Source organism: Maritalea myrionectae DSM 19524 (assembly GCF_000423365.1).
In the GTDB taxonomy this organism is placed as follows: Bacteria; Pseudomonadota; Alphaproteobacteria; order Rhizobiales; family Devosiaceae; genus Maritalea; species Maritalea myrionectae.
In genome coordinates, this window is the sequence record NZ_AUHV01000002.1 from 288358 (window position 1) to 516715 (window position 228358).

A 228358-nucleotide genomic window follows, 5' to 3' on the forward strand; every position below is an offset into this window, starting at 1 on the left:
GAAAGATAGGTTAGCTCACCTTCGCTTGTGTATTTGGCGACGGCGTCCTGCACGCTTTCCACCAAATGCTTGAAGGCCCGCACTTGGGATTTCGAATGCGTGTAATAAGCTTCCCGCAGCAGTGCCAAGGACACACCGACAAAGCCCAAAGGGATCATGACATAGAGAACTGAAAGGTCGAGGTGGCTCGCGACAATTTTGGGCTCACCGCTGAAGGCTTGGATCAGCAGGCCGCCCTGCAGGGCAAAACCAACAATCGCAATGCCCGCCACCGCTTTGGTGGTTTTGGAGTCACCCAACAAATAGGCATAGAGCGCGGCGATCGCCGCAACCGCCATGCCAATTGTGCCATCCTGCACATCCAATAGCGTCACGCAAACGCCCATACCGGTCAAGGCCAAGAGTTGAACAAGCATTGCCCAGCGCACATTGCCGCTGTGCGCCAATTGCCATGAGACCAGGGAGCCAATCGCCAATGGAACAGCGTGGAACACCAATTGCATATCTTGGTGCAAGGCGAGCATCGCCGCGAACGGCACAGCAAACGCAACAAGAGCCAATCCCAAAATCGCATTGGATTGGATTACCCGTTGTCGCAACTGGTCGACACTGTCATGAACGGCCCCATTTCGGGGTGACCGATACGCCTCTTGTATCTTGGTCAAGGGATTACGCATTACTTTTCCGCTTGATGCCTTTTTTTGGTTGGCTCCACCATGACAATAAGAATCTAAAGGGGTATTAAACGGCGACCGCCCAGCCAGCGAAAAGGGCTGATTTAGCGACACTTTTATCTAGTGTGGTAAACAAAGTGTTTTATTACTACCGAACGGCACAGTCCGCAGGACCAAAGCTAAGTAAATCTCGCGGTTAGGCATCTGTTCTGACATCACGGCCCTTTAATTCAGGACCGTATCTCTTCCAACAATGTGCCCAACCGTTTGCGTTCACCCCGCGCACGAATCTGTCGCGCCACTGCTGCATCCGGGCGAAGAACCCACCCTTGGTGATCTGATTTCACGTCAAATCTTCGCTTTGCACCGACGGGCAAATTTTCTGACCCATAGCTGGCGATGACCTTGATTTCGAGGCTCTCGATTGCGGGCCAATCCGCCTCATCAGGCATGTCAGTGTCTTTGGTGTAGCGCAAGGCATGTGCAATCATCTCTTTAAATGACCCCATGTCGCGAACCTTGCCAGGGTCAAGCGGGCCTTGTCGGCTCCAAAGGTCGACATCTGATGGGTTGTCCCATTTCTCAAAGCCTTCAATTTCAGTGATGGGGTAGCTGTTCAAGTCGTCAGGAGTTTTCAGCTCAATCATTAAGCTCAAGAGATAAATCGGCTCTGAACTCATGTTGCAAACCAGGCAACGCGACTGCAAATTATCGACACCGCTGCGGGTGATCATAATTTTTGACCGCGTCTGTCGGTGATAGCTTGAAACCAAAACCTGCAAATAACCAATCCAGATCAAAAGCATGGCGATATTCGTGGCCGAATTGATAATTCGACTATGCGCAAATAACCATTCGATCATCTTCGCCTCTTTTCTTTGCGTTGGTCAAAGTTCTGCGTTTCAAATGCCTGCAACACTTATGACCAACGATCTTTTCGAAAAGTCGTTCCACTACTTCGATCTGATAAATCTCATAGTCACCGGGGCATGCAGCCCCTCCCAAACCGGCCACCAGACGTGCTTTTGCGCAAAAAAATGTATTTGTATAAAATTTTATCAAAATTCTGAATTTCGGTTTTACAGCTGTTGGTTATGTTGGCTCCAATGATTTTTTAAGTTGAGAAAAAACGGGGGAGCCAAAGTGTTTATATTACGCTGTTCATTCTGGCTGCTGATCGGATTTCTAGTGATCAAACCCTTCGCGTTTGAGCCTGAACAAGCCTCAAAAGCTCTAGCAAATGCGGCGGTCAATGGGGCCACCGACTTTGTTGTTCAAAACGCAGGTCATCTCAACTGTACCGATATTGGTTGCAGCAGCATGAAGAACATTGTTGTCGCCAGTGCTTTGGCCTCCAAGCCGTTGAATAACCCTACTCTATCAGACGGGATGGCATCGTTCCCCGTACCGCCACCACGTCCCGATTGGGCAGGTTAAACTGAAAACGAGACCGCATCACTTCCCCGATGCTACTCCAAATGCGGTCTTATTCTGAGCCGTGCACCTTCCCCAGGTGCCACGGCTCTTTTTTTATGGTGCCGGGTGGTCAAATCAGTCCGATTTGGTTATCAAATCTGGGCAAAAGGAGCGCGCCATGACATTTGACGACATCAAAGAAAATCTCGAATTTCTGGATGATTGGGAAGACCGCTACAAATATGTCATCGAATTGGGACAATCCCTCCCCCCTTTGCCCGAAGAGGCCTATAGCCCGGCAAATAAAGTCGAGGGATGTGTTTCTCAGGTTTGGTTGACCTCTGATTTCGAAGAGGTCGATGGAAAGCGCGTATTGATCCTAAAAGGCGATAGCGATGCCATGATCGTAAAGGGTTTGGTTGCGATCGTCATTGCCTATTTTTCCGGCCATAGCAAAGATCAGATCGCAGAGCTTGATGCAGAACGCGACTTTGCGGCCATCGGATTGCAGGAGCATTTGACCACACAACGCGCCAATGGCCTGCGCGCAATGATCCAGCGGGTCGAAGCTGTGGCAGCGGCGGGATAACGCCTCCAGCCGCACCACCGCGTCATTCATCCTTTACGCCGCCAATGATTGGGGACCGCAAGTTCACCAATGCCCCAGATCGCACCAAGTTGATCCAATCCAATTTTGGCCACAAGCTTGGCGCTGCGCCTCGGCCAATTGCGGTTGGCTTCAACTTCCTGAAGACCTTTTGAAAACCCGCACACATCGACCAACAAATTGATACAGTCAGCAGGCAATTGAGCGTAAAGACGGGCCAATTCTTTTCTGGCGTCTGCCGCCATGTCGCTAATATCGTTTTGGCCATGAGATTTGGACTGTCCCAACGTGGAATTGAGCTGGCTGTAATCGCGCGTGATTTGCGGGGTGAGCATGGCCCGTTCCACTAGGCGTTCCAAGCGGTTTGCGGCCAAGATATGGTCCGGGGACAACAGGCCACCGCGCTTGTTCGTGCTCCGGCACAGGCGGTTTAGCTGACCATTGCCAACAATTGGCAATGCCGTCCCGATTGGCTCACATTGATCTGGCGATTGCTGCTGTGGATTTGGGTTGGCCAACCACAGCTTTTGCCGCCGCATCCAGTGCGCGGCTTCTTTTGTCGTGCTGAGATCGGTGCCGGTTCCTTGCAATACGCCTTGACTGATTAAGGCACGCAGGCACTGGGGCTCAAGTGACGCCTTTCGGGCGCCATCGGATACGCGCACCAGTTGGCCACATTGAAGAACTTGGCCACCCTTATGCAGCAAACGTACAAACTTGAGCTGTCGTTTGATCAAGCGCATGAGCAGCACTCCTGCGCCAGCTTTAGATCTTGAATGGCGAGAACCACAGTCCGCTCGAAACAGCTCAAGACACGTTCAAACTGGGGTTGTTCTCTCAAATCTTCTATACGGCCACAGGCATGTGAAACCGTCCGGCGATCCCGATTGAACAATGCGCCGGTGTATGTGAGGGAGCGGCGCAGTACAACATTGGTCAAATACATGGCCATTTGCCGCGACAAACACACATTGCCATCGCCGCGCGGTTTACCCAACAGCTCAAAGGGGTGGACTTGTCGGGCGCATGCGACGAGGTTAAGGATGAATTGTGCTTCTAGATCCTGATCCAGAAGCCGCATTGTGGTGGCGCTAAGGTTAGTTTCAACCTGATTATTATGGGTGCAAATTCTATAAATAAACATGATCATTCCCTAGTTTTAGGTATATATTCCTATAACCTACGTGGGAAGGACCGGGGATAAGTTTCTTAAGTTAAAATTAACAATAAGACGGTGATTTGCTTTTAAATCAAGGTGTTAAACCTATTAACCCAAGCGTCAAATGCAACCTGAAATAGTACAAAAAAAGGCCGGCACATGGCCGACCTTGTCGCAATTGATGGCAAAAAAGCAGACTATTTTCCTGCTTTACGCCCCAGGCCCATCTCGCGGGCGAGCCGTGACCGCGCAGCCGCATAGTTTGGTGCAACCATTGGATAGTCGCTCGGCAAACCCCACTTTTCGCGGTACTCTTCTGGAGACAGATCATAATGCGTACGCAAGTGACGCTTCAATGATTTGAACTTTTTGCCGTCTTCCAAGCAAATAATATAGTCTGGCGTGATTGATTTTTTAACAGGCACAGCAGGCTTACGATTCTCCTGCTCGGCTTCTGTTGGACCAGTCGCCAGGCCAGCCAAAGTGGCGTGCACATCGGCAATCAATTTCGGCAAATCTGCTTGGCTTACCGCGTTGTTAGACACGTAAGCACTTACGATATCAGTGCTTAATTCAATGATTTCAGATTTAAGGTCAACTTGATTATTATCTTGTTGCTCAGTCATTATTTAACCATTTCCTGCAGATTGCTTCTATCTTAGCGAACGCTAATATTGAACACTTCATTATTATGCGAAAGTACAAATTGCAACCAATAATCGGATAAAAGTTGCACTTTCTTTCTTAAAAACCGCGACAGTTTGGCATCAGTTACAGGATTTTATTTGGGGTCCATTTCATCAACCTTAGTGACCGGTGCTGGTTTATACCCAGCAAAGTAAGCGGCGCGGGCCAACAAATGGGCTGAAATGGGCGCGGTAAGCAGCAAGAACACGAAGCCCGCAAAGGCCCGCAAGATCACTGAACCCTCCATAGAAGCCAAGGCAATCGCCAAAAAGCCAAAGCCTGCACCCAATGTCCCTGCTTTTGAGGCGGCATGCATACGGGTGTAGAGATCTGGCAGGCGCAATAGGCCGATTGCCGCTGCAAGCGAGAAAATAGCGCCGACGATCAACAGGATGCCCACCATGTAGGAGATAATCTCTTGTATCATTCCTCTACTCCCATATCCTTGCGATCGTTTTCGAGACGTTCCGCTTTGATTTTCCAGCGTTGAAGCACAAAGCGGGCGAAAGCGACCGTGGCCAAAAAGCCAACCAATGCCAGCGAAATGGCAATATCCAAATAGAGCGCATATCCGGTCTTGATGGCGATTACGGCAATATAGCCAATGCCAATAGTCAACAGCATGTCTAAGGCCAAAATACGGTCGGGCAATGTTGGACCGCGCAAAATGCGCACTGAAACAATCAAAAATGCGAGGCTGAGCAAGCCCAAAGCAATAGTGATTGCAAGCTCTAGGAATTCTGCGCCGCCGATCATGGTTCAAATACCTCGATAATCTTAGCCTCAAAGCCGTTGGCGATGTCTTTAATCATCTTCTTTTTGTCCGGCATTTCCAGCGCATGCACATAAAGGCTTGAGCGGTCCGGAGATACGTCCACGCTTAATGTTCCGGGGGTCAGCGTGATCAGATTTGCCAGCAAAGTGATCTCTGCATCGGTCTTGGCTCGCAATGGGAAGGCAATGATCGCAGGTTGCAGTTTCTTATGCATGTTGGGTGACAACACCAACACCAGCACTTTAAACGCACTCAAGATCAACTCATAAAGGAACAATAGTGCCAAAGAGATGATTTTGGGCAACTTACGTAATATCTGTGCCTGTCCCACTTGCAGCCGGATCACCCAAAGTGACGCGCCACCGACGACAAATCCTAAAATCAAATTTCCGAGAGAAAATGTGCCGGTAATCGCGGCCCAAGTTAGGGCCAACAGCACTGATATGAGCAAAAGCGTCATTCGCCCTCTCCTTTCGTTTCAGGCACCCGTTCAAACACAGCCCCAACATAGTCGGACGCCAACCGCACATCGTTTGCGGCGTCTCCGCCCGCCCTGAACAGGGGTTCGGGCCAAAGACCCGCCACAATGATGAAGGCCACCAGCGCGCCGGTTGGCAAAAGCCCCCAAACGACTGCACGCTGTGGCAGTGGGCGGATTTTGGTGTTGATCTGCTCTGAGTTTACACCCTCTCGGCCGTCACGCCAGAAGATATGTGCCCAAAGTCTGGAGCCAGCAATCGAGGTGAGAATTGAATTGAGTAGAATAAGGCCGACAAGCCAGAAGCTTTGCATTTCAATCCCGGCCAACACCAAGATCATTTTCGGCCAGAAACCGAGGAATGGCGGCAAGCCGGCAACCGCAAAGACCAGCACGATAAACATAATCGACAGCCAGCTATTGGCGCGGTAAATACCGCCCAGTTTGCGGATGTCGCTGGTGCCGCCCATGCGTTCTACCAACCCGACCACCAGATAAAGCGCAGTCATCACCAGCATTGAATTGACTGCATAGGCTGCCAAGCCGAACACCCCGAGCGGTGTGCCGATGGCCAAACCGGCCATCATGGCGCCGATGCCGCCAATAACGAGGAAGCCCAGAGCGCGCCGCGCGTTGGTTTGGGCCATGGCGCCGAGTGGGGCCAGAATAAGCGTCGCACCCGCCACAACTTCCATAACCACCTGCAATTGCCCATGCGATTGCGGGATCAATAAAAGGTGGGTCCGCACAAGCGCATAGACGCCCACCTTGGTCAGCAAGCCTGCAAAAACGGCGGAAACAGCAGGGTCCGGCGCGTGATAGGACGCTGGCAACCAGGAATTAAGCGGAAATGCGGCCGCTTTCATGGCAAATGCCAAGAAGAACAATGCCGCCACGGCAGCAATGGCACCGCCTTCAACTTGCGGCGCTTTCAGCGCGATGTCCGCCATGTTCAACGTGCCGACAAGGCCATATAAAAAGCCAATGGCAATCAAGAAAAACGTGGTCGCGAGGAAGTTCAGAAAACCATATTTGACCGCACCATCAAGTTGGATCTTTCGCCCGCCGATGATCAGCAGACCAAATGATGCGATCAGCATCACTTCGAACCAGACATATAGGTTGAACAAATCGCCTGTCAGAAACCCGCCAGAGACCCCGGTCAGCAATAAGAGCAGCAAGGGATGATAGCCATATTTGTTTTCGCGCGTTTCAATTTCTGACTGCACAAACAAGATGACGATCAGCAGGATGAATGCGCTTACCATTGAGAACAATGCGCTTAGCGAATCTGCGGTAAGGCTGATGCCGTAGGGGGGCAACCAGTTGCCCATCGTCATGCTCAACGGGCCCTCAGCCTGAACACGCAAATAAAGCATCACATTGGCCACCAGGGTGGCGAGCAAAATCAAAAAGGCAAATGGTGCCTGCCACTCCGGGCGCTTGCGTGCCATCAGCAGCACCGCCGCCCCAAGCATGGGCAGCGCGATGGGCCAGACAATGACCCAATCGGCAACTGATGTTGCCCCTTCAATCATTGCGGGTGGCAATTCGAGATTTTTTGGCAGCGGCGTCTTAGCCATCAAAGTCTCCTAGTAACTCAGCGGCGGTCGAGGGCTATCCTCGGGCTCTGCCACACGCATCGTGTCAGTATTGTCGGCGTCCAGTTCCTGATAGGCGCGGTAAGTCAGCACCAGCAAAAAGGCGAACAATGAAAAGCCAATTACAATCGCAGTCAAAATCAGCGCCTGTGGCAGCGGATTGGCGATAGGTTCCAGTGGTGCATATTCGCCATCTGGCACGATAGGCGGCACTTCTCGTGTGACACGACCGACCGTGAAAATCAGCAAGTTTACGCCGTTGCCGATGATGGCAATGCCAAGCAACATGCGGATCAAAGAGCGTGACAGCAAAAGATATATCGCGACGGTGAAAAACAGGCCAATGAGGCAAGCGAGTGCGATTTCCATTAGCGTGTCTCCTCATCTTCTTCCAGCGCCAGCGCGATGGAGGAGATCGCCCCGACCACAACGCAATAAACGCCGATGTCGAACAGCAGGGGGGTGGACAGCGCCAACTCGCTGCCGTCGCTCAATTCGAGGAACAGCCACAAGCCTTTAAGGAACGGCGCGTCGACAAATAAAGACATAAGCCCCGCGATGCCCGCGAGAAACACACCCAACCCTGCCACCGCGATGGGATGGAAAACGAGTGCTTTGCGCACTTCATCAACACCTGCGGCAATACCATAAATCGCGATCGCCGAAGCGGCGATCAATCCGCCAATAAAGCCACCGCCCGGCTCGTTATGGCCACGCAACAAAACGAACACTGAAAACAGCACCATCAGGGCCGCCAAATAAGGGGCAACGGTTCTAAATATCACCGTATTCATGCGCGCGCTCCTTTGCTTCTCGCGGTTGTGCGTTTTGGTTGACGTGGTTTCGGGGCCAGTTTCTTCGGCGCCCCAATGCCACGTTTCGGGCCGCCAAGGCGAATACCGATAAGCGCCAATATTGCGATACCCGCGGTCATCACCACTGAGATTTCACCCAGCGTATCCAGCGCACGATAATCGACCAGGATCACATTGACGATGTTGCGGCCATGGGCAATCGGCACACTGGTTTCCACGAAGAATTCTGAGAGGCTGGTGTCGAGCTCTACGCTGAGCACCGCCAGCAGCAGCGCCACAAACCCAAAGCCACACACGATGGCAATTGCCCCATCGCGTACCGCCTCTTCCAACACCCGAGCGTCGCGCTGGTCCAGATGCAGGCGAGTCATCACCAATGCCAGAATAACAACTGAAAGGGTTTCAACCATCAATTGGGTGAAACCCAAATCTGGAGCCCCGAACAGCAAGAAGATCATGGCCACAGCAAACCCCTGAATGCCAAGCGATACGATCGCCACGAGGCGGGTTTTGGCGACGATCACGGCCCCCAAGCCAAGGGCAGCAATGGCCAGAATGGCCCATTCGTAGAAGCGTAGATTTGGAAATGCTGGAATTTCGGGCAGTGCATTCTGTATGACCAGCGGCGCAAACAAGGCCCCTGCTAAACAAACGAAAACCAGGATCAAATAGAACTCCAACCGCCCGTGATGCAAAACGCGGGTAATCCAATCCGCGAAGCGGATCATGCCGAACATAAATTGATCGAAGCCTTGGTCTGGTCCCCAACGCCACACATTGGCCACGCGGCGCAAAAAGCTGCGGATGGCGTCAAGCTTATAGAACGCCAGGCCGCCGACAACCCAAGTGGCAACAGACAATGTCACGAGCAGCAGATCGAAGTGAAGTTTGAGGTGCGGCTCGACCAGTTTGGCGTAAATGGCTGTGGCCGCTGGACCGAAGAACACTTCGCCCACATCTGTGATGTAGTACCCCGCGGCAAAGCCCAAAACGCCGAGGACCAAAGGCCCCCAGATCATTGAAAGCGGCGCTTCATGCGGCGATTTTGGCGTTTCCAATTTTGGACCAAAGAATGGTTTGATGGCAATTGCCAAACCTGCGGCCATCATCAAGCCATTGCCAAGCAAGGCAACAAGCACGAGCAACATGCTCCAGATATTTTCTGGACCGAACAACAGATAGATTTCTTCCTTGGCGAAATAGCCGAGTGAAATCGGGAAGCCAGCCATGGATATGGCCGCCAACAGCGCAGCGATAAAGGTGAATGGCAATTTATAGCGCAGACCCGACACTTCGGTCAGGTCGCGGGTGCCGGATTCATGATCAATCGCGCCAACCACCATAAATAGGGCGCCCTTATAGAAGGCGTGCGCCACGAGGAACAGCAAGGCGGCCAATATGGCGACCTTCTCGCTTAACCCCAGCAGCATTACCAGCATGCCCAAGGACCCCAAGGTGGTGTAGGCCAGCATTTGCTTCATATCAGTTTGCCGCAGCGCCATGATCGCGCCGGTAAGCAGCGTGATCCCGCCAAAGATGGGCAAAATCGTGTTCCAATATACGGTTTCGTTCAAAACCGGGCTCATACGTGCCAGCAAATAGACCCCTGCTTTCACCATCGTGGCCGAGTGCAGATAGGCTGAAACCGGCGTTGGTGCTTCCATGGCATTTGGCAGCCAGAAGTGGAATGGCACTTGCGCAGATTTGGTAAAGGCACCACCCAGCACCAGCAGCAAAACCATCAGATAGAAGGGGCTATCGCGCAGGACGTTTGGGTCGCGCATCAATGTGCTCAACTCGCTATGTCCGCTCACCGCAAAGATCATCAGCAGGCCAAACAAGAGCAACAAGCCGCCGCCGCCTGTTATCACCAGCGCCTGAATCGCTGCGCGGCGCGATGCCTCTTTGTTGTGGTTAAAGCCGATCAGCAGGAAGGACGTGATGGAGGTCAATTCCCAAAACACGAACAATGTCATGATGTTGTCAGCCAACACGAGGCCAAGCATTGACCCCATAAACATCAAGATAAACGAGAAGAACCGCCCTTGATGGCGATGCCCGTTCAAATAGCCGCCGGAGTAAGTGACGATAAATGTGCCGATGCCGGAGATCAGCATGGCAAAGACCAAACTCAGCCCATCAACGTAAAAACTCAGATTGATCGGCAGTGGAAAATAATTGGAGTTGACCCATGCGATGGCGAAGTTTTTTGTGCCGCCAGCCGCAATGTCGGCGATATAGGTGGTCAGCACCAGAAAAATTGCTGCGGGGACCGTGGCCAATATCCAACCTGAGATGGGCCGAGCAAACCGATTGACCCAAGGAGCAAACAGGGCGGCAATAAATGGCGCCAGTGCAATCAGCAGCAGTGCATGATTATTTGGCAAGTCGGACAATGATCACTCTCCATCTGGCACGTCCACATTGGCCTGGACGTTTATCTTGCAATTTGCCGAACTGGGATCAGCACGGTTGGCATTAGAGCGCAATTTTTCGCGTCTCAGGTCGAATCGCAGAAATTGTTGCACAATTTGACCCATTTTGAAGGAAACCGACAAGGGCAAGCGCCGTTGAAACAACGGTTTTGCAGTGTTTTCGGATCATCAAATTCGGAAATATCGTATAAACATCAGAATTGAATTTGCAAAGACTTGATTGTTGCGGCAGAGCGACCCAAGTTACAATCAAACCGAAACTTTCCTTTTTGAGCATGTCCAAAACATCTAACACACAAAAATCCGAACAGGATTGGCGTCGCGAACTCGGCGAACTCGAATACCACGTCTTGCGCCAGAAGGGCACAGAGCGGGCTTTTTCGCATCCCTATAATGACCAGCAAGCGCAGGGCCAGTATTTTTGCAAAGGATGTGGTGCGCCGCTGTTTTCGTCGACACATAAATATGAGTCAGGCTCGGGCTGGCCAAGCTTTTTTGATGAAGCGCCAGAAAGCGCGGTAGAGCTGCAAGTGCAGCGCACATTTTTTGCCCGGAAGCTCGAAATTGTGTGTGCGGCGTGCCAATCACATATTGGACATATGTTTGAGGATGGGCCACAACCCACAGGAAAGCGATATTGCACCAACGGCACTGCACTAAACTTTGTGCCGCAACCGGAAGATGATTGAGAATATGAGCAAACTAACGCCTCCGAAGGCTGCAAAAAAAGATCATGTCACCGTTCACCACGATATTGAACGGAACGACCCCTACCACTGGTTGCGCGACGATAATTGGCAGCAAGTCATGCGCGAGCCGGAGGCACTCGACAGCGACATTCGCGCCTATCTGGAAGCCGAGAATGACTTTTTCAACGCCCATATGGACGATAGTGCCGATTTGCGCGAGCAAATCTATAAAGAGATCCGGGGCCGGATTAAAGAAGATGACAGCTCTGTGCCATTCAAAGATGGCGACTATGCTTATTTCTCGCGCACGCTTGAAGGGCAGCAATATTCACAAATTTGCCGCACAGATCGCGATGGCAGCAATGAAACCGTGCTGCTCGACATCAACAAAGAGGCTGGTGAGGGCTATTTCCGTTCTGGCGGGGCGACGCATTCGCCCAACCATAAACTTCTCGCTTGGTCTGCTGACCGCAATGGCTCTGAATATTTCACGATCTATGTGCGCGACCTCGAGTCCGGCAAAGAGCTTAAAGACGAGATCAAGAGCACCACTGGCGGCGTGACATGGGCTGCAGATTCCAAGAGTTTTTTCTACACGGTGCAGGACGATAACCACCGCCCGCACAAGGTATTTCACCACAAGCTGGGCGATGATCCCGCAAATGATGCGATGATCTATGAGGAGCCGGATTCAGGGTTCTTTTTGGGCGTAGGGAAAACCAATTCGGGCAATTATATCATCATTGATAGCCACGACCATGAAACCAGCGAGGTGCGCTTTATCGATGCTCACAAGCTGGGCGCGCCGACATTGGTGGCTGCGCGGCAAAATGGACGCGAATACTCCATTGATGATGCGAACGGCCTGTTCTACATCCGCACCAATGCGGATGGTGCCGAGGACTACAAATTGGCAACCGCACCAATTGACAATCCGGGCATTGAGCATTGGACCGATTTGGTGCCACACCGCCCTGGTGTGTTGCTGAAGGGATATTTCTTGAAATCGCGCTATTTGGTGCGCAAGGAAGAGTTTGAAGGCCTGCCGCGCATCATTGTGCGCAATCTTGAAACTGGTCACGAGGAAGAAATCAGCTTCAAAGAAGAAGCCTATACGCTTTCAGTTTCAGCAGGTTACGAGTTTGATACCGATGAAATTCGCTATTTTTACTCTTCCCCCACGACGCCACCGCAAGTGTTTGATTATCGCATCGACAGCAAATCACGCACATTGCTGAAAACGCAGGAAATCCCTTCGGGCCATAATCCGGATGATTATGTGACACACCGCCTGTTTGCGACTGCGCCCGACGGCGCGCAGGTGCCCGTAACGATTTTGCATCGTGCAGACTTCAAACCCGATGGAAGTGCGCCACTGTTGCTCTATGGCTATGGCTCATATGGCATGTCCATGTCCGCTGGTTTCTCAATCTCCACTTTGTCGCTGGTCGATCGGGGCATGGTTTATGCCATCGCCCATATTCGTGGCGGCATGGAAAAGGGCTATAACTGGTACACATCAGGCAAAAAACACAACAAAAAGAACACGTTCAATGATTTCATTGCGGCGGGTGAAATGTTGGTGGAGCAAGGCTACACCTCAAAAGGCAATATTGCCGCAATGGGCGGCTCGGCAGGCGGCATGTTGATGGGCGCTGTCGCCAATCAGGCTCCTGATTTGTTTGCGTCTATTCTTGCGCTCGTTCCGTTTGTAGATGTGCTGAACACGATGCTTGACGATACGCTACCCCTCACCCCACCGGAATGGCCGGAATGGGGCAATCCAATCACCTCGAAAGAGGACTATGAATATATCGCCAGCTATTCGCCTTATGACAATATTGAGGCCAAGGAATATCCTGCCATCTTTGTCATGGCTGGGCTGACGGACCCACGGGTCACCTATTGGGAGCCAGCCAAATGGGTGGCGAAATTGCGTGAGTTTAAGACCGACGATAACCCACTGATTTTAAAAACACATATGGGCGCCGGTCATGCGGGCATGTCTGGGCGTTTTGAAAAAATCAAGGAAACCGCCCTCGCCTATGCGTTCGCCTTACAAACCACAAAAGGCGCTAAATAAAGAAAGCTTTTTCTTTCCATACCTCTTGTTGCGGAACAAAGAACCGCGTATAAGAGTTTAGAAAATGAAGACCAACGAAGAACAATATTGGAGGCCAATCATGTCTTTTGAATTGCCAGAACTTCCCTATGCCTACGACGCATTGAACCCATATATGTCAGCTGAGACGCTGGAATATCACCATGATAAGCACCATCAGGCTTATGTGACCAACGGCAGCAAGCTGCTTGAAGGTTCTGGTCTTGAAGGCAAATCTTTGGAAGATATTGTGCGCGAAAGCTATGGCAAAAATGCTGGCTTGTTCAACAATGCGGCTCAGCATTTCAACCACAATCACTTCTGGAAGTGGATGAAGCCTAATGGTGGCGGTTCAATTCCGGGTAATTTGGAAGCTCAAATCAAATCAGATCTTGGCTCTGTCGACGAGTTCCGCGAAGCATTCTTGAATGCCGGTGCGACTCAGTTCGGTTCAGGCTGGGCATGGCTTGTGATGAAAGACGGCAAACTGGCCGTAACCAAAACGCCAAACGGTGAAAACCCGCTGATTCATGGCGAAACACCGTTGCTTGGTTGCGATGTGTGGGAGCACTCCTACTACATTGATTATCGCAATGCGCGTCCAAAATACCTCGAAGCTTTCTTCGACTCACTTGTGAACTGGGAATATGTGGCAGAGCTTTACGAAGCTGCGAAATAATCCCACGATTCAATGGTGAAAATTTACGATCCGCCAAGCCCCTGGGTTTGGCGGATTTTTTTTGGTCTGTGAAAAAAACAACGAATCTCTAGGCAAATCACCTTTTCCAGTGTTAACCATTCATTAACCACGGGAGAGGTGATTTGTTCGAAACCAAGGTCGTTGGAATACTGACGCAAAACTCAGCGCTAAGTTCAATCTTGGCCATGGTCCTGCGTGATGTCGCGGGTCTTCGCCTGCGTGAATTTTCCAGCGCGGCCCATCTTTTGCGCTATGCCGACATTGCGCCGCTTGACCTCTTGATCCTTGATTATCAGCTCGCTGACCGCTCTGCACCAGATGTTTTGAACAGCTTGCGCAGCAATCCCAGCATTGATGTTGAGACGTTACAAACCATCACCATGATTAAAAATATTGACCGGGAATTGCAGGCCAGTGTGGTCAATGCCGGCATTGATGAGATCATCGTGAAACCCATGTCTCCGGCCTATATCAAGGAGCGGGTAAGCGCCCGCCTTGGGGCCAATGGAAAATTTGTGCGCATCCCCACTTCAGCGGCATCCAGCCGCGATTGGCGCGATGATGAATCCCACAATGAGAACCAGCCTCGTCCCTTTGACCATGGGCAGCTTGGGCAAATGAGCGCCCAGCATGACAATGTGATTGAGTTTTCTGCCTATCGCGACAAGCTGACCAGCATGAGCGATAAGCCGCATTAAGGCCCCTCATTTCACACGGGGCACCTACCTACGAACATCTACTGATTGAGAATTTAGCGCGGTGTTTCCGACAACAGCGTCGCGACTTTATCCCAGCCTTCTTCCACTGATCTGGCAAAAATAATGCGCTCCAGTGCGTCGGGCCGATCAACGGCCACCACATCCTGCATGAAGCCGCGAAGCAACAAAAACTCGTCGCTTTTGGACAGGCACACAAGGGGCCGACAGGCTGAGGCCAGCCATGTTTCCAAATATCGCCCTAAATCCTGCACGCCACAAGGCAGCACCCAGAAATGTGAAACCGATTGTGCGATGGGTTCGATTGGCGACCCGTTTATCTCAATGATTTCAGCGCCGTCAGGTAATTTGACGCTTGGCGTATTTTCTTGATGATAGACCATCACCCGGCCATTTTTGGACAGCGCCCCGGATACAAAGCCTGAAGCCACCTCTCCGGTCGGCATCGCACAGCAGATATCGACCTTCTTCTGCGCCAAAAATTCGCCAGTCGCGTGGGCCTTTGTGATTTGCTTTTGGTGTTCGGCCCGGTCTGCAGGCACCAGAAATCCGGCAGTCTTGATTGGTTTTTTTCCCTTCATTCTAACGCCCCCGCTTGAGTGAACCGAGAATACCACGAACCAGTTGGTTCCCCAACTGTCGCGCAACGGTGCGCGCGAAGGTTTTTACGGCTGCTTCTGTTGGCGTTTGACGCCGGGATTGACTTGTCTTGCGTTTTGTTTTGGGGCGATCATCGCGATATTTGTCGCGGTAGCCTGTGCGCGTGTCCCAAAGGTCGCCAAAATCATCTTTTTGTTCGCGCTCAAGCTGCAATTCTTCTTCGCGCAATTTTGCCTCTGCACGGCGCTGCAGTTCTTCATAAGCAGAATCGCGATCCATGGTTTGATCATACAACGCTGCCACAGGGCTGTTTGCGATAATCTGCTTGCGCTCCTCTGGCGTGATCGGGCCAAGTCGCGATGATGGTGGCCGCATCATGGTGCGCCCAACGATCGAGGGAACACCTTTTTTCTCAAGCGTTGACACCAGCGCTTCACCCACACCCAATTGGGTGATCACTTCCTTGGTATCAAATGCTGGATTGGGCCGGAATGTATCGGCCGCTGTTTTCACCGCACGTTGCTCACGCGGCGTATAGGCCCGCAAAGCATGTTGCACCCGGTTGCCCAGTTGCGCCAGCACGGGGTCGGGAATGTCGAGCGGATTTTGGGTCACAAAATAAACGCCCACCCCTTTGGAGCGGACCAGTTTGACCACTTGCTCAACCTTATCCATCAATGCGTCTGGCGCGTCATCAAACAGCAAATGCGCTTCATCGAAAAAGAACACCAAATGCGGTTTGTCCGGATTGCCAACTTCTGGCAGTTCTTCAAATAGCTCTGACAACAGCCACAGCAAAAACGTGGCGTAAAGGCGCGGCGATTGCATCAATTCATCTGCCGCCAACACACTCACAACACCGCGTCCGTCTTTGTCGGTGCGCATCAGGTCTCTGATATCCAGCGCGCGTTCGCCAAAGAAGTTTTCGGCGCCCTGCTGCTCCAGCACCAATAGCGAGCGTTGGATGGCACCGATTGAGGCACGGGAGACCCGGCCATATCGCCTGGAAATAATATCGGAATTTTCGTCAATATCGGCCAAAATCGCGCGCAGGTCCTTCAGGTCCAGCAGCAACATGCCCTCATCATCCGCGTATGCAAAGGCGATATTGATCACGCCTTCTTGCACTTCGGTCAAATCCATCAGCCGGGCCAGCAAAAGCGGGCCCATATCGGAAATGGTGGCGCGAATGGGGTGGCCCTGGCGGCCGAACAAATCCCAAAAGATGGTCGGAAAGGCTTCATAGACATAATCGTCAAAGCCAATATTTTGAGCGCGCTCTTCCAAAAAGTCTTTGGTTTCGCCGCTTACCGCAACACCGGAGAGGTCGCCCTTCACGTCAGCGCAAAACACAGGCACCCCTGCCCGCGAAAAGCCTTCAGCCATGATTTGCAGGCTTACAGTTTTACCTGTGCCGGTTGCCCCAGTGATCAAGCCGTGGCGATTGGCCAACTTCAGATCGAGATATTCAGCTTGGGTGCTGGTGCCAAGATAAACCTTGCCGTCAACAAACATCCAATGGCCCTTCCAGAATTTTGAAGGTTTATATAAGCCGTGCGATGAACAAATCTCAATAGGACCATTGTTTTTTTTGACAAATATGCCCAACACATCAGTTCAGTTGGTGGTTTGACTTGAAAAGACACAAGCGATGCCCCATTTGTCGAGCAGACTTATTTTGGGGGCTGGACATGCTGACGACGACAACGGACACGCTCGATGGTTTCGAGATTACCGAATATATGGGCATCGTGATGGGGGAAACTATTCTGGGTGCCAACTTTATTCGCGACATTATGGCGACCGTGACCGACTATATCGGTGGCCGCTCCGGTGCCTATGAAGAAACATTGAGCAGATCACGCAAAGCCGCCCTTGAAGAAATGTGCGATCGGGCGCGCGCCATCGGCGCCGATGCCGTTATCGGCATTGATATCGACTATGAAACTGTTGGGTCACGCGGTGCCATGTTGATGGTGACCTGCTCGGGCACCGCCGTTAAACTGCGGAAAACCTGAACCAAGTTAACCAGCAGGGTCCTCTTGGCTTGCAATTGAACGGTATTTCACGCTCAATAGACTAGCAGTTCGGGAGGGGTGCATGATAAATCGGCGACATTTTTTGATGACTGGCGGCGCATCCTTTTTAGGCGCTGCCTCAGCTATGGGCGTTGCCTCGCCACTTATGGCGCAAAACAATGTGAGCGGCGCCCTGCTTGATGGCCGAAATTTTGGCCTCGCCCCCGGTGCGCCTTATGACCAGGCCGAGGCATTGGCCACCGCGATCAATGCAGCCAACAGCGCCAAGCAAAAGCTTTTCCTGCCCGCTGGTAGCTACCAGATATCAAATGTTACTTTACCTTCCAGCACACAAATCATTGGTGCAGGCAGCGCGACCAAACTGGTGCAGCTCACGGATAAGCCTATTTTTTCGTTGGTCGGTGCGCAAAATATCGCCCTTGAACAGTTTGATTTGGTGGGGGCGCAAGACCTGGCGGCGGACGCGATCCTTTACATGCAATCCGTGCGCAATGTGAATATTGAGGAATGCGGCTTTTTCGCCAGCGCCAAACACGGCGTTTGGGGATATGACGCGCAAGTGCAACTCAACAGCAATCGCTTCGAACAGGTGGGCAGCGCGGCGATCTTTTTGACCAATGGCGTGCAATCGCAAGTGCGCGGCAACATCATCAATGGATGCGGCAACAATGGCATTTTGATTTGGCGTGATGAACCGGGCTTTGATGGCACGATTGTCACCCACAATCAGATTGAAAATATTGAGTGGCGTAGCGGCGGCAACGGCCAAAATGGCAATGGCATCAACGTGTTTCGAGCACAGAATGTCATCGTGGCGAACAATGTAATTAAAGATTGTGGATTTACAGCGGTGCGCGCCAACGGCACGCGCAACACGCAGATCATCGGCAATAATTGTCAGCGGTTGGGTGAAGTGGCGATCTTCTCCGAATTCGGGTTTTCGGGCTCTTTGATCAGCAACAATGTGATTGACGAAGCGGCCACCGGCATTTCAATCACCAATTACAATGATGGCGGCTACTTGGCTGTGTGCGCCAACAATATTGTGCGCAATATTTGGGAAAAAAGCCCCAACAATCCCGACACCATTCCACTCGGCATCGCTGCGGAGGCAGATTGCGTGCTATCGGGCAATGTGGTGGAAAATGTGCCCGGCGCTGGCCTCCTGCTCGGTTGGGGTCCTTATCACCGCAATTTGCTGGCCAATGGCAATTTGGTGCGCAAATGCAAATATGGCATTGCCGCTTCGGCAGTTGAAGGCGATGGCCCGATCAATATTACGGGCAATTCGCTTTTTGAGTGTGAGCAACCGATGGTGGGAAGCAAATGGCGGGATGTTGAATTTGATGATCTGGCGAAGAAATCGCCAGACCATATTTTTGTCGCCAACAATGTTGTCGGCTAGGCCCTAAAAGCTCACCACTAAAGGAACGAGGCGAATTCGCCGCTCAAATGCGCTGCGCCCACTTCAAAGCCGCGCCAATTTTTCGTGGTTTTGTGAGACCATTGCGCCAGCAATTTCTTTTGGGCGTCTGATGCCTCGGCCAAGCTGGCCACCAGCCCGGCGACGATTGCCTCAGCGGCAGGAACAGAGCCATCGTCCACTTTCAGGGCAAACCCTAAGTGGCTATTGCGCAAGGCGCCACAGAATACGCCGTCCGCGCCGACTTTCATCATCAATTGGCCTTTGAACGCCTCCATCGCATCGGTATCAATGCGATCAGTGCCTGCGACCAACATGGCGTTTTGCGCACATGCGTCAAACAGGCGCTGCCCTGCTTGCGTATAAAGGGCAGGTAAATCCGAATTTGGATCGCTCAGTTTGGCAAATCCAGTGGCAAACCCGCGCAAGGGCGACGCCCAAGTTGGAATTGAACACCCGTCGCGACCGCATCTGTCGGTGCTCATCGTGTCACCCACCACTTTTTCAACGCAGGAACGCACCAGCTTTTGCACGGCATGGTCTTGCTCAATATAGCCCTTCGGATCGACACCCATGGCTTTGGCCACGGCCAACATGCCTGTGTGCTTACCGGAACAGTTATTGTGCAACGCCGTCGGCGTTTCACCTTTCGCCCGCATGGCCTCGCGCGCGGCTTTGTCGGATGGCACGTGCGCACCACATTCAAGCTGGTCGGCGCTCATACCAATTTTGTCGAGAAACCGTTCGACGCCTTCCACGTGGATCGGCTCGCCTTTATGAGACGCGCAGGCCAGTGCCAGGTCGCGGTCATCGAGGGCGAATTGATCAACCGCACCACTTTCGAATAAGGCCAGGGCTTGCAACGATTTAATGGCAGAACGCGGGAAAATGGGGTGATCCACATCGCCAGCGCTTGCAACAATCTTGCCGCTGGAATCGGCAACACAGAAGGCCGCGCGATGGCGGTTTTCCACCCAATTTCCACGTGTGAACTCTACCAAAACCGGATTTGCAGTTTGCTGCATTTATGATCCCCTCTTACTGCCTATGGCGCTTTTGGGCGATCAATAGCATAGCCAGGTCGGTCTACCAATGCGCCATTTCGCTAATAGTGGTTGGCCAACCCGGGGCCGCTAGGCCGTCCCCATTGGTCTAATCCGGCCTAGGGCGACTTTTCTATCACTGCAATAGGCGCTAAAAAGAAAGGCAAGTTGTTGAAGGCCGCGTCTGCAATTACTGCCGCGCGGAGGGTTACAAAGGGGCACGCGTCATGCGTTTGAAAGACTGCTATAATTTCCAAGATTTTCGCAAGCTGGCGAAGCGCAGATTGCCCGGACCGATCTTTAATTACATTGATGGTGGTGCCGACGATGAAGTGACATTGGCGGAGAACAGCAAGGCATTTAACCGATGTGACCTCTTGCCATCAGTTTTGGCCGGGGTGCGCGACATTGATATGTCGGTCACCGTGATGGGGCAAAAGCTCGACATGCCGGTCTATTGTTCGCCCACTGCGTTGCAAAGGCTGTTTCATCACAAAGGTGAGCGCGCGGTCGCTGCCGCCACGGAAAAATATGGCACCATGTTTGGCGTCTCCTCCTTGGGCACAGTGTCGCTAGAGGAATTGCGGCAAAAGCACAAAAACCCGCAGATTTATCAGTTTTATTTCCACCGCGACCGCGGGCTGAACAAAGCGATGATGCAACGTGCGAAAGAGGCGAAAGTAGATGTGATGATGTTGACCGTCGACAGCATCACAGGTGGCAATCGCGAGCGCGATTTGCGCACGGGCTTCTCAATTCCATTCCGCTTAAATCTGGCTGGTCTGACGCAATTTATGCTCAAGCCCATGTGGGGCATCAATTATGTGACCCATGAAAAATTTCGGCTGCCGCAGCTTGAAGAGCATGTATCGATGGGCGGCGGCACAAGTTCAATTGGCGGCTATTTCACCGAAATGCTCGACCCCACATTGAACTGGGACGATGTTGCGCAAATGGTGCGTGATTGGGACGGACAATTCTGCCTAAAAGGCGTCATGACCGTTGAGGATGCGCGCCGCGCGGCGGATATTGGCTGCACGGGCATTGTGCTCTCCAACCATGGCGGCCGACAGCTTGATGGGTCGCGCACGCCTTTTGATCAGTTGGCGGAGATTGTCGATGCAGTTGGTGACCGCCTTGACGTGCTGATGGATAGCGGCGTTCAGCGCGGCACTCATGTGCTTAAAGCGCTGTCGCTTGGCGCCAAGGCTGTTGGTGTTGGGCGGCAATATCTCTATCCGCTCGCCGCAGCGGGCCAGCCCGGCGTTGAACGCGCGCTTGGCTTGATGCGCGCGGAAATTGAGCGTGATATGCGCCTGATGGGCGTGAGCACCATTGATCAACTGGGTCGTCATAATGTGCGTTTTAAAGATGGTTGCGGCCAATTTGGCGAATGACCTGAATGACCAACGAAGACCTAATTAATAGATTTCGCGCCATTGTGGGCAAACGCCATGTGCGCACAGGTCAACGTGCCACCGAACGATTTCGGCGCGGCTTTCGCTCTGGCGAAGGGGAAGCGCTGTGTGTTGTGCAGCCGGGCACTTTGCTGGAACAATGGCAAATTGTGCAGGCCTGTTGGGCAGCAGACAAAATCATCATTATGCAAGCCGCCAATACGGGCTTAACGGAAGGCTCCACCCCGTCGGGCCGCTATGATCGCGACGTGGTGTTGATCAATACCCAGCGGATGGACAAAATCCATTTGCTTGATCAGGGCAAGCAAGTGATTGGTTTTCCCGGGTCCACCCTCTTCTCGCTTGAAAAGCTATTGGCGCCGCTCGGCCGCGAGCCGCATTCGGTGATCGGCTCATCCTGCATCGGCGCATCCATCGTTGGCGGCGTGTGCAACAATTCTGGTGGCTCGTTGGTTGAACGCGGGCCCGCCTACACCGAATTGTCGCTGTTTGCGCAGATTGATGCGGATGGTCAGCTTCAATTGGTCAATCATTTGGGGATCGATTTAGGGGAAACACCCGAGGAGATACTCACGCGGCTGGAACAGGGCGACTTCGACAAAAACCCGGCCGAGACCAACCGCAAAGCCTCGGCCACAGACTATGCGGACCATGTGCGTGCTGTCGATGCGGATACGCCAGCCCGCTTCAATGCCGACAAAAAACGGCTGCACGAAGCCTCAGGCTGCGCTGGGAAGATGGCGATATTCGCGGTGCGCCTCGACAGCTACCCCCAGCCGGAAAAGCAAAAGACATTTTATATCGGCACCAACAATACCGAAGATCTCACCACATTGCGTCGGCATATCCTGGCGCATTTTGACTCATTGCCTGTCTCTGGCGAATATATGGAACGCGAAGTGTTTGATCTGACCGAACGCTACGGCAAAGACACGGTGATGATGATCGATTGGTTGGGCACAGACCGCTTGCCGACCTTCTTCGCCTTAAAAGGCGCGATCGATTCGCGGTTGCGCAATGTTCCCGGCTTCGCCAATTTGACCGACCGTCTCATGCAACTGTTTGCCCGCCTCACCCCGCGCGTTTTGCCCAAACGGATGATGGAATTTCGCCAACGCTATCGCCATCATTTGATTCTGAAGATGCGCGATGAGGGTGTCGACGAGGCGGCAGCATATTTGGCCAAGCTGTTTGCCGATCGTGATGGTGATTCTTTCGAATGCAGCGCACGGGAAGCCAAGTTGGCGGGGCTACATCGGTTTGCCGCCGCCGGCGCTGCTGTGCGTTATATGGCGATCCATGGGACCGAGGTTGAAGAGATTATCCCGCTGGATATTGCCCTGCAGCGCAATGATCTGGATTGGTATGAACAATTGCCGCCAGAAATTGACGAGCAATTGGTGCATAAGCTCTATTACGGGCACTTCTTCTGCCATGTCCTGCACCAGGATTATATCGTCAAAAAAGGCGCAGACCTCAAGGCGTTGAAGGCGCAGATGCTTGAGTTGCTGGACCAGCGCGGCGCTGAATATCCCGCCGAACATAATGTGGGGCATCTTTACGTGGCCAAACCCGATTTGGCGGCGCATTATCAGTGCTGTGACCCGACCAATTCATTCAATCCGGGCATCGGCAAAATGTCGAAGAAAAAGCATTACGGTTAAGCCTCAAACCGAAGCAGCTCACCGACAAAAAACGCAGTTTCGTCGCCTGCAAAATGCTGCGGATTCAAATCAATAATTTTGGAAAGATGATGGCTGGGGCGGCAGGATTCGAACCTGCGAATGGCGATACCAAAAACCGCTGCCTTACCACTTGGCCACGCCCCAGTATGTTCGTCAAATAAATGACTGAACGGTGTCGGTATATATGCGTTTTCATTTGGATGTGCAACCTTTGAAAACCACCTTTTTCAAACTTTTTGCACAAACTTGCCTTTAGGCGGCCAAAGCGGTGCAAAAGGGGTCAACTATTGGTCATTTATCGAGAATTTGACGACCAGCCAAGCGCTTGGACAAGTCTAAACTAGCTCTGGCCAATTCACACACAATTTGACTCAATTGCCCATTGTTGCAGTCTTTTGGAATTGCCCCTACTAATTAAGCCCTCTTACGCATTATCCGCTCAACGCCAAGGCGAACATGACTTTGCAACAGCAAACTGCACCCAGCTATCAAACAGACTTTTCGCCCAAAATTGGTGAGGCGGAAAGCGTTGCGCCTTTTGTTGAGCGAATCGTTGCGCCAAATGCGTCGCCCTACACGTTCACGGGCACCAATTGCTTTTTGGTGGGCCAAGACGAGTTGGCCATCATTGACCCCGGCCCCGACGTGCAAGCGCATATTAACGCCATCGACAGGGCGCTAAATGGGCGCAAAGTTGTTGCCATATTGCTCACCCACACTCACCGCGATCATTCGGCCGTGGCCCCCAAGCTGGCCCATAAATATGATGTGCCGCTGATGTTTGGCGGCCCGCATCGGCCCGCGCGTGCCTTGCGCCTATTTGAAATCGACCCGATGAGACGATCAGGGCATTACGGGTTACGGCCTGATCGGACCTTGAAACAAGGCGACATTATTCGGCTTGGTGCGGTGGAAATCGAAGTGATCGAAACGCCCGGGCATTGTGCCAACCATATTTGCTTTGCGTTATCGGACCGGGCGCACATTCTCACTGGTGACCACATCATGGGGTGGAACTCCACGCTCATTGCCGATCCGGATGGCGCCTTGGCCCCCTATTTGGAATCGATAGACTTTTTATTGGCTTGCCCGGGACAAATATATCTTCCCGCCCATGGCGACCGAATCGTAAAGGGCAAAAAGTTTGCCAAAGCGCTCAAAGGGCATCGCCTTCAACGCAACGCGCAAATTATTGACCTGCTTAAAGAAAATGCAAAGCTCTCCGCTTGGCAGTTGACGGATAAAATGTATCCCGACGTGTCGATGGCAGTGAAAGGCGCTGCACTGCTCACGGTGAAGGCGCATCTGCATTTTTTGACTGAACAGGACAAACTGCGAAAGCACACGCGGCTGTTGCGGCAGCCGGTTTATAGCACAGCCTAGTCCGCCTCCTCAGTCGATGGTTCCTCTTGCAAAGGCGCGGCGCGGCTTAGGTCCAAGAGTTTCTTGCGCACGGCGCTATCCAAATCTGCCAAGAAGGATTGTATGCGCCGTCCATTGGTGCCCAAATCCGCTTCACCAAAATAGGAAGCAGACCGCATATCGATTTCGCTCTGGTTTTGATCGTAAATTGCACGAATGGAAACGCGATCTTTAAAACCCAACCATGTCTTAACATCGCCCATGTACAGCGTTTCCGTCTCGGTCGCTGATTGGCGGTTCACATTGTCCCACCCCTTTGCCGCGATCTGTCGTTCAAGCAGGGGCAGTATATCGTTGGGTCCAAGTGGGTAGGCACGGGTCACGGCGGTGGGAAAGCTAATCGCCACTTCCTGCGCCATTTGCTCAAGCTCAGCCTGTTTGGCCGGCGTTTCGAGCGACGGTGCCCCCAAAGGTGGTGGATTATTGATGTTGGTCGTCACCTGGTTGGTTTGCGGGTGTTGGGTGGCCAACAGCACTGTGAGCCCCAAAAGACCAGCCACAGCAATGCCGACCAAATTGGCCCAACTGGCCATGCCCCATCCATGATCGCCTGTGTACCACAAGCGTATAAAGGCAATGAGGCCCACCGCCAGCGCGGCCATCCCCAATATGGTGGCCAACGCAAACATGGTGACGAAAATTGGGCCATCAATTAGTTCGATATGATGCGCCAACACCGACACCACATAGAGCGGAATGACAAGGCGCGCCAAACGCGCCGCCCAAACGGCCCAAGCTGAGGTTTTGATGAAAATGCGCACGTGCTATTTTACCTAAGGGTTCAGGCGCTGGCGTTGCCACTCGCCATTTTTGTTTTTCGTAAATCGAACCCGGTCGTGCAGGCGAAATTCGCCATCACACCAAAATTCAATCTCACTCGGCAAAACCGTATAGCCTGACCAATGATCGGGACGCGGCACGTCCTGACCTTCATATTTTTCTGTCAGCTCTTCCACCCGATCGATCAGTTCTTGACGCGACGCCAATGGCTTTGATTGATCTGAGGCATGGGCACCAATTTGCGACCCGCGTGGGCGTGACGCATAATATGCGTCTGCGCGCTCTTCGCTCACAGGCTGCACCTTGCCGCGCACGCGCACTTGCCATTCCAGGGACTTCCAATAAAAGCCAAGCGCCGCCTTTGGATGCTTGGCCAGTTCATCACCTTTGGCACTGGTTGTGTTGGTATAAAAGGTGAAGCCGTCATCTTCACGTTCTTTAAGCAGCACAATGCGGATATTGGGCAGCCCGTCAGCGTCCAGCGTGGCCAGCGACATGGCATTGGCGTTGCGTGGTTCTTTTTCCCACGCCAATTCCAGCCAGCGATCAAACAATTCATAAGGGTCAATTTCCCCTTTGAATGCGGGGTCGAATAGCTCTTTGTTGCGAGATTTCACCAAGGCTTCGATATTGTCCTGCGCCATTTATGCCGTTCCTTTTTTAGAGTCGGCATGGAGCAGTACCTGCCTAGCCGACCGCTTGCAGCCCCTCCGCCTTATGGCAAAAAATGCCAGATTGCGGATCAAGCTGATATTGATCCAGATATGTGCCCGCACTATTGGCCAATTCGTCAACCTTATCAATGATGAATTGGGTTTTTCGATCATCAAAGAGGTAGCTGAAATTCAGCCGCACCCATCCGGGCTTTGCTAGTGCGTTCCCCTGCTTTATCTCATTGCGCACCTGTTCGGATTGATGCTGATCAATATTCAACAAATGGTGGCCATATGGTCCGGCGCACGCACAGCCACCGCGCGCTTGAATGCCGTAAAGATCGGACAGTGCCCGGGTGAAAAAATTATGCGGCACGGGCATCCCTTCATTGTCGGTGACGATGAAGGAGAAAATCGGGATGCGGTGGGCGTCCAGATTTCCCAACAAATGAATATTGGGGTTATTGCTCCAGCGCGCCATGGCCATGCGCACAAACTGTTGCTGACGGGTGGCGATCATGTCGGCATCCAGCGCCTCTTTGGTCAAGAAGCACAGGGCAGCGCGTATATCGCCGATAATATTGGGTGTGCCCGCCTCTTCGCGTTCAGCGATCGAATCCACATAGTCACGGTCCCATTCGGACACATAGGTGACTGTGCCGCCACCCGGCCATGAAGGCACATTGCGCCGCACAACTTCATCTTTCACCGCCAAAATGCCTGAAGCGGCAGGGCCGCCGGCAAATTTATGGGCTGACATGAAGATGGCATCAATTTCCAAGCCTGGCGCTGGGGTAAGGCTCACCGGGAGGTACGGCGCGCCGCCAGCATAATCCCAAAAGCTGAGCGCCCCTTTTTCCTTGAGCAATTGCGTGGTGGCGACAACATCCGTGGTGATGCCCGTAACGTTGGACGCGGCAGAAAAGCTGCCGATGCGCAAACAATGGTGGGCATATTGATCAAGCAGGTTAGAAAGCGCATGCAAATCCAACCCACCTTCCTCGGCTTCGGGCACATAGACAATTTTTGCGCCCGATTCGACCCAGGGTAAAATGTTGGAATGGTGTTCATATGGCCCCAAAAATACGACTGGCACTTGATCCGCCCGCACCAGATCCTCCAGCCCCACCAACTTGACCAAACGATTGATCGCCGCTGTCGCACCAGCCCCAGTAAAAATCACCGAATGCTCGCGGCCCGCGTCGATTATGCGGGCAATTTCGGCCCGGCCAGCTTCGCGCATAGCGGTCATTTTCTCCCCGCAATAGGACGCGCGGGTATGCGAATTGGCGTAATAGGGCAGCACCTCTTCCGCGACGAAATCTTCAATCACCCGCAAGGCGCGCCCGGACGCAACATAATCTGCGTAGACCATTTTTTGTGGCCCGAATGGCCCCTCGATCATCACATTATCGCCAATTAGTTGATCACGCAGAAATGCAGGAAGATCGTTTTGGACAGCCAGTTTTTGTGTAAATTTCTCAAACATTTAGGCCACCTTTTCAAATAGGAATGATTGGGACATCTGGACCTGCCCATCTTTGGTCAGCTGGGCATGAACGAGCGAATTGGGCGGTACCTCGCGCCAATTGTCTTCAATGTCATCGAGGGGTTCTGAGGCCAGCAAAAAATGATCGCACTGCAGCCGTTGATAGAGCGATGGGGCGTGGGCGTCGTTTGACCAGCGGATGGCCCAGACATTTTCACCATCGGCTAAAGCGAAAGTAGCGCGGAAAGGCGCTTTGACACCTGTGTGGCGCATATGATCCAGAATTTGATCTATTGTCGCTTCAATCGCCTGCACCGGATCGCGCCTTAAGCCATTGGTGCACAGCAAAGCAAAAATCAGTTCGCTATCCGTATCGCCTTGGCGCATTTGGTAGCTTTGGTCATCGAGCTTTTGCTCAAGCGGTCGTTTGACCTTTTCGAAATCGCCGATTTGGCCGTTATGCATAAACAGCCAATTTTCGCAGCGAAACGGATGGCAATTCACAAAGATGTTCGGCGCGCCAGTGGACGCCCGCACATGCGCAAAAAACAGATTGCTTTCCAACTGCGAGGTGATCTCGCGCAGGTTTGGATCGCTCCACGCGGGACCCGCATTGCGATAAAGGCCAGGAAAGGGCTTTCGGCTATACCAACCTAAGCCACCGCCATCGCCATGGACACCAAGCTTGGCTTGATAGGATTTTTGCGCCTGCCCGCAAAGAGCATGCTCCCCATCATATAGATAATCTTCCATATGGGTCGGTTGACCCAAATAAGCGATCCAACGGCACATTTTGACCCTCTTTCGATCTCGAATATCTATTACTGCGCGAATTTAGTGAGAAATTCTCTCTAAATTTATGGACAAAGTGATCAATATTTGGTCAAATGACCACATGAATGGACATAAACTCGATCATTATGATTGTGCTATATTGCGACACATGCAGCGCGATGCGTCTCTGACGCAGCGTGATTTGGCCGATTTGGTCCATTTGAGCCAAAATGCATGTTGGCGTCGGTTGCAAAATCTCAAAGCCGCAGGCTTTATCAAAGGCTCAACGATTTTGCTGGATCGCGATGATCTGGGCTTTGGGTTGGTGGTCTTTGTTATGCTGCGCACCCGGCACCACTCGGCCGATTGGCTCGAAAAGTTTCGGGCGCATGTCTCAACCATCCCTGAGGTGATCGACTTTTTCCGCATTGGTGGCGACTATGACTATTTCCTGAAAGTGGTGACGCAGGACATGTCGAGCTATGATGATGTTTACCAGCGACTCATATCGAAGGTGGAACTCGATTCGGTCACTTCATATTTCGCCATGGAGGCGATTGAAGAGCAGCGCCCCTTGCCAATATAGTTTTTGACCGGAAAATGAGGGCTTTTCACCGCCAAAAGCTGGACATTGTCGGTGCCCATCTCCATATATGAAGCAAATGTAAAATCGCGTTGATAGAGAATTTCGATCAACGCCAATTTTGGAGTGACTCGTTTTATGCGTGATCCCTATAGCGTTTTGGGTGTGGCGCGCTCGGCGAGCGATCAGGAGATCAAGTCTGCCTATCGTAAACTGGCGAAGACCTATCACCCGGACCAAAATAAAGAACCGAAGGCTCAGGAAAAATTTGCTGAAGCCACGAATGCTTATGACTTTTTGTCTGATAAGCAGAAGCGCCAGCAATATGACCGCGGTGAAATAGATGCCGATGGCAACCCTAAAATGGCCGGATTTGATTTTTCCGGCTTTGGCGGGGGTGGCGCGCGCGGTGGTGGCCAGCAAAGCTCTGGGGTCAACCCTGAGGATATCTTAAAAGAATTTATGGGCGGCCTTGGCGGCGGCTTCGGTGGCCGTGGCGGCGCTGGTCCCATGGGTATGGGCAGCGCCCGCAACTTTTCCACTGGTGCCCGCAATCGCCCCAAAGGCGAAGACGTCAAGGTACGCCTGAATGTGACCTTGGAAGAAATTCATGCGCGTGAACCGGTGCCAGTGACTCTGCCAAATGGCAAGGTGCTGTCGGTCAACTTGCCATATCCGCTTAATGACGGGCAGCAAGTGCGCCTGAAAGGTCAAGGCGAAGCCTCTCCTATGGGAGGTAAGCGCGGTGACGTGTTGGTGCAGGTCAAAGTGAAAAAGCACAAGCATTTCCGCAAGGATGGCGACGACTTGCGCGTGGATGTACCGATCACGCTTTATGAAGCCGTGTTGGGCGGCAAAGTGCGTGTACCTACCCTATCCGGCGCAGTTGAGCTCAAAGTCCAACCGGGCATGGACACGTCAAAATCCTTGCGCCTCAAAGGCAAAGGGTTGTTTGGCGAAGGTGATCTCTACGTCAATTTGCGGATTGTGCTGCCAGAGAAAAAAGATCCCGACCTTGAAAGCTTGATGCGGTTTTGGCGTGATCAAAAGCCCTATACGCCGCGCGAAGAAAGCTAATTGCGGTCTGCAGCGGCGCGGCGCAAGCGGTCATTGATCGCTTCGCCCAACCCATCCGCTGGAATTGGGGCCACTGCAATGGTGCGCACCCCCTGCTGATCCGCCTGCCGTAAAAAGCTAAACAAATTGCGCGCTGCTTCCGCCAAATCACCACTTGGCGAGAGGTTGAGCGTTGCATGCTTGCTTTCAAGGCCACTTGCGCCAAAGTTCAGCGCCGCTTCCCCATCATGACAATCCACAGCATTTAAGCGTACAGCGGCGTTGGGCGCATAGTGCGACAGCAACATGCCCGGCGCTTTGATGGTTTTGTCTTGCGGATCGAGCACTGGCATATTGGTCGCTTCTGCAAGCTGTGAACGCGCGATCGTGCCGGGCCGCAACAGCACCAATTGATCATCGCTAACGGCGACGATGGTGGATTCCACTCCCTCTTCCGCAGGACCGCCATCAACCACTGGCACACGCCCTTCAAACCCATCCAGCACATGTTGTGCTGTTGTAGGCGATAGTTTGCCGGACGGATTGGCCGACGGCGCCGCCACGGGAAAACCTGCCGCTGTAATCAATTCACGCGCCAAATGATGTTTGGGCATGCGAATGGCGATTGTGTCTAAACCTGCCGTCACCAAGTCTGAAACTGGTGCATCGACCCGCTTGGGCAACACCATGGTAAGTGGGCCAGGCCAAAACTGATCGGCCAGTTTTTGCGCCAACTCGGGGAATATCGCGAGCCGCTGCACCATTTCCAAATCCGCGCAATGCACAATCAGCGGGTTGAAGCGCGGGCGGGCCTTGGTTTCAAAAATCTCCAACACCGCATCATCGCGCGCCGCGTCGCCCGCCAGCCCATAGACAGTTTCGGTGGGCATCGCCACCACATGGCCGTCCCGTAAAATTCGGGCAGCTTGTTCAATTTTAACTAAATGTGTGCTATCGCGCGGCTCTCTCATCGGTGCTGTTTGACAAGGCTTTGCAAGAAGGTCAAGAATCAAGTTCAGCAAACGCAAGTAAAGGCGAAACAAATTAGATGGCATGTTTGCTTATCCAACACCCGCAAGGTGCACAGCACCAAATGCCAAAAGGGCATCCAGAAAGCCCTGACCGCCTGCATTATCTCGACTTGCTTTTCAACCATGCGCAGTTCGCTGGTTTTGACAAAAGTGAAGCCAAATATGCCGATTTGGGGTTGGTGGAGCTGGCCCATTCCCAACAACATATTCAGTTGGTGAAATCGCGCCGCCCTGTTGAAAGCATTGCAGAGATTGATGGCGACACCTTTATTGCGGCCAACAGCTTTGAAGCTGTGATGAGCGGCATGGGCGGGGCCATGGACGCGGTGGAAAGCGTGATGTTGGGCCACCATCAAAATGGCTTTTGCGCCATTCGCCCGCCTGGCCACCACGCCGAACATGATCGCCCCATGGGGTTTTGCCTGTTCAACACCATTGCCATCACCGCGCTTTGGGCGCGCGAAAAATATGGGCTGGAACGTGTGGCGATTGTCGATTTCGACGTGCATCACGGCAATGGCACACAAGACATTTTCTACAATGATCGCAATATGTTTTATGGCTCCACCCACGAAATGCCCTTATTTCCGGGCACGGGACAAAAGCGCGAAACGGGCGCTGGCAATATTTATAATGCGCCGCTTTCTCAAGGCACGAATGGTGCGACGATGCGCGAAGCGTACAATGATCGTATTTTGCCCGCGCTTGATCGGTTTAACCCCGATCTGATTTTGCTCTCTGCCGGATTTGATGCCGACCAGCGCGACCCGCTCGCCTCCCTCAATTGGGAGCCGCGGGACTTTGCGTGGGTCACTGGCAAAATTATGGATATTGCTGACAAAAGATGTGACAACAGAATCGTATCCCTATTAGAAGGTGGATATCATCTAAATGCATTGGCTGAAGGTGTTGCGGCGCATATCAATATGCTAGAGCATGGAGAAATGGGCGCGCCCTTTGATGCAGCAAAAGAACTAGAAGGAATTTGGCGTGAGCGAGAAAACGCATAGCGATATTGCCGAGATGGATTTTGAAACCGCGCTGACCGAGCTTGAGCAAATTGTGGGCAAGCTTGAAGCTGGCCGTGCGCCCTTGCAGGAAAGCATTGAGGTTTATGAGCGCGGCGGTCTGCTGAAGGCCCATTGTGAGAAATTGCTGAAACAGGCCGAAGCCCGGATCGAAAAAATCACGCTAGACGGCAATAGCCAGCCGCAGGGCACTGAGCCACTCGACAGCTAGAAAGCCCCACAAAATGCGCGATAGCTTGCGGCTAAAGGCCGTTGAAGTGTGCGACAAAAAGATCGCCCAAAAGGGCGATAATGTCGGCATTTCTTTTTATGCTTTTTTCAAAAACAAAAATGATACGCCGGAAATCCTGATGGAAGCCGCGCGCTGGTGGATTGAAACCCATCGGCTGGACCATTTTGAAAAGGCGGTTAAAATCAAATCCATGATCGAAAAAGGCGAATAACGCCATAGTCTTAATTGACTTTATTCATAAATAGAGTCGGCAACTTCACACATTGATTCAAATAAATGCTGCAAGGACGATGGGTCGCATCGCCTTTACAAGGGCTTGGATTTAGGTTTCAAACGAGTCCAAGCTGAGTTGGAGATACATCATGAGCCTCGCACGTGTGCGCCTAATCCTATGGGCACTTGTTTTAATTGTCGGCGTCACTGCCACCATTTTCACCCTTTATCGCCAAACTTTACCCGCTTCAGAAACCGTGCGTTTTGGCGGCGATTTTGAATTGGTGAGCACCAAGGGCGAGACCTTCACGCAGGATGATTTGGCCGGCGAACCGACCATGATGTTTTTCGGTTACACGTTCTGCCCAGACGTTTGCCCCACCACGCTCTATGAAAGCAATGTTTGGCGCCAGGCGCTTGATCTGACCAGCGAGGACATCAAAACCGTTTTTGTGACAGTTGATCCAGAGCGGGATACGCCAGAACAATTGGACGCCTATCTCAGCTCGTTTGGCGAGGACATTATCGGCCTGACTGGCACGCCAGAGCAAGTTGACGAGATCAAATCCAAATATGGCATTTTTTCCGAAAAAGTGACCGATGAAGATAGCTCCGACTATTTGGTCAACCACACGGCAACGCTCTATCTTTTGGACGAGAATGGCGTCTTTGCAGGCACCATTGCATATGGCGAAGGCAAGGAAAGCGCCGTGGCCAAACTCAAGCGCTTGTTGAATATTGAAGGCTGAACTTGAAGCGGCTGGATCAGTTCTTAGACGAAAATGATTTGTGTCGTTCGCGCGCGCGTGCGCGCGACGCCATTTTGCGCGGCTGCGTCACCGTTAATGGGCGCCCCGCCGCCAAAGCGGGGTTAAAGATCTCCGACAAAGATGTGGTGGAAATTGATGACCCCACCGCCCCTTATGTATCGCGCGCTGCACTCAAACTGTTGGCGGGCATAAAAGCAAGCGGCATTGAGGTCACGGGCAAAACCTGCCTCGACCTGGGGGCATCCACGGGCGGCTTTACGCAGGTATTGTTGGAGCAGGAAGCGGAAACCGTGTTCGCGGTGGATGTGGGGCGCAACCAGCTCGCCGATGAAATCAAAACCGCGCCGCAGGTGGTGAACCTCGAAAACACCAATGCAACGCTTCTTTCCGATGAAATTGTGCCCAAGCCGATTGAGCTTTTGGTGAGCGACATCAGCTTTGTTTCCCTCACCAAGGTCATCGCGCCCGCGCTGGCGCTTTGCACATCGGGTGCAGATGCGCTGTTGCTGGTGAAGCCTCAATTTGAGGTGGGCCGGGAGAAAGTTGGCAAAGGCGGCATTGTGAAAGATGTGGCAGCCATTGAGGCGGCACGCCGACGGGTCGACAATTTTGTGGTGCAACAGAATTGGGAAAAACGCGCAGAGGTCCCCTCACCCATAGCGGGTGGCGACGGCAACCAGGAGTTCATTCACTGGTACCGCAAAACGGGTTAGCATGCTGAACAATCCTGTGAAATAAAGCATATATCTGCAATTAGAGCTTTCAATCACATTGATTATTTGGCAGATTTTAATAGTTATTTTTTAAATCAAAATTGTTGAATATTTACGAGCTCTATGGAAAAAATTCTCAAGAACACTCCACCAATCCTTATTATATACGGATTCATTTCTTCTCTGGCGTCAATTCTTGCTACTTACGTGAATCAAAATATGAGCACCGTCGGCATGAACACGGTCGACCAATACATCATTTTGATCGACAATTACCTGTTTGCGGCAGACCAGTTTTTCTATTACACGGCATTTGCCGGTGTGATTTGGGCAGGCTCAAAATTGTATAGCGAACTCAAAAAAAGATAGCGCGATTTAGTTCGCCAATGCATTTTTGCATAGCGTTAGTCAACTGCGCCCACATTTATGTAGTTGGCAAATACAGTTCGAGCTAAAATCCAATCCCGCCCTCGCGGCCTGTCTGGCCGCGGTGGCGCAAGAAATGATCCGCCAATACCAGCGCCATCATCGCTTCGCCCACAGGTACGGCGCGTATACCGACACAAGGATCGTGACGGCCCTTGGTGATGATGTCGGCATTTTCATTAGTTTTGGTGACGGTTTCGCGCGGCACCAGAATGGAGCTGGTGGGCTTCACCGCAAAGCGCACCACAACCGGGTCGCCGTTGGAAATGCCGCCCAGAATGCCGCCCGCTTTATTGCTCTTGAAATAGGGTGCATTTTCGCCAGCCCGCATTTCGTCGGCGTTTTCAATGCCTGTCATTTCCGCCGTATCAAATCCAGCCCCGATCTCCACAGCTTTCACCGCATTGATGGACATCATGGCTGAGGCCAAGTCCTGATCGAGCTTGCCATATACGGGCGCGCCGAGGCCGACAGGTACATTTTCAGCCACCACTTCGATAATTGCACCGACAGACGAACCAGCCTTGCGGATCCCATCGAGATAGGTCGCCCATTCTTCCGCCGCTACTGGATCAGCGCAGAAGAAGGGATTGTTGTTCACTTCGTCCCAATCAAACCGATCATAGTCGATTTTGTGTGGGCCAACCTGCACTAGGCTGGCGCGGATTTTGATGTCCGGCACCACCAATTGGGCCACGGCCCCAGCCGCCACACGTGCCGCAGTTTCCCGCGCCGAGGAACGACCTCCGCCGCGATAATCGCGGATGCCATATTTTTGCTCATAGGTAAAATCCGCGTGCCCCGGACGGAACTTGTCGCGAATGTCGCCGTAATCTTTGGAGCGCTGATCGGTATTTTCGATCATCAGTGAGATCGGCGTGCCTGTGGTGCGCAGCCCGTCGGTGCGTTCATCCTCGAATGTACCAGACAGGATTTTCACCTGATCAGGTTCACGCCGTTGGGTGGTATATTTGGATTGACCCGGTTTGCGGCGGTCTAGTTTTTCCTGGATCATCGGTTCTGAAATGGCCAAACCCGCAGGGCACCCATCAATCACCACGCCTAACGCTGGTCCATGGCTTTCACCCCAAGTGGTGAAGCGGAAAAGTTGACCAAAGCTGTTGTGCGACATGGTGCATCCTAAAGGTTTGAGATTGCTGCCGACAATTTTGCGAGAGACCGCAACAATTGTCTAGGCTGCATATTCGGTAAATTGTCCATTCTCAAAGCGAAACACCGCTTCTTGAGACGGCGCCCATTTATCGAGCACATCGCCGGGCTCGCCCGTCACCAGATGGCGGAAGGTGCGCGCCACGCCGCCATGGGCCACCACAACTGTCGGGCGCGTGATATGCTCGTGCATAAACTCATTCACACGCTCGATCACTTCGGCATAGCTTTCGCCATCTTTTGGGCGGTGCCGCCACTTGCTTTGCGACCGCTTCTCGTGCTCTTCCGGAAAATCCCTTTGCACATCGCTGGCCAGGATGCCTTCGAGATGACCAAAGGAGATTTCACGCAACCGATCATCGAAAGTGACTTCAGGCAAATCAGCATCAAACTGCTGGCGCACAATCTCCATGGTTTCACGCGTGCGCCCGAGCGGCGAGCAGAACCAATCAAACTGGTCGGGCGACCCACCATCGCGGGTCACCAACTCATTTAAAATCTCACCACTCAGCTTGGCCTGATTGCGCCCATGATCGTTTAGCGGCACATCGCGTTGGCCCTGAAATCGGCTTGCGCGATTCCAGTCGGTTTGCCCGTGCCGCACGAAATAAATCAACGGCCAGTTTTGATGTGCCATAGGTCTAAACGCTCTTAAGTGCTGCGGTGGTTTGCTTATTCCTGACTATCGAGTACGCGCATGCCCATCACATTGTAGCCGCTGTCCACATGGTGCACTTCACCTGTGGTGCCTGACGAAAGGTCAGACAGCAGATAAAGGCCAGCATTGCCCACTTCGTCGATCGACACATTGCGACGCAATGGTGAGTTGGCTTCGCCGTAAGACAACATTTTGCGGAAGTCGCCAATGCCTGACGCGGCCAGTGTTTTAATCGCACCGGCAGAAATGGCGTTCACGCGGATGCCTTCTGGACCAAGATCGGCCGCCAGATAGCGCACGGATGCTTCCAGTGCGGCCTTGGCCACGCCCATTACGTTATAATTTGGCACCACTTTTTCAGACCCGTAATAAGTCAGGGTCACCATTGAGCCGCCTTCATTCATGATTTTGCGGGCCCGCTTGGCCACGGCAACCAAAGAATAAACCGAAATGTTCATGGAGTTCTGGAAGTTACCTGGCGTTGTGTCGATAAAGCGACCTTCGAGCTCGCTCTTGTCTGAAAAGGCAATCGCGTGGACCAAGAAGTCAATCTTGCCCCATTTTTCTTCGATGGCGGCAAAGGCTTTGTCCAGCGCCGCTTCGTCGGTGACATCGGCCTCGATCACCAGATCCGAGCCAGCTTCTGCCGCTAGGGGCTCCACACGACGCTTCAATGCTTCACCTTGGTAGGTGAAGGCAAGCTCTGCGCCTTGGCTCGCAACTGCCTTGGCGATACCCCAACCGATTGACCGGTTGTTGGCCACGCCCATGATTACGCCCCGTTTGCCTTGCATCAGGTTGCCGCTGGTCATAAATGCACTCCTTGAGAAAAACCTTTGAATTGGGTTTTGACACAGCCGGGGAAAACGGGCAAGTTTTTGTATCAGTTTTCTACTGTTCCGTTTCCTCAAATTAGAGCAAAGTGTTCCATGACCCCGGCGCAACCATTTGATAAACTTCTTGAAATTGTTGGCGATGCAAATTTTCACCAAGACGATGCCGCCATGGTGCGCTTTTTGGATGAGCCCCGCGATTTGTTTCATAGAGGCGCGCGCTGTGCCGTGACGCCGACCTCTGTCGCGATGGTGCAAAAGGTGATGCAATTTGCCTATCAGAACGGTGTTTCTGTGGTGCCCCAGGGGGGTAATACTGGTCTTGTGGGTGGCCAAGTGCCCGCCAATGGCAATGAGATCATTCTCAGCTTAGCTAAAATGCGGCAAGTGCGCGATATAGATGCCTCTACCAATGTGATGACGCTTGAAGCTGGCGTTACGGTGTTGGAAGCCCAAAAACATGCAGAAGGGGCCAATCGCCTGTTCCCGCTTTCGCTCGGGTCAGAAGGCACGTGCCAAATTGGTGGCATTTTGTCCACGAATGCGGGGGGAACCGCCGTTCTGGCTTATGGCAACTCACGCGACCTTTGCATGGGCGTTGAGGCCGTGTTGGCAGACGGGCGCATCTACAATGGCCTTTCGAAACTGCGCAAGGACAATACGGGCTATGATCTCAAAGATTTGCTGGTCGGCGCCGAAGGCACATTAGGCATCATCACGGCAGCGTCGATGAAAATGTTTCCGCGTCCCCGCGCGTTCGAGACGGCATTGTTGAATATCGCGTCACCACAAGTTGGTGTTGATGTGTTTGAAATTGTGCGTGAGCGCAGCGGCAACCGCCTCACTTCCTTTGAATTGCTACCAACCATCGGCATTGATTTACAAATGAAGCACGACCTCATTGGCCGTGACCCGCGTTCCCAGGATACACCGTCTAACTGGCATATCTTGATGGAGCTTTCGCTGTTTGAAGGCGACCAAGATGGTGCGCTGATGGCTGTGCTGGAGGAGTTGGTCGAAAAAGGGCTGGTCGAAGATGCTTCAGTCTGCAACTCGCTGGGCGATCGGCAGTTGATGTGGCTGATGCGGGAAAACTATTCCGAATGTCAAAAGCGCGAGGGGGATTCCATCAAGCACGATATTTCGGTGGCGATTCGCGATATTCCCACCTTGATTGAAGAGGTGGACGCTGTTGCAGAAGAAATTCTGCCGGGCATCCGCTCTGTCGCGTTTGGGCATATGGGCGATGGCAATATCCACTATGATTTCCTCGCGCCGGAAGGCTATGAAGGCGATTTGCAGGCCTCCGCCCCGGCCATTCATGCAGCAACTTACGAAATTTTGGCGCGCCTTAATGGGTCTATTTCAGCCGAGCACGGCATTGGGCAACTGAAAGCTGATTTGTTGGCGCAAAAGAAAGACCCAACGGCATTGGATATGATGAAGAGCATCAAGCTGGCGCTTGATCCGAAAAATATACTCAATCCCGGTAAAATCGTACGCCCTTAAAACAGATCAAGCTGTGTCGACTTTTTAGATTTCGGCACTGCTTTTTCCTTGGATTTTTCTTCAAAGCTGACCTCTTTAATCAACTCTGCCCCTTCATTACGGGCATTGTTGACGGCTTTCGACACCGGAAAGCTGGTCACGCCCTGTTTGATGAGCGGGCGCACCAGTTTCAACGCGCTTTGCGCATTAACATTTTTGGTGTCGAGCCAATCTTCCATATCCTCTTTGGGCACATGTACAGGGGTGCGGTGATGAATATCGGCCAACTCGCCTGTCGCCTCTTGGGTCAGGATTGCAAAGCTGTCGATCTCTTCTCCATTCGGCCCCTCCCACGTGGCGTAAAGTCCGGCCAACGCCAGCAATGAGCCATCCTCTTTGTGGATATGAAAGGGTTGTTTTTCGCCATCTTTGCGCAACCATTCATAATAGCCGCTGGCGGGCACCAAGCAGCGTTGGTTTTTCAACGAGCTTTTGAACGCTGGCTTTTCCGCCACTGTTTCCACGCGCGCATTGGCCAACACAGTGAACTCGCGCGGGTCTTTTACCCAGTGCGGCACAAGGCCCCAACGCATTAGATGGGCCTCATTGCCGCGGCCTTGATTGATGATGCTCAAAACGGGCTGGGTGGGCGGAATGTTATAGCGGGCTGGGAATTTGTCCAACTCGTTCAGTTTAAACAAATTCAGCAATTCCTCTTGTGGATGATGTAGATCCAGTCGCCCGCACATATGATTTGCCTATCCTTATTTTGCGGGCAGTTTAGCCGCATTTGTCCGGTCGATAAAGGGAACGCGCCAGCGCAGTGTCATCGCGGCAGCGCCAAACAAGATCGCCGCAGACCCGACCCATTGCAGCCATGTCAGTTGACGGTCAAATGCCAGATAATCAACAAGAATCGCGGCAATAGGATAGATAAAGGCCAACGCACCGGTCATTGTGGTTTCCAGGCGCTGAATGCCATCATACATGATGATGTACATCAGCACCGTACACACCAACCCCAGCGCCAGAATGGCGCCCCATTCGGTTTGCCCCTCAGGCATGATCTGCCACTGCATCAATGGCAACAACATAATGGTGCCGACACTCACATGGGTCAGCGCCACCAGATGTGGAGGAACCCCAGTTAGCTTTTTCACCAACAAAACGGTTGTCGCATAGAGCATGGCTGCGCCAAACGCCATGATCACGCCCATCAAATAGTCGGTGCCAGTGTCGGTTGAGATGTCTCTGGCGCTGACCACAGCAATCATGCCGACAAAGGCAAAGAGTAACCAAAAGATTTTGGAAAAATTAAGCTTTTCGCCCAAAAAGGCGACGCCCATCATCGCCAAAATGATCGGCTGCGTGTGGTAGACCACGGTCGAAATGGTGATTGAGGCTTTGGAGAACGACCCGAAAAGCAATATCCAGTTGGTGACGACTGCCACCCCGCTTAACACAGCCAAGGTAATGTTCCGCTTGGTGAAATACTCACGCTTAAACATGCCAAGAGATGCACAAACAATGCCGAGCCCCACGGCACCGATGATGCAGCGCGAGAACACCACGTTAAAGGTGGGTTGGTTGGAGACCACGACGAAAAAGCCGATGGTCCCAGAAATCATCATGGCGGTGACGAGTTCCACCACCCCTATCCAATTGCGTTGCATATTTCTTCTCTTTCAAGCTCTTTGTAATCCGGTTTAACGCTAAACCCAAGCCGCAGAGTTGCACATATGAATATTTCGGCTAAAATACATATTTACCGAAATAAATTAGGTGAATTGGCGATTTCATATGGATAATGCAGATAGACTTCTGATTGAAACTCTTTTTGAAAATGGAAAAACGCCACTAAAAGAGCTTGCCGCGAAAGTTGGACTTTCCGCCCCCAGCACATCAGAGCGCCTAAAGCGACTTGAAGAGCGCGGGCTGATCAAGGGGTACACTTTAAATGTGGTGCCGGAGCAAATTGGCTATCCGCTACGTGCCATTGTTCGGGTCAGCCCGATGCCAGGACAATTGCAAAAGGTCACCAAGCTGATCCAGCAAACGGCGGAGATTACCGAATGTGACAAGGTGACTGGCGAAGACTGCTTTGTGTGCAAGATCCATTTGAAGTCGATCGAACAGCTCGACCTGATTCTCGACGGCATCAGCCAATATGCGGCCACCAACAGTTCCATTGTGAAAAGCTCGCCAGTCAAACGTCGGTTGCCGCCCTTATGAGCAAATTGGTCAATGTGGTCAGTGCCGCCTTGTTTGATGGCGACAATGTTTTGCTGGTGCAACGCAAACACCCGCCCTTTCAGCATTATTGGTCCCTGCCCGGCGGTCGCATGCAACCTGACGAATCTGCCAAGGATGCGATCCAACGCGAGATCAGGGAAGAGACCGGGCTCAGCGTTTCCCAGTTCCACGAGGTGCAAAAACACGCATCGGCGGGTTACACGCTGCAAGTTTTCGTCGCCCATGCCGACATCGCAAATGCCCAGGCGCTTGATGATGCGGCGGCGGTGCAAATCGCTTCGCTGCATGAGGTGCCGGACCTTACATATACGCCAGATTTGTGGACCATCATTCGTGCAGCCCACCAACGCCTCACCGAACTGTGAGCGCATTTGATTGGCTCCCCTAAGTCTAATGCGGCAAGCTGCAGGCAGATTTTGGGAGACAAATATGCGACAACTCATCTTCAATGTTTTGATTGCCGCCGCGCTGGTGGCCGGCGCTCCTGCGATTTTGGCGCAAGAGTTGCAACCCGACCAAGACGTGCCCCAACGTTGGGCAGCGGAAGGCTGGGAAACAGACTTTTCCAAAGCCACCGTAAGCTACAACGAAGTGATCGATGTGATTGGCCGCGACAATATCCCATCAATTGATGATCCTCAGTTCAAACCCGTGGCGGAAGAAGCCGGCATTCCAGGCAATGAGCCTGTTATCGGACTTGAACTGAATGGGGATGCCCGCGCCTATCCGCTGCGGATTATGATGTGGCACGAAATCGTCAATGACGAGGTTGGCGGCGTGCCCGTTGCGGTCACCTATTGCCCGCTGTGCAACACATCTATTGTGTTTGACCGTCGCGTCGGCGGCGATGCAGTTGAATTCGGCACCACTGGCAAGCTGCGCCATTCAGATTTGATCATGTATGATCGGGCGGAGCAAAACTGGTGGCAGCAATTCAATGGGGAAGCGATCGCAGGTGATCGCGCGGGTGAAGAGCTTAAGGCATATCCTTCCCGCTTGATGAGCCTTGATTTGTTCCGCGAGTTGCATCCCGATGGCGACATCTTGGTGCCTGATCCGCGCCGCATTCAACAATTGGGTCGCAATCCCTATGTTGGCTATGACAGTTCCGCCCGCCCGTTCCTTTTCCGTGGCGAAATTCCCGACGATATCAATCCCATGATGCGCGTGGCGTTGGTGCAATCCCCCACCCCGATTGGGGTTGCCCTGCCGCTGCTGCAGGAGAAAGGCGAAGTGGTTCACAACGACCTGATCTTTCGTTGGTCCGCCGGGCAAGCCTCGGCATTGGACCGGAGCGAAATCAGCCAAGGGCGTGATGTCGGCAACATCGAAGTGGTGCGCAAAACGGCTACGGGTGAGGACGAGCCTGTGGTGCATGAAATCACATTTGCCTTCGCCGCACGCGCCTTTATGAGCGACCTGACCATATTGCAGTAAATACGACCTCCCTAGTTGCCTACTTTGCGGCATCGTTTTAAGACTGACGGTGCCGCATTTTTTAGGAGACGATTTTGCGCATAAAAACGGCCAGATATTTATCCGTGCTTTTGCTTTGTCTTGGCAGTGCTCTGCCGGCAAAAGCCATTGATCCGGCCTATCAACCGCAAATGGAGCGGTTGGCCGAAATTATGGGCGCGCTTTATCATCTGGATGATCTGTGCATGCGCTCTGGCGTTGATTGGCGGTTGCAATTGGCAGAGCTGATGGATTTGGACGAGGTGGATGATGATCGCCGCGCACGTTTGGCGGGTGCATTTAATGCCAATTACACCGATTTCCAGCAAACCTACAGCCGCTGCACCGACTCAGCGAACATGTTGACTGGCCGTTTTCTCGATGAGGGGGCCAAGATCAGCTACGATATCCACATCCGTTACGCCGAATAATGTGGATTTCTCGCTCAAATTAACCTTTATTAAAGAACCTTGATGTCCGCGCCCTAAACCCATGTTACAGCTTGGATGTCAGGAGAACTAAATGTTTGAATATTCACGCACACAATCGCTTTTTGAACGCGATGATGAGGAGCGCCAACTGGCGCTGCAATATCTGGCCGAAGCATGGCGTAATGCCGATGTGGAAGGCGTTGAAAAAGAAGCCCTTGCCCATGCTGCCTTGTTTGCAGCCATCGCCACACTTGTTGAGCAATATGGCGAAGCCCCAATTGCCAAGTTGTTGGAAAAATTGCCTGGTCAAGTTGAGCTGGGTGAATATACGGTTGATCGTACCATTCAATAATTTAGTCCTTTGACGGAAGGCTGCATCATCATGGCCAAGCTATTAGCTCCAAGCGCCTTGACCATGGCCCTTTGCCTGGGTGCCCTCACCGCACCCGCATTTGCCACCACAACCGACAATAGCAGCCCTGCCAACAGCGATATTTCCTCGCAGTTCGGCGATCAGGACGTGACGGATGATCAAATCATCATCCCGCCCAATGAAAATGCCGATGCGCGGGCCGCGGCCTACGACAATCTTGATCCGCAGCGCGATTTGGCCATTCTGCCCAGCACAGTGGCGAAAACGCGCGATCAATTGATGGATGCGGCCCGATCCGGCGATGTCGAGAAATTTCGCCCCATTATCGATGCGCAGCCAGAGGTGCCGCAACTCAGCTTTGGGGTGGTGGATCAACCCATCCAATATCTACGCGACAGCTCCAATGATGGCGAAGGCCTCGAGCTGATGGCCATTATGCTCGAGCTGCTCGAGGCGCCTTACGCGGTGCAAGATTTTGGTGATGGCCGTCCAAAAATGTTTGTCTGGCCCGCCTATGCGACCCACAATTTGCAAGAGCTTAACCCGCAAGAGCTGGTTGAAGTCTACAAAATTGTCAGTCATCTCGACGTTGAAGAAATGCGCCTTTACGGCGGCTGGTACTTCTTCCGCGTCGGAATTGACGAAAACGGCGTTTGGCGCTTTTTCGTCGCTGGTGATTAAGAGAATGCCTCGGTTTTGCCGAGGCTTTTTTTGTTGGACCTGGGAAAGTCTGCGCGACAATTTGCGTTTTGTAACAGTATGTTGAGCGGCAGGTGTGCGACCCAACTCAATAATTACATGATTTCTGAAATGGGCGGGGAGCGGAAGTTCGCCGCAAGCGCGAGCCGACATTCACACAGTCTTTAAACTGGGCGTTATCTGCCTTGGGAACCTCTGCGCAGCCACTCATGAACGAAGGCAAGCTTTTCCTGTGCTGCAGGGGAAATGATAAAGGGGTAAATATCCGCCAAGCCCATGGAACGATTGATGTGGTTGACCCCCGTAACGACAGAGACCGCTACCCTAAGTAGGGCGTTGGCGTCTGGCTCCGCATAAGGATCCCAGTTGGGATGCGGGAAGTCTGGCGACGAAAAGCCTGCCGATACCGCGCTATCCGTAATATCAGTCAGATGCAGCAGATGCGCGGTCGTTTCGGCCCAATCCTCGTGCGGATGAGCAGATGCATAACTGGTCAGGTAGTTCTGGTTCCAATATTCTGGTGGACCATTGCTGTAGTGGCGTTGCAGCGCCGCAGAATAGTCCTCGCGTTCGTCGCCAAATACGGCACGAAAAGCATCGAGGAAATCGGCGCGCAAACTGAGGCGCCACCAGAGCATATGGGCGATTTCATGCCGCATGTGACCAATCATGGTCCGGTAGGGTTCGTCGAGCGCTTCGCGACGTGTTGTGCTGAGGACTGGATCGGCTTCAGCCACGCTGATGGTAACCACGCCATCCACATGCCCCATGGCAACGGGAGTTGGCCCATCATCGAGCATGTGAAACGTCGGAGGTGCGCCTAGATCCTCCGGGCGAAACCAATGCCAGCGGCCAAGATTGTCCAAGGCCCACCGCTTCGCTGCCTCGGTCCGCGCCCAGTTCGAAAGCGTGACTGGATTCGAGATGTCCGGCGAAACAGTTGTCATGGCACATGAGCGACAAAGGGCACCAGGCTTCGCTGCGATCCAGTTGCACCCGATGATCTCACGATTAGCGCAAAATGGTGGGGTTGGAATGAACGCGCGGGCCTGAGGATCATAGCCTACCGGGGTTCCATCTGCCGTAGCCAGATTGTGAAACCAAAGCGAGCCTGCCCCGACAGGATTGGAAAAAACGTACATGTAGAACAAGCTCCAAAAATTCGTTCACGCGGCGCAAGTCATCAACCGAAGATCACACAACCAAGGGTGTAGACTGTGTTTTCTGCAGCCTTAGGAAAGACATACAACCGATGCTTTAACAACACCCAAACCAGCCAAAGAAAGCTGTCGGCTTCCAACCGCAATCTTGGGCAATTGTAATGAATAAGATGAAAAAGCCTATACCCGTCTCACGTCTCGCCACCAAACCTAACGTTGACCTTCATTGGAAACAACCACCATTCGGTAAAATCTGTGCGCGACCACATATATCAATACATATTTATGCTTAGCGCCGCCCTCCAACCAGCAAAACCGGGGCTAGTTTGACAGTATGGAAGTCGGGCACGTACCCTAATTGCAAGAAAAACTGCTGACGGAACCAATCGAACGTCGGCGCGTTACCATTGTAGTAAAGGAGAATGCCCTATCTTAAAATCATCAGAAGCCCCAATAGCCAACGACGTCGCGGACTGGACCGACCCAACGCTTGATTCTGTTCGCGGAACGGAAACGCCTAAAGACCCGAACAAAGGCTATGTCGCCTTGCTGGGCTGGAGCGTCAACGCCATCAAAGCCGCCCAGAAGTTCGACCGTCGTTATATTGTGGTTGCGCCCGATTGGGCCGCTGACTTTTGTGAAGCGAATAATATTCCATACATTCCATGGGACTTCGCGCGGCTAGACGACACGTCCATAAAGATTGCCCAACGGCTCAAGGATGAGGGTGTCGATGTCGCCATTCCCTTGTTCGAAGAAACTGTCGAGTGGTCTGGCGCCATCAACTCGGTGCTTATGGATCAGCCCCGTATGTATGGGCAATCCGTCTTGTTTCGGGATAAGGCACTGATGAAACGTCGCGCCCAGCTGGGTGGTATACGTGTAGGTATTTTCGAGGAAGCTCACGAAAAAGATGACATCATTCGCTTCATGAAGCGGGTTAACCAGACGCTGCTGAAGCTCGACGGCGATGCGGACGATCCAATCCATGTAAAGGCCTTCGATAAGGCCGGTTGCCTTGGACACCGCATGATCCGTGACATCGAAGACATCGATAAAATCCCGCTGGAAGAATATCCCCTGCTGATGGAAAGCCACCTAGACGGCTGGGAGTTTGCGGTCGAGGCTTGGATCCACGACGGCGAAATCAAGTTTTTGAACATCTCGGAATATGTCACGCTCGGTTATTCTGTCTTTGTGCCCGCGACAAAAGAGCTGGAAAGCTGGCGCGAAGCGATCACCAAGCAGATCGAAAAATTGATCAAGACCTTTGACATCAAATTTGGCCAGATTCACCCGGAATACTTCGTGACGTCCGACGGGGAAATGTACTTTGGCGAGGTTGCTTATCGCCCACCTGGTTTCAAAGCGTTTGAGTTGATTGAGAGAGCCTACGGCTTCAATGCCTACCAGGCCTCTATCCTGGTCTTTGATCCCAAGAGCACCAAGGAAGAGGTGGATGCCTTTTTCCCTCGCGCGGTGGAAGACGCGAAGGGTTACGCGGGCTGCTTTGGTGTGTATCCACGGCGTCGTGTGGTCAGCAAGCTCGAGATGCCGAAAGAAACCACCGAACACCCGTATTTTGACAACCACGAGTTGATTGAACCCGCGCAAGAAACCGTGCCGGATCGGTCTGCCTTCGGGACCCACTGGGGATTGGTATTTTTCTTTGGGGATGATCCGATCAAGCTGCGCGATCTGCTCAAAGCGCAGGAAGAGTTGGACTTTTATGTCTAGGCAGGTTGATGACGCAGTCGCAATATCTGCTTAAACATTTCAGAGCCGATGACTGGCCTGCGTCAGTGACTCTGTTCTTTGAGCAGTAGCCGAATATATACATGTGGACATTCACTCACATGGAAGCGAGTGTCCACTTTGGGCCGGGGGTAACGGTCGACCCGAAAGACCAATTGTCTTAAACGGACTTATAGCGGAGATCGGATTCATGCAGAAAGTGAACTTCGCACTTCCACATAACCCCCGTTTTGCGTCAAAATGCGCCGGAGGATAAACTCATTTATCCCGCCATGCTTTCAGCGAAGCGCATTGGCTCGCCCTTGTGCGCATCAACCAGTTCGCCTTCCCACATCACGCGATTGCCGCGCAAAATGGTGCCCACTGGCCAACCTTTCACCTTTACGCCGTCATATGGCGTCCAGCCTGGCTTGGAGGCGATCCACACATTGGTGATGGTCTGTTCGCGGTTCATGTCAACGATCGTGAAGTCCGCGTCATAGCCCACGGCAATGCGGCCTTTATTGTTGATTTGGAACAGACGGTTGGGACCATGGCTGGTCAAATCGACAAAACGCTCAAGGCTCATGCGGCCCGCATTCACATGGTCCAGCATCACCGGCACCAAGGTTTGCACGCCCGTCATGCCCGAAGGGGAGTTTGGATAAGGCTGGTCTTTTTCCTCGCGGGTGTGCGGCGCGTGGTCTGATCCGAGCACATCCACGATGCCCAGATCAACGCCGCGCCAGATACCAGCCCGATGCTCTGCGTTGCGCACGGGTGGGTTCATTTGCACATAGGTGCCCAACCGTTCATAGGCGGTTTCGTCAAGCGTAAGGTGGTGCGGCGTCACTTCAACTGTGGCGACATCTTTGTTGGCCGCCAAAATATCCATTTCATCCGCCGTGGAAATGTGCAGCACATGGATGCGTTTGCCTGTTTTGCGGGCGATTGCCAGCAAACGCTTGGTGCATTTCACTGCCGCTTCCACATCGCGCCACACAGGATGGCTCGAAGGGACATTTTCAACCCGCAAATGCTTGCGTTCGTTCAGACGTGGCTCATCTTCAGAGTGGAACGCCGCGCGTCGGGTGATGGCGGACAGGATTTTTTCCACCCCATCGTCATCCTCCACCAAAAGCGATCCAGTTGAGGAGCCCATGAATACCTTCACGCCGGCACAGCCGGGAAGTTTTTCAAGTATTGGCAACTCATCCACATTGTCGTGCGTGCCGCCAATATAGAACGCGAAGTCACAGTGCATACGGTGGGTGGCGCGCTTGATTTTATCTTCAAAATTGGCGCGATCAATGGTGAGCGGGTTGGTGTTGGGCATTTCAAAAACGCCTGTGACGCCCCCCATCACAGCGGCGAGCGATCCGGTTTCCAAGTTCTCTTTATGCTCGGCTCCGGGCTCGCGGAAATGCACCTGTGTGTCGATGACGCCTGGGAGAATGTGCAACCCCTTGCAATTGATGGTCTCTTTCGCGTCGGCGCTTTGCAGATCGCCAATATGGGCGATGCGGCCATCGATTACGCCGACATCTGCCTGATGCACCCCATCATGATTGACCAGCGTTGCGTTGATAAAAATTTTGTCAAATTGCGCATTCATGGTGGTGTGCTCTTTTTTAGATGTTATGTAATTCATATCGGTTTAACGCGATGCCCCCATGAAGGGCAAGCCAAGTGAGAGGCCCTATGCCAACTATTTTCAAACTTGATCGCAAATTAATTTCCTTTTCTGGCCCGGACGCTGAAAAGCTGCTGCATGATACGCTGACCGCCAATGTGCGCGCGCTCGAGGAGAAAACCTGCCAATGGTTTGCGCTGCTGTCACCGCAAGGCAAGATCATGTTTGAGGGGCAAATTTTCCGCAAAGACGATGTGTTTTACGCTGATCTCGATTCGGCGCTGGTCGATGATTTTTTTAAGCGGATGCGGCTCTATAAAATGCGCGCCAACGTGGAAATGTCATTGGCAGACGATTTGGCAGTGGGCTGGTCGAGCGACGCAACCAACAGCGCTTTTAAAGATATCCGCCCCGGCATGGGCTTTCGCCACTATGAAGCAGCGGATGCGGCGTCCGCTTGGGCGGATGGCACATCAGCCTACACGCAAACACGTTTCGACAATGGCATTGCCGCCTGCCCTGCCGACTTTGAAACCAACAGCTTTTTCGCCCACGATATCGGCATGGATTTGCTGCCCGGCGCCATTGATTTCAAAAAAGGGTGTTATATCGGCCAAGAGGTGGTGTCACGCATGCAGCATCGCGGCACGGCGCGCAAGCGGGTGATGATTGCCAGTGCCGACGGGCCAATCGGCGCCCCTGCTGAAATTGAAGCCGATGGGAAAAAAGTGGGCGACATGCTGAACACGCAAGGCCAAACCGGCCTCGCCCTTGTGCGCATCGACAAAGCAAAACAAGGGGGCACATTTTTGCACCACGGCACCCCAATCCAACTTGCGGCACCAAACTGGGCAAGCTACGATTTGAGCGATTCTTAGATCCCGCGCAATTTTCTAGACTTCGGAGCGTCCGTTCAATGGCGAAAACTCAACCCCGTGCATGGCAGCGTATGCTGTCTGGCCGCCGTTTGGATTTGTTGGACCCTTCGCCACTGGATATTGAGCTGAGTGATATTGCCCATGGTTTGGCGCGTGTGGCGCGTTGGAACGGGCAAACAAATGGCGATTATGCCTTTTCAGTAGCGCAGCACTCTGTTTTGGTGATGCAACTGGCCGCGGCGGCCAATCCGAAGTTTGATGGCTCTGCCCGGCTTTATGCCCTGTTGCACGACGCGCCCGAATATGTGATGGGCGACATTATCTCCCCTCTGAAAGCGGCAATGGGTGGCGAATATAAGCAGCTTGAAAACCGGCTACTCGGCGCGATACATGTGCGTTTTTCGCTGCCAGCAAATCCGACAGCGCAGGTGGTCAAGCAGATTAAGAAGGCCGATCAACAAGCGGCCTATTTCGAAGCGGTGAATTTAGCGGGTTTTGAGCCCGCTGAAGCGCGCAAGCTTTTTGGCGAGCCCAGCCTTGCCAGTTTCGACATGCCTGATTTTGAAAACCTGATCCGGCCCTGGCCCATTCATGTGGCGCATGAAGAGTTTATGAGCCACTTTTCTAAGATTTCGGGCCCGGCCGCCCGATAGCCTCTTTCCAACGACGCTGTAACCCACACTTCTTCTTTTGCCGCGCCCACCGTCCCGTTTTGGCACGAATATTAACCATTTCTTAAGCATTGTTTTGACGCTCCACCCCAATGGTTGATAAATCCTTAATCAGCATTTTTAAGGAGATTCATCATGGGCAAATTGCCATTTTCAAACTTCCACTACGGTCCGCTGGCGTTCCTGCTGGCGATCACGGGCGGTTTTGCCTTGGCGGAAATGGCCCCTGAGTTTGTGCGCTCTGTTCAAGCTGGTGTTGATGAAATCCAAAATGGCGACGAGCCCAAGCCAATCGACATGTCCCAATTTGTGCGGATTGATGACGAGCATTTCCGCATCACAGCCAATGAGAATGTTGATATGGAGCCGTTTGCCAGCGTAACAGTGCGCAAAGTAGGCTATGGTAATGAAACGGACGTGCGGATCGCTTACACAAGCACCGGCACCTATTCCACAGACGGCTTTGCATCACCAAATGTGAATTATCCTGGCATCAAAGTTGAAAAGGTCTTCCCCTTGGTGCCCGGCATTCAAAGTGGCTCAATGATCTATTTTACAAAGTCCGAACTGCATCATCGCCGCATCTCTTTGATGCATAGCCCATCATCGATTGTCCGCTATTACCAGACCATGGCGAAATAGTCCGCCACGGCCTCTCGTTAGCCTCGCTTGAAGCGATAGAAAATGTGGGTGCCGATTTTGGTCATGCGACGTAAGCGCGAAGCCCAATGCGGGTTGACGTAAGTTGCATGATAGTGCGTTGAGTTCGCCACTTCAGGCAAATAGATATCGCCGCGAATAACTTTTCCGGCGATTTCTTCCGCTGTTGCCCACGCACCTTTTTCATTCACCCGCTCTGGAATGCCATCACACGCAAATGAGAACTGGCAACGATTGCGCCACGTCTGATTTTGGAAAACCACGCCGCAGATAGAATTGGGGTAGGCTTTGTGCTTCACCCGATTGCGCACCACTTGTGCAACCGCCACCTGTCCGCGGTATTTTTCGCCCCGCGCTTCGAAATAAATGGCCGTGGCCATGCACCATTCTTCCCGCGCATTCGCTTCCATCGACGCTTGGGTCAATGGCGCGCTTAGATCTTTGGTTTTCGGCGCATTGTCACGCGCATAGGCCAATTTCGTGGGCACAGAAACGGGGAAAGGCAGTTTCGGATCACGATCAACTGCGTCGGCATCACCCGAAATCGCGTCAATCGCGTCGAGGGCGGCCATTTGCGGCATATCTTGCGGTTTTGCCACCAGTTCCACATCTGCCGCCGGGCTAGACTTGGTTTTCTTAGGCGCATTATCAATGGATGCGACCATCACAGGATCGGGCATCGTCAGCACTTTGGGCGCCCGCGCCTCAGCAATCTGGAAGCGGCTGGCGGTGAAGCTCTGCGCAATCTCCATGGCAGATGGCCCTTGGCGCCGATCCGTTTTGGCATCACGATTGGGCCCCACAAATGCGGCAGCAACAGAGAAATTTTCTAGAGATGGGATCGCTTTACGTGAGGCAATCAGCGCATCAATCTCCATCGGATCAATGAACAGCTCAGCGCTTTCGTCCAGCCGTTCTAACGAAACGTTGGTGAAAGCTACCATCACAACTGTAAAGCTCAATATCGCGCAAAAGCCCTTATAGAGTGGCCCATTCTTTGCGCGCCCCTGCCCTTTCGGGCCAGCCAATTTAAAACTCATTCTTTACTCGATGCTACTCAACGGCATTAACGCGCCGTGAGGCTATTATGTCGAATCTTGGTTTATGGGGAGTAAACGCGGATCACGTTCTGAATGTGACCCGTTTGAAGCACAAAAATGGAGTTTATTTGACCAAAGTTAGATGTTGCTATTCAGCAACTAGATCGCGGCCTGCGCAAGGGCAAGACGGGCGATGGGAATACGGAACGGCGAACAGCTCACATAATCCACATTCAAGCCAGCAAAAAACTTCAGGCTTTCTGGATCGCCCGCATGCTCGCCACAGATGCCAATTTTCAGATCGGGGTTGGAAGCGCGACCACGCCGAATTGCCGTGCGGATCAACTCGCCCACTCCCTTTTTGTCGATGGTGACAAAAGGGTCGCCATCATAAAGCTTCTTGCGCTGGTAGGCAGCCAGGAAGGCTGGCGCATCATCGCGTGAAATGCCAAAGGTGGTTTGCGTCAAATCGTTGGTGCCGAACGAGAAGAAATCGACATGCTTGGCAATCTCGCCCGCCCGGATCGCTGCCCGCGGCAATTCAATCATCGTGCCAACAGAATATTTGAAGGATTCCGAGGGTGAAACACCCAATTGCTCCATAAGCGCGAGTATGTGCGTACGTACCCAGCTTACCTCACGGGAGGAGGAGACAAACGGCACCATAATCTCCAGATTGATCGGCACATCATTGGTTTGGATGGCTGCCTGGGCGCCAGCGACCAAGGCCTTAATCTGCATTTCCAGAATTTCCGGGTGCGAAATTGCGAGGCGACAGCCACGGTGACCCAGCATCGGGTTCACTTCGATCATACGCTCTAGGCGCCGTTCGAAATCAACGATTTTAAGGCCCAAGGATGCCGCGGTTTCCTCAATTTCTTCTTCGGTTCGTGGCAAAAATTCATGCAATGGGGGATCGAACAGTCGAACCGTGATTGGCCGCCCTTCCATAACCGAAAACAATTGCGCGTAATCATTGGCTTGATATTCCACCAGACCATGAAGCGCTTCCACGCGGTCGTCCAAATCCTGGCTAAACATCATGCGGCGCAGGGCCACCATGCGTTCGGCGGAAAAGAACATATGCTCAGAACGGGCAAGGCCAATGCCTTCTGCGCCAAAGGAGAGCGCAGTTTTGGCCCCCTCGATGGTTTCCACATTGGTGCGCACTTCGATGGTGCGGCTGCCGTCAGCCCAATCCAAAAGCTTGCCCAGCGCGCCGCCAATATTCGGTTGATTGAGGGGTAGCGCGCCAGCATAGACCTCGCCCGAATTGCCATCGATCGTCATTTCTGCGCCTTGGATCAGTGTGCGGTCGCCAAGCTGCAGGGTGCGCTTGTCTGCATCAATGACCAGCGAACGCACACCCGATACGCACGGCTTGCCTGTCACCCGCGCAATCACAGCCGCATGGCTGGTGATGCCGCCACGGGCGGTCAAAATCCCATTTGCGGCCTGCATGCCTTCAATGTCGGCAGGGCCCGTTTCCAGGCTCACCAGAATGCAATCTTTGCCGCGTGCCTGATAGCGCGATGCATCTTCAGCGGAAAACACAATGGCGCCACTTGCGGCCCCCGGCGACACGCCCATGCCAACGGCCAATGGCGACGCCCGCTTTTTCCCCTTCAATCGCGCGTGCAATAATTGCGGCAAGCGACCGGGGTCGACATGGCTCACCGCCTGTCGCGGTGTCCAAATACCACGCGCCACGCGATCGCATGCCGCTTCTAAAATCGCGGAAATGGGTGCTTGCATTGGCCGGGCCGACAAAAACACGACCTTTTTGCCCGAAAGCGCGGTGAGGCAAACCATGTGCGTGCCGGCCAGCTGATCAAGGCTGGCGCACAATTCTTGCGCCGCAGCACCTTTGAAAGCCTCAGGCAGCGCTCGTTCGCCGTTCACCGACAATGGCCCCATCATGCCCGTATTGGTGTCTCTGGTTTGCATTTGCAGCACGGGCTGATCAAAAGCGGCCTGCACAATTACTATCTGCTCATCTTTAAAGTCAGAGCTGCTTTCATCGGCCCAAACCGGCGTGCCGCCCTTATAGGAATCAAATGCGCGTTGAATGGCGCGCCCCAGCGGCTTTTTTACGTCGATGGCGTCCTTATCGGTTGCAGGCGCGTCTATCGCGCCGCGCACCCGCGCCAGCCCTGCCAAATGTGTGTGTGCGGCCGTACGTACTACCAACTTTGGCGGCTTATGCCCTTTTTGCACCAGCTTGAATAGGGTGGCCACCCAATGCGCGGCGATAGGACTGGACACATCGGCGGTTTTCAAGGTTTCCCAAGCCCGCCCGGTCAGACAAATTGTGGGCGCAGTGGGCACCCCGGTTTGCGCCATTGCGTAAATCCACGCAGCTTTACCCACAACCAAGCGCTCCTGCTCTTTCGTCAGGCGCGGCGGCTCATTTGCCGGCGCAAGCGCAAAGATTTGCTGGTTGATGGAACGTGGCACAATATTCACCCAAGACAAACAGATTCACATTTATTACTATGCGGTTCAAATCAGTTCAGGGCAACTCGACATGTGTCCAGACTTGACTTCACCACAAATAGAACGCATCTCACCAGTATGACAAAAAAACGACCATTGGAAATAATACTTTGTGCGCCGCGCGGATTTTGCGCTGGTGTGGACCGTGCGATACAGATTGTTGAGCTGGCGCTGGAAAAATATGGCGCGCCGGTTTATGTGCGGCATGAGATTGTGCACAACAAATATGTGGTGGATGGCCTGCGGGAAAAAGGCGCTGTTTTTGTTGAGGAATTGGATGAAATTCCCGAAACAGATGCGCCCGTAATTTTCTCTGCGCATGGGGTGCCCAAATCGGTTCCCGCGAATGCGCAAGAGCGGAAAATGTTTTATCTTGATGCCACCTGCCCGCTGGTCTCTAAGGTGCATGTGGAAGCGCAACGCCATCATGATGAAGGCAAAGAGATTGTGTTGATTGGCCATGCTGGTCACCCAGAAGTGATCGGCACCATGGGTCAATTGCCTGATGGCGCGATCACATTGATCGAAACCGTCGCTGATGCAGAGAAATATGAGCCAAAATCGCCAGATGATTTGGCCTTTGTCACCCAAACGACATTGTCCGTTGATGACACTGCGGCCATCGTCGCTGCATTGCAAAAGCGATTCCCCACGATCAGTGCGCCGCACAAAGAAGATATTTGCTACGCCACCACCAACCGCCAGGAAGCTGTAAAGCAAGTGGCACCCCATGTGGATGCCATGGTGGTTGTCGGTGCGCCCAATTCGTCAAACTCAATGCGTTTGGTTGAAGTGGCTGAGCGTGCTGGTTGTCCAAAATCTGGTTTGATCCAACGCGCCAGCGATATTGTGTGGTCAGACTTTGACGGCGTCGAAAAACTTGGCATTTCTGCGGGCGCATCGGCTCCGGAAGAATTGGTCAATGAAATCATCGACCGCTTTGCCGAGCATTATGACCTGACCGTTTCCACGGAAGTGACCGCCGAGGAAAACATCGCCTTCAACGTACCGCGCGAATTGCGAGCCTGATCACGATGGACGGCCAACCTTTATTTGAGAGCGAACGCTTGGTGTTCAGCACGTGGACACCCGATCAGCTTGAGGATGTGTTTCGCTTGCACGATGATGAGGAAGTTGGTCGCTACTTAATGGGCCGCGCGGAAACCCGCGAGGATGCGCAAAAACGCATGGATGAGTGGGCAGACCATTACGCTAAATTCGGTTTCTGCAAATTTCGCCTGACTCGAAAGTCTGATGGTGCCTTTGTTGGTCGCGCTGGCTTTGGCACACATGGCCCTGAAAACACGCCTGAACTTGGCTATGCCATTTTAAGATCAGAATGGCGCAAAGGCTATGCCAGTGAGGCCGCGATTGCCATTCGAGACTGGCTGTTTCGCGAAACAGATCATGATTTTTGCTGGGGATTTGCCTACTCCGCCAACACGCCTTCCATCAAGATTTTACGGTCAATCGGAATGGAATTTACCCATACCGAAATTGAGCCAGAGACCAATCAAGAACTGACATTTCATAAATATACGCGAGATATGTGGCATGGGTGATCGGGTAACGATTTTCACTGACGGGGCGTGCTCAGGCAATCCTGGCCCCGGCGGTTGGGGCGCGTTGTTGCGCTTTAATGGCAAGGAAAAAGAATTGTGTGGTGGCGAAGCGCTTACCACCAACAATCGCATGGAGTTGATGGCGGCCATCAATGCGCTGACCACGCTCAAACGTGATTGCGCGGTGGACCTTTATACCGACAGCCAATATGTCAAAGGCGGCATCACAGGGTGGATTTCCAACTGGAAACGCAATGGCTGGCGCACCGCTGCCAAAAAGCCGGTGAAAAACGAAGATTTGTGGCGACAACTCGACGCTGCCCTTGCCCAACATGATGTCAATTTTCATTGGGTAAAAGGCCATGCGGGCCATGAAGGCAATGAGCGCGCTGATCAATTGGCCAATCAAGGCATGGCCCCGTTTAAAGGATAAGACTGATGCCCTTATATACAAAGTATCTACTGCGTTTAGAGGGCGCCCTGGTCGCGGGCTTGGCGCTTTGGGCCTATACCACCTATTTTGGCAATTGGTGGCTGTTTGCCGCGCTTATCCTGTTGCCTGATCTTTGCTTGATTGTTTTCTTGCTGAACCAAAAAATCGGCATCCGCACTTACAATGTAGCGCACAGCTATTTGGTGCCAGCGGCGTTGGCCGCGCTCGGCTTTGCGCTTGCGCAAAACTGGCTTTTGCTTTTGGCGGTAGTCTGGACGACGCATATCGGCGTCGATCGTTTGTTTGGTTATGGCCTAAAATCTGACGATGACCATAAGCGCACGCATTTGAGTTGAGCGCTTAATTGACAGCGCAGATCGCAGCACCATCCTTTACGATGATCAATTGCTGGCCATCATAGCGACGCTGCTGCACCGCATCGAATGAGCCCGTGGACATCCAGATTTCGTTTGAACAGAAATAGGCAGAGGTGCAATTGGCGCTGGCTAATGCTTCACAATCGGCTTGGGCCGACCACCCTTTTTCATTGCCGTTTTGAGCTTGTACTTCAAAGCTTGATGCCAGGGCCCAACTGGGCAAAAGCGCAAAGGCGATCACTAAAAAAATTCTACGCAACTTCATCACTCTCATTTCTCACAAACTCATCAACAATTAGATTAGGCATTCTGCATATGTGCGTCTAGCCATTTATGATTAATGAAGTGTTTACATTTGTTCAAAATGAAACAAAACGCCGCAAACCATAGGCTTGCGGCGTTTACTAAATCAGCAATTTGGCCAAACTTTGGAGCTGAACTCAGCCCTCAAGCTTGGAGAAATTGGCAATCAAGTGCATGGTTTCACGCAGCTTGGCCAACAAATTGAGGCGATTGACGCGCACGGCCGGGTCCTCATCATTGACCAAGACGTTTTCAAAAAACGCGTCCACAGGCTTGCGCAATGATGACAATTCATTGATGGCCGTGGCGAAATCATCTGCAGCAATATTGGCCGCCACAGCTTCATTGACCACTTCAATGGCGGTCGCCAGCTTTTCCTCGTCGTCGGTTTTGAACAGCTTGTGGTCCACCTCGTCGCGATAGGAACGCCCGTCTTTTTTCTCTTCGGCGCGCAAGATGTTGGCAGCACGGCGGTAGCCCGCGATCAGGCTTTCGCCCTGTTCGCTTTTGACCAGACCGTTCAGCTCAACCGCACGGGCGGCGATATTGACGAGGCTGATGCCCTTGGCCAAACCGTTCTTATAGAGCACGGCGCTCAACACATCGTGGGCAATGCCCTGCTCGCGCATTTGCACGGTCAGGCGATCTTCAATGAAGCCGCAAAGAGACTGCAAGATTTCCGTCGCATCGCCTGCCAAGTTGAACTTGCTCAAATGCTCGGCCAGCAATTTGTCCATGGCGAAATCGAGTTTGTTTTCCAAACAGATGCGGATCACGCCGAGTGCCGCGCGGCGCAAGGCAAAGGGATCTTTCGACCCGGTGGGCTTCTCGTCAATGGCCCAAAAACCGGTCAGCATATCCAGCTTATCTGCGAGCGCCACTGTGGCAGCGGTCAGCTCTTCGGGCACGCGATCGCTCGGGCCAACTGGCTTATAATGATCTTGCAGCGCGGCAGCGACATTGTCTTTTTCGCCTTGGGCTTCCGCGTAGTAGCGGCCCATCAAGCCTTGCAATTCCGGGAATTCAAACACCATGTCGGTGACAAGATCGGCTTTGGCCAATTTGGCGGCACGCGTTGCATCCGCAGTTGACGCGCCAATCTTTGTCGCAATGGTTTCGCTCAGCTCGACCAGCCGTTCTACGCGGGCGCTTTGTGTGCCCAGCTTTTCGTGGAACACCATATTGTCGAGCTTTGACAAGCGGCTTTCAAGCGGCACATTCAAATCTGTGTCATAGAAGAATTTCGCATCTGACAAGCGGGCTTTAATCACCCGCTCATTGCCGCCCACAATGGTTTTGCCGCCATCTTCAGCTTCCAAGTTCGACACGAGAATGAAGTGGTTCGCCAGCTTGCCTGTCGTCGCGTCGCGCAAATTGAAGCATTTCTGGTGCGCACGAATGGCAGTGATCACCACCTCTTCGGGCAGTGAGAGGAACTTCTCGTCAAAGCGTCCCATCATGGTTTGTGGCCATTCCACCAGCCCGGCAACTTCGTCCAGCAGCCCCTCGTCTTCGATCACATTGAGATTTTGAGCGAAGGCCAAATTGGCAGCGTCGGCGCGGATCATTTCCTTGCGGCGTTCAAAGTCGAGCACCACTTTGTTTTGTTCCAGCGCGTGCGCGTAATCATCAAAGCGGCGCACCTTGATTGCGTCAGGCGCCATGAAGCGATGACCATAAGTGATATCGCCAGACTTGAGGCCATCTACTTCAAAATTGATAATTTCGGGGTCTTCGCCTTCATGGCCAAATGTCGCGGTGATCGCGCGCAAGGGGCGAATCCAGCTCAGCTTGCCTTTGCCCCAGCGCATGGATTTTGGCCAAGGGAATTTCTCAATGGTGCCCGGCAATAAATCGGCGAGAATGTCGGTGGTCAGTTCACCTTTTTTCTCGATCACGGCCACATAGAAATCGCCCTTTTTCGGGTCCGTTTGCACCTCAGCTTCATCTACTGAGTTGAGGCCCGCGGCGCGCAAAAAGCCAGCAATCGCCTTTTCCGGTGCATCGGTGCGGGGGCCCTTGCGTTCAGTCTTCACATCTTCGGATGCCTTGGGCAGGCCTGCGATATGAAGGGCCAAGCGGCGTGGCGTGGCGTGGGCCACTGCGCCCTCATACAGCACGCCTTTTTCCACCAATTGGTCGGTGATCAGTTTTTTGAGGTTTTCAGCGGCGCGGCGTTGCTGGCCGGCCGGAATTTCTTCTGAAAACAGTTCAAGCAAAAGTTCAGGCATGATGTAGATCGCTTGGTTGAATGAAGTTTGAATTTATGGGCTTGATAACGGGCTTGGCTGGGCTTGTCCATGACAAATCCGCTCACAAACAAGTGGCCTACCAGCCGCCGCCACCGCCACCGCCGCCGCCGCCGCCGGAAAAGCCGCCACCTGAGGAAAAACCTGAAGAGGAGGAGGATTGCGGTTTTGAGGCGATCATCGCCGAGCTGATGGAGGCCGTGGTTTTAGACAATGTTGAGGCCAAACGATTGGCCGTAAACCGCCGTCCGCTATACCACCCCAAATGCACGTCAGCCTTTTGCCCTGTGCGTTCCGCCAGGCGTTGCATCTCATTTTGGAAGTGCTCCGCCCATGGTTTTTCCACCCCAAGGGCAATTGCATAAGGTAGGATGGTTTCAAAACGCCTTTTGTCCAACTCGGGTTCATCATGCAGGTTCAACCGCTCTTTTTCAGCAGTTTCCAGATACATTTTGAACCCTTCGATCTGGTCCATCACCTTGCGACCCTGAATGGTCGGCGCGCGCATCAACACAGCGAAAATGGCGTTGATGGCCACAATTGACAGAACGGCGATCACCGCCATGTCGCCTTGCCAGGCGGTCAAAACGGATTGGAATTCACCATTGGTCCACGCCGCATGCAACGTTTCCCACAGGCCGGTTGTTGTGAATATAAACGGGATCATGTTGCCCACAATCGCTACGATCGCAAAACCTTTTGCCCATGCAAACATGGAGCGCGCGGCCAGCAAATGCGAAATGCCTGCCGTCGCCGTCATGGTCAATGCGGCCAGCGCCACGGCAATGGGCAACCATATAAAGCCGATGATTTCAAAAAAGACCATGCCGACGATCGACAAGGCAGAAAAAATCACGCCGAACGCCACATAGCCCACATTGTGGTTGAAATAAGAGCGACGATTTTCATCTTCGATGATTTCCAACACTTCATTGTGGTTGCCGTGCAGGCTTTCGCCAATGTCTTTATCGATTTCGATTTGCCCCTTGGAGCGCAGCCAATTGAACAGGCGCATCTCGCCAGGGGGCAATGAGGGCGTTGCGGCGTTGGTGACGGTCACGGTGGTGTTTTTGTCGTCACTTTCGCCAATGGTCACCAGCCCTTTCACCGCAAGTGAAATCAACGCGGCGATATAGGCAGGCCAGCCCCCTTTGTGCCAACCATAGTGATGCACATAGTGCACCAAGGCAGGCGAAAACCCTTTTGGGGGATAGAACAGCGGGATGATTGTGCCCTTGGCCGGATCGCGCCCCACGCGCGTCCACGCCACTACATTATAAAGCAGCACCAACATGGCCAGAATGGGTGGAAAGATTTGACTGCGCAAATCCGAGAGCATGTAAAGGAATGCCGTGATGCCTTCGGGTGCGGCGATGGCCCCTTTCTCCATCGCGATGGCGACCGTTATGCCTTCATATGGCTTGAGCGGCTGCGTTGCGCGGAAGATCACATCCCCATCCGCATTGCGATTGATCTCGGCATTGCTCTCAGTTTGCCCGTAGCTCCCGGTGAAAACTGCGGTATCTAAAATGCTGGATTCTTCGGGTAATTGCACCCGCACCACGGCCTTATCAATAGGAAAAGCCCAGAACTGACCTATGGCATTGAAATAAAGCTCGTCATGATCGTCGCGGAAGCGAATCTGACGGTCCATTTTGTATTTGATCTCATAGGTATAAAAACCGGGTTGAAGGAACACGTCCTCATGCCCGATGTAAATGCGTTTTCCGCCATCGATGCCGGTGATGGAGAAATTCTCGACTTCACCGCCCCGATTGACGCTCACATCATCGATTGAGCCGCGGATTTTGCGCCCCTCATCATCTTCCAACACAGTGGGAATGTCGCGGAAAATGCCACGACGAATTTGATTGCCTTCTGCTCGCACTGATATGTTTTCAGTGATCGCCAGCACTCCGTTGGGCTGCACTTCAATATCAACCGCATAAGAGGTTATCCGCTCAGCCGACGTCGCAGATGTGGCGAGCCAGAGGCCCGCCAGCACGGCAAGAAAAATTGTCTTAAACAGGTTGATTATTCGACTAGAATGACACATTCGGGACAGCGCGATCCAATTCATTTTCAAGCTCAAAATACTCTTCTTGGCTGAAGCTGAACATGTTAGCAACGATGTTAGAGGGGAAGCTTTCCACGCTCACATTCAAATTGCGCACGGTGCCGTTATAATAACGGCGGGCCAGCTGAATTTCTTCTTCCACTTGCTGCAGCGCCTCTTGAAACTCAATAAAGGAACTGTCGGCTCTCAACTCTGGATAATCTTCCGCCACGGCAAATAGTCGGCCCAGTGCGCCAGACAAAATGCCTTCCAGCTTGCCGCGTTCCTGCGGCGAGGCATCGCCAGCGTTTTGCACGGCGGCCCGTGCCTGGGTTACCGCTTCAAGCGTTTCACGCTCATGGGTCACATAGCCCTTTACGGTTTCCAGCAGGTTGGGAATTAAATCAGCACGGCGCTTCAATTGCACATCAATGCCAGACCAGCCTTCGCGCACCAATTGGCGAAGTTTCACCAGCTTGTTGTACGTTATAATCCCGAAGAAAACGACGGCGCCACTCAGCGCCAAAATAATCTGCAAAAAGTCCATATCCCTCTTCCACCACCTTGTTTGGCAATTGCCAAATTTCCAACTTTTTCAACATCTAAGCGCAAACATCGCAGAAAATAAAGGGGCCGTCCATATAGGCAAAACAAAAGGGCGACTGATCTGCATCATATCGCCCTTTTCTAAATTTTACCTTGCGCGTGTAGCGCAGTTTTTTCTCGACTATTTTGGGACTGAACCGCTTATCCCCCAAGGCCTTTGCAGGAATATTTTGAGGTTTAATCAGCGCCCCTGCTTGCTTCTTGCGCATTGTGAGGCTCCTTTGTTTGCCCGCCTGATATAGGCGCAACACCCCAAAGGTTCAAGACTTAAGCGCCGCCGGCCTCCGTATTGAGCCATGCGCCACCGCAGGCCTTTGCCAGCTCACGCACCCGCAAAATATAGCTTTGACGTTCAGTTACAGAGATCACACCGCGTGCATCAAGCAAATTGAAAATGTGTGAAGCCTTGATGCACTGCTCATAGGCGGGCATCGCCATTTTGTGCTGATTGCCTTGGTCGCCCGCCTCAAGAATGGCGCGGCATTCCGCTTCTGCATCCTTAAAGTGCTGGAACAACATGTCGGTGTTGGCCTGCTCGAAATTGTAGCGCGAGAATTCTTGCTCAGCTTGCAAAAACACATCAGCATAGGTGACCTTCTCGTCGCCCTCGCGGCCATTGAAGTTCAATTCCATGATGCTGTCCACGTCCTGCAAATAACAGGCAATCCGCTCGAGCCCGTAGGTCAATTCGCCGGAAACAGGGGAACATTCAAAGCCAGCCACTTGTTGGAAATAGGTGAATTGGCTTACTTCCATGCCATCGCACCAGCATTCCCAGCCAAGGCCCCACGCGCCAAGGGTTGGGCTTTCCCAATCATCTTCCACGAAGCGCAAATCATGCAGTTTCGGATCGATGCCAATGGCGTAGAGCGATTGCAGATAAAGCTCTTGCAGGTTTTCCGGGCTTGGCTTCAGCAAAACTTGGAACTGGTAATAATGCTGCAAGCGGTTCGGGTTTTCACCATAGCGGCCATCGGTTGGGCGGCGGCAGGGCTGCACATAGGCAGCGCGCCACGGCTTTGGCCCCAAAGAGCGCAATGTTGTTGCCGGGTGGAACGTACCCGCACCCATTTCCATGTCATAAGGTTGTAAAATCACACAGCCTTGGGCAGCCCAGAAATTTTGCAATGTCAAAATCAGCCCTTGGAAGGACTGTTTTGGGTCCAGATGGGCTGGCACTTTTTGTTCGCTCATAAACTTGACCTTTGGCATCCGCTGATAAGTTTCAACTAACTTATCCAATCGCGCTGCAACCTAATTGCGCCGTGCCGAATTATCAAGCGGCAGGTGAACATTGCGGCAAACTAATTTTCACGAAGGCGATCAGTGCTTATCGTGCAATTGTCGAATATGGCGCATGGCAAGCCAAGTGAGCGCCAACACAAAGGGCGCAGCCACCGCCAACATAAGTGATTTTGAGGGGAACGCGCCCAACTGCATGCCCGCTAGAATATAGCCCAACACACCGAGCGCATAATAGGTGATGGCGATGGTGGATAGCCCCTCCACAGTGGTTTGCAGCTTATATTGACTGACCGAGGTGTCTGAGATGGCCTTGAGCGCATCTTGGTTTTGCTTATGGATTTCAATCGCCACTTTGGTGTTGAGCAACTCCGTCGCCCGCGTCAATCGATCGGTCAGCGCGTTCAGTCGGTTTTGCAGCGCGGCGCAGGTGGCCATGGCGGGGTCCATACGATTGCTGAGATAGCGGGCCATATTGGTGTGGCCTGTGATGCGCTTTTCCTCAAGCAATCCCAACCTGTGCCGCACCAGCTGATCATACGAGTAGCTGGCCGCAAACAGTGCATTGGTTTCGCCATGAAAATGCGTGGTTTCCAGCGCCAGCTTGTTCAGCTCATTTAATAGCTCTTCAATAATCTGCGGATCTGTTTCATTGTTCAGCCGCTTCAAAATGTTTTCTAAGCCGCGCTCCACATTATCGACATTGGGCGCAATATCCTGCGCCACAGGCAACGCCAAAAGCGCAAGCGACCGGAAGGTTTCAATTTCCAGCAGATAGCGGGCGATCACCCCGCGCCGCACATCAGTGATCCCTGCCCCGGCAAATTCCAGCCGCGTAAACCCGTCATTGTCCGGCAAAAAGTCCGTCGCGATTTCGGCCAGCCCTTCTTCCACCTTGGCGTAAGACAGGCTGGCGCGGCGAAACCCTTTGAGCGCTTCTTCGTGGACGGTTTCCGCGTCGATCAGATCCACACGGGTTGTCACCAACAATTTGGCGGCAGTGATGGCCTCTAAACCAATATTTTCGGGCCACGGTTCGTCCAGCGTACTGGGGGCCATCCACGTGATCGACGCATGTTCGGAATGCAATTGCCAAGTGGCGGCGATTTCGCCCACTTGGTAACGCGCTTGGCGGTCGGTCATAAAGGTGGGTTTGATCTGGTTTTTGTGACACCAGGAGGCAAACTCCTCCCGCATCTGATCGTGCCGCCCCGGCTCGCGGCCAAAATAGGTTGCGACACGGCGCAAGCGGCCTTTGGGGCCAAGCGGTTGAACCGGACGAGCGTGAATTTCTCCCAATGCCTGGGCGCGGAATGGATGATCGACAAACTGCATTTTTGTGCTCTGCATTCGCGTTTGCCCCTATAGGGCTTTTTTTAATCTGATCGCGAATGGGCGGGGCAAAACAAGTGCAGTTTTGCGTTAAACGTTAGTCTTTTTTGTCTTTGGGCTTATAGACGCCAGTTTTTTTATCTCGTTCGAGATCAACTATATTGCCGCGCGCGCGATCCGATTGATCACGCGCCTTCTTTTGCTCATCTATATCTTTGAAATGCCGATTGATATTATCGCGAATGCTCCTGATGCCATAATAGACCAGCACCACCAGCAAAACGAAAACAGCGATACGTAGCAGCAATTTCTATTCCTCTTACAGTCCGAAACGCGACCAATGGGCCTGCGCTTTAAGGGTTGAAAGCACATCATCACTTAAAGATTGCTGGCCGATTTGCCCGCCCAAAAAAGGAACGCGCGGCATGGAGAATAGCGAGCGCCTCTCCTCAATCTTGACCAGCTTGACCTTCTTACCATAGCGCTTTTGCAAAGTCTCATATATGTCGCCGAGCGCGTCAACCAGGCCAAACTCAATGGCCGATTTTCCGGTCCAGAATTCGCCAGAGAACAAGCCTTCCTTATCCAAATCCAGTTTGTCGCCGCGGCGTTCTTTCACAAAGTCTTTGAACACTTCATGCACATCGAGCTGCAAGCGTTTCAATCGCTCCACATCTTTAGGGTCTTCGGGCAAAAATGGGTCGAGCGTGGATTTGTTTTCGCCAGCGGTGTAAACGCGGCGGCTCACGCCAAGTTTTTCAATCGCGTCCACAAAGCCAAAAGTGGCAGAGATCACGCCAATGGAGCCCACGATGGAGCTCGGGTCAGCAATAATCTCGTCCCCTGCCGTGGCGATGAAATAGCCACCGGATGCGGCAACATCTTCGATAAAGACCAACACCTTTTTATTTTTCTCTTTCGCGAGGTCACGAATATACTTGGCCACCAAGCGCGATTGAACCGGTGAACCGCCGGGAGAATTGATGATGATGGCAACCGCTGGTGCCTGCTTATTCTTAAACGCACGTTTCAATAACGGCGCGGCATTGGCGATATTGATCCGGTCTGGTTTTTGGCTCGCTTCAATTGTGCCGCTTAACCGCACCACAGGGATTTGCACATTATCGCGGCCCAAAAGTCGGGCGTGCCATGGCGCTTTAATTTTATCGGTCAGATCGTCGTGCATAAATTTCCCTGCTTACGCTTTTGGCGCGTTTTGTTCATCTTAGTTCACAATGTAGGAGGTAAAATACAAACTACCAGTGTAATTTGTCATTTCCCATTAAAATGGCTTGCAATTGCGGCGTAAATTCTCGCCCCTCAGTGCCATGTAATGAGAGAGGCGACAAGAGCTTGCAGGGTGCTTTTGATCCCTTATAGCCGCGCACGAGCACGCGGCTGGCTTGCTGGCCGGGGCGCGACACGATGGGCAGGATGGTGATGTTGCCCAATCGGCGGTCGTAATATTTCATCAGTTTTTGCAGTTCAGCAGCGCGATGTATGAAGATCACTTCGCCGCCAGCGCGCGCGCAACTGACCGCCGCTTTCACCCAACGCTCCAAGCAATCAATACCGTGGGCGTGCGCCCGCTTGCCATAATTGTCGTTGGGAAGTGAAACGGTCTTTTCATCAAAATATGGCGGGTTGGCGATCACACTGTCGAAATGATCCTGCACCATGCCCGCGGTGACGCGTTCCGGACCGGGGGCCATGATGTCGATTTGGCAATATTCTGCCCGATCAACATATCCATTATGTCTCAGATTTTGTTTGCCCAGATCGACAATTTCATCATCAATTTCGGCGAGAAGCGCGGTCAGGCCGGGGCAATATGTTAGCGCCGTCATGGAGGCAACGCCAACGCCTGCGCCCAGTTCCAGCAGGGTTTTGGGTGCATCATCCACCGCCGCGCCGAGCAAAACGCTATCCACACCTGCACGGAAGCCTTTTTCGGGCTGGCACACACTGAGTTTACCGCCTAAAAAAGCGTCAGATGTGACACAATGGTGTTTTACTTTCCCTTGCGGGTGGTCTACGGACATAAGCACATATATGAATCTTGTTATCGAATAGAGTTATCTTGTCCGACGATGAGCAACAAGTTTTCTTGAGTTTGTCACAAGATTACAGCAAAAATTCGATTAAGCGAATTGGGACATTTGTCCATGGGGCGAAAAATGAGTGGTGCGCAGGCAGTGACTGATCAGGTCAAACCGAAAGATGTGGTTGATGAGCTGGTTGAGTTTACCCGCAAGGACATGGAAGCGGTGAACGAAATGCTGTTGGCCCGTGTGGGCAGCCGCGTTGAAATGGTCCCTGAAATTGCCTCCTATCTGATTGACGCTGGTGGCAAGCGCTTGCGCCCTATGCTCACCATCGCTGCCGCCCAATTGTTTACCCCACAAAACAGTCATCACATTAATTACGCAGCGGCGGTTGAGTTTATGCACACCGCCACCTTGTTGCATGATGATGTGGTGGATGAGAGTTCAAAACGGCGCGGCAAACTAGCCGCGCGCATGGTCTGGGGCAATGCCGCATCTGTGCTGGTTGGCGACTTTTTGCTGGGCCAAGCCTTTATGATGATGGTGGAAACCCGTGATGTGGACGCGCTGGGTGTGCTGTCGCAAGCCGCGGCGATTATCGCTGAAGGCGAAGTTTTCCAACTTTCAAAAGCCAACGACCTCAGCACCCAGGTGGACGAGTATTTTGCGGTCATCAAAGCGAAAACAGCCGCACTGTTTGAGGCGGCCACTGAAGTTGGCGCCATGGCGGGCGGCGCTACTGAAGCGCAACGCAAAGCGCTGAAGAGTTTTGGCGCTGAACTGGGCATTGCGTTCCAGATTGTCGACGACGTTTTGGATTATGGTGGCGCAAGCGGCACCATTGGCAAAAATGTGGGCGACGATCTGCGCGAGGGCAAGATGACGCTGCCAATTCTGCATGCCCTGCAAAATGCCAGCGAGAGCGATCGCGATTTCATCAAAACCAATTTGGGCGATCCTGAAGCGAGCGCTGAAACGGTCAGCAAAGTTGTTGAGATTTTACAGAGCACAAACGCCTTGGCCGACGCACTCACGCGGGCGCAACAGCATGCTGAACACGCCAAGGCACATTTGAAAGAATTTGCCCACCTCCCCGGTGGTCGTATTCTCATCGATGTGGCTGATTATTGCGTTGAACGCGCGTACTAACGCACGTTGATCACAAGGTCGCGGATTGGGCCACCCAAGCCTGTGGCCAATTTTTTCGAAACGATTGTGCAGCCAACATGGCTTCGCCAGCGGTGCCGAATAGGCCGAATATGGTGGCACCGGAACCGGACATGCGCGATAGCAAACATCCCTTTTGTTGCCCCAAATCTGCGAGCATATCGGTGATTTCAGGAACGTGTTCTATCGCCGGTTTTTGCAGATCATTGCGCGTACCTTCAAGCCACATTGCGATAGCGGAAATATGCGCAAAATCTGCGGCATCGCGTTGGATCGGCGGATTGTCCTTGTCCACGAGCTTTCGGAAGATTTCAGCGGTTGAGACCGCCTTACCGGGATTTGCCAGCACCATTTGAAATGTCGGAAACTCCGGAATCGGCGTGAGTTGCTCCCCCACCCCGCTCACAAAGGCGGTGCGCGAGAGGAGGCACATGGGCACATCTGCCCCAAGTTCCAGCGCCATCCCCATCAAATCATTCAAGTCCAAGTTCAAGCCTGAGATGCGGTTGGCCAGCCGCAACATTGCCGCAGCGTCGGCCGAGCCCCCGCCAATTCCCGCCGCGACCGGCAGAGCCTTATCCAGTTCGATCTTAAGCCCTGGGGGCAACTTGTCGGGAAAGCGCGTTCGAAACAAAGTAAGCGCCTTGAGCACAATATTTGACCGCTCACCACGTAGTGCGTTGCCGAAAGGACCCGTGAGCTCCACTTCATCTTTGTCGGCGGGCGTAGCTGTCAGTTCGTCACACAGTTCGGTGAACACGCAAAGGCTTTCAAGCTCGTGATAGCCATTGCTGCGCTGGCCCACAATGTGCAGTGCCAAATTGATTTTGGCCGGGGCCGGCTCGAGCCATTCAACGGTCATAGACTAGTTGCTCAGTTCAGCGACGCGATTGAGGGCGGAAAAATTCCCGTCAAGTTTCTCGCGGATTTCCTCGATCAGTTCTTCATCATCTTCGTCGGTGAGCTCCAAGGCAATTGCCCATTGGAATTTGGCTTCCCGTTTGCGATCAACCTGCCAGTAGGCATCGCCCAAATGGTCGTTGATGGTCGGATCGCTAGGGCTTAGGCGCGCGGCGCGTTCCAATGTTTCCACAGCCTCTTCAAACCGCTCCAGCCGATAATAGGCCCAGCCCAAGCTATCGACGATATAGCCATCCTCAGGACGCAAAGAGACCGCCTGCTCAATCATTTCCAGCGCCCGTTCCAGCTGCATTTCCTGATCTACCCAGCTATAGCCCAAATAGTTTAGCACCTGGGGTTGATCGGGATTGAGTTCGAGTGCTTTCAAGAAATCGCTTTCGGCCTTTTCCCAAACACCATCACGTTCGTTCGCAATGCCGCGCACATAATAGAGATGCCAATCGATTGGCCGCTCGCCGCCGGTCATCTCCAGCGCTTTGTCATATGCCTTTGCCGCTTCGTTATAGCGCTTATCGCGCCGCAACGCATCGCCAAGGGCAATCACAGCGGTCAGATTATCTGGCATGGTGTTGGCCAAATTAGAAAGCTTGCGAATGGCCTCGCCAATATCGCCAATTTCCTGTAAATTTTCGGCCGTACGCACCAGCGCTTGGCCGTGCAATGGCGATTTGCGATCTACCCGGCCATAGAGCTGATTGGCGATTTCATAGCGTTCGGCCCGCTCCATGAGATCGGCGATGGAAAATGTAATCAGGTCTGATTTGGGGTGCAAAAAGCTCGCCAACCGCATCAACACAATGGAGATGTCAGACGCTTGTTCGCGCGACAACGCAGACGACAGGCCACGCAGCGTTTCCGCCGCGCCTTGCTGCACATTATCGGCCATGCGGCCCGGGCGCTTCTTGGCCGCGAGATTTGCTGCCAACGTATCAATATTCACATGGCTGAGGCCACGATCATAGTAACGTTGGATAACGTCCTTTGCATCATCGTGCCGCCCCTGATTGCCCAAAAAGCGCGCATAGGCTTCAACAATGCGAAACACAAACGGATCGGCTTCATATGCCTGTTGGTACAGCTTGTCGGCCAGTTCGGCATTGCCGGACAGATCTGCCATCAAAGCAGATTGGAATACTAAAAAGTTTTTGAAGCCAGGCTGGCTGATCGGTTCCAGATTTTCAACGGCGGCGCGCCCATCAACTTCTTCAACAATCGCCCAAGACCAGATCACATTGCCCGTGATGCCAAACAAGGAATCCTTTGACATGCCTTCAAGCGATTTAAGCGCTGAAGCGTAACGGCGTTCCTTAAGCGCCACCACGCCAACGGCGATGCGGGCAAGCTCGTTTTCAGGCTCAATACTCAGCAATTGCTTTGCGACCGTTTCAGCCTCTTCGATGCGGCCAGCAGAGACCAGCGCAACAAAGGCTCGGTCCAACAGCGCAATATTGCCCCAATCTGCCTCCAATGCGTCGAGGAAATAGGAGGCGGCCAAATCATTTTCACGGTCTTCAAACGCGCCACGACCCGCCAAATAGCTGCCCGAAATTGACGGATGATAAAGCGAAAATTGTTCAAGATTAATTGTGTCTTGCGCTTGCGCATGCACGTTTAGTCCCAACACCATTGCTGAAGCCAGAAAAAGGTGTTGCAGTTTTTTTGAACAATTCATCACGTTTGGGACAGCCCTTATTTGATTTGGATTCGGTCAAACATATTTATGGCGCATAGATTGGCGATTTTATGGCTAATACGCAAGGATATGCGTTTAAAAATCAGGTAAAAAACCGTTCAATTCTGACGGGAAACGCTATGCGGCACCCCAATGATGGGCTATTAGTAATTTTATGAGCGAAAATGCCCCACCACCAAATGATGAGACCGATCGCGGCGCCTTCGCACCGGTGCCCGGCGCTGCCTATTTGGATGCAGATTCGGCCAGTCTTGCGGGTCTGTTGGAATGGTATGAGGCAATGGGTGTGGATTTGGCGCTTGAAGATGAGGCCATTGATCGGTTCGCCGCCCCGAAAATTTCGCATAGTGCACAACCAGTGGCTGCATCGCCCAGCGCCCCGCAACAACCTGCTTCGAGCGGTTCACCGCAGGGCACTTCAACCGGCTTGATCTCAAATCCTCTTTTACAAGAGGACACCAAAAAACCTGTGGTGCGACAGCAAAACTTGGCTGGCAAAGCTGAAATTGAAGTGGCGCAAAAAACAGCAGCAAGCGCCAATAGTCTTGATGAATTGCGCGACGCCCTTGCCCATTTTGATGCGTGTCCGCTAAAGCGCCATGCAGACAAACTTGTGTTTGGCGAAGGGCCCGCGGATGCCAAAATCATGGTGGTTGGCGGCGCGCCGCGCACGCAGGATGATTTGGCCGGCCTGCCCTTCCAAGGCAATGAAGGGGCATTGTTGCAAAAGATTTTGGCCGCAATTCAACTCGATATTGAAACGGTTTATCGCACCAATATTTTGCCATGGCGCCCGGCAGGGGACCGTCGCCCCTCGCCGATTGAACGTGACATCTGCCTGCCCTTTTTCCAGCGGCAAGTGGGGCTGATCAAACCGCAATTTATCCTTTGTTTGGGCGAACAGGCGGCCCATGCCGTACTCAACCAAAAGGGCAGCATTTTGCGCCTGCGCGGTCAGGCCCATGCGGTCGAAATTGATGGCCACGCTGCCAATGCCTTTGCCACGCTCAACCCCTCGCATTTGCTCAACAAACCCGCACAAAAAGCGTTGGTTTGGCATGACATGTTGAAATTAAAACGCGCGCTCAGCGCCTAATGCTGTGAGTTATGATGTTCAAGTTCAAAATTGACGAAACCAAAACCCTGATCCCGCTGCATATTGCCATTTTGGCCGTGTCTGACACGCGCACGCTGGAAAATGACGATAGCGGCGCGCTGTTGAAATCGATGATTGAGGAAAGCGGCCACAAAGTTCTGGATCGGCAAATCGTCAAAGACGATGTGGACGCTATTCGCGGCGTGGTGGAGTCATGGCTCGCGGATGAAAACATTGATGTGGTGATCACCACAGGCGGCACGGGCTTTGCCAAGCGTGACGTGACCCCGGAGGCGCTGGAGCCACTGTTCGATAAACGCATTGATGGCTTTTCCGTGCTGTTCCACCAATATTCAGCCGCGCAGATTGGCACTTCCACTTTGCAAAGTCGCGCGACCGCGGGTTTGGCGCGGGACACGCTGGTGTTCTGCCTGCCCGGCTCCAAAGGTGCCTGTCGCGATGGCTGGCAGGGCGTGATTCATTATCAATTGGATAGCCGCCACAAGCCGTGCAATTTCATTGATAATATCCCCCGCCTAAATATGGCGCCAGACCATGATTGACGGGGTCTTGCCCCGTTTCCGGCGCGGTTGAATTTCTTAAAATCGCGTTAAATGTTCTTTTTTTGTTCTCATTTCTGTGCTAAGAATCGGTTCTGAACTGATTTGAACTGAGCGCGCTTGTTTGCGCCAAAGGCACGGAGACTAAAATGGGAATGAACGCAGTATTTCCGCCCTCACCGGAAAGCCTGGCGCGCATTGCGAAAAGCGGCGATGCGGATGTGTTGTCGCGCACCATTATCGCACCACATCTTAATCGCGGGCGCGGCGCACAATCCAACCAGACCTCAAAGTTCGAGCCTTATAGCCGCGAAGCCGTTGATGATGGCTGGGGCAATCTTGAGGCGCTTGTGTCCGTCAAAACCAATGTGCGGGACGAAAAGTCCAAATCGATCATCACCAAAAATGACTCGCCAGACATTCATTTTGATCGCTCGATCAACCCCTATCGCGGGTGTGAGCATGGCTGCGTTTATTGCTTTGCCCGCCCCACCCACACTTATCTGGGCCATTCGGCAGGGTTGGATTTTGAGCGTGAGCTTTATGCCAAAACCAATGCGGCTGATCGGCTTTATGAAGCATGGCTGAATAAGAAATACAGCGTGAAGCCCATTGCCATTGGCACCAATACGGATCCTTACCAGCCGATTGAGCGCGACAAGAAGATCATGCGCGCTTTGCTCGAAAAGTTCGTGGCACATAAGCACCCGATCACCATCACCACCAAATCCAGCCTGATTGTGCGGGATTTGGATTTATTGACCGAGTTGGCCAAGCAAAATCTGGTGCATGTCACCATGTCCATCACCTCGCTGGATCATATCCTGTCGCGGAAGTTGGAGCCTCGTGCGTCCTCACCCGCACGGCGGCTGGAAGCGGTGGAATTGCTCACGGCGGCGGGCATCCCCGTTTCTGTGGCAGTGGCCCCCATCATTCCGGCGATCAATGATGCGGAGATTGAGAAGATTTTGGCCGCGGCCTCTGCCAATGGGGCAAGTGGCGCCGCGATGATCATGTTGCGCCTGCCCGGCGAAGTGCGGCAATTGTTCCGCGAGTGGCTATTGCGGCACTATCCGGATCGGTTACGTCACGTGCTCAATCTGGTGCGCGATGTGCGTCAGGGCCGCGAAAATGATCCGCGCTTTCATTCGCGCATGGCGGGGCAAGGCCCCTATGCCTTCTCGCTACAACGCCGATTTGATCTGGCGGTGGAGCGCTATGGCATGAAAAAACGCCTGCCGCATTTGCGCACGGACCTGTTCACACCTCCAAAAGTGGAAGACCCGCAGCTAAGTCTGTTTTAGGATTCCCCTATCCTTTGGCCCGCTAGCCAACAGACTTAGCTTCCCTACCAGAGTGACCGCCCCAATTGTCGTGCCCCGCACGGTACTCCAACGCTTTTGGGGTGGCACTCTGGATATTTTTGGATGCGCTTTGGGCAGCACGCTGCGCACATCGCATTCTTTTAAATGCATTGACGCACAAACTAGGTGGTTTCAGGAATGACTCTGACCACCGCATTGCTTCGGGAGAACATTTCGCCGCGATAAAACCAGGTGACCAATGCGGCGATGCCAACAAGAATGTATGTGTCCCAAGGCTGTCCATCGGGCCAGAACGGAATGTTGAGCTGCCAGTGCAGGAGAACTGGCAACAGTAGCGAACCTTTGGATCTGTTAAAGATGGGCGTCACCAAAACAGCAGCCGCCATGCAGCCCACAAGGAATGTAGCGAAATCCCAACTTGAATGGACGACGCCCGCTAGGAAAAAGGCCGGTAGGTGCCAAACGCCCCACACCAGGCCAATCAATATACCAACCCAAAATGGTGCTATGAATCGTTGAAGCAGCGGCTGGGCCACCCCGCGCCACCCCAATTCTTCCATCGGGCCGAGAAACAGCATAACCGCAGTGATCAGGAAAGCCACGGCAAGCCCCTCTTCGGGCAACTCAGCCAAAATCCCGCCGCCCTTGATCAGTGATCCAATGACAAAGAGCAGCGGCAAGCCGAACAGGATCAACAGCCACCAATGCAGAGCGGTGCGCCAGAGCAGCAGCCGCGACAGAAAAGCCCGCAGGCCTTTCAGCCCCGTAAAGGCCAAAACCAGAATGACGCCAGCAATAGCCGGCCCCCACGTCCCGATCACAAAGAGCGGATGCAGGCCCGTCAGTTCCCCAAACCTCGGCTCCATCCAATCAGGGAAATAAATGTAGGCCCCACCAATTCCCCAAGTGATCGCAAAGGTCAGAATGACAAACATGAGAATTGCACCCGACGGCAAGTCGCCTGTGGGCTGGTGTGAACCGCCAAATTCGCGTGATGAGTTTTGCGCCATTGTCATTGTCCCCCGCACCAACACTGCCCCATGATTGCAGGCTAGGCCCTTGCTGGCCTTGACTTCGATCAAATGGCAAATTGTGCTCGGCACTCCAACGCTTTCGCGCAAACGGTTGGGTACTCTTTGGGGGGAGATTTTCCGCTCACGGTTGAGCCGCGGCTCTTCTCCTCACACCGGACTTGATCCGGGCTCAGTTTAGTGCTGGTGATCATGGCACCGTTTGGACCGCCTCCACCACCGTCATCCTCGGGCTTGACCCGGGGATCCAGGCAAGCGCTATTCAAGTCCCCACTGTTTCAGATTTGCGGTGTTGAAACTCCTATCTGGATTCCCGCCTTCGCGGGAATGACGATGTATATCCATGTATAAAACCAAAACTACAGCGCTACCCCTGAGCCGCACCAACCTAAACCCAGTGTCGCAGCGGAGCTCGCCTCCCCCTCAAATCGTCTGATAAAACGGCCGATAGATCCCGGTAAACACCTCTTTCGGGCGCAAGGTGAAACTGCCCTCCACCAACCTCGCTTGTTTAATCCGATCTATACGGAAAACGCGGGAATTGTCGCGGAGATGGTCCCAGGCGATAATGTACCAGATCGGCCAGTTGAGCAGGATGAATTGCGCTTCGATCACGCGTGTGCGGCGCTCCATTGCTTCGTTTTGATAGTCAATCTCCAGCAGGTTTTGCTGCAAAAACGCTTCGGCGATGCGTTCTGAGATGTGCTGTGGTGGGGGCGCATATTCGGAGAGCATAAATTTATTGGCGTTATCGCCAATCATCACGCGTTTGCGGATATTGCTGATGGCACTGCGTTGCTTTTGTGGAAAGGCCTGAAACAGCTTTTGCTTGATGGCTTTCAGATTGCCGGTGAGCAGCGGCGATTGCAGGCTTTCCACGATGGCCAGAGAAAGGATCAGCTCGATCACTTCATAATGGCTCAGATTCAGCCGCTCGACGCCCCATCTACCATCCAGTCGAATGCCGCCGCCGCGCCCCCTGTCCGACTCGATGGGGTAGCCTGCCTCTTTCAACGCCGCCAGTTCCCGCATCAAGGTGCGTTGGCTGATGCCCAATTGCGCCCGCAAATCGTCGGTCGTCCAATGATCATCGGATCGCAGAAGCCCCAAAAGGCGCGCGCGCCGTTCGGCCCGTTTTTCAAAATTGCTATCGCTCATCAAACTAATATGCCAGAAAATGGCATATTTTTCCATAGTGTCCTATCAGCGAAGTAGTTCGCGGTGAAATAAGACCAAGCGCCCTGATGTGGAGCAGAACGAGCAGGTAGACAAATGGACACGATGATTAAATCAACCGAATTTCCGAACCCCACGATGATTGCTGTAAATGGTGTGGAACTGGAGGTGTTTGAAGCCGGGCAGGACAATAAGGGCAACCCGATTGTGCTTTGCCATGGTTGGCCCGAACATGCCTTTGCCTGGCGGCATCAAGTGCCCGCCCTCGTGGCGGCGGGGTATCATGTCATCGTGCCCAATCAGAGGGGATATGGCAATTCATCCTGCCCCGCAGAGGTGACCGCCTATGACATTGCGCACCTCACCGACGACCTCGCCGCACTGCTCGATCATTATGGGTATGATGACGCGATTTTTGTTGGCCATGATTGGGGCGCCAATGTGGTGTGGTGCATGGCCCAGTTACACCCGAAGCGTGTGCGCAAGATCATCAATTTGGCCCTGCCCTATCAGGCGCGGACGGAAAAGCCATGGATCGAATTTTTGGAAGAGATATTTGGCGGCGATCATTATTTTGTGCATTTCAACCGTCAACCAGGCGTGGCGGATGCGGTACTGGATCAAAATACCAAACGCTTCCTCAGCAATTTGTTCCGCAAAAATGTGCCGCTTGCCCCGCCGGAACCGGGCAATATGATGATCAACCTTGCCGAGGCCGAAGATGCCCCGGGCGATCCTCTATTGAACGAGGATGAATTGGCGGTGCTGGTAGATGCCTTTGAGCAAAATGGCTTCACCAGCAGCATCAATTGGTATCGCAATATGGACCGCAACTGGCACTTACTCGCCGATGTCGACCCGATCATGCAGCAGCCGACATTGATGATTTATGGCGAGCGGGACATGATCCCGAAGGCTGAAAATCTAACAGACTTCGTGCCCAATCTGGATGTTGTGAGCCTTGATTGCGGCCACTGGATTCAGCAGGAAAAGCCAGAAGAAACCAACCAAGCCATTTTGAATTGGCTTGAAACGCAAAGCGCCAGCTAGGCGCGCTGGCTTCGCAAAAAGCCCGCCGGTTTTCCGGCGGGCTATTGCTTTGGCCGATTGGTCTTAGCCTTCTTTTTGAATTTCCACAGAGTGGGGATATGGAATGGAGATGCCGTCCTTGTCGAACGCTTCTTTCACCGCCTTGGTCATCGCAAATTTGAGGTTCCAGTAATCTGCGGTATTGCACCAAAGCCGCGCCGTGATGTCGACGCTGCTGTCACCCAGATTGGTCACGCGAAACCACGGTTCCGGCGTGTCCAGAACGCGCCCATCGGCCTTGGCCACATCTTCAATAATCTTCATCGCCTTATCCGCATCATCACCATAATCAATGCCAAAGGTCAGGTCGCAGCGGCGGGTTTTATGGTGTGAATAGTTGGTGATGATCGCGCCCCAGGCTTGGCCATTGGGAATGATGATTTGCACATTGTCGGGCGTCACAAGTTCGGTCACAAACAGATTTATGTCGACCACTGTGCCTGCCGTGCCGGCCACATCAACAAATTGTCCGTTTTTGTAGGGCCGGAAAATAATCAGCATAAAACCAGCGGCCAAATCAGACAGGGTGCCTTGTAGCGCAAGGCCGATGGCCAAGGTGGCCGCGCCCATAACGGCCACAAGCGACGTGGCTTCGATGCCGAACAGCCCGAGCACGGCGATCAGCACCATTAAAAGGATGACCCATTTAACAATGGCGGCGGCAAAATTGCCGATCGTGTCGTCAATGCGGGGGTTTGCGGCCACATTTTTGCGCACCAGTCCGGAAACGGCGCCAGCCACGATCCACCCCACAATCAGGATGATCAGTGCTTTGATTGCATTGAACACTATCGGGCCGTAGCCCATCGCCATTTCAGACACCTGATCCATATTTATTTCTCCTTAGTTCTTGGCTCGTCTCAGACTTGGTCTTGATTTGTATCGATACGTTATCAGCCGGCAAATCGGTTTGAAAGTCGCTCACGATTGCTTTCAGCGACCCTGTTGCCGCTCTCCATGACACATAGGGATATAGGTACCAGCATGATCCATTGCCCTTCAAAATCCAATCTATTCGGCGGCTCACGACGAGCGTATTTTGGGTGGCGCGCACCGGGCGATGGAATGATTTGCTAATAAAGATTCTTCGGATTCTCACATGTGTGATATAGGTGGTGACCTAGCGCGCAATCGTGCGCGCCTGTTCCGATACTGATTGGACTTACATCATGCAATTGCCAACATGGACGAAACCTGCGCTTTGGGGCGCGGGCGCGGGAGCTATTACTTTAGCCTTTGTGGGGTTTACCTGGGGAGGCTGGGTCACTGGCGCGAGCGCAGAGGATTTGGCGACCGAGATGACCGAGACCGCAGTCGCAGAAGTGCTAACACCATATTGCGTACGAAGCTCAAAAACAGACCCGAAAGCTAAAGAAATATTTGTTCAGTATGAAGAAGCGAGTGCCTATCAGCGCCGCCAGATTATTGAAAAAGCTGGCTGGGCAACCCCGTTAGGTGCTGAAGAGCCCAATCGGGAATTAGTCAAAACTTGTCAAATTGAGATAAGCAAAGACATGTAGCCCGTCTCTGTCGCTGATTTCAGCGGCATTCGCCATATATTGGCGCGCACTAAAGTGCGGATAAGCTGATTTGTGGGATCAGGCGAGCATCTCGCCGCCCCACAAAACGCTTCAGCCGCTATTTTCAAACTGACTTGAGAGCTTTTATCCGTTTCGCTGGCGCGGTTTTGTTGCCAGCAAAAATCTATTTTTGGGAACAAAATGACCGATAATTTTGAAATGAAAAGACAAACTCCACCCATGCAACCTGACCCAAATCGCAGCCAGCATGCCGCAAACGAGGTTTTCGAACCGGCCGAACATGGCCTTTCGATGACCACAAATACGGCCCTTGTTTATTGCGAGGGGAACTTCGGCGCTTTGGACGGGAAAACTGCAAATGGGCTTGTCCGACATTCAGAAAAATATGACGTTCGCGGTGTTATCGACAGCGAACTGGCTGGCCAAGATAGCGGCATGGTGCTGGATGGTATTAACAACACTATTCCCATTTACCGTGATTTGGCCGACGCACTGGAAAACATGGCAGGCACGCCAGACTATTTCATTTTTGGCATGGCACCAGCCAGCGGCATGTTGTCTGCGCGTGAGCGTAGCTTGCTTATTGAAGCGATGAGCTACGGCATGGATATCGTGAATGGTTTGCACGAATTTCTGAATGAAGATCCAGTTTTTATCGCCGCAAGCGCTGCTCATGGTGTTAGCATCATTGATGTGCGCAAGCCGCGCGACAAGAAGCATTTGAGAATGTTCAGCGGGCGGATCGCTGAAGTGACTTGCCCGGTTATCGCGGTGCTTGGCACTGATGGCGCCATTGGCAAGCGCACAACATCAACGATCCTCACCAACGCGCTTGTAGCCCATGGCATTAAAGCCATTATGATCGGAACCGGCCAAACGGGCTTGATCCAAGGCGCGCGATACGGCATTGCCATCGACGCAATCCCCGCTCAGTTCTGCTCCGGCGAAATGGAATCCACAATTGTTGATGCATTCGAACGCGAGAACCCCGATGTCATCATCGTAGAAGGTCAAGGTGCGCTTAGTCACCCGGCCTACCTGACATCGACCTTTATTCTGCGCGGCAGTCAGCCAGACGGTGTGATTTTACAACACGCGCCAGGCCGCAGCCATTTGGGCGATTTTCCAGACACCAAAATGCCAACGGCAAAGAGCGAGATCAATCTGATCGAGACATTTTCGGACACGAAGGTCATTGGCGTGACCATCAACCACGAAAATATGAGCGACGAAGACGTGAGCGCTGCAATCAAGTCCAATTCGAGTGAGTTGGGTATTCCTGTAACGGATGCCCTAACCCGATCGACGGATTTTCTGGTCGATATGGTTGTTGGCGCATTTCCAGAGCTCGCGATCAAACGTGCCGTCAATTCCCATTGACCGCGCCTCGGCTTGAGATTGACCTAAGCAAAATTCGGCACAACGCGCAGGTGCTTGTCAAAAAACTGGCAGATCGTGGCATTGGTGTTTCAGGTGTTACAAAGGCAATGCTTGGTAACCCGCTATTTGCCAATACCCTGCTGTCTGCCGGCATAAGGGGCTTGGCAGACTCTCGTGTTGAAGACATTGAAAACATGCGCAAAGCGGGCGTTGATGGGCAGATGGAACTCATTCGTTCCCCCATGCTGAGCCAGGCCGCCCGCGTGGTTAAATCCGCGAACATAAGTTTAAACACTGAGCTTGAGACCATTGCCGCACTTTCTGCGGCGGCTTGTGCGCAGAATTGTGTTCACGGCATTTTGCTAATGGTCGAATTGGGGGACTTGCGCGAGGGCATAATGCCCTCAGACCTTGAGGATATGGTGCGTAGAACACTGGCTTTCCCCAATATCAGGCTTGATGGTATTGGCACCAACTTGGCCTGCCAGAATGGCGTTGTGCCTGACGCACGAAATATGGGTGAACTTTCCGCACTCGCGGATGCTATCGATGCCACATTCGACAGAACATTCCCCGTCGTCTCCGGCGGCAACTCCGCCAATTTGAATTGGGCGTTGGGCGAAGGGAAAAAAGGGCGCATTAACAATCTACGATTGGGCGAGGCCATTTTACTCGGCTGCGAACCACTCCACCGTCAACCGCTAGATGGGCTTTATGCCGACGCCTTTGTGCTTGTCGCTGAAGTTATCGAATGCAAAACCAAGCCATCTCAACCGACGGGTACAATCGGGCAGACCGCATTTGGATCAGCCAAATCAGCCGCAAACAGTGGGCCCATACGACAAGCGCTGTTGGCGATTGGCCATGCAGACACGGACCCAACTGGCCTTGCGCCCATCCATCAAGACTTAAAGGTTTTGGGGGCGAGCAGCGACCACCTCATCCTGGACACACAGGATCAAACTTGCCCAATTGGGTCAGAAGTGGCCTTCTCCCTCAACTATAGCGCATTGATCCACGCCATGGCTTCGCCCTTCGTCACAAAACAATATCACCAGAATAGCGCGTCGCGCGATTCGATCGCCGCCGCGTGAAGGTTGTATTTAGCTAGTCCAGTAGCTCTGGCGGCAGCGTGCCATGTTTGGAAAGAACCTTTGGTTCGTCGTAGCAATCGGTTTCGACATCAATTTCCTGAGAAAACGAAATCGCCCCGTCACGCGACAGAAAAACCCGTTCTGCCAGCGCAATCGCAGCGTCTGCTGTCTTGGCGGATTGCATCGGATCCGCGACCAAAGCACGGCCCTTTTGTCGAAAGCTCATCACTGCAAATCGGATGACCATAACTACCTCAATTCAAAGAAAAAAGATTAGCACGGTTTGCGAAAATGCCTGCATCTATTCCGAGGGCTGGGTAGAATAAAATTACCCGGCACACACCTTGATAATTGCGGGTCATCGATGTTCATCCTGCTTTCCTTAAGCCAATCACTATGGCACAAAACACCATGGCCAAACGCGACTCATCATCGACTTCACAATCAGATCTATTCGGCAGTCCCGATCTGTCGCTGGAGGACGCGTTCCGCGCGCAAGGTAAAATTGTATGCGGCGTGGATGAAGCTGGGCGTGGCCCTCTTGCCGGGCCAGTGGTTGCGGCGGCAGTGATCCTTGATCCTGAAAACGTGCCGGATGGGCTGAATGACAGCAAGAAACTGACGGTGAAGGTGCGGGATCGGCTTTATGATGAGATCTTCGCCAGTGCTCAAGTTGGCATTGCCAGTGCGCCGCCGGAGATGATCGCCACCCACAATATTCGTGGCGCCACCCTGTTGGCCATGCGGCGTGCCGTGGAAGCTCTGGCGCAACAACCGGATGTCGCCCTGATTGACGGGCGGGACGTGCCACCTCACCTGCCCTGCGCCGGGCACTCTTTGATCAAGGGGGATAGCCGCTCGCTCTCCATTGCCGCGGCCTCCATCATTGCCAAGGTTAGTCGGGATCGCGCCTGTGAAATTATGGAGCGGGACGCGCCGCATTTCGGGTTTTTGAAGCATAAGGGCTATGGCACAAAACAGCATTTGACCGCATTGATTGACCATGGGGCCTGCGATCATCATCGCAAAGATTTCAAGCCGATCGCAGAAATAATTGCCAAAGAAAACTGATTCAAAACAGTGCTTTAGCGGCGCAATCTCATTGTTTACTTTTGGTTTACCATAAGATTTAAAGCTCGCTTAACCCTAACAAATTACAACTGGCGAGGTAGTATTGCGTTAGGGTTAAGTAAATGTTGCGTGAGTTGGGTACCGAGGCGCGGGATATAGCGCCAGCTTCTGAGGAAGCGAAAGATGTTTTGCCGATCGACACCATTTTGGTTGGCGATTGTATTGAACGAATGAATGCCCTGCCCGCCGGATCAGTTGATCTGGTGTTCGCCGATCCCCCCTATTATCTGCAGTTGGATAAAGGACTTACCCGTCCTGACCAATCCAATGTGGCCGGGGTTCATGATGATTGGGACAAGTTCAACGATTTCGCCCATTACGACCAATTCACCCGCGACTGGCTGGCCGCTGCAAAGCGCGTTCTCAAGCCAAATGGCGCGATCTGGGTGATCGGGTCTTACCACAATATTTTCCGCGTTGGCGCGACCTTGCAGGACCTTGGCTATTGGATGATGAATGATGTGATCTGGCGCAAAGCCAATCCCATGCCCAATTTCCGCGGCACGCGATTTACCAATGCACATGAGACACTTATCTGGGCAACCCGAAGTCAAGATTCAAAGGCCGTGTTCAACTATGACGCGCTGAAACAATCAAATGATGACACGCAGATGCGGTCAGACTGGTTGTTCCCGATCTGCACGGGCCAGGAGCGTTTGAAAGACGAGAATGACGACAAGGTGCACCCGACCCAAAAGCCAGAAGCGCTGTTATATCGCGTACTTATGGCAACTTCGAAGCCGGGCGATGTGATCCTCGACCCTTTCTTCGGCACCGGCACAACAGGTGCTGTGGCCAAGAAACTGGGCCGCCATTTCATCGGCATTGAGCGCGAGAGCGACTATATCAACGCGGCGCTGAAGCGGATTGCCAGCATCAAGCCATTGGACAAAGTGGTGTTGGAAACTGTGAAGGGCAAGCGGGCGGAAAAGCGCGTGGCGTTTGGTTCGCTTATCGAGCAAGGCTTGATGGAGCCCGGCGCTATCCTGTTGGATTCAAAGAAGAAATTTAAAGCGGTGGTGCGGGCCGATGGGTCACTTTCATGCGAGGGGCATGAGGGTTCGATCCATAAGGTGGGCGCCGCGGTGCAAGGGCAAACGGCCTGCAATGGCTGGACCTATTGGCACATCCAACAGGGCAAAGACCTTGTTTTGATTGACGAATTACGCGCGGACATTCGCTCGCGCATGGAGAAATTATCAGCCTGACCTCCAGTACTGCATACAGGCAACCTCGATGCCGCTGGTCTAAGTCAGATCAGCGGCTTTTTCTTTGGGCAGGTGAAATCGGGGTAAAAACTCCAAAAAGTTTTAGATTATTTCAGCAAATTTCAGTTTTCTCTGACTGCATTAATATAGCCGTGTGCCAAAAATCGTGCGCGGGTGAAGATTTGGTCCGCATCTGCGTTTTGCGTGGCCAAAATCCCCTCGATTAATCCGTTTAAGGCGAAGATTAAATCACGCGCCACCATATCCGCATTCGGCACTGAGAATTTGGCGAGCAATGTCGAAATGATGTCGGTGAGTTCGCGCTTGAAGTTGAAGCTTTCATCTGCGAGAGGCAGGAAGCTCTCGGCATAATCGAGCGTGCGCCCCACCATCGGCCAGCGCAATTGGTGGGCGATGGTCACGCGCAACAGATTGTCCAATGCCTGTTCCGGCGTCAGTTCAGCAGATGAAGCCGCTGCTTCAGCCAATGCATCGCGCAATTGGCTGCGCTTTTGCCGGATCAGTTCGATTAAGATTGCGTCCTTGCTTGGGAAATACTGATAGAGCGTGCCCACGCTGACCCCGGCCACATCGGCGATGTGGTTGGTGTTGAATTTCTCCAACCCGTGCGTTTGTAAAATGCGAGTGCTGCCCTGCAAAATTGCATCGACAGTGGCGCGAGCTCGGGCTTGGCGCGGCTGTTTGCGGGGGCTGGCGGGTTGTTTGGCGAGTGAAGACAAATGCGAGTTTCCAAAGCTGAGTAATTGCTCAATTATCGCACCGAACGACTTGATTGTAAATGAGGTGTGGTGATGGGATTTGACTTTTCGGGCAGCAAGGCGCTGGTGACCGGCGGTGCGCGGGGCATAGGGCTGGAGATTTCAAAGCTGCTGATCGCGCAGGGAGCTCAACTTATTGTGGTGGGTCGCAATGAAGACGATTTGCGGCGGCTGCAACAGCAATTCCCGCAAGCGGTGACACCCTATGTCTGTGACCTTGCGGAGGCCAAAGCGGTTGACCAGTTGATTGAGCATCTGCTGACCAACCATCCGGACCTGAATGTGCTGATCAATAATGCCGCGCGGCAGGTTGAGATGAATGTGCTTGCTGGCAACACAGCACAGAACATTGCGGAAGGGCGCAATGAAATTGCTCTCAATCTTGATGCGCTTATCTCTTTGAGCCTTGGGCTGCTGCCGCAGTTCGCGCGGCAAGAGCGAGCGCTGATCTGCAATATCAGCACCGGGCTAGCGATTGCGCCGAAAGCGGCTTCCCCCGTTTATTGCGCCACCAAGGCGGGGGTGCGCCATTTCACCCGCGCGATCCGCTATCAATGTGAGGATGAAGCGTCGCAAGTTCAGATCAGCGAAGCGGTGATGGCGCTGGTAGATACGGAAATGACCAGAGGCCGTGGCACCGGAAAGATTTCGCCGGAACAGGCAGCGCAAGAAGTGGTGATTGGGCTTGGCCGGGGGCAAAATGAAATCTGGGTGGGCAAGGCCAAGTTGCTTCGGTTTTTAAACCTGCTGGCCCCGCCCATCGCCGCGAAGATTTTGCGCTAAGAGCTATTTCAATGCCTTTTGCAGCACTTTTTTGAAGGCGGTGGGCAAGGCTTCGCCCTCGACGGTTTCACCCGGTTGCCACCACCCTTCTGCCGCTGGCGGCGTGTCGCTTTGGATGAACCAGACGGTCACCTCTAAGGCGAAGTGGGTAAACACATGGTCGATGGTGCCGCGCTTGTGCCAATCGCCAGTGAAGGGAAATTCGGGTTCGGTGCGCTCACCAATCCATTCGCTGCCGGGCACTTCTGTCATGGCGGCCAAGAGGCCTTTTTCCGGGCGCTGGCGCAGGAAGATGTCGCCCTCCTGGTTTTGCACCACGAAGGCATGGCCAAACCGCTGGGGTTTTGGCTTTTTGGGCGCGGCCACCGGATAGTTTTCCGGTACGCCGGATTTACGGCCCGCGCAATTCTCGGCGATGGGGCAAATCAAGCAGTTGACGCGTTTTGGGGCGCAGATGGTGGCGCCCAAATCCATCAGGCTTTGGGCAAAGTCCCCGGCCCGCTTGGGTACCGACCGCGCCACCACTTCGCGCACAAACGGCTTTTGATCGCGCACTGGCGTGTCCAAAGCGGTATAGCGCGCCACCACCCGGTCCACATTGCCATCCACCACGGCCACCTGCTCATCAAAACAAATCGCGGCGATGGCGGCGCTGGTGTAGGGCCCGATGCCGGGCAGCTTCTGCAATTCTTCGGCGCTGGCGGGGAAGATGCCATTATGCTCATCCACCAAAACCTGAGCGCAGGCATGCAGATTGCGGGCGCGGGCATAATAGCCTAGGCCCGCCCAGGCTTTGAGCACATCGTCGCGCGGGGCGGCGGCGAGATCAAAAATGGTCGGCCACTGCGAAGTGAACGCGGCGAAATATTTCCCCACCGTCGGCACAGTGGTTTGCTGCAACATAATCTCCGACAGCCAGACGAAATAGGGGTTGGGCAACACCCCTTCTGCCCGCGCGTGCGGCCCTACGCGCCAAGGCAGGGTGCGGGCTGAGCGATCATACCACTCCAGCATCGCTTCCGCGTCTAAGGTGGGGGCGTTTTTACCCCTAGTTTTTGAGATTTTTTCATGCATGATGGGCGGCACTGTACTGCGTTGCGTCGCTGGCTCAAGCCAAAAGCACCATTTGTGCGCAACATATTTGAACGGGCACCCATGGCAGACAAAAAAAAGACCAGAGCCTATAAGCATTTCAAGCGCGCGATGTCGATTTCGGAATTGGCAGAACGGGCGATTGAACCGCTGGCGCAAAAGCGCGGCTTTGCTAATGCCGAATTGTTGACCCGTTGGGCACATATTGTGCCTGAACCGTTTGATCAATCGGTGATCCCCGACCAGCTCAAATGGCCCCATTCCGGGCAGATTGAAGGCGCCGCCGGCGCGATACTCACCGTGAGCGTCGACCCGATCTACGCCCTCGCCTTCACCCACGAGACCGACATGATCAAAGGCGCGATCAACCGCTATTTCGGCTTTTATCTGGTGGATAAAATCAAACCCTCCCGCCGCCCGTTTTTGCCGCAGCAGCAAGAGGATACCCGGCCTCAGTTAAGACCGCTGACGCCGAAGGTTGAGGCGGAACTGAATGCGGAGCTGGATGGCATTGAGGATGCGGAACTGCGCGAGGCGTTAATGAAGCTTGGGCGGGGGCTTAAGGGGCGGGGTTAGGGGTTTTCCCCAGCCTCGCGATCTATGAATTCGGCAATGGAGTAAATCTCTAAATCTAGCGCATCTGCAATGTCACGAATTGATACAGTTATTGGAGCGTTTTCACCCGTAACAATCACATATCCTTCTGATGCAGCCACTGCAGCAAGTAACAATTTTTCATTTGCTTCGGGTGCCGTCACATTAACTAAATTTTCAAGCCTGTCCGAATAACTTGCTGCAAGACGGGAGTGTTCTTGCCTTGTTGCTGCGGTCGTCACGTTTTCGTTTATTACTTCCCGTTCGTCTGGAAATGCGTCTATAAAAATTTCTTTTTGGGGTTTAGTTGTAAAAAGGCTCTGCTTTCCAAGTCTAGAAAGTATATCGTGGCATTCATCAGTACCATTGCAAAACCCGTTTTCGAGTGCTTCGTAATCAAATAAGTACATAGGGCTAGCTAGAAACATCTACCCCCTTGTACTCGGAGAGTTTTTGTTCTGCGGTGTCACTCAACAACTGAAAGTATTTTGGCTTCAGGCGACTAAATCGAAATACAGTTGATGCCGACAATCCTGCTTTCCTATACTCATTCGGTACGGAACGCGCAAAGAGGTATCCAAACTTTGACAGTTTGTTCTGCCCCAGAAAAGCACCGCCACCTCCTCCCTCGGACTTTACCTCGCTTGGAAGTTCATTGGTTTTACCAAACTGGCCCTTCCATGTATTCCAGAAGTTGTCAGGCGCATATCCACACTCCACTAAGCGAATAACTAAAGCTTCTTGACTAACACGAAGCCTTTTTGCAACTCGCCTAATACTCTGGTTGCTAAGGGGGTTGCTATGTCTGTTGAATTCGCTGGCAACCATGTCACGTGGCATTAAGAATTCCGCAGCGAAGCGATTACAAGCGCGCTCAAGTTCAGAGGAGGGATTGAATGGATTTGAAAGATCGTCTTGTCCTAAAAGAACATGACAAAACTCATGCATCATCGTGAATAATCTTGCGCCATGAGTCTGCCTATATGAGTTGATTAGGATGACCGGGATGTCATCGGTCGCACCAAATACCAAACCTTTTAGCTTTTTGTTTTCGAAAGACGAGACCAACACGCTGATGCCAAGCGACTCTATTCGACTCCTAATAAAGGAAAAAAAGGCGTTCTCTGATTTAGAGCGGAGCTGGCTCTCGTTCGAAATCTCCAATGACTTTCGCCATTTTATCGCCAGTTCCTCAAAGTCTTTTGGTGCTGTGTAAACAGGTTCACCAAGGTGAGACCATGTCATTTCCTCTTCCACTACTTGGGCCAGTAGAGCTTGAATCCTTTTTGCATAACCAATGGCTTCAATGGCAACTTTAGGATCCCCCTCCAATCCGCCAAGTTCTGTTCGAAAGTCAATTTTTTCGGCTACCGAAAATTGATTTTTTTTGAAGAAAGCTAATGGAGCTACACCAAAGAATTCAGCCAATCGATTAATCTGCTTTGAGCTCGGTGGTTTCTCCCCCTCCAAAAAGTGCGACACCTGAATTGGAGTTGCATCTATATACTGCGCAACCTTATTTATATTGGCACCAGTCTGATTTATAAGACTGTCTAGTATTTGCGGGTTAAAATTGGGGAGTTTGTTTGACATATGACGATGCAATCATTTGGCGACTACGCGAGTGTCTTAGAATTAGGTTTTGCAATCAATGTTGCGGCCACTTTTGTAAACAGTTTTACGAGCCCCATCCTAAGCAGAGCCCGCGCAGATTACAACCGAGCAGATTATTGGTTAAGCAACCCAGAAAAAATGGAAAGATTGAATTTTTCAGAGGCAGCCAAGAATGATCTAGAAGACTCTTTGGCACAATGGTATATGGCTATCCATTCTTTAGAAAAAGAAATCTCCAATAAAAACATCGTGGTAGATAAGATTGGTATAGCAGCTGCAATAGGCTGTTTTTTATTACTGTTAATTCCTCAAGTGGAGTTATACGCGCCCTACACACCAATTATCGCAACTGTGCTTGCAATTGGCCCCATGGGTCTATCAATGGTTTGGATTAGTGATAAAACGAGCATCGCAAGAAAAAAAGAAAGGGTCTTGCGCGACAAAACTAACGTGATCATTTCGGAAGCCCAGAGATAAGTGTCCAAGTTTTTGGTTTGCGCTCAACTGGTTCCCTGGGTCTAGTCTGGAACGGTGTGTTTGGCTGGTGCTGAGCCCTTAGCCGCAGTCGTCATTCCCGCGCAGGCGGGAATCCAGATTGGACTATCCTCGCGGCAATGCGCTGGGGAGGTGCGCCTTGGTTTGCGCTGCATGGCCCCTCGGGTCAGGCCCGAGGGTGACGGTGGCGGGGATGGAATGCTGTGCCCTCATGTACCGTTTCTTACTGTCGACAGGTGAAATGGATTGCAAGACAGATTCACGCTCACGCCGCGAGGCTGGTCTTGCAATGAAGCGGGAGGTGTTTTGCGCAGTGCGAATTGTTCGGGCGCTGCTTGGACACCGGATCAAGTCCGGGGTGACGCGGGAGGGTTGGGTTGGTGCGGTGCTGTGTCTAACAAATTGCGTTTGAGAAATGTCTGCCTAACACTCTCCCGTCATTACCGGGCTTGACCCGGTAATCCATGTAGCGGCAATGTTTTCGCCATGGGTGGATGGGTTTACATCATGAGCAACAAGATGAACGGCACGCTATATGTTGGCGTGACGAGTGATTTGGTGCGGCGGGTTTATGAACATCGTGAGGGTGTTGTTGAAGGATTTACCAAGGACCATGAGTTGAAGCGTTTGGTGTATTTTGAAGCGCATGATGAAATTGGCGCGGCCATTCAGCGGGAGAAGAGTTTGAAGCGCTGGTCGCGGGCTTGGAAAGTTGAGTTGATCCAGAAATTCAATCCATTCTGGGATGATTTGTTTGATCAGATTTGTGGGTGAATTGGTTTGGTGCCGTTTCGCCCGAGCTGCTTGGACCCTCGGGTCAAGCCCGAGGGTGACGTTTGGGGTGTGGGCGACGCCGGAGAGCGCGGCTACTGCGGTGACAATACGTCCCTACCGCACCGCCTGCCACGAACCCGGGGCTTGGCCGGTCCAGCGTTTGAAGGCGCGGGAGAAGGCGCTGGGGTCGGAGAAACCGACGAGGTAGGCGGTTTCGTTGGCGGAGACTTTTTTCTCGGCCAGATAGTGGCAGGCCATTTTGTGGCGGAGATCGTCGCGCAATTGTTCGAAGGAGATGCCTTCGGCTTTGAGGCCGCGATATAGGCTTTGGCGGGAGAGACCCATTTTTTCGGCCACCTGATCCATGGTCAGCTCGCCCGTATGCAGCACCGGGATCATGATGCTTTCGGCCCGCCCCTTTATGGTCTTGCTGCTTTCCAGTTCTTTGAGCAACGCGTCGGCATGTTTGGAAAGAATGCCAAAGGCATAGCGGTCGGCATAATCGGTTTGCACGGTGAGCCATGAGGTTTCGATTTCCATGGCGTTGCGGTCTGCCGCGAATTCAACTGGGGCCTGCAGCACACGGTCATAATCCTTATAATGAGCGGGCCGCTCGTGGGTGACCTTGATGCGTTTGACGAAGGGGGTGTCGCCAAAATGGCGGCGGAACTCGCAAATGAAGCGGCCAAAGGTGCTTTCGGTGAGTTCGGGAAACTCATTGGGGTTCAGCCGGGTATCTTCCAGCCACAATTCATGGCCTTCAGGCACCAGGGCAAAGCGTTCGCCTGCGGTGCCGATATCCACTTCGGCCACAAGTTTGCCATAGCGATTGAGCTGTTCGAGCGCCTCGCCCATATTGGCGGTGGATTCAGCGATCAGCCCGACAATTGAGGTGCGGACAAAGGGCATGTCCCAACAATAATCCAACGAAAAGGCGGGGTTGTTGGTGTATTCGGCGCCCAGCTGCATCATGCGGCGAAACTTTTCCATCGGCACGCGGTTGTCGGCATCTTCGAAGATGGCGTCATCCAGTTCGACCGCAGCCAAAAGGGCCGAACGGGACGCGCCCTTATCCGCCGCATAATCCAAGATTGATTTTAGATAACCAGCTGAAACGCTGCCATTTTCCATCGCTGTGCCCCCACGTCGCCCCACATCTTAGTCGGGTGATATGTGGGGTCAATAAAATGATTTCTCAAGTCATTTGCGGCGTAGCGAAAGCGGCTTATGTGCAAGGCACGTTAATTATGCAGGATAAAAATGATGAATGTGAGTTTGCAAAAAGCCGGCGGTTGGGCCGGATTGGTGGCCGGTGGCACTTATATTTTTGGCTTTGGTCTGTTGCTCGCCGTGTTTGCCCCGGGGGGGTATTTTGAGGGCGAGGCCGCAGACAAGGTTCAATTTATGATCGACAACAAAACCCTGCTCGCCGTGTGGAATTTTGTCATCTGGATTACGAACAGTTTTGCCATGGTGGTGCTGACCGTGGCACTTTATGACCGGCTGAAAGGCGGTGCCCCAGCTTTGGCCGCGGTCGGGTCTGCCTATGGCTTGATCTGGGCCGGGCTGATTTTGGCCGCGGGCATGGTGTCGAACATCTCGCTGGCGGCCGTGACCGGCATGGCGGCAGGCGATCCGGACGGGGCCGCAACCCTTTATCTGGCGCTATCGCATGTGGAAAACGGCATTGGCGGCGGCAATGAGTTGGCCGGGGGCTTTTGGGTGCTGGTGATTTCGCTGGGGGCTTATCTTTCAAACCAATTGCAAAAGCCACTCAATATTTTGGGCATAGTGATCGGCGCGGCGGGTCTTTCCACGCTGATCCCGGCGGCATCAGAAATTGGCGGTTCGGTCTTCGGGCTTGGTTTTATCGTCTGGTTTATCTGGGCAGGCGTCTATCTGCTCAGGACAAAAGCGTAAGCGCGAGCGCTGTGAGATAGCACAGGGCCACGGCGATAAAGGTGGCCAACATGCCATATTGCAGGGCGCTGTTCATGGTGCCCTGCGGATAGGCCAGCTGCATGGCAACGCGCACGGCCCACAGCAAAGATGTTGCGGAAAGCACAACGATCAACGCAAAGCGATTGGCTTGCCCGCCCCACGCGAAGGCCAAGTTGATCAGCCCGAACAGGACCAGCGACAGGGAAAAGAAGACATTGGTGGCCCGCACAGCCACAACCAATTCGGTGGCGGCTGGGTCCATATAATCGTACCACCTCCACAAGGTCGGCACGAAGAAGTGCCACCCGCCAAAGCCGATGGACACCACGCTGCCCAATGTCACGAGAATTTTTGCCAAATGTCCCATTTGTCCACAAACCTGCTTTTCATCACTCAAATGTGAGGGGCATGAAAAGCAGCATAAATGCCCTGCCCTCTTGCTGCCATCATTATTATGTGTAAGTTGCCATCAAACAATTGATGGAGAGCGGAACGTGGAACTTTCTCGCAGACATATGCTGATGGTTGGCGCTGGGGCCGGTGCCTTTTTGCTGGCCGGGTGCGACAACAATAACGGCAATGCGCAGGCTGAAAACAAGAGCACAGTCAACACAGCCGATAATGAAACGCCAACAGAATACGCCCCAACAGGCGATCTGATGAAGCCCTTGGCGTTTGAAGATCGATTTATCGGCAATGAAGATGCCAAAGTGACCGTGATTGAATATTCATCACCCACCTGCTCGCACTGTGGCACGTTCCACAATTCTGTTTATCCGCAGTTTAAAGAACAATATATCGACACCGGCAAAATCCGGTTTGTGGTGCGCCCGTTCGTGCGCAACATTCTTGATGCCGTTGTTTATATGCTCGCCGCAAGCGAGGAAGAAGGCGTGAATGTGGATTATTATGAGATCCTCAAAGTGTACTTTGAGAACCAGCGCACATGGGCAAGTTCTCAAACGCCACGCGATGCAATTGCTGAAATCGCACTAAATAACGGATTTACACAGGAAACCTTCGACGCCAGCTTGACAAACCAAGCGCTTTTTAAGGAACTAGAACTGTTGCGGACCCAGGCGATTGAAGAATTCAACCTGAGTGCGACTCCATCGTTCTTTGTGAACGGCAAGTTGATTGAAGGGGTAGTTCCGCTTGAAGATTGGGCTAAAGAAATCGATCCACTTCTTTAGACCCTCGCACTTCGATAAAAGAGGCGCGGGATGAAATTTTCGCGTCTCAAGCTCGTCGGTTTTAAAAGCTTTACCGACCCCACAGAAATCCACCTCAAACCCGGCCTAACTGGCATTGTTGGCCCCAATGGCTGCGGCAAGTCCAACCTTGTGGAAGCCTTGCGCTGGGTGATGGGGGAAAACTCCTACAAAAATATGCGCGCCTCGGGCATGGATGACGTGATCTTTTCCGGCTCGTCCAACCGACCGCAGCGCAATTCGGCCGAAGTGAGCCTGGTGCTGGACAATAAAGACCGCACCGCCCCGGCCATTTTCAACAAAGATGACGAATTGGAAGTCACCCGCCGGATTGAGCGGGAGCATGGCTCAGTTTATCGCGTGAATGGCCGCGAAGTGCGGGCGCGCGACGTGCAGCTTTTGTTTGCCGATGCCTCCACCGGGGCGCACAGCCCGGCGCTGGTGCGCCAAGGGCAGATTGGCGAACTGATCGCCGCAAAACCTGTGCAGCGCCGCGCCATCTTGGAGGAAGCTGCAGGGATTTCGGGTTTGCACTCGCGCCGCCATGAAGCGGAGTTGCGGTTGCGGGCGGCGGAAAACAATCTCGATCGTGTGGACGACATTATCGGCCAGGTGAGCACCCAGCTTGAAAATCTGAAACGGCAGGCGCGGCAGGCAACGCGCTATCGCGGGCTTTCGGGAGAAATCCGCAAAGCCGAGGCGACCCTGTTCCATTTGCGCTGGGTGAACGCCAAGGTGGCGGAAAAAGAAGCACAGGCCGAGCATGAACGGCTGGTCAATCTGCTGGCCAATGCCACACATGTTGAAATGGGCGCGCGGCAAAAGCTGGAACAATCTGAAGCCGAGCTCACACCGCTGCGTCAGGCAGAGGCAGAAGCGACTGCGGCTTTGCAACGGCTTAAGATGGCGTTGGAGCAGCTAGAGGCCGATGCGCGGCGGGCGAAAAACCGGCGCATTGAGCTTGAAGGCCGCGCCAAGCAGGTCAATGCCGACGTGGAGCGCGATGAGGCGCAAATCAAGGAATCCAAAGAGTTTTTGTTGGGTTTGATCGACGAGCAGAAGGGTTTGCTGGCCGACGAGGAAGCCGAAACCCAAGACATGGCTACCGCGCAGCAAGAAGCGGAGCGCACCGGGCAAGCGGCTGAAGAGTTTGAGCAAGGGCTGAGCACCGCCCGCGACAAGCTGAGCAATTTGCGGGCGCATAAAGCCCAAACAGAACGCAGCCTGAACGATGCACGCACGCGCGCCGAAAAATTGGCGCGGCAATTGGCAGATGTGCGCGAAGAAGCGCAGCAGGTTGTGGCCAAACTGCAGGAAGACAAAACCATCCAGCTGCGCGAACGCGAGCTGGAAGACGCCAAGGCCGCAATGGCGCAAGCCGAGCAAGCCGCGGACAATGCGGAAGCGAACGTTGCCACGACACAGAACAAGCTGGACGCATTGGCCGATCCGCGCAACGCCGCCAAGAGCGACGTGACCCGCTTGGACGCGGAGGCGCGCGCCATTCACAATATGCTCAATGTGCAGGATCGGTCGCTGTGGCCCGCAGTTGTGGATGCGCTGCAAGTTGAGCCCGGCTACGAAACCGCCCTGGGCGCAGCCTTGGGCGACGATCTGGATGCCTCTTCCGATGCGGGAGCGCCGATTTATTGGGCGGGTGCCGAAGCGAAGGGCGATGACCCGACCTTACCCGCGGGCGCAACGCCCCTCAGTGATTTTGTGCGGGGCAGCAATCTGGTTAGCCGCCGCCTGAACCAAATTGGTTTGGTGGAATTTGCAGATGGCCAGTTGTTGCAAAACCAATTGCAAGTTGGCCAAGCGCTGGTGACCCTTGAGGGTGATTTGTGGCGTTGGGACGGGTTTGTGGCGCGCGCCGATGCGCCAAGTGCCGCCGCGCAACGGTTGGCGCAGCGCAACCGTTTGCAAGATATTGAAGCGGATTTGGCCAAGGCCAAACAGGCCGCGACTGCCCTTGAAGCGCAGTTTGACGAAGCGTCAACAGCACTGAAGCAAGCGCGGCAGGAAGAACAGGCCAAGCGGCAGGCCTATCGCGACACCCAACGGCAAATCAATGTGGCGCAAGGGGCGCTGGATGCGGCCCATAAAGGCTTGGTGGACTTAACCTCTCGCCGCTCCGCATTGGAAGAAGCGGAAATTCGACTGAAATCAAGCCATGATGAAGCGCTGGGCCTGATGGCGGACGCGCAAAAATCTCTTGATGATATTGAAGATGAAAGTGCCCTCGCCCAGGAGATTGAAGCAGCCAATGCGAAATTGGCTGAGTTGCGGCGCCTGGCCAATGATGCGCGGATGCGGCTGGCTGGTTTTGAGAACGCAGCGCGCATGCGCAAACAACGGCTGGAGCGGATCGGCGGCGAACAACAGAAATGGCAAAACCGCCTAAATGATACGCAAGCGCACCTTGATGTTTTGGCCAAACGCCAAAGTGATATTGAAGAACAGCTTGAACAGCTCGCCAGTGCGCCGGATCAATTCAGCGACAAGCGCGCAAAACTGGACGACCAGATCGAAGATGCTGCCCATGCGCAAAAGCGCGCAGCGGACAAGGTGGCTGTTGCGCTGGAGCGGCAACGCAACGAAGATAAGGATGCCCGCGAAGCGGTAAGCGCCCTCTCCCGTGTGCGCGAAGAGATCGCCAGGATTGAAGAACGGCTCAAATCGCTGGCCAGTCAACGCATGCAGATTGAGGAAATGGTTTCGGAGACGCTGGATATTCCCGCCAGCCGCACGGCGGAAGTCGCCGGACTGAAAGCGGAGCAACCACTGCCGGAAATTGAAAAAGTGGATGCCAAGCTGGAGCGCCTGAAGCGGGAGCGTGAGCGGCTCGGCGGCGTCAATTTGCGCGCGGAGCAGGAAGCGATCGAAACCGAAGAGCAACTCGACATTATGGTGACAGACCGCGAGGATTTGATCGCGGCGATTGCCAAGCTACGCACGGGCATCTCCAGCCTGAACCGCGAAGGCCGTCAACGGCTGACCGAGGCGTTTGAAAAGGTGAACGCTCATTTCACAGAGCTCTTCACAAAACTATTTGGCGGCGGCACGGCGGAACTGACCTTTGTGGAAAGCGATGATCCGCTGGAAGCTGGCTTGGAAATCATCGCCCGCCCACCAGGGAAAAAGCCACAAACCATGACATTACTTTCCGGCGGCGAGCAGGCCCTGACGGCGATGTCGCTGATCTTTGCGGTGTTTTTGACCAACCCCGCGCCGATTTGCGTGTTGGACGAAGTGGACGCGCCACTTGATGATGCCAATGTGGAGCGGTTCTGCAACTTACTGGATTCCATGCGTGAGAAAACCGACACACGCTTTGTGACCATCACCCACAACCCGATCACCATGGCGCGGATGGATCGCTTGTTCGGCGTGACCATGGCGGAAAAAGGCATTTCCAACCTCGTGTCGGTGGACCTGACTACGGCCGAAAGCTTTTTGGAAGACGTGGGATAGAAGAGACGAAATCAACGTAATGTTTTCGGACAAAATAAAGGGCCGACACAAGGCCGACCCCTTACGCGGTTTATAGGTTTCGGCTTAGGCGTTAGATATCCCAAAAGCCGCCGTCCCCCATATCGTCACCGATATCTGTGAGTTCTGGCTCTTCAATGATGCCGTCATTGTTTTCGTCATATTTATAAAAGACGCCGGTGGCGAACTCGGTTTCAGACAACAAACCATCATTGTTTGTGTCCCATGTGCTCAACAGACCGATATCGCTCCACCCTTCGGCAAACTCATTGGCCAGAATGACACCGTCACCATCAATATCCCATGCTTCCCAAGACACGGTTTGATCAAACCAGTAGTCAGGCGCACGTTGGGTGTCGGCCACATATTCAGGCGCGGTTACTTCACCGCTCTCATCAGAATCGATGGTTTCATAAACGCCGACGCTGAGCTCCTCACCGGAGATCAAGCCGTCTTCGTCAATGTCCCAAACCTCGAACACGCCGCGATCAGTGAAGGCGGCAGAGAACTCTGCAGCGCTCATGACGCCATCGCCATTTGTGTCCCATGGGGCCACTTGAGCCATTGTTGGCGCGGCGGCCATGGCGAACATAAGAGCTGTTGCGCTAGTGAGGGTTTTGAACTTAGTCATCATTTTCCTCCTTTCGCTTTCTGCGTATATCGGCCCAACGACGAGTGCGCGCAAATGTTCCAAATCAAAAATAAACAAGTTGGCGCCGACATTTGAGCGCGTTGAATGTGGGACTGCTGAAAGCACTATTGTGCGGGTGCAGGACCGTCCGCGAGGAGTCCAAGCTGCGCAAGTTGCCGCGTGGCCAACACCTCCAGCTCCTCAATTTCCGGCAAGCTCCGCGCCATTAAATTGAGCTGTTCTATCAGGGCGAAGAGCTGTCGCCCGAGGCGGGCGCAATCAGTTGCGCGCGGCAGGTCTTTCGCATTCACCCCCCAACGGCAAATTTCAGCCAATCGGGTAATCCGGTCTTGATTGATTTGTTGCAAGAGCTCCCTCAACGCAGGTTCATTTTCGCGCAATTCCACAGACAGGTTGGTGAGTAAGCATCCTTTCCGCTCAAGGTCGTGCACATATTGAGTGCACATTTCTTGCAACAGCATGGTGAACAACAATTTCACATCGATGGGTGGATACGCCAACACCAAGGCCATCTGCGGAGATTGCAATTCATAATAGATGATCAGGTTTTTCAGCAGCGCCTCGCGCGAACCAAACGCATTATAAAAACTCGATCTTGGCAATCCAAGATGGTCTGACATGCCCTTCACGCTCATCGCACCGATGCCTTCGCGCCAGAACATGTCGAGCAAAAGATCATAGGCATCATGCGGGGCAAAGGATTTACGGCGAGCCAAAGGTGCGCACTTTCAATTTATCAAAGAAAAGCAAATTATGTTATTGTACATTCATGTATAAAATTCAAGTGTTCAGCGAATCTGAGTTGTCCGGCCTTTAGAATTTGTGGCGAAAAAGTGCGCGAAGTTGAAAACAATGCCGATTTGTCGCAATAAAAAGATTCTGCCAGTTCTAATTTTCTTTTATTTTCATATATTTAGCATCATATAACCAATCTTGACACCAAAATGGCAAGGCCCTATGTTGCCCCGGAATTTGAGGGGTACGATTTTTCGTACAAATTGCCGGTTTTGGCAGGTTGGGAAAATGACCAATTCTGATAAAAATGGCGCCGGAAAAGACGCCCCCAAAGGTTTGGCTGGAGGTGTTCCAACTGGCGACCTTGATGCCCGCATTCGTGCGGCGCGCCAAAAGGGTGGCTACGGCGAATATCAGACCAAACCGAAAGAGCACCTGAGTGGACACGCGAAAGCGTCGCGGTTGGGCACCGAGTTTATCGCCGCGATCCTTGTTGGGGGCTTTATTGGATATTTTGCCGATATGGCGATGGGCACAACGCCTTGGTTCTTATTGGTGATGGTGTTGGTGGGCTTTGTTGCTGGTGTTCTCAATGTTGTGCGGGCTGCCGCGCGGATGAACGCCGAAGCGATCATAACACCGGACATGGATTTGGGACCGAAAGCGCATCGAGACGATGCTGACGGAAAATAGCGATAAGGGGCTGGAGCGTGGCAAACGATCCAATTAAACAGTTTAAGATCACTGACATTTTCACCATTGGTGGTGCAGGCGAAGGCGAAACAGGCGGTTTTGAAATCGCGTTCACCAACTCTGCCCTTTTCATGGTGATTACTGTTGTTTCGATCTCTGCATTTTTGATCCTGTCGACACGCGGCCGTGGCCTTGTTCCAGGGCGGTTGCAGCTTTTATCTGAAATGCTCTACGAGTTTGTGGCCAATATGGTGCGATCGTCGGCAGGCACTGAAGGGATGAAATTCTTCCCATTCGTGTTCTCGCTGTTCATGTTTGTTCTGGTGGCCAACTTGTTCGGCATGGTGCCTTACTTCTTCACCGTAACCAGCCACATTATTGTGACCTTCGCTCTCGCCATGCTGGTGATCAGCGTTGTGATCATTTACGGCTTTATGCGCAACGGCCTAGGCTTCTTGAAGCTTTTCGTGCCAGCGGGCGTTCCTGGTTACGTGTTGCCGATCGTTATTCCGATTGAGATCGTTTCGTTCCTCTCTCGTCCGATCAGCCTTTCAGTTCGTTTGTTTGCCAATATGCTCGCGGGTCACATCACTTTGAAAGTGTTCGCCGGCTTTATTGTCAGCCTCTCTTCGCTTGGTGCGGTTGGTGTTTTGGGTGCCACCTTGCCATTCGCTATGACCGTTGCGCTTACCGCGCTTGAATTCTTGGTGTCTGCGCTGCAGGCCTATGTGTTCGCGGTTCTAACTTCTATGTATCTGAATGATGCAATTCACCCAAGCCATTAACAAATAACAGTTTTCAACTAACAATGCGGCAATTGTCGCAATAAGGTCCAGCTTTTAAAGGAGTCTAAAATGGAAGCGGAAGCAGCAAAATTCATCGGTGCCGGTATCGCATGTGTTGGCATGGCAGGCGCAGCAATGGGCGTGGGCAACATCTTTGGCAACTTCTTGTCAGGTGCGTTGCGCAACCCATCAGCAGCACAAGCTCAATTCGGTAACCTGATCTTTGGTTTTGCCGTGACTGAAGCTTTGGGCATCTTCTCATTCTTGGTTGCCCTTTTGCTTTTGTTCGCCGTTTAATCAACGCGCGTTAGAAGTTTTAAGGCAGCCCACATTTAAAATGGGCTGCCTTTCATTGCATTTTCGCCAGATTTTGGCACACTAAATGCACTGTTGGTTGCCTGATAAAGGCGACGGTAAAAACCAGGTATTCAAATGGCAAGCAGTACAAATAGCGCACACGAGGCAGCGACAGGTGTTTTCCCACCGTTTGATCCAAGCACTTTTGGATCACAGCTCTTGTGGTTGGCCCTAACCTTTGCTGCGCTTTATATCTTGATGAGCAAGGTCGCCCTGCCCCGCATTGGCGAAATTCTTGAAGTGCGTCGTGATCGCATTGAAGGGGATTTGGCTGAAGCTGAGCGGCTAAAGCAAAAGACAGACCAAGCCATCAAGTCTTATGAAGCGGAATTAGCCGACGCAAAACAAAAGGCGCACAACATTGCCGAGGAAACACGGGATTCAATCCGTGCTGATCTCGAAAAGAAGCGCGCCAAAGTTGAAGCGGATTTGGCAAAGAAAATGGCCGCTGCGGAAAACGATATTCGCGAAACCAAAGAGGCCGCTATGGGCCACGTTGAGGAAATTGCATCAGACACAGCTTTAGCGATTGTGACCAACATTGTTGGCCGCACAGCGCAAAAAGCCACGAAAGATGCAGTCGCGAAAGTGGTGAAGGGATAACAAGATGGAATTAGATGCAACCCTTTGGGCGTTTGTCGGTCTTGTTGTCTTTTTGGGTCTGGTCACCTATTTGGGCGTGCCCAAAAAGGTGACTGCAGCCTTGGATGATAAGTCTAAGAAAATTGCGGATGAGCTGGAAGAAGCGAAACGCCTGCGCGAAGAAGCACAGTCTTTGTTGGCTGAGTATGAGCGCAAGCGTAAAGCCGCTGAAGACGAAGCTGCTGAGATTATCGAAGCTGCCAAGTCTGAAGCCGACCGCTTGACCGAAGAAGCCCAACAATCATTGGATGATTTGATCACTCGTCGCACAAAAGCGGTGGAAGAAAAGATCGCCCAAGCTGAATCACAAGCGATTGCTGACGTGCGGGCCCGCTCTGCGGACATCGCTGTCGAGGCTGCAAAGCTGGTTTTGGCCGACAAAATGGCTGATAAAGGCGATGCGCTGATTGATGCAGCGATCAAGGATGTTTCTTCTAATCTGAACTAATTGATGGTTTCAGATGTTGAAATTGGAAGCGGGCTCCGGCCCGCTTTTTTTATGGGCCGCGGCCGGGACGACTTTCTCACTTAGTGAGTTGAAACCCACCTCGCCTTGCCCTCATGGCTAGCCCGTCTAGTCGTCGGCGTCCTGCTCCGCTTTACGCGCCTTAGCCTCCTCGAATTTTTCGAATTCATCTACCGATTGGCGCAACATTGTATTGGCTATACGCGTCACCAGGGCGACAAAAATGCCCATGCCGGAAATGACATAAACCACCGTGAATAGTTTGCCCAAATTTGTTTCCGGTGTGATGTCACCGTACCCGACGGTAGAGATGGTCATCACGGTGAAATAGAGCGCGTCAATCGGCCCCCACCCCTCAATCAACATATAGATCAGGGTGGCAAACAGGATGATGGCAATTGTCATCGTCAAAATTGTGCGGACAATCTCATCACCAAAAGCGGCTTTTAGGCCGTGCCAGAAAACTGAAATCTTTTGCACAAAGCATCTCCATTTCTCGGAGGTTTAGCACTGTCCGCCCTCCTAAACAATAAGTGCGACAGTGGCTTATTGAACTTGGCGGTAAATTTAGGCACTATGCAACTATATTTAAGTCGAGGATTTTTTATGAAGTTACACCCCATGTTGATGTTTAAGGGCAACGCGGCGGACGCGCTTGAGCACTACACAAGTGCCATGCCTGCTGCAAAGGTAACCGATAAGCGTGAGCGCGAAGACGGCACCATTGAATCAGCCAATTTGATGTTTGGCGAGAACCAACTCCTGATGATTGATAGCCCCATCGATCAACCGTTTGACTTTACACCATCCTTTTCCCTGTTTGTGTTCTTCGACGATCCCGTTAGTTTGGACCTCGCCTATGAACGTTTGTCTAAAGGCGGGCAAGTGATGATGAAGCTCGGCGAATATGATTTCGCGAAGCGATATGGGTGGGTGTGTGACCAGTTTGGTGTGAGCTGGCAACTTTGTCTGCCACAAGCTGAATAGTGGCGTATCCCACCATTAATATGGACCTCGATGCTTATGTGAAGCGCTCTCGTTCGGGGGCGTTTTTCATCGCAGGTGATCCAAATTGTTGCCCGTGCACTGACAGATCCATTTGATGCAGAGCGCATCTACCCTAAATGCAGGCTGGGTTTGGCCCGGAAGGCTGCGCTAGAGCGTCAAGATCATGAAGGGCAATGTTCGGCCGGGTATTGAATCAGAAGGCACTACGCCCGTCTTTTTAAACCCCATATGCGCGTAAAAAGGCTCGGCATGGGGATCGGCCACCGTTGTCATCCTTTTGGCGCCGAACGCACGGGCGTGATCGATGCCCCAATCAAGCAATTGGCGACCCACGCCCTTGCCAACGTACTTTGGTTCAACGAACAACATCTCGAGATCAAAACCGTCATCTGTTCGATCAAGTCGGATCACGCCGATGGGCACGCCAGCATCTTCTGCCACCCTGACGGTGTGGTGCACCAAGTCATGTTCTGTAATCGTCAACTCGTCCCGACACGCTTCAATGAACGCGGCATCATAAGGCCAATGTGCTTTTGAACGCAGACAAAGGTCGCTTAGCTCACCAATTTCTTCAATGCGGGCAGGTCGAATAATCATTTGGTTAGGATGGGGCGCTAATAAAGCAATAAAAAGGCGGCGGGCTCTGCAGCGCCCACCGCCTAATGAAGCGGTATTTATTTGTTATTGTTTTACCGCTTTTGTTTCGGTTCACCTCGCTTAGGAGATGAAAAAACCGCCCCGCGATGACACGCGGGACGGTTTGATTTATTCAGCCGCTTTTCGCTGCTCTGGCTTTTCCCATTTAAGGATTGGGGAACGGGCAGCGCGGGTTTCATCCAAGCGACGAAGCGGCGCTTTCATGGGGGCGTTGGTGAAACGCTCCACATTGCCGGCCTTTGCGTCTTCCATCAGCTCGCGCATGGTGCCGATAAACTGATCAAGCGTGTGAAGGCTTTCGCTTTCTGTTGGTTCGATCAACATGGCGCCGTGCACCACCAATGGGAAATACATGGTCATGGGGTGATAACCCTCATCGATCATGGCTTTGGCCAAATCGAGCGTTGAAACGCCTGTGCCTTTCAAGGTGCTATCATCGAACAGCACTTCGTGCATGCAAGGCTGATCGCCATAAGGCGCATTGTACAGGTCTGACAATTTCGCCTTGAGGTAGTTGGCGTTCAACACCGCATCACGCGCCGCACGGCCAAGACCGTCCAAACCGTGAGAGGCCATATAGGTCAAGGCACGAACATACATGCCCATTTGCCCATGGAATGCGGACAAACGACCAAGATGATCGCTGCCTTCGCCTTTGTTTTCCACCAAGGTGAGCTTGTCGCCTTCGCGCTTTGCGTAAGGCAATGGCGCATAAGGGGCCAACGCATCAGACAAAACAACCGGGCCAGCACCTGGACCACCACCACCGTGGGGGGTGGAGAAGGTTTTGTGCAGGTTGATGTGCATCGCATCGATGCCCAAATCACCCGGACGGATGACACCCATAATGGCGTTGAAGTTCGCGCCATCACAGTAGAAGTAAGCACCAGCTTCGTGCACTGCATCCGCGATTTCGATCACGTCGGGTTCGAACAGGCCACAAGTGTTGGGGTTGGTGAGCATAATGCCCGCCACATTTTCATCCAACGCATCTTTAACAGCCTGCACGTCAACCGTACCATCTTCGCGGGCTTTGATGGGCTTCACTTTGTAGCCCAAGAATGCCGCTGTGGCTGGGTTTGTGCCGTGGGCGCTTTCAGGCACCAACACGATATTGCGGTGGCCTTGGCCGTTGGCTTCGTGGGCCGCTTTGATGGCCATCATGCCGCACATTTCGCCGTGGGCACCAGCTTTTGGCGTCATGGAAACGGCTTTGGTGCCGGTCAATTCCATCAACCAATGCGCCAATTGCTCCATCAATTCAATCGCGCCTTGCACGGTGGATTGGGGCTGCAATGGGTGAATATCCGCAATGCCGGGCAAACGTGCCATTTTCTCATTGAGGCGCGGATTGTGCTTCATGGTGCACGAGCCAAGCGGGTAGAAGCCCGCATCGATTGAATAGTTCAACCGGGAAATGCGCACATAATGGCGCATGGCCTGCGGCTCGGTCAGTGCGGGCAAATCAATGTCTGATTTGCGGGCAAAATTACCGAGCTTTGAACCCACCTTTTTGTCGAGCGCCGGCAAATCAACGCCAGATTTTTCTTTGGTGCCAATTTCAAAGATCAATGGCTCGGAAGGCAACAAAGCTGCGCCGTTTGCGGATGATGCGGCAACATTGTCCACACCTGTTGGACGGCCTTGATTGTTCAACATCAGATGACCTCCTTCAACGCGCTCGCAAGCGCTTCAATATCTGCATCGCTGGTCAATTCAGTCGCTGCGATCACCAATAGGTTTTCAAGCTCCTTCTTGCCCGGCTCCAACCGTGACACAGGCACACCTGCGAGCACGTTTTTGTCAGCCAAGGCTTCAACGATCGGCGCCGCCGCCTTTGGCAGCTTCACGGTAAATTCGTTGAAGAAGTGATCGTTCAACACCTCAACACCATCAATAGCACCAACCGCCTCGGCCGTTTTCACGGCTTGCTGGTGGTTCAACAGTGCCAAATGCTCAATGCCCTTTTCACCCAACAAAGACATGTGGATGGAGAAGGCCAAGGCGCAAAGGCCTGAGTTGGTGCAAATGTTGGAAGTGGCCTTATCGCGGCGGATATGCTGCTCGCGGGTGGAGAGCGTCAGCACAAAGCCGCGTTCGCCTTCCGCATCAACTGTTTCGCCACATACGCGACCGGGCATCTGCCGCACAAGGTTCGGATGGGTGGCCATCAAGCCGACATAGGGTCCACCAAATGTAAGCGGGTTGCCGATGGACTGGCCTTCGCCAACCACAATGTCCGCCCCTTGGGCGCCGGGAGATTCGATGGCGCCGAGGGACACCACTTCGGTGAACACGGCGATCAACAGCGCGCCCTTTTCATGGGCGGCGTCAGCAATCGGGCGCAAATCGCGCAAATTGCCATAAAAGTCTGGGGACTGAACCACAACGCATGCGGTGCTGTCGTCAATCTGCGCAATGATGTCTTCTTGCGCTTGTGGGTCAGCCTGCATGCATTTGAATGCAGGGTCTTTGCCCAAATAAGTGGCGATGGTGTCGCGATATTGCGGGTGCAACCCACCAGACACAACAACACCATCACGCTTTTTCAGGCGACGGGCCATCAACACGGCTTCCATGGCTGCGGTTGAACCGTCGTAAAGCGAGGCATTGGCCACTTCCATGCCCGTCAGGTTGGCCACTTGTGTTTGAAATTCAAACAGCATTTGCAGCGTGCCCTGAGAAATTTCAGGCTGGTAGGGGGTGTAGGCGGTCAAAAACTCTGACCGCTGGATCAAATGGTCCACGCTGGCGGGCACATGGTGGCGATACGCCCCTGCCCCAACAAAGAATGGACCATCTCCACCGGCGCGGTTCTTGGCCGCAAGCTGGCGAATATGCGCCTCTACGGCAAATTCTGGCTGATGATCAGGCAAGTCAGGCTTGGCTGTGTCAAAAACCTTTTTCGGTACGCGTACAAACAGCTCGTCATCGCTTTTGATGCCAATGGCATCGCGCATGACCTGTCTGTCTTGATCACTATTTGGAAGATAGCGCATATTTGTCCTCGTTTAGTCGATGTGCGCCTTGTAGGCGTTTTCGTCGAGCAAGCCTTCCAGCTCGCCAGCATCATCAATTTCGATTTTGAAAAACCAGCCATTTACAACTGGATCAGAGTTCACCAAGCCTGGCTCGTCTGCCAAAGATTCATTCACAGCCACAACGGTGCCGGAAACTGGCGCATAGATTTCAGAGGCGGCTTTCACTGATTCAACAACGGCAACTTCGTCGCCTTTAGAGAATTTTGCGCCGACTTCTGGTACGTCCACAAACACCACGTCGCCCAATTGGCCCTGTGCATAATCGGTGATGCCCACGGTGCCTTGGTTGCCCTCAACGCGGATATATTCGTGATCTTCGGTATATTTTGTGTCGCTCATTTCTTCCCCCTTGGATTAAAGACGCACATAATTTGCAGGTGTAAATGGAAGTTTGGTCACCGTGCCTTTGGCTGGTTTGCCGCGCACAATGGCGGTCAATTCGGTGCCGATCTTCGCTTTTTCAGCAGGCACATAGGCAAACGCCACCGGCGACCCAATGGTCGGGCCAAATGTGCCAGATGTGACTTTGCCGATGGGCGTGCCGTTCTCGTCCACAATGTCTGCGCCTTCACGCACAGGCATGCGGCCTTCAAACAAAATGCCCACGCGCTTTTCAGCAACGCCATCAGCAATCAGCTTTTGAATTTTTGATGCACCGGGGAAACCGCCTTCCACACGACGGCCTTTGCCGATGGCAAAGATAAGACCTGCGCTGATTGGATCGCGTTGATCGTCCATATCGTGGCCATAAAGGCAAAGCCCTGCTTCAAGACGCAGACTGTCGCGTGCGCCAAGGCCAGCAGGTTCAACTTCATCATTGCTGACCAGCGATTCAGCCAGTTTCGCCGCATTTTCGTTGGCAACAGAGAGCTCAAAGCCGTCTTCGCCCGTGTAACCTGCGCGAGACACATAAACGTCAATGCCGTCAATGGTGGCGGCAGCGGCGTTCATAAAGCTGAGCTTTTGCGGCAGATCGCAATAGCGTGACAACACGTCTTTCGCTTTTGGACCTTGCAGCGCCAACAGGGCTTTGCTGTCAAAGTAGGTTTCGATCTCGAGTTTGTCGCCAAGCTTTTCGCGCAGAATGGACACGTCGTGGTCCTTGCGGCCCGCGTTGAACACGATAAGCAATGTGCCATCTGTTCCCGCTTCGCTTGGGCGGGTAACGATCAAATCGTCTTCAATGCCGCCATTATCGTTGAGCAAAAGCGTGTAGCGCATTTCGCCTGGTTTCAGCCCCACCAGGTCGCCCGGCATCAGACTTTCGAGCGCGCGTGCCGTTGTATCATGGTCCGCGCCTTTAACAGCGACTTGGCCCATGTGCGACACATCAAAAAGCGATGCTTGATTTCTTGTGTGATTGTGCTCGTCCACAATGCCTTTATATTGAACCGGCATTGCATAGCCTGCAAAACCAACCATGCGACCGCCCCATGCAATATGGGTGTCGTGCAATGGTGTTTGCAAAAGATCCTGAGATTCCGCCCCTGCCATTATTCCCTCATTTGTTTATCCGACAAGTGCCAGCAACGCGACAAATTGTGTCGCCTGGCGCCCCCCCTGTCGGGTAAACCTGAGAGATTTCCCGGAACTGACGTTCCGGCTACCCCCTTCGGTGTGATTGCAAAAGCAATCCGCTTTCCAGAGTTATTTATGCATGCGGTCCCTGTTGCCTGAGAGTTTCCGGGGCGGTTGCTCCTTCGGCGTTGAGCTCTTTGGCTCAATCTCTCCCGCATTGCAGTGGTCAACCTAGCAGCAAAATCTGCTAGGTCAACATTTATTCACTCAGCCTTTTGGATCAAAGCCAACCCAAATGGTGATTTGCTCGCCACCCACATAAGGAATGGCCACGTTTTCCACAACCTTGACGAATTCTTCGCCCTGGTTTGGTGGTGTAATTGTAATGGGGATATCGTATTTTTCTGAGAACACGGCCATTTCGTCGCGTTCAACTGCGAAGCGCAATGGCACATTTACGGCGCCTGATCCTGCTTGAGGACCAGCCAACAACCGACCAACAACACCCATTTTCACCGTGATCAAACCGTTTGATACAATGCAATTACGTGACTGCTTGTCGATCACCGCTTGGTAGCGCAGCCCCTTTGGGTCACCGCTGCGGCCGCTTGAATAAAGCGCAAAACTTTCACCACCGGGACGGATTTTGATCTCGGGGCATTCGCTGGCGATAATGGGCAGCGCTGACGGCGCAGAGCTGGCAATCTCAGTCTCGCTTGCGGATTTGTTGATATATTTGCTTTCAGAGCCGCCGCCGGTAAATGACCCAACGCAGCCTGACAACAATAGCGCACCTGCAATGGCTGATGCTCCAGCCAAGCGTGAACGGCTTAAAAATCTCTTGGTAAATACGCGTACTGACATGCTTCTCACTTTTTGACCCGAAGGCCCCCCGATTAACCCCAATTGCCCGCTTTTGAGCGCACTACTGATTTTTTTTCGCCACTTCCAACATGTGCGGTGCGCCCGAAACGACAACTTCGCCCGGCACTGTTTCAATCTCCACATGAGAAATTACGCCATCTTTAACCAAAAGGCTAGAGCGAACATATCGCGTGCCGAAGCCCGCTGCTGAAAAGTCTTTATCCAATTTGAGCGCTTTTGCCAAATCGGCATTGCCATCCGCAATCAAATCGACAAATCCAAGGGCGCCTGTTTGCTCACCCCAATGCTGCATCACATAATGATCATTGACCGACAAACACAGAATGCGATCAACACCTGCGTCTTTAAAATCTGCTGAATGGCCAATATAGCCCGGCATATGGTTGAGGTGGCAGGTTGAGGTAAACGCGCCAGGCACGGCAAAGATAACTGATGTCCCTTGTGCAACAAGATCCGCAAAATCAATATCTTTTACGCCCTCTGCATTTACAAGTTTAACCTTTGTTGATGGCACTTTGCTGCCGACGTCCAAAGCCATATATAACCCCTCGTTGCCTAAACCGATTAATCAATGCAGCTGGATTTTATTGATCCAGAGCATCAAACAATAAAATGGGCACCTGTTTTTCAAAGGCACCCTCGCGGCCACTATAGGTCAACCGTGCTGACATTCCAACATGATCGACCAAGGAAACTTCCTTCAGTGGTTCAAAGCTGAGTAGCGACGAACCGGGGCGATTTTGAGGCACATCAAACAGGAGGTTTTGGTTTGGTAAATCAAGAATTAATGTCTGATTTTCTTCTGCATCGGATGAGGGTTTGACCCAAATCTTGTTTTCGCTTTGGTCGAAATAGACAGCGTTAAAAGGGGCATTAGCGCGATCATCGTTGATCGGCACATAGGCTTTTGCTGCCTCTAAAGTGAAGGATACAGATATATCCTTTTGATCGAGCGGCAGGCTTTGCGCGATGTTGTAGGTCACCGGCACACAGATTTCACCGCAAATGCCCATTAAAAGATCGCCATTTAATAGCGCGACATTTTTGTCGGATTCTGCTGAGATTTCCACTTCGAAGGGCAGCACAAAATCCTGATCGTAGACATAGTCAAAATAGCCCAAACTGATCGTGCGCTTGGGCATCGGCCACAGGAAATTCACCTGATCAATATTCTGACTGTTGGACCAGTTGGCCGTTAGCGGAATTCCGCTTTCGCCGGGGATACGCCAATAGGTTTTCATGCCGTCGCGCAATTGAAACTCTAACCCCGCCAACATCTTTCCATTGGGATCGACATAATCGGACGTTAGCAGCCGGATCTTTGCGCCGGGTGCAACGTCGACCCAAGGGCCAGTCTCTGCCAGTACTGATGTTGGAGCCATGATCGCGGAAAGGATCAAAGCACGTAATAAAGCTGATTTCATAAGACGCGTTTTATCGCAGATTTATGGCACAGGAAAGACAATCATGATCAGAGGTTTGTGAACGATGTTTGATTTCGCGCGTTTACCTGTTAAGCCTTTATTTATATGGATGGGGCGAGACTCAAATAAACCAACCTAAAAGGTGAGCGTTTTGACTTTTTCGCTTAAAGGCCAGCTGTTGGTGGCCATGCCAGATATGGAAGACGAACGGTTTAAAGACACCGTGATCTATATGTGTGCGCATAGCGAAGAAGAAGGCGCAATGGGTCTTGTCGTCAATAAGCGCATGCCGGACATTCAATTTGCCGATTTGATGGCACAGTTTGACATCAAAGTGAGCGACCAAATTGAAGAAGGCCATGCCGACCCCTATCAACAACCGATCGTCGTGGGTGGCCCTGTGGAAACGGGGCGCGGATTTGTGCTGCACACACCAGACTATCAAACTGTCGATAATTCCATGAATGTGGCAGACAATATGTGTTTGTCGACCACGCTGGATATTTTGCGGTCTATCGCCGAGGGTGACGGCCCTGAAAAGGCCCTGCTTGCCTTGGGCTATTGTGGCTGGGAGCCTGGTCAATTGGAAAGCGAACTTGTGCGCGATGGCTGGATGGTAACATCCGCCAGCGACGAGTTAATCTTCACCACGCCTGTGGAACAGCGTTACCAAAAAGCGCTCAAAGACGCGGGCATCGAACTCGCCTACCTATCTCCGACTTCAGGCAGTGCTTAACTGACGTCCTTGTCTTTATTGGTCGTTTTTTGCGGTGCTGGCTTTTGCGGCGCGGGCTGCGCCTTCTTGCCAGCTTTTTCAGCAATTGCGCGCTTTTTGCTTTGCTGGCGTTCTAAAGCGGCTTGCTGCTTGCGCTTTTCAGCCTCTTTCGCCCTTTGCTCAGCCATTTCCTTCGCTTGCTGTTCTTTTTGGATCTTGCGAGCTCTTTGTTCGGCATCGCGCTGGGCTTGTTTGCGGTTCTTCGCATCCTTGCTCAGCAATTGCACAAACTCTTCGCCTGACACAGCTTTTGAAAACGCAAAGCCCTGCGCATAGCGACAACCCAACCCTTGGATGCGCGCGACTTCATCGTCGCTTTCCGCACCCTCAGCGATCACTTGCAAATCCAGATCCTCGGCCAAAGACACAACCGCCTTCATGATCGGCATTTGCGTTTGAGCGATGCCGTGGCGTTCCGACATCTGCACAAAGGTCGATGGAATTTTGATAAAATCAAATGGGAAGCGGTGCAGATAGGACAATGATGAATGCCCAACACCGAAATCGTCCAACGCCAGCCGGAAGCCAAGACTTTTCAGAGAGTCCAAAATGTATGCAGAGTGCTCAGGGCTTGTCATGATTTGACTTTCCGTCACTTCCAGCAAGAAGCGGCGTGCCACCTCAGGATTTTTAGACACGAGCGAACGCATGTCATTCAACATTGTCTCCGACGCCAATTGCTGCGCGGACAAGTTGATCGACAAGAAAAATCCTTTTTCAACCTCACCACCAGATAGCCAGTTTTTGAGCTGCGCCGATGATTGCTCAATCGCCACGCGACCCAATTTTTCAATCAGCCCCGTGCGTTCAGCCAATGGGATAAATTCCTCTGGACTGATAGCCCCGCGCTGCGGATGGTTCCACCGCATCAGGGCCTCTGCCCCGGCCAAACGACCATCTCGCAGATCAAAGATCGGTTGGAACAGGATCTTCAACTCGCGATTATCGATCGCCTTTTTCAAATCAACGTCTAATGGATTGGTCGGCAATCCCTCATCATTGGTTGTCGTGCGATAGGCTTCAATACGGTCGCCGCCATCCCGTTTGGCGTGCAGCATGGCCAGTTCAGCATTACGCAGCACCTGTGGCGCGGTGATCGGCTTATTGTCGTAAATTGTGATGCCCATGGAGGCAGAAATTGACAGTTCGCTTTCACCAAACTTGATGGGGTCTTTAATCGCCTTGCGCAGTTGCTCAGCGAAATGCGCAATGCTGGCGGCACTGTCCTCTGTGACCAATATCACGGCGAACTGATCGCCATTTACCCGCGCCAATGTGTCCAAGGGCCGCATAAGCCGCGAAAGACGACGCGCGATGGCCAGCAACACTGAATCAGCGGCAACATGGCCAATACGTTCATCAAGGTTCATGAAGCCATCAAGATCAATCAAAAAGACTGCGGGTTTGATGGCGCGCGATTCGCGTGAGCGTGTCAGGGCCCGGTCGAGGCGATCCAAATATAGTTCGATGTTGGGTAAGCCGGTCAAACTGTCATGCACAGCATCATGCAGCAGGCGATCTCTTGCCACGCGTTCGTCAGTTACGTCTTGCAACGTCCCCACACAGCGCGACACTTCATCACTGCCGCCCAAAACAGGTTTTACGCGCAAACGGAAATTTCGGTAGCTGCCATCTTGGCTGATGATGCGAAAATCTGAGGCGACTTTGCCGCGACGCAATTCGACCAGAGTATCCAATGCTGTGCGGAACCGATCTCGGTCTTCGGGGTGCAAGCGCTCGAGCCAAAGTTTGATATCGCCGCGCAATGCACTTGGTTCTTCACCAAGGCGCAAGGCTAAACCGTCCGACACCACCACACGATCGCGCTCGATATTCCAATCGAACACAAAGTCGCCACTGCCTGTGAGGGCAAGCGCCCGGCGCTCAACTTCGGACAGAGCCCCGACAGACACCTGGCCGTCGGTAAAGGCGTGTTGGATCGCGGTGAAGCCCAGCAACATCACAATCAATACGAGCCCGCCCGCCACTGCGGATTGGGCAATATCATTGGTGATCTCGCCGGAAACCACCATGTAGGAAAAGATGAGCCAACCGACGAAAATGATCCAGGTGGGCACAATAAGCACCGCGCGGTCGTATCCCCGCACCGCGAGGAAACCGACCACGACAATGCCAAACACGCCGAGCAAAGCCAGCACCGCGCGGGCAGTGCCCACCGCCAATATGGGTTGGAAAAACGCCAGAATGATCAATGCCAACATCACCAGCATCAGCGCCAATGCCAAATGGATGAAGCGAATGTGCCATCGGTGGAGGTTGAGATAGATGAACAAGAAGCCAAATAAGGTTGTGGCCAGCGCCGCCTCAGCCGCAGCGCGATAGGTTTGCAGCTGGGTGGGGCGAATATCGATAAGCTTGGCCAAGATGCCGAAATCGACCAGCAAATAGAACATAACAGCCCATGCCAGCGCTGCCGCTGCGGGAAAGACCCCGCGCCCCTTCACCACAAACATGATGGATAAAAACACTGCCAAAAGACCTGACACACCCAAGACTGTGCCGCGGAATAGCGTAAAGGCGTTGATGTAGTCGCGATAGGAAGATGGTTCCCACATCACCAATTCGGGTAGTGTTTCATCTTCAAGTTCAATGACATAAGTAACCGTCGCGCCCGGATCGACCGTGATGGAGAATGCATCTGCCTCTTGGTCTGGCACGCGGTTGGGGCGAAACCCTTGACTGGCGGTGATGACGTTAATGCGTTTTCCGCCCAAATCGGTGCGGAACACGCCGGAGCCTGGCATTTGGAAAAAGGGCGCCACCAATAGGCGCTCAACTTGAACATCCAACGGATTGTGAATGGCAATCAATGCCCAATTGGGGTTGGCGCTTGTATCCGTGGCCTGCACTTCGATGCGGCGAATGATGCCGTTCACGTCCGGGGCCGTCGACAACTGTACCCGGCCATCTTGGCCTTCGCGCACTTCAACGGCTTCACTGAGATCAACGGCGCCGATCTTTTCTGGAATCGTAACCACTTCCAACGCTGAGGCCGCCCCGACCCATAGCAATAGGCAAAGGTGCGCCAAAACAATTACAGCCGTACGCAGCGCGCGGAACATTCCCATATTTACTCCCAACGGTTTTTCGTAGCCCGAAAAAGCCGTTACATCAACTTATATGTCGTGGTTATCTTCAGATCTCAAGTGGTTAGACGTGTTTGATAACGTTCTTTGGTGAGCCCAAATAGAACATGGTCTTGCCATTTGCCATCGATCTTTAAATAGCCTTCAGCTTGGCCTTCGCGGGCAAATCCGTTTTTCTCCAGCACCCGCATTGAGCGATGATTATCAACCAGACATGCCGCTTCAGCGCGGTGAAGCCGCAATTCATCAAAAATAAATGGCAAAACTCTGGCAACCGCCTCTGTCATGATGCCTTTATTGATTTGATCCACACTAACCCAATAGCCCAATGTGCCCGCTTGGGCAACGCGGCGGCGAATATTGGATAGGTTTAATCCGCCAACCAATTGAGGATTCTCACCTTTTTCAAAAATGAGAAAAGCGTAAGCCTTGTCCGCTGCCGCATCGGCCCGCGCTTTTTTGACGCGGTGACGAAAAGAGAAACGGGCCAATTCTGTTTCGCCCCATGTCGGTTCATAGGGTTTTAGAAAGGATTGGCTGGCCGCCCGCACCTCAACCCACTGTGGATAGTCCTCTAATGTGGGCAAGCGCAGGCTTAACCGCTCGGATTCTAACGGGGTGAAGTTGTTTAACGAGAAAAGTCGCCCGATCACCCCTTCACTCCTTAGCTTTTCAGCCCGTCTTCAATGCGATCATATGTTGGAAAATGATCAAGTGGCCCAATGGCAGATACAACGGGCTTTGCATTGTGGAACAGCTGCGCTGCAACTTCCATCACCCGATCCGCATCAATGCGGTTGATCCGTTCTACCGTTTCTTCCAATGAAATCGGACGGCCCCACAACAGTTGTTGGCGCGCAAGCTGGCCCGCACGAGAAGATGGCCGCTCAAGCGACATCAGCAGGCCCGCACGGATTTGGTTGCGCACACGCAGCACTTCTTCTTCGGTGATGTTTTGGGTGGCTTGGTGCAATTGGTCCAGCACGACCGGCATCAACTCATTTACATCCTCATCGCCGGTAGCCATGGACACGCCAAAAATGCCCGTATCCGCAAACGCCCAATGGAAGGCGAAAATGGAATAGCACAAACCGCGCTTTTCACGCACTTCTTGAAACAGGCGAGAACTCATGCCGCCGCCCAGAATTGAGGACAAGATTTGTGACGCGTAGAAACCATCGTGGTGATAGGGACGACCTTCCACCCCGATCAGAATGTGCGCCTGCTCATGATCGCGGTTCAAACGACGCTCGCCGCCGGTAAACTTCGCTTCAACAGGGTCTGGCGCGCCGCTGGTTTTCAAGTTTGGGAATTTGCTCGCGGCGATGTCCACAAGCTGATCATGGTCGACATTGCCGGCGGCGCTCATCACCATACGGTCACCAACATACATTCGGTCCATATAGGCGCGGATGGCGTCTGGTGTGAAGCTTTCCACTGAATCGGTCGTACCCAAGATTGAACGGCCAATGGCCTGATCTTCAAAAGCAGCTTCCTGGAACAGATCAAACACATAATCATCCGGCGCGTCATGGCTGGCGCCGATTTCTTGCAAAATCACGTGTTTTTCGCGGATCAGTTCATCCTCGCTAAAACGAGAATTTTGCAAAATGTCCGATAGAATATCAGCGGCTAGGCCGACATCTTCTTTCAACACACGGGAAAAGTAGCCTGTGTTTTCAATGCTGGTGGCCGCATTGACATCACCGCCCACATTTTCAATCTCTTCGGCAATTTGCCGGGCTGATCGGGTCTGTGTTCCCTTGAACGCCATATGTTCCAGCAGGTGCGAAATGCCGTGCTCTTGTTCGGTTTCGCACCGGGAGCCGGATTTAACCCATACGCCCACAGACGCACTTTCGAGGCTCGGCATGGAATGGGTGATCACAGTCATTCCACTATCAAGGGTGGTTGATCGTAAAGGCATTAGCTCTCCTTATTGGCGCGGCAACGCGTTTTGATGAAGTTTTCAACTTCAGTTTGGCTATTCGCGATCACATCATAGCGCTCTTCACGCTCATAGAGATCGCTCAACCAATCGGGCAGCGCCGGGTCGATTTTTGTTGCCGCTTTCACAGCAGCTGGAAATTTAGCCGGATGGGCTGTCGAAAGTGACACCATCGGCGTGGACGTGTTCAAATTTTCTTGGGCGACCGCCACCGCAACGGCGGTGTGTGGATCGAGCAAATAGCCACAATTTTCCAACGTGGCAGCTTGCACCTGTTCGGTCCGGCCCTGGTTTGCGGTGCCAGCGACAAACTCAGCGCGAATGGCGTTGATTTCTGTGGCGGTTAGTTCGAACCCGCCAGATTGTTTCAATTGCGCCATTTGGCGTTTGACCAATTCTGCGTCGCGCCCTGCTGCTTCGAACAAAAGGCGTTCGAAATTTGACGAAATCTGAATATCCATCGATGGGCTGGTGGTTGCGGCCACGCCATCCATTTCATAGCGCCCCTCGTCCAGCGTGCGGCGCAGAATGTCATTTTCGTTCGTCGCAATGATCAGGCTTTTGATCGGCAATCCCATGCGCTTGGCCACATAGCCGGCAAAGATGTCGCCGAAGTTGCCCGTGGGCACCGTAAAGCTGATTTGCCGATGGGGTGCCCCCAATGCGGCAGCGGCGGTGAAATAATAAACCACCTGCGCGACAATGCGGCCCCAATTGATGGAGTTCACACCCGACAGCAACACTGAATCCCGGAAATGATGATTGTTGAACATGTCTTTGACGATGGTCTGGCAATCATCGAAATTGCCTTCAAGGGCAATGTTGAACACATTGTCGTCAAGCACCGTGGTCATTTGGCGCTGCTGCACCGGGGAGACCATGCCTTTGGGGTGAAGAATGAAAATATCGGTGTTGTCGCGGCCGCGAAACGCTTCGATGGCGGCGGAACCTGTGTCGCCAGATGTGGCGCCAACAATGGTTGCCCGCTGATTGCGTTGGCCAAGGATATGATCCATGACACGCGCCAAAAACTGCATGGCCACATCTTTAAAGGCGAGCGTTGGCCCATGGAACAGTTCCAACACAAAGTGGCCAGGCTCAAGCTGCACCAGAGGCGCCACAGCATCGTGGCGGAACGTGCCATAAGCCGCGTTCAACATGCCGCGCAGGGTGTCGTCGTCAATTTCGCCATCCACGAAGGGTGAAATGACTTCAAAGGCGATATCGGCGAAGGGGCGGTTTGCCATGCCAGCGATTTGATCTGCGCTTATTTGCGGCCAGCTTTCCGGCAGGTAGAGACCGCCATCTCTGGCGAGGCCCGCAAGGACTGCGTCACAAAAACCCAATCGCGGTGCATCACCGCGCGTACTTACATATTGCATAAGATCGTCCGAAGGTGGTTTTGAGGGGGCACCCTATTCTTCTGATTTCGATTTCGCAAGTTCTTGCCGGGGGCGACGGGTGCGAATAAGCCAAAAAATTGCCAATATTGGCATGAGCGCGGCAAGACCAAACCATGTGAAGGCATATTCAAGGTGTCGGTTGCTGAAATCAAGCGCTGCATCCGACGCGGCTTGCGGCAAATCACTCGCCACCGGGCTAGACAAATTGACGTAAAACGGCGCCACATTTTCAAGCTCCGGAAACATGACGTTCTGGAGCCGTGCCGGGTTAATCACCCAATCCACTTGCTTGGCCAGGTCAGGTTCCAATGTCGCGCTGCCCACACGTTCAGGTCGTCGCATATAGCCTTGCAGTTCCTGCTTGCCTTTCGGCGCTTGCGCATATTCGGCATCGGGTAAAGTCATCTCCTGAGGGGCAAAGCCGCGATTGACATAAACAACGCCGCCTTCTTCAAGCTGAAACGGCGTCACAATCCAGTAGCCCGGGCCAGAATAGCGATCACGCTTTTTGGGCAGCGAGATGAAAACCCGCGCCTCACAACACTCTAAAAATTCGCCCGTCAGACTCACTTTTTGAAAATCAAACCGATCCGGATCAAGGGTAGCCCATTGGCTTTGATCGGGCACTTCACTGCGTTCGGCATTCAGCCGTTCATTTGCCGAGGCGATCAGTTGCTCTTTCCATTGCAGCCGATCCATTTGCCAAAAGCCAAGTGCCAAAAACAGAATCATGCAGACAAGCAAAAAGCCAACGAAAAAGGCTTTGCCCAATCCAGTTTGCCGCAGGTCTTTTTTGGCGTCACTCATTAGGCTTTTCCTCTTCATCGTCATCTGCCCATTTGGCTTCCTGGGCGTCATTTTTATATTGAAGGGCGATCATCAACCCTTTGAGTGGCCGCAGCAGCGCAAAACTCAAGATGAGTGTGGCCGGAATCCACAGCAGCAGATGGACCAAGATCGGCGGGGAGAAGCTGACTTCAACCACCAGGGCTGCCCCTACAACTAGAAATCCGACAATCATCATGATGAACACGGCTGGACCATCGCCGCTATCCGCAAAGTTGTAGGACAGGCCACAACTCTCGCAATGGTCCTCAACCTTTAAGAAGCCACGCAACAGGTTTCCTTCGCCGCAACGCGGACAACGGCAGCGCAGGCCGGCATAAAATGGTGATGTTTCTTGATGTTCTGTCACTTGTCTTGCCTTTGCCCTACAAACAGAAAGGGCGCGACCAACGGCGCGCCCTTCTTAAACCTTCGTGCCGTTCCCTTAGTGGGAAATGGCGACGCCCCATGCGCCCCAAACATAGATGGAGGCAAACAAGAAGAGCCAAACCACATCCACAAAGTGCCAATACCAAGCGGCAAATTCAAAACCAAGATGTTGCTTGGAGTTGAAGTGGCCAGAAAGGGCGCGGAACAAGCAAACCAGCAAGAAGATCGTACCGACCAGCACGTGGAAGCCGTGGAAACCTGTCGCCATGAAGAATGTGGCGCCATAGATATTGCCTGAGAAGCTGAAGCCAGCAGACACATATTCAACGGCTTGCACATAGGTGAACAATGCACCCAAAATTACTGTGAGCACCAAGCCCCATTTCAAGCCATTGCGATCGTCTGCGAGCAAGGAGTGGTGTGCCCAAGTGACCGTCATGCCAGAGGTCAACAACAACAATGTGTTGAAGATTGGCAGGTGCCATGGATCAAACAGCTCAACACCTTCTGGCGGCCAGTGGCCACCCGTGGCGGCAACACGGCCGATCTGCTGTGCTTCATCCACATAGAAGAACATGTCGAAATAGGCCCAGAACCACGCCACGAAGAACATGATTTCAGACACAATGAACAAGATCATGCCGTAGCGGTGGTGCAATTGCACAACCGGAGTGTGATCGCCTGCATGGCTTTCTTTGATCACATCACTCCACCAGCCATACATCGTGTAAAGAACACCGGCGAGGCCAATGAAAAAGATATATGGCGTCCAGTCTTGCATCCAAGCGATACCGCCAATTGCCATAACAAGCGCTGAAACAGACCCGATAAATGGCCATGGGCTTGGGTCGACCAAGTGATAATCATGATTTTTGGCGTGTGCGGCCATATTTAGCTTCTCCCAATCTTATGAAGCATGGAATGCATAAAAGAGCGTGATTTCCCGAATTGTATCAAGCTCGTCGTTTAAATCCAGCTCCGGATCCAAATAATAAAGAACCGGCATTTGTACTGTTTCATTCGGCGCAAGGGTTTGCTCGGTGAAACAAAAACACTCAATCTTGTTGAAGTATGCTCCCATGGACGCGGGTGTCACATTGAAGCTCGCAACAGTTTTGACAGGCTCATCCGTGAGGTTTGTGGCCTCATAAGTCACTGTAATTTTCTTACCAATTTTATCGACTTGCGTTGCCGCAGGCACTATTTTAACCGGTAAATCAGCGTCGACCTGCGCTGCGAAGCGCACTGCCATCTCGCGGTCGATTGTTGAAATCACACCGTCTTCCGCGCGCTGAGTTGTGCCGCCATAGCCAGTGACCTGACAGAAAATCTGATAGAGCGGCACCGCCGCATAGGCCATGCCCACCATCAACGCAACAACCAGCACCAAACCATAAGCAATGCGCTTATTGGATCGATTTCCGTGATGTTGTGTGTCGACATGTGCCATTACGCGTGTTCCCTACAATGGCCGCTGGAAAATGGCCGGGCCGATTTTCACAATGGTGACGGCATAGAACAGGATCGCCAAAAAGCCCAGAACCAAGGCGAGCGCGATTGAACGCTTGCGGCGGCGTTTGGCGATTTTCTCTTCTTCTGTCAGCTTAACATCTTCACTCATGCGCCGATGCCTCCAAAGTAGTTGGCGACACTCACATCAGCGAGCAGCACCAAATAGACCACGAACAAATAGATCAGCGAGAACGCAAAGAGCTGACGGGCAGCTTTTTTCAGCGCCACATTATCCTTTTGCAACCAAAGTTTCACCGCATAGAACGTGAATGCTGCACTCAAGCCACCAGCGACAAAGCCGTAGGCCAAACTTGCAAATCCCAACAAGGTCGGCGCAACGGAAATTGCAGCCAGAACCAATGTGTAGATCAATATTTGATGTTGCGTGTTCCGCTCTCCAGCCACATTCGGCAGCATCGGGATACCCGCTTGTTCGTAGTCACCCTTTTTATAGAGCGCCAATGCCCAGAAATGGGGCGGCGTCCACAAAAACGTAATCAAGAACAAAATTGTGCTTTCAATAGTCACTGTGCCTGTAACAGCAGCCCAGCCAATCATTGGGGGGAAAGCACCTGCGGCGCCACCAATGACGATGTTTTGCGGCGTCCACCGCTTCAACCACATGGTGTAAATCACCGCGTAGAAGAAAATGGTAAAGGCGAGCAATCCCGCGGCGACCCAGTTGGTCACCAGCCCAAGAATAGCAACAGAGAAGAATGACAACACAAGGCCAAAGCCGAGTGCTTCCTGGCGTGTTACGCGCCCTGCGGGAATCGGCCGATTGATTGTGCGGCTCATGACCGCGTCAATATCAGCGTCATACCACATATTGAGCGCGCCAGATGCCCCTGCCCCGATTGCGATGCACAGAATTGCAACGAATGCGAGAAGCGGGTGCAATGTGCCCGGCGCGATCAACAAACCGACAATGGCCGTGAAAATCACCAATGACATCACACGTGGCTTCAGGAGCGCGAAATAGTCTTCGACTTCCGCGCCGCCCCAGCTCGTGTTGTCACTTTGATTGCCAATATAGGCCATTGTCTCTTTTCCTTACCTATCCGGTTCGATTACTTAACTTTTGGCAAAGTTTCGAACTGGTGGAATGGTGGTGGTGAAGGCAATGTCCACTCAAGTGTGGTTGCACCTTCGCCCCATGGGTTATCGCCAGCTTTGCGCTTCTTCATGACTGATTCAACGATACCAGCGAAGAAGAAGACCAAGCCCAAAGCCATGATCAGATAACCGATCGAGGACACCATGTTCCAATAAGCAAACGCTTCAGGATAGTCGATGTAACGACGTGGCATACCATTCAACCCGAGGAAGTGCTGCGGGAAGAAGATCAGGTTCACACCAATGAACATGACCCAGAAGTGCAGCTTGCCCAATGTTTCATTGTACATATAGCCGAACATTTTTGGGTACCAGTAGTACCAAGCCGCAAAGATTGCGAACACGGCACCAAGGGACAGCACGTAGTGGAAGTGTGCGACCACATAGTATGTGTCGTGCAATGAACGGTCAGCACCAGCGTTGGCCAATACCACACCTGTCACACCACCAACGGTGAACAAGAAGATAAAGCCGATGGCCCACAACATTGGTGTGCGGAACTCAATGGAGCCGCCCCACATGGTGGCAATCCAGGAGAAGATTTTCACCCCTGTTGGCACCGCGATCACCATTGTGGCGAACACGAAGTAGCGCTGTGTATCAAGCGAAATGCCTGTGGTGTACATGTGGTGCGCCCACACGATAAAGCCCACAAAGCCAATCGCAACCATCGCATAAACCATCGCCAAATAGCCGAATACTGGCTTGCGCGAGAAGGTTGAAACAATGTGTGACACAATACCAAAGCCAGGCAAGATCATAATGTACACTTCAGGGTGACCAAAGAACCAGAACAAGTGCTGGAACAAGATTGGATCACCGCCACCTGCAGGATCGAAGAAGGTGGTGCCGAAGTTACGGTCCGTCAACAACATGGTGATGGCGCCAGCCAAAACAGGCAGAGACAACAACAACAAGAAGGCTGTGACCAAAATTGACCATGGGAACAATGGCATCTTGTGCAATGTCATGCCAGGAGCGCGCATGTTGAAGATGGTTGTGATGAAGTTGATGGCACCCAGAATTGAAGATGCACCGGCGACGTGCAGCGACAAAATGGCGAAGTCCATTGCCGGGCCAGGTTGGCCAGAAGTGGACAATGGCGGATAAACGGTCCAGCCACCACCCGTGCCCATACCACCTGGAGGGCCCTCAAAGAACATGGACATCAGCAATAGGATGAATGCCGGAGGCAACAACCAGAATGAGATGTTGTTCATGCGTGGGAACGCCATATCCGGTGCACCAATCATCAATGGCACAAACCAGTTGGAGTAGCCGCCGATTAGGGCAGGCATCACCACAAAGAACACCATGATCAAGCCGTGCGCGGTGGTGAACACATTGTACATGTGCTTACCAGCGTCAAGCGCAGCCGCGCTTTGCCAATCAGCACCATAAACTATCGATGCCAAGCCAGGGAAAATTTGAATACCCGGTTCAGCCAATTCCCAGCGCATAAAGCCAGACAGCGCGCCACCGATGATCCCTGCGATGATCGCAAAGATCAGGTACATCGTGCCGATGTCTTTATGGTTGGTTGAATAAACATAACGCTTCCAACCCGTTGGGTGGTCATGCGCATCATGTGAATTTTGGGCAGCAGTTGCGTTCGCCATTTGCTTTCCTTGCCTCTTTCCTTAACGCCCGAAGATCCCCCTTGAGACCCCTCTTGGGCGGCAAAATTAGCGGCGGGCCTTAAAGGCTCGCCAAAGTCTCGTTCGCAGCCTCGACATCGTCTTCGGCTTCCATAATCTCAGCCCATGCCGCGAATTCTTCTTTTGAAACAACCCGCACTGCAATTGGCATAAAGGCGTGGTCTTTACCGCAAAGTTCAGAACACTGACCGTAGTAAAGCCCTTCTTTACGCACATTGAACCATGTTTCGTTCAAACGACCTGGCACCGCATCTGTCTTGTTGCCAAATGCAGGCACGGCGAAAGCGTGGATCACATCGCCAGCGGTCACTTCAACGCGTACAGTTGTGTCAACGGGAACCACCAACTCATTGTCCACGGCCAACAAATAGGGCTGGCCTGGCTTTTGCTCGGCGATTTCTTCTTTGGTCAACATATATGAAGAATAGGCTGCATTGTTCAGGTCGGGATATTCATAATCCCAATACCATTGCTGGCCGGAAACGCGAATTGTCAGCTCTGGAGCGGGCACGACTTCGCCGCCATCGCGGGAGAAGATGTTTGAGCCAAGGTATTTGCGCTCACCATCTGGCACTGTCATTTGGTCTGAAAGCACACCGAATGATGGCACCGCAATCACGATCAGAATAATGATCGGCACAACAGTCCAGACAATTTCAACCAATGTATTGTGGGTGAATTTGGATGGTGTTGGATTTGCCCGTTTATTGTAACGCACAATGACCCAGATCAATAAGCCGGTTACAAAAATGGTTATAAGAGTGATGATCCACATCAACAAACCATTATGAAAGGCAATCGTTGAGTCCATAATTGGTGTTACAGATTCTTGCAGGCCGATTGCGCCGGGCTCTGGCTGCCCGTTTTGCGCCAAAGCGGCGGTGGGCAAAAGCCCCAATGTGATTGCAGATGTTATTTTAGCCAGACGTGCAAGAAGTTTGCTCACGCCAGTCTCCCTTTGCGACATGTTTAAGCCCTTTTTCGACGGTAACGCATAAGTGTAGGTGAATACACTTGTCAATTCGCGTTACGCCCTAAAAGCGCAGAATCTCGAAACAGACTAAAACCATAACAGAAGGCGCAAAGCAATTCCAAACCCGCAAAATTCGGTGCGTCATATGGCTGCAATCGACAGTTTTGGGCACTTTTTGCACATTTTTATGGAATTTTGCTGTCCGCAAGACCTATTTAAGCAGCGCCGCGCCGCAATTTTGCCATGTGAATAAGCACGCTATTCCATCGCGGCTCGATTGACTGTTGTAGATAAAGGTCGCAAATTCAAAAAACCATTCGGGGTAAAGGAATCGTCTCATTATGCGTTTGATCAAGCTATTTATTGGTGTGCTTATGGCTGGGCTGGTTGTGACCAGTGCGAACGCACAGGGCGTGGTGAAAGGCGACCATGGCGATTGGCAAATGACCTGCGACACCCCGCCGGGCGCTACATTTGAACAGTGCGCCCTGATTCAAAATGTGACGGCTGAAGATCAACCCGGCGTTGCGCTGAGCGTCATCGTTTTGAAAACCGCTGATAAACAGACTCAATTGCTGCGTATTCTGGCGCCGCTTGGCGTGTTGTTGCCCAACCAGCTCGGGTTGGTGCTTGATGGGGAAGACAAAGGGCGTGCGCCCTTCATCCGCTGTTTGCCCAATGGGTGCATGGCCGAAGTTGTGTTGACCCCGGATCTGATCGCAGAGCTTTCGAGTGCGGATACTGCACTCTTTGTGGTGTTCAAGACACCCGAAGAAGGCATCGGCATCCCTGTTTCTATGAATGGCTTTAGCGACGGCTATAACGCTCTACCCTAGATAGAAAATACCAGTCAAACAGGCTCCCTTTCGGGTTGCGACAAGAATTGCCTTGAACCGCCAAGGCGATTGCGGGTAGTTATGCGGCGTTCCAATTTGGCGTTCGCGCCAAGCCACAACAAAGAGTGATCTCATGAGCGAAGCATCTCCCACGGCAAAGAATGCTGTTTTTCTGACCGGCTCCACAATGCGCCACGTCATTATTATGACGACCACTTCGGCGATTGGGTTGATGTCGATCTTTTTCGTCGATGCGATTACGCTCTTTTACATTAGCCAATTGGGAGATCCGAGCCAAACCGCGGCTGTGGGACGCGCGGCCTATGTGCTCGCCTTTATCATCGGCATGTCAGTTGGCTTTATGATTGGCACCTCGGCCATGGTGGCGCGCGCTGTTGGCGCGGGACGCGAAGAAGCCGCAAAATCATATGCTGGCACATCGATCATTAGTGTTGCCATATTCGGCCTGCTTCTGGCGGGCCTGGGCTTCTTGCTCCTCGATTGGCTGATGGATATGCTGGGCGCAACGGGCGAAGCGCTCGATTACGCGCGCACATATCTTTATATCGTTTTGCCGTCGACACCATTTTTTGCCATCGGCATTGTGACCATGGGGATATTGCGGGCGCACGGCGATGCCAAGCGCTCCATGTATATTACGCTGGTTGGCGGCATTATGACCGCCCTGCTCGACCCGTTTTTCATCTTCGTCCTGGGCTGGGAAGTCGTTGGCGCCGCTGTCGTGTCCGCGATTGTGCGCGTGTCGTTTGCCGCGTTGGGGCTTTATTTTGTGATTGGCATTCACAAGGCGATTACGGTTCCCAAGTTCCGCCGCTATTTCAAAGATCTAATTGATATCTTGAAAATCGCGGCCCCAACGGTCGTGACCAACTTGGCCGCGCCGGTTGGTGCTTTTTTGATCGCCCGCGCCGTCGCCGAATATGGGGATGCCGCCGTGGCTGGCCAATCTGTCGTTGACCGTTTGATCCCCCTCGCATTCGGCGTTGTCTTTGCCCTTTCCGGGGCTGTTGGCCCGATCATTGGGCAAAATTTTGGTGCGATGCAAATGACCCGCGTTCGCCAGGCGCTGATCGATGGGCTGATTTTCAATTGCGTTTATATATTGATCGCTTGGGGATTGCTGTTTATTGCGCAAGAGCAAATCATCGCGATCTATCAAGCCGAAGGCAGGATGGCCATTGTCATCCGATTGTTCTGTAATGTGCTGGCAGGTTCGTTCCTGTTCAACGGCATGTTGTTTGTGTCCAATGCGGCCTTCAACAATCTGGGCTATCCACTTTTGGCCACCCTTTCCAACTGGGCGCGGCAAACGCTGGGCGTGATCCCCTTCATCTATTTTGGCGCCATGTGGGCAGGCCTGCCCGGCATCATTTGGGGTGCTTCTATTGGTGCGGTCATATTCGGTATTATGCCGGTAATCGGCGCATTCTGGCTGATCCAGCGCCTGACGCCTGACAGCAAGACACCACAAGAAACTGCCGAAACACCTGAAACACCTGAGGCTGCCGAAGCGACAGCTTCATAAAAAAAGGCCGAGACGCCTATGGGCGCTCGGCAAAGTATTCGGGGGTTAGTTTTCATCAAACTCAGCCCACCATATAGGTTGGACCAGTTTGGTTCTTGTACACTATTGACATTTCCCCCATTCGACTAACAAATAGTATTCATCGAACAAATCAATTTCTGTGATGAATGCTATGGCCAATCCCCTCGACCTTGATCAGTTGCGTACCTTTGCCGTGATTGCCGATTGTGGCAGCTTCACTGAGGCTGCCCGACGCGTGTTTAAGACACAGTCAGCTGTGTCCATGCAGATCAAACGCTTGGAAGAACGACTAGGCGAAAATTTGTTGGTGCGTGACGGGCGCTCCATTTCCCTCACCCGAGCCGGGGATGCGCTTTACCATCACGCGCGGCGAATGCTGGAAATCAATGCAGAGGTCGAGGATTTGTTCTCGTCAGATGTTTTGTCCGGCACCATTCGGATCGGCATACCAGACGATTATGCGGTCAAAGTCTTGCCCATTCTGCTCAGCTCGTTTCAGCAAACGCACCCAAAGATTTTGGTGGATGTGAAATGTAAATCTTCAGAAGAGCTTATTTTGGATTTGCAGCAGGGCGATTATGATTTGATCGTGTTCACCCAAGGCACCAGCCACGAAACTGGCGAATTGTTGCGCACCGAGCCTTTGTCATGGGTGATTGGTCCCGGTTCAGATGCACATTTGCAAGATCCGCTGCCCATCGCTTGCGGCAACAAGCAGTGCTGTTGGCGCACCAACGCTGAAATGGCACTGCGCGACGCAAGCATCAATTACCGGGTCGCTTACACTTCTTCCAACGCCACAGCCATCACCAGCGCGGTTATGGCCGGCTTGGCTGTTGGTGTGCTTGCAGAAAGCTCGATCACGCCAGAAATGCGCAAGCTCGGGCTTAAAGACGGGTTGCCCCCACTCAAAGCCGCCGACATTGCGATCCGCCGCGCTGCTAATGCCTATGGTGGCATTTACAGCGCTTTGGTTGCGCATATTAAGTCCGAGTTGGATCAAGCAATGGAAGATGCTGCATAAGTGGCATCTTTGCCGATCTGGTCCTAGATCAGCTTTTCGCTTTGGCATTTGGCACACCGCGCATTAAAAACCAATCGCTGTGTGCGCCGCATGTTTAATTTTTTGCTGGAAGACCTAGCGCGTTAAAACAAGCGTTCCGTGTAGATTTTCGTGATGTCGCCACCCCAGGGCCCCTCATAGGCATCGAGCATGTGTTGGGCCGGGGTTTTCTCTGTTTCGAGCGTTGTTTTGATCATGTTGAGGAAAACTGACTCGTCAAACCCCTCATAATTTTTGCGACCACGGGCGACCAATCCGGACTTTGCCAAATCATAGACATCTCTTGCGACGTCCAACACTTTGCGTCCGTTGATTTCCGCATCCAGCGCTGTCTTGGCAACATCGGTCCGCAATTGATTGCGCTGCTCTGCGGTCCAGTCTTTGACCAATTGAAGCGCGCCATCCAGTGCTGCTTCATCATAAAGCAGACCTGTCCACAATGCGGGTAGCGCACATATGCTGTCCCACGGGCCTGCGTCCGCGCCGCGCATTTCCAAAAATGTTTTGAGGCGAACTTCAGGGAACAGGGTCGACAAATGGTCTTCCCAGTCAGCTATTGTCGGTTTTTCACCGGGCAGCTGCGGCAGTTCACCTTTCAAGAAGGCGCGGAAGCTTTCGCCAGCGCAATTGACGAACTCGCCCTTGCGCATAACGAAATACATCGGCACATCCAGCGCATAATCGACGTAGCGCTCAAAGCCCATGCCCTCTTCAAACGCGAAGTCCAGCATGCCTGTGCGATCATTGTCCGTGTTTTGCCAAATTTTTGCACGGTAGGACAAATAGCCAGAAGGCTTGCCATCGATAAAGGGCGAGTTGGCAAAAAGCGCGGTTGCAATTGGTTGCAGGGCCAAGCTGGCACGCAGCTTTTTCACCATGTCCTGCTCGGACGAGAAATCCAAATTTACTTGCACGGTGCAAGATCGAAACATCATTGACGTCCCAAGCGTGCCCACATGCTCCATATAAGGCTTCATGATGCCATAGCGAGATTTGGGCATCATGGGCATATCATCAAGCGACCATTCGGGGGCAACGCCAAGCCCCAAAAACTCGATGTTCAGCTTATCTGTGATGCCGCGCAGCAGCCGCAAATGATTGCCCGTTTCCGAACAGGTATCGTGCAGGCCTTCCAGCGGTGCGCCAGACAGCTCTAGCTGCCCGCCCGGCTCCAGTGAAATGGAAGCGCCTGTGCTTTCGTCTTTAAGGCCAATAATATTGCCTTTGTCCAAAAGCGGTGTCCAATTGGTGCGTTTTTGAATCTCGATGAGAATCGCGCCAATGCCATTTTCGCCTTCATAAGGCACAGGCTGATGGCTGGTTTTGCAGAACACAAATTTTTCGTGCTCGGTGCCAATGCGCCAATCGCTTTTCGGCTTGCAGCCCTTCTCCAGCGCGTAAATCAGATCCGCTTTTGATTCAATGAGGGGCGAGTTTTCAACTGCATTGGCCATAGGTGGTCCGTCCGAATTGTTATGTTTGCCACGCTGTGCCAGCGCATTGTATGCAGGCGACAATAACGCGGAAAATTTAGGATGCAATCCTTTTATCGTAAATCACCGATATTTGATTGCACGAGTGTTAACGCGACAATGGCGGCTGTATCGGCGCGCAATATGCGTGGGCCTAAGCTGATCGGAACACAAAAGCTTTGCGCCCGCAATAGCTCGCGTTCCGCTTCCGAAAATCCGCCTTCCGGGCCAATCAACACGGCCACTTTGCTTTGGCCCAGTGGCTTCAAGGCTTTGGCTGCGTCGGTGACGTCAGTTTCCTCATCCGCAAAAATCAGTTTACGCTCGGGATCGGTGTTGGCCCAATTGGCGATCAGTTTTTCCAAGGTTTGCGCTTCGTGCACTGTTGGCACGTTGAGGATTTCGCACTGTTCCGCGGCCTCGACAGCATTGGCCCGCATGCGATCATAATTGATGCGCGACATTTGGGTGTGTTGGGTTTGCACGGGCCGCAGAGCGTTTACGCCCATCTCCGTGGCCTTTTGCACCATAAAATCCAGCCGTGCGGTTTTGATGGGGGCAAAAATATAGTCGATTTGGCTGGGCGGCGTTTGGGCACTGGTTTGCTCTGCCACCTCAAGCTGCGCCGCCTTTTTTGACCCGCTCACCAATGTGGCGCGAAATGCCCCATCTTGGCCATTAAACAGAATCACCTCATCGCCCTCATTTAAGCGCAACACGTTGACCAAATAGTTGGACGGCGCTTTTTCAAGCTTCAATTGATCGCCCGTTGCCAAGGGCTGATCAATAAATAGGCGGGGTAAAGTTTTGTGTTTGCGCGGCATTAGGTTGACATTCCGTGCTTAAATTATAGCGTTCACTGCAACTGAATAGGTGGAAGTGGCAAGTGATGCAAGACAAACCCAATTCTGAACGTATCGCAGATGCAAGTGCAACCAACTGGGTGGATCGCTATGCCCCCCGGGCTATTCACCCCTATGCCAAGATGGCCCGATGGGACCGGCCAATCGGCTATTGGCTGCTATTTTGGCCCTGTGCTATTTCGCTTGCTCTAGCGGCCGTGGCGCGACCTGCCACTGGGTTCAACTTTTACTATTTGGGCCTGTTCTTTTTGGGCGCGATCGCCATGCGCGGCGCTGGGTGCACACTCAATGACATTGTTGACCGGAATATTGATGGCAAGGTGGAGCGGACGCGGTTGCGGCCCATTCCTTCTGGCCAAATCAGTGTGCCGCAGGCGTTCGTCTTTTTGGCGGCTCAATGTTTGGTCGGACTGGTTATTCTTTGGCAATTCAACGACTTCACCAAAATTTTGGGGCTCTCGTCCATTGGGTTGGTGATCATTTATCCCTTTATGAAGCGCATCACCTATTGGCCGCAGCTGTTTTTGGGCCTTGCGTTTAACTGGGGGGCGTTGATGGGCTGGGCTGCCATGTTTGGTGAGTTGCATTATCCCGCCTACTATCTTTATGCGGGCGCAATATTGTGGACCATCGCCTATGACACGATTTATGCGCTGCAAGACCGGGAAGATGATGCGTTGATTGGGGTAAAATCAACCGCGCGTCTTTTTGGCGACTATGCGCAACAGATTTCTGGCCTGTTTTATCTAGGCGCGGCGATCTTGTGGTTTCTGGCCGCAGATGGTGCGGGTGCGGGGCCGGTTTATTATTGGGTCATGTGGGTTGCACCCGCCATTCTGGCTTGGCAAATCCTCACACTGAAACCGGACCAGACACCAAACTGCCTGATCCGGTTTAAATCCAATTTTTGGGTGGGCCTGAGCTTCACCCTCGCGCTCTATATCGAATACGCGATTTAACCGGACACAAGGCCCAGCTGACGACGGTTGAGAAACCGGGGGCGCCGATTGGCTTCAGGACCAAGCTTGCGCCGTGTGGTTTCCTGCCCAACCATAACGCCACCCACATGCTGTGAGTAAGGCACCAATCCGCCATTGCCTGAACGAATAAACAGCGGCAAGCCCAATTGCTTGCCCCAATTTTGCCATTCAGCCACCACGGTGTGGTTGCCCTCTTCTTCAAACACGCGATAATTGAGTTCATCATCCGCGTGGATCAATTCGATTGAGCTGGTGAGAAGGCCATCTTCAGAAATACGCGTGGCCACCGCGACACCATAATACTCTTTAACTGGAACTTTGATTTTGATCGGAACGCCGCTCTTTGAAAGCATTTTGCGCACGGTGACGGTTTGCACATCACCCTGACCGCATCCATTGTCATTCGCTGGGGACAATGTGGGCCAACTCACCCGACCATTTCCAAACAAGATCAAATCAGATCCTGAAACTGTTTTGCCTTGCACCATTTTTATCTCGTGCCTTCCTGTTAACTTGAGAGCTGTTTTTAATTTTTTGCCGCTCTTCTTATGAGGCCAAATTAGCAGGCAAGGTTTGGCATCCCTTTAAAAAACTGGGTTAAGTTTTTCTTGTTATCAAAAGGGTTAGCAGGTTATGACCGTGGGTAACCGGCGATTAACCCAAGCGGGTTCTTGCCTTTATGCTCTGCCTCGCATACGCACGGAAGAGCTTATGTTTCTTAGGGTTTCGGGAGCCTTTGATGGCACAACCAGATATTGCAGAATTGATGGAAGATCTGGAATTGGTCCGAAATGCTGTGGTGGGCGCTGGCATCATCGCCACCGGATTTTTCCGCCAAGATGTAAAAACATGGACAAAAGATAACGCGACGCCTGTCACCGAAGCTGACTTTGCCGTCGATAATTTCTTAAAAAACATGCTCACTGCTGCCCGGCCAGATTATGGCTGGTTGAGCGAAGAAACTGCTGATGATCCGATCCGGATGGAAAAGAAGCGGGTTTTTGTGGTCGATCCTATTGATGGCACCCGCGGGTTTATCCGTGGTGAGGACAGTTGGACGATCTGCATCGCGATTGTGGAAAATGGCGTGCCTGTTGTTTGCGTTATATATGCGCCGATCCGTGATGAGCTTTATGAAGCGGTGGTTGGCCAAGGCGCCTTTTTGAATAAAGAGCGGCTTGAGCGCCGGCATCGCCTGGGTGCTGGCCCGATCATCCCGGCGCCTGGCGCTGTCCATCGTGAATTGGAAGAGCGCGGCATTGATTATGTGCGCGGTCCAGCGCTTCCCTCTTTGGCCTATCGCCTGGTGCAGGTGGCCACAGGCGTGCTCGATATTGCAGTGGCGAGACGGGGCGCACAGGATTGGGATATTGCCGCCCCTGCTTTGATATTATCCGAGTGCGATCACTTCTTAGAAGATGTATGTTTTGGTGTGCCGCGCTTTAATAAGCAAGAAATTCGTCACGGCGCTCTTGCGGCCATGTCTGACCTGACGCTAAAAGACGATGTCCATGATGTGCTGCGCAAGGTCTATGGGTGTCCGGCAGCATAGACGAACACAATAAATGGTGGGTTTATATGAGCGAAGAAAAACAATTGCTGCACTTGGTTTTTGGTGGCGAGCTAGAAGATTTGGAAAATGTGACGTTCCGCAATTTGGATGAGGTTGATATTGTGGGTGTTTATCCCAACTATCAAGCTGCCTATGCGGTTTGGAAGCAGAAGGCACAAATGACCGTTGATAACGCTCATATGCGTTATTTCATTGTGCACATGCACCGCTTGCTTGATCCCGAAGCCAAAGGCTAATTGGTGAACGAGCAGATCCAAAAAGAACATGGCGAGCGCGGGCTGAACAGCACCAAGGCTCGCCATTTTATTGGCTGGCATATTTTGGGCGGCTATTTGCGGCTCACTTCTGCTACGTCCAAATTTGTTTATGATCCCCCCGATGCCGAGCAAAAATGCGCAGATTTGATGCCTGCCATTTATGTGTGCTGGCACGGGCAAGGCATGTTGGGCATGAAATTGGTGCCTGAAGCCAAGCAATTGACCATTCTCACCTCTCGCCATCCAGATGGTCAGCTGGTGGCCGCCGCGGCAAAAAGCTTTGGCTGCTCGAATATTGACGGGTCGGGCGCCAATCCAAAGCAGGATGAAGGCACGGGCGGCATGGCCGCCATGCGCGAAATGCTGCGGGCGATGAAAAATGGCCAGTCCATTGGCATCACAGCCGACATTCCCCCCGTACCTGGTCGTCAAGTTTCGGATGGTGTGGCGCTGTTGGCCCGTTTCTCCGGGCGTCCCATTATTCCCTATGCTGTTTCAAGCTCCCGGCGATCGGTGCTTGAAAAGGTGTGGGATAAGATGCAGATCAATCATCCTTTTTCCACCATTTCAGCGGTGGTGGATGAGCCACTTTATGTGCCACGCTCAGCTAAAGACCTGACGCCTTATTCAAACGAACTGGCGAAGCGGCTTGATAATGTTTTGGATCGGGCTTTCCTTTTGGCTGATGGTAAGGACCTGCCACCGCGCCCAGATCGGTCAGCTTTTTCAGTTGCCGAGGACTAGGCGCACCGCATAGTCGAGCGCCCCGGCTGGACCGATGCGCTCCATGCCGATGCGGCCGCGCCGCTCAGCATCTTCGGGGTCACTTAACAATCGATCCATGGCCGCGCTGATCTCCACCGCGCTCATTGCACAGCTTATGCGGCTTTCCCCCATTAGGCGTTCATTGCGTTCAACACGCGATGGACGTGCGTCTGGTGGCACCAAAGCGACGAAGGGCGCACCCAGCCCAGCGCTTTGAAACACCGCCGTACCCGCCTGGCCGGCGACAAAATGCGATACGCGCGCCAACGTGCCGATACCTTGCTTGAAAAAATGCACTGGTGTGCCATCAAACATGAGTGCTTTGGCCAGATAATCGCTGGCATCGACATCAGAGTTTTTCGCCACCGGCTTGAGCGAAGCAGCGCCGATAAGCTCATCTGCGTCACTGGTTGGGGCAACAGGCACCAGCACAGTCAACTCATATTTGCTGCTCAGCCGCCCTACTGCAGTGATCTCCAGATCGAAAAACTTTTTGGCCGCCGCACGGCTGCCCGGCAGCAATGTGATGGGCGTTCTGTTTTCGATTAGTGATGTTACGTCGAACGAGAGCTCGGGCAACGTATCCATCATGATGTTACCGACAAATCCCGCATCCAAACCGTCAGCGCGCAATTGCCCGGCCAGAATGTCGTCGCGGCAAAGGGTTTTGGCTGTGGTGCGTTTGATGAGATTTTTCTCAATCAACGAATAGGTCGACGCATAGCCCGAATTATAGCAGTCGATATAGAGGTCAACATGATGACCACCAGCCTTACAAAGCGCCAGCCCGACCATATCGCCCAAAACAACAATCTTGTCCCAGCGTCCTCGCTGCTGGCGCATATAACGCACATGTTTATACGCCGTGAGCGCCAGACCATTCTTGAAGTCTTTGATCAACGAGCCTTGCTTGCGGTGACCTTCGCTGGCCAAATGGCCGCGCGGTCCCATAAGCGGGCAAATGCCTTCATAGGCGAGACCCTTACCAACCGTTGGCAGCGCTTCCACCTCGCCGTGGGGCGCGAGCGCCTTAGCAAGGGCGGCGCCCATGGCGTCCTCGCCCATGCCATTGGTGATGATCAAAACGCGCATAAGGCGTTACTTTTTGCTCGCTTGCAGGGCTTTGAGAGACGCGTGTGCGTCCACATAAGGCTCTTGCAAGTCGACACTCCAATAGGACAATTCATCCAATGGAATTTGCTTTCCGGTGACAGCGCAACGCACAAAAGTGCCCGGCTTAATCACTGAAAAATCTGCATCCAAATAGCGCAATTTGGCTTCGCTTTGTCCAAAGCCACTTTCAAAAATATTCATGTGTGAACCTCTTTCGCTTCCTATTTAGGATGAGCTGAGGAAAAAATCAAAAAAGACTTTGCTGTTTTGTCTCTTTTTCTTTGCTTGGCGATTTTGGTTTGGGCTTTTGCGACGGAGGTTTTCCTTCAGTCACAACCACACCTAAATCACCATCTGCAAATTGCACGTTTAGCCCCTCGCCCGTTTGCGGGGTTGAGGCCGAGCGCACCAAATTGCCCTTGGCATCTGTCACCAGGGCAAAACCACGCTCCAGCGCTTTTTTGTGGCTCAAGCTATCCAATAGTTTGCTCAAATTCTCGACCTTGGTTTGCTTGCGCTCAAACGCAGCCAAAGCCGCAGGCTGCAAACGTGCGCCCAAGCTTTCGATCTGACTGGCAAAGTTTTGTTGTTTTTGCCGCAAGCCATGTGGCGACAGACGGGCGCTGATCTGCGAATAGCTGGCACGTTTGCGATCTACAAATTGGTTCAACGCATTGCCAAGGCGCATGGTGGCCATATCAAACCGCTGGCGCGGCACGCTGGTTAGATCCTGAGCTTTTGGCAGCGCCGCTGATACAGCGCGCAACCGATCCTTCGCAGTGGCAATATTGCGAGCTTGTGCGGCCCGCAGTCGAGTGCCCTGATCGAGCACATAATTGACCAGTTCTGATTTAACAGGCACAGCCATTTCTGCTGCGCCCGTAGGCGTAGGCGCGCGTCTGTCAGACGCATAATCAATCAGTGTGACATCAGTTTCGTGGCCGACCGCTGAAATCAGCGGGATTTGCGACGCAGCCGCTGCACGCACCACTTCCTCTTCGTTAAAGCCCCACAGATCCTCAATTGAACCACCGCCACGCGCAACGATAAGCAAATCTGGGCGTTTGATTGGGCCGTCGATTGGCAAAGCGTTGAAGCCATTGATGGCATTGGCCACTTCCGCACCACAGGTATCGCCCTGCACCCGCACGGGCCACACAATAACATGGGTAGGGAAGCGATCGTCGAGACGGTGTAGAATATCGCGAATAACCGCCCCTGTTGGCGATGTAATTACGCCGATTGTTTGCGGCAGATAGGGCAGTTCCTGTTTGCGCGAGGCGTCAAAAAGCCCTTCAGCCGCCAATTGCTTGCGGCGCTGTTCCAATAGCGCCATCAAAGCCCCTGCACCTGCAGGTTCAATATTGTCGATTACAACTTGATATTTCGACGAACCTGGATAGGTGGTCAATTTGCCCGAAGCAACGACTTCCATGCCCTCTTCAGGCTTGAACCGCAGCTTTGAAAACACACCGCGCCAGACCACAGCCTCAATGCGAGCCTTTTCGTCTTTGAGCGCGAAATAGGCATGGCCAGAAGAATGTGGCCCCCGATAGCCCGTGATTTCACCACGAATGCGCACATGACCAAACTGTTCCTCAACGGTGCGCTTCACCGATTGAGAGATCTCAGTTACTGTGAATTCATGGGCATTGGAGCCCGTATTGCCTGATTGATCGTCCATAAATCAAGTCGTGCCTGTTCATTGTTGAAAGGTCAAGGGTGACCTTTGTAAATCAACATGATATGGGATTCGCAGGTTGGGTATTGTTTCAAATTCGGATCGAAAACATGAATATTTTGCTGTTGGGTTCTGGTGGACGTGAACACGCATTGGCTTGGGCAATTGCGCGCTCTGCGCGGCTCGATAAACTCTTTATTGCCCCTGGCAATCCGGGAATGGCAGCATGTGGTTCTTTGGTTTCGCTTGATGTGAGCAATCATGAGCAAGTGACGGAATTTTGCTTAACCCGTGAAATCGACCTTGTGGTCGTTGGCCCGGAGGCGCCATTGGTGGCTGGCATTGCTGATGATTTGCAGGCCAAGGGCATCAAGGTATTTGGCCCCTCAAAAGAAGCCGCCCAGCTTGAAGGTTCGAAGCATTTCACCAAACTTTTGTGTGATGAAATGAACGTTCCAACCGCCAAATATGCCCGATTTGATGAGCTAGATGCTGCCATCGACTATGTACGCGCCGAAGGCGCGCCGATTGTTGTCAAAGCCGACGGCTTGGCGGCAGGCAAAGGCGTGATCGTGGCGCAAACGCTCAAAGAAGCGGAAGATGCGTTATATGCCATTTTCGACGGCGCGTTTGGCGCTGCTGGTGCATCCGTGGTTATCGAAGAATGCCTGATCGGTGAAGAAGCGAGCCTTTTTGCGATTAGCGATGGGGTCAACTTTCAGCTCTTGGCTTCCGCTCAGGATCATAAGCGCGCCCATGATGGTGACAAAGGGCCCAACACTGGCGGCATGGGGGCCTATTCGCCTGCGCCTGTGATGACCGATGAAATGATTGAGCGGGTTAAGAACGAGATTATCGCCCCTTCGATCAAAGGTATGGCCAATCGCGGCACTCCGTTTAAAGGCGTGCTGTTTGCTGGCCTTATGATCACCAAAGACGGGCCAAGCCTGATCGAATATAATGTGCGTTTTGGTGACCCGGAATGCCAAGTGCTGATGACGTTGCTTAAGTCCGACATATTGGATCTGATTGAAGGTTCAATTGAGGGCACTTTGGACCAACACACACCCGAATGGCACGAAGGCACCGCCCTCACCGTCGTGATGGCGGCAAATGGCTATCCCGGCTCATATAAAAAGGGCACCCCGATTAATGGCATCGAGGCGGCGGAAACCGATGGGGTGAAGGTGTTCCATGCGGGCACGGCGCTTGTGGATGGGCAATTGGTGGCCGCAGGGGGCCGAGTGCTCAACATCACAGCGTCCGCAAAAGACGCACAAACCGCGCGCGACAAGGCCTACGCCGCCATCGACAAGATCGAATGGGCCGATGGTTTTTGCCGAAAAGACATTGCCTGGCGGGCGCTTGAGCGCACAAATGCGTGATCTGCTCTTGAAGATATAAAAGTTTAAACAATTTCATTTAACATCTAGATTGAATACAAGCATCGGGTGTTAAAGATGACAATTACTGGTCCCAAAATTGGCGTTGCGCTTGGCGGCGGTGCCGCACGGGGCCTCTCACATATCGCTGTGATCGAGGCCATGGATGAGTTGGGTTTAAAGCCCGACTTGATCGCTGGCACCTCTATTGGATCGTTCATCGGCGCGGGCTGGGCCGCGGGCATGAGCGGCAAAGAAATTCGCGAATATGCGATTGAAGTTCTGGGATCGATGCGGGCGCTCAGTTCGCGCTTGTGGCGGACGCAGGTGACCGGCATCAAAGCCATGTTCCAAGATGGTATTTCGATGCAGTTTGACGCCACTAAGGTGCTCACCTCGTTTGCCCCCGGCACCTTGCCGCTACATTTTCATGATCTGAAAATTCCTTTGCGTGTTATCGCGACGGATTATCAGAGTTGGCATCAAGTTGTGTTTCACACAGGCCTGATTGCGCCAGCAATTGCTGGGTCCATTGCGATCCCAAGTCTGTTCAAACCCGTGTCACATCACGGCCAAACCCTGGTTGACGGGGGCGTTGTAAACCCATTGCCGCTGGACCATGCCGCACACAATATGGATATTTTGATCGGTGTGGATGTGAACGGCGATCCCGTGCCCATCAATGAAATGGCCACCCCATCAGCGATTGACGTGGGCTTGGGTGCCGCACAAATCATGATGCACGCGATGAGCGCCTATGCCATCGCCGCCTATCCGCCGGATATATATGTACGGCCCCCTGTTGGACATTTCGGGGCGTACGAGTTTTGGCGTGTTCGCGACATCTTGGCCGCTGGCGACTTGGTGAAAGACAAGTTCAAGCGCGATTTGGCCACGCGGATTGACCTTATGCTCGCCTCTCAGCAAAAAATTGGATGAGCATTTTTGCCGCTTCCGCTTCGCCAATGCCTGAAATCACTTCTGGGTGATGGTGGCAGGTCGCTTGGTGGAAAAAGCGCACGCCATTATCAACGGCCCCGCCCTTTTGATCTTCTGCCCCATAATAGACCCGGCGTAATTTCGTATGGGCAATCGCGCCAGCGCACATGGTGCATGGCTCCAACGTCACGTAAAGATCGCAGCCTTCCAAACGGCCCGTGCCCAATTTTGCCAGTGCCGCGCGCATAGCCTGCATCTCGGCATGGGCCATTGGATCACCTTTGCGCTTCATTTCGTTTTGCGCTTCGGCGATCACGGTTCCGTCTTTCACAATAACCGCGCCAACGGGCACTTCGCCTGCGGCGGCAGCCTCACGCGCCAAATTCAGCGCCAATTGCATCGGGGTTTGATCAGATTTTGCGGTCATCATCATCCTACTTGTTGAAATGTTACCTGCCATAGGTTTGTGGATGATGCAAAGCTTATCGGTTGGTCCTATGCTATCGGGATAGGAGAATCAGCAATGCGCATTCGGCAACTGCCCAACGATCTGGTGAATAAAATTGCGGCTGGCGAGGTGATCGAGCGCCCGGCCAGCATTGTTAAAGAGTTGGTGGAAAACGCTTTGGATGCTGGTGCGACACGCATTGCCATTACCACTTCTGCGGGCGGCAAATCGCTGATCCGGATCGAGGATAATGGCAGTGGCATGGGTGAAGAGGATTTGCGATTGAGCGTTGAGCGCCACGCAACCTCCAAGCTCCCCGAGGATGACCTTGATCACATTCAAACGCTCGGCTTTCGCGGCGAGGCCCTCGCCTCGATCAGCGCGGTGGCGGATTTGCGCATCGCCACGCGCCCGCAGGACGCTGAGTTGGGCTTACAATTGCGTTTTATCGACGGTGAAGCGGTGATTTCGCCCTCGCCAATGCCCCACGGCACTGTGATCGAAGTGCGCGAACTGTTTAAAAATGTGCCCGCGCGGTTGAAATTTTTGAAATCTGATCGGGCCGAAACCAACGCGATCACCGATGTGATGAAACGTTTGGCCATGTCGCAACCACATGTTCATTTCATCTTGTCGGGATCGGACAGGCAGACATTGAACTGGCCTGCGCAACCCATATCCGATGTGGAAGATGATTTTCAGGGCGATAAAAACCGCCTCGGCCAAATTTTGGGATTGGACTTTGCACAAAATGCCGTGCCCATCGATTATCAGCGCGGACCGGTTTTGGTGCGCGGCATGGCGGCGCTGCCGACATACACCAAAGCCAATTCTTTATCGCAGTTCTATTTTGTGAACGGCCGTCCCGTGCGCGACAAGGTTTTGCTTGGCGCCCTGCGCGGCGCCTATGCCGATTTTTTACATCGTGATCGGTTTCCGGTGGCAGCCGTTTTTGTGAACATGCCCAGCCAAGATTTGGATGTGAATGTGCACCCTGCCAAAGCTGAAGTGCGGTTCCGCGACCCCGGGCTGGTGCGGGCGGCGGTGATCCGTGGCGTGATGAATGCACTCGACGCTGCCGGGTTTCGCGCGTCGAAAACGGTATCCGACGCCACACTTTCCGCGTTCCAACCTGGTGGTGGACAAGCACAACAACCGCCGACAAGCGCATCGCCGTACGTTGCGCCCAACGCAACGGGTGATGGTTTTGCCATGCCGCATCAGCAGCAATGGGCCAATACGTCGCCGACAGGCTCCGCACCACCCCCTCAACCAGATGCACCGCGCATGCATGATGTGCACCAGCCAAGCGCCCGGATGGAAGTTGCGCCGGATTTGCCACCAGAAAATGATGATTTTCCACTTGGCTCTGCACGGGCACAATTGTTCGAGAATTACATCGTTGCGCAGGGGCCGGACAGTTTGATCGTTGTTGATCAACATGCGGCGCATGAGCGGCTGGTTTATGAGCGTTTCAAGAAAGAACTCAGCGACGGGCCTGTGCCTGCCCAGCGCCAACTTATTCCGGTGGTGATTGAACTCACAGAAGAAGATTGCGATCGACTGGAAGAGGCACAGGAAGAGTTGGCGCAAGTGGGATTGGGTGTTGAGCGCTTTGGCCCGCGCGCCATCGCCGTGCATGAAACACCCGCGATCTTGAAGCATCCGAATGTGCAAAAACTGGTCAATGATGTCGCCGATCAGCTGGCCGAGTGGGACAATATTTCAATCGTACGAGAACGGCTGGAAGAGGTTGCGGCGCGCATGGCTTGCCACGGCTCTGTGCGCTCAGGTCGACGATTGCGGGCCGAAGAAATGAACGTGCTGTTGCGCGACATGGAAGCCACGCCGCATTCGGGCCAGTGTATCCACGGTCGCCCCACCTATGTGGAGCTGAAAAAGGCGGATATTGAACGGCTGTTCGGGCGGCGGTAGGGCCCTAAACGGCAGGCGCTTTAAACAGATGGATCATTGTATCGCCATAGGTGCGCTCATCGAGTAAATCGAAACCATCAGGCGCTTTGACTTCAACGCCCTTTTGCTCCTCCAATACCACAATGGCCTCTGGCGCGATCCAGCCGCCCTCATAGGCGACCGCCAATGCTTTATCGCCCAAACCTTTGGCGTATGGCGGGTCTAAAAATACCAGGTTGCACGGCAAAATGCGTTGGATTTGACCCAGATCGGTTGCATCGCGACGCAACATGCGCGATTGCCCTGCTACACCAAATTCTTGGATATTTTCGCGCAGCAAGGCCCGCGCTTCAACGCCCGTATCAACAAATGTGGCGTGCTCTGCCCCGCGCGATAGCGCTTCGAGGCCCAAGGCACCGGTGCCTGCAAACAAATCCAACACGCGGGTGCCAGTCATCACCGGACCAAAATGATTGGCCAGAATGTTGAAAAGGCTTTCCCGCACCCGATCCGAAGTCGGGCGAATGTCGTCCGACTGAGGTGATGCAATGGTTTTAGATTTAAACTTACCGGCAACAATGCGCATAAAACTCAACTCGGCCTATGGTTTGCGCGGTGGGCGACCACCGGGCTTGCGGCCAGCGGGTTTACCCCCGCGTCCACGTTGATCTCCGGCTGGACGACCTTTATGACGCCCTGCGTCTGAATAACCCTGTGTGGAATGCCCCCCACCCGGCTTGCCGCGACCACCGGCTGGCTTGCCGCCACGTGGACCGCCTGGCTTTTTGTCAAAACGCTTGTCCCCTTGCGGCTTATCGCCGAACGGCTTGCGGTCGCCACGCTCACCTTTATCTTTATCCTTATTGCGATCCGTGAACGCGCCCCGGCGATCATCCGGGCGGCGGTCATCGCGACGCCCTGCAGCACCACGCGGCTTATCGCCAAAATGTTTCTTTTCACCGAAAGGTCGACCACCCTCTTTGCGGTCTCGCTTTTCAAATGGCTTGCCATCGCGACGCTTATCATCGCGACCTTTGGCGCCATCACGATCATCACGACGTGGCGGGCGGTCTTTTGAAAACTCACGCTTGGGGCCACGGTCATCGCGATCGAACTTGCGGTCTTTGTCGCCAAAGCGTTTTTTGCCGCGCGGGCCCTCATCTTCGTCGTCTTTTTTGCGGGCGCGGGGCACATGTTCACCGATATTGCCATCATCAAACAGGACGCGACGGGTGGGTGTTGCCTCTTCTTCTTCAAATTTGCGACCCCGTGGCGGGCGTTTTTGATCAGCAGGCTTTCTCGGCTCGCCAGTGCGGCCACGGGCGCGCCCGAAACGTTCGGTTTTTGCTTCGGCTTTTTCAGCTTTGGGCACCACAGGCACGATGGGCCCATCAAAGTCCACGCCAGCCTGATCGGCCAATTTTTGGCCCAACTGATCTTTCAACACACGGGTTTTGACCGCTTGAATTTCGCCGGGCTTTAACTCATTAAGCTGGAACGGGCCATAGCTGAGGCGGATCAAACGGTTCACATCAAGGCCAAATGCCGTGAGCACATTTTTAACCTCACGGTTTTTGCCTTCGCGCAAGGAAACAATCAACCAAACATTGCTGCCTTGCTGCCGCTCCAACTGGGCTTCAATCGGGCCATAATGCACCTTGTCGATGGTGACGCCGTCTTTTAGCTCATCCAGCTTTTCTTGCGTGATGCGGCCATAGGCCCGCACGCGATAACGCCGCGCCCAACCGGTCGCGGGCAATTCAAGCACCCGCTTGAGGCCGCCTTCGTTGGTGAGCAGCAACAAGCCCTCTGTGTTGATGTCCAACCGGCCCACGGTCATCACACGGGGTAATCCCGCCTTATCGAAGGCTTCGAATACAGTTGGGCGCCCTTCCGGGTCGCTTTCTGATACAACGAGGCCAGCGGGCTTGTGATAAAGCCAAACGCGGGTCGCTTCTCGTTCGCCCAACGGCTTACCGTCGACCAAAACGCGGTCTTTAGCTGTGACATTTACGGCAGGGCTGTCGATGGTTTTGCCATTAATGGCAACACGGCCATCAGCGATCCACACTTCGGCAGCGCGGCGCGAACAAAGGCCAGCGCGTGCCATTACTTTGGCAATACGATCACCAGTCTGGCGGTCATTGGTGCTGCCAGCGTCATTTTTGGCCATTAGAGTGGCTCCGGAACAATTGAAAGAGTTTCGGAGGGTTTACCCGTTTGTTAGGAGCCTTGCAACGCTTCTCTGATCTCAGGAGGACAAAGAGGGCTATCTAGTGGCACTAAATCCCCATTTTCAGCCAAACAGATCAAATCTTGGCCACCAACTTTGGTGAAATACTTTTCTGGTGGCAGATAAAGTGGGCGTTTGTCGCCACTCTTGAGCGCCTTTTGGTAGGCCAAACGCTGCTCACGGAAGCGGCGAGCCACTTCCTGCGCTTCTTTCGGCGTAAAGGCACGGCCTTGCGCATCGCTGAGGTCGGCAACCCGCGCACCGCGGATCAATTTGATCTCATTTTCGGTGAGCTGGGTTTCGTCTAAGCGGACTTCATCAGAGTCTTCGGGCAATGAAGCTGTTGCGGTTTCGGTTGGGATCGGCAAGAACTTGGTATCTTTTGGCAAAACAAGTGGCGCACGAGGGGCAGAAATATCTTCTTTTTCTTCCCGCTCAAGCACACCCAAGCCGCGCAATGTCTCAGACATAACTTCACGCTCAAAGGTGTTGCCATCTTTAAACGCGTTGGTGCCTTCAACTGTGGTGCATGCCGCCAAGCCTAAAAGCGAAACGCCCAACAGGACACTTGTGCCCGCGCGTTTTGCGAAAGAAAAGAACTTCTGGTTCGTACTGAACATGCATGCCACTCCAAAAACTTACCCGATAGGCCATAGGTCTCAAAAAAGGCTATTTTGAGGAACTATCCCCTTGAGGCTTTAGCACTATATCCCATAACAAGATAATAAGGCCAAGTGCAATTGCTACATCTGCCAGATTAAATATGTACCAATAATATCCAAAAGCGTGAAAAGAGAAGAAATCCGCCACCGCGCCATAAGCAATTCGGTCAATCAAATTGCCGAGTGCACCGCCCAAAACAGTCGCAATGCCCCATTTGACCAACTCGGTTGTGGCGGTGACCCACCAAATGGCAAGCCCGAGCATGGCGATGCCCATAATCCCCACGAGGATATAGGGCGACGCATCACCCAGCCAGCCATAGGAAATGCCCGTATTCCAAGCCAGAACATAGTCAAAAAATGGGGTGACGGTGACAATCTCGCCGCCAGTCCACCCCACAATATTGAGCATATAGATCTTATGGACCTGATCCAGCAATAGGGCCAAGAAGAAGGCAAACAGGCTTTTGTGGGCTATATTCGCCTTCATCTTTTTTCCCTTAGGCTTGCGCCAGTTCGCGCAAGGCTTGCGCATCACGCAAAGTTACGTCCGGATATTCTGGGTCCTGCCCCACTTCCGGCAACACTTTCCAAGAACGCTCGCACTTTTTGCCCTCAGCCATGGCGGGCACGACGGCGACGCCGGGTACATCGTCCAAACGGAAAGCCTCACTTGGGCCTTCATTTTGCAGCACCTCAGCTTGGCTGGTGATAGAGATTTCCGCCATGTCTTCGCCATGGATAGCTACATATAAATCAGCATCGGCCACATAGACCTTTGGTGCCGATTCTAGCGACGAGCCGATGCGCTTTTCACGACGTTCGATTTCCAATGCCCCGGTGACCACACGACGTACCTTGCGGATTTTGGCCCACTTCTCGGCCAATGCGTCATTGCGCCAGTTGGCAGGCACTGTGGGGAACTCGCGCTTATGTACGGAGCTATCACCCTCCGGGTAACGCTCCAACCACACCTCTTCCATGGTAAACACCATGATCGGGGCCAGCCATGCGGTGAGGCAATCAAACAATTGGTTGAGCACGGTCAGCGCCGCTTTGCGCTTCACACTCGATTTAGGGTCACAATAAAGCGTGTCCTTACGGATATCGAAATAGAAGGCTGACAAGTCGACGGTCATGAAATTAAACAGGGTTGAAAATACCCGTTTAAAATCAAACGCCTTATAGTGCGCCCGCACTTCTTCGTCGAGCTTGGCGATCCGATGCATCATATATTGTTCAAGCTCAGGCATATCTTCAAACGCCACCTGCTCAGATGGATCATAATGTGCCAAGCTGCCCAGCAAGAAACGCAATGTGTTGCGCATTTTGCGGTAAGCATCAACCGTGGTTTTGATGATGGTATCACCGATCCGATGATCCTCAGAATAGTCAACTGAAGACACCCAAAGACGCAATATATCTGCGCCATATTGCTTGATGATATCTTGCGGCGCGATGGTGTTGCCGATCGATTTCGACATTTTGCGCCCATCTTCTGCCATGGTGAAACCGTGGGTCACCACGTTTTTATAGGGCGCACGGCCACGGGTGCCGCAGCTTTCCAGCAAAGAAGACTGGAACCAGCCGCGGTGCTGGTCTGAACCTTCAAGATACACATCAGCAGGAGATTGGTGATGGTCACGTTTTTCCAGCACAAAGGCGTGGGTTGACCCAGAGTCAAACCACACGTCCAGAATATCGGTCACTTGTTCCCACTCAGCCGCATTGTACTGATCGCTCAAGAAACGCTCTTTCGCGCCCTCGGCAAACCACGCATCAGCCCCTTCGGCCTCAAAGGCATCGGCAATGCGCGCATTGACCTCATCATCTTTGAGCACTTCGCCATTTTCATTGACAAATACGCAGATCGGCACGCCCCAAGACCGCTGGCGCGAGAGCACCCAATCGGGGCGCCCTTCGACCATTGAACTCAAGCGGCGTTTGCCGGTTTGCGGCACAAAGTTGGTCGCCTCAATTGCGTCCATGGCGCGCGTGCGCAGCGTATCGCCTGCACCACCGATGTCGCGATCCATATAGACAAACCATTGTGGCGTGTTGCGATAGATGATCGGCTTTTTGGAGCGCCAAGAGTGTGGATATTGGTGCTTCAATCGCCCACGTGCCGCCATAGCGCCGCGTGCGGCCAGCTCAGCGATCACCTTATTGTTCGCATCGCCCTTTTTGCCTTTGTCATCCAAGATGCGTGCGCCTTCAAAGCCCGGCGCATCTTTGGTGTAATAGCCACCTGCGTCCACGCAGAAAGGGATGGTTGCGTCGATGCCGCGCGCTTCAAGATCGCGGGCATTGTCCATCCAGATTTCAAAGTCGTCCGCGCCGTGCCCCGGTGCTGTGTGCACAAAGCCCGTGCCCGCTTCGTCTGTAACGTGGTCGCCATCAAGCAATGGCACGGTATATTCATAGCCGCCGCCATGGCCATGCAGCGGGTGTTCCAACTCCACGCCAGCGAGCATATCGGCAGGCAAGTCGGCCACGCGTTCAAACGCATCAACACGCGCTTTGGTGAAGACGTCAGCAGCAAGATTATCTGCCAAGATCAGCAATTCGCCTTTTTGCACCCAGTTTTCGTCCGGCGCTTCCGTGACCTGATAAAGGCCATATGAGATGTCGGATGAGAACGAGACAGCACGGTTGGTGGGGATCGTCCATGGTGTGGTCGTCCAGATCACCACTTTGGCGTCCATCAGCTTTTCGACCAAATCGGCTTGTTCGCCGGAGCCACCTGCTGCGGTCACCGGGAACTTCACCCAGATCGCATCGCTCTCATGCTCATGATATTCGATTTCGGCTTCCGCTAGGGCTGTGCGTTCCACAACCGACCACATCACGGGCTTTGAGCCCCGATAAAGTTGGCCAGAGGTCGCGAACTTCATTAGTTCGCGCGCGATCTGCGCTTCTGCATCAAAGGACATGGTGATGTAAGGATTGTCCCAATCGCCATTTACGCCCAAGCGTTTAAATTCTTCACGCTGCACATCCAACCAATGGCCCGCAAATTCGCGACATTCCTTACGGAATTCATTGATCGGCACTTCGTCCTTGTTTTTGCCTTTGGCGCGATATTGCTCTTCGATTTTCCATTCGATGGGCAGGCCGTGGCAATCCCAACCCGGGATATAGGCGGCGTTATAGCCCTGCATCTGGTGCGAACGCACCACCATATCCTTGAGTGTTTTATTGAGTGCGTGGCCGATATGGATGTTGCCATTGGCATATGGAGGGCCATCGTGAAGGATGAATTTTTCTTTGTCTTTAGAGCTTTCGCGCAATTGGCCGTAAAGGTTCATATCTTCCCAACGCTTCAGCCAGCCTGGCTCGCGCTTGGGCAAGCCCGCGCGCATGGGGAAATCTGTTTTGGGCAAATTTAGCGTTGCCGAATAGTCTTTTTTGTCGTTTTGCGGAGTATCCGCGCCTGATGAATTATCGCTCATGGTGCTAACCGTCATTCAATTTGTACTGGAATTGCCGATAGGCGGGTTCGCCTTGGCTTGATTTCAATTTATATCCGACACTTCGTTCGCGCACTTCGCGCTGGTTACGAAGGCCGGCTAATAATTCGAATAATCGGGATGATCTGCGCATGATCGGACGCACGCCGCGGCGCGGCGGTCAAAAACTGGATAGGCGTGTGATCAAAAAAGGCCACGAGTTGGTCACCGATTTATTGTTGGTCTGAACGCATTAGGCCAGAACAGGGCTTAAAGTCAATCTTTTGGCCCAAATTGATGGGCGCATGCTCAATCTGCAAAAAAGCCAAGTTTGACATCAATATCCGACATCGCTTTTTCATTCGCCAGGACTGCGCGTGCATTTTCGCTATCCTGATCCATGGCCGTGATCAATTCATCGAGCGAATTAAAGTTCGCTTCGCCGCGCAAATATTGGCAAAGGGCCACTTCCATATATTCGCCATAGACCTCTTCGGCGAAGTCGAAAATATGGGTTTCGAACAAGGTGGTGCCATTATCAAACATAGGGCGACGGCCATAATTGGCCACGCCATCATAAGTTTTGCCCTTAACGCGGGCGCGCACGACATAAACGCCATGCTTGAGCCCTTCATGGGGCGACAGGTGCAAATTGGCTGTTGGATACCCCAACTCGCGGCCGCGCTTATCGCCATGGCTGACTTCGCCGGCGATGAAGGCGTGATAACCGAGCAATTGGTTGGCAAATTCCACCTCACCTTCACGCAATGCTTCGCGCACGCGGGTTGAGGAAACGGGTGCATCACCTTCGTCGAGCATATGGTTGATCACCACATCGAACCCATATTTTGGTCCCGCTTCAACCAAATATTGCGGTGTGCCAGCACGGTCTTTGCCGAAATGGAAATCTGCGCCCACGGTGACGATTGATGCGCCCAGCTGGTCGACGATATAATTCTCAATGAAGTCCTGAGCGGACTTTTGCGAAAACTCTTTGGTGAAGGGCATGATCACCACGCCGTCAAAGCCCATCGCCTCGACAAGGCGCGCCTTTTGGTTGCGCTCTGTCAGGCGGAACATAAACGGCTTTGGCGCAAAAACGTCGCGTGGGTGCGGTTCAAACGTCAGCACAAGCGCTGGCACATTGTTGGCGCGCGCCATTTGCTGCGCCCGCTCGAAAATCGACTGATGACCGCGATGACACCCATCAAAATTGCCAATCGCGACCACGCCCCCGCGCAGGTGCTTTGGCAACTCACCCAAATTTTCGACAATTGTAAACGCCATAGTGTGAAGCCCTATTTACTGAATCAAAGGCGGAAATGAATTGGCGCAAACTGCCCCGTTTGGCGGCAATTTGCAAGCAGAGCATGATTATATTTGCTCACTTTGCTATACGCGCTTTTCCCAAGTCAGGGATTTACTGTGATTTCAGCGACCAGCCGTATCATGCCGGGATATTTAATGAATTCCTGGGGGTGAGAGAATGGCTTTGGACCGATCCATGCGCATTCTTATCGTGGACGATTACGCCACGATGCTGCGCATATTACGCAATCTATTAAAACAATTGGGTTTTGAAAATGTTGATGACGCGCCCGATGGGCACGCGGCGGCCCAAATGGTGGCCCAACAGAAGTATGATTTAATCATATCCGATTGGAACATGGAGCCCATGACCGGGTATGAATTGCTGCGCCATGTGCGCGCGGACCCTGAAAATGCCCATGTCCCTTTCATTATGATCACGGCAGAATCGGCAACTGAAAATGTGATCGCGGCCAAACGGGCCGGCGTAAATAATTACATCATCAAGCCATTCACCACCGAGATCTTGTTCGCCAAAATGCAGGCGGTTTTTGAAAAGCAGATGGCGAGCTGATGATGGTGCAAATAGCAGAAAAACAAACTGGCGAGCTCGACCTCACTGATTTATCAGACAGCGACGATGAACGTATTCCATTGAAAGATGTCATCGCGCTGGCCGAGAAAGTCACCGCAGCACTAAAACCACTGGTCCGTAGTCTTGACCGCTCCATGCACCAAGAGCTTCGGGAGATTTTGCAAGCCATTGAAGGTTTGCGCACCGAGCTATCGCGCGTGGATGCCAATGACATCTTTGCTAAACGCATCCCCGAAATGGGGCGTGAGTTGGGTGCAATCGTAAAAGCCACCGAGGTTGCCACCGACACAATCATGAATGTTGCTGAACAAGTGTTGGCGGCTGATCGCTCCGATCCTGAAAAATATGCTGCCGAGGTGGAACAGCATATGATGGCGATTTTTGAAGCCTGCAGTTTTCAAGATTTAACCGGCCAGCGCGTGACCAAAATCATCCACACGATGGAAGTGATTGAAGAGCGCATTGAGGTGCTGTGCAAAATGATTGAGAACAATAATATTGCCCCCCAGACGAGCGGCGAACCCACGGCTCAGGAAAAGCGAAACCGGGAAAAACTGGTCAGCGGCCCCGCCCACGACGGCGAAGGGGTTTCACAGTCTGACATTGATGCCATGTTCTGATCCTCCCCCGGATGCCCTGCGCCATGATTACCAATAAAGGCGTGGGGCAAATCCGACGGTATTTGCTTTGCTTTGGCCCACAAGTCTGGTGATCATTTCCGGATCGGGGTCCTCAACACTGCCAAATTCTTGCGCGTGAATTGAACCGGAAATAAACAGGAAGTCATAGCCCATATCAGCAGCACCTGTTGCGTCAGTGCGCACGCTATCGCCGATGGCTAGCGTGCGGTCTGGTGCAGGCGCGTTGCCCAGTTTTTCGGCGGCCAAACGGGCGGCGCGTTGATAAATCGGCGCGTAGGGTTTACCCGCCATGCGCACTTCGCCGCCAGCTTGTTCATAAACGTCAGCCAGCGCGCCGCCGCAATAGATCAATTCATCGCCAACTTCGACAACTTTATCTGGGTTGGCACAAATGAACGGCAAGCCCCGTTTTTTCCAATCCAGCACTTGTTCTGCATAATCCTCGGGTGTGCGCCCATATTCCAGATCGGTGCAAATGATCGCCTGTGCGTTTTCCAGCGCGCCAAATTGAACCGCGATCCCCTCAAACAACGCGCCGTCGCTATCGGGGCCCAAACGATATAGGGACTGGCCTTCATAGGGCCGGATCAAATCGCGCGTGGCATCGCCTGAGGTGACAATCGCATCGTAAATGTCGGTGGTTACGCCGAGTTCGGCAATCTCGGCAGCGATTTCGCCCGATGGGCGGGGGGCATTTGTCACCAAAATCACAGCCTTACCCATGGCCTTCGCGTCGCCGAGGGCTGCAATTGCCGTCTTGTGGCCCACGCGTCCGTTGTGCAGCACACCCCACACGTCGCAAAACAGGGCATCATAGGAATTGATCAGGTCGGACAGACCTCGTTTAGGTAAAGGCATAATTGGACTTCGCTTCGATGGTAATTCGCCTAATAGGCAGAAGATTGAACTTTTTGTTTTTCACCCAACAGGTCGGGGCGTACGGGCGATGGCGGCGCGATATGTTCGCCTTGCGCAAACGGGATTTTGTCATCCAGCAGCATCAAGATTTGTTCTTCTTGTATCACATTGTCCATGATCAAGCCCACATCATAACGCTTCACAAAATCGGCAACATCTGCATTGTGAAGGTCTGAATAGGATTGTGGCTTTTCAATAAAGCGCTGCGTGTCCGCCTTCACATATTTAACGCCACGAGCATATAGATCTTGGAAGTTCAGCCGCAGGCTGCGCACATTATCCAAGCACAGACCAACACCAATTTTGACGAATTGTGAAAGGTTGGTGCGCTGGGTTTCATTTAACGCGGCATATTTCTCCTCATCCATTGTCAAAAACAAGCTCGCTGTTACCGCGCGATTGGACTGAACCAGGCTGACCAATCGTTCGCAGGCATCGGCGTCATTGAGCAGACAATAGGATATCGGCACAAACAATGATGTGGGATCACCAGTAATGTTGGATCGATGTATGATGTTTGCACCCTGCCGAACCAGCATTTGTTCCAGCTCTGAAATGGTGCCAGTGCGGTCAGCATTGGGCAAAAATTCATTTGCGTTCAAAAACTTACCACCGACCTGCTCGATCTTCGGCACCAAATCATACCCCAATGTGCGGCGGTTGGGCAGCGTGACAATCGGTTGCAGATATTGGCGCACCCGCCCCTCAGCAAGCGCATCTTGCAATATAGAAATTGGCAAATCAGATTCTTCACGATCTGCTGCGGTTGATGAACGGTTTGCCGCTTTAAGCGGCGAGACATTGTATGCGGTTTCTTGGCTTGGTGCCGGCTCGGGTGCCGGGGGCGGCGCCATCGCTTGGGTTGCTTGAAGCTCTTCCACTTCGGCGACGGCTTCTGCCAATTCGCGCACCACGGTACCTAGAACGGAGATGTCAGACTCAACATCTTCGAGCCGATTATTAACATTGATGTTGGACAAGTAATTGACCTGGTCCGACATAATCTCGTTGGTGCGGGCAACAACACCCAATTGCTGAGCAATTTCAGACACGCGCTGGGCCAGATATTTTTCGGTCCGGCGGCGAAACAGCCCCTCAACAATCATGAAGCAGGTTAAAGCCGAAACGCTAAACAAGAGAATGGCATCCATCAGGGTGACACCCAACCCAAAATAGGCGGTTATACCCACGCTCAAACACGCAACAAAGATAAAAAACAAAATGAGTGCGCGCACGTTCTCTTAAAAGCCCTTCAATCCAGATTCCCCTGACACCAGCATAGCATCGCTTTTTTAACCGTCAAAGCAATCTCAAACTTACGGTTTTGCGCTATTTTTACAATTTTGCATCAAATGCAAACACTTTGTTTACCCTAAATGTGAAGAATGGGGTCAGCAAGAATGCGAAAAAGACCCAGAATCGGGAGTAACGGCAGAATGCCAAGTTCATGCGGCTCGTCACGGCCACCGCGTCTATTAATTGTCGACCATGGCAATTCAGTTCTCAATGACTGCCAAGAATTTTTGGACAATAAGGGTAATGGAATGCAGCTTGCCTGCACCCATGTTACCGGCGGCAAACCGGGCTTGAGCGCGCTCAAATCCCACGATTTTGATATCATTTTCGTCGATTTCGGCAGTATTGACGATTTAGATCCAGATGCTGAAGTCGCACTCTCCAAAATTGCACATTATTCTCAAGGCGCCCTGATCATTGCCCTTTCTGAAGGCGGCTCTGTCACCATGGCGGTTGCAGCGATGCGGGCTGGTGCGCATGATTATTTTGCAAAACCTGTCACCGCAAAGATTCTATTCGAGCGTTTGGAAGAGCTTTCTGCCCGGCATGGCAAGAAATATCAGTTTTCACCACCGCCAGAAGAAGGCGATCGGCTCGATTTTGAGGGTTTTGTTGGCGCATCGCCGCAAATGCGCGTCATTTATGAACAGATTGGGCGGATCGCGCCGTCCAACGCGCCAGTATTTATCACAGGTGAGAGCGGCACAGGCAAAGAAGTCTGCGCTGAAGCTGTGCATGCGCGTTCAAACCGGGCCGACGGTCGATTTGTGGCCATCAATTGCGGTGCCATCCCGCGTGACTTGATGGAAACGGAGCTTTTCGGCGTCGTCAAAGGTGCTTTTACCGGCGCCATGCAAGACCGTGACGGGGCAGTTGAACTCGCCAATAACGGCACCTTGTTTCTCGATGAAATTGGTGAACTGGATTTGAGCCTACAGGCCAAATTGTTGCGCTTTTTGCAAACCAGCAGCATCAATCGCGTCGGCGAAGCGATGCCGCGCAAGGTTGATGTGCGCATTATTTGCGCTACCAACCGCAATCCAATGCAAATGATCACAGAGAAATGCTTCCGCGAAGATCTGTTTTATCGCTTGCATGTGCTGCCCATTCATTTGCCGCCCCTGCGCCAACGCCCGGCAGACATTATGCCGATCGCTGAAACCTTCTTGTCGCGCTATTCTGAAGAAGAGGGCAAAGAGTTTATCGGCTTTGATCGCGAGACAGCTGAACAGTTTATGAGCCGGGAATGGCCGGGCAATGTGCGCCAAATCCAAAATCTGGTGCGCCGCATCGTCGTGATGCATGACGAGCAATTGGTCACCCCGCGCATGGTACGGCTGGCCGATATTGAAGGCACCGCGCAGCAGGCAGCACGCGATGTACCACGCGCTGCCCCAATCGCCAATCGGCATGCCAGAGCACAGTCCTTGGTGTTGGAACCGCTTTGGAAGCAGGAACAACGCATTATTGAGGAAGCGCTGGCTCTGTTCGACGGCAACATCTCGCAAGCGGCAGCGGCGCTTGAAATCAGCCCTTCCACCATTTATCGCAAGAAAATGTCTTGGGAAAAGCTGGAATCGGAAAACGCCGCTTAGGCACATATGTCAGTCACCCTCTCCCGTCGGCCTGCCACTTTGGCCGACCTTGACGCCTTGGTTGAATTGCGCGTTGTCGCCATGCAACCCAGTTTGGAAAAGCTGGGGCGATTTAACCCCGCACGTGCCCGCCAAAGGTTAATCGACGAATATTCGCCCGAACACACCACAATCCTGGTCGATAACGACCAGCTGATCGGCTGCTACGCGCTCATACCTCAGGATGATTTCCTTTACCTCGCCCACCTTTATCTCTTGCCGACCTATCAAGGTCGCGGCCTTGGCAAAATGATTGTGAGAGAATTGCAAGCCAAGGCAAACAAGATGTGCAAAAACATCTGCCTTACTGCGCTCAACAATAGCGATGCAGAAAAGTTCTATATGGGGCTTGGATTTAAGGTTATTGAGCGTGGCGAGGTGGATATCCGCATGGAGTGGCGGTGCCTCAAAGACAGCTAGAAATTGGCTATTGGTGGAAGCCAAGTTTAACTCGGATTGATTTGGCGAAAATAGGATTTCCATCCGGCGATTGCAGGCTGAGTGTCACCACGCGCCGAGGTAAGTTCGCGCGCATACCTGTCGACATCACAAATTTGCCATCTACAATATTAGCTGCGCCAATCCGCTCATTATCGACATAGGCACCCACCTCAAGTGGGGCATCAAATTCATCCACCTCGCCCGAAATTTCGATAATCTTTGTGAGCGGCAGAAGCGGCACGCTGTATTTGCCAGTTGTTGTTGGCCCAAACGCGCGGTCGATAATCAGATTGTCACCCCGATAAATGCGCACGGGCGCCAACTCCGCGCGGCCGGACCGTTCAATCTCCACGGTGCCAATCTGCTCAAACCGCTCAAAATGCCGTTCGAAGCTGGCCAGCACGGACTCATGCGGCCAGACCGATGTCGCCACATACCCCGTTTTGCCTTCAAGCGCTGTGGGATCAACATTAAAAGCGATATTACGCGGGTCTGATGAGATGCATAAAAATGGCACCTGCCCTGCTGCAGCATTGTCGACATGGCCACATTCAGTCCAGTGCACGCCTGCAACAAAGTTGCCGTCCATGAGCGCACCTTCTTTTTCTAGGAACTGTTGCAACGCCGTCCACGGCAAAGCGTCGCGTGTTGGATCTGTGCCTTGGTCAAAGCCCGGTACAATGTTGCGTAACCAGCCCGTGGCGGTGTGCGTTACCAGAACGCCCATCACCGCAAAATTGACGATCGTTGCAAGAACCAAGAAGGCAGACAGCACTGTTTTGCGACGTGCCCAGGCCTTGTCGATCCACATGGCCAACACCAAAAACAGCATCATATAGCCCGGTGCTTGCCAATGAAAATGAAACTGAGTTTCTGACCAAGCCGCCACAGCGGTAAACAACAATATGGGGCCATGAGCCAGCATCAAGAAAAAGAAGACCGTGCCGGATTGATTGGCGTCAGGCCATTTTGAACCTGGCCCTTTGACCAGCGCAATTCCCCCCGCAACTAAGGCGGGCAGCGCCAGCCATGGGGTAATGTAGATCAGTTGACCCACAATCATGCGCGTCAGGCGAAGCAGCGAAAAGTCATCCCCAAAGGCACGGCCACCTTGAAACGTGAAGGAGATAAACTCGTTCTGCCAGTTCCAAATCAGCACCGGCGAGCCGATGATGGCGGCAATCAATATTGCCAAATAGGGGCCGGGATGTACGATCCATTTGCGTGCGCTTGGCGCGATCAAGGCGAAAAGGCCCGCGCCATATAGCAGGAACACAGCGTGATATTTCGACAGGAAGGTCAATCCCAACATTGCGCCAACAAGAAGCCAGCTTTTGAAAGGCGCGTTGGGCGTTTCCACAAATATGTCGAGCAAAAACCATACGGTGAGCAGCCAAAACAGCATCAGTGGCGCTTCAGGTTGGGCCCATCCGCCAATCGAAACTTGGAAAAGCAGCGAGATGTTAAATAACAGCGCAGCGATCCAACCGGCACGTTCAGATTGCACCCGCGCACCAAGGCGGAAAATCACCCAAGTGCTCATGGCAAACATCAGGATGAACGGCAAACGCAAAAGTGCAGGCGCTTCCCCGGGCACGATTTGGTTGGTGGCCCAAAGTACCCAAAGGAACAGTGGCGGCTGATCAAAATAGGAAAGGTGAAGTTCCCGTGCGGACGCCAGATAGTAGGCCTCGCCAATGCCGAACCCCACCATGGCCCCGGCCCAGACGCGCCAAAGGGCAGTCAGCACAATCAACAGAATAACGAGTTTAGCGTAATATGAATCGTGATTGGGCCAAGAAACCAACTTCGCAATGTTGCGTTGCCCTATCCCCATATTACACTCGCCATGTGAAAATGCGTGTTACCGCATAATTAAACACGATACTGATGATTATGCCCGCGATTGCTGCGAAGTAGAATAGTGAATTTGTTTCAAATATGAAGGCTGCGACCGACACGTTGGCGATCGCTGGGATGGCGCAAACGGCGTAAAAGCTCAGCAGGCCTTTCCAATAGTTCACACCGCGCAATTGGCGATCTGCATAAGTGAACATATTGTTGAAATGAAAGTTTGAGGTCATCGCGACGATAGTTGCAAACAATTGGGCATTGGTGAAGTTAAAGCCCATCCAACCACTGGCGATGGTCAACGCAATCAAATGGACCACCACACCTGTGGCGCCGACAGCGGCAAACATGAAAAAGGATGATGGCAAAATCCCGCCGGTCATTTTCGACAGTGCCAAGCCAAAAAACTGGGCGGCAATTAACGGGCTCATTTTGCTTTCGCCATCGTGGCGGGCGCGGAAGGTGAAGCCGACCTCGCCAATATTGAGGGGCACACCTTTATTGCGCGCGGTTGCAATAATATCGAGAAGGATCTTGAACCCTTCGCTCGACAGGTGCGGTGCCACCTGTTCAAACTTTTCGCGCCGGAGCATGAAAAAGCCGGTCATCGGGTCGGTGATTTTGGTGCCTGTCACCAGATTGGCAATCGCGTTGGCCACATTTGAACCCAGCTCCCGAAAGCGGGAAAGCCCCTCTCCCGCCGAGCGGCCATCGAGAAAACGTGAGGCCAGCACCAGGTCCTTTTCCCCCTCGACAAGGGCAAGCATTTGCGTCAGCACGGTTTCGTCATGCTGATGATCTGCGTCCATCACAGCGACATATTCTGCGTTGCTGGCAGAAATGCCTTCAACACAAGCCGATGATAGACCACGGCGACCAATGCGTTTGATGCATTTCACCCATGGCTTCTTCTGTCCGATTTCCTTGGCCAACTCAGCCGTACCGTCAGGGCTGTTGTCGTCCACAAAAATCACCTCAAATGGCATTTGTGGAAACACCGCTTCCAGCTTTTCAACCAGCAGCTCAATATTGCCTCGCTCATTAAAAGTCGGCACTACGATTGAAAGGTGCGGCGCACTCCAGTTTGCCGCAGCGGCCAAAGTTTGGTCTTGCTCTGACATGAATTCCCAACTACGCTCCAAAAACTCGATGAAGGCTTAGCGCTAGTTGTGCGCAATGGCAATCCTTTGCCAGCCCCGAATTCTCCAATTCATCGCAAAATCGCTGACCGTCGTGTGTTTTTTTCCAAATCATTTCAGCTCAGTTCTTGACTCTTCCCCACCAGATCACTATTTCCTGTTCGATGCTAATTAGCACTCACCTATTGAGAGTGCTAGCAGCAGCGAAATTAATGTCAATTCAATAGGTAATTGAAGGAGCGAATATGAGCTTCCGTCCACTTCACGACCGCGTTGTCGTTCGTCGTGTCGACTCTGAAGAAAAAACTTCAGGCGGCATCATCATTCCAGATACTGCAAAAGAAAAGCCTTCTGAAGGCGTTGTTGTTGCTGTTGGCCCAGGTGCACGCGACGAAGATGGCAAGCACATCACACCAGATGTGAAAGCCAATGACCGCGTTTTGTTTGGCAAATGGTCAGGCACTGAAGTCAAGATCGATGGTGAAGACCTGTTGATCATGAAAGAAAGCGACATCATGGGCGTTATCGAAGGCTAATTTCAGCCTTTTCGCCCTGCCCTATCTACTCAGTTTCTAAGGAGCATACATAAATGTCTGCTAAGGAAGTAAAATTCGGAACCGAAGCGCGCGACAAGATGCTTAAAGGCGTCAACGTGCTTGCTAATGCGGTTAAAGTGACATTGGGTCCAAAAGGCCGCAATGTTGTGATCGACAAGTCTTTCGGCGCACCACGCATCACTAAAGATGGTGTTTCTGTTGCGAAAGAAATCGATCTTGAAGATAAGTTCGAAAATATGGGCGCACAAATGGTGCGTTCTGTTGCGTCAAAAACAAATGACGTTGCTGGCGACGGTACAACAACTGCAACCGTTTTGGCGCAATCAATCGTTGTTGAAGGCGTAAAACTCGTTGCTGCTGGCATGAATCCAATGGATTTGAAGCGCGGTATCGATTTGGCTGTAAGCGAAGTGATCGAAAATCTCGCTAAAGCGAAAAAAGACATTTCAACCAGCGCAGAAGTTGCACAAGTTGGTACGATCTCAGCAAACGGTGAGAAATTCATCGGTGAAGAAATCGCCCGTGCAATGGAAAAAGTTGGCAATGAAGGCGTGATCACTGTTGAAGAAGCAAAGACTTCTGAAACTGTTGTTGACGTTGTTGAAGGCATGCAGTTCGACCGTGGCTACCTGTCACCTTACTTCTGCACCAACACTGAGAAAATGGTTGCTGAACTTGAAGATCCTTACATCTTGTTGTTCGACAAAAAATTGTCAAACCTTCAAGCGCTGTTGCCGATCTTGGAATCAGTTGTTCAATCTTCTCGTCCGCTCTTGATCATCGCTGAAGATGTTGAAGGCGAAGCGTTGGCAACATTGGTTGTAAACCGTTTGCGCGGTGGCTTGAAAGTTGCTGCTGTTAAAGCACCTGGTTTCGGCGATCGTCGTAAAGCAATGTTGGAAGACATCGCTGTGTTGACTGGCGGCCAAGTGATCTCTGACGATCTGGGCTTGAAGCTGGAAAACGTAACTTTGGATATGCTCGGCACTGCAAAGAAAGTCGACATCACCAAAGAAACAACAACTATTGTTGACGGTGCTGGTTCAAACGCTGACATCGAGTCACGCGTTGGCCAAATCAAAGCGCAAATCGAAGAAACTTCTTCTGATTATGACCGTGAGAAATTGCAAGAGCGCTTGGCGAAACTTGCTGGCGGTGTTGCTGTTATTAAAGTTGGCGGCGCAACAGAAGTTGAAGTTAAAGAGCGTAAAGACCGCGTTGATGATGCGTTGAACGCAACACGCGCTGCGGTTGAAGAAGGCATTGTTGCTGGTGGTGGCGTTGCGCTGCTGCGTGCTTCATCTGCTTTGACTGCTAAAGGCGAAAATGCTGATCAAGATGCAGGCATCAAGATCGTTCAGCGTGCGCTTCAAGCACCTATCCGTCAGATTGCAACCAACTCAGGCGACGAAGCTTCAGTTGTTGTGGGCAAAGTGTTGGAAAACTCTTCAAGCACCTTCGGCTACAACGCACAAACTGGCGAATATGGCGACATGATCAAAATGGGCATCATTGACCCTGTTAAAGTTGTGCGCACTGCCCTTCAGGATGCCGCATCTGTTTCTTCATTGTTGATTACAACAGAAGCAATGGTTGCTGACATTCCAGAAGAAAAAGGCTCTGGTCCTGCTGCTCCAGATATGGGTGGCATGGGCGGTATGGGCGGCATGGGCTTCTAAGCCACGCTACCCAACGCTACAAAGCATTAGGGGCGATCTTCGGATCGCCCCTTTTTCGTGCTTTGAATTATTGATCAGAATTTCTATCCGGCTTTGGACATTTTATGCTCATGACCTGTGGTCAGTTTGAACACATCCACCATATTGTCCAACTCAGACGAGCGGGCTTCGGTTTGCTCAATGGCCGCATTGGTTTGTTCAACCAGAGATGAATTGTGCTGAGTCATCTCGTCAATCTGCATGATGGCCGTCGAAATTTCTTCAATTGAGCTGGACTGCTCTTCGCTTTTCTGCGCGACAGATGCCATCAACTCATTGTTCTTGCGTGCCGCGTCCAACATCACATTGAGGCTTTCCGCTGCGCGATTGACCAGCTTGGTGCCATCGTTCACTTCGTGAGCGGATTGTTCAATCAGTGCTTTGACTTCGTTAGACGCTTCCGCTGCGGACTGAGCAAGCCGACGCACTTCAACTGCCACCACGGCAAAGCCTTTGCCCGCCTCGCCGGCGCGTGCGGCTTCAACCGATGCGTTCAAGGCCAGCAAATTGGTTTGGAAGGCGATATCGTCGATCAAGCCAATAATGTTGGAAATCTTGCTTGATGACTCGGTGATGCGTTCCATGGCCTGGCTGGCATTGCCCATCACTTCGCCACCCTCTTCTGCCGTGCGGCGTACATCGTCGGCCTGTTGCATTGCTTCTCGGGCCTGTGATGTGTTTTCAGCCACGGCGCGCGACATGTTTTTCACTGTCGCGGTGGTCTGCTGTATCGCAGCTGCTTGGCGGTTGCTGCGATCTGCCAAATCATTGGCGCCGGAGAGGATCTCGCCCGTGGCGCTTTTGAGCGAACGTGAGGTACCTTGGATTTTGCCGACCAGTTCTGAAAGCTGATCCGAAACCGCGTTGATGTTGCCTTGCAGCCGCTCAAACGCACCATTGCGATTGCCCTGAATTCGATGGGTTAAATCGGCATTGGCCATGGAGAACAATGCGTCATCGGCCTCTTCCAGCCGATCACCCAATTCGATCATCAGTTGGTTGGTGCTTTGAATAAGTGCGTTCAGATTGGGATCTTGCACTTCCAGATCAACACGTTTTTCAAAATCGCCATTGACCGCGGCAGACAACACATTTTGCATTTCGGCGTTGACCATTTCGGTTTCATGCCGGGTCTGATGTACATAGGAGCTGATTGCCAATTCCATATCCAGCATCAGCACCTTCATCATATCGGCAACGGTCTGCGCCACTTCATCAGCGCCATCGCTGTTGGATTTTCCGCCCAGACCAAAGCGCCCCTTGCGACCTTTGCCTTCGGCCAGCATATCCAGCATGACACCTTTGATGAGGTTTTCAGCGACAAGGGCATAGCCGGAAACATAATATTTCAGGTCCAAACCGATGGCGGCGTGAACGTGCCCAACTTTGCGACCGGCCCGCAAAAACTCTTCATCCCATGCACCGTCGGCAATACGCTCCCAATGGGTCGTTTGTCGCTCCCGCGCACTTTGCTGCATTTGATCGGATTCGAAAAATGATTTGAGTGTGGGTGACGTGGCTACTTTACCGTAAAATCGATCCAGCGCATCTGGCAGGTGAGATAGAATGTGGTCTTTTGCTTTAGCGACTCGTTGAGCTGCGTCCGCGCTAAGCTCCATCATCTCGCGACGCTCATCAATCGAAACCTGATCTTGATCCTGAGACACAGGTTTGCTCCTCCATATTTGCATCAAAAATGGCCGATCAGATCGGCCCCCCTCTTAACGCAATATGAACCATGTTGATTAATGGCTGATTAAGTAAAAGTTACAACCGGACTAAGTTGCAAATATTTCAATGATTTGAGGCCAAAGCAGACGCACCGCCATGGCGGTTGATATGATCACAATCATTGGCTTGATGATCTTTGCGCCAAAGCGCATGCCCGTGATCGCGCCAAGATAGCCACCGCCAAACTGACCAACAATCATGGCGCTGCCCACTGCCCAAACCACTTCGCCCGCATAAATGAAGAACACAAGTGCGGCCGCGTTAGACGTTGCGTTCAACACTTTGGTTGAGCCCACAGCGCGGGTGACGCCAAAGCCAAACAGGGTGACAAATCCGGCCGTAAAAAACGAGCCCGTGCCGGGCCCGAAAATGCCATCATAAAAGCCGATGGTGAAGCCCATAAGAGGGGCGAAAAGTGCAAAATTCAGCCGCTCAGCGCGGGCATCATCTGAAAGACGGGGCGAAAACAAAAAGTACGCCGCCACGCCGATCAGCAGAATAGGCACCAGAACAAGCAAAATATCGGTGTCCATCTGTGTCGCGCCAAACGCGCCAATCATGCTGCCCACAAAGGTGGTGATGATCGCGACGCCCAACTGCTTGAAATCCACGTAGCCTTTGCGTGCATATGTTGTGGCGGCAACCACGGCGCCGACAACAGATTGCATTTTGTTGGTCGCTAAAGCCCCCACAGGCGGCAAGCCGGCGAACAACAGCGCGGGCACACTAATCAGTCCACCGCCACCAGCAATAGCGTCCATAAAACCCGCAACAAAAGCGACGCCGGCCATGATTACCAGCAGCGAGATTTCATATTCCATGGAAGGTCCCGACTCGAAGAATAGATCGCCATTATGCCGTTTGATGGCCTCAGGGACCAGCAAAATTGCGCCCTTTTCATTGTCAATTTTATTCGAACTATCTGTGCATGTATTTGTATATTGTATTATTTTTTTATAGTTATAGATTGTCCGCCACGTCAAAAAACGGAGAAGATTATGGACGGGGTAAACAAAGCGACGCCACTTGTGGCGCGTATCTTAATGTCGGCTATTTTTATTATGGCAGGCTTGCCAAAACTGACGGCAGGGGCCGCAATGGCACCTTATTTCGCCCAATTGGGCATTCCCATGCCGACAGTCAGCGTATATGTGGTTGGCCTTTTTGAAGTGGTGGCCGGCTTGGCAGTTCTGGTTGGCTTCAAGGCGCGCATTGCAGCGATCCTTTTGGCTCTATTCTGTGTGGCCAGCGGTTTTCTGGCGCACTTTGAACCAGCAAACCAAGCCCAAATGACCAGCTTGCTGAAAAACTTGGCCATGGCTGGCGGCTTTCTTCTGCTTTGGTTGCACGGCCCAGGGGCATATGCAATCGACAAGAAGTAATCCAACCCGTGATTAGCTTTAAAGGGCCTCGGTGATCTTTTCGCCGAGGCCTTTTTCTATCTTGTCTAGAAATGTCTCGAGCACAGCGATCCGATCCGCGGGCCAGTCCGCATTGCGTGAAACCACCAAATTGGCTTCTGACTTCAAGATCACGCCATCGCGCGGCACTTTGAGCTGATTGGCTTTAAGGGTCGATCCTGAAGACGTGATATCGACGATGAGTTCAGCGGCCCCTGATGCCGGTGCCGCTTCAGTCGCCCCCATTGATTCAACAATGCGATATTCCGCAATGCCATGTTGCGCGAAATATTTGCGGGTCAAATTGATATATTTGGTCGCCACACGCAGCCATTGGCCATGGCGGTGACGATAATCGGAAGCAACATCTGCCAGATCGCGCATGGCGGTCACATCGACCCAAGATTCGGGCAAGCCCACCACGACATCGGCGCCACCAAAGCCGAGCGACTTGGCCAATTCCACCTGATTAATGCCGCGCTCTGCGGCTTCGTGCACCAAATCTTCACCCGTAACGCCGACATCGATGTTGCCCGCAATCAGTTCACGGGCAATTTCACTGGCGGACAAAAAGCGCACCGTTACTTCAGGGAAGTCGGCCATTTCGCCAAGGTAAGAACGTGCACCGCCCGGCCGTTCAATCGGCATGCCCAAATCAGCAAATACTTGACGCGTCGCTTCTTCCAACCGCCCTTTAGACGGTATTGCCAAAAGAATTGAGCTCATCGTGTGCCTCCTTGTTCAAGCCGATCTACCCAAACAGCACAGCCAATCGCAGTGACTTGTTTTTGCGCCCCCAGCCGCTGCAACAAGCGATCATATTGACCGCCAGAGGCGAGCACATCGCCTGTTAAATTCGAGGTCAATTCAAACACATGTCCGGTGTAATAATCCAAACGCGGCGAGAACCCGGCATCAAACTCCACCTCAATTTGAGGGGCGTCGGATTTGAGTTGAGTGAGCCGCGCGCTCAACCGTTCCAATTGCGGGTCGAGATTGATCCCAACCTTTTGCGCCAAAGCCGTGATGTGAAACACCTGCTCGTGCGCGCGGCCAGTGATCGACAAAAACTCACGCAATGTGCGCACGGTTGCGGCGGGCACTGGCGCGTCGGCCAATTGCCGCTTCTCCAGATAGCGTTCTGCGATCTCGTCTGCACTACGGCCCGAATAGGGTGAGAGCCCCGCCTCTTCCATCATCGCCAGAATTTTTGCTTTGGCCGCCTCGAAATCTTTAGGCAAATCGGGTTGATCCTGCAGGCCTTCCGGCGCAAACAAGCGATCCAACAACCGTCCCATTGCCGCGTCATGGCCAAACCGATCACGCACACGCGGTCGCCACACATCAGGCAAATCGATTTGATCGAGCAATGCCTCAAACAAATCCACCGCGCCCAAATGAAGGCGCGGCTTTTCTTCGCCATAAAGCGCAGCGGTTTCGATCGCAAAATCCAAGCATTGCTGGAACGCTGCTTCTTCGTCTTGCGCCGCTAGAAACTCCAACCCCGCCTGATCAAATTCGGCGGGCCCATTTTCACGTTGGCGGAAAACGGGGCCGAGATAGCCGTAGCTCTTCTCGTCAAACTGCGGATGCTTTTGCACATAGGCGGCGGCGATGGGCAGCGTGAAATCCGGGCGCAAACAATAGTTTGTGCCGTCGGCTCCAGTGGTGAGCAGAAGGCGCCGACCAATGTCCTCTCCGGCCAGATCAAAGAACAAATCCGACTTTTGCAAAATATCAGGTGCCGTTAGTTCGCCACGTGCTTTGATATTTTGTTCAAGTATCTGGCGCTTTTGCTGCAATTCGCTTGCGGTGAAGGGCATATCAACTCGCCTAATTTGATTGGGTTTCGTTCTGCTCAATCAGAGATTTGAGATGCTCAACCAAATTTTCGCGCTTCACGCTCACCTGCGCTGGGCGGGCTGCGCGCCATTCCGCATTGTCGGTGATGTCTTTCGACGCAATCTTGCCCGCGACCAAATCTTTGACCTGCACTTCGCCAGCATCGCGTTCTTCAGAGCCTTCAATCACCACGGCCGGGGCATTGCGTCGGTCCGCATATTTCATTTGTTTGCCCATGTTCTTGGACTGGCCCAAATAAAGCTCTGCCCGCACGCCCGCGGCACGCAACTCGGCGACCATCTTCTGGTAATTGGCGATTTGGTCTTTATCCATAATCAACACAACCACTGGGCCAAAGCGCTCTTTGTTGCCCAATTCGCCGACCAATTGCAGGGCATGGGCCAAACGGCTCACGCCGATGGAAAAGCCAGTGGCTGGGACAGCTTCTGCACGGAAACGGCTGACCAGACCATCATAACGGCCACCGCCGCCAACAGAACCAAAGATGACTGTTTGACCTTTTTCATTGGTGACCGGGAATGTCAATTCGGCTTCAAAAACGGGACCTGTGTAATATTCAAGACCGCGCACCACGGAAGGGTCAATCTTCACCTTATCGCGGCTATAGCCCGCTGCATCAAACAGCGCTTGCATTTCTTTCAGCTCGGCCACGCCTTGCTGACCTTGCTCATTATCGCCAACCTGCTCGGCCAACACATCAAACAAATTGGCATCGTCAGCGTCAGCGGTCACATACGCCAAAATGCGGCTGATCTGCTCTTCGTTGAGGCCCGCGCCCTTGGTGAAATCACCGCTATCGTCTTCGCGACCTTCGCCAAGCAGCAGTTTCACACCGTCAATGCCCAATCGGTCCATCTTATCAATGGCACGCAGCACAATCAGCGACGTATTGGTGTCGTTGGCCAAGCCAGCGGCAGCCAACACACCATCAAGCACCTTGCGGTTATTCACCCGCACGACAAACTTGCCGGAAAGACCCAGTTCGTCCATCACGTCGGCCATCATCATGCACATCTCGGCGTCTGCCGCCGGATCTGGTGCGCCAACGCTGTCGGCATCAAATTGCATAAACTGGCGGAAACGACCTGGCCCCGGCTTTTCATTGCGGAACACATAGCCCTGACGATAGGAGCGGAATGGCTTAGGCAGGGTTTCGAAATTTTGCGCAAAATAGCGGGCAAGCGGCGCGGTCAAATCATAACGCAAGCTCATCCATTGCTCGTCATCGTCCTGCAGTGAGAACACGCCGGCATTGGGCCGATCTGTATCCGGCAAAAACTTGCCAAGGCTCTCAGTATACTCGAACAAAGGCGTTTCAAGCGGGTCAAAACCATAGCGCTCATAAACCGCTTTGATCCGATGGATCATGGCATCTACCGCGATGATTTCATCGGGGTCGCGGTCTACAAATCCGCGCGGCAAAATGGGCGTTAAACGCTTTGCTTTTTTAGCCATGATCATACCTAGTTTTTGAGTTGTTAAATGCGTTGCACAGTCAGAAAAAACACCGTGCGGGTCGGTAGTTAAACGATCATGCCCTGTCGCACAAGTCAAAGGCCGAAATATCGGGACTATTTTGGCTGTGGTGGTGTGAAGTTTTTGCGTGCCTCTTCCGCCTTTTGATGTGCAAAACAGGTGTCCATGTGATCATTGACCAACCCCATCGCTTGCATGAAGGCATAAGCGGTTGTTGGTCCAAAAAACTTCCAGCCGCGCTTTTTCATGTCTTTTGCCAGTTTTTGGGAAGCCTCCGTTTGCGCCAATTTGCGCAATGTCGCTTCATCTTTTTGGGTAGGGCGTTCGCTGTGCTGCGGCTCAAACTGCCAGAAATAGGCGGCCAATGTGCCAAATTCATCGCGCAATTCAATTGCCCGTTGGGCATTGTTGATCGTGGCTGCGATTTTGCCCTTGTGGCGCACGATTCCGGCATCAGCCAACAAGCGATCCATATCGCGCTCGTCATATTTGGCAACTTTTTCAATTTCAAAATTGTCGAAAGCCGCGCGAAAATTTTCGCGTTTACGAAGGATGGTCAGCCAGGACAACCCGGATTGAAACCCCTCCAAGCACACCTTTTCAAATAGACGCCGATCATCATCAACCGGATAGCCCCACTCACTATCATGATAATGAATATATTGCTGGTCTTCGCCACACCAAAAACATCGGTCCAATTTATCTTGGGAAATCATAATTTTGGTTTGCTTTCTGCTCAGATTTAATTATGTTCCCACAAACTAAATTCGACTTTAGATTTAATAACTGGCAGGTTAATCAAATTGTCTGCACGAACCAATTCAGCTTTGGTCGATTTGAAACTACTGATTGTAGACGACAATCAGTATGCACGCAGTTTGGCCATTGCCAATCTCAAGCAGATTGGTTTCCACAACATCGATGAAGCCGATAGCGGTGCTGAGGCGTTACTCCGCTTGCATACCGGCAGCTATGATGTGTTGATTATTGATTGGTATATGCCGGAGATTTCAGGCGCCGGCATGTTGAGCGTGATCCGCGATCGCCGCTTCGGCCCTGCGCACAACATCCCAATCATTGTGATGTCCGCCTACACGAACCGCGAAAACATCGAACGGGCGCTTGGCCTTGGCGCCAACCAAGTTGTGGCCAAACCGATCAAAACGGCAGCAATGTCGAAAGCGATTGGCGATGTCCTCAAAACCGAGCGACAAAGCTATCATTCCATGTCTGGCCTACTGAACAAGGTTCAGGAGGAAGATATACTCGATGATCAATTGCTGGTCGACAATGATGAAGCTGACACCGCGTTCCTGTAACGCTTCTCGGCTCGGGCACCTTTCAGTTAACCATGTCGCTTAACTACCTATAAACCCATAATTTTTAGGGTTTGCACACCATTCCACTTCACGCTTTATTTGGCGTCACCCGCTATTATTTGGTTCAAATTTTATTGAACCCGCATTTTGTGCGGTGAGGTGGTCGTATCATGCGTATTTCAGTATTGAAGCAGAATATTATGACGTGGGGCTTAGCCCTTTTGCTTGCCTTTTTGGTTGGTCAGAGCGCCTTGGCTGGCAATGGATTGGTCAAAACCAAAAACAGTTTTGGGCAAACTATTTACGTTTCCCCACCGGCGGGCATGACCGCAACCACAGGCACGCCGCGCAATGGCCTGCAAGTTAAAAACAAATATGGCCAACATCCGAAATATTTGCGTCAAGTCGTGCCCTATAATTCAAGCGAGGCCAAGGGCACCATTATTGTCGACACAGGCGCACGCTATCTCTATCTCGTTTTGGGCAAAGGGCGCGCCATGCGCTATGGAATTGGTGTGGCGAGAGAGGGCTTTGAATGGAGTGGCACCCACCGCATTACCGCAAAAAGAGAGTGGCCAAGCTGGACACCCCCGGCTGAAATGCGCAAGCGTCAGCCTGAGCTACCGGCCTTTATGCCTGGCGGTATTAACAACCCTTTGGGCGCACGCGCTCTCTACATCGGCAGCACACTTTATCGGCTGCACGGCACCACGCACCCATCGACAATCGGGCGCAAAGTTTCCTCAGGCTGCATTCGCCTCACCAATGACGACATCATCGACCTTTATCAACGCGCGTCAATTGGTGCTAAAGTCATTGTGATTTAGTTTACTTTTTTGGCCCACACTTCGGCATCTTTATTTGCATGACTTGTGGGCCACATGTTGCTATTTGCCAAACTGCTAAAACGGTTTCATCGCGATGAATCCGGCGCTTTTGCCGTCATTTTTGGCGTTATAGCCATTGTGCTGATCGCAACGGGGGGATCCGTTGTCGATTTCGTCGCGATCCAACAGAGCCGCGCCAATGCCCAAATATCGTTGGATTCGGCAGTTTTGGCGCTGCAGCCCAAAATTCACACGCAAACAACCGCTCAGATCAAATCCACCACAGAGAAGCTACTACAGGAGAGCATTGGTAGTAGCGAAGTGACGATCACCGTACTTGATCCTGTGGTTGATAAAGAGGCAGGTAGCCTGTTGCTGCAAGCCAAGATCAGTCGTCCAACATTTTTCGTTAAACTGGTTGGAATCGATAAAATGGAGGCTTTGTTGCGGGCCGAGGCCACGCGAGCGCGCAATCGCTTGGAAGTGGCCATGGTGCTCGACAATTCTGGCTCCATGGGCGGCACAAAAATCACGCGTTTGCGTGAGGCGGCCGCTTTGGCCGTTGACATTATTTCAGAGTATAAAGATTTCCCGGAAAAAGTATTTTTCGGCTTGGTGCCGTTCACGGATATGATCAAGGTTGATCCCTCATACCGTTATTCAGGTTGGATGGATACCAACGGCCTGTCATCCACGAGCTGGGATAATTTTGACGATGACGACAATTCGAAAACAGGCCATGACGTCAGCAATGCGACGGATCGCCTAAGCCGTTTTGATCTTTATGATGCAATGCCCAACTTTACATGGGAAGGCTGCGTTGAGGCGAGACCCCATAACACCTCCTTGCCCTTTGAACAGAGGCTGGACGTATATGACAAGGCCCCAACACCGTCTGATGGCGACACCTATATTGTGCCTTTGTTCCAGCCCGACACGCCAGACGGCACCGGCTATCGGGTCAATTATTTGCCAGATACCAACCCCGCCTGCTCCACCAGCACCTCAACTGGCGAGTGTACAGAAACAGTTTGGACGGGGCGCTACGCATCGCCTGGTCGCAGTTCAAGCTATAATCCAGATTCCGGTTATCCAGGCAATGCAAACAACACTTGCTCATGTACAGGCCGGACCATCACCTCTTCGTCCAGCTATTGGGATTGGTACTATGGCACCGTAACGCAGAGCACATGCCGTGTCCTTGGGTTGCGCGAACGTCAAGAGCGCATTTGTAAATATCAGGGCGTAACGCCTGCACAAATCGGCTATTCATCCCCGAATGGCAGCTGCACGGTTGACCCTGTCACGCCTCTGACAAATGACATGAAAGACATTAAATCCAGAATCGCTGCAATGGACGCAAATGGGGGCACCAATATTCACATGGGTTCCATGTGGGGATGGCGCGTTCTGTCGCCAGGAGAACCTTTCACTCAAGGTGTGGGCTATGACAAGGGTGCCAGCAAAGTCATGATCATCATGACTGATGGTGAGAACACTGGTTACCCCTCGGGCGACAATTTCAACAACACCTATTACTATTCAATGTATGGCTTGTTTTATAATGGGCGGCTCGGCAATCTGGGCACAACCAGTGCGGAAGCGCGCACCGAAATGGATCGGCGCACGGTGCAGGTATGCGAGAATGCTAAAAATTCCGACCATGGCATTGAGATTTACACCATCGGTCTTGGCGTTTCATCGGGCACGCCAAACTGGACGATGCTGACCAATTGCGCGACGGATGCGGGCAAAGCATACTTCCCGACTGATGCAAGTGAACTCAATGATGTATTCACTGCCATTGCCGATCAATTGAGCGATCTACGCCTGTCGCAATAGGGTCAAAACTGTTTTGGGGAAAGGTGGTACCGCCTCCCCGGATCGAACGGGGGACCTCTAGATCCACAATCTAGCGCTCTAACCTACTGAGCTAAGGCGGCACATCATTTGTGCGCGCGAACATAGGGCCAGACATTTGAATTGGCAAGAGGGCAAAAGCCGCTCTTTCAAAAAAAATTTCAGTTTTTCATTTTAACCATGAAAATGGTCTTTTCCATTGCAAAGGGCCCATATGCTGGACGGCTGCGCCTATAGAATATATTAAGAAAACGTAAATTTTTCCACCTAAGCTGGTGATAAACCTTGGCAAGGCCCTGACAATATATGCGTACACATTGGGTACATAGCGAAATTGGCAAGCGCGTGTTGAGCTACACACTCGATCCTAGACCCGTTTGGTTTTGGGATGAGGACGGTTCGCGCCTTTTGTGGCGCAATCTCGCCGCACGTTTGTTCCGCACCAAAGCCAAGAAAAAAAGCGTTAAGCTGATGCCCGATCCCGTCCCCCTGCGCGGACAAATCAATCGTTTGATCCGGTTGGGCGCACATGGCCGCGCAAGCCTGTCACGCATGCGGTTCCAAATTGGCAAAAAACCTGTCTCTACCACTTGTAGCTGCATTCCGCTGCTCAATGATGATCTGACCGGGTTGCTGGTGATTTCATCCGATACAATCGATCCGAAATTCTTCAGCGGCGACGCGTATGATCTGGCGGCGAGCGCCCAGATGTTCCGTCCGGAATTGGATTATGTGGTCATCGATGACAGCCATGAGGTCGTGGCTGGTGCTTGCGCACAGCAGGATGAGGATCAGGAACAACCTGATATTGCGGCCATAGATTTGGAACTGCTTGAACAAGGGGCCACTGCCCAATTTGACATTTCTGCCCGCGCTAGAATGCTGATCTTTGAGCCTGGCATGTTGTTGGACCTGTCAGAAATGGGGGCCGACGCCCTTTCCTCACCGGTGGACAGCACGGAACCCTTGAACACTGAACCCGAAGACGGCTTGCTGGACCAGTTGGACAGTGATCTGCCAACGGATGAAGAAAAGCACGTATCAGACAAAACGGCAGAGGAATCTGCCGACGAAAAAGCGGCGCATGACGAGGCGGCAGACGAAACTGGTGTCAACGAAGATGATGCCACCGATCTGCCCCACGATTTAACGGAATTGATCGATCATTTGTACCAAGCTGATCGCGGCTTGATCGACTCTTCTGACAAACTCACCTCGCTTGAAGTCGATGAAATGTCTGAAGATTTGGCGGCTGATCCTGAAGATGCAGAAATCGCCGAAGATGAAGCCACGTCAGCCGACATTGGCGACGACCAGGATTCCACCCAAAGCAATACGCAGCTCTGGACGATTCGGGCGACACACAAGCTCACCGAAAAACAGGAAAGCACCGAATCAAGCGTTGCTCCCCTCGTCAATAACTCAGACAACGACCAGAGCATTTCAGAAGCAGTCGATGACAAATCGACGATTGCTGCAAACCCTGTTGGCGAACCTGACCCGACTGCCCGCTATAATTTTGAAGAATTGTCGCGGGTGCTGCGGGAACGGGTTGGCCCTGACGACACAATCGAAAATGCGGATGGCCAGAGTAACGTCGAGGCGGAAGACAAACGGCCTACGCCCGGCACGCCGCCTGCAAGCGAGCGTGAGGCCGCAGCGCAACTGATTGCGAACGGTATACCGGAAAATGCAATGGACGCCCCTGCCAACCCGCAAAATGGCAAGAATGGCCGACGCCGCCGCCCAGCGGAGCACGTGCAACCGGAACCGCAGGTAGATCCATCTGTTTCTGGCGCGTTGGTGGCACTAAGCGATGAGACTTTGGTGCTCAACCGCTTGCCCCTCGGCATCCTCCTGTTCCGGGATCAGGAGTTATTGTTTACCAATCGGGCGATGGCGGAACTTGCCGGGTATAAAACCAGCACTGAACTGCGCCAAGCTGGCTTTGATCAGATTTTTCCGCGTGCAGACGAAGATGATGCGAGCGTTGGCCCCGTGACCAAATTGGTGCGCAAGGATGGCAGCGAAGTCGCCGTGGTGGCGCGGCTTCAGATCACCACATGGCAGGGCAAATCTGCTTATATGCTGACGGCGCGCGAAGATGATCGGCACGACCCGATTGCCTTGCCGGAAATAGACACTGATCACGCGGCAGATGTCGACGTGTCCAGCTTTGTTGGTGGCGCCACCTCAGCTTCGGCGCTCGACATTGAACTGATTGAACGCTTGGTCACAGACGCGCACCAAGGGTTGGTCATTTTGGACAATCGCGGCCACGTCACCAATGTCTCGGATCAAGCAGTGGCCCTGATCGGCCCCAGCCGAGATTTAATGCTGGATCGCACCTTGATGGAATATATCGACGCGGATAGCCGCTCGAACTATTTTGGCTTGCTTGCCGGCACCAAGCAGGACGAAAAAGTGTATCTTTTTGCTGGCGCGGCTCATTGCGCCATCCGGTTTTTGCGCCACCCACTTGGCGACGGGGACGATTTTAAATTGATCGGTGTGGTTTATGAGAAATCTGAGGTGCCAACACCGGCAACAGATATCGACATTGCTGAACAAGACGCTGAAACAGACCTTTTGCCGCTCATCAGCCGCGAAATACGCCGCCCCTTGGCAACGATTTCCGGTTTCAACAGCCTTATGCATGATGAGGCTTACGGCCCTATCGGCAATGATCGCTATAAAGAATATGTCAAAGACATTCAGTTGGCGACCAAACGCCTGGAACGTGTTGTTGGTGAGTTGGACGATCTCAGCCGCTATCGCGACGGCACATATGAATTGGAAAATGCGCAGATTGACTTAGGTGACTTGCTGACACAGTGCATTGGCAAAATTCGGACCCAAGCGAACGCCCAACAGGTGTTTGTACGCAGCGCCATCCCGGATGCTCAATATTTGATTGAAGCGGACCAAAAACTTCTCAGCCAAACCATCATGAATTTGCTGGCGAGCGCGGTCACCCTTAGCCCTCCGGGCAGCAATGTTATTGTTAGCGCCATTCGGGAAGATAATGGTGACGTGTCGGTTCATGTGCGCGACAATGGGAGCAATCAGGTGGACAGGGGTGAGAAATTCGCTGTGTTCCACCACAATAGCGGCGATGGGAAAGAAGCCGGCACCACTGCGAGTTCGGCGGTAGGGCTTTCCCTTACGCAGTCACTGGCGCGCGCCAACTCGTTTGGCCTGTCGTTTGACCCGCTCGGTGACAATGGCATGATGATGGCCTTGCGCATTCCTGGCCACCGCATCCAAAAATCAAACAGCTGATCGCAATACACATTGCGACATTCCGTCACACCGAATTGGGATCGCGGTCGCGCCGTAAAACCGGAAAATATGGAGATTTTCCCTCCAGTTTAGAACGGTTGTAAAAAGCGCCCTTTTTTCGGCGGTTTTTGCCACTAGGGCTTGATTGACATTGAGCATTCATTTGCGCAAAACCAACGCAACCGACGGGCCTTAACCCCGGATAAACAGGAGCGAAATAATGAAAAGAACACTTATCCTCGCCGCACTTGGCGCAGCATCATTTGGCGCAACAAATGTACAAGCTGAAGAAGTGAACATTTACAGCTTGCGTCAGCCAGAGCTTTTGGCACCGCTGACCGCAGCGTTTGAAGAAAAGACCGGCATCAAAACCAACGTGTTGTTTGTGAAGGACGGCGTTGTTGACCGCGTCGCCTCTGAGGGCGAAAACTCTCCAGCAGATGTGGTGATGACTGTTGATATCGGTCGCTTGGATGCCGCTAAACAAGCCGGCATTTGGCAGCCTATCCCACAGGATATTACAGCAGATGTGCCAGCCAATTTTGTGGAACCGGATGGTGCATGGGTGGCGCTGACAGCGCGGGCCCGCGTATTCTATGTTTCAAAAGATCGTGTTGATGCCGAAAATCTTTCTTATGCCGATTTGGCCTCTGACGAATGGGCTGGCCGTGTTTGCACCCGCTCCGGGCAGCACGCCTATTCAATCGGCCTAGTGGCCAGCCAAATCGCCCATAATGGCGAAGAAGCCACAAAAGAATGGCTCGAAGGCGTACGTGATAATCTTGCGCGCAAGCCAACAGGCAATGACCGTGCGCAAGTACAAGCCATCTATTCTGGCGAATGTGACCTTGCCATCGGCAACACATATTACATGGGCAAAATGCTGACCAACGATGCCGAGCCTGAGCAAAAAGAATGGGCTGCTTCTGTTCGTTTGGTTTACCCAGATGCCGAGCAAAGCAAAACCCACGTGAACATTTCAGGTGTTGTTTTGGCCAAGCATGCGCCAAATGAAGACGCCGCAAAACAGTTCATCGACTTTTTGCTTTCAGACGAAGCGCAAGCGATTTATGCTGAAACCAACTTTGAATTCCCAATTATGCCAGGTGTAGAAGCATCTGACTTGGTACAAAGCTGGGGCGAATTGAAAGCGGATTCCTTGCCACTGGCCGAAATTGCAGATAAACGCGATGAAGCAAGCAAATTGGTGGATGAAGTCAAGTTTGACGAAGGTCCACAAAACTAATGGGGTTGACCTATTAAAGGTACCGACAGCCAAAGTTTGAATAGTTTGAAAGGCGCGTTTACGCGCCTTTCTTTCGTTCAATTGGTCATCATCTTTTTGATGGCGTTGCCCATTCTGGCGCTTGCATTTCTCGCCCTTGGCCGATTTAGCGTTGAAGGTGGCCTTTTCTCGCGCATGCTGCCCGTTGCGCTGACCGAAACGGGCCTGTTGCTGCTTTTTGTTGGCGTCTTCACCGCCATCGTCGGGTTAATGAGTGCGTGGCTTGTCTCATCATTTGAATTCCCTGGACGAAAGCTTTTCCAGTGGGCTTTTATCCTTCCTTTGGCGATACCCACCTATATCTCAGCCTATGCTTGGGTGGAGGTGATGGAATTTACCGGCCCCATTCAAACGACAATTCGTGCCGTTACTGGTGCAAAGACCATCCGCGAATACTGGTTTCCAGACATCCGCTCGCTCGAGGGCGCTGCGATTGTCATGAGCCTTGTGCTTTACCCCTATGTTTATTTGAGCTGCCGCGCCTTCTTCCTGATGCAGTCTGGCGCTTTGGTTGCGGCCAGCCGGGCGCTTGGCGCCAATGCGTGGCGCACATTCTTTGCTATTATTCTGCCCCTCTCCCGCCCGGCCTTGATCGTCGGTGTCACCTTGGCCCTGATGGAAGTGCTCAATGATGTGGGCGCGGTGGAGTTTTTCGGCGTCAATTCCATCACCAAGATTGTGTATACAACCTGGCTCAACCGCTCCAACCTGCCCGGTGCGGCACAATTGGCCCTTACCGCGATCCTTTTGATCGGCACCCTGATCTGGCTGGAGCAATATGCTCGCCGCCGCCGCGATTACCTGACCCGGCGTGATTCCCGCGTGCCGCCATCGCTGATCAAACTCAGCATGCCCGTTGGCTTGCTGGTCACCGCCTTTTGCGCCGGTGTTGTTTTTCTGGGATTTGGCGTGCCCGTTTTGGAGTTGCTGTCGACCTCGATCAACCGCGTAATGCGCGGCGCGTTGCGGCCTGCGATTTGGCCGGCCTTTATCAACACCATCATGTTGGCCGCAGGCGGCGCACTCTTGTGCGTTTCGATCGGCTATTTCACCGCGCGCAAAATGATCAATCGCGACGGCCGTGGCGGCTGGTCGTTTCTCGCCACCTTTGGCTACGCGGTGCCCGGCACCATTTTGGCCATCGGTATTCTGGTCCCATTGGGCTTTTTGGATGGATTGATCAATGATGGCACACGCGCCATTTGGGGCGTCACTGTTGGCCTGATCCTATCTGGCTCACCCATCGCCATCCTTTATGCCTATACAGTGCGGTTCTTAACGGTTAGCCACAATAATATTGAAGCCGCCATGAAAAAGCGTGGCCTCAACCTGCTTGATGCCAGCCATATTTTGGGGGCCAACAAATGGCGCACACTGATCGAAATTGATCTGCCCACCTTGCGCCCCGCGCTGGTGGCGGCAATGACGTTGGTGTTTGTGGAATGCATCAAAGAGCTGCCCGCCACCTTGTTGCTGCGCCCCATTGGCTTAGAAACCCTTTCAACTTTCGTTTATGCTGAGGCCAGCATTGAGAACTTTGAAGCGGCGGCGGTTCCTGCATTGTTGATCGTTCTAATCGCCCTCGTTCCGGCCATTTTGGGTGGTCGGTTGCAAGGCAATCACAGCTAATCATCGGCGACCAATTCACCAGACGGTCAAATAATTCTTATTTTGCGCCCTTTTCATCTGATCATGTTCTCCTATAAAAGAGGGGAAATTCTATGGGAGCGAATATCCGTGAAAAATTCTGCGCTTCACCTTGCGGGCCTTATGGCCGCAACCTTGTTTTCCTCAACAGCTCTGGCTGACGAACTTCGGCTAGGCTTGGTGCTTGAACCACCTCACCTCGACCCCACAGCGGGGGCCGCAGCGGCAATTGACGAAGTGGTTTATGCCAATCTGTTTGAAGGGCTGACTCGCATTGACCAGAATGGTGCTGTGCGGGCCTCACTGGCGACAGACTGGGCCATTTCTGACGATGGCACGCGTTATGAATTCACACTGAAAGAAGGCGTAACCTTCCACGATGGCACCAGCTTTGATGCAGAAGATGTGAAATTCAGCCTGGATCGCGCCCGCGCAGAAGACAGCGTAAACGCCCAAAAAGGCATTTTTGCCCCCATCACTAAAGTTGAGGTGTTGGCGCCAAACAAAATCGCTATTGAAATTGCCAACCCACAAGGGAACTTCTTGTTCAACCTTGGTCGCGGCGACGCGGTGATTGTGGCACCCGAGAGCGCTGAGACAAACCAAACAAATCCTGTTGGCACTGGGCCCTTCACGTTTGTAGATTGGCAGCAAGGGTCCAAGGTGATCTTGGAAAAGAACCCGGATTATGTCGGCGATGACGTTTATCTGGACCGTGCCATCTTCACCTTTATTTCTGATCCGAATGCGGCACAAAATGCCATGCTTGCGGGCGAGCTTGACGGCTTTGCCAATTTCCCCGCGCCAGAAACACTTGAGATTTTTGAAGCTGACCCGCGCTTTAATGTGGTGGTGGGCTCCACTGAAGGTGAGACCATTTTGGCCACCAACAATAAGGCCGAGCCGTTCAATGATCTGCGCGTGCGGCAAGCCATTGCCCATGTGATTGATCGTCAGGCGATTATTGATGGCGCGATGTTTGGTTATGGCACGCCAATCGGCACCCATTTCGCGCCGCACCATCCTTATTATGTGGATTTGCTCGACACGTACCCACGCGATATCGAACGGGCAAAGGCGCTTTTGGCGGAGGCTGGCTATGCGGATGGCTTTAAAGCCACGTTGAAACTCCCGCCCCCAACCTACGCCCGCCGCGGCGGCCAAATTTTGGCAGCGCAGTTGCGCGAAATCGGCATTGATTTGGAATTGATCAATGTGGAATGGGCGCAATGGCTGGAAGACGTGTTCACCAACAAGGATTACGATTTGACCATTGTGAGCCACGTAGAACCGTTTGATATCGGGATTTATGCCAATCCGGACTATTATTTCCAATATGACAACAAAGCGTTCCAAGACCTGATCGCGACGCTCAACGTCGTTACTGACGATGCGGAGCGCGAAAAGCTGGCGCAGGACGCACAACGGCTTTTGTCGGAAGATGCCGTAAATGGCTATTTGTTCCAATTGGCGAAAACCGGGGTGTGGGATGCGCGACTTTCTGGCATGTGGCCAAATTCTCCGGTTGAAGGCAATGATTTGACCCAAGTGAAGTGGGCTGAGTAAGGCGCTGGATAAGTACAAGCTTGCGCTTGACAAGTTGGGCTAAAACCAGCCCGATACGCCCATGGTTGGCTATTTGATACAAAGATTATTGGGTGTCGCACTGACCTTGCTGGTCGCTGCGGCGCTCATTTTTTTTCTGCTGGATGTGCTGCCCGGAGACCCGGCGCGGTTCATGTTGGGCATCAATGCGTCTGACGAGTCGTTAGCAGCGCTTCGCCAGCAATTGGGCTTAGACCAGCCTGCCATTATTCGATTTGGCCAGTGGCTCACCGGGTTGATGACGGGCGATCTGGGCATGAGCGCCAGCCAACGTGCGCCGATTGCAGAGTTGATTCTTGATCGGATGCAACTCAGCCTGCCCCTGGCGTTTGGCGCCCTCATCCTGTCGACGCTGATTGGCCTGCCCCTCGGCATATTTGCAGCACAACACCAAGGCAAACCGGGCGATGCGGGTCTTATGGGCCTGGCGCAAATTGGCATTGCTATTCCCAATTTCTGGTTTGCTATGCTGTTGGTTGTGGTGTTCGCTGTGACCTTGAAGTGGCTGCCCCCCGGCGGGTTTGTGCCGTGGGCGGAAAACCCGTCGGCAGCATTTCGCGCATTGATCTTGCCCACCATAGCCCTTGCCTTGCCGCAAGCCGCGATTTTGGCGCGCGTGATGCGCACCTCGCTGGTGGACGTGGCGCGACAGGATTTTATCCGTACGGCTCGTGCAAAAGGCTTGAGCAAAAGCCAGGCCCTTTGGCGACATGGGGTGCGCAACGCCCTGCTCCCCGTGTTGACCATCATGGGCCTGCAATTCGCCTTTTTGATTGCTGGCACCATCATTGTCGAAAATGTGTTTTACCTGCCGGGCCTCGGCCGACTGACCTTCACAGCCATTTCCGCGCGTGACCTTTTTGTGGTTCGGAGCGCCTTGCTGGTGCTGGTCGGCCTGGTGGTGATCATCATGTTCTTGGTGGATTTGCTCTATGCGCTGGTTGATCCGCGCCTTAAAAAACGGGCGACACCATGAGCACCAGATTATTGAAAGCCTTCAGCTCAAATTTCGCGCACCCCAGCTTTGCCATTGGCTTTTGCGTCAGCCTGATTTTGGTGGCGTTCGCGCTTCTTTCCTTGGTTTGGACACCACACGCGACCGACATTGTAAACGTGGCCAATCGGTTTGCTGCGCCGTCCGGCAACCATTGGTTTGGCACAGACTTTTTTGGGCGAGACATTTTGTCGATGTTGATGGCGGGCGCTCTCACCAGTCTGCGGGTTGCGGTGTTGGCTGTGGCGATTGGCATGGTCATTGGCGTGCCGCTTGGCCTGCTCGCTGCCGGACATGGCGGATGGTTGGAAAGGCTGATCCTTCGCTTTAATGACTTTGTGTTCGCTTTCCCCGCGATTATCACCGCGATTATCATCACCACCTTGTTCGGCCCCAGTGCCATCAACGCCATGATTGCCATCGGCATTTTCAACATCCCGGTTTTTGCGCGCGTCGCGCGTGGTGGTGCCTTGTCGATTTGGACTTTGGATTATGTGGATGCGGCGCGCCTGTCGGGCCTTAGGGTTTGGCAGATTTCCGTGCGCCATGTGCTGCCCAACATTTTGAGCTTGCTGATTGTGCAGGCCACCATTCAACTTTCGCTTGGCATTTTGGCCGAGGCGGGTCTTTCCTATATTGGCCTGGGCACACAACCGCCCGAAACCAGCCTGGGATTGATGCTGAAGGAAGCACAGAGCTTCTTTCTTGCCTATCCCATGCAAGCGATTTGGCCAGGGGTCACCATTATTGCCTTTGTCATGGGGCTCAATTTGATGGGCGACGGGCTTCGCGATCAAATGGACCCGAAATTGTCGAAAGCTGGAGGCATGAATGTCACTGGCTAAACTGGAACAACTCACCGTTCGATTTGGCGATCGTGAGGTGCTGTCACGTTTGGATTTAGAAATACAGCCCGGCGCACAAGTTGGCTTGGTTGGCGAAAGCGGGTCCGGCAAAAGCCTGACCGCGCTCACCTTGATGAATTTGCTGCCCGAACGGGCTGAAGTTTCCGGTGAAATCGGTTTCAGCTTTGACCAGCGCACAAAAATCGATGCAGCGCAGCTGGGCGAAGATCTCAATTTCCCCTATCGCGGTGCGCAGATCGGCATGGTTTTTCAAGAACCTATGACCGCGTTAAACCCCTTAATGCGAACTGGTGATCAGATCGGGGAAGTGCTGGCGCTGCATCGCCCGGAAAACAACACCAAGGCACATATTGAGGCCCTGTTGGCGGAAGTCGACCTGCCTGCCCATATGCGCACACGCTACCCGCATGAGTTGTCTGGGGGCCAGCGCCAGCGCGTGGGTCTGGCGATGGCGCTGGCGGGTGAGCCAGCGCTTTTGATTGCAGATGAGCCAACCTCGGCGCTCGATATGATCACCCAACGGGGCGTGATTGACCTGATCAAACGCATTGCCCGTGAGCGAAAAATGGCTTTGCTGTTTATCAGCCATGATTTGGGCGCGGTTGCCGCCTTATGTGATCAAATCTATGTGTTGGAAAAAGGCAAGCTGGTGGAGCATGGACCAAGCCAAGCGATCCTCCAATCGCCGCAACAAGCCTATACAAAGCGGTTGGTTGCCGCGGCCAAGCCCACACCGCGTCCTGCGTTTACCCGCACAAAAAGCGCCACGCCGTTGCTGCAAGTCAATGGATTGACGCGCCAGTTCAGACAGCGGCGTTGGCTGTGGCAACGCCCATCCCCTGTCACCGCCGTTGATGCGGCAACGTTTGAACTTCACGCCGGCGAAACGCTTGGCTTGGTTGGCCCTTCAGGTTGCGGCAAAACTTCACTTTCGCGCATGATCGCCGGGTTGGACCCGGCACAGGCGGGTGAAGTGCATTTCGATGGGCACCGGTTTGGGCATAAACAGGGGTCAATGCCACGCGCCGCACGTCGCGAAATCTCGATGGTTTTTCAGGATCCGTTTGGCAGCTTTGACCCGCGCATGCGTATGCGCGACGCGCTGTTTGAGCCGCTGCATCTGATGCCAGAACTATCTGCCGAACAGCGGCAAGAGCGCGTAACTGAAGCAATTGAACGTGTTGGTCTTTCAACCGATATGTTGGGGCGATACCCCCACGCCTTTTCGGGCGGGCAGCGCCAACGCCTCGCCATCGCCCGCGCCATGGTGCTCAAGCCAAAATTGATGATTTTGGACGAACCTGTGTCGGCACTCGATGTATCCATTCGCGGCGATGTGCTGGCGTTATTACATGATTTACAAGAAAAATTCGGCATGGCCTATTTGTTCATCAGCCATGATTTGGATGTGGTGCGCACGGTGACGGATCGTGTGATGGTGATGAATCACGGACAAATCGTCGAACGTGGAAAAGTTGATGATGTTTTTGATCGGCCGCAGGCTGAAATTACAAAAAAGCTACTCGACGCCCGGCTGACGATCTTGGGTTAGAGCCGAGCACTGTTGCGCGCACCAGCGCTCAATGCGGAGATTGTTCAACATAATGAAACAGTCTGACCCGGATTCAACCATCACTGCGTATTTTCCTTTTTGATATAAGCCCCCTATGAGCAAAGACATTCAAATTCCCGACGACTCCACGCGGCCCAAAGCGCCAGATTTTGGCAATCTCAACGAGCATCAGCGCCAGCCGATGCGGCACTTGCGCGCTATTCACGAACATCATCGGCGCAATATGCGCATGATGCGTACTCTGCTTGAGGGCGTGCGCACGGGGGACACCAGCGCCAGCGAGTTTCACGCTCAGATCAAAGACAATCCAATTTTTGAGAATTACCAGATTTTTGGCAATCTTTGTGGCCAGCATTGCCAGATGGTCAATGGCCATCACCAGATTGAAGATATGCACATGTTTCCCGCTCTTGAAGGGCGGAAGAAGGCACTCGACAAGGTGGTGAAGCGCCTCCGCGAAGAACATAAAGTGGTGCATGCGCTTTTGGTTCAACTCAATGATGAAGCGGCGCGTTTGATTGACGATCCGAGCGATGCTCAATTTGAGCGGACAGTTGCCGCGCACGAAAAGCTCGAAAAACTCTTATTGTCGCACTTTGGCTATGAAGAAGACGAAGTTGGCCCCGCCATGGGCTATTATGAGCTCGCGGTTTAGGCCGTGCGCACCACTTCGCCATCTTCTTTGGTGAATGGTTGATCGAGCGGCATGTTCAAAATGTAGAGCACCTTTTCTGATGGTCGGCACAGGGCGGCGCCCTTATCCGTCACCACGATGGGTCGGTTGATCAGAATAGGGTGCATCATCATTGCGTCGATCAACTCATCTTCGCTCAGTGTTTCATCTTCAAGGCCAAGTTCATCGTATGGCGTGCCTTTTTGGCGCAGCAAATCACGTGCGGACATCCGCATTTGCACCAACAGCATTTCCAGCTCCAGCCGCGTTGGTGGCGTCTCAAGATAATGGATAATTTTGGGCTCCTCACCAGAACGGCGAATCATTTCCAGCACATTGCGTGAAGTGCCACATTGTGGATTGTGATATATGGTGACAGTCATTTGCGCCTCCTCACCTGACACAGTTCATCATCACATCATCAAATGACAGTGACGCGACAAACTGCGATGAATTTGGCGTGGTGGTTTAGGCCCGTTCGTTTTGTGGCGGATTTTCACCCATTGGCCCCACCAGCCGCGAGGTCTGGTCTTCAACAAAGGCGCCGCCGGCCTTTTTGGTGAAATATTTCCGCCAACCTGCCGCCATTGCCTCAATAGCGGCAAGTTCCGCGGCGGTCTCGGTCGATAAGTTCTTATCAAAGCGCGCTGCTATAACGTCTGCCAACGGCCAGTTCGCATGAAGCCGTTCCACGAGGCGGATGTCATCGCCCATTTCGACGACACCAGGGCGTAGCACGCGATAATACCACCCCGTACGGCCTGAGTTTTGCAACTCTAATGCCATCATCTTGAAGCTCGTGTGCATGTTCAATTTCCAGCAAGGTTGCCGCCCCTGGTTTATCTGCACCAGTGCTGTGCCCAGCTCAAGAATATCGCCAATACACACCAGTTCTTCGGTCCAACCTCTGGTGGAGATGTTCTCGCCAAACGCACCGGGGGTGAATTCAAACGGTGTGTCGAATCCTTGATCGCGCCAGAACGCGTAATGCTCCGCCGGATAATGATGCACTGCCTTCTCTGCACCGCCATGCACTTTTTTGTCCGCTTGCTCGTCGATGGTGAAGCCATCTTCCAACAGTTCAAGTGGCCCACTCACCTGCTGTTTTGCGATGGCGCTAGGCGGTTTTCCCGCCCTGCGCTGTTGCGGCTTGCCAACAAAGAGGCCGGAGATTTTTGAGGTGGTTTGCATAAATTTCGTCCTAAGCGGCGGTAGCATGTTCGTGGCAAATTTGCGTAATCTGGTGCGGTTTCAAATCCACCTTTAGCAGCGCGCAATGTGCGTTGCCTTTTACGTCTTTGCGGTGATGTTTGCACGTCTTACACATGCCAAATGTCCGGTTTTTGCGCATTTCCAAAGTGGTTGTGAGCAGGTGGCGCAAGCTGTTGGACAGTCTTTGCTGTTCGTCCTTATCCATTTGCGCCACTGTTTTGGCGATGGAAGTGTCAAAATCCAGCGCCTGTTCATAACCTTCGCGCAAATCATATCGAATGGACCGACGGTCTTGCTCCGATCTGACCTCTTCAATCAAGCCCTTGCGCACCAGCGCCTTTAGGGTTTGCGACACGGTGCCTCGTGTCGTGCCCAAATAGTCCGCCACATGGGAGGGCGCGCGGGAAAAGCAATTGGCCCGCGCCAAATATTTAAGCGCCGCCAGTTGGGTGGGGTTCAGATCATTGGTCCATTGCTCAGCCTGGGTCAGCCGACCAATGCGCTCCAACATTTCCAAAATGGTGTTTTTCTCAGATTCGCTCATAGGTAATTAATAGCGAGTCAAAATTACTATTGCAATAGTTTCGACTCGCTATTAAAAGAGCTTCTCCACAACAGGAGAACGGAAAATGAAAACAATAATTTTGAGCACATTGATTCTGGCAGGGCTAAGCAGTGCAGGTTTCGCCGATGGCAACCACGCCAAGGATATGGCAGATGCTGTCACGTCAGCGCAAAGCAACGACATTGTTGCCAGCTACGATATTCTGGCGGCGCACGCGCACCGCAACGGGCAAACCGTCACCTTCCATCTGAGCACTGCTGGTGTAGCAGGTGCGGAGGCGCCCGTATCGGTTGGTGCGTTAGGTGGTGCAGGTGTGCATGCCTATGTGTGGCCCACTTCGCTTGATCCTGCTGCGGTCGGCTTTGAAGGCGGATCAGGGATTTTGGCCCTTGCGGCCACTGCCCACCCGGACTTTGACGACACTCCGCTATATGACGAGAACAATGATGGTGCCTTGGACAATGACGGCGCCTTGTGGCATTCCCATTGGGTGGTGTTGACCCCAACACCGGCCTGTGGCGAAGGTGCGCTTGCGGTGCGTGACATTGATGAAGGCACCACCCCAAAGCTGCCCAAAACCTGGCCCGGCTTGCCGCTCTTCATCGATAGCCCCGGCTATAGCCCACAGTTTGATGCGGGCGAAATTCGGGTGAATGTGCCATTTGATCACGATGTTGATCTGGTTGGCGTCAATTATGACGGGGTCACCGCCGCCTTGCGGGTGAACGCCAACATTCATGCGCCGATACTTTGCGTAACAGACGTGTTTGATGTGGCTTCAGGCGATCTGTCATTGCCCGGTGTGATCAAATAAAAATGGATCCGAAATGATCGGATCCATGAGTTTGCTCACGAAAGTGAGCGGGGAGGATTGGAGGTTTTAAATCGGCTGGCCGTGTTCATCAAACCGATGCACATATTCTGGACGGGTTTTGATTTCCACTTTCTCACCATAAGCAAGTGGTGCGTTGCCATCGCGGCGCACCACCAGCGGCTCCTCTTCACCAATATTGATGTAAATATAGGTGTCAGAGCCCAGAACTTCCGTGTGCATCACTGTGCCTTTAAAGTCGCCATCAGAGGAAACGATGTCGAGGTGCTCGGCCCGCACGCCGACCGTGTGGGCATTGAAAGGCTTGGCCTGTGCGCCTTCAATAAAATTCATTTTTGGCGAGCCTATAAAACCTGCCACAAACAGACTGTTGGGCTTTTCATATAGCTCCATGGGTGTGCCCACTTGCTGAACCACCCCATCTTTGAGCACCACGATACGGTCAGCCATGGTCATGGCTTCTACCTGGTCGTGGGTCACATAAATCATGGTCGTGTTGGGCAGGCTGTTTTTCAGCCCCGCAATTTCCATGCGCATCTGCACGCGGAGGGCTGCATCGAGGTTCGATAGGGGCTCATCAAACAAAAAGACCTTTGGGTCGCGCACAATCGCGCGGCCAATCGCCACCCGCTGACGCTGCCCGCCCGAAAGTTGTTTGGGCAAACGGTCCAAATACTCCGTCAATTGAAGTTTGGCCGCTGCCGCCTCAACCATTTGTTTTATCTCGGCCTTTGGCAACTTCATCAACTTCAGGGAATAGGCCATATTGTTGAACACATTCATATGCGGATAGAGCGCATAGGATTGGAACACCATGGCAATGCCGCGCTTGGATGGCGCCACATCATTGACCACTTTTCCGTCGATTTTCAATTCGCCGGAACTGATAGATTCCAAGCCGGAAATGGTGCGCAACAAAGTGGACTTACCGCAGCCAGATGGCCCGACAAACACGATGAATTCACCTGTTTTGATATCGAGATCGATATCCTTTAAAACATGCACTGGTCCATAGGATTTGTTCAAATCCGAAATGGTAATATCAGCCATGGTCCCCTCCTCCCAAAGGTTTACCCTATCACTCCAATATAGGCGCCTAGCGGCGGTAATTTAAGTCCTGCATCCGTACATTCAGCCGCATGCGGCCAATCGCTGTCGGCAATGTTGTTCATGTCTAGCGCAATTTCCGCAGCCTCATCCGACATATTGAACAGGCACAACAAACGCTCATCATCAGCGGTGCGCTCAAAAGACAGTATTTGATCCGTCGCCGAGACCTTTTCGATGGCCCCTGTCGTCAATGCCTTGTGGTCGCGTCGGAAGCGCAGAAAGTCTTGGTACAGCCGCAAGATGCTTTCGTCGCCCTGCTGATCTACCGCCAAGTCTTTATGCGCGCGCGGCACGGGCAACCAGGTTTTGTTGGCAATACTGAAGCCCGCATTGGGACCATTTTTCTGCCACACCATTGGGGTGCGACAGCCGTCACGCCCCTTAAAATTCGGCCAGAACTCAATACCATATGGATCAACCAGATCTTCATAGGCGATGTCCGCTTCGGGCAGCGCCAGTTCTTCGCCTTGATAAAGGCAAACTGAACCACGCAAGGACAATAAGAGCATTGCACTCAATCGCGCCAACGCCTTGTGGTCACGCTCATTCGTCGCCCACCGCGACACATGACGTACCACATCATGGTTTGAAAATGCCCAGCACGGCCAGCCATCGGTTACGATATTTTCCAGCTCTTTAATCCGTTCGGCAAAATATGGCGCTTTAAACTCGCCACCTAAAAAATCGAACGTGTAGGCCATATGCAACTTGTTGCCGCCGGACGTATATTCGGCCATCAACTCCAGTTGGCGCTGGGCATCGCCAATCTCACCTACGGTTGTGATGTGATCATACTCGTCCAACACCGCGCGCAAATCTGCCAAGAAGTCGACATTTTCGGGCTGGCTTTTGTCAAATTGGTGATTTTGCCAATTATATGGGTTCACCGCGGGCGCGATGGTGGAATTTATTTGATCCTTGGGCAAAGCCGGATTGTCGCGCAGCGACGCATCATGCACATAGAAATTGACCGTATCGAGCCGAAAACCATCCACGCCACGGTCCAGCCAGAACCGAACTTCGCTCAACAGCGCTTTACGCACCTCTGCGTTATGGAAATTAAGGTCCGGCTGTGAAGCGAGGAAGTTGTGCAAATAATATTGGCAACGGCGCGGATCCCATGTCCATGCCGACCCACCAAAAATGGAAAGCCAATTGTTTGGCGGCGACCCATCGGGCTTGGCATCCGCCCACACATACCAATCGGCCTTTTCGTTTGTTTTATCGCGGCGGCTTTGTTCAAACCAATCATGCAGATCAGAGGTGTGGCTGATCACTTGGTCGATCATGACCTTCAGACCCAAGCTGTGCGCCTTTTCCAGTAATTGGTCAAAATCAGCCAATGTGCCAAATATCGGATCCACATCGCGATAATTGGAAACGTCATAGCCGAAGTCTTTCATTGGTGAAGTGAAAAAGGGGGACAACCAGATGGCATCCACACCCAGATCAGCGACATAATCCAGCCGATCTGTAATGCCGCGCAAATCGCCTATCCCGTCGCCATTTGCATCTTGAAATGACCGAGGATAGATTTGATAGATGACCGCGCCGCGCCACCAGTCTTTTTGTTTCTGCCATTTATCTTTGGCGCTATTTTGCAAGGCGAAGGTGCTCATCAATACCCTTTGATTTCTTGTCGTCGCTTTATTCTCTGTCCCAATCGCAAGTTCCCACTGCAATGGGACGCAAAACTGTTGGTATTTCTTTTTCCAAAACGTTTTGGTAGATTATTTTTAGCGGGTTAATATTGCCCTCGTCAACCGATTGTTGAAAGTTCGGTCTGGAAAAATACGGATTGACGAAAAACACCCAGGCCGGGGAAGCGACAAGCAGATGCACGATGATGGCCCAACAGGACGTGAGCGCGATCAGGTAACGATCAAAGACCTGTCGGCAGAGCTCGATCTTTCGATCACAACAATTTCGCGCGCCTTGAATGGGTATTCGGATGTCAGCGCCAAAACGCGTGAACGAGTGCAGCAAGCTGCACGCGACATGGGTTATACACCCAATCGGAATGCGCAACGTTTGGTCACGCAAAAATCGCACTCAATCGGCTGGATCAAGGGCGATGGCTCGCAGCACTTTGTCGATCCGCACTTTGTCGAGGTTTTTGCTGGCGTTCTGCGCGAAGTGAAAAATTATGATTACGACGTGGTGTTCGCTTCTGGCGACGAGAAAGAAATCATTCCCCTTTATGAACGCTATGTCAAAGATCAAAGCGTTGATGGGTTTATCTTGGAACTGCCGCAACCGAACGATGCACGGATCGATTATTTATTGGACGCTGATATCCCCTTCGTCGTGCATGGCCGGGAAGCGCGATCAGATAAATATGCCTGGGTCGACATCGACAATTTTGGCCTGTTTGAGACATTGACGACCGTGTTGATTGGCGCTGGGCACAAGCATATTGCGTTTATCAATGGCGACGAACACTATTCATTTGCCGTTGAGCGGCGGCGCGGCGCACAAGCAGCGTTAGAAAAAATGAACTTGGCGCCCGACAGTTTAACGATCTACAACGCGGTTCACCCCATGGTACATGCGGGCTTCCAGCTCACCCAAAAAGCGCTCGAAGACCCGACGATCACCGCCATCATTTATTCATCCGCCGTGATGGCCGTTGAGGGGCAGGCTGCAATTGAAGGCTCGAGCCGCACCATTGGCGAGGATTTAGAAATCGCAACCATGGACGATGAATTGCGCCATGTGGATGTCAGCCATTTAGAGGACAAGATCAGTTTTGTTCGCGCCCCGCTAAATGATAGTGGCCATGCGCTGGTGCGCCAATTGATGCAGCGCATCCAGAATAAAGGCGCGCCCAGCGGTGAATTAATACCCGGCCGCATAAAGCTCAGGCCGAACTTGCCGGCGCATCTGGTGCCCGACTGCTTTGAGGTCGAGCAAGCCAAATAAAATTTAGTTCAATACTGACATAAATATTTCCCAACGCCTGCATTCAGGAATTGTTCAGGCGCATTTTGCTTTCTTGGCTTTCAAGGTTACTGTCAATGCTGGCAGCTTTGGAAATGGGAGAGAGAAAATGACCTTCAAACACATGACTATCGCAGCTGGCTTTGCTGCAACAACGTTCATCTTGTCTACCGCAGCCGCATTTGCGACATCGGCGCAGTCTACCGCCGCGCTGAATGTGCGCACAGGTCCGGGTACATCTTTCAGCGTGGTCGACACGCTAACACCCGGCGAAAATGTCGAAATCAACGAATGCGCTGAAAATGGCTGGTGCTATATTGAGCATGAAGGCCCAGATGGTTGGGTTAGCTCAAACTATCTTGAGCCCGTAAGCGGCGGTTCGAGTGGCGGCTCCGGCGAAGATTGCAGCTTCTCATTCAATATCGGTTCTGGCGGCCCAAGCCTCAGCATTAATTGCGGCGACAGCGGCGGTGCACCTGCAGATCCTGCGCCTGCACCTGATCCAGACCCTGCGCCACCAGCTGGCAATGTGGCTTGCTTCTATACTGGCCCCAATTTCACGGGCAGTGAATTCTGCCACGGTCCCGCAGTGTTGAACACACTTGATGGCACCTTTAACGACAACATTGCTTCTGTGAAGCTATATGGCAGCGCCAAAGCGCGCTTGTGCCGCAACGCCAACCTTGGTGGGATTTGTAAAAATTACACCAGCAGCAAATCAAGCTTGCCTGTGTCGATCCGCAACAAAGCGTCTTCATTGCGCATCTTTACTGGCTTCATTCCAGTGCCGTTGCCTGTTGCTCCGGTTACACATTCAACCGGCCCGATTAATCTGAAGTCCAGCTTTATGGCGAACCTCGACAATGGCAATGTGGGCAGCCCTGGTGCGGACATCTGGTATCACGCCGTGAACCCCGTTGAGAAATATATTGAACCTCGCAATGGCGCAAAACTCGCATTGGGCGACAAATCAAACCGTGGCTATGCTGGCTGTAAGACAGAGAGTTTCTCCAGCAACCCGATCTCAATCTGGGCAATGCCAGTTGGCTCTTATGTATGCGTTAAAACCAATCAGGGTCGCATCTCACAGTTCCGGTTGAACGGCTATGCCGGCACCACCATGAAACTGGGATATACCACTTGGAAATAGAAATATTGATACCTCCATTCTCACCTGCCCGGCCTTTTGGCCGGGCTTTTTTATGCAGTTTTGAGCTTATGTGATGACAAATCATCGCAATGGAAGCCGCGGTTTGGGCGCAAGCCTGCTTGCATTCGGCGGCATTTCATCCATAGTTGGCCGATATGGCGCTATCCTGTGCGCCCACTCCCCGTCATAATTGGCATCCGCCATTTCAGCGCTCTAGGTTCATATGAATATCCGTCTGCTTGCCATTTTGGCCGGATTAAGCACCATCGGCATTTATGCCCTGCAGTTTGTGGGTGCGCGGTTTAGTTTGACTACGCAAGGTGAGTTGGCCCGCCTCACCTCCACCGATTTGACAATCTTACGGATCTTCGCGTCGGGCCTGTTCTTTTTGCCCTTTTTGCGCAAGCGACATGTGCGGGCATTTCTCAATCTGGGTTGGCCAAGGATCATTTTGCTGACCGCACTTGCGGGCGCGCCTTACCCCTTTTTGATCAATATTGGCTTGGGCTTCACTCCAGCGGCGCATGCAGCTGCCATTTTACCATCTTCCGTGGTGCTGTTTTCTTCGATTTTGGGTCTGTTGGCGTTTAAGGCGCCCATCTCGCGCCATAGCGGCATTAGCCTTTTATTGATCGGCACCGGTATGGCTTTATTCGTTTGCTACGATTTGATCTACAATCCATGGGCCTTACCGGGCGATCTTATCTTGTTTATGGTCGGCGCCGGGTTTGCCTATTTCAGCTTGACCGTGCGTGATCTGGAAATCGATCCTCTGGCCGTCACCGCCGGCATCGTGTGGTGCTCTTGGCCGCTTACCATCCCGATGTTTTTGGCCATGCCCAGCAATCTATTTGCCGCATCCATGGCCGAAATTGCTTCGCAGGCGATCATCCAAGGCGTTCTCGCGGGTGCCATCGCGCTGTTCTTGACCACGTTTGCCGCGCGTCACCTGGGGTCACAAACCGCATCTTTGTTCCTTGTTGGCATCCCCATCACAACAGCATTGTTGGGGGCATTGGCATTGGGTGAACTGCCCATTCCTTTGGAGATTGTCGCGCTGGGGTTGATGGCCATCGGCATTGGTTTGCCCGCCACACGATTTTTGTGGGCCCAATATAAAACGGCCCGCCGCTAAAGCGCCGGGCCGCAAATTCAGAATAAAAGGCTGGCGTTAGCCGCCCTTGACCGACCCGGCCAACAAGCCGCGGACAAAGTAGCGTTGCAGCGCGAAGAACACGACCAACGGCACGATGATTGAGATAAATGCGCCAGAGGTGAGAATTTCCCAATTATCGCCTCGTGAGCCGATCAGTTCGCGCAAACGCCCGGTCAGCACCAATTGTCGATCATTGTTGCCCAAGAACACGGTGGCCACCAGCAAGTCGTTCCACACCCAGAGGAACTGGAAAATGGCAAACGATGCCAGTGCCGGGAAGGACAAAGGCAACACCATGGTGGTGAAAATGTTGAAGTGTGACGCGCCATCCATGCGCGCACTTTCCATGATTTCTTTGGGCAAGCTGGCCATGTAGTTGCGCAGCAAATAAATGGCCAACGGCAAGCCAAAGCCTGTGTGCGCCAGCCAAATGCCGAGATAGGATTTGCTCTCTGCGCCAAACAACGGCATCACGCCATTATATAGGCGCAAGATCGGGATGAGCGACATTTGCAGCGGCACGACGAGCAACCCGACAACCACGGCCACCAAAACACTCCGGCCGGGAAATTGCATCCACGCCAAAGCATAGGCGGCAAAAGCCGCAATCAGAATTGGAATGATTGTGGCCGGAATGGTCACGGTGAACGAATTGATGAATGAGCGACCAATACCCTCGCTCTCCAACACTTCTGCATAGTTTTCCAGCGTGAATCGCGGCGGCGTTTCCGCAATATAGAGCACCCGCTGACCACGTGTTGTTTCAAAAGGCTCGGCAGATACCCAGCGGTAGCCGCCGTCCGCATTGACGGTCAGGTTGCTACCATTTTTAAGGGTAATCGTGCTGCCAGCTGCATTGTCATTGTAGGTGCTGTTGGTGACGCCGAAAAACTGGATCTGCCGCCCCGCGGCATCGCCATCAAACAAGTCGCCTGAAATGACATATTGGCCATTTTCCTGCACTTGGGCGTCAGCCGCATCGGTGCGACCCTGATCTGTGCGCTCTGTCGTGGTCAAGGCAGACCACCAACCGGTCACCGATAATTGGTCTTTATCGCGGATCGATGACACCAGAAGACCAACAGTGGGCAATGTCCACAGCACAACCATGAGCAGCAATAAAGCGTGGGTAAGAAAACGTGACATATCCATGCGCATTAGCGTGTCCCCTGTTCTTTATTGGCTTGCCGGATGTTCCAGATCATAATGGGCAACACGGCGATCATGATCACCAAGGCAATGGTTGAAGACCGCCCGAAATCAACGCCACGCACCATCCAATCAAACATCAAGTTGGCCAGCACCTGCGTATCCCACTGGCCATTGGTCATGGCGAGCACAATGTCGAACACTTTGAGCACCAAAATCGTAATGGTCGTCCAGACCACCAGAATGGTAGGAAAGATTTGAGGGATCATAATGTTGAAAAAGATCTGCACATCATTGGCCCCATCGATGCGCGCGGCCTCGAGGGTTTCTTCCGGGATGCCGCGCAAAGCTGCCGACAGGATCACCATGGCAAAGCCAGTTTGAATCCACACCAGAATCGCCATCAAAAAGAAGTTGTTCCAAAACGGAATTTGTATCCACACTTGCGGTTCAAATCCCATACCCTGAACGATCGCATTGAGAATGCCAATTTGCTCGCTGTCACCGCTGCGATAGTCATAGACAAATTTCCAGATCACGGAGGCGCCGATGAATGAAATCGCCATGGGCATAAAGATCAGGCTTTTGGCAATATTGCCCCACCACAGCTTGTCGGCCATCACCGCAATTACCAAGCCAAAGGCCGTGGCAAAAGACGGAACCACAATCAACCAAAGCAAATTGTTGAACACCGACTGTTGGAAATTTGGGTCGCCGAGCGCCCACAAGAAGTTAGAAAAACCAACAAATTCGTCTCCGCCCGCGTCAAAAAAGCTTAGCCAAAGCGTCGCGAAAACAGGATAAACCAGATAAAGAGAGAGAAAGAATAAAGCTGGCGCCAGGAAAACCCAAGGCCGGATGGCCGCACGGCGACTTTCATTCGCTACCGAAGCTGTTGCACCGCCCATCAGGCGATCAAGAACCCAGTTTGTGCCCCAAAAATAAAGAATACACGCGGCAACCCCAATGATAACCGTTTGGGTTGCGCTTAAAATCTGCGCAATCATTTTGCTCCTCCCTCACTAGCAAAACGAACAATTTAGTGAAAAGGCACTGCCCTTCGGCAGCGCCTTTCCAATCGAATTTGTTACTTGATGGAATCCCAGCTGGACTGGATTTCCGCAGCAACTTCTTCTGCTGGCTTGCCACCGGCATAGTCCACCATGCCTGTCCAGAACGAACCGGCACCAACCGCACCTGGCATCAGATCTGAACCGTCAAAGCGGAAGGTTGTGGCGTTGAGCAAGATTTCGCCTTGTCCGCGCAATGCGTCGTTGGCGTATTTAGATGTATCCACGCCTTTGTGCGGTGTGAGGAAGCCCGCACGCGCCATCCAAATTTCGTGCGCTTCAGTGGTTTGAAGATAATCAATCAATGCACGTGTGCCTTCGGAATCTTTGGTGATACCGAACAACGTACCCGCGCCCAGAACCGGCTTGCCAAGATCCTTGCTTTCAAATGCAGGGAAGTAGAAGAAGTCTGCATCTGTGCCCAATTCAGTGCCTTCAGGGAAGAAGGATGGGATGAATGAAGCCTGACGGTGCATGTAGCACTTAGGTGGCACTTCAAACAGACCTTTTGGGCTGTCGCGGAAGTCGGTTGCGGAAACAGCAGCGCTGCCGCCATCTACCCAATCATCATTGCGGGCAAATGTACCGAATGTTTCGATGGCTTCCACCACGCGAGGATCGTCAAACGGAATCTCGTTGGCCACCCATTGGTCATAAACTTCTGGCGGCTGGGTGCGCAGCATAATATCTTCCACCCAGTCGGTTGCTGGCCAACCTGTGGCCCCGCCTGAACCCAAGCCAATGCACCATGGTGTGCCGCCATCTTCCACAATCTGTTCGGAAAGGGCGAGCAATTCTTCCATGGTTTCAGGCACTTCATAGCCCATATCTGCGAAGTTGTCTGGTGAATACCAAACCAAGCTCTTCACATCGACTTTGTAGAAGAAGCCATAGTGGTCTTTGTTGCCATCAGGACCTTCATATGAGCCCAAATCGACCCAAGATTGACCTGCAGCATAGTTTTCCTTAACCCACTCTGTCGTGTCGTCTTCCAACGGTACTAGTCCGCCTTTGGACGCCAAATCAGCTGCCAAACCGGGCTGAGGGAAAATCGCAACGTTTGGTGCGGACCCCGCCTGAACATCGATCACAATCTGCTGCTCAAAACTGTCAGATCCTGAATATTCAACATTTGCGCCGGTTTTTTCCTCGAATGGAGCCAAAACGGCCTCAATGTGCTCCTTATCCACGCCCAACCAAGGGCCAAAAACAGTGATGGTTTCACCTGACAAATCCATAGAATGGCTGTCCGCCAACACGGCGGAGCCCATACCCAGGCTAAGTGCCAGTGCTGAAACCCCTGAAATCAAAAATCTTTGCATGCATTCCTCCCAATACGGTGCATCAAAATAATATTCGCTCTGAGCCCTGCAGCGGCGACGTTTTACCGAGCGCCAATTCTTCCCTCGACCCAAATTCCAAAACGTTTTGGAAACTCGTCGAAAAAGGGCTCAAAAAGCCTGCCCGCATAAGTTTACACAAAAGTTAGAGGTTGCCAAGTAGAGAAATTCAGCAAAGACAAATCAAATTTTATTACATTAATACAAATAGTTACGCAGAAAATTTTCATTTAGGCGCCACCCGCGCGATTCTACTCGCCTCTCTCATTTTGTCTGTTTGCCGTTGCGAACGATGGAAATTGCGATGAAAAATGCAGCTGAAAATTTCACAAGAATTGGATGCTGTTTCGACCTCAATTTCCCACCTATTTGAGCGCGTATGGCGCAAGTGCGCCGACTCATTTAAGGTGGCGTTTTCACGCTTTGTTTCACCGATTTTGGCCCCAATCTATGCAATGGTCTTCACAACAACAAGATGCCCTTCGCGCCGTCGAAAAATGGCTCGCGGACAAGGATGCACCGCAAATTTTCCGGCTTTTTGGCTGGGCTGGTACGGGCAAATCAACCTTGGCTGTTCATCTGGCCGAAGGTGTCGACAAAGTTGTGTTCGCGGCCTTCACTGGCAAGGCGGCAATGGTGATGCGGCGGCGCGGTTGTACCGACGCCAGCACCATCCATTCGCTGATCTACCGATATGTGGACAGCAAAGATGAAGATGACGCGCAAGGCGGTTCGCCCGAGTTCAAGCTGAACCGTGACAGCGAAGTCAAAAAAGCTGATCTGGTGGTGATTGACGAAGTCTCCATGGTCGGCGAAGGACTTGCGCGTGACCTTATGTCCTTTGGTAAGAAAATCTTGGTGTTGGGGGATCCGTTCCAGCTGCCCCCCATCCATGACACGGGCTTTTTCACCGATGCCGAGCCGGACATTATGCTCACTGAAATTCACCGTCAGGCCGCGGATAACCCGATCATCCAGCTCTCCATGGCCATCCGCAATGGCGAAATGCTGGAACATGGCCGATATGGCGAAAGCAAAGTGATTTCGAAACGCGATGTCGACCGCGACGAAGTGCTGGCGGCCGATCAAATTCTTTGCGGCACCAATGCCACCCGCCTCACCTATAATGACCGTGTGCGCGAGTTGAAGCACCTTCCGGCGCAGATTCCCGTGGTCGGCGATAAGCTGATTTGCTTACGCAACAACCATCAGAAAAAGCTGCTCAATGGCCAACTTTGGCGCATTGAGGAGATGGTTGAGAAGAAAAAGGGCATCATCAAAATGGAGCTATCGCCCGATGATGCTGGTGATCGACGCACGCGGGCCAAAATCAAGACACATGAGAAGTTCTTTGAGGGCCGCGAGGATGAGCTGAGTTGGCCCGTCAAGCGCGAGCTAGATCAATTCTATTTTGGCTACGCCCTCACCGTGCACAAGGCACAGGGCAGCCAGTGGGACAATGTCTATCTGTTCGACGAAAGCTATGCCTTCCGCGAAGACCGCGCACGGCACCTTTATACGGCCATTACGCGCGCGGCGGAAACAATCACCATCGTTCGCTAGAGGCTTTTGGCAATATCCAAAAATGCTTTGGCTTCAATGCTTTCCGGCATTGTCGCCACAACGGGCTTACCACTATCTGAATTTTCGCGAATGGCCATTTGCAATGGAATGCCACCCAAAAATTTCAGACCCAATTCCTTCGCCGTATTCTCCGCACCATGATCGCCAAAGATATGATGTTGGCTGCCGCAATCGGGGCATTCAAAATAGCTCATATTTTCAATTAGACCCAAAATGCGGGTCTGGGTGCGGGCAAACATATCGATGGCCTTACGGGCATCAATCAGCGCCAAATCCTGTGGGGTTGAGACGATCACCGCGCCGGTCATCTCCACTTGCTGCACCAGTGAGATGTGCACATCGCCTGTGCCGGGTGGCAGGTCGATCACCAACAAATCCAATTCGCCCCAATCGGTTTCGCGCAATAATTGCTTGAGTGCGGAGCTGGCCATGGGGCCGCGCCACATCACAGCCTGATCACCTTCCAGCATCGAGCCGATGGACATCACTTTGAGGCCATAGGCTTCGTGGGGGGCGAAAATGCCATCTTCACGCACGGCTGGTTTGCCATGAATGCCAAGCAGTTTTGGAATGGATGGGCCGTAAATGTCGGCATCAAGAATGCCGACCTTTTTGCCTTCATGGGCGAAGGCCAGGGCCAGATTAACAGCGGTGGTGGATTTGCCCACACCGCCCTTGCCCGAGGCCACCGCGATCACGGTTTTAACGCCCTTAACCGGCTCTTTTTGCACGGTTGGCTTGGGTTGTCCTGCGCTCTGCGCTTTTTGCGCCGCTGCTTTGTCGCTGGTCAGCGACACCATCACTTTTTTGTCGCCAGCCACGCCGGAAACAGCTTCTTTCGCCGCGTCAACAATCGGTTTAAATGCGGCTTCCATGCCGGGCTGCACAGTGATCGCGAAGGCGACTGCGCTTTGCGTCACAATCACGTCAGAAAGGCCCGGAAATTCGGACAGCACGCCTCCGCCAGGCAAATTGATATTGGCCAGTGCGTTGCGCACTGATTGTTCCAGCGCCTTATCTGACATAATGCGTTCCCTAAGTCCTTAAAGGATTGATTGACCGGTTGATTTCCAGTCATTGACGAAGGCTTCAAGGCCTTTTGCGGTCAATGGATGTTCAGCCAGTTTGCGGATCACCGCTGGTGGAATGGTCGCCACATCAGCACCCGCAAGCGCGCTATCGCTCACATGGTTGGCTGAACGGATTGACGCCGCCAGAATTTCGGTTTCAAAACCGTAATTGTCATAAACCGTGCGGATATCTTCGATCAACTGCATGCCATCCAAATTGATGTCATCCAAACGACCAATAAAGGGCGACACATAGGTTGCGCCAGCTTTGGCGGCCAACAGGGCTTGGTTGATGGAAAAGCAAAGGGTCACATTTGTCTTCACGCCCTTATTGGTGAAATAGCGACAGGCTTTCAAACCATCCATGGTCAAAGGCAGTTTGATCACGACATTGTCGGCCAATGAGGCGAGGTAATCGCCCTCTTTCACCATGCCATCATAGTCTGTGGCGGCGACTTCGGCGGAAACAGGACCGTCGATCAGGTGACAAATTTCTTTCACCACTTCAATAAAGTCACGGCCGGATTTAGCGATCAGGCTTGGGTTGGTGGTGACACCATCCAAAAGGCCAGATTCGTTGAGTTCTTTGATTTCAGCGACTTCTGCTGTGTCGACGAAAAATTTCATATTGCACCCGATTGTCTAAATTTGTTGATGCCTTGTCTCATACTTGTTTGGCGGTTCGCAAGGCCAAAACCCATGTTGGCCGTCAATATGTAACCGAAGCTAGAATATTTTTATCACTTGGTCAAAAAAATAAATCTCTTGTTTGTCGTCTCTTGCGCTTGTAGCACATGCATATGGCGGCATTTTCATTGGAACCAGATTGTCAGAACTGTGTAGCGTTTTGCTGTGTGGCCCTTGCGTTCGACAAAGGCAAACATTTCGCTTTTGATAAAAAAGCGGGTTCCGCCTGTCATCATCTGGCTGAGAACCACTTGTGCAACATTCATGAAAAACTGGACACAAACGGGTTTTCCGGCTGCGTGCGCTATAATTGCTTTGGCGCAGGCCAACGTGTGGCTGGCGAAACATTTGGCGGCAAATCCTGGCGTGACCACCCGGAACTGGCTGACAAGATGTTCGAAGCGTTCTCTCTCGTCGAGAAATTGCATGGGTTGATTTCTATGCTCGAAGCCGCAAAACAGCTCAACCTCCCGCCCCACCATGAACGTGTAAGACAAGCGCACCAAGACGAGTTGGAGGCACTATCTATCCAGCAAGAAGATTTACATAAGATCTCAATTGCCAGTTTGCGCGCCAAGGTTGAGAGCTTCCTTGCCGGATTGCGAAAGGACATCTCACAAACAGCATTGCGCTCGTGAGCTGCAATTCCGCGTGATATTTCCTGATAGCGCATTCTGGATGCCATGATGAATTCTTCCGCTGTAATTTTGATAGCAATACCCGTGCCGCAAGCATAAGCGCGCAAGCGACAGCACCTGATCGCGCCCTTGCAATCAATGGCCCACACTCATTGGCAGTGTGGGAGTTCACTCCTCCAATCATCGCATTCCGCTAAAGTGAGTGCGTCATGTCTTTGCCGCTTGGGCCAAGCATTCCGTCTTTTTCGGGATCGAGGCCATCGTAAAACGCGTAACTGCATGTTCGTTCCGGTGGGGCCTGGTGCAATATCAACGCGCCCAGGGTCATCATTTGTCTTTCAATTTAATCGACTTTTTGCGGCTCGCTCCTATTCCCATCCGCCCGCGTCTCAACCGCAAACCGCACAGCAACAATTTCCTTGCTTTTTATGACGACTGGTCTATATAAAATGTCATGAGCACAAAACAAACGACCCCGCGCCGCAAGCGCAAAGGCGAAACGACGAAATCGAAACTGACCGCAATTGCGATGGATTTGTTCCAGCGCAAGGGCTTTGTGGCTGTGGGGCTGAATGAGCTTTGCAGCGCTGGTGATCTGCCTAAGGGGTCGATTTATTATCACTTCCCCAAGGGCAAGAATGACATTGCCATCGCTGTGGTTGAACAGGCGAAGCAGGAAATTGGTGATGCAATCCAGCAGGCTGGCGCGGCTGCAGACAGCAAAGAAAGCTTCGTCGCCGCAGTCGTGCAGGGTTTTGCGCATATTCTGGTTCAATCGGATTTTGAAAAAGGTTGCCCGGTGTCCACCCTCGCGCTGGAGTTGAGCGCGCAGGACGCCGATATCGCTTCGGCGATTTCCCAATGTTTTGACCATTGGCAAACACTTGTGACCGATCGTTTGATCCGGTTCGGCGAACAACCAGACACGGCAGAACAATTGGCGCAGATTAGCTTTTGCGCCCTTGAAGGCGCGTTGATTTTAGCGCGCACGCAAAAATCGCTGCATCCGCTTGAGCGGGTGCAACAACATTTAATTCAGCATTTATAGTTTGGAGTAAGATATGCACGAAGTCGCCCCCGCCGTTTTCCATATTCCGCTGATGCCGCGCAACAGTATCAATTGCTATTTGATCGATGATGTTCTGGTGGATGCGGGCATCAAAGGCTCTGGCAAAAAGATACTCAAGGCCCTTAAAGGTCATAAAGTCAGCAAACATGCGCTCACCCACGCCCATGCGGACCATCAGGGGGCGAGCAAACAGATTTGCACCGCGCTCGACATTCCGTTGCTCACCTCTGAAATCGAACGCGACAATGCCGAAAGTGGCTACGCCACCCGAAACTATCCGAAGCGCGACAGCCTGATTGCGCGGTTTCAACAAAAATTCTGGGCAGGCCCTGGCCACAAGGTGGACCAGACGCTGAAAGAAGGCGACAAGATCGGCAGTTTCGAAGTGGTGGACACCCCCGGTCACGCCCCGGGACATATCTCCTTTTTCCGGCCGCAGGACGGTGTTTTAATTGCTGGTGATGCTCTGGTGAATATGAATCTGATGACCACCCTGGTTGGACTCGGCCTGCCTCCGGCAGCGTTCACTACAGACCAGCAGCAAAATATTCAATCTATAAAGAAGCTGCATGCCCTCAAACCGAACATCATCTGTTTTGGCCATGGACCCGTGCTGCGCGATATGGGCAAGTTCGATCATTTTGTCCGCAAGCTGACATAAAAAAGGGCGCCATCGGCGCCCTTCTTCATTCATTTTTGTTCAGGCTTAGCCTTCGCGGGTGACTTTCACCAAGGCATCGGCAAATTGCTCGATTTTATCCATTCCCAGGCCCGCAATGTTCATGCGGGAATTGCCCACCATATAGACACCGAAGTCTTTTTTGAGCTGCTCAACCTTGTCTTGGGAAATGCCGAGCAATGAGAACATGCCGCGGTGTTCGGCCAGGAAATCAAAGTCGGCGCTGTTGGAGCGCTGGCGCATGGCTTCCGCCAATTTTTCGCGGATGGTCACCATGTGGTTGCGCACTTGGGTCAATTCGTCTTCCCACTCTTTGCGCAAAGCCTCATCATTCAAAATGATGCGTACAATTTCTGCGCCGTGATCAGGCGGCATGGAATAGTTGGCGCGGGCGGCGCTGAGCAATTGTGAGAATGTGATGTTTGCCACTTCCTCATTGGCGCCGATAATCATCGCACAGCCAACACGCTCACGGTACAACCCGAAGTTTTTGGAGCAAGATGCGGCAACCGCCATTTCAGGCAGGGTGCTGGCCAGTTTGCGCACGCCATATGCGTCTGGCTCCAAACCATCGCCAAAGCCGAGATAGGCAATATCCACCAACACAAATGTGCCGGTTTTTTGAACGATTTCAACAACCTTGTCCCATTGTTCATCGGTCAGGTTGGCGCCTGTGGGGTTGTGGCAGCAGCCATGCAGCAGCACGATGTCGTCAGCTGTCATCTTTTCCAGCGCTGCGCAAAGTTCATCAAACTTCACGAGGCCAGTTTCCGCATCAAAATAGGGATAGGTTGCGGTTTTCAATCCTGCCGCGCTCATCAAGGGCACATGGTTTGGCCATGTGGGGTCGGACAGGTAAACGGTTGCGCCTGGCTTCGCCACATTCAACAGATCCGCGATCAAGCGCAATGCGCCGGTGCCGCCTGGGGCTTGTGCGCCGCGCACACGGTCGCGCGAAATGGAATCGCCGAGCACCAAATCGATCATGGCATTGTTGAAGCCGACATTGCCGGCCATACCAACATAGGTTTTGGTGGTTTGCTCTTTAACCCGACGATCTTCCGCTTTGGCCACGGCGGTCATGATCGGGGTGTTGCCCGTTTCGTCTTTATAGACGCCCACGCCAAGGTCGATCTTGCCGTCGCGCTCATCGGCTGCGTATTCAGCAATCAAGGCAATAATTTTATCTTGGGGGGCGGGTTTTAAAGTTTCAAACATTGTCTTTCCAACTTTTGTGGGTTCGCTTTGTTCGCTGCACTTTGGTAGGCGTTTCTGGTTTCACGTGCAAGTGATTTGCATGGGATTTTACTTGTTTGGCAAGATGGAATTCTCATCCATTCGACGCATAAGGACGTGCAATTTGCCTTCAAATGATCATCTCGGTCGAAAACTGGTGTTCATCGCTGCCTTTCTGTGGCTCGGCACCACCACCGCTTGGGCGCAAAAAATACCACATAGCCACGCGGCCGAGGGCGCGGGCAACATTGCATCTGTCGAGCTGATCGATGCAACCCAACGCTATGCGCATTTTGTGCTGGGCGACCGATTTGAGGCATCAGGATTTCAGGTGACGTTCAAGGATGGCCAGCAAATCCAGTTCGCCCTGCCCCCATCGGAGGTATTTGAGGACCGCCTGCCACGATTGGTTGACCTTAATGGCGACGGACAGCAAGAGTTAGTCCTGGTGCAAAGCCATGTGGATAAAGGTGCCTCACTTGCGGTGTATGATCTTACCCTGGGCAGCATCGAATTGCTGGCGCAAACGCCCTATATTGGCCAACCCAATCGTTGGCTCAACCCTGCGGGCATTGCTGATTTTGACGGTGATGGACAGATAGAAATCGCCTTGGTCGCCAAACCGCATTTGGCGAAAGAGCTCCAATTATGGCGATTTGCAAAAGGACAGCTCTCGCTGATTTCAACGCATCAGGGCTTTTCCAACCATCGGCTCGGATCGCGCGAGCAGCGGCTTTCAGTCGTTTTCGATGATAACGGTGACGGCATTGTCGATTTGGCGCTGCCCAATGCATCGCGCAACGCGATACACATTGTCAGCTTCGTGCCGCAGTTTGATGTGTTGCGCACTTATTTGCTCGCCGACGAATTAGCGGGACCGCTCACAAAAACGGGTGACACTTTGGTGGCACCGCTTCGGAATGGCAGCAGCATGCGTTTGCAGCTTGTGGCCGACTAGGATAAAAATCCATTCCCCAACGACATAAAAAGACCTCTGGTCAAACCAATTCTACTATTGCAATATGGCGGTTCAATCTCGGGTGGCGTTTCAGCCAACCCACTTAATAAATTAGGGAGACCAAACGTGCCGATTATCAATCGTATCGCAGAATTTCATGACGAGATTACCGCGTGGCGACGCGACTTTCACGAACATCCAGAGCTTTTGTATGATGTGCACCGCACAGCAGGCAAAGTGGAAGAATTGCTGAAAAGTTTTGGCTGCGATGAAGTGGTTTCCGGCATCGGCAAAACAGGCGTTGTGGGCATCATCAAGGGCAACAAAGACAGTTCAGGCAAAGTGATTGGCCTGCGCGCCGATATGGACGCGCTGCCCATCCATGAGCAAACCGACAAGCCTTATGCCTCCAAAACACCGGGCAAGATGCATGCGTGCGGCCATGATGGTCACACCGCCATGTTGCTCGGCGCGGCAAAATATCTGGCCGAAACCCGCAATTTTGATGGCACTGTCGCGGTGATCTTCCAACCAGCGGAAGAAGGCGGCGCAGGCGGCAAGGCCATGGTGGATGATGGCATGATGGACCGCTTCGGCATTCAGGAAGTGTTCGGCATGCACAATTTCCCCGGCATTCCCGTGGGCGAATTTGCTATCCGCGAAGGCGGCATTATGGCGGCTGCGGATATGTGGAACATCAAGGTGGTGGGCGTCGATTCTCACGCTGCAATGCCGCACAAATCCGTCGACCCGATTGTCGTTGCGTCTCACATCGTGTTGGCGCTGCAAAGCATTGTGGCCCGCAATGTGGACCCGGTGCAATCTGCCGTGGTCTCCACCACCATCATTAACGGTGGTTCGGCCCACAACATCATCCCGATGAATGTTGAACTGGCCGGCACCGTACGTGCGCTTGATCCAGACGTGCGTTTACAGGTGAAGCAACGGCTGATCTCCATCGCCGAAACTGTTGCTGCAGGCTTTGGCGCCAAAGCGGAAGTCGATTACCGCGATGGCTACCCTGTCACCATGAACGCAGCTGATCAAACAGCCTTTGCCACTGATGTGGCCAAAAAGCTGGTGGGTGATGAACGTGTGGATGACAACACAGAACCAAGTCTTGGCGGGGAGGATTTCTCCTTTATGTCCAACGCACGTCCCGGTGCCTTCATCTTTGTCGGCAATGGCGACACGGCGGGTCTGCACCAGGACCAATATGATTTCAATGATGAGATCATCCCCTATGGCTGCTCCTACTGGGCGCAGCTTGTGGAAACGGCAATGCCGAACAGCTAAAGCATCTGGGTGAAAGCACCCATCCTATGTCCCTCCCCCTCAAGGGGAGGGATTTTTTGTGCGTGGCAGTTGCCGTCTAACACTATCCGGTCACGAGCAATTAAAATTTGCATCTGGGTGCTTGTGAAAAAGCATACCTACCCCTCCCCTTGATGCGGAGAGCTGGGGTGAGCTGCAACCAACGCCTATAACCCGCCCAACAGCGCCGCCTTGACCCGATTTCCATCAGCCGTTGAGCGCACAATATGGTACTGGCCCGCGCTGGTGCCCATATCCCGTAAAATATTCGGACGGGTCTGGCTGTGAAAGCGCCAAACCAGCTTGAGATGTTGCAGCACCAACTTATATTCGGGACAATCGTCCGGCAGCTCCGGCCTGCTTTTTAGCAGGTAGGGTAGATTTCGCTTCAGTGCGCGGGCATAGGCGATCGGCCGGGGCACATCGAGAAACACAATTATGTCCGCTGCTTGCCGCACCCGGGCAGAAACGCCCTCGATGATCCAAGCGGGTTTTTCGATCAGTTCACGCTCCAATTGAGCGCGTTGGTCGGGTGGTGTTGGTTGCCAACCCGGCTGCCAAACTATTTTGTCCAGCCCGAAAACGGGCAGGTTGAGCGCGGCACCTAAATCTTTCGCAAAGGTTGTTTTTCCCGATCCTGAATTGCCCGTGATATGGATTTTCATGTCACAGGATCAAGCGCTTTACCCGTCTCAAAAAAGGCCACCAGATTGTCCACCACTTGCGCGCCCATTTGTTGGCGCGTGACGTGGGTGGCGCTGCCTGCGTGGGGTGAAAGTACCACATTGGGCAGGTTGCGCAGCGTATCTGGCATGTGCGGTTCGTTTTCAAACACATCCAATGCCGCTCCGCCCAGCTTGCCTTGTTCAAGCGCTAAGATCAGCGCCGTTTCATCTACAATGCTGCCACGCGCGATATTCACCAGAAAACCTTCTGGCCCGAGCGCCTCAATCACATTCGCATTGACCAGCTTGTCTGTCCCCTCGCCGCCCGGCGCGATGATGACCAACCAATCCACGTGAGCAGCCATTGAGGTGAGATCATCAAAATAACGATAGTCGTTTTGCTGGTCCGTGCGGCCAAAATAGCTGATTTCCATGTCGCAAGCGTCAGCGCGTTTCGCAATGGCTTTGCCTATGCGGCCCAACCCCAATATGCCAAGTTTGGCACCCGCCAACTGCCCGGTCAGCGGTGCACGTTTTACGCTGGGCCAGTGACCATTGCGCACCATTTCATGGTTCTTCGGGATACGGCGCGCCAGGGCGATCATCAGCCCAAGGGTCAGTTCGGCCACGGCGGCATTTAGTCGGTTTGGCGTGTTGGTCACCACAATATCGCGGGCCTTCGCCGCTGCCACATCGATATTGTCATAGCCCACGCCGAAGTTGGCGATGATCTTTAAATTGGGCAATTTGTCGATCATCGCCCCGTCAATCGCACCACCGCTCACCCCATCAATGCTGGCCGCATGTTTGGCCAAAAAGGCATCCTTGTCCGTTGCCTGGTCCATACGCAGCAAATTGAAATGCTGGCCCATTAATTGCAGACAATCTTGCGGGAGATTACCCGCGATCAGAATATTTTTCATGAGAGCACCCATAGCCAAAAGGAAATGGTGAACACACTCAACAGTGTGCCAATCAAAACGGTGGTGGCGGCCACGTCTGTGCCGCGATTGAAATAGGTGGAAAAGATATAGGCGTTAATGCCAGTGGGCATTGCGGCCAGCAACACGACAATCCGCGCCACGTCCATCGGCACGCCTAATAATGGCACCAGCATCAGATAAGCGAGCGCTGGGTGCATCACATTTTTGATGATGGCCATGGCCAGTGCGGGCGCCCAGCTGGCTGACAGACGATATTGGGTTAGCGCCGCGCCCAGACCAAACAGCGCTGTGGGCAACACCGCGCTCACCAAGAGCTTAGTGGTGTCGTCCAAAAATAGCGGCAATTCCAATCCCGAAAGATTCAACGCCACGCCAGAGGCAATACCAATCAGCAGAGGGTTGGTGGCGATGCGCTTGCCCGCGTCGCGCAAGGCAGCGCCGATTGGTCGCCCATCGCGGCGCGACATTTCCATGGTCAACATGCCGACACTCATCAGGGTCGGCGCATGGAAACCAATGATCATATAGATCGTGGGCAGCGCCTCATCGCCATAGGCACGTTGAATGATGGGAATGCCCAACAGCACTGTGTTGGTGAACAGGGCCGCAAAGCCAACGGCAACGGATTCGCCGGGCCGCGCGCCAAATTGCACCCGCGCCAAGATGATCCCAACAACGAACCCCGTCAGCGCAGCGATGTAAAACGGAAAGATCAAATTGGGGTTCAGCGCCGATGAAAAATCAATCGTGAGCATGGCGCGAAACAGCAAAAACGGCGCGGCGAAATTGTTGGTGAAGGCGATCAGCCCTTTAATGCCATCTTGCGGAAAGGCTTTGAACCAGGTGGCGAAATAGCCCAATCCCACAAGGCAAAAAACCGGGGCGATGACATTAAAGATAAACAGCATAAAGCAATCCGCAACTGAAGGAGCGCAGCGCACTTGCAAGAATTGCCCCTGCTTGCTTCTCCTCGCATGGGGAAAAGCAACGCATTGGCGCGCCGCCCATTGATTACGTTAGCTTATCCACCGATTCTGGTTGCTGTAAATAGCGACAAACGCTATTCGGCCGTTCGGGCTTTCGCCGTGTAGGCGAAGTCCTTTTGGAACGGATAGCAGGGGCTGGGTCGATTATGATTGCTCAACCGCTCAATATCTTGGTTCACAGCGCCGTCGGTGAGTGCCATCAAATTGGGATTGGCGACCTTGGTCATCTCGGCAGAGATATAGCCACATTTGATCGCAATCATCTTTTCTTCCGCCACATCCAACCCCAACGGGGCCACATCATCGGGGTCGTGGAACATTTGGCGCTTCTCGCTCAACACCGCGCGCACACCGCCAATTTCCACCAGCGCCAACCGTTGCCCATTGGCCTGCTCTGCCAACCGCAACACGGTTGCCGCGCCTTCAATTACGGGTGAATTTAGCTGGTCCAATTCGGCCCCCAATTGCAGCGCCACTTTCTTTTCTAGCCCCGCCTCAAATATTTGGGCCACAGCCTTTGGCGCGCAAATGCCGATCACCAGCAGTTCTTTCAGTTCGCGTGAAATGGCTTCTTTGAGCACGTCCACGCGATCCCCAACACCGCCGCCACCGGGATTGTCGCCGCTATCGCAAATCACAATGGGGCCGGTTTCAATTTTTGAGGCCGCATCCAATGTCTCAGCCAGCGGTGCCGCTGGCACCCCAAAAGCGAACTGATCGCGCGCGTCATAATAGGATTGGGCAATCTCTTCTGCTGCCTGTTTCATCGCCGCTTCGTCATAGCCGCAAACCACAGCCGCGGCTGTGCCCCGCGCCACATCGGCCCATACATAACCGACCATTAGAGAGGCATCCAAAATGCCTTTGCGTTTGTCTATGTCCCACAATTGCGCATAGAGCGACTTTGCAGGTTCATCGACAGTGCTGGTTTTCTCACCCGGCAGCAAAACAGGGATCGGTGCCCAGCACAATTTTGGACGCTTGCCAGTTTTCAGTGCGTCCACCAAATAGAGGAATGCGCGTTCAAATGTTTCGTAAGTATCAATGTGTGGCGCATGGCGAAACGCGGTGAAGATATCGAGTTGATTGATCACCTTCTGGGTCACATTGCCGTGCAAATCATAGCTTGAGGAGATGATGACCTCGTCGCCCACCCGCTGGCGGATGGCTGCGATAAAATCACCCTCGGCATCTTCCATACCGGTTACATGCACCGCGCCATGCATGGCGAGATAGACCCCGTCGATGGGGCCTTCAGCCAAGGCCGCGTCGAGCGCGGCCAAGGTTTTTGCTTTGAACTTTTCATATGTGCTTGCTGAAACCGGGCCGCCGGGCGTTGCCCGCGCATAAAGCAGGGGCGCAATCTCAACACCATCGTGATCCAAGAATTTGAGCAACTCATGTTTGAGGATCTGTTCCCCGACCATGACGTTGAAGTTCTCAGTTTCTTGTTCAAGACTTGTATAGGTGCTGCACTCCGTGTGCAGCCCAGCAACAGCAATGCGCATATTTATTCGTCCTTGTGTTCAAGAGAGTTTAGAGACGTGGCAACAAACGGCATTGTGCCGCAAATCGTGGCCAGTCCTTATTCTCTTTCTCGGTCCAGCCGGCTTCGGCAATAGCATTCAAGCGTGGGAACACTTGATGGTTGAACACTTGACGGGTGATCAAATGCTCCGACCAGATGCAAGCCTGTACGCCTTTCAACCGCCCCTTCAAATGATCAGGGAATTCGCCTGCGGCTTCATAGGTGTAGGTTTTTTCTGGTGAGGCATAACCCGCCCAGAACGCACCTGCTTCCTGCCAAACTGGCGATTGCGCCATGTCGAGATAATAGGCCTGACCTGGTGTCATCACCACATCATAGCCCTGCTCGGCAAGCTCAAGGCCAACCTCTGGCTTTTGCCATGCAAACAACAGGGTACCGCCTTCTTTGTCGATACCACCGCCGTGGGATACTTCATCCCAACCGCCGACAATCTTGCCTTTTTTGCGGATGGTTTTTTGCACTTTGCCCAAGAAGTGTGCCTGCAACTGCAAGGTGCCGTTTAAGCGCTCTTCATTCATCACTTTTTGCGCAGCTGGTGATTGCAACCACGATTCTTCGTCCACTTCATCACCGCCCACATGGATATATTTGGATGGGAACAGGTCTGAAATTTCTTCCATCACTGTTTCGATGAATTTGTAAGTGGCCGGAATGCCGGGGTTGATGGCATTGTTAGGATAGCCTTGGATCGAACGGTAATTATCTTCGGGCTCGTCCGGGTCACGCAGCTCAGGATAGGCCGCCAACACTGCGTTACAGTGGCCCGGAATATCCAGTTCCGGCATAATTTCAACATTGAGCGCCTGCCCATGAATGATCAATTCTTTGATCTCTTCTTGGGTGTAGAAACCGCCTGTTGATTTATGGCCAGCGCCCAATTGTGCGGGCATCTCATGACCTTCGCCCATAACCGCACCATCTTTTGTGAGGTTTGGATAGCCTTTGATTTCCACGCGCCAGCCTTCATCATCAGACAAGTGCCAATGGAATTTATTGAGCTTGTTCCACGCCAAAATGTCGATAAACCGTTCCACCGCATCCGTCGGGTAGAATTGGCGAGACACGTCCAAATGAGACCCACGCCATTCATAACGCGGCGCATCTTTGATTTCGCCGGAGGTCGGGAACTTGAACTTGGTCGGCTCAGCTTTTGCCCCGTCCATCATGTGCGACAAGGTGATCAAGCCATAGTTCAAACCTGCCTTATCGCCATAGGTGAGTACAACCTCGGCTTTTGCGAAAGAAAGCTCATAGGCTTCGCTCGCCAAAGCCGCATTGTGGACGAGAGTCAATTTGCGACCGCCGGGCACATCTGTCAGGCGCAAGCGATCTGGCAGCTCATATTTCAAGCGCTTGGCCAAAGCAGCCACCGCATTTATAGCGCGTTTTTCTTCAGCGCTGGTGCCATCAGCGGCGCAAAGCACAACTGGCGGCACATCAAAGTCGCTCACCGCCACGTGGTTCGGCCAAGGAACGACCGAAATCGGGTCCGTCAATTTGCCTTCCGGAATAAGATTTCCAGCGAATTCACTCGGACGACCTTCGATTTGCAAGTCGCCGGCGTCCACATCAACATGTGTACCGTCCTCAAGCGTCACATAGCCGGACTTTGGTCCATCCATGCGGTGCTGGGCGTTGCCCGTGAGATTTGTGATTGTGAATTCCCAGGTTTCACCGTCGGCCACAACCACATTATCGAGTGGGTCAAACTGATGGAAATTGGCAAAACGCTTCACAAAAGTTGCGTTTTGCGTTTCCACATCCGCTTTTGCCCGCATCAAACCTGTGTAGGACAAGCGGAAGTTCTTCAGGTCAGCACCTGAAAGGTTTGTCAGCGCCAGCTTCATCTTTGCTGGCTCCTCCCCGTGATCCACCCAAGTGGCCTCAAGACGGAATTTTGGCGTTGACATATGATATTCCTTTTAAAGTTTAGGGACTTTAATTTGCAAAATACGCCCTAGTAGTCTTCAGATTGTGCAAAGGTGCCGGCCAATTCCGCCTGCCCTGCAGTTAACCCGCAATCCACAGGCAGACAGGCGCCCGAAATTGCAGCCGCAGCTGGAGACGAAATAAAGCTCACCACTTTTGCGATGTCGACAGGGTCTGCAACACGCTGCAAGGGATACCAGCGTTTTGCATCCTCAAAGACTTGAGGATTTTTCTTGGCCCGTTCGTCCCATGCCTGGGTCCGCACGGTGCCGGGGGCAATCGCGTTGGCGCGAATGCCGTATTTTCCATATTCAACTGCAACCAAGCGGGTGAAATGGATAAGGCTTGCTTTGGCGGCGCTATAGCCGGGATGGCCATAAACGCCCAACCCGTTGACCGACGCGATATTGGTCAACACGCCTTTATTGGCGATGAGATCCTGTTCCACAGCTTTGAAACAGGCAAAGGCCCCAAGTTGGTTGATTTTCAGGTCCTTTTCGAAGTTCTCAACGCTGGCTTTGTGCAAGGATTCGTCAGTCACCATGCCCACATTGTTGACCAGCAAAGAGATGCCCCCAAGTTTCCGTCCGGCTTCGGCCATTTTGGCACGGTCGTTCGCGTCCAAAATATCGCAAATCAGGGCTTCACCCTTGCCGCCGGCTTCATGCACGAGGCGCATGGTTTCATCGTTGGGCTCTTTTAAGATATCGAGCGCCAAAACCGCATATCCATCATTGGCCAGTTCAAGGCATATGGCGCGACCAATGTCGCCGCCTGCGCCAGTTACGATGGCGGTTTTCAGTTCATTTTGATCAGACACGATCTAATCTCCGAGTACTTGAGTATCGTCCTCATCGCGAAAGGTGACCAACTGCCGTTTAATCCGACGCAGAGGTTCAATCGCGCTGTCTTTTCTTTTGATCGCCACCAAAAAGGCAATCATGTCGATGGCGGCCATAAAGGCGTAGCGGGCCGATGATGGCCGCAACACGTCTGTGCCTTCCGGCAAATCCACGGCCAAGTTCATTTCGCTGGCCTGTGCAACCAGGCTTTCACTTTTTGAAATGGTGGCGGTTGCCGCGCCATAGCCAGATGCGATCTCAAGCGCCCGCGCCATTTCCCGGTTGCGGCCTGAAATCGATAGACCGATCACCATATCGTCTTCGCCCAGGGTGGAGGCCGTCATCAATTGCATTGAATGGTCTTCTGAAGCGGTGACGCGCAAACCCAATCGAAACAATCGATTTTGCACCTCATGGGCGAAAAGTGAGGAGTTACCGCCAGAGCCGAAAGCATAAATCATTTTGGCCTTGAGCACTTGCTCCGCAATCTTTTCAACCACTTCGGCATCAACATTTTCGTGCAACACATTCAAGGTGGATTGGGCGCGGCCCATTACCGTGTCGATCACTTCTTGACTGCTGGTGACCTTCACTTCCGGCTCGAGATATCGCGTGCCGATAAAGGCGGATTGAGCAACTCGCACTTTAAATTCTGAAAAGGAGTGACAGCCCAAACGACGGCAAAAGCGGGTGACGGTTGGCGGCGACACATCCGCGCGCGCCGCCAGTTCAATAATCGAGGCGTTCACAGCAAATTGCTTATCTTCAAAAACGATATCTGCAATGCGCTGCTCTGAGCGAGAAAGCCCATCGCGTTCCTTTTGTAAGGTAGCAATTATGTCCGCCATCGATCCGCCTTTTTCAAATGATCAGCCTCTATTTACGGCTGGGATCAAAGGCAATGCAATCCACTTCCACCTTACAATCGACCATTAGGCTCGATTGTACACAGGCGCGTGCTGGCGGGTGCTCACCAAAGTAGGATTTATACACGCCATTGAACGACCAAAAGTCACGCGGATCGTCGAGCCAAACGCCAACGCGCACCACATGCTCCATGCCGTAACCCGCCTCATCCAAAATCGCGAGAAGGTTCTTGATCGCCACGTGGGTTTGCTCCACAATATTACCACCGACGATTTCGCCATCTTTCATGGCTACTTGGCCAGAAACATGCAGCCAGCCATCGGCCTCAACTGCACGAGCGAATGGCAAGTTTTGTCCACCCGCGCCAGATTTTTCCGCACCATAACGTTTAATCGTCATTGATCGTCTCCAAGATGTTCATCTATGTAAATTATTTTCTTATCGATTGACATTTGAGCAGAAATGGACCAGTTTTTCCATAGGAATTTTAACAAAAATGAAAATTTTTTGCCGAGTGATAGTATCGTGACATCAAGACAGAATCCTTTTGAAAAATCAGACAGCGCGCGCCACCAAATTTGGGAAATGCTGGTGGACCGCGACATCAAAGCCTTCATCGCCGCCGACTGGTCGATGGTGCAAAATGACTTTGTAGAACAAGGCTTTATGGGCGTGCACGGGCATAACACATCCAACCCGGACCATTGGCGTCTGGCGTTTCCAACGCTGAAAGACTATGCGGACGAATGGCTCGATCAGGCCAAGAATTTTCAAAAAGAATCGCAGGCTGGGGCCTTCGAAGGTGACCCAATGGACGCGATTTTTAATGCCACTGTCCTGCGTGACATCGAAATTAACGGCGACAAGGCCATCGTGCACAAGAAATTTGACGGGCGTATCCCGCGTGCAGACGGCACCAGCGACCGGATGTTGTGGCAAACAGTCTATTATTGCGCCAATGTCGATGGCCAATGGAAAATCACCGGATTCACCGGCTATTTGCCAAACCCGATGGGTGGTGAAAGAGCGTAAATATTATGGCAGATTTGCGCGTTTTCTCGGCGGCTCTGGCCACCGAATCGAACACATTTTCACCCATCGCAATTGACCGGCGGGGTTTTGAGGCGTCACTTTATGCCCGTCCAGGCACCCACCCTGAGACCCCAACTTTGTGCTCCGCGGTCATCCCAATTGGCCGCAAGTGGGCCAAAGAAAAGCAGTGGACTTTCATTGAAGGCACTGCTGCATGGGCTGACCCCGCCGGCATCATTAATCAGCGTGCGTTCGAAAGTCTGCGCGATGAAATCTTGGATCAGATTAAACAGGCTATGCCACTCGACGCCGTCGCCCTCGGGTTACACGGGGCGATGGTCGCCGCAGGTTATGACGATCCCGAAGGTGATTTGTTAAAACGCGTACGAGATATTGTGGGCCCGGATTGCGTGGTGTGTGCCACATTTGACCCACACAGCCAGCTCACCCAGAAACGTGTCGACCAGCTCGACTTCTTTATGGCGTTCAAAGAGTTTCCGCATGTCGATTTTGTTGATCGGGCGGAAGACCTTTACCGCATTTTGGATGCCACCCTCGCGGGCGAGGTAAAGCCCGAAGTGAGCGTATTTGATTGTAAAATGATCGATGTGTTCCCCACCTCTAGAGAGCCAATGCGCAGCTTTGTGGACAAGATGTTTGCCCTGGAAAAAAGCGATCCCGACATTTTGTCGCTTTCGCTCATCCATGGCTTTATGGCTTCTGATGTGCCGGAAATGGGCACAAAAATGGTGGTGATCACCAACAATCAAAAGCAAAAAGGCGATCAACTTGCGCGCGAGCTTGGGCTCGATGTGTTTGCCATGCGGGGCAAATGCATGCCGGAACAGCCGGACGAAGTGCAAGCTGTCGCCGATGCGCTGGCCACGGCCAAGGGCGCGCAAAAGCCAGTCGTACTCACCGACATGTGGGACAATCCAGGCGGCGGCACCGCTGGCGATGCCACCGTTATTCTGGAAGAGCTGATCAAGAAGGGCGCGACCAATGTTGCCGTCGGCACAATCTGGGACCCGATCGCGGTGCAGATCTGTTTTGCGGCGGGCGAAGGCGCAGAAATTCCCCTTCGCTTCGGGGCAAAATCGGCCCCCCACACGGGCAATCCCGTGGATAAGCGGGTGAAGGTAGAGAAGCTAGTGACCAATGCCGAGCATCGTTTTGGCGATAGCTATGTGCCCATGGGCGACATTGCCACTGTCAGCTTTGATGGCATTGAGGTGATCCTTAATTCCACACGCTGCCAGAGCTTTGGCAAAAGCCTTTTTGATGTGGGTGGCGTGGATTGGGCCGCGAAAGATGTTTTGCTGATCAAATCCACCAATCATTTCTATGATTCATTCGCGCCAATTGCGGAAAAGATCATTTATTGTTCGGCCGGGCGGCCCTACCCAAATGATCCAGCAACAACGGATTATCAAAAAGCGCCAAAAAACATTTGGCCCAAAGTCGCTGATCCGCATAATCTGGGCTAACACCAAATCAAACGCGCCAAGCGGGAAATCACAATGACTGAAAACAACTCGATTTATAATCTGAGTACGCCTGTTGTGCTGATCGACGAGAACATTGTCGACGCCAATATCAAGCGGGTGCAATCCTATTTGGATCAGGCGGGCAAAAAATCACGCCCACATATCAAAACCCATAAAATCCCACGTTTCGCGCAAAAACAACTTGATGCGGGTGCGATTGGCATTACCTGCCAAAAAGTCTCCGAAGCACAAGTGTTTGCGGATGCAGGCATAAAAGACATCATGTTGACCTTCAACATTGTTGGCGCAGAAAAGATGGAACCGCTGCGCAAGCTCAACGAGCAGGTTACCTTGTCTGTGGTGGCCGATAGCGCCACGACAATTGAAGGGCTCGCTTCCGCATTTGATGGGCAAAAGCCCCTGACTGTTTTGGTGGAATGTGACACGGGTGGTGGGCGCTGTGGCGTACAATCGCCAGCCGAAGCACTTGAGCTGGCCAAGAAAATTGATGCGGCGCCGGGCCTTACATTTGGCGGGCTGATGACCTACCCGTCACCTAATGGCGAGGATGCGGTAGACCAATTCTTCAATGGCACCAAGGCTTTGCTGGATGAAGCGGGCATTGCTTGCCCGGTTCTATCGAGCGGCGGCTCTCCGAGCCTCTTTTCCGCGGAAAAGGCGAAGTCTGCCACCGAGCATCGCGCCGGCACTTATATTTATAATGACCGCTCTTTGGTGCGGGCAGGCCACTGCACGTTTGATGATTGTGCCATGACCATTTTGGCGACCGTCGTGTCGCGCCCAACAGATGATCGGGCGGTGCTGGATGCTGGGTCCAAGGCCCTCACCTCCGACCTTCTCGGCTTCTCAGACTTTGGCTACATTGTCGATTACCCAGAAGCTGTGATCAGTGGCCTATCTGAAGAGCACGCGGTGGTTGATCTTTCGGCCTGTAAGGACAAGCCGCAGGTTGGCGACAAGATACGTATTATTCCGAACCACACCTGTGTGGTCAGTAATTTGATGGATCAAATTGCGCTGCACCGCGATGGCAAGTTCATCGAAATGGTGGATGTGGCTGCACGCGGCAAGGTTTGGTAGCACCCACATCTGAAGATAGCCTTTGGCGGGAATTTGACGCATTTCGTCATTTCCGCCACTGGAATGGTTGGTGAATTTCTACAAAACTCCATGCATATCAATGGAGTTTTCTATGACACGTACCGACCAACTTTTTGAGGCGATCCAGACCTATCTCGACGCAATCTATTTTTGTGATGTCGAAAGACTGGACGCTGTTTTTCACCCTGCCTCCACCTTATTTGATGCCGACAATGGCGAGATCTTTGTCGATCCCATCAAAAGCTTTCGCGCCGATGTGGCAAGCCGCCCTTCGCCTGCCAGCTTCAATCAAAAGCGCCATGATGAGATCATCACCATTGATTGGCTTTCGCCACTCAGTGCAGTGGTGAAATTGCGTTTGCATTCCCGCACGAGCATCTTTGTCGATCATCTCAATTTTGTCTGGGATGAGCAGAAAGGCTGGCAGATCGTTGCCAAAATTTGGCACCTGGAAGGTACATGCGCGTTAGAAACTATCGCGGCCTAAACAAAAAGAACCCCATCCGAGGATGGGGTTCAGGCCCGTGGGGAGGAGCCAAGAAAGTCTCATAGGAGATTTTCATAATTGGGTGGTTCGACCCAATCTATTTCAGATCTGGCAAGCTCAGATCTTTGAACTCGATTTTGCGTTCGTAAACGCGGCCATCTGCGTCGAACAAGTGGCAATCTTTGGCATTGAAGCGCAATTTAAAGTCTTCACCAGCCTTCAGCGGTGCTGAACCACTTTGGACTGTGCAGAATACTTCATCCACACCTTTACGGTTGGCGTAGCCTACAGTGTGAATGCCCAAGCGCTCGACCACATTTGCCGTCAGCTCAATCGCAATGTCACCCTCTTCGAGATGTGTGTGCTCTGGGCGAATACCCAGTGTGAGGGTTTGGCCGTCGATCTTGTCTTCATCATGGGGATGAACGGGCAGCACAAACTCACCAGCATTTGGGATTTCAACGCGAACGCCGTCTTTGTCTGCACCCTTACCAGTCACTTCAATGAAGTTCATTTTCGGGTTGCCGATAAAGCCAGCAACAAACAGATTGTCAGGCTTGTGGTAAAGCTCAAGCGGTGTGCCCACTTGCGCGATTTTACCGCCATCCAACACCACGATCCGATCGGCCATGGTCATGGCTTCCACTTGGTCGTGGGTCACGTAAATCATTGTGGCGTCGAGATCATGGTGAAGCTTTGTCAGCTCAACACGCATGGTGGCCCGCAGCGCCGCATCAAGGTTTGACAATGGCTCGTCAAACAGGAACACGCTTGGCTCCCGCACAATCGCACGGCCAATGGCCACACGTTGACGCTGACCACCAGACAATTCACCCGGACGGTGATCGAGGCGTGGTGTCAAATGCAGAATTTCTGCAGCCTTGCGTACCTTTTGATCAACCTCTTCGCTTGATTTCTTCTCAACGCGCAGAGGGAATGCAATGTTTTCATAAACGCTCATATGTGGATAGAGCGCATAGGATTGGAACACCATCGCGATGCCCCGTTTTACTGGTGGCAATGTATTGACGATCTTGTCGTCAATCTCAACATCACCAGCTGTAATTTCTTCAAGGCCGGCAATCATGCGCAACAAAGTTGACTTGCCGCAACCTGATGGTCCGACGAACACGATGAACTCACCATGTTTTACGTCAAGTGAAACGCCCTGAATGACCTCAACGTCGCCGTAGCTTTTTTTAACGTTATCGAGTTTGAGTTGACCCACGGTCATCCCCCCCTAATTAGCGGTTTTCATTGCGGGGCCCGCCAATGGCGGACCCCACGTTTTTGCAAAGGCTTACTTGTAGTCTTCCAAATCTTCGGCTGCAATTTCAACAGCTTCAGCGGCTTCAACTTCGCCCAATACAACGCCTTGAACAGCTTCGTTGATCACGTCTTGCAGACCAACATAGTCAGTTACGAAAGGCTCTGGACCACCAGTTGCGATTGCGTCAAGGAAGGCGTTCCAAGTTGGATCTTCTTCGCGCATTTTCGCCACTTCTGGGTGATCAGGACGCAATGGTGTCAAACCAGCGGCAATTTCAAATTCCATCTGGTTGTCGTAGCTTGTCATGAACTTAGCAAAGTCCAGAGCAGCTTCTTCAACACCTGAACCTTTGAACACTGCATATGAGTCAGTGATCAACAAAGTGCCTGGTGTACCCATTGGGCCCACTGGAATTGGCGCAACGCCCCAATTTACAGCATCGCCAACAGCGTTCCGCTCCCAAGGACCAGAAATGAACATGCCGATTTTGCTTTCCACGAACAATGGACGCAATTTCGCACGGTCATAAGCAACTGGACCTGGCTGAGAAACTTCAGCCATTTTGCCATAGAACTCAAGTGCTTGTACGTTGTTTGGTGAGTTGAAGACAATCTCGCCGTCTTCGTTGATCACTTCACCACCGTTTGTGTACACATAGTTCATGAACTGGTGCATGGTGTTGTCGAATGAGGCAGCAGCCAAACCGAAGCCATCAGCGTCGGTGTTTTCTTTAATGGCTGATGCAGCTTCGTACATCTCGTCCCAAGTTTTTGGCGGTGATTCAGGATCAAGGCCAGCGGCTTCGAACAAGTCTTTGTTCCAGTACAAGGCTTTTGTTGAGAATGCGCGTGGCAAGCCCCAAACTTTACCGTCAGCTGTCACGGTGCCCAAGATTGGGCCTGCCCATGAATTCAGCTCTTCTTCTGACAAGTCATGAGACAGGATCAGATCGTTTTGAGCCAGTTGCTTCAAGGTCCGTGAACCCATATAAGCTACGGCTGCTGGTGTGCCGGCGGCAGCAAGCGTTGTTGCTTTTTCCTGACACTGGCCCCAAGGCACATATTCAAATGCGACTGTGTAACCAGGGTTATTAGCTTCCCACTCAGCGGCGTGCTTTGCGTTCACTTCACCACCCCATGTGTCGTCACCACAAAGGATAACTTGGAGTGATTGGTCTTGCGCAACAGCGAATGTTGCAGAGCTAAGCAGCAGAGCGCCACCAAGCAAAATTTTAGTCAGTTTCATCTTGAACTCCCTTTTTTCTGCCAATTGATACATCTGTCCTATTCCTTCACCGCGCCAGCGGTCAGGCCAGCGATAATGTATCGCTGCAGGAAGATGTAAATGATCAGCACTGGCAAAATGCCGACCAAACTCGCGGCCATCACTTCGTTCCAAATAACGGTTTGACGACCAAAGAACTGGTAAATACCAACCGGCAATGGATGCAGGTCAGAATTTGAATTGAATGTTAATGCGAACAGGAACTGCTGCGCATAGGCCCCAATAAAGGTTGCAATCGCCACCACAACAATCCCGGGCATGGCGATCGGCAAGATCACCTTCCAAAGGATGTAAGGGCGGCTTGCGCCATCCACCCAAGCAGCTTCTTCAAGCTCGCGAGGGATTTTCATTAGATATGAGCGCAACAACCAAATCGCGGTTGGGATCAAAAACGCTGCGCCTGGAATGATCATTGCCAAATATGTGTTCAGCAACCCCAAGTTCCGCATCAATTGGAACAATGGAATGATCAAAACAGCGCCACCCACCATGTTAATGGCAAGGAATGCCGCCAACATTGGGTCCCGGCCTTTAAAGTCGAACCGGGCAAAGGCCCAAGCAGCGGGGATCACAGCAACCAGCACGATCAGTGTCACACAGGTCGCAATGAAGAAGCTGTTCCAAATATAACGCCCCAAGCGCGGCACATTTTCCCACATGGTGAAATATGCATCAAAGCTCATATTGTCCGTAATGATTTTATACGGAATGGAGTTGATCCGGTTGAGCGGACGCATGGACACCAGGAAGGCTTCCAGGAACGGCGCCAAAAGGAACAATAGAAAGACGGCGATGCCCAAATAAATGCCGACAATTTCCCACCAACGGTACTTATTTATCATTTTTCAAGCTCCTTCTTGCCATGCGTGACAGCATGTAGAAATAGAACCCTGCGAACGAGGACAGGAAGATCACAATCATCACAGCACGCGCTGCACCTTCACCATATCGGTTACGGGAAATCGCAGTCTTATAGGTGTCGATAATCATGGTTGTCGTCGATCCGCGCGGCCCACCCTCGGTCAAAATCCAGATGATATCGAAGGAGTTAAAGGTCCAGATCGCACTCAACAGGCCCATGGTTGCCACGGCGGGCATAATCAAAGGCAACGTGATGCGGCGGAAGCGATACATGCGACTTGCGCCATCCACCCATGCGGCTTCGTGCAAGTCAGGTGAAATAGACTGCATGGCAGCCAGCAAATAGATGGTGACCAATGGCGTGCCCACCCAAACGTCGGTCACGACGGTTGAATAGAATGCGCCGGTGCGGTCGCCCAAGAATTCGTAAGGCCCAGCCAAAATACCCAAATGCTGCGCAACGCCGGAAATCATGCCGAACTGGCCATTATACATCCAGCGCCACATAAATACGCCAATCGCAATTGGCACAATCCAGGGGGGCATCACCAGTACGCGCAAAAAGCCGCGACCTGGTACAGCGGAGTTGAGCAACATTGCGCCCAGAACGCCGACCACCATTTTCAAAGTTACAGAAATGGCCATCCAATAAAATGTCCGGCCAATGACTTCTGGAAAACGGCGTGAGAAAATCTTCTCATAGTTTGCCAAGCCAATGAACTCTTCAGTCGGCTTCAGCGATGCGTCCGTAAATGATAGCCGAACTGTTTCCAACAGCGGCCATGCTACAATTGCCAGCGTAATAAACAATGCCGGCAAGAGCAGCAAATACGGAAACACATTTGGACGTCCCCCCATTGCTTGCATTTAAGCAACCTCCTCCTTGGCAAGCTTGTAGCTGTCGAACTTCGCCCACGTTTCCGTGAGATCAACAACAGAGCCAGACAAGCGTGCTTCGTCTAGTTTGATTGCGGTTAGGCCCGCTTCCAAGCCATCCAAAATGGAAACTGGAAGCTTTGCGCCATTCCGCAAGTGATTGAAAATATCCTCGATCATCTGCTCATCAGCCCCGTAGTGAGCAGACAGGTTTGAGGCTTCATATGATTTGTCGACCAAAGTCTCAGAATTCTCAGCTGCAGTGAGCTTGAAGAAATTGCGAATAAAATCGCCTTCCGCCATGCCTTTTGAGCCGATCACCGCAAAGCGACGGAACTCGTCCGGCACGTTCATATTGGTGTGGAAGCAAAGATTTTCGCCATCCTGATATTCGACCAAAGCAGTTTGATAGTCGATGATATCGCCATCACTATCGAACACCTTGTCGCTGCCATTCCAGCCGCTGGGCTTATATTGATAAACGTCAGCCAATTCGTCCGGTTTGTTCTCCGGCACGAATGAGCGACGACCACCGAAGCTGGCCACACGTTTTGGCCGCTTGCCCACAAGACCTTGATAAAGGTCCAGGTCGTGGCAGCATTTTTCCAGCATGAACCCGCCAGAAAATTCTGAATTACGACGCCAATCGCGCATAAAAAATGCACCGTGATAAGGCGCAATATGCTCTGACGCCTCAATGGAGGCGATGTTACCCAATTTGCCGCTGTCGCGTGCCGCAATCAAATCGCGGTAAAGCGGGGCGTAACGCAACACCAAGCCAATCATCACTTGGTCTACATTGCCGGCTTCCTGCAACAATTCAAGCAACTCAAATGTTTGCTCTTCTGTGGTCACAACAGGCTTTTCAGCAAATGTCTTGACGCCCGCCTTGATCGCAATCCGCAAATGCTCAAGGTGCATATGGTTTGGCGAACCGACCATCAACAAATCAAGGTCGTTTTTCTCGAGCAGCTCTTCCAAGCTGTCAAAAGGCTTGCCCGGATTGAAGGTTTTAAGCGCTGACGGATCAACAGAGATGCCGGGCACCCCTTCCCCATTCACCAAGCCCAAGCCTGCCGGATTTGGGTCAACGTAACCAACGAACTCAATGTCCTTTTGAGTTTGGCCGATGACCTGCATCAAATAACCAATACGATATCCCAGTCCAACGACACCGATTTTAAAGGTCATACGATCCCTCCCGATCTTCTATGAAATTAATTTTCGTACATTGGACCAAATAATGCAAATTCTCAAGGGAGTTTTGTAATTTTACCCCCAGTTTGTGAAAATCAATTTCACAATTACGGATAAGTTTTTGAAAATTAAAGCGATCTTTGTGGTTTTTTGTACGGAGGAGAAATGTAGTCATGACGCTGCCCCCTCAAAATGAGACAGCTCAAGCGCAAGTTTTTGCGCCACTTTCAGACTAGCGTCGCGCCGACCAGCTTCAGCTGCAAACCCCAGCTTCACCGCCGCATCCGGCGATTGTGGCAAAGGCGCTGCGCAAGAGGCATGAATATTTGTGAGCGGCATTGCTGCAGCCAGATGCGATATCACTTCGGCATTCACGCCTGACCCGGGCATAATTTCAATGCGTCCGCGCGCGGCCGTGACGATTTCAGCAAGCAAGTCCTTGCCATCACTGGCCTTTGTTTGCTGCCCGCTCGTCAGGATACGATCAAATCCAAGCTCAATTGCAGTCTCGAGCGCTGAAAGCGGCTCTGGCGTCACGTCGAAGGCGCGATGTAGTGTTAAATCCATGCCATTGGCAGCATCAATTAGCGTTTTAAGCGTGCACTCATCCAATGTGCCGTCGGCATGAGTTGCGCCCAACACAACGCCCTGCATCTTTTCACTTTTCGCCAATGCGATATCGTCCAACATTAGCTTCAATTCATCTTCGCTAAAGCAGAAATCACCGTCACGCGGACGGATCATCACATGAGCTGGCATGTCGATTTCACGCGCCAGACGCATCAAGCCACGCGAAGGCGTCAAGCCACCTGCGGCCAGTGCCGAGCAAAGCTCTACACGATCTGCGCCAGCCTGTTTGGCAACTTTGAGGCCATGTGGTGTATCGACACAAATTTCGAAAGTGATTTTCGACATCACGCCACCCCACGCATTTTTGACTCTGGGGGACGTAAAAATGAGGCCCCAACCAGGCCAGCATTTTTGAGATGTTGCGCTGGCACGACCAGCGGCTGCTCATAATTTGAGAGCACCATTGTGCGCACGCGCTTGTCGATGTGCGCGACCAGATCTTGGGCGTGGGCCAACCCGCCGCCAACGGGCACACAACTCGGCCCAAGCGCATTGATGAAAGTGGAAAGAACCCGCGCCACCATCTCCGCAGAAACTTCGATAGACTTTGTTGCCTTTTCGTCGCCAGCGCGCCAACGCTCCAGCACGGTTTCAGCATCAATGGCTTCACCTGTGAGCGCTTTATGCACATTCTCGATGCCGCGCGCGCCGCCAACAGTATCCAAACATCCTTTTTGGCCACAGCCGCATTGGAAATATCCCATATGCTCAACCAGGCCACCAGCCGTTGGATCAACGACCGGACCATGGCCCCATTCGCCGGAAATTCCGCCATATCCTGTAACAATTTCGCCATTGATAACAATGCCGCCGCCAACGCCTGTGCCAAGCACGATGGCAAGCACATTGCCAGAACCTTGGGCAACGCCAGCCTTCGCCTCAGCAAGCGCCAAACAGTCCGCATCGTTGGCAACCAGCACAGGGATATTCACGCGCTGCTCCAGCTTGGTTGCCAGATCGACGCCTTTAAGACATTCGATGTTGGCAATGGTCAGTGCGCCCGTTTCGGGATTGGCAATTCCGGCGATTGAAATGGCGACAAAATCACGTTGAGCCGCAGGTGCTTTTGCAACCATAGATGCCATCGCATCAATAAACTCATCCAGCGAGTCACGCGGGGTTGGGCACTGCGCGGCAATAGGCACGTCGCCCAGCGCCACAGGCCAACCGCAGCGAATGTTGGTGCCGCCAATGTCAAAACACACAGGCATTAATGCACCTCCCCTTCGCCTTTAATCCACGTTTGGGTGACCTTCATGCTGTCTTTATCAAAGGCAACGAGATCGGCATCATAATCGGGTGCAATGCGGCCGATTTTATCGTCCAGCCGCAAGAATTGTGCTGGATAGAGCGATGCCATGCGCAGGGCTTCACCAAGCTCTAGTCCAAGCTCTTTGTGCGTCAATTCCACGGCCCGCATCATATCAAGGTCTGACCCTGCCAGCGTGCCATCATCCAGCGCGCAACGCCCATCCACTGCATGAATGGTGTCGCCATAAAGGTTGAAGTGTTTTTCTTCTGCGCCGACAGTCGCCATTGCATCTGTCACCAGCATGATTTTGCCCTGCGGCTTTGCCCGCACAACAATTCGTGCGCTGGCGAAATGCAGATGGTAGCCATCAACGATTAAGCCGCACCAGCTCTCCGCATCATCAAGCCCCGCGCCAACGACACTTGGCTCGCGATTGGCCAGCGGCGGCATAGCGTTAAACAAATGGGTAAAGCCACGCAAACCGACTTTGAGCGCCTCGCCGATTTGTTCGTACGTTGCTGCGCTGTGGCCGGCGCAAACATGCACACCCTTTTCGCTCAATGTGGCGACGAATTCGTTCGGCACACATTCCGGCGCCACCGTTACAATCACTTCGCCCAGGTCACCACGCGTAAACAGCCCAACCGCCTCATCATCCACGTCCCGTAAAAATTCAGGAGCATGCACGCCGCGACGCTTCAAACTCAGATAAGGCCCTTCAAAGTGCACACCACGTATGCCAGGCACATTCGCGTTGATCGCCGCGCTGATCGCATCGGCAGCCTCGCGCATTACATCAAATGAATCGGTGATCAGCGTTGGCATTAGGGTTGTGGAGCCAAATTGACGGTGGCCACGCACAATCTCGGTCAGCCCTTCCACGGTGCGTTGATCGTTAAACATCACACCGCCGCCGCCATTAACCTGCACATCCACAAAACCTGGCGCTAAGATTTGCCCCTGAAGGTCAATTATTTGCCCTTCATCGGCAATCGATTGCGTTTCGGCAGCGGACATCAAACGGGAGATTTTTCCATTGGCGATCTCAACGGACTGATTTTCCAAAAACCGCTCACCGTCAAAAACCGTGGCATTTTTGAGCAGAATCGCCATGAACCATCTTCCTCCCGACACCCCACTTTAATTGGAGTGCTAAATCCTCATTATTCGACACACGCACATCCGACCTAGGCAGTTGCACTTACATCGCCCTAAGCGCTATTAAATCCAATTTAATACCATTTTGCAACCAAAAAATCACATGCATTACAAATTCACATTCCGCAGCCGCTATATGAATGTAAGATATTGAATTATATTCATATATCGCACTTTATCCGCGCATAAAGGCTTACCACGGATCGAAAGTTTAAGAAGAAACTACATTTGATGATCATTGAATTGTCGCAAAAAACCAGAATCGTTATGAATTGGTATCTTTTTGGGAAGCTGCCTGAATTTCACTAATGACGTGCTAGGTTGATAGTTTTTAATCATTCTGTAGTTTGGTACTATCGAGTCGTTTGCAACTAAAGGCACGCCATCCATGAAATTGCGTCGGAAATTGAGTCGCTACACACTCTTGAGTTCAGCTTGCTTCGGCGTCCTGTTTTTGGCGGCATGTGGGCCCGGCAGCGGCTCTGGTGGTGGCACATCAACGAGCATTACAGCAGCTTGGGCGACAGGCAGCGCTGGCGCCGAGAATTCAGCCCTTGCGACAACAATCGCAAACTCAAGCGAGTTTCTTGCCGTTGACCGAAATTACGTCCGCGCGAGCACCAAGCCGCATGCCTATCGTTTGATCAAGCTTCACAATGCGCTTTCAACTGGTTTAACTGGATCTGGCCAGCTCGTCGCTGTTGTCGATGACGGTTTTCAAACAACCCACGAAGAATTCAGCGGTAAGATCATCCATGAGTATGGCAACGTCTCACCTTATTTTGGTTCCGATCACGGCACACATGTCGCTTCGATTGCGACAGGCAATCAAGGCACAGGTGAGATTATGGGCGTCGCGCCAGAAGCAGATCTTCATCTTGCCTCATTTGAACGAAACGGCATCCTAGGTCTTGGCTATGCGACCGACGATGCGGCAAGCAAAGGCGCCGTGGTACAAAACAATTCTTGGGGATATGATTACTCTATAACCAACATTCAGAGCCAGATGTCCTCTGGAAAGTCGGCAGCGGCGGCATTGGCAACTTATACCACCGACAGCACTGCGGATTGGCAATACTACATCGATGCACTGGATGAATTCCAGAAAACAGGCGTCATTGTGTTTGCCAATGCGAATACAAATTTGGGCGATGTAGATATGAGCGCAGGTCTGCCAGTTGTTGCGCCGGAGTTGGCCGAAGCCTGGATTTCAGTCTCTGAAGTAGAGTTTTTGATTGATTCATCAACCGAAAAGATTTTGTCGGCCAAATTATTATCTACGCCCTGCGGGCAAGCTGCCGAGTTTTGTCTTGTAGGCGACGGTGAGACCTACGCCGCATCTGACAATGCGAATGACGCGTATGAAGGAGGGGCTGGCACGTCCTACACGGCACCTCAAGTCGCTGGCGCTGTTGCTTTGCTGGCCGAGGGCTTTCCGTCTTTGACTCCAGGAGAGTGGCGCGACCGCCTCCTGGCTTCCGCGGACAACAATTTTTTCGCTAGCAATATTGATGGCACCACCGACTTTGGCGGCGGGGTCACGCATGGTTATTCCGATATTTTCGGCCATGGCGTGATGAATATCTCTGCGGCCTTGCAGCCTATTGGCGATGTCAGCGTGGTACGAGGCAACAATCTCGCCACTGGCACGCGCACGCCACTCGGCGCTGCGACTATTTCCACCAGCGCCACTTATGGCGACGGGCTTTCTCGGATGCTCAAAGAGCAAGAAATGGCGGTCTTTGACGCGCTGAATGGTAATTTTGAGATCCGTGCCGACTATTTTGTGCAGGAAAACCAAAACACATATCGCTCAGCATCATTGGACAGCCTTAAAGACAAGGGACAGTCAAGAACATCCCTTTCGCTTGGTGACGACACCGGCAATGTGGAGAATGTACTCTATTTTGGTGCGCAGGATGGCCTTGCGCATTTGCAAACGGATTTGGGCCTGACCAATAGCTTGGCTCAAAATGTATCCGTCCTTTCCTTTGCTGAAACTGCAACTGCTGTGTACCAAAAACACGATACTGCTTTTGGCCATTATGGGTTCTACGGGTTTAGCGCACAGCACAGTGAAAACATAAACGGCTCCCTATCTGGCGCGGGTGCAAATGCGCAGTTTAATCTGGGCAATTCATCATTGCGTGTTGGCTTCAATCAAATGGTCGAAACGGGCGCGTTTCTTGGCCTGGTCGGCAATGAGGCGTTTAACACGCCAACGCTGGCAAGCAGCCAAAGTGCCAATTTGAGTTTCGACACCGATCTATCAAACGGAATCAGCGTGTTTGGCGCTGCGGAACTCGGCCGTGCAAGCGGACAAGCAGAGGGCGATGGCTTTGTAACCGCATTTAACACCGCACAGTTTTCAGGTTTCCATCTTGGCGTGGCCAAAGCCGATTTCGTGCAAAAAGGCGATCGCGTCACCCTTTCCCTCGCGCAGCCCATTCACGCAGATGCTGGCGACGTTACGATGAACTTGCCGGTAGGACGGGATAAAGACGGCAACATTATTTATGAACAGGTTAGCGGCAATCTCTCCCCGTCAGGTCGTGAAATTGACATTGCGGCCAGTTACTTTATGCAGCCGGATGCCTTTAGCACATTGCAATTTGATGTGATGTACGCGCTTGATGCCGGACACGTAGCCGGTGAGCGTTCCTATGGGATTGGGGCAAGCTTTAAACGCGACCTGAACTAAGACCATCGCAAAACACAAAACATTTGGGGACCTATTCAGGTCCCTTTTTGCGCTGCGTTCATGCCCGATTAATCGACAAATACACCATAGATGCGGGGCGCTGTGCTCACGGCAATGGACGCGACGGTTAATCCGCTTTCCAACGCCATTTGCAATCCCTCACCCGCCATATAGGATGAGATAAAGGCTGCATTGAAAATGTCGGCATAGCCAACAGGATCGTTGGTTTCAAAGTCGTCGATGGACGCGGTCACCATTTGCCCTTGATAGAAGCCATCGGCGCGGGTGCGCCCCCGCTGTACGACCAGCACCTGGTGGTCCGCGAGTGTCTTGACCAGCGCTTTTTCGGCTTCCTCGGTATCGTCTTCTTCCATAACGGCGCGTAATTCATGCTCTCGCATCAAGATACAATCTGTGGCACGCACCCAACTCAGAAACACCGCTCTGGTGTCTTCGGTCCACCCCTCAAAAGGGCGGTCATGGCTAAGCGCCGTGGTCCACCCCATGGTGGACAACATCGTCAGAAGTTGAGAAAGCCCTGCTGTCACTGAAGGCATCAAATGCGCGCCGGTGACCAACGCAAAAGAAGATTTTGAAGTTGCCGGGGGAATCGCATCGATCATGGTGTCGAGCGTTACATCCTGCAAATGGCCTGTAGAGTTAAACACAACCACATTGCCGCGATCATGCAACATGTTCACCGAAACGGTGGTGGCCGTGGGAATAGTTGTCCAGGCGGTGGTGCCGGGTTGAAATTCCCCCTGCAGCCATGTGCCCAAATTATCTGACCCTACGGTAGCAATTAAACGGTGATCGACGCTCAAGCCGGAAAGTGCCAAGGCCGTTGTGCCTGCCGCGCCGCCCGCACGAAAGTCTGACGAAGACATGGTCATCTCCGTCCCGAAGTCCGGCCAATGATCCAAGTCGCCCATCACCAGTTCGATATTCACGTTCCCAAGAATTAGCAATGGGGGTGAAGCCATATGGTCGATTTCCCTCGTTCAACTTTTTGGCACACTAATCAGAATTCGCGTTTAATCAAATATGAAAGTGTTACAATACTGACAATTTAATTCAGATTTGAGCAAATTGTCCCAAAAAACGGGGATAATCTCCGATAAAATAGAAAATTTTACATGATAAGCATCGGGTTTCCGGGCAAGAGCGCGTGACCTCAAATCGAAAAAATTTTTATCTGATAAAAAATTCTTTACTCACCTCACCAATCTTGTATCTTCGAATAATCTATTCGATGGCGGCGACGATTGATCGAAAGTCAATCACACGCCGATGTAACCATCCAGCGGGGCGTTAAATGTTACACTATCTGATCAAGCGCATCTTGATGATGGCCTTGACCTTGTTTTTGATCATTACGCTGACATTCTTTTTGATGCACGCCATTCCCGGCGGGCCCTTCACATCTGAAAAAATGTTGGCACCTGAGATTGAGGCGGCGTTGAATGCCAAATATGGGCTAGATAAGCCGATTTGGCAGCAATATCTCAGCTATCTCCAGGGCATCATCACTTTTGATCTCGGCCCCTCTTTCAAATATCCCGGCGTGCGCGTGAATGATTTGATCCGCGAAGGCTTGCCCGTGACGGCACAGACCGGCTTTTTGGCCATGTTATGCGTTGTCGCCCTGGGCATTCCTTTGGGCATTGTGGCGGCTCTGCACCAGAACAAATGGCAGGACACCACCATTATGGCGATCGCCACCATGGGCGTCGCCATTCCCTCTTATGTGCTGGCCACCATCGCGCTCTATCTGTTTGCCTTGCAATGGCAGTTGGTGCCCACCTTTGGGCTGGACAGTTGGCAGGGCTATATTTTGCCAGTTCTCGCTCTCTCGGGCTTTTGGCTTTCCTTTATTGCGCGTCTGTCGCGCTCTTCGCTGCTGGAAGTGTTGGGGCAGGACTATATGGTCACCGCGCGCGCCAAGGGCCTGCATCCGCAAACCATCTTGTTCAAGCATGGTATGCGCAATGCGTTGATCCCCATCGTCACCGTGCTGGGCCCGGTTGTGGCCAACTTGCTCACCGGCTCTTTCGTGATTGAACAAATCTTTGCCCTGCCGGGCATTGGACGCCACTTTGTGCTGTCCATTTCCAACCGAGACTACACCACCATTATGGGCATTACGATTTTCTATGCGGCGTTTTTGATGCTGATGATTTTGATTGTTGACCTTTTATACATGGTGCTCGATCCGCGCATTAAACTTGGGGAGAAAGCACAATGACCGACATTCATGTGACTGTCCCGAAGGAAAAATGGACACCGGTGGATCGTGGGGCTCAAGATGCCGAATTTATCGCCGCGCCGAGCCTGACCTATTGGCAGGATGTGCGCCAGCGCATGTGGCGCAATAAGCCGGCCATGGCCAGCCTCGCCTTTATCATCTTGCTGATTTTGGCGGCCATTTTCGGCCCAATGCTTACCCATCACACCTATTATGATCAGGATTTGAAGCTTTCCAATATTCCGCCGATCTTTGAAGTGTATAAGGCGGAACCCGCCGACGCGCCGGCGCAATATGTGTTTCTCAATAGCGGCAACTTCAAGCTCTATGAAGTGGCTGAAAATGGCGAAATTCTTGGGCTTGTGCGGGCAAAGCGCAAAGACTTGATGAAAAAGCAGCACATTTATGTGTTTGGTGATGCGGAAGTGCGCGTGGACTATAGCCAACTGCCTGCGACGCTTGTGGATGGCGATGGCAATGCGGTTGAGTCAATCGGCTATCGCTGGAACCAGACCAACTGGTTCGGCACCGATAGTTTGGGCCGTGATGTGCTGGTGCGTCAGCTTTACGGCGCGCGTATTTCGCTGACCGTGGCGTTTGTCGCCGCGATGGTGAACTTCTTTATCGGCGTCTTTTATGGCGGCATTGCGGGCTATTTTGGCGGCAATGTGGACAATGTGATGATGCGTATTGTGGAGATCATCGCCACTATTCCCCTCACCCTTTATGTGATCCTGATGATGGTGGTGTTCCAGTCCGGCTTCCTTTCGATCATCATTGCCATTGGCTCGGTGTTCTGGGTGGATATGGCGCGGATTGTGCGCGGGCAAATGCTGTCGCTCAAAAATCAGGATTATGTGGCGGCGGCCAAAACCATGGGCGCGAGCACCAAGCGGATTTTGACCCGCCATTTGCTGCCCAACACAATGGGCCCCATTCTGGTGACCCTGACCCTGTTGATCCCCAGCGCGATTTTCATTGAGAGTTTTATGAGCTTTATCGGCCTGGGCGTCAGTGTGCCGATGGCCAGTTGGGGCACTTTGACCGCGGAAGCGGTGGAAACCCTGCGCGCCTATCCGCACCAATTGTTTTTCCCTGCAGCTGCAATTTCATTGACCATGTTTGCGTTCAACTTTTTGGGCGATGGATTGCGGGATGCACTTGATCCGAGGTTGCGCAAATGAGTTCTGCACCTTTATTGAAAGTCGATAATCTCACGACCCATTTCCACACCTCGCGTGGCGATGTGCAGGCGGTGCGCGGCGTTAGCTTTGATGTGCGCCCGGGCGAAATTTTGGGCATTGTGGGCGAAAGTGGCTCGGGCAAATCGATCACATGCCTGTCGATCCTTGGCTTATTGAAGGCAAATGGCGAAGTGGTGGAAGGCTCTGCCGATTTTGAGGGCAAGCTGCTTACCGGCCTGTCAGACAAGCAATTGCGCACCATTCGTGGTGATGACATCGCGATGATCTTCCAAGACCCGATGACCAGCTTGAACCCGACGCTGACTGTGGGCGAGCAGTTGATTGAAACCATTTTGGCGCACAAGCCTGTTTCCCGCAGTGAAGCCCGCAAGCGGGCGCTGGAGCTGTTTGACCTGGTGAAAATACCAAGCGCAGCGAGCCGTTTGGACAATTATCCGCACCAATTTTCCGGCGGTATGCGCCAGCGGGTGATGATCGCCATGGCGCTGA

The 228358-nt window shown here is 52.7% G+C and carries 227 protein-coding genes, 2 tRNA genes, 2 pseudogenes and 1 riboswitch (2 of these 232 running past the window's edge); of the genes and pseudogenes, 104 read left to right on the forward strand and 127 right to left on the reverse strand.

Going from position 1 to position 228358, the window contains the following annotated elements; translation table 11 throughout:
- Both G549_RS21090 and G549_RS18500 read right to left on the reverse strand, forming a co-directional pair.
- A protein-coding gene (locus G549_RS21090) for a PAS domain-containing sensor histidine kinase (protein WP_051213126.1) crosses the window boundary here: on the reverse strand, positions 1-677 show its 5' end (the start). 1138 nt of this gene lie to the left of the window's left edge; only the first 677 of its 1815 coding nucleotides appear in the window; its start codon is at positions 675-677; the stop codon falls past the left edge of the window.
- A 227-nt stretch (positions 678-904) separates the two neighbouring features.
- On the reverse strand, positions 905-1537 hold the full coding sequence (locus tag G549_RS18500; protein WP_051213128.1) for a hypothetical protein: 633 nt from the start codon (positions 1535-1537) through the stop codon (positions 905-907).
- Between the two features lie 280 nt (positions 1538-1817).
- Here G549_RS18500 and G549_RS21750 point away from each other — a divergent pair, with 280 nt between their 5' ends.
- The gene (locus G549_RS21750; RefSeq protein ID WP_117396163.1) at positions 1818-2111 is read left to right on the forward strand and encodes a hypothetical protein; all 294 of its coding nucleotides are present in this window, start codon (positions 1818-1820) and stop codon (positions 2109-2111) included.
- A 157-nt stretch (positions 2112-2268) separates the two neighbouring features.
- Entirely contained in the window at positions 2269-2679 is a 411-nt protein-coding gene (locus G549_RS0101460) for a SufE family protein (RefSeq protein ID WP_027833539.1), read from the forward strand.
- 26 nt (positions 2680-2705) lie between these two features.
- Here the strand turns inward: G549_RS0101460 and G549_RS21095 are convergent, their stop codons facing one another.
- The 10 genes from G549_RS21095 to G549_RS0101510 all read right to left on the reverse strand — a co-directional run bounded on the left by G549_RS21095 (position 2706) and on the right by G549_RS0101510 (position 10608).
- On the reverse strand, positions 2706-3440 hold the full coding sequence (locus tag G549_RS21095) for a DUF6456 domain-containing protein (RefSeq protein WP_027833540.1): 735 nt from the start codon (positions 3438-3440) through the stop codon (positions 2706-2708).
- Positions 3431-3841, reverse strand: coding sequence for a helix-turn-helix domain-containing protein (locus tag G549_RS21100; protein ID WP_169449589.1), 411 nt, complete (start codon positions 3839-3841; stop codon positions 3431-3433). The genes G549_RS21095 and G549_RS21100 overlap by 10 nt, the downstream gene beginning before the upstream one ends.
- 212 nt (positions 3842-4053) lie before the next feature.
- Complete coding sequence (locus G549_RS0101475; protein WP_036220771.1) at positions 4054-4482, reverse strand: Ros/MucR family transcriptional regulator; 429 nt, start codon at positions 4480-4482, stop codon at positions 4054-4056.
- Positions 4483-4637: 155 nt separating this feature from the next.
- Complete coding sequence (gene mnhG / locus G549_RS0101480) at positions 4638-4970, reverse strand: monovalent cation/H(+) antiporter subunit G (RefSeq protein WP_027833542.1); 333 nt, start codon at positions 4968-4970, stop codon at positions 4638-4640.
- Positions 4967-5299, reverse strand: coding sequence for a cation:proton antiporter (locus G549_RS0101485; RefSeq protein ID WP_027833543.1), 333 nt, complete (start codon positions 5297-5299; stop codon positions 4967-4969). The genes mnhG and G549_RS0101485 overlap by 4 nt, the downstream gene beginning before the upstream one ends.
- The gene (locus tag G549_RS0101490; RefSeq protein WP_027833544.1) at positions 5296-5778 is read right to left on the reverse strand and encodes a Na+/H+ antiporter subunit E; all 483 of its coding nucleotides are present in this window, start codon (positions 5776-5778) and stop codon (positions 5296-5298) included. The genes G549_RS0101485 and G549_RS0101490 overlap by 4 nt, the downstream gene beginning before the upstream one ends.
- A complete protein-coding gene (locus G549_RS0101495; RefSeq protein WP_027833545.1) occupies positions 5775-7379 on the reverse strand; it encodes a Na+/H+ antiporter subunit D in 1605 nt (534 codons plus the stop codon). The genes G549_RS0101490 and G549_RS0101495 overlap by 4 nt, the downstream gene beginning before the upstream one ends.
- Positions 7380-7388: 9 nt before the next feature.
- Positions 7389-7766 carry a Na+/H+ antiporter subunit C gene (locus G549_RS0101500; protein WP_027833546.1) on the reverse strand — a complete coding sequence of 126 codons (378 nt, stop codon included), beginning with the start codon at positions 7764-7766 and terminating at the stop codon, positions 7389-7391.
- Entirely contained in the window at positions 7766-8191 is a 426-nt protein-coding gene (locus G549_RS0101505) for a Na+/H+ antiporter subunit B (protein WP_027833547.1), read from the reverse strand. Before G549_RS0101505 ends, G549_RS0101500 begins: the two co-directional genes overlap by 1 nt.
- Positions 8188-10608: a putative monovalent cation/H+ antiporter subunit A gene (locus G549_RS0101510; RefSeq protein ID WP_051213134.1), complete on the reverse strand. Its 2421-nt coding sequence runs from the start codon at positions 10606-10608 to the stop codon at positions 8188-8190. Before G549_RS0101510 ends, G549_RS0101505 begins: the two co-directional genes overlap by 4 nt.
- Before the next feature lie 314 nt (positions 10609-10922).
- Here G549_RS0101510 and msrB point away from each other — a divergent pair, with 314 nt between their 5' ends.
- The 4 genes from msrB (at position 10923) to G549_RS0101535 (ending at position 14835) form a co-directional block, all read left to right on the forward strand.
- Complete coding sequence (gene msrB, locus G549_RS0101520) at positions 10923-11336, forward strand: peptide-methionine (R)-S-oxide reductase MsrB (protein WP_036220780.1); 414 nt, start codon at positions 10923-10925, stop codon at positions 11334-11336.
- 4 nt (positions 11337-11340) lie between these two features.
- The gene (locus G549_RS0101525; RefSeq protein WP_027833551.1) at positions 11341-13419 is read left to right on the forward strand and encodes a S9 family peptidase; all 2079 of its coding nucleotides are present in this window, start codon (positions 11341-11343) and stop codon (positions 13417-13419) included.
- 100 nt (positions 13420-13519) lie between these two features.
- Positions 13520-14116, forward strand: coding sequence for a superoxide dismutase (locus G549_RS0101530; protein ID WP_027833552.1), 597 nt, complete (start codon positions 13520-13522; stop codon positions 14114-14116).
- Positions 14117-14259: 143 nt separating this feature from the next.
- A complete protein-coding gene (locus G549_RS0101535) occupies positions 14260-14835 on the forward strand; it encodes a response regulator (RefSeq protein WP_156905445.1) in 576 nt (191 codons plus the stop codon).
- Positions 14836-14888: 53 nt separating this feature from the next.
- Here G549_RS0101535 and G549_RS0101540 read toward each other — a convergent pair whose 3' ends face one another.
- Entirely contained in the window at positions 14889-15434 is a 546-nt protein-coding gene (locus tag G549_RS0101540) for a hypothetical protein (RefSeq protein WP_027833554.1), read from the reverse strand.
- Position 15435: 1 nt separating this feature from the next.
- Positions 15436-16968 (reverse strand): helicase HerA-like C-terminal domain-containing protein, encoded by a 1533-nt coding sequence (locus G549_RS0101545; RefSeq protein WP_027833555.1) that lies wholly within the window; start codon positions 16966-16968, stop codon positions 15436-15438.
- Positions 16969-17144: 176 nt separating this feature from the next.
- Here G549_RS0101545 and G549_RS0101550 point away from each other — a divergent pair, with 176 nt between their 5' ends.
- The gene (locus G549_RS0101550; RefSeq protein ID WP_027833556.1) at positions 17145-17471 is read left to right on the forward strand and encodes a YbjQ family protein; all 327 of its coding nucleotides are present in this window, start codon (positions 17145-17147) and stop codon (positions 17469-17471) included.
- Between the two features lie 82 nt (positions 17472-17553).
- Positions 17554-18897, forward strand: coding sequence for a TIGR03808 family TAT-translocated repetitive protein (locus tag G549_RS0101555; RefSeq protein WP_051213137.1), 1344 nt, complete (start codon positions 17554-17556; stop codon positions 18895-18897).
- A gap of 17 nt (positions 18898-18914) precedes the next feature.
- Here G549_RS0101555 and G549_RS0101560 read toward each other — a convergent pair whose 3' ends face one another.
- Entirely contained in the window at positions 18915-19940 is a 1026-nt protein-coding gene (locus tag G549_RS0101560; protein WP_027833558.1) for an asparaginase, read from the reverse strand.
- 245 nt (positions 19941-20185) lie between these two features.
- Here G549_RS0101560 and G549_RS0101565 point away from each other — a divergent pair, with 245 nt between their 5' ends.
- The gene (locus G549_RS0101565; protein ID WP_027833559.1) at positions 20186-21355 is read left to right on the forward strand and encodes an alpha-hydroxy acid oxidase; all 1170 of its coding nucleotides are present in this window, start codon (positions 20186-20188) and stop codon (positions 21353-21355) included.
- A gap of 5 nt (positions 21356-21360) precedes the next feature.
- On the forward strand, positions 21361-23040 hold the full coding sequence (gene dld / locus G549_RS0101570) for a D-lactate dehydrogenase (RefSeq protein WP_027833560.1): 1680 nt from the start codon (positions 21361-21363) through the stop codon (positions 23038-23040).
- A gap of 90 nt (positions 23041-23130) precedes the next feature.
- On the opposite strand, the gene G549_RS0101575 is transcribed toward dld, so the two are convergent.
- Positions 23131-23205: transfer RNA gene (locus tag G549_RS0101575), tRNA-Gln, on the reverse strand.
- A gap of 312 nt (positions 23206-23517) precedes the next feature.
- Here G549_RS0101575 and G549_RS18520 point away from each other — a divergent pair.
- Complete coding sequence (locus G549_RS18520; protein ID WP_051213140.1) at positions 23518-24444, forward strand: MBL fold metallo-hydrolase; 927 nt, start codon at positions 23518-23520, stop codon at positions 24442-24444.
- On the opposite strand, the gene G549_RS0101585 is transcribed toward G549_RS18520, so the two are convergent.
- From G549_RS0101585 to G549_RS0101600, 4 genes are read right to left on the reverse strand one after another with little or no spacing between them, the layout of a single operon-like run.
- Positions 24441-25244: a DUF1499 domain-containing protein gene (locus G549_RS0101585; RefSeq protein ID WP_027833561.1), complete on the reverse strand. Its 804-nt coding sequence runs from the start codon at positions 25242-25244 to the stop codon at positions 24441-24443. The genes G549_RS18520 and G549_RS0101585 overlap by 4 nt on opposite strands.
- 12 nt (positions 25245-25256) lie before the next feature.
- The gene (pdxH, locus tag G549_RS0101590; protein WP_036220787.1) at positions 25257-25907 is read right to left on the reverse strand and encodes a pyridoxamine 5'-phosphate oxidase; all 651 of its coding nucleotides are present in this window, start codon (positions 25905-25907) and stop codon (positions 25257-25259) included.
- A 43-nt stretch (positions 25908-25950) separates the two neighbouring features.
- Positions 25951-27405, reverse strand: coding sequence for an aminotransferase class V-fold PLP-dependent enzyme (locus G549_RS18525; protein WP_036220790.1), 1455 nt, complete (start codon positions 27403-27405; stop codon positions 25951-25953).
- A complete protein-coding gene (locus G549_RS0101600) occupies positions 27406-28158 on the reverse strand; it encodes a class II glutamine amidotransferase (RefSeq protein WP_169449590.1) in 753 nt (250 codons plus the stop codon).
- Between the two features lie 142 nt (positions 28159-28300).
- Between G549_RS0101600 and G549_RS0101605 the strand changes: the two genes are divergently transcribed.
- Together G549_RS0101605 and G549_RS0101610 are read left to right on the forward strand one after the other, a co-directional pair.
- Positions 28301-28765 (forward strand): Lrp/AsnC family transcriptional regulator, encoded by a 465-nt coding sequence (locus tag G549_RS0101605; protein ID WP_027833564.1) that lies wholly within the window; start codon positions 28301-28303, stop codon positions 28763-28765.
- Between the two features lie 135 nt (positions 28766-28900).
- A complete protein-coding gene (locus tag G549_RS0101610; protein WP_027833565.1) occupies positions 28901-29839 on the forward strand; it encodes a DnaJ C-terminal domain-containing protein in 939 nt (312 codons plus the stop codon).
- Here the strand turns inward: G549_RS0101610 and G549_RS0101615 are convergent.
- A complete protein-coding gene (locus G549_RS0101615) occupies positions 29836-30789 on the reverse strand; it encodes an L-threonylcarbamoyladenylate synthase (RefSeq protein ID WP_051213447.1) in 954 nt (317 codons plus the stop codon). The two genes, G549_RS0101610 and G549_RS0101615, sit on opposite strands and share 4 nt — an antisense overlap.
- Before the next feature lie 77 nt (positions 30790-30866).
- Between G549_RS0101615 and G549_RS18530 the strand changes: the two genes are divergently transcribed.
- The 6 genes from G549_RS18530 (at position 30867) to G549_RS21755 (ending at position 34174) form a co-directional block, all read left to right on the forward strand.
- Positions 30867-31859 carry a histone deacetylase family protein gene (locus G549_RS18530; protein ID WP_051213143.1) on the forward strand — a complete coding sequence of 331 codons (993 nt, stop codon included), beginning with the start codon at positions 30867-30869 and terminating at the stop codon, positions 31857-31859.
- A 13-nt stretch (positions 31860-31872) separates the two neighbouring features.
- Positions 31873-32088, forward strand: a complete 216-nt coding sequence (locus tag G549_RS0101625) for an exodeoxyribonuclease VII small subunit (RefSeq protein ID WP_245985842.1) — start codon at positions 31873-31875, stop codon at positions 32086-32088.
- 13 nt (positions 32089-32101) lie between these two features.
- Complete coding sequence (locus G549_RS0101630; RefSeq protein WP_027833568.1) at positions 32102-32320, forward strand: DUF6500 family protein; 219 nt, start codon at positions 32102-32104, stop codon at positions 32318-32320.
- Positions 32321-32471: 151 nt separating this feature from the next.
- Positions 32472-33071 carry an SCO family protein gene (locus G549_RS0101635; protein ID WP_036220794.1) on the forward strand — a complete coding sequence of 200 codons (600 nt, stop codon included), beginning with the start codon at positions 32472-32474 and terminating at the stop codon, positions 33069-33071.
- Between the two features lie 2 nt (positions 33072-33073).
- Entirely contained in the window at positions 33074-33805 is a 732-nt protein-coding gene (locus G549_RS0101640) for a TlyA family RNA methyltransferase (protein WP_210162380.1), read from the forward strand.
- A gap of 219 nt (positions 33806-34024) precedes the next feature.
- Positions 34025-34174, forward strand: coding sequence for a hypothetical protein (locus G549_RS21755; RefSeq protein ID WP_156905446.1), 150 nt, complete (start codon positions 34025-34027; stop codon positions 34172-34174).
- Between the two features lie 82 nt (positions 34175-34256).
- Here G549_RS21755 and aroC read toward each other — a convergent pair whose 3' ends face one another.
- Genes aroC through fabI form a run of 3 tightly spaced genes read right to left on the reverse strand, consistent with a single transcriptional unit; the run spans position 34257 to position 36871 of the window.
- Positions 34257-35363, reverse strand: coding sequence for a chorismate synthase (gene aroC, locus G549_RS0101650; protein ID WP_027833571.1), 1107 nt, complete (start codon positions 35361-35363; stop codon positions 34257-34259).
- Positions 35364-35423: 60 nt separating this feature from the next.
- Positions 35424-36038: a histidine phosphatase family protein gene (locus G549_RS0101655; protein WP_027833572.1), complete on the reverse strand. Its 615-nt coding sequence runs from the start codon at positions 36036-36038 to the stop codon at positions 35424-35426.
- Positions 36039-36073: 35 nt separating this feature from the next.
- A complete protein-coding gene (gene fabI, locus G549_RS0101660) occupies positions 36074-36871 on the reverse strand; it encodes an enoyl-ACP reductase FabI (RefSeq protein ID WP_027833573.1) in 798 nt (265 codons plus the stop codon).
- Between the two features lie 117 nt (positions 36872-36988).
- Between fabI and G549_RS0101665 the strand changes: the two genes are divergently transcribed.
- On the forward strand, positions 36989-38401 hold the full coding sequence (locus G549_RS0101665; protein ID WP_027833574.1) for an FAD-binding oxidoreductase: 1413 nt from the start codon (positions 36989-36991) through the stop codon (positions 38399-38401).
- Here the strand turns inward: G549_RS0101665 and G549_RS0101670 are convergent.
- Together G549_RS0101670 and G549_RS0101675 are read right to left on the reverse strand one after the other, a co-directional pair.
- On the reverse strand, positions 38398-39129 hold the full coding sequence (locus G549_RS0101670; protein WP_027833575.1) for an SOS response-associated peptidase: 732 nt from the start codon (positions 39127-39129) through the stop codon (positions 38398-38400). The genes G549_RS0101665 and G549_RS0101670 overlap by 4 nt on opposite strands.
- A gap of 15 nt (positions 39130-39144) precedes the next feature.
- Positions 39145-40053 carry a DMT family transporter gene (locus tag G549_RS0101675; protein ID WP_027833576.1) on the reverse strand — a complete coding sequence of 303 codons (909 nt, stop codon included), beginning with the start codon at positions 40051-40053 and terminating at the stop codon, positions 39145-39147.
- Positions 40054-40180: 127 nt separating this feature from the next.
- Here G549_RS0101675 and G549_RS0101680 point away from each other — a divergent pair, with 127 nt between their 5' ends.
- The 6 genes from G549_RS0101680 (at position 40181) to G549_RS18540 (ending at position 43573) form a co-directional block, all read left to right on the forward strand.
- A complete protein-coding gene (locus G549_RS0101680) occupies positions 40181-40612 on the forward strand; it encodes an Lrp/AsnC family transcriptional regulator (RefSeq protein ID WP_036220797.1) in 432 nt (143 codons plus the stop codon).
- Positions 40609-40998: an NUDIX domain-containing protein gene (locus G549_RS18535; RefSeq protein WP_036220799.1), complete on the forward strand. Its 390-nt coding sequence runs from the start codon at positions 40609-40611 to the stop codon at positions 40996-40998. The genes G549_RS0101680 and G549_RS18535 overlap by 4 nt, the downstream gene beginning before the upstream one ends.
- Before the next feature lie 64 nt (positions 40999-41062).
- The gene (locus tag G549_RS0101690) at positions 41063-42070 is read left to right on the forward strand and encodes a DUF3179 domain-containing protein (protein ID WP_027833578.1); all 1008 of its coding nucleotides are present in this window, start codon (positions 41063-41065) and stop codon (positions 42068-42070) included.
- 74 nt (positions 42071-42144) lie between these two features.
- Complete coding sequence (locus tag G549_RS0101695) at positions 42145-42519, forward strand: TIGR02301 family protein (protein ID WP_036220801.1); 375 nt, start codon at positions 42145-42147, stop codon at positions 42517-42519.
- A gap of 91 nt (positions 42520-42610) precedes the next feature.
- Positions 42611-42871: a hypothetical protein gene (locus tag G549_RS0101700; RefSeq protein ID WP_027833580.1), complete on the forward strand. Its 261-nt coding sequence runs from the start codon at positions 42611-42613 to the stop codon at positions 42869-42871.
- A 30-nt stretch (positions 42872-42901) separates the two neighbouring features.
- Positions 42902-43573, forward strand: a complete 672-nt coding sequence (locus G549_RS18540; RefSeq protein WP_051213147.1) for a hypothetical protein — start codon at positions 42902-42904, stop codon at positions 43571-43573.
- A 194-nt stretch (positions 43574-43767) separates the two neighbouring features.
- Here G549_RS18540 and G549_RS0101710 read toward each other — a convergent pair whose 3' ends face one another.
- Entirely contained in the window at positions 43768-44538 is a 771-nt protein-coding gene (locus tag G549_RS0101710) for a putative zinc-binding metallopeptidase (protein WP_210162381.1), read from the reverse strand.
- 759 nt (positions 44539-45297) lie between these two features.
- Between G549_RS0101710 and G549_RS0101715 the strand changes: the two genes are divergently transcribed.
- Complete coding sequence (locus tag G549_RS0101715; RefSeq protein WP_205468020.1) at positions 45298-46488, forward strand: ATP-grasp domain-containing protein; 1191 nt, start codon at positions 45298-45300, stop codon at positions 46486-46488.
- A 280-nt stretch (positions 46489-46768) separates the two neighbouring features.
- Here G549_RS0101715 and G549_RS0101720 read toward each other — a convergent pair whose 3' ends face one another.
- Positions 46769-48136, reverse strand: a complete 1368-nt coding sequence (locus tag G549_RS0101720; protein ID WP_281491778.1) for a dihydroorotase — start codon at positions 48134-48136, stop codon at positions 46769-46771.
- Between the two features lie 50 nt (positions 48137-48186).
- Here G549_RS0101720 and ygfZ point away from each other — a divergent pair, with 50 nt between their 5' ends.
- The 3 genes from ygfZ to G549_RS0101735 all read left to right on the forward strand — a co-directional run bounded on the left by ygfZ (position 48187) and on the right by G549_RS0101735 (position 50309).
- Positions 48187-48996, forward strand: coding sequence for a CAF17-like 4Fe-4S cluster assembly/insertion protein YgfZ (gene ygfZ, locus G549_RS18545; protein WP_051213150.1), 810 nt, complete (start codon positions 48187-48189; stop codon positions 48994-48996).
- A gap of 38 nt (positions 48997-49034) precedes the next feature.
- A complete protein-coding gene (locus G549_RS0101730; protein ID WP_027833584.1) occupies positions 49035-49649 on the forward strand; it encodes an HD domain-containing protein in 615 nt (204 codons plus the stop codon).
- Between the two features lie 153 nt (positions 49650-49802).
- Positions 49803-50309, forward strand: a complete 507-nt coding sequence (locus G549_RS0101735) for a hypothetical protein (RefSeq protein ID WP_027833585.1) — start codon at positions 49803-49805, stop codon at positions 50307-50309.
- Positions 50310-50326: 17 nt separating this feature from the next.
- Here the strand turns inward: G549_RS0101735 and G549_RS21990 are convergent.
- Together G549_RS21990 and G549_RS18555 are read right to left on the reverse strand one after the other, a co-directional pair.
- Positions 50327-50722 (reverse strand): annotated as a pseudogene (locus G549_RS21990) (cell wall hydrolase); the annotation flags it as partial.
- A gap of 804 nt (positions 50723-51526) precedes the next feature.
- Positions 51527-53824 (reverse strand): putative PEP-binding protein, encoded by a 2298-nt coding sequence (locus G549_RS18555; protein ID WP_156905447.1) that lies wholly within the window; start codon positions 53822-53824, stop codon positions 51527-51529.
- Positions 53825-53941: 117 nt separating this feature from the next.
- On the opposite strand from G549_RS18555, the gene ispH reads away from it, so the two are divergent.
- Genes ispH through G549_RS18565 form a run of 4 tightly spaced genes read left to right on the forward strand, consistent with a single transcriptional unit; the run spans position 53942 to position 56214 of the window.
- The gene (gene ispH, locus G549_RS0101750) at positions 53942-54892 is read left to right on the forward strand and encodes a 4-hydroxy-3-methylbut-2-enyl diphosphate reductase (RefSeq protein ID WP_027833586.1); all 951 of its coding nucleotides are present in this window, start codon (positions 53942-53944) and stop codon (positions 54890-54892) included.
- Positions 54893-54897: 5 nt separating this feature from the next.
- Positions 54898-55425, forward strand: coding sequence for a GNAT family N-acetyltransferase (locus G549_RS18560; RefSeq protein WP_051213159.1), 528 nt, complete (start codon positions 54898-54900; stop codon positions 55423-55425).
- Positions 55418-55858, forward strand: coding sequence for a ribonuclease HI (gene rnhA, locus G549_RS0101760; protein WP_027833587.1), 441 nt, complete (start codon positions 55418-55420; stop codon positions 55856-55858). Before G549_RS18560 ends, rnhA begins: the two co-directional genes overlap by 8 nt.
- Before the next feature lie 5 nt (positions 55859-55863).
- Positions 55864-56214, forward strand: a complete 351-nt coding sequence (locus G549_RS18565) for a DUF4260 family protein (RefSeq protein WP_036220806.1) — start codon at positions 55864-55866, stop codon at positions 56212-56214.
- Positions 56215-56218: 4 nt separating this feature from the next.
- Here the strand turns inward: G549_RS18565 and G549_RS0101770 are convergent, their stop codons facing one another.
- From G549_RS0101770 to G549_RS18570, 10 genes are all read right to left on the reverse strand, one after another.
- Complete coding sequence (locus G549_RS0101770) at positions 56219-56500, reverse strand: hypothetical protein (protein WP_027833588.1); 282 nt, start codon at positions 56498-56500, stop codon at positions 56219-56221.
- Between the two features lie 175 nt (positions 56501-56675).
- Complete coding sequence (gene glyS / locus G549_RS0101775; protein ID WP_027833589.1) at positions 56676-58769, reverse strand: glycine--tRNA ligase subunit beta; 2094 nt, start codon at positions 58767-58769, stop codon at positions 56676-56678.
- 97 nt (positions 58770-58866) lie between these two features.
- Positions 58867-60843: a DUF2207 domain-containing protein gene (locus tag G549_RS0101780; RefSeq protein WP_051213162.1), complete on the reverse strand. Its 1977-nt coding sequence runs from the start codon at positions 60841-60843 to the stop codon at positions 58867-58869.
- A complete protein-coding gene (locus G549_RS0101785; protein WP_027833591.1) occupies positions 60830-61390 on the reverse strand; it encodes a LemA family protein in 561 nt (186 codons plus the stop codon). The genes G549_RS0101780 and G549_RS0101785 overlap by 14 nt, the downstream gene beginning before the upstream one ends.
- 55 nt (positions 61391-61445) lie before the next feature.
- On the reverse strand, positions 61446-61658 hold the full coding sequence (locus G549_RS0101790) for a hypothetical protein (protein WP_036220808.1): 213 nt from the start codon (positions 61656-61658) through the stop codon (positions 61446-61448).
- Between the two features lie 58 nt (positions 61659-61716).
- On the reverse strand, positions 61717-62643 hold the full coding sequence (locus G549_RS0101795; protein ID WP_027833593.1) for a glycine--tRNA ligase subunit alpha: 927 nt from the start codon (positions 62641-62643) through the stop codon (positions 61717-61719).
- A gap of 129 nt (positions 62644-62772) precedes the next feature.
- On the reverse strand, positions 62773-64041 hold the full coding sequence (locus G549_RS0101800; RefSeq protein WP_027833594.1) for a DUF3422 family protein: 1269 nt from the start codon (positions 64039-64041) through the stop codon (positions 62773-62775).
- 79 nt (positions 64042-64120) lie between these two features.
- Positions 64121-64330 (reverse strand): hypothetical protein, encoded by a 210-nt coding sequence (locus G549_RS0101805; RefSeq protein ID WP_027833595.1) that lies wholly within the window; start codon positions 64328-64330, stop codon positions 64121-64123.
- Between the two features lie 12 nt (positions 64331-64342).
- Entirely contained in the window at positions 64343-65209 is an 867-nt protein-coding gene (locus G549_RS0101810) for a S49 family peptidase (RefSeq protein ID WP_051213165.1), read from the reverse strand.
- 70 nt (positions 65210-65279) lie between these two features.
- On the reverse strand, positions 65280-66065 hold the full coding sequence (locus G549_RS18570; RefSeq protein WP_084633870.1) for a tRNA1(Val) (adenine(37)-N6)-methyltransferase: 786 nt from the start codon (positions 66063-66065) through the stop codon (positions 65280-65282).
- Positions 66066-66200: 135 nt separating this feature from the next.
- Here G549_RS18570 and G549_RS0101820 point away from each other — a divergent pair, with 135 nt between their 5' ends.
- Positions 66201-67217 (forward strand): polyprenyl synthetase family protein, encoded by a 1017-nt coding sequence (locus G549_RS0101820; RefSeq protein ID WP_027833597.1) that lies wholly within the window; start codon positions 66201-66203, stop codon positions 67215-67217.
- Positions 67218-67227: 10 nt separating this feature from the next.
- On the opposite strand, the gene G549_RS18575 is transcribed toward G549_RS0101820, so the two are convergent.
- Complete coding sequence (locus tag G549_RS18575) at positions 67228-68097, reverse strand: 4-(cytidine 5'-diphospho)-2-C-methyl-D-erythritol kinase (protein ID WP_051213171.1); 870 nt, start codon at positions 68095-68097, stop codon at positions 67228-67230.
- A 3-nt stretch (positions 68098-68100) separates the two neighbouring features.
- Positions 68101-69783, reverse strand: coding sequence for a tetratricopeptide repeat protein (locus G549_RS18580; protein ID WP_162889274.1), 1683 nt, complete (start codon positions 69781-69783; stop codon positions 68101-68103).
- Between the two features lie 220 nt (positions 69784-70003).
- Between G549_RS18580 and G549_RS0101840 the strand changes: the two genes are divergently transcribed.
- The 3 genes from G549_RS0101840 (at position 70004) to G549_RS0101850 (ending at position 72809) form a co-directional block, all read left to right on the forward strand.
- The gene (locus tag G549_RS0101840) at positions 70004-70945 is read left to right on the forward strand and encodes a uracil-DNA glycosylase (protein ID WP_051213177.1); all 942 of its coding nucleotides are present in this window, start codon (positions 70004-70006) and stop codon (positions 70943-70945) included.
- Between the two features lie 14 nt (positions 70946-70959).
- Positions 70960-71508, forward strand: a complete 549-nt coding sequence (gene moaB, locus G549_RS0101845) for a molybdenum cofactor biosynthesis protein B (protein ID WP_027833599.1) — start codon at positions 70960-70962, stop codon at positions 71506-71508.
- A 152-nt stretch (positions 71509-71660) separates the two neighbouring features.
- On the forward strand, positions 71661-72809 hold the full coding sequence (locus tag G549_RS0101850) for a PA0069 family radical SAM protein (protein WP_027833600.1): 1149 nt from the start codon (positions 71661-71663) through the stop codon (positions 72807-72809).
- A gap of 182 nt (positions 72810-72991) precedes the next feature.
- On the opposite strand, the gene G549_RS0101855 is transcribed toward G549_RS0101850, so the two are convergent.
- Positions 72992-73933 (reverse strand): CPBP family intramembrane glutamic endopeptidase, encoded by a 942-nt coding sequence (locus G549_RS0101855; protein WP_210162382.1) that lies wholly within the window; start codon positions 73931-73933, stop codon positions 72992-72994.
- A gap of 351 nt (positions 73934-74284) precedes the next feature.
- Positions 74285-75019, reverse strand: a complete 735-nt coding sequence (locus G549_RS0101860; protein WP_027833602.1) for a helix-turn-helix transcriptional regulator — start codon at positions 75017-75019, stop codon at positions 74285-74287.
- Positions 75020-75133: 114 nt separating this feature from the next.
- Here G549_RS0101860 and G549_RS0101865 point away from each other — a divergent pair, with 114 nt between their 5' ends.
- Positions 75134-76087, forward strand: coding sequence for an alpha/beta fold hydrolase (locus G549_RS0101865; RefSeq protein ID WP_246778324.1), 954 nt, complete (start codon positions 75134-75136; stop codon positions 76085-76087).
- A gap of 63 nt (positions 76088-76150) precedes the next feature.
- On the opposite strand, the gene G549_RS0101870 is transcribed toward G549_RS0101865, so the two are convergent.
- Entirely contained in the window at positions 76151-76957 is an 807-nt protein-coding gene (locus G549_RS0101870; protein ID WP_027833604.1) for a mechanosensitive ion channel family protein, read from the reverse strand.
- A gap of 338 nt (positions 76958-77295) precedes the next feature.
- Here G549_RS0101870 and G549_RS0101875 point away from each other — a divergent pair, with 338 nt between their 5' ends.
- The 3 genes from G549_RS0101875 (at position 77296) to G549_RS0101885 (ending at position 80141) form a co-directional block, all read left to right on the forward strand.
- Positions 77296-77646 carry a hypothetical protein gene (locus G549_RS0101875; protein ID WP_027833605.1) on the forward strand — a complete coding sequence of 117 codons (351 nt, stop codon included), beginning with the start codon at positions 77296-77298 and terminating at the stop codon, positions 77644-77646.
- A 219-nt stretch (positions 77647-77865) separates the two neighbouring features.
- A complete protein-coding gene (locus G549_RS0101880) occupies positions 77866-79047 on the forward strand; it encodes an N-acetyltransferase DgcN family protein (protein WP_210162383.1) in 1182 nt (393 codons plus the stop codon).
- The gene (locus G549_RS0101885; protein ID WP_027833607.1) at positions 79044-80141 is read left to right on the forward strand and encodes an alanine/ornithine racemase family PLP-dependent enzyme; all 1098 of its coding nucleotides are present in this window, start codon (positions 79044-79046) and stop codon (positions 80139-80141) included. Before G549_RS0101880 ends, G549_RS0101885 begins: the two co-directional genes overlap by 4 nt.
- Positions 80142-80154: 13 nt before the next feature.
- Here the strand turns inward: G549_RS0101885 and G549_RS0101890 are convergent, their stop codons facing one another.
- Positions 80155-80388, reverse strand: coding sequence for a hypothetical protein (locus G549_RS0101890; protein WP_027833608.1), 234 nt, complete (start codon positions 80386-80388; stop codon positions 80155-80157).
- Between the two features lie 164 nt (positions 80389-80552).
- On the opposite strand from G549_RS0101890, the gene G549_RS0101895 reads away from it, so the two are divergent.
- Positions 80553-81212, forward strand: coding sequence for a ribonuclease HII (locus tag G549_RS0101895; RefSeq protein ID WP_027833609.1), 660 nt, complete (start codon positions 80553-80555; stop codon positions 81210-81212).
- A 122-nt stretch (positions 81213-81334) separates the two neighbouring features.
- Positions 81335-82480: a site-specific DNA-methyltransferase gene (locus G549_RS0101900; RefSeq protein WP_027833610.1), complete on the forward strand. Its 1146-nt coding sequence runs from the start codon at positions 81335-81337 to the stop codon at positions 82478-82480.
- Between the two features lie 122 nt (positions 82481-82602).
- Here G549_RS0101900 and G549_RS18585 read toward each other — a convergent pair whose 3' ends face one another.
- Positions 82603-83220 (reverse strand): TetR/AcrR family transcriptional regulator, encoded by a 618-nt coding sequence (locus tag G549_RS18585; protein ID WP_051213180.1) that lies wholly within the window; start codon positions 83218-83220, stop codon positions 82603-82605.
- A gap of 72 nt (positions 83221-83292) precedes the next feature.
- Here G549_RS18585 and G549_RS0101910 point away from each other — a divergent pair, with 72 nt between their 5' ends.
- Positions 83293-84042, forward strand: a complete 750-nt coding sequence (locus tag G549_RS0101910; protein WP_036220811.1) for an SDR family oxidoreductase — start codon at positions 83293-83295, stop codon at positions 84040-84042.
- A 3-nt stretch (positions 84043-84045) separates the two neighbouring features.
- Here G549_RS0101910 and mutY read toward each other — a convergent pair whose 3' ends face one another.
- Positions 84046-85116: an A/G-specific adenine glycosylase gene (mutY, locus tag G549_RS0101915; RefSeq protein WP_084633882.1), complete on the reverse strand. Its 1071-nt coding sequence runs from the start codon at positions 85114-85116 to the stop codon at positions 84046-84048.
- An 81-nt stretch (positions 85117-85197) separates the two neighbouring features.
- On the opposite strand from mutY, the gene G549_RS0101920 reads away from it, so the two are divergent.
- Positions 85198-85710, forward strand: a complete 513-nt coding sequence (locus tag G549_RS0101920) for a DUF721 domain-containing protein (protein WP_169449591.1) — start codon at positions 85198-85200, stop codon at positions 85708-85710.
- On the opposite strand, the gene G549_RS0101925 is transcribed toward G549_RS0101920, so the two are convergent.
- On the reverse strand, positions 85707-86156 hold the full coding sequence (locus G549_RS0101925) for a hypothetical protein (protein ID WP_036220813.1): 450 nt from the start codon (positions 86154-86156) through the stop codon (positions 85707-85709). The two genes, G549_RS0101920 and G549_RS0101925, sit on opposite strands and share 4 nt — an antisense overlap.
- Entirely contained in the window at positions 86143-87321 is a 1179-nt protein-coding gene (locus tag G549_RS0101930) for an ImmA/IrrE family metallo-endopeptidase (RefSeq protein WP_027833615.1), read from the reverse strand. Before G549_RS0101930 ends, G549_RS0101925 begins: the two co-directional genes overlap by 14 nt.
- Here G549_RS0101930 and G549_RS0101935 point away from each other — a divergent pair, their 5' ends adjacent.
- Positions 87322-87819 (forward strand): hypothetical protein, encoded by a 498-nt coding sequence (locus tag G549_RS0101935; RefSeq protein ID WP_027833616.1) that lies wholly within the window; start codon positions 87322-87324, stop codon positions 87817-87819. It begins immediately after the preceding gene.
- A gap of 504 nt (positions 87820-88323) precedes the next feature.
- On the forward strand, positions 88324-88611 hold the full coding sequence (locus G549_RS0101940; RefSeq protein ID WP_027833617.1) for a GIY-YIG nuclease family protein: 288 nt from the start codon (positions 88324-88326) through the stop codon (positions 88609-88611).
- Between the two features lie 114 nt (positions 88612-88725).
- Here the strand turns inward: G549_RS0101940 and G549_RS0101945 are convergent, their stop codons facing one another.
- Entirely contained in the window at positions 88726-89766 is a 1041-nt protein-coding gene (locus G549_RS0101945) for an AraC family transcriptional regulator (protein WP_210162385.1), read from the reverse strand.
- A gap of 105 nt (positions 89767-89871) precedes the next feature.
- On the opposite strand from G549_RS0101945, the gene G549_RS0101950 reads away from it, so the two are divergent.
- Positions 89872-90531 (forward strand): DUF4386 family protein, encoded by a 660-nt coding sequence (locus G549_RS0101950; RefSeq protein WP_084633885.1) that lies wholly within the window; start codon positions 89872-89874, stop codon positions 90529-90531.
- On the opposite strand, the gene G549_RS0101955 is transcribed toward G549_RS0101950, so the two are convergent.
- The gene (locus G549_RS0101955; RefSeq protein WP_169449592.1) at positions 90515-90910 is read right to left on the reverse strand and encodes a hypothetical protein; all 396 of its coding nucleotides are present in this window, start codon (positions 90908-90910) and stop codon (positions 90515-90517) included. The two genes, G549_RS0101950 and G549_RS0101955, sit on opposite strands and share 17 nt — an antisense overlap.
- 136 nt (positions 90911-91046) lie before the next feature.
- Here G549_RS0101955 and G549_RS0101960 point away from each other — a divergent pair, with 136 nt between their 5' ends.
- Together G549_RS0101960 and smc are read left to right on the forward strand one after the other, a co-directional pair.
- Positions 91047-91745, forward strand: a complete 699-nt coding sequence (locus G549_RS0101960) for a thioredoxin domain-containing protein (RefSeq protein ID WP_162889279.1) — start codon at positions 91047-91049, stop codon at positions 91743-91745.
- A 30-nt stretch (positions 91746-91775) separates the two neighbouring features.
- Entirely contained in the window at positions 91776-95237 is a 3462-nt protein-coding gene (gene smc, locus G549_RS0101965) for a chromosome segregation protein SMC (protein WP_027833622.1), read from the forward strand.
- Positions 95238-95328: 91 nt separating this feature from the next.
- Here smc and G549_RS18590 read toward each other — a convergent pair whose 3' ends face one another.
- Both G549_RS18590 and G549_RS0101975 read right to left on the reverse strand, forming a co-directional pair.
- Positions 95329-95886, reverse strand: a complete 558-nt coding sequence (locus tag G549_RS18590; RefSeq protein ID WP_036220820.1) for an EF-hand domain-containing protein — start codon at positions 95884-95886, stop codon at positions 95329-95331.
- 125 nt (positions 95887-96011) lie between these two features.
- On the reverse strand, positions 96012-96623 hold the full coding sequence (locus G549_RS0101975; RefSeq protein ID WP_027833623.1) for a TetR/AcrR family transcriptional regulator: 612 nt from the start codon (positions 96621-96623) through the stop codon (positions 96012-96014).
- A 307-nt stretch (positions 96624-96930) separates the two neighbouring features.
- On the opposite strand from G549_RS0101975, the gene G549_RS18595 reads away from it, so the two are divergent.
- From G549_RS18595 to G549_RS0102000, 5 genes are all read left to right on the forward strand, one after another.
- Positions 96931-97335, forward strand: a complete 405-nt coding sequence (locus G549_RS18595; RefSeq protein WP_051213184.1) for an AtpZ/AtpI family protein — start codon at positions 96931-96933, stop codon at positions 97333-97335.
- Positions 97336-97352: 17 nt separating this feature from the next.
- Positions 97353-98120, forward strand: a complete 768-nt coding sequence (locus G549_RS0101985; protein ID WP_027833624.1) for a F0F1 ATP synthase subunit A — start codon at positions 97353-97355, stop codon at positions 98118-98120.
- 69 nt (positions 98121-98189) lie between these two features.
- On the forward strand, positions 98190-98417 hold the full coding sequence (locus G549_RS0101990; protein WP_027833625.1) for a F0F1 ATP synthase subunit C: 228 nt from the start codon (positions 98190-98192) through the stop codon (positions 98415-98417).
- A 135-nt stretch (positions 98418-98552) separates the two neighbouring features.
- Positions 98553-99080: a F0F1 ATP synthase subunit B gene (locus G549_RS18600; protein ID WP_051213187.1), complete on the forward strand. Its 528-nt coding sequence runs from the start codon at positions 98553-98555 to the stop codon at positions 99078-99080.
- A gap of 4 nt (positions 99081-99084) precedes the next feature.
- Entirely contained in the window at positions 99085-99567 is a 483-nt protein-coding gene (locus G549_RS0102000) for a F0F1 ATP synthase subunit B family protein (protein WP_027833626.1), read from the forward strand.
- A 126-nt stretch (positions 99568-99693) separates the two neighbouring features.
- On the opposite strand, the gene G549_RS18605 is transcribed toward G549_RS0102000, so the two are convergent.
- Complete coding sequence (locus tag G549_RS18605; RefSeq protein WP_051213190.1) at positions 99694-100065, reverse strand: potassium channel family protein; 372 nt, start codon at positions 100063-100065, stop codon at positions 99694-99696.
- A gap of 126 nt (positions 100066-100191) precedes the next feature.
- Between G549_RS18605 and G549_RS0102010 the strand changes: the two genes are divergently transcribed.
- Positions 100192-100572, forward strand: coding sequence for a VOC family protein (locus tag G549_RS0102010; RefSeq protein WP_036220822.1), 381 nt, complete (start codon positions 100192-100194; stop codon positions 100570-100572).
- Positions 100573-100740: 168 nt separating this feature from the next.
- On the opposite strand, the gene G549_RS0102015 is transcribed toward G549_RS0102010, so the two are convergent.
- The 8 genes from G549_RS0102015 to G549_RS21110 form a co-directional block, all read right to left on the reverse strand.
- Positions 100741-101190 carry a GNAT family N-acetyltransferase gene (locus G549_RS0102015; protein WP_027833628.1) on the reverse strand — a complete coding sequence of 150 codons (450 nt, stop codon included), beginning with the start codon at positions 101188-101190 and terminating at the stop codon, positions 100741-100743.
- 168 nt (positions 101191-101358) lie between these two features.
- Entirely contained in the window at positions 101359-102909 is a 1551-nt protein-coding gene (gene gcvPB, locus G549_RS0102020) for an aminomethyl-transferring glycine dehydrogenase subunit GcvPB (protein ID WP_027833629.1), read from the reverse strand.
- Positions 102909-104249, reverse strand: a complete 1341-nt coding sequence (gcvPA, locus tag G549_RS0102025) for an aminomethyl-transferring glycine dehydrogenase subunit GcvPA (protein ID WP_027833630.1) — start codon at positions 104247-104249, stop codon at positions 102909-102911. The genes gcvPB and gcvPA overlap by 1 nt, the downstream gene beginning before the upstream one ends.
- 12 nt (positions 104250-104261) lie before the next feature.
- A complete protein-coding gene (gcvH, locus tag G549_RS0102030; RefSeq protein ID WP_027833631.1) occupies positions 104262-104630 on the reverse strand; it encodes a glycine cleavage system protein GcvH in 369 nt (122 codons plus the stop codon).
- Positions 104631-104645: 15 nt separating this feature from the next.
- The gene (gene gcvT, locus G549_RS0102035) at positions 104646-105785 is read right to left on the reverse strand and encodes a glycine cleavage system aminomethyltransferase GcvT (RefSeq protein ID WP_027833632.1); all 1140 of its coding nucleotides are present in this window, start codon (positions 105783-105785) and stop codon (positions 104646-104648) included.
- Between the two features lie 156 nt (positions 105786-105941).
- Positions 105942-106034: riboswitch (glycine riboswitch) on the reverse strand.
- 42 nt (positions 106035-106076) lie between these two features.
- A complete protein-coding gene (locus G549_RS0102040) occupies positions 106077-106673 on the reverse strand; it encodes a hypothetical protein (protein WP_156905450.1) in 597 nt (198 codons plus the stop codon).
- A 61-nt stretch (positions 106674-106734) separates the two neighbouring features.
- Positions 106735-107232, reverse strand: a complete 498-nt coding sequence (locus tag G549_RS0102045) for a peroxiredoxin (RefSeq protein ID WP_027833634.1) — start codon at positions 107230-107232, stop codon at positions 106735-106737.
- Positions 107233-107278: 46 nt separating this feature from the next.
- Positions 107279-108118, reverse strand: a complete 840-nt coding sequence (locus tag G549_RS21110) for a protein-disulfide reductase DsbD domain-containing protein (RefSeq protein WP_084633900.1) — start codon at positions 108116-108118, stop codon at positions 107279-107281.
- A 151-nt stretch (positions 108119-108269) separates the two neighbouring features.
- Here G549_RS21110 and G549_RS0102055 point away from each other — a divergent pair, with 151 nt between their 5' ends.
- Positions 108270-108854, forward strand: a complete 585-nt coding sequence (locus tag G549_RS0102055) for a YqgE/AlgH family protein (RefSeq protein ID WP_246778325.1) — start codon at positions 108270-108272, stop codon at positions 108852-108854.
- Here G549_RS0102055 and G549_RS18615 read toward each other — a convergent pair.
- From G549_RS18615 to coxB, 12 genes are all read right to left on the reverse strand, one after another.
- Complete coding sequence (locus G549_RS18615; RefSeq protein ID WP_084633902.1) at positions 108851-111976, reverse strand: EAL domain-containing protein; 3126 nt, start codon at positions 111974-111976, stop codon at positions 108851-108853. The two genes, G549_RS0102055 and G549_RS18615, sit on opposite strands and share 4 nt — an antisense overlap.
- A gap of 80 nt (positions 111977-112056) precedes the next feature.
- Positions 112057-112653, reverse strand: coding sequence for a GNAT family N-acetyltransferase (locus tag G549_RS0102065; RefSeq protein WP_027833636.1), 597 nt, complete (start codon positions 112651-112653; stop codon positions 112057-112059).
- Between the two features lie 11 nt (positions 112654-112664).
- The gene (locus tag G549_RS0102070; protein ID WP_027833637.1) at positions 112665-113927 is read right to left on the reverse strand and encodes a M16 family metallopeptidase; all 1263 of its coding nucleotides are present in this window, start codon (positions 113925-113927) and stop codon (positions 112665-112667) included.
- A complete protein-coding gene (thrC, locus tag G549_RS0102075; RefSeq protein WP_027833638.1) occupies positions 113927-115330 on the reverse strand; it encodes a threonine synthase in 1404 nt (467 codons plus the stop codon). Before thrC ends, G549_RS0102070 begins: the two co-directional genes overlap by 1 nt.
- 33 nt (positions 115331-115363) lie before the next feature.
- A complete protein-coding gene (locus G549_RS0102080) occupies positions 115364-116158 on the reverse strand; it encodes an SURF1 family protein (protein ID WP_027833639.1) in 795 nt (264 codons plus the stop codon).
- On the reverse strand, positions 116151-116546 hold the full coding sequence (locus G549_RS0102085) for a DUF983 domain-containing protein (RefSeq protein ID WP_027833640.1): 396 nt from the start codon (positions 116544-116546) through the stop codon (positions 116151-116153). The genes G549_RS0102080 and G549_RS0102085 overlap by 8 nt, the downstream gene beginning before the upstream one ends.
- A gap of 75 nt (positions 116547-116621) precedes the next feature.
- Complete coding sequence (locus G549_RS0102090; RefSeq protein ID WP_027833641.1) at positions 116622-117455, reverse strand: cytochrome c oxidase subunit 3; 834 nt, start codon at positions 117453-117455, stop codon at positions 116622-116624.
- A gap of 18 nt (positions 117456-117473) precedes the next feature.
- Entirely contained in the window at positions 117474-118016 is a 543-nt protein-coding gene (locus G549_RS18620; protein ID WP_036220828.1) for a cytochrome c oxidase assembly protein, read from the reverse strand.
- Between the two features lie 12 nt (positions 118017-118028).
- Positions 118029-118187 carry a hypothetical protein gene (locus tag G549_RS21890; RefSeq protein ID WP_162889281.1) on the reverse strand — a complete coding sequence of 53 codons (159 nt, stop codon included), beginning with the start codon at positions 118185-118187 and terminating at the stop codon, positions 118029-118031.
- Entirely contained in the window at positions 118184-119119 is a 936-nt protein-coding gene (locus tag G549_RS0102105; RefSeq protein WP_027833642.1) for a heme o synthase, read from the reverse strand. The genes G549_RS21890 and G549_RS0102105 overlap by 4 nt, the downstream gene beginning before the upstream one ends.
- 29 nt (positions 119120-119148) lie before the next feature.
- Positions 119149-120813, reverse strand: coding sequence for a cytochrome c oxidase subunit I (gene ctaD / locus G549_RS0102110; RefSeq protein ID WP_027833643.1), 1665 nt, complete (start codon positions 120811-120813; stop codon positions 119149-119151).
- Between the two features lie 79 nt (positions 120814-120892).
- Complete coding sequence (coxB, locus tag G549_RS0102115; RefSeq protein WP_245985752.1) at positions 120893-121798, reverse strand: cytochrome c oxidase subunit II; 906 nt, start codon at positions 121796-121798, stop codon at positions 120893-120895.
- Between the two features lie 368 nt (positions 121799-122166).
- Here coxB and G549_RS0102125 point away from each other — a divergent pair, with 368 nt between their 5' ends.
- From G549_RS0102125 to G549_RS0102135, 3 genes are all read left to right on the forward strand, one after another.
- Positions 122167-122661 carry an invasion associated locus B family protein gene (locus G549_RS0102125; protein ID WP_027833645.1) on the forward strand — a complete coding sequence of 165 codons (495 nt, stop codon included), beginning with the start codon at positions 122167-122169 and terminating at the stop codon, positions 122659-122661.
- Positions 122662-122794: 133 nt separating this feature from the next.
- Positions 122795-124207 carry an MATE family efflux transporter gene (locus G549_RS18625; RefSeq protein WP_036220830.1) on the forward strand — a complete coding sequence of 471 codons (1413 nt, stop codon included), beginning with the start codon at positions 122795-122797 and terminating at the stop codon, positions 124205-124207.
- A gap of 172 nt (positions 124208-124379) precedes the next feature.
- The gene (locus tag G549_RS0102135) at positions 124380-125252 is read left to right on the forward strand and encodes a LysR substrate-binding domain-containing protein (protein WP_027833646.1); all 873 of its coding nucleotides are present in this window, start codon (positions 124380-124382) and stop codon (positions 125250-125252) included.
- A 122-nt stretch (positions 125253-125374) separates the two neighbouring features.
- On the opposite strand, the gene G549_RS0102140 is transcribed toward G549_RS0102135, so the two are convergent.
- On the reverse strand, positions 125375-126745 hold the full coding sequence (locus tag G549_RS0102140) for a glutamate--cysteine ligase (protein ID WP_027833647.1): 1371 nt from the start codon (positions 126743-126745) through the stop codon (positions 125375-125377).
- 92 nt (positions 126746-126837) lie between these two features.
- Entirely contained in the window at positions 126838-127587 is a 750-nt protein-coding gene (locus G549_RS0102145; protein ID WP_027833648.1) for a 16S rRNA (uracil(1498)-N(3))-methyltransferase, read from the reverse strand.
- A 65-nt stretch (positions 127588-127652) separates the two neighbouring features.
- Here G549_RS0102145 and ubiA point away from each other — a divergent pair, with 65 nt between their 5' ends.
- A complete protein-coding gene (gene ubiA, locus G549_RS0102150; protein ID WP_027833649.1) occupies positions 127653-128585 on the forward strand; it encodes a 4-hydroxybenzoate octaprenyltransferase in 933 nt (310 codons plus the stop codon).
- Here the strand turns inward: ubiA and G549_RS0102155 are convergent.
- Positions 128582-129022, reverse strand: a complete 441-nt coding sequence (locus G549_RS0102155) for a DUF6101 family protein (protein ID WP_169449593.1) — start codon at positions 129020-129022, stop codon at positions 128582-128584. The genes ubiA and G549_RS0102155 overlap by 4 nt on opposite strands.
- Before the next feature lie 323 nt (positions 129023-129345).
- On the opposite strand from G549_RS0102155, the gene G549_RS0102160 reads away from it, so the two are divergent.
- Genes G549_RS0102160 through G549_RS0102170 form a run of 3 tightly spaced genes read left to right on the forward strand, consistent with a single transcriptional unit; the run spans position 129346 to position 131180 of the window.
- Positions 129346-130158 carry a 3'(2'),5'-bisphosphate nucleotidase CysQ gene (locus G549_RS0102160; RefSeq protein WP_027833651.1) on the forward strand — a complete coding sequence of 271 codons (813 nt, stop codon included), beginning with the start codon at positions 129346-129348 and terminating at the stop codon, positions 130156-130158.
- A gap of 26 nt (positions 130159-130184) precedes the next feature.
- Entirely contained in the window at positions 130185-130415 is a 231-nt protein-coding gene (locus tag G549_RS0102165; protein WP_027833652.1) for a DUF4170 domain-containing protein, read from the forward strand.
- A gap of 3 nt (positions 130416-130418) precedes the next feature.
- Positions 130419-131180, forward strand: a complete 762-nt coding sequence (locus G549_RS0102170) for a lysophospholipid acyltransferase family protein (protein WP_156905452.1) — start codon at positions 130419-130421, stop codon at positions 131178-131180.
- Here the strand turns inward: G549_RS0102170 and G549_RS0102175 are convergent.
- Genes G549_RS0102175 through xseA form a run of 3 tightly spaced genes read right to left on the reverse strand, consistent with a single transcriptional unit; the run spans position 131163 to position 133998 of the window.
- The gene (locus tag G549_RS0102175; protein WP_027833654.1) at positions 131163-132293 is read right to left on the reverse strand and encodes a hypothetical protein; all 1131 of its coding nucleotides are present in this window, start codon (positions 132291-132293) and stop codon (positions 131163-131165) included. The genes G549_RS0102170 and G549_RS0102175 overlap by 18 nt on opposite strands.
- 6 nt (positions 132294-132299) lie before the next feature.
- On the reverse strand, positions 132300-132515 hold the full coding sequence (locus G549_RS0102180) for a DUF2093 domain-containing protein (protein ID WP_027833655.1): 216 nt from the start codon (positions 132513-132515) through the stop codon (positions 132300-132302).
- A gap of 46 nt (positions 132516-132561) precedes the next feature.
- Positions 132562-133998, reverse strand: a complete 1437-nt coding sequence (gene xseA, locus G549_RS0102185) for an exodeoxyribonuclease VII large subunit (RefSeq protein WP_027833656.1) — start codon at positions 133996-133998, stop codon at positions 132562-132564.
- A 107-nt stretch (positions 133999-134105) separates the two neighbouring features.
- Here xseA and purD point away from each other — a divergent pair, with 107 nt between their 5' ends.
- On the forward strand, positions 134106-135380 hold the full coding sequence (gene purD, locus G549_RS0102190; RefSeq protein ID WP_027833657.1) for a phosphoribosylamine--glycine ligase: 1275 nt from the start codon (positions 134106-134108) through the stop codon (positions 135378-135380).
- 75 nt (positions 135381-135455) lie between these two features.
- A complete protein-coding gene (locus tag G549_RS0102195; protein ID WP_051213199.1) occupies positions 135456-136316 on the forward strand; it encodes a patatin-like phospholipase family protein in 861 nt (286 codons plus the stop codon).
- On the opposite strand, the gene G549_RS0102200 is transcribed toward G549_RS0102195, so the two are convergent.
- Positions 136285-136743, reverse strand: coding sequence for a nucleoside deaminase (locus tag G549_RS0102200; RefSeq protein ID WP_027833659.1), 459 nt, complete (start codon positions 136741-136743; stop codon positions 136285-136287). The genes G549_RS0102195 and G549_RS0102200 overlap by 32 nt on opposite strands.
- A 96-nt stretch (positions 136744-136839) precedes the next feature.
- On the opposite strand from G549_RS0102200, the gene mutL reads away from it, so the two are divergent.
- Positions 136840-138699 (forward strand): DNA mismatch repair endonuclease MutL, encoded by a 1860-nt coding sequence (gene mutL / locus G549_RS0102205; protein WP_027833660.1) that lies wholly within the window; start codon positions 136840-136842, stop codon positions 138697-138699.
- A 4-nt stretch (positions 138700-138703) separates the two neighbouring features.
- Here mutL and rsmD read toward each other — a convergent pair whose 3' ends face one another.
- The 6 genes from rsmD to G549_RS0102235 all read right to left on the reverse strand — a co-directional run bounded on the left by rsmD (position 138704) and on the right by G549_RS0102235 (position 146309).
- Positions 138704-139264: a 16S rRNA (guanine(966)-N(2))-methyltransferase RsmD gene (gene rsmD, locus G549_RS0102210; RefSeq protein WP_027833661.1), complete on the reverse strand. Its 561-nt coding sequence runs from the start codon at positions 139262-139264 to the stop codon at positions 138704-138706.
- 15 nt (positions 139265-139279) lie between these two features.
- Positions 139280-140851, reverse strand: coding sequence for a pseudouridine synthase (locus tag G549_RS18630; RefSeq protein WP_051213202.1), 1572 nt, complete (start codon positions 140849-140851; stop codon positions 139280-139282).
- A gap of 50 nt (positions 140852-140901) precedes the next feature.
- Positions 140902-141531 (reverse strand): hypothetical protein, encoded by a 630-nt coding sequence (locus tag G549_RS18635; protein ID WP_036220836.1) that lies wholly within the window; start codon positions 141529-141531, stop codon positions 140902-140904.
- 49 nt (positions 141532-141580) lie between these two features.
- Positions 141581-142063 carry a signal peptidase II gene (lspA, locus tag G549_RS0102220; RefSeq protein WP_051213205.1) on the reverse strand — a complete coding sequence of 161 codons (483 nt, stop codon included), beginning with the start codon at positions 142061-142063 and terminating at the stop codon, positions 141581-141583.
- 10 nt (positions 142064-142073) lie between these two features.
- Complete coding sequence (gene ileS / locus G549_RS0102225; RefSeq protein WP_027833663.1) at positions 142074-145025, reverse strand: isoleucine--tRNA ligase; 2952 nt, start codon at positions 145023-145025, stop codon at positions 142074-142076.
- 306 nt (positions 145026-145331) lie between these two features.
- Positions 145332-146309 (reverse strand): bifunctional riboflavin kinase/FAD synthetase, encoded by a 978-nt coding sequence (locus tag G549_RS0102235; RefSeq protein WP_027833664.1) that lies wholly within the window; start codon positions 146307-146309, stop codon positions 145332-145334.
- Positions 146310-146508: 199 nt separating this feature from the next.
- Here G549_RS0102235 and G549_RS0102240 point away from each other — a divergent pair, with 199 nt between their 5' ends.
- Together G549_RS0102240 and G549_RS18640 are read left to right on the forward strand one after the other, a co-directional pair.
- On the forward strand, positions 146509-146904 hold the full coding sequence (locus G549_RS0102240) for a response regulator (RefSeq protein ID WP_027833665.1): 396 nt from the start codon (positions 146509-146511) through the stop codon (positions 146902-146904).
- Positions 146904-147545: a protein phosphatase CheZ gene (locus G549_RS18640; protein WP_051213208.1), complete on the forward strand. Its 642-nt coding sequence runs from the start codon at positions 146904-146906 to the stop codon at positions 147543-147545. The genes G549_RS0102240 and G549_RS18640 overlap by 1 nt, the downstream gene beginning before the upstream one ends.
- Positions 147546-147572: 27 nt before the next feature.
- Here the strand turns inward: G549_RS18640 and G549_RS18645 are convergent, their stop codons facing one another.
- Complete coding sequence (locus G549_RS18645; protein ID WP_051213212.1) at positions 147573-148424, reverse strand: TIGR01459 family HAD-type hydrolase; 852 nt, start codon at positions 148422-148424, stop codon at positions 147573-147575.
- Between the two features lie 29 nt (positions 148425-148453).
- On the reverse strand, positions 148454-149635 hold the full coding sequence (locus tag G549_RS0102255; protein ID WP_156905453.1) for an EAL domain-containing protein: 1182 nt from the start codon (positions 149633-149635) through the stop codon (positions 148454-148456).
- 285 nt (positions 149636-149920) lie between these two features.
- Between G549_RS0102255 and G549_RS0102260 the strand changes: the two genes are divergently transcribed.
- Positions 149921-151375, forward strand: a complete 1455-nt coding sequence (locus G549_RS0102260) for a sigma-54-dependent transcriptional regulator (protein WP_027833667.1) — start codon at positions 149921-149923, stop codon at positions 151373-151375.
- Between the two features lie 6 nt (positions 151376-151381).
- Positions 151382-151834, forward strand: coding sequence for a GNAT family N-acetyltransferase (locus G549_RS0102265; protein ID WP_027833668.1), 453 nt, complete (start codon positions 151382-151384; stop codon positions 151832-151834).
- Positions 151835-153014: 1180 nt separating this feature from the next.
- Here the strand turns inward: G549_RS0102265 and G549_RS22135 are convergent.
- Positions 153015-153692, reverse strand: a pseudogene (locus G549_RS22135) (glycosyltransferase family 39 protein); the annotation flags it as partial.
- Position 153693: 1 nt separating this feature from the next.
- On the reverse strand, positions 153694-154827 hold the full coding sequence (locus G549_RS0102275) for a glycosyltransferase (RefSeq protein WP_051213217.1): 1134 nt from the start codon (positions 154825-154827) through the stop codon (positions 153694-153696).
- A gap of 263 nt (positions 154828-155090) precedes the next feature.
- Here G549_RS0102275 and groES point away from each other — a divergent pair, with 263 nt between their 5' ends.
- Together groES and groL are read left to right on the forward strand one after the other, a co-directional pair.
- Entirely contained in the window at positions 155091-155381 is a 291-nt protein-coding gene (gene groES, locus G549_RS0102280) for a co-chaperone GroES (RefSeq protein WP_027833670.1), read from the forward strand.
- Positions 155382-155434: 53 nt separating this feature from the next.
- Positions 155435-157081 carry a chaperonin GroEL gene (gene groL / locus G549_RS0102285; protein ID WP_027833671.1) on the forward strand — a complete coding sequence of 549 codons (1647 nt, stop codon included), beginning with the start codon at positions 155435-155437 and terminating at the stop codon, positions 157079-157081.
- 83 nt (positions 157082-157164) lie between these two features.
- Here groL and G549_RS21115 read toward each other — a convergent pair whose 3' ends face one another.
- Both G549_RS21115 and G549_RS0102295 read right to left on the reverse strand, forming a co-directional pair.
- Positions 157165-158787 (reverse strand): methyl-accepting chemotaxis protein, encoded by a 1623-nt coding sequence (locus G549_RS21115; protein ID WP_051213218.1) that lies wholly within the window; start codon positions 158785-158787, stop codon positions 157165-157167.
- Between the two features lie 111 nt (positions 158788-158898).
- A complete protein-coding gene (locus tag G549_RS0102295; protein WP_027833672.1) occupies positions 158899-159672 on the reverse strand; it encodes a TSUP family transporter in 774 nt (257 codons plus the stop codon).
- A gap of 177 nt (positions 159673-159849) precedes the next feature.
- On the opposite strand from G549_RS0102295, the gene G549_RS0102300 reads away from it, so the two are divergent.
- Complete coding sequence (locus G549_RS0102300; RefSeq protein WP_036220843.1) at positions 159850-160233, forward strand: DoxX family protein; 384 nt, start codon at positions 159850-159852, stop codon at positions 160231-160233.
- Between the two features lie 18 nt (positions 160234-160251).
- Here the strand turns inward: G549_RS0102300 and hisG are convergent, their stop codons facing one another.
- The 4 genes from hisG to G549_RS0102320 form a co-directional block, all read right to left on the reverse strand.
- A complete protein-coding gene (gene hisG, locus G549_RS18660) occupies positions 160252-160977 on the reverse strand; it encodes an ATP phosphoribosyltransferase (protein WP_051213220.1) in 726 nt (241 codons plus the stop codon).
- Complete coding sequence (locus tag G549_RS18665) at positions 160974-162074, reverse strand: ATP phosphoribosyltransferase regulatory subunit (RefSeq protein WP_051213222.1); 1101 nt, start codon at positions 162072-162074, stop codon at positions 160974-160976. The genes hisG and G549_RS18665 overlap by 4 nt, the downstream gene beginning before the upstream one ends.
- Before the next feature lie 10 nt (positions 162075-162084).
- On the reverse strand, positions 162085-163569 hold the full coding sequence (gene hisS, locus G549_RS0102315) for a histidine--tRNA ligase (protein ID WP_027833674.1): 1485 nt from the start codon (positions 163567-163569) through the stop codon (positions 162085-162087).
- 116 nt (positions 163570-163685) lie between these two features.
- Positions 163686-164306: a DNA-3-methyladenine glycosylase I gene (locus G549_RS0102320; protein ID WP_036220845.1), complete on the reverse strand. Its 621-nt coding sequence runs from the start codon at positions 164304-164306 to the stop codon at positions 163686-163688.
- Positions 164307-164426: 120 nt separating this feature from the next.
- Between G549_RS0102320 and G549_RS18670 the strand changes: the two genes are divergently transcribed.
- From G549_RS18670 to G549_RS0102335, 3 genes are all read left to right on the forward strand, one after another.
- On the forward strand, positions 164427-164909 hold the full coding sequence (locus tag G549_RS18670; protein WP_169449594.1) for a response regulator: 483 nt from the start codon (positions 164427-164429) through the stop codon (positions 164907-164909).
- Between the two features lie 170 nt (positions 164910-165079).
- The gene (locus tag G549_RS18675) at positions 165080-165736 is read left to right on the forward strand and encodes a L,D-transpeptidase (RefSeq protein WP_051213224.1); all 657 of its coding nucleotides are present in this window, start codon (positions 165080-165082) and stop codon (positions 165734-165736) included.
- A 54-nt stretch (positions 165737-165790) separates the two neighbouring features.
- Positions 165791-167578, forward strand: a complete 1788-nt coding sequence (locus G549_RS0102335; protein WP_027833676.1) for a vWA domain-containing protein — start codon at positions 165791-165793, stop codon at positions 167576-167578.
- Between the two features lie 24 nt (positions 167579-167602).
- Here G549_RS0102335 and G549_RS0102340 read toward each other — a convergent pair.
- A tRNA-His gene (locus G549_RS0102340) sits at positions 167603-167679 on the reverse strand.
- 223 nt (positions 167680-167902) lie between these two features.
- Here G549_RS0102340 and G549_RS0102345 point away from each other — a divergent pair.
- The 8 genes from G549_RS0102345 (at position 167903) to G549_RS0102380 (ending at position 179503) form a co-directional block, all read left to right on the forward strand.
- Positions 167903-170878 carry a sensor histidine kinase gene (locus tag G549_RS0102345; RefSeq protein WP_027833677.1) on the forward strand — a complete coding sequence of 992 codons (2976 nt, stop codon included), beginning with the start codon at positions 167903-167905 and terminating at the stop codon, positions 170876-170878.
- Between the two features lie 220 nt (positions 170879-171098).
- Positions 171099-172124 (forward strand): extracellular solute-binding protein, encoded by a 1026-nt coding sequence (locus G549_RS0102350; RefSeq protein WP_027833678.1) that lies wholly within the window; start codon positions 171099-171101, stop codon positions 172122-172124.
- 81 nt (positions 172125-172205) lie between these two features.
- On the forward strand, positions 172206-173792 hold the full coding sequence (locus G549_RS18680; protein ID WP_169449595.1) for an ABC transporter permease: 1587 nt from the start codon (positions 172206-172208) through the stop codon (positions 173790-173792).
- 141 nt (positions 173793-173933) lie between these two features.
- Positions 173934-175376, forward strand: coding sequence for an ABC transporter substrate-binding protein (locus G549_RS0102360; protein ID WP_051213455.1), 1443 nt, complete (start codon positions 173934-173936; stop codon positions 175374-175376).
- A 61-nt stretch (positions 175377-175437) separates the two neighbouring features.
- Positions 175438-176391, forward strand: coding sequence for an ABC transporter permease (locus tag G549_RS0102365; RefSeq protein WP_027833680.1), 954 nt, complete (start codon positions 175438-175440; stop codon positions 176389-176391).
- Positions 176388-177254 (forward strand): ABC transporter permease, encoded by an 867-nt coding sequence (locus G549_RS0102370; protein ID WP_051213228.1) that lies wholly within the window; start codon positions 176388-176390, stop codon positions 177252-177254. Before G549_RS0102365 ends, G549_RS0102370 begins: the two co-directional genes overlap by 4 nt.
- On the forward strand, positions 177241-178827 hold the full coding sequence (locus tag G549_RS0102375) for a dipeptide ABC transporter ATP-binding protein (protein ID WP_027833682.1): 1587 nt from the start codon (positions 177241-177243) through the stop codon (positions 178825-178827). The genes G549_RS0102370 and G549_RS0102375 overlap by 14 nt, the downstream gene beginning before the upstream one ends.
- A 115-nt stretch (positions 178828-178942) precedes the next feature.
- Positions 178943-179503, forward strand: a complete 561-nt coding sequence (locus tag G549_RS0102380) for a hemerythrin domain-containing protein (protein ID WP_027833683.1) — start codon at positions 178943-178945, stop codon at positions 179501-179503.
- Here G549_RS0102380 and arsC read toward each other — a convergent pair.
- The 3 genes from arsC to G549_RS0102395 form a co-directional block, all read right to left on the reverse strand.
- Positions 179500-179904, reverse strand: a complete 405-nt coding sequence (gene arsC, locus G549_RS0102385) for an arsenate reductase (glutaredoxin) (RefSeq protein ID WP_027833684.1) — start codon at positions 179902-179904, stop codon at positions 179500-179502. The genes G549_RS0102380 and arsC overlap by 4 nt on opposite strands.
- 85 nt (positions 179905-179989) lie before the next feature.
- Positions 179990-180712: an MOSC domain-containing protein gene (locus G549_RS18685; RefSeq protein ID WP_051213230.1), complete on the reverse strand. Its 723-nt coding sequence runs from the start codon at positions 180710-180712 to the stop codon at positions 179990-179992.
- A gap of 10 nt (positions 180713-180722) precedes the next feature.
- Positions 180723-181277 carry a MarR family winged helix-turn-helix transcriptional regulator gene (locus tag G549_RS0102395; RefSeq protein WP_027833685.1) on the reverse strand — a complete coding sequence of 185 codons (555 nt, stop codon included), beginning with the start codon at positions 181275-181277 and terminating at the stop codon, positions 180723-180725.
- 85 nt (positions 181278-181362) lie between these two features.
- Between G549_RS0102395 and G549_RS0102400 the strand changes: the two genes are divergently transcribed.
- Entirely contained in the window at positions 181363-182112 is a 750-nt protein-coding gene (locus G549_RS0102400) for a hypothetical protein (protein ID WP_027833686.1), read from the forward strand.
- A 66-nt stretch (positions 182113-182178) separates the two neighbouring features.
- Here the strand turns inward: G549_RS0102400 and G549_RS0102405 are convergent, their stop codons facing one another.
- Positions 182179-183180, reverse strand: a complete 1002-nt coding sequence (locus G549_RS0102405) for an ABC transporter ATP-binding protein (RefSeq protein WP_027833687.1) — start codon at positions 183178-183180, stop codon at positions 182179-182181.
- 20 nt (positions 183181-183200) lie between these two features.
- Positions 183201-184859: a beta-galactosidase BglA gene (bglA, locus tag G549_RS0102410; RefSeq protein ID WP_027833688.1), complete on the reverse strand. Its 1659-nt coding sequence runs from the start codon at positions 184857-184859 to the stop codon at positions 183201-183203.
- A gap of 217 nt (positions 184860-185076) precedes the next feature.
- Between bglA and G549_RS0102415 the strand changes: the two genes are divergently transcribed.
- From G549_RS0102415 to G549_RS18695, 3 genes are all read left to right on the forward strand, one after another.
- A complete protein-coding gene (locus G549_RS0102415; RefSeq protein WP_036220850.1) occupies positions 185077-186162 on the forward strand; it encodes a LacI family DNA-binding transcriptional regulator in 1086 nt (361 codons plus the stop codon).
- Between the two features lie 127 nt (positions 186163-186289).
- On the forward strand, positions 186290-187330 hold the full coding sequence (locus tag G549_RS21120; RefSeq protein ID WP_051213232.1) for an SH3 domain-containing protein: 1041 nt from the start codon (positions 186290-186292) through the stop codon (positions 187328-187330).
- A 223-nt stretch (positions 187331-187553) separates the two neighbouring features.
- Positions 187554-188465 carry a DMT family transporter gene (locus G549_RS18695; RefSeq protein WP_051213235.1) on the forward strand — a complete coding sequence of 304 codons (912 nt, stop codon included), beginning with the start codon at positions 187554-187556 and terminating at the stop codon, positions 188463-188465.
- A 36-nt stretch (positions 188466-188501) separates the two neighbouring features.
- Here G549_RS18695 and G549_RS0102435 read toward each other — a convergent pair whose 3' ends face one another.
- From G549_RS0102435 to G549_RS0102445, 3 genes are all read right to left on the reverse strand, one after another.
- Positions 188502-189632, reverse strand: coding sequence for a carbohydrate ABC transporter permease (locus G549_RS0102435; RefSeq protein ID WP_246778326.1), 1131 nt, complete (start codon positions 189630-189632; stop codon positions 188502-188504).
- Between the two features lie 11 nt (positions 189633-189643).
- Complete coding sequence (locus G549_RS0102440) at positions 189644-190642, reverse strand: carbohydrate ABC transporter permease (protein ID WP_027833691.1); 999 nt, start codon at positions 190640-190642, stop codon at positions 189644-189646.
- Positions 190643-190722: 80 nt separating this feature from the next.
- The gene (locus G549_RS0102445) at positions 190723-192027 is read right to left on the reverse strand and encodes an ABC transporter substrate-binding protein (RefSeq protein ID WP_027833692.1); all 1305 of its coding nucleotides are present in this window, start codon (positions 192025-192027) and stop codon (positions 190723-190725) included.
- A 468-nt stretch (positions 192028-192495) separates the two neighbouring features.
- Between G549_RS0102445 and G549_RS0102450 the strand changes: the two genes are divergently transcribed.
- Positions 192496-193608, forward strand: a complete 1113-nt coding sequence (locus G549_RS0102450; protein ID WP_027833693.1) for an ATP-dependent DNA helicase — start codon at positions 192496-192498, stop codon at positions 193606-193608.
- Here G549_RS0102450 and G549_RS18700 read toward each other — a convergent pair.
- Complete coding sequence (locus G549_RS18700) at positions 193605-194654, reverse strand: Mrp/NBP35 family ATP-binding protein (protein ID WP_036220852.1); 1050 nt, start codon at positions 194652-194654, stop codon at positions 193605-193607. The genes G549_RS0102450 and G549_RS18700 overlap by 4 nt on opposite strands.
- Before the next feature lie 18 nt (positions 194655-194672).
- Positions 194673-195326, reverse strand: a complete 654-nt coding sequence (fsa, locus tag G549_RS0102460) for a fructose-6-phosphate aldolase (protein ID WP_027833694.1) — start codon at positions 195324-195326, stop codon at positions 194673-194675.
- Between the two features lie 227 nt (positions 195327-195553).
- Between fsa and G549_RS18705 the strand changes: the two genes are divergently transcribed.
- The 3 genes from G549_RS18705 (at position 195554) to G549_RS0102480 (ending at position 197754) form a co-directional block, all read left to right on the forward strand.
- Positions 195554-196024: a hypothetical protein gene (locus tag G549_RS18705; protein WP_169449596.1), complete on the forward strand. Its 471-nt coding sequence runs from the start codon at positions 195554-195556 to the stop codon at positions 196022-196024.
- A 454-nt stretch (positions 196025-196478) separates the two neighbouring features.
- The gene (locus G549_RS18710) at positions 196479-197072 is read left to right on the forward strand and encodes a TetR/AcrR family transcriptional regulator (protein WP_051213238.1); all 594 of its coding nucleotides are present in this window, start codon (positions 196479-196481) and stop codon (positions 197070-197072) included.
- 13 nt (positions 197073-197085) lie between these two features.
- Complete coding sequence (locus G549_RS0102480) at positions 197086-197754, forward strand: MBL fold metallo-hydrolase (protein WP_027833695.1); 669 nt, start codon at positions 197086-197088, stop codon at positions 197752-197754.
- Positions 197755-197799: 45 nt separating this feature from the next.
- Here G549_RS0102480 and G549_RS0102485 read toward each other — a convergent pair whose 3' ends face one another.
- The gene (locus G549_RS0102485; protein WP_027833696.1) at positions 197800-198990 is read right to left on the reverse strand and encodes an amino acid aminotransferase; all 1191 of its coding nucleotides are present in this window, start codon (positions 198988-198990) and stop codon (positions 197800-197802) included.
- 142 nt (positions 198991-199132) lie between these two features.
- Between G549_RS0102485 and G549_RS21125 the strand changes: the two genes are divergently transcribed.
- Positions 199133-199966, forward strand: a complete 834-nt coding sequence (locus G549_RS21125; protein ID WP_156905456.1) for an FG-GAP repeat domain-containing protein — start codon at positions 199133-199135, stop codon at positions 199964-199966.
- 126 nt (positions 199967-200092) lie between these two features.
- Positions 200093-201262, forward strand: a complete 1170-nt coding sequence (locus G549_RS0102495) for a M20 aminoacylase family protein (RefSeq protein WP_027833697.1) — start codon at positions 200093-200095, stop codon at positions 201260-201262.
- Positions 201263-201447: 185 nt separating this feature from the next.
- Here the strand turns inward: G549_RS0102495 and G549_RS18720 are convergent, their stop codons facing one another.
- From G549_RS18720 to G549_RS0102540, 8 genes are all read right to left on the reverse strand, one after another.
- Entirely contained in the window at positions 201448-201945 is a 498-nt protein-coding gene (locus tag G549_RS18720; protein WP_051213242.1) for a P-loop NTPase family protein, read from the reverse strand.
- Complete coding sequence (locus G549_RS18725) at positions 201942-202868, reverse strand: 2-hydroxyacid dehydrogenase (protein WP_051213244.1); 927 nt, start codon at positions 202866-202868, stop codon at positions 201942-201944. Before G549_RS18725 ends, G549_RS18720 begins: the two co-directional genes overlap by 4 nt.
- Positions 202865-203797: an AEC family transporter gene (locus tag G549_RS0102515; protein ID WP_027833698.1), complete on the reverse strand. Its 933-nt coding sequence runs from the start codon at positions 203795-203797 to the stop codon at positions 202865-202867. Before G549_RS0102515 ends, G549_RS18725 begins: the two co-directional genes overlap by 4 nt.
- A gap of 152 nt (positions 203798-203949) precedes the next feature.
- Positions 203950-205383 (reverse strand): M81 family metallopeptidase, encoded by a 1434-nt coding sequence (locus G549_RS0102520; RefSeq protein ID WP_027833699.1) that lies wholly within the window; start codon positions 205381-205383, stop codon positions 203950-203952.
- A 28-nt stretch (positions 205384-205411) separates the two neighbouring features.
- Positions 205412-207334 carry a beta-N-acetylhexosaminidase gene (locus G549_RS0102525; protein WP_027833700.1) on the reverse strand — a complete coding sequence of 641 codons (1923 nt, stop codon included), beginning with the start codon at positions 207332-207334 and terminating at the stop codon, positions 205412-205414.
- Positions 207335-207381: 47 nt separating this feature from the next.
- Complete coding sequence (locus tag G549_RS0102530; RefSeq protein ID WP_246778327.1) at positions 207382-208173, reverse strand: SDR family oxidoreductase; 792 nt, start codon at positions 208171-208173, stop codon at positions 207382-207384.
- 3 nt (positions 208174-208176) lie between these two features.
- Positions 208177-209043, reverse strand: a complete 867-nt coding sequence (locus G549_RS0102535; protein ID WP_027833702.1) for a MurR/RpiR family transcriptional regulator — start codon at positions 209041-209043, stop codon at positions 208177-208179.
- Between the two features lie 28 nt (positions 209044-209071).
- Entirely contained in the window at positions 209072-209461 is a 390-nt protein-coding gene (locus G549_RS0102540; protein WP_027833703.1) for a RidA family protein, read from the reverse strand.
- Positions 209462-209647: 186 nt separating this feature from the next.
- Here G549_RS0102540 and G549_RS0102545 point away from each other — a divergent pair, with 186 nt between their 5' ends.
- The 4 genes from G549_RS0102545 to G549_RS0102560 all read left to right on the forward strand — a co-directional run bounded on the left by G549_RS0102545 (position 209648) and on the right by G549_RS0102560 (position 213190).
- The gene (locus G549_RS0102545; RefSeq protein ID WP_246778341.1) at positions 209648-210094 is read left to right on the forward strand and encodes a hypothetical protein; all 447 of its coding nucleotides are present in this window, start codon (positions 209648-209650) and stop codon (positions 210092-210094) included.
- Between the two features lie 14 nt (positions 210095-210108).
- The gene (locus G549_RS0102550; protein ID WP_027833705.1) at positions 210109-211581 is read left to right on the forward strand and encodes a M81 family metallopeptidase; all 1473 of its coding nucleotides are present in this window, start codon (positions 210109-210111) and stop codon (positions 211579-211581) included.
- 33 nt (positions 211582-211614) lie between these two features.
- Entirely contained in the window at positions 211615-212682 is a 1068-nt protein-coding gene (locus G549_RS0102555) for a D-TA family PLP-dependent enzyme (RefSeq protein WP_027833706.1), read from the forward strand.
- Positions 212683-212794: 112 nt separating this feature from the next.
- The gene (locus G549_RS0102560) at positions 212795-213190 is read left to right on the forward strand and encodes a nuclear transport factor 2 family protein (RefSeq protein WP_027833707.1); all 396 of its coding nucleotides are present in this window, start codon (positions 212795-212797) and stop codon (positions 213188-213190) included.
- Between the two features lie 97 nt (positions 213191-213287).
- On the opposite strand, the gene G549_RS0102565 is transcribed toward G549_RS0102560, so the two are convergent.
- From G549_RS0102565 to nagA, 8 genes are all read right to left on the reverse strand, one after another.
- Positions 213288-214418 (reverse strand): ABC transporter ATP-binding protein, encoded by a 1131-nt coding sequence (locus G549_RS0102565; RefSeq protein WP_027833708.1) that lies wholly within the window; start codon positions 214416-214418, stop codon positions 213288-213290.
- Between the two features lie 72 nt (positions 214419-214490).
- Complete coding sequence (locus tag G549_RS0102570; RefSeq protein WP_027833709.1) at positions 214491-215705, reverse strand: ABC transporter substrate-binding protein; 1215 nt, start codon at positions 215703-215705, stop codon at positions 214491-214493.
- 38 nt (positions 215706-215743) lie between these two features.
- Positions 215744-216586, reverse strand: a complete 843-nt coding sequence (locus G549_RS0102575) for a carbohydrate ABC transporter permease (protein WP_027833710.1) — start codon at positions 216584-216586, stop codon at positions 215744-215746.
- Positions 216576-217463, reverse strand: coding sequence for a carbohydrate ABC transporter permease (locus G549_RS0102580; protein ID WP_027833711.1), 888 nt, complete (start codon positions 217461-217463; stop codon positions 216576-216578). Before G549_RS0102580 ends, G549_RS0102575 begins: the two co-directional genes overlap by 11 nt.
- A gap of 9 nt (positions 217464-217472) precedes the next feature.
- A complete protein-coding gene (locus G549_RS0102585; protein ID WP_036220857.1) occupies positions 217473-218672 on the reverse strand; it encodes a Gfo/Idh/MocA family protein in 1200 nt (399 codons plus the stop codon).
- Positions 218673-218849: 177 nt separating this feature from the next.
- Positions 218850-219593 (reverse strand): copper homeostasis protein CutC, encoded by a 744-nt coding sequence (locus tag G549_RS0102595; RefSeq protein ID WP_027833714.1) that lies wholly within the window; start codon positions 219591-219593, stop codon positions 218850-218852.
- Positions 219593-220519: an ROK family protein gene (locus tag G549_RS0102600; RefSeq protein WP_027833715.1), complete on the reverse strand. Its 927-nt coding sequence runs from the start codon at positions 220517-220519 to the stop codon at positions 219593-219595. The genes G549_RS0102595 and G549_RS0102600 overlap by 1 nt, the downstream gene beginning before the upstream one ends.
- The gene (gene nagA, locus G549_RS0102605) at positions 220519-221673 is read right to left on the reverse strand and encodes an N-acetylglucosamine-6-phosphate deacetylase (RefSeq protein WP_027833716.1); all 1155 of its coding nucleotides are present in this window, start codon (positions 221671-221673) and stop codon (positions 220519-220521) included. The genes G549_RS0102600 and nagA overlap by 1 nt, the downstream gene beginning before the upstream one ends.
- Before the next feature lie 433 nt (positions 221674-222106).
- Here nagA and G549_RS0102615 point away from each other — a divergent pair, with 433 nt between their 5' ends.
- Positions 222107-224419 (forward strand): S8 family peptidase, encoded by a 2313-nt coding sequence (locus tag G549_RS0102615; protein WP_027833717.1) that lies wholly within the window; start codon positions 222107-222109, stop codon positions 224417-224419.
- Between the two features lie 68 nt (positions 224420-224487).
- Here G549_RS0102615 and G549_RS0102620 read toward each other — a convergent pair whose 3' ends face one another.
- On the reverse strand, positions 224488-225402 hold the full coding sequence (locus G549_RS0102620) for a carbohydrate kinase family protein (protein WP_027833718.1): 915 nt from the start codon (positions 225400-225402) through the stop codon (positions 224488-224490).
- Positions 225403-225734: 332 nt separating this feature from the next.
- Between G549_RS0102620 and G549_RS0102625 the strand changes: the two genes are divergently transcribed.
- The 3 genes in view from G549_RS0102625 to G549_RS0102635 are tightly spaced (each overlapping or abutting the next) and all read left to right on the forward strand, a layout consistent with a single transcriptional unit that may run on beyond the window.
- Positions 225735-226664: an ABC transporter permease gene (locus G549_RS0102625; protein WP_027833719.1), complete on the forward strand. Its 930-nt coding sequence runs from the start codon at positions 225735-225737 to the stop codon at positions 226662-226664.
- On the forward strand, positions 226661-227848 hold the full coding sequence (locus G549_RS0102630; RefSeq protein ID WP_036220859.1) for an ABC transporter permease: 1188 nt from the start codon (positions 226661-226663) through the stop codon (positions 227846-227848). Before G549_RS0102625 ends, G549_RS0102630 begins: the two co-directional genes overlap by 4 nt.
- Positions 227845-228358: the start of an ABC transporter ATP-binding protein gene (locus G549_RS0102635; protein ID WP_027833721.1), read on the forward strand. Its footprint extends 527 nt past the window's final position; the window shows 514 of its 1041 coding nt (coding positions 1-514); the start codon lies at positions 227845-227847; the stop codon falls past the right edge of the window. The genes G549_RS0102630 and G549_RS0102635 overlap by 4 nt, the downstream gene beginning before the upstream one ends.

What these genes read in the sequence shown, in the direction of transcription:
- G549_RS18500 (WP_051213128.1), bottom strand. Translation starts at nt 1,537, where the DNA reads ATGATCGAATGGTTATTTGCGCATAGTCGAATTATCAATTCGGCCACG.
- G549_RS0101460 (WP_027833539.1), top strand. Translation starts at nt 2,269, where the DNA reads ATGACATTTGACGACATCAAAGAAAATCTCGAATTTCTGGATGATTGG.
- G549_RS21095 (WP_027833540.1), bottom strand. Translation starts at nt 3,440, where the DNA reads ATGCGCTTGATCAAACGACAGCTCAAGTTTGTACGTTTGCTGCATAAG.
- G549_RS21100 (WP_169449589.1), bottom strand. Translation starts at nt 3,841, where the DNA reads ATGTTTATTTATAGAATTTGCACCCATAATAATCAGGTTGAAACTAAC.
- G549_RS0101475 (WP_036220771.1), bottom strand. Translation starts at nt 4,482, where the DNA reads ATGACTGAGCAACAAGATAATAATCAAGTTGACCTTAAATCTGAAATC.
- mnhG (WP_027833542.1), bottom strand. Translation starts at nt 4,970, where the DNA reads ATGATACAAGAGATTATCTCCTACATGGTGGGCATCCTGTTGATCGTC.
- G549_RS0101485 (WP_027833543.1), bottom strand. Translation starts at nt 5,299, where the DNA reads ATGATCGGCGGCGCAGAATTCCTAGAGCTTGCAATCACTATTGCTTTG.
- G549_RS0101490 (WP_027833544.1), bottom strand. Translation starts at nt 5,778, where the DNA reads ATGACGCTTTTGCTCATATCAGTGCTGTTGGCCCTAACTTGGGCCGCG.
- G549_RS0101495 (WP_027833545.1), bottom strand. Translation starts at nt 7,379, where the DNA reads ATGGCTAAGACGCCGCTGCCAAAAAATCTCGAATTGCCACCCGCAATG.
- G549_RS0101500 (WP_027833546.1), bottom strand. Translation starts at nt 7,766, where the DNA reads ATGGAAATCGCACTCGCTTGCCTCATTGGCCTGTTTTTCACCGTCGCG.
- G549_RS0101505 (WP_027833547.1), bottom strand. Translation starts at nt 8,191, where the DNA reads ATGAATACGGTGATATTTAGAACCGTTGCCCCTTATTTGGCGGCCCTG.
- msrB (WP_036220780.1), top strand. Translation starts at nt 10,923, where the DNA reads ATGTCCAAAACATCTAACACACAAAAATCCGAACAGGATTGGCGTCGC.
- G549_RS0101525 (WP_027833551.1), top strand. Translation starts at nt 11,341, where the DNA reads ATGAGCAAACTAACGCCTCCGAAGGCTGCAAAAAAAGATCATGTCACC.
- G549_RS0101530 (WP_027833552.1), top strand. Translation starts at nt 13,520, where the DNA reads ATGTCTTTTGAATTGCCAGAACTTCCCTATGCCTACGACGCATTGAAC.
- G549_RS0101540 (WP_027833554.1), bottom strand. Translation starts at nt 15,434, where the DNA reads ATGAAGGGAAAAAAACCAATCAAGACTGCCGGATTTCTGGTGCCTGCA.
- G549_RS0101545 (WP_027833555.1), bottom strand. Translation starts at nt 16,968, where the DNA reads ATGTTTGTTGACGGCAAGGTTTATCTTGGCACCAGCACCCAAGCTGAA.
- G549_RS0101550 (WP_027833556.1), top strand. Translation starts at nt 17,145, where the DNA reads ATGCTGACGACGACAACGGACACGCTCGATGGTTTCGAGATTACCGAA.
- G549_RS0101555 (WP_051213137.1), top strand. Translation starts at nt 17,554, where the DNA reads ATGATAAATCGGCGACATTTTTTGATGACTGGCGGCGCATCCTTTTTA.
- G549_RS0101560 (WP_027833558.1), bottom strand. Translation starts at nt 19,940, where the DNA reads ATGCAGCAAACTGCAAATCCGGTTTTGGTAGAGTTCACACGTGGAAAT.
- G549_RS0101565 (WP_027833559.1), top strand. Translation starts at nt 20,186, where the DNA reads ATGCGTTTGAAAGACTGCTATAATTTCCAAGATTTTCGCAAGCTGGCG.
- dld (WP_027833560.1), top strand. Translation starts at nt 21,361, where the DNA reads ATGACCAACGAAGACCTAATTAATAGATTTCGCGCCATTGTGGGCAAA.
- G549_RS18520 (WP_051213140.1), top strand. Translation starts at nt 23,518, where the DNA reads ATGACTTTGCAACAGCAAACTGCACCCAGCTATCAAACAGACTTTTCG.
- pdxH (WP_036220787.1), bottom strand. Translation starts at nt 25,907, where the DNA reads ATGGCGCAGGACAATATCGAAGCCTTGGTGAAATCTCGCAACAAAGAG.
- G549_RS18525 (WP_036220790.1), bottom strand. Translation starts at nt 27,405, where the DNA reads ATGTTTGAGAAATTTACACAAAAACTGGCTGTCCAAAACGATCTTCCT.
- G549_RS0101600 (WP_169449590.1), bottom strand. Translation starts at nt 28,158, where the DNA reads ATGGAAGATTATCTATATGATGGGGAGCATGCTCTTTGCGGGCAGGCG.
- G549_RS0101605 (WP_027833564.1), top strand. Translation starts at nt 28,301, where the DNA reads ATGAATGGACATAAACTCGATCATTATGATTGTGCTATATTGCGACAC.
- G549_RS0101610 (WP_027833565.1), top strand. Translation starts at nt 28,901, where the DNA reads ATGCGTGATCCCTATAGCGTTTTGGGTGTGGCGCGCTCGGCGAGCGAT.
- G549_RS0101615 (WP_051213447.1), bottom strand. Translation starts at nt 30,789, where the DNA reads ATGAGAGAGCCGCGCGATAGCACACATTTAGTTAAAATTGAACAAGCT.
- G549_RS18530 (WP_051213143.1), top strand. Translation starts at nt 30,867, where the DNA reads ATGGCATGTTTGCTTATCCAACACCCGCAAGGTGCACAGCACCAAATG.
- G549_RS0101625 (WP_245985842.1), top strand. Translation starts at nt 31,873, where the DNA reads ATGGATTTTGAAACCGCGCTGACCGAGCTTGAGCAAATTGTGGGCAAG.
- G549_RS0101630 (WP_027833568.1), top strand. Translation starts at nt 32,102, where the DNA reads ATGCGCGATAGCTTGCGGCTAAAGGCCGTTGAAGTGTGCGACAAAAAG.
- G549_RS0101635 (WP_036220794.1), top strand. Translation starts at nt 32,472, where the DNA reads ATGAGCCTCGCACGTGTGCGCCTAATCCTATGGGCACTTGTTTTAATT.
- G549_RS21755 (WP_156905446.1), top strand. Translation starts at nt 34,025, where the DNA reads ATGAGCACCGTCGGCATGAACACGGTCGACCAATACATCATTTTGATC.
- aroC (WP_027833571.1), bottom strand. Translation starts at nt 35,363, where the DNA reads ATGTCGCACAACAGCTTTGGTCAACTTTTCCGCTTCACCACTTGGGGT.
- G549_RS0101655 (WP_027833572.1), bottom strand. Translation starts at nt 36,038, where the DNA reads ATGGCACATCAAAACTGGCCGTTGATTTATTTCGTGCGGCACGGGCAA.
- fabI (WP_027833573.1), bottom strand. Translation starts at nt 36,871, where the DNA reads ATGACCAGCGGCAACCTGATGCAAGGCAAACGGGGCGTAATCATGGGC.
- G549_RS0101665 (WP_027833574.1), top strand. Translation starts at nt 36,989, where the DNA reads ATGACCCCGGCGCAACCATTTGATAAACTTCTTGAAATTGTTGGCGAT.
- G549_RS0101670 (WP_027833575.1), bottom strand. Translation starts at nt 39,129, where the DNA reads ATGTGCGGGCGACTGGATCTACATCATCCACAAGAGGAATTGCTGAAT.
- G549_RS0101675 (WP_027833576.1), bottom strand. Translation starts at nt 40,053, where the DNA reads ATGCAACGCAATTGGATAGGGGTGGTGGAACTCGTCACCGCCATGATG.
- G549_RS0101680 (WP_036220797.1), top strand. Translation starts at nt 40,181, where the DNA reads ATGGATAATGCAGATAGACTTCTGATTGAAACTCTTTTTGAAAATGGA.
- G549_RS18535 (WP_036220799.1), top strand. Translation starts at nt 40,609, where the DNA reads ATGAGCAAATTGGTCAATGTGGTCAGTGCCGCCTTGTTTGATGGCGAC.
- G549_RS0101690 (WP_027833578.1), top strand. Translation starts at nt 41,063, where the DNA reads ATGCGACAACTCATCTTCAATGTTTTGATTGCCGCCGCGCTGGTGGCC.
- G549_RS0101700 (WP_027833580.1), top strand. Translation starts at nt 42,611, where the DNA reads ATGTTTGAATATTCACGCACACAATCGCTTTTTGAACGCGATGATGAG.
- G549_RS18540 (WP_051213147.1), top strand. Translation starts at nt 42,902, where the DNA reads ATGGCCAAGCTATTAGCTCCAAGCGCCTTGACCATGGCCCTTTGCCTG.
- G549_RS0101710 (WP_210162381.1), bottom strand. Translation starts at nt 44,538, where the DNA reads ATGACAACTGTTTCGCCGGACATCTCGAATCCAGTCACGCTTTCGAAC.
- G549_RS0101720 (WP_281491778.1), bottom strand. Translation starts at nt 48,136, where the DNA reads ATGAATTACATAACATCTAAAAAAGAGCACACCACCATGAATGCGCAA.
- ygfZ (WP_051213150.1), top strand. Translation starts at nt 48,187, where the DNA reads ATGCCAACTATTTTCAAACTTGATCGCAAATTAATTTCCTTTTCTGGC.
- G549_RS0101730 (WP_027833584.1), top strand. Translation starts at nt 49,035, where the DNA reads ATGGCGAAAACTCAACCCCGTGCATGGCAGCGTATGCTGTCTGGCCGC.
- G549_RS0101735 (WP_027833585.1), top strand. Translation starts at nt 49,803, where the DNA reads ATGGGCAAATTGCCATTTTCAAACTTCCACTACGGTCCGCTGGCGTTC.
- ispH (WP_027833586.1), top strand. Translation starts at nt 53,942, where the DNA reads ATGACAAAAAAACGACCATTGGAAATAATACTTTGTGCGCCGCGCGGA.
- G549_RS18560 (WP_051213159.1), top strand. Translation starts at nt 54,898, where the DNA reads ATGGACGGCCAACCTTTATTTGAGAGCGAACGCTTGGTGTTCAGCACG.
- rnhA (WP_027833587.1), top strand. Translation starts at nt 55,418, where the DNA reads ATGGGTGATCGGGTAACGATTTTCACTGACGGGGCGTGCTCAGGCAAT.
- G549_RS18565 (WP_036220806.1), top strand. Translation starts at nt 55,864, where the DNA reads ATGCCCTTATATACAAAGTATCTACTGCGTTTAGAGGGCGCCCTGGTC.
- G549_RS0101770 (WP_027833588.1), bottom strand. Translation starts at nt 56,500, where the DNA reads ATGAAGTTGCGTAGAATTTTTTTAGTGATCGCCTTTGCGCTTTTGCCC.
- glyS (WP_027833589.1), bottom strand. Translation starts at nt 58,769, where the DNA reads ATGCCTGAACTTTTGCTTGAACTGTTTTCAGAAGAAATTCCGGCCGGC.
- G549_RS0101780 (WP_051213162.1), bottom strand. Translation starts at nt 60,843, where the DNA reads ATGTGTCATTCTAGTCGAATAATCAACCTGTTTAAGACAATTTTTCTT.
- G549_RS0101785 (WP_027833591.1), bottom strand. Translation starts at nt 61,390, where the DNA reads ATGGACTTTTTGCAGATTATTTTGGCGCTGAGTGGCGCCGTCGTTTTC.
- G549_RS0101790 (WP_036220808.1), bottom strand. Translation starts at nt 61,658, where the DNA reads ATGCGCAAGAAGCAAGCAGGGGCGCTGATTAAACCTCAAAATATTCCT.
- G549_RS0101795 (WP_027833593.1), bottom strand. Translation starts at nt 62,643, where the DNA reads ATGAGCGAACAAAAAGTGCCAGCCCATCTGGACCCAAAACAGTCCTTC.
- G549_RS0101800 (WP_027833594.1), bottom strand. Translation starts at nt 64,041, where the DNA reads ATGCAGAGCACAAAAATGCAGTTTGTCGATCATCCATTCCGCGCCCAG.
- G549_RS0101810 (WP_051213165.1), bottom strand. Translation starts at nt 65,209, where the DNA reads ATGCACGACGATCTGACCGATAAAATTAAAGCGCCATGGCACGCCCGA.
- G549_RS18570 (WP_084633870.1), bottom strand. Translation starts at nt 66,065, where the DNA reads ATGTCCGTAGACCACCCGCAAGGGAAAGTAAAACACCATTGTGTCACA.
- G549_RS0101820 (WP_027833597.1), top strand. Translation starts at nt 66,201, where the DNA reads ATGAGTGGTGCGCAGGCAGTGACTGATCAGGTCAAACCGAAAGATGTG.
- G549_RS18575 (WP_051213171.1), bottom strand. Translation starts at nt 68,097, where the DNA reads ATGACCGTTGAATGGCTCGAGCCGGCCCCGGCCAAAATCAATTTGGCA.
- G549_RS18580 (WP_162889274.1), bottom strand. Translation starts at nt 69,783, where the DNA reads ATGGTGTTGGGACTAAACGTGCATGCGCAAGCGCAAGACACAATTAAT.
- G549_RS0101840 (WP_051213177.1), top strand. Translation starts at nt 70,004, where the DNA reads ATGAGCGAAAATGCCCCACCACCAAATGATGAGACCGATCGCGGCGCC.
- moaB (WP_027833599.1), top strand. Translation starts at nt 70,960, where the DNA reads ATGTTCAAGTTCAAAATTGACGAAACCAAAACCCTGATCCCGCTGCAT.
- G549_RS0101850 (WP_027833600.1), top strand. Translation starts at nt 71,661, where the DNA reads ATGAACGCAGTATTTCCGCCCTCACCGGAAAGCCTGGCGCGCATTGCG.
- G549_RS0101860 (WP_027833602.1), bottom strand. Translation starts at nt 75,019, where the DNA reads ATGAGCGATAGCAATTTTGAAAAACGGGCCGAACGGCGCGCGCGCCTT.
- G549_RS0101865 (WP_246778324.1), top strand. Translation starts at nt 75,134, where the DNA reads ATGGACACGATGATTAAATCAACCGAATTTCCGAACCCCACGATGATT.
- G549_RS0101870 (WP_027833604.1), bottom strand. Translation starts at nt 76,957, where the DNA reads ATGGATCAGGTGTCTGAAATGGCGATGGGCTACGGCCCGATAGTGTTC.
- G549_RS0101875 (WP_027833605.1), top strand. Translation starts at nt 77,296, where the DNA reads ATGCAATTGCCAACATGGACGAAACCTGCGCTTTGGGGCGCGGGCGCG.
- G549_RS0101880 (WP_210162383.1), top strand. Translation starts at nt 77,866, where the DNA reads ATGAAAAGACAAACTCCACCCATGCAACCTGACCCAAATCGCAGCCAG.
- G549_RS0101890 (WP_027833608.1), bottom strand. Translation starts at nt 80,388, where the DNA reads ATGGTCATCCGATTTGCAGTGATGAGCTTTCGACAAAAGGGCCGTGCT.
- G549_RS0101895 (WP_027833609.1), top strand. Translation starts at nt 80,553, where the DNA reads ATGGCCAAACGCGACTCATCATCGACTTCACAATCAGATCTATTCGGC.
- G549_RS0101900 (WP_027833610.1), top strand. Translation starts at nt 81,335, where the DNA reads ATGTTGCGTGAGTTGGGTACCGAGGCGCGGGATATAGCGCCAGCTTCT.
- G549_RS0101910 (WP_036220811.1), top strand. Translation starts at nt 83,293, where the DNA reads ATGGGATTTGACTTTTCGGGCAGCAAGGCGCTGGTGACCGGCGGTGCG.
- mutY (WP_084633882.1), bottom strand. Translation starts at nt 85,116, where the DNA reads ATGCATGAAAAAATCTCAAAAACTAGGGGTAAAAACGCCCCCACCTTA.
- G549_RS0101920 (WP_169449591.1), top strand. Translation starts at nt 85,198, where the DNA reads ATGGCAGACAAAAAAAAGACCAGAGCCTATAAGCATTTCAAGCGCGCG.
- G549_RS0101925 (WP_036220813.1), bottom strand. Translation starts at nt 86,156, where the DNA reads ATGTTTCTAGCTAGCCCTATGTACTTATTTGATTACGAAGCACTCGAA.
- G549_RS0101930 (WP_027833615.1), bottom strand. Translation starts at nt 87,321, where the DNA reads ATGTCAAACAAACTCCCCAATTTTAACCCGCAAATACTAGACAGTCTT.
- G549_RS0101935 (WP_027833616.1), top strand. Translation starts at nt 87,322, where the DNA reads ATGACGATGCAATCATTTGGCGACTACGCGAGTGTCTTAGAATTAGGT.
- G549_RS0101940 (WP_027833617.1), top strand. Translation starts at nt 88,324, where the DNA reads ATGGGTGGATGGGTTTACATCATGAGCAACAAGATGAACGGCACGCTA.
- G549_RS0101950 (WP_084633885.1), top strand. Translation starts at nt 89,872, where the DNA reads ATGATGAATGTGAGTTTGCAAAAAGCCGGCGGTTGGGCCGGATTGGTG.
- smc (WP_027833622.1), top strand. Translation starts at nt 91,776, where the DNA reads ATGAAATTTTCGCGTCTCAAGCTCGTCGGTTTTAAAAGCTTTACCGAC.
- G549_RS18590 (WP_036220820.1), bottom strand. Translation starts at nt 95,886, where the DNA reads ATGACTAAGTTCAAAACCCTCACTAGCGCAACAGCTCTTATGTTCGCC.
- G549_RS18595 (WP_051213184.1), top strand. Translation starts at nt 96,931, where the DNA reads ATGACCAATTCTGATAAAAATGGCGCCGGAAAAGACGCCCCCAAAGGT.
- G549_RS0101990 (WP_027833625.1), top strand. Translation starts at nt 98,190, where the DNA reads ATGGAAGCGGAAGCAGCAAAATTCATCGGTGCCGGTATCGCATGTGTT.
- G549_RS18600 (WP_051213187.1), top strand. Translation starts at nt 98,553, where the DNA reads ATGGCAAGCAGTACAAATAGCGCACACGAGGCAGCGACAGGTGTTTTC.
- G549_RS0102000 (WP_027833626.1), top strand. Translation starts at nt 99,085, where the DNA reads ATGGAATTAGATGCAACCCTTTGGGCGTTTGTCGGTCTTGTTGTCTTT.
- G549_RS0102010 (WP_036220822.1), top strand. Translation starts at nt 100,192, where the DNA reads ATGAAGTTACACCCCATGTTGATGTTTAAGGGCAACGCGGCGGACGCG.
- G549_RS0102015 (WP_027833628.1), bottom strand. Translation starts at nt 101,190, where the DNA reads ATGATTATTCGACCTGCCCGCATTGAAGAAATTGGTGAGCTAAGCGAC.
- gcvPB (WP_027833629.1), bottom strand. Translation starts at nt 102,909, where the DNA reads ATGTTGAACAATCAAGGCCGTCCAACAGGTGTGGACAATGTTGCCGCA.
- gcvPA (WP_027833630.1), bottom strand. Translation starts at nt 104,249, where the DNA reads ATGCGCTATCTTCCAAATAGTGATCAAGACAGACAGGTCATGCGCGAT.
- gcvH (WP_027833631.1), bottom strand. Translation starts at nt 104,630, where the DNA reads ATGAGCGACACAAAATATACCGAAGATCACGAATATATCCGCGTTGAG.
- gcvT (WP_027833632.1), bottom strand. Translation starts at nt 105,785, where the DNA reads ATGGCAGGGGCGGAATCTCAGGATCTTTTGCAAACACCATTGCACGAC.
- G549_RS0102040 (WP_156905450.1), bottom strand. Translation starts at nt 106,673, where the DNA reads ATGTCAGTACGCGTATTTACCAAGAGATTTTTAAGCCGTTCACGCTTG.
- G549_RS0102045 (WP_027833634.1), bottom strand. Translation starts at nt 107,232, where the DNA reads ATGGCTTTGGACGTCGGCAGCAAAGTGCCATCAACAAAGGTTAAACTT.
- G549_RS21110 (WP_084633900.1), bottom strand. Translation starts at nt 108,118, where the DNA reads ATGAAATCAGCTTTATTACGTGCTTTGATCCTTTCCGCGATCATGGCT.
- G549_RS18615 (WP_084633902.1), bottom strand. Translation starts at nt 111,976, where the DNA reads ATGTTCCGCGCGCTGCGTACGGCTGTAATTGTTTTGGCGCACCTTTGC.
- G549_RS0102070 (WP_027833637.1), bottom strand. Translation starts at nt 113,927, where the DNA reads ATGCCTTTACGATCAACCACCCTTGATAGTGGAATGACTGTGATCACC.
- thrC (WP_027833638.1), bottom strand. Translation starts at nt 115,330, where the DNA reads ATGCAATATGTAAGTACGCGCGGTGATGCACCGCGATTGGGTTTTTGT.
- G549_RS0102080 (WP_027833639.1), bottom strand. Translation starts at nt 116,158, where the DNA reads ATGAGTGACGCCAAAAAAGACCTGCGGCAAACTGGATTGGGCAAAGCC.
- G549_RS0102090 (WP_027833641.1), bottom strand. Translation starts at nt 117,455, where the DNA reads ATGGCCGCACACGCCAAAAATCATGATTATCACTTGGTCGACCCAAGC.
- G549_RS18620 (WP_036220828.1), bottom strand. Translation starts at nt 118,016, where the DNA reads ATGGCACATGTCGACACACAACATCACGGAAATCGATCCAATAAGCGC.
- G549_RS21890 (WP_162889281.1), bottom strand. Translation starts at nt 118,187, where the DNA reads ATGAGTGAAGATGTTAAGCTGACAGAAGAAGAGAAAATCGCCAAACGC.
- G549_RS0102105 (WP_027833642.1), bottom strand. Translation starts at nt 119,119, where the DNA reads ATGGCCTATATTGGCAATCAAAGTGACAACACGAGCTGGGGCGGCGCG.
- ctaD (WP_027833643.1), bottom strand. Translation starts at nt 120,813, where the DNA reads ATGGCGAACGCAACTGCTGCCCAAAATTCACATGATGCGCATGACCAC.
- G549_RS0102125 (WP_027833645.1), top strand. Translation starts at nt 122,167, where the DNA reads ATGCGTTTGATCAAGCTATTTATTGGTGTGCTTATGGCTGGGCTGGTT.
- G549_RS18625 (WP_036220830.1), top strand. Translation starts at nt 122,795, where the DNA reads ATGAGCGAAGCATCTCCCACGGCAAAGAATGCTGTTTTTCTGACCGGC.
- G549_RS0102135 (WP_027833646.1), top strand. Translation starts at nt 124,380, where the DNA reads ATGGCCAATCCCCTCGACCTTGATCAGTTGCGTACCTTTGCCGTGATT.
- G549_RS0102140 (WP_027833647.1), bottom strand. Translation starts at nt 126,745, where the DNA reads ATGGCCAATGCAGTTGAAAACTCGCCCCTCATTGAATCAAAAGCGGAT.
- G549_RS0102145 (WP_027833648.1), bottom strand. Translation starts at nt 127,587, where the DNA reads ATGCCGCGCAAACACAAAACTTTACCCCGCCTATTTATTGATCAGCCC.
- ubiA (WP_027833649.1), top strand. Translation starts at nt 127,653, where the DNA reads ATGCAAGACAAACCCAATTCTGAACGTATCGCAGATGCAAGTGCAACC.
- G549_RS0102160 (WP_027833651.1), top strand. Translation starts at nt 129,346, where the DNA reads ATGGCACAACCAGATATTGCAGAATTGATGGAAGATCTGGAATTGGTC.
- G549_RS0102165 (WP_027833652.1), top strand. Translation starts at nt 130,185, where the DNA reads ATGAGCGAAGAAAAACAATTGCTGCACTTGGTTTTTGGTGGCGAGCTA.
- G549_RS0102175 (WP_027833654.1), bottom strand. Translation starts at nt 132,293, where the DNA reads ATGCGCGTTTTGATCATCACCAATGGCATGGGCGAGGACGCCATGGGC.
- G549_RS0102180 (WP_027833655.1), bottom strand. Translation starts at nt 132,515, where the DNA reads ATGAATATTTTTGAAAGTGGCTTTGGACAAAGCGAAGCCAAATTGCGC.
- xseA (WP_027833656.1), bottom strand. Translation starts at nt 133,998, where the DNA reads ATGGACGATCAATCAGGCAATACGGGCTCCAATGCCCATGAATTCACA.
- purD (WP_027833657.1), top strand. Translation starts at nt 134,106, where the DNA reads ATGAATATTTTGCTGTTGGGTTCTGGTGGACGTGAACACGCATTGGCT.
- G549_RS0102195 (WP_051213199.1), top strand. Translation starts at nt 135,456, where the DNA reads ATGACAATTACTGGTCCCAAAATTGGCGTTGCGCTTGGCGGCGGTGCC.
- G549_RS0102200 (WP_027833659.1), bottom strand. Translation starts at nt 136,743, where the DNA reads ATGACCGCAAAATCTGATCAAACCCCGATGCAATTGGCGCTGAATTTG.
- mutL (WP_027833660.1), top strand. Translation starts at nt 136,840, where the DNA reads ATGCGCATTCGGCAACTGCCCAACGATCTGGTGAATAAAATTGCGGCT.
- rsmD (WP_027833661.1), bottom strand. Translation starts at nt 139,264, where the DNA reads ATGCGCATTGTTGCCGGTAAGTTTAAATCTAAAACCATTGCATCACCT.
- G549_RS18630 (WP_051213202.1), bottom strand. Translation starts at nt 140,851, where the DNA reads ATGGCCAAAAATGACGCTGGCAGCACCAATGACCGCCAGACTGGTGAT.
- G549_RS18635 (WP_036220836.1), bottom strand. Translation starts at nt 141,531, where the DNA reads ATGTTCAGTACGAACCAGAAGTTCTTTTCTTTCGCAAAACGCGCGGGC.
- lspA (WP_051213205.1), bottom strand. Translation starts at nt 142,063, where the DNA reads ATGAAGGCGAATATAGCCCACAAAAGCCTGTTTGCCTTCTTCTTGGCC.
- ileS (WP_027833663.1), bottom strand. Translation starts at nt 145,025, where the DNA reads ATGAGCGATAATTCATCAGGCGCGGATACTCCGCAAAACGACAAAAAA.
- G549_RS0102235 (WP_027833664.1), bottom strand. Translation starts at nt 146,309, where the DNA reads ATGGCGTTTACAATTGTCGAAAATTTGGGTGAGTTGCCAAAGCACCTG.
- G549_RS0102240 (WP_027833665.1), top strand. Translation starts at nt 146,509, where the DNA reads ATGGCTTTGGACCGATCCATGCGCATTCTTATCGTGGACGATTACGCC.
- G549_RS18640 (WP_051213208.1), top strand. Translation starts at nt 146,904, where the DNA reads ATGATGGTGCAAATAGCAGAAAAACAAACTGGCGAGCTCGACCTCACT.
- G549_RS18645 (WP_051213212.1), bottom strand. Translation starts at nt 148,424, where the DNA reads ATGCCTTTACCTAAACGAGGTCTGTCCGACCTGATCAATTCCTATGAT.
- G549_RS0102255 (WP_156905453.1), bottom strand. Translation starts at nt 149,635, where the DNA reads ATGGATGCCATTCTCTTGTTTAGCGTTTCGGCTTTAACCTGCTTCATG.
- G549_RS0102260 (WP_027833667.1), top strand. Translation starts at nt 149,921, where the DNA reads ATGCCAAGTTCATGCGGCTCGTCACGGCCACCGCGTCTATTAATTGTC.
- G549_RS0102265 (WP_027833668.1), top strand. Translation starts at nt 151,382, where the DNA reads ATGTCAGTCACCCTCTCCCGTCGGCCTGCCACTTTGGCCGACCTTGAC.
- G549_RS0102275 (WP_051213217.1), bottom strand. Translation starts at nt 154,827, where the DNA reads ATGTCAGAGCAAGACCAAACTTTGGCCGCTGCGGCAAACTGGAGTGCG.
- groES (WP_027833670.1), top strand. Translation starts at nt 155,091, where the DNA reads ATGAGCTTCCGTCCACTTCACGACCGCGTTGTCGTTCGTCGTGTCGAC.
- groL (WP_027833671.1), top strand. Translation starts at nt 155,435, where the DNA reads ATGTCTGCTAAGGAAGTAAAATTCGGAACCGAAGCGCGCGACAAGATG.
- G549_RS0102295 (WP_027833672.1), bottom strand. Translation starts at nt 159,672, where the DNA reads ATGGAATATGAAATCTCGCTGCTGGTAATCATGGCCGGCGTCGCTTTT.
- G549_RS0102300 (WP_036220843.1), top strand. Translation starts at nt 159,850, where the DNA reads ATGGACGGGGTAAACAAAGCGACGCCACTTGTGGCGCGTATCTTAATG.
- hisG (WP_051213220.1), bottom strand. Translation starts at nt 160,977, where the DNA reads ATGAGCTCAATTCTTTTGGCAATACCGTCTAAAGGGCGGTTGGAAGAA.
- G549_RS18665 (WP_051213222.1), bottom strand. Translation starts at nt 162,074, where the DNA reads ATGCCCTTCACCGCAAGCGAATTGCAGCAAAAGCGCCAGATACTTGAA.
- hisS (WP_027833674.1), bottom strand. Translation starts at nt 163,569, where the DNA reads ATGGCTAAAAAAGCAAAGCGTTTAACGCCCATTTTGCCGCGCGGATTT.
- G549_RS0102320 (WP_036220845.1), bottom strand. Translation starts at nt 164,306, where the DNA reads ATGATTTCCCAAGATAAATTGGACCGATGTTTTTGGTGTGGCGAAGAC.
- G549_RS18675 (WP_051213224.1), top strand. Translation starts at nt 165,080, where the DNA reads ATGCGTATTTCAGTATTGAAGCAGAATATTATGACGTGGGGCTTAGCC.
- G549_RS0102335 (WP_027833676.1), top strand. Translation starts at nt 165,791, where the DNA reads ATGTTGCTATTTGCCAAACTGCTAAAACGGTTTCATCGCGATGAATCC.
- G549_RS0102345 (WP_027833677.1), top strand. Translation starts at nt 167,903, where the DNA reads ATGCGTACACATTGGGTACATAGCGAAATTGGCAAGCGCGTGTTGAGC.
- G549_RS0102350 (WP_027833678.1), top strand. Translation starts at nt 171,099, where the DNA reads ATGAAAAGAACACTTATCCTCGCCGCACTTGGCGCAGCATCATTTGGC.
- G549_RS0102360 (WP_051213455.1), top strand. Translation starts at nt 173,934, where the DNA reads ATGGCCGCAACCTTGTTTTCCTCAACAGCTCTGGCTGACGAACTTCGG.
- G549_RS0102365 (WP_027833680.1), top strand. Translation starts at nt 175,438, where the DNA reads ATGGTTGGCTATTTGATACAAAGATTATTGGGTGTCGCACTGACCTTG.
- G549_RS0102370 (WP_051213228.1), top strand. Translation starts at nt 176,388, where the DNA reads ATGAGCACCAGATTATTGAAAGCCTTCAGCTCAAATTTCGCGCACCCC.
- G549_RS0102375 (WP_027833682.1), top strand. Translation starts at nt 177,241, where the DNA reads ATGTCACTGGCTAAACTGGAACAACTCACCGTTCGATTTGGCGATCGT.
- G549_RS0102380 (WP_027833683.1), top strand. Translation starts at nt 178,943, where the DNA reads ATGAGCAAAGACATTCAAATTCCCGACGACTCCACGCGGCCCAAAGCG.
- arsC (WP_027833684.1), bottom strand. Translation starts at nt 179,904, where the DNA reads ATGACTGTCACCATATATCACAATCCACAATGTGGCACTTCACGCAAT.
- G549_RS18685 (WP_051213230.1), bottom strand. Translation starts at nt 180,712, where the DNA reads ATGCAAACCACCTCAAAAATCTCCGGCCTCTTTGTTGGCAAGCCGCAA.
- G549_RS0102395 (WP_027833685.1), bottom strand. Translation starts at nt 181,277, where the DNA reads ATGAGCGAATCTGAGAAAAACACCATTTTGGAAATGTTGGAGCGCATT.
- G549_RS0102400 (WP_027833686.1), top strand. Translation starts at nt 181,363, where the DNA reads ATGAAAACAATAATTTTGAGCACATTGATTCTGGCAGGGCTAAGCAGT.
- G549_RS0102405 (WP_027833687.1), bottom strand. Translation starts at nt 183,180, where the DNA reads ATGGCTGATATTACCATTTCGGATTTGAACAAATCCTATGGACCAGTG.
- bglA (WP_027833688.1), bottom strand. Translation starts at nt 184,859, where the DNA reads ATGAGCACCTTCGCCTTGCAAAATAGCGCCAAAGATAAATGGCAGAAA.
- G549_RS0102415 (WP_036220850.1), top strand. Translation starts at nt 185,077, where the DNA reads ATGCACGATGATGGCCCAACAGGACGTGAGCGCGATCAGGTAACGATC.
- G549_RS21120 (WP_051213232.1), top strand. Translation starts at nt 186,290, where the DNA reads ATGACCTTCAAACACATGACTATCGCAGCTGGCTTTGCTGCAACAACG.
- G549_RS18695 (WP_051213235.1), top strand. Translation starts at nt 187,554, where the DNA reads ATGAATATCCGTCTGCTTGCCATTTTGGCCGGATTAAGCACCATCGGC.
- G549_RS0102435 (WP_246778326.1), bottom strand. Translation starts at nt 189,632, where the DNA reads ATGTCACGTTTTCTTACCCACGCTTTATTGCTGCTCATGGTTGTGCTG.
- G549_RS0102440 (WP_027833691.1), bottom strand. Translation starts at nt 190,642, where the DNA reads ATGATTGCGCAGATTTTAAGCGCAACCCAAACGGTTATCATTGGGGTT.
- G549_RS0102445 (WP_027833692.1), bottom strand. Translation starts at nt 192,027, where the DNA reads ATGCAAAGATTTTTGATTTCAGGGGTTTCAGCACTGGCACTTAGCCTG.
- G549_RS0102450 (WP_027833693.1), top strand. Translation starts at nt 192,496, where the DNA reads ATGCAATGGTCTTCACAACAACAAGATGCCCTTCGCGCCGTCGAAAAA.
- G549_RS18700 (WP_036220852.1), bottom strand. Translation starts at nt 194,654, where the DNA reads ATGTCAGATAAGGCGCTGGAACAATCAGTGCGCAACGCACTGGCCAAT.
- fsa (WP_027833694.1), bottom strand. Translation starts at nt 195,326, where the DNA reads ATGAAATTTTTCGTCGACACAGCAGAAGTCGCTGAAATCAAAGAACTC.
- G549_RS18710 (WP_051213238.1), top strand. Translation starts at nt 196,479, where the DNA reads ATGAGCACAAAACAAACGACCCCGCGCCGCAAGCGCAAAGGCGAAACG.
- G549_RS0102480 (WP_027833695.1), top strand. Translation starts at nt 197,086, where the DNA reads ATGCACGAAGTCGCCCCCGCCGTTTTCCATATTCCGCTGATGCCGCGC.
- G549_RS0102485 (WP_027833696.1), bottom strand. Translation starts at nt 198,990, where the DNA reads ATGTTTGAAACTTTAAAACCCGCCCCCCAAGATAAAATTATTGCCTTG.
- G549_RS18720 (WP_051213242.1), bottom strand. Translation starts at nt 201,945, where the DNA reads ATGAAAATCCATATCACGGGCAATTCAGGATCGGGAAAAACAACCTTT.
- G549_RS18725 (WP_051213244.1), bottom strand. Translation starts at nt 202,868, where the DNA reads ATGAAAAATATTCTGATCGCGGGTAATCTCCCGCAAGATTGTCTGCAA.
- G549_RS0102515 (WP_027833698.1), bottom strand. Translation starts at nt 203,797, where the DNA reads ATGCTGTTTATCTTTAATGTCATCGCCCCGGTTTTTTGCCTTGTGGGA.
- G549_RS0102520 (WP_027833699.1), bottom strand. Translation starts at nt 205,383, where the DNA reads ATGCGCATTGCTGTTGCTGGGCTGCACACGGAGTGCAGCACCTATACA.
- G549_RS0102525 (WP_027833700.1), bottom strand. Translation starts at nt 207,334, where the DNA reads ATGTCAACGCCAAAATTCCGTCTTGAGGCCACTTGGGTGGATCACGGG.
- G549_RS0102535 (WP_027833702.1), bottom strand. Translation starts at nt 209,043, where the DNA reads ATGGCGGACATAATTGCTACCTTACAAAAGGAACGCGATGGGCTTTCT.
- G549_RS0102540 (WP_027833703.1), bottom strand. Translation starts at nt 209,461, where the DNA reads ATGACGATTAAACGTTATGGTGCGGAAAAATCTGGCGCGGGTGGACAA.
- G549_RS0102545 (WP_246778341.1), top strand. Translation starts at nt 209,648, where the DNA reads ATGCTGGTGGACCGCGACATCAAAGCCTTCATCGCCGCCGACTGGTCG.
- G549_RS0102555 (WP_027833706.1), top strand. Translation starts at nt 211,615, where the DNA reads ATGACTGAAAACAACTCGATTTATAATCTGAGTACGCCTGTTGTGCTG.
- G549_RS0102560 (WP_027833707.1), top strand. Translation starts at nt 212,795, where the DNA reads ATGACACGTACCGACCAACTTTTTGAGGCGATCCAGACCTATCTCGAC.
- G549_RS0102570 (WP_027833709.1), bottom strand. Translation starts at nt 215,705, where the DNA reads ATGAAACTGACTAAAATTTTGCTTGGTGGCGCTCTGCTGCTTAGCTCT.
- G549_RS0102575 (WP_027833710.1), bottom strand. Translation starts at nt 216,586, where the DNA reads ATGATAAATAAGTACCGTTGGTGGGAAATTGTCGGCATTTATTTGGGC.
- G549_RS0102580 (WP_027833711.1), bottom strand. Translation starts at nt 217,463, where the DNA reads ATGGGGGGACGTCCAAATGTGTTTCCGTATTTGCTGCTCTTGCCGGCA.
- G549_RS0102585 (WP_036220857.1), bottom strand. Translation starts at nt 218,672, where the DNA reads ATGACCTTTAAAATCGGTGTCGTTGGACTGGGATATCGTATTGGTTAT.
- G549_RS0102595 (WP_027833714.1), bottom strand. Translation starts at nt 219,593, where the DNA reads ATGTCGAAAATCACTTTCGAAATTTGTGTCGATACACCACATGGCCTC.
- G549_RS0102600 (WP_027833715.1), bottom strand. Translation starts at nt 220,519, where the DNA reads ATGCCTGTGTGTTTTGACATTGGCGGCACCAACATTCGCTGCGGTTGG.
- nagA (WP_027833716.1), bottom strand. Translation starts at nt 221,673, where the DNA reads ATGGCGATTCTGCTCAAAAATGCCACGGTTTTTGACGGTGAGCGGTTT.
- G549_RS0102615 (WP_027833717.1), top strand. Translation starts at nt 222,107, where the DNA reads ATGAAATTGCGTCGGAAATTGAGTCGCTACACACTCTTGAGTTCAGCT.
- G549_RS0102620 (WP_027833718.1), bottom strand. Translation starts at nt 225,402, where the DNA reads ATGGCTTCACCCCCATTGCTAATTCTTGGGAACGTGAATATCGAACTG.
- G549_RS0102625 (WP_027833719.1), top strand. Translation starts at nt 225,735, where the DNA reads ATGTTACACTATCTGATCAAGCGCATCTTGATGATGGCCTTGACCTTG.
- G549_RS0102630 (WP_036220859.1), top strand. Translation starts at nt 226,661, where the DNA reads ATGACCGACATTCATGTGACTGTCCCGAAGGAAAAATGGACACCGGTG.